Raw genomic sequence first — 227,130 nt, 5'->3', positions numbered from 1 at the left:
TCGCCCAAACCCTCCAAGCCCTCCAAACCCTTTCGCCGGACCCACACGCCGACGATGCCGCCCGCCGGCACCCTGCAACGCGCGGTGGATCTGCTGTCTACCGCGCGCCGGCCAGTCGTGTATGGCGGTGGCGGGCTGGTCAACTCCGGCGCCGCTGCCTGCGAGGCCTTCACGCGGCTCGTGCGCCGGCTCGACGCGCCTTGCACGTTGACGCTGATGGGCCTGGGCGCGTTCCCCGCATCTGACGCGCATTTCATCGGCATGCTCGGCATGCATGGCGCCCTCGAAGCCAACCTGGCCATGCACGAGGCCGACCTGGTGGTGTGCATCGGCGCCCGCTTCGACGACCGCGTGACCGGCAAGCTCGACGAGTTCTGCCCGCATGCGCGCAAGATCCACATCGACATCGACCCAGGCAGCATCAACAAGGTGGTGAAGGTCGATGTGCCGATGGTCGGCGACTGCGGCGCGGTGCTCGACGCACTGCTTGCCATGCCCGAGCTGCAGGGGCTGCCGCCGCAGCGCCTGGCGCCCTGGTGGCAGCGCATCGCGCGCTGGCGGGCCGCGCGCTGCTTCGACTTCGCGCCGCGTGCCGATGTGATCCTGCCGCAGCAGTTGATGGCGACGCTGCAGCAGGCCGTCGAGGGCCGCGACGCGATCGTGTCCACCGACGTCGGTCAGCACCAGATGTGGGCCGCGCAGTACCTGCGCTTCGAGCGGCCGGGCCGCTGGCTCACCTCGGGCGGTGCCGGCACCATGGGCTACGGCCTGCCCGCTGCCATTGGCGCGCAGATTGCGCACCCCGATGCGCTGGTGGTGTGCGTGAGCGGCGATGCCTCGGTGCTGATGAACATCCAGGAGCTCTCGACCGCGGTGCAGCACCGCACGCCGGTGAAGCTGGTGCTGTCGAACAACGGCTACATGGGCATGGTGCGGCAATGGCAGGAGCTGAACCATGGCAACCGGCTGAGCCACAGCTGGAACGAGGCGCTGCCCGATTTCGTCGCGCTGGCCAAGGCCTTCGGCTGGGGCGCGCGGCGCGTGTCCGACCCGGCCGATCTCGAAGGGGCACTGGCCGAATGCCTTGCGTACGACGGGCCGTTCTTCCTCGACGTGCAGGTCGCCGCACAGGAGAACTGTTTTCCGATGATGCCCTCGGGACACGGCCATCATCGCGTGATGCTGGGCAAGGAGCGCTGGTACGAGGAGGGGTAATCTCTTTTGGTTGTCTATCAGCGTGAAAATTAATCGCTTTTAGAAAAGTGTGAGCACTTCCAGAATCCGCGGGTGCCTGCCTCTGATCGCGCTGCAATCCGGGCCGAGACAGCGACGGGATTCTTCAACTCACACGAGAGCGCGAAATGAAATTTTCTTTTCCAATGGCCGTTGGCCTGGTCGCTGCAGTGGCGTGTTCCGCCACCCTGGCACAGAGCGATACGCTGAGCAAAATCAAGGCGAGCGGCACCGTTCAGATCGGTGGGCGCGACAGCCAGGTTCCGTTCTCGTACAAGCCGGGCGGCGGCGGTGATCCGGTCGGCTTCACCAATGACATCTGCATGAAGATCGTGGACGCGATCAAGGCCAAGCTCGGCATGCCCGAGCTGAAGGTGAACTACACCATCCTCACCTCCACCAACCGCATTCCGCTGTTGACCAACGGCACGGTGGACCTCGACTGCGCCACGACCACCAACACGGTCCAGCGGCAGCAGCAGGTGGCCTTTGCGCCGAGCCACTTCGTCACGAACATCACGGCCGCGGTCAAGAAAAGCTCCGGCATCAACACGCTGGCCGAATTGAACGGCAAGAAGGTCTCGACGGTTTCCGGCAGTACCGGCGTGCAACTGCTGCGCGGCTATCGCAAGAGCGGAAACATCGAGGTCGAAGAACTTGCCGCCAAGGACACGGCCGACGGCTTTCTGCTGCTGGCGTCGGACCGCACCGTGGCCTACATCCTCGACGACGTGCAATTGGCAGGGTTGATCGCCACCTCGCCGACACCGGGCGACTTCAAGATCCTGACCACCGAATCGCTGCGCCAGGAACCGTACGGGATCATGTACCGCAAGGAAGATCCGCAGTTCAAGGAACTCGTCGACAAGACCGTCACCGATCTGATGAAGTCCGGTGCGATCAACCAGATCTACGCCAAGTGGTTCACCAAGCCGATCCCGCCGACCAACGCGAACCTGAACTTCCCGATGACGGAGCCGGTGAAAGAGATCTACAAGAATCCGAACAACAAGGGTGTCTGATGCGCCGCGGCGCTGCGCTCAGGTTGCGCCGGCGCTGCCCTCATCTGTTCCCTGGAACATCCGGGTGAAGTCGCAGCAGCCTTGCGCCAGCGTGATGATCGATGCAAGCAGCGCGCTGCGGTGTTCGCCCTTGTACATCGCCACGTAGGTGACCGGGGGCAGGGCCGGCGTGACGTCGAGGACCCTGAGCGAGCCGGCATCGATCATGCGGCCCACTGCGCTCTTGGGCAGGTAGCTCACGCCCAATCCGGCAATGGTCAGGCCGATGAGCGCCACCAGGTTGTGGATGACGATGGGCTTCGCAGGCTGGATGCCCAGGTCTTTCATCCAGCTGTCGTAGAGCAGGCCCGTACCGGACTTGCGCCCCTGGATCAGCATGCGATGCCCGGCAAGCTCATGCAGGCGGATCGGTCCTTCTTCCGTCACGAAGCCCGGCTTGCACATCCATGCGCTCTCGACCTGTCCGACGGCCTTGCTGGGAATGCGCGTCTCGGCAAACGCATCGGGCACGACGATCAGGTCCAGCTCGTCGGCCAGCACCTTCTCGCGCAGGTTGACGCTGCTGTCCACGTCGGGCTCCAGCGAGACCTTGGGGTAGTCCTGCTGGATCAGTTCGACCCAGCGCGGAAACCAGGTCATGGCCGTGAGTTCGGTCACGCCGATGCGCACGCGCCGCTCGATCACCTCGAGGCGGCTGAACTGCTCGACGGCCGCGTCGCGCTGGTCGAGCAGGCTCTTGGCCAGCAAGAACATTTCCTCGCCCTTGTCGGTGAGGCGAGCGGAGCGCTGGGTTCGATCGAACAGCTCGGTGTCGAACACCATTTCGAGTTCGTGCACGCGCTTGGAAACTGCCGACTGCGAGGTGTGGAGCTTGTTGGCCGCGAGGGCAAAGCTGCCCAGCTGGCCGATCCAGTAGAGGGCTTCCAACTGCTTGAAGGTCATCATGGGGAGAGCAGGGCAGTTGCGTTCGTTGAACTCTTTTTGTCATCGAATCGTATCGAGAAATATCGCTTTTGGATATCTTCGGCGAATCGGAAAATCACGCTGGATTCTCTTCACGCTTGACCAGGATGCAGCCAATGAATGCCGCCAAGGGCGAACTCTTCTCCGATGCCTTGATGCAGGAAATCAAGGGCCGATTTCACTACGTCGACCACGACATGACAGGCCGTGAGCGGCTGTACTTCGACAACGCGGGCGGCTCCTTTCGCCTGAAGGCCGCGGTCGAACAATTCGCGCGCATCGACGCCTTGCCCGACAACCCGGAACGCATCCACGAACTGGCGCTGTTCCTGCAGGCCGTCCAGGCCCGCGGCACGGACGATGTCCGCACCATCCTCAATGCGAAGGGCGGCAGCGTGTACGCCTCGCTCACCGCGTCGGGCGGAATGTTCGACATGGTTCGCGCCATTGCCGAGCATGTTCCCGGCACGAACATGGTGACGACCGCGCTCGAGCATCCGTCTTCATTCGATGCCATGTCGCTCTATGCCGGGCGGCTTGGCAAGGAGCTTCGCGTCGCAAAGTCGAACCCGGTCACGGGCGGTGTCGACGTCGACGAAATCGTCGGGCTGGTCGACAAGGACACGGCACTGCTGAGCGTGATCTACGCTTCCAACATCTCGGGTGCCAAGCTGGACATTCAGCAGATCGTTGAGCGGGCGCGACGCATCAAGCCGGATCTCTACATCGTGGTCGACGCGGTACAGCATGCGCCGCATGGCCTCATCGACCTTCAGAAGACGCCCATCGATGGCATCAACATCGCGCCCTACAAGTTCTTCGGATGCCGCGGGTCGGGCATGTCGTGGCTCTCCGAGCGCGCATCGGTGCTGCCGCACCACAAGCTCGCCGGGAAAAAGAAAGACTTCTGGGATCTGGGCAGCGCCGCCACGTGGCAATTTGCGGTGGTGACCGAGATCGTGAACTACGTGTGCTGGCTCGGTGCGCAGTTCGCCCCGAGCGACGATCGCCGCGCGCTCTTCGTCACCGGCATCCAGAAGATCGAACTGCACGAGCGCGCCTTGCTCTCGCACATGCTCGATGGCGACGACGGCACGCCGGGCCTGCGCCGCATGGACGGCGTCAAGGTTTTCCTGGACTACGAAGACCTGACGAAGCGCGACCTGATCCTGGCCATCGGCATCGACAACCTCGAACATGCGCAGGCAGTTCGCGAGTACGAGAAGCGGGGTGTCATCGTCTATGAGCGCGTCGCCACGAGCCTCTATTCGAAACGCATGCTCGATTCGTTCGGCCTCGAAGGCGCAGTCCGCGTCTCGCCGCTTCATTGCAACTCGGTCGCGGACGTTCGCCGCTTTCTCCGTGTCACGCTGGAGATCCAGCAGGCATTGGCAGTTGCCGCACCGCTCGCGATGAAGGCCGGCTGACGCGCTGGCCTTCCCGGCGAATCGGCCGCTAGCGTGCCAATGACTGCATCAGCACGATGTCGAGGAAAGCATCCACGAGCTGGTGTTGAGTGTCTTTCCGACGGATCGCAAAAACGTTCGCAGTTGTCTTGACGCCCTTGACGGGGAGAAAGCGCACGTCGCTGCGGTTGTTGTCCGCAACGGACTTGCCGACCAGCGCAAAGCCCAGCCCTGCGGCGACCAGGCACAGCGCCGTGTGGATCTCCTTCGCTTCATAGGCGACTCGCGGCTTGATCCCGGCCTCTTCCAGCGCCTGGAGGGTGTGCCGGGAAAAGCTGCTGTTGGGATCCTTGGGGTAGCTGATGAAGGGGAGCCCGGCGAGATCTCCCGGGTTCAGGCGCTTGCGTCGCGCCAGCGGGCTGACCGATGGCAGGGCCACCAACAGCGGGTCCGTGAACAGGGGGGTGCACTCCAGATCGTCTTCCGCGTCGAAGGGCCCGATCGCTCGGGCCAGGCCGACGTGGATCAGTCCGCTGCGCAAGGCTTCGCCCTGATGCTCCGTGAGGATTTCGGTGAGATCGATTCGCACCTTGGGCGCGCTGACGCTCATGCTGAACACCGCGTTCGGCAGCACGGAAAAGATCGTCGAGCGTGTGAATCCGATGCTCAGCCATCCGATGCGGCCCAGCGTGAGGTCCTTGGCCTCTTCCAGCAAGCGCTGCGAGTCCGACAGCAGTGCCTTGGCCTTCGGATAGAAAAACGTCCCGAGTGGCGTCAGCTTCATGGGCCGCGTGGACCGGTCGAACAGCTTGCCGCCGAGCAGGCCCTCCAGCTGCGCAATCTGCATGCTGACCGCGGCGGGCACAACGTGCAGCCTGGTGGCAGCAAGGTTCGCACTCTCGGTTTCCACGACCTCGCAAAAGAATCGCAGCGGCTTCAAGTTCATAAATATTGATCTTATCGTCAGAAATCGTTGTTTGCATTCGTGGTTGCCTTAACTCAGCATCGAGTCCTGCCACTTCCACCCCTGGAGACAACCATGACTTCCGATGTGAACGAGCCGCAATGGCTCTCGCAAAGCCGCTCGCTCTCGACCGCCGAGGTGTCCGACGCCCTCGACTTTTTCAATCTGCCCGGCAGTGCCTTGGGCATCCGACCGGTCGCCGGGCCGGCCCGGCTTTTCGGCCAGGCGTTCACGGTTCGCTTCGCGCCGATCGACCGCTTCCAGCCGGGCACCGTGGGGGACTTCATCGATCGCCTGTTGCCCGGCAGCGTGGCCGTGCTGGACAACGCAGGCAGGCTGGACTGCACCGTCTGGGGCGGCATCCTGAGCCAGCTCGCTGTTCACAAGCGGATCGGTGGAACCGTGGTGCACGGCGTGTGCCGCGATACGGCCGAAGCCGACGAAGCCGGCTACGCGCTCTATGCCTGCGGCAAGTTCATGCGCACCGGCAAGGATCGGGTGCAGGTCGAAGCCTATGAGCAGCCGGTGATGCTCGGCGACGTGCGCGTATGCCCGGGCGACCTTGTGATCGGCGATGCCGATGGCGTCGTCGTGGTGCCTCGCCTGCGCATGCAGGAGGTGCTCACCAAGGCCCTGGAGACCCGGGTCGTCGAGGCGCAGATCCTCGAAGCCGCACTGGACGGCATGCCGCTGGCCGAAGCCCGGAAGAAATACGGCTATCACACCCTGCAGCGCTCGGCGACGACGCTCGCGGCGTAGCTGGCGCGCGTTCACGGCAATGTCGAAACATCAAATTGGAGACAACATGAAACCAGCTCTTCATCGCTTCGTTGCAGGTGCGTTGGGTGCAGCGATGGCTGCGGCTGCTTGCGGTGCCATGGCCCAGACAGCCTACCCCTGCAAGGTCGTGAAGCTCGTGTCGCCCTATCCGCCTGGCGGCACTACCGACATTCTTGCGCGGCTGGTGGCGCCGGGCCTCGCGAAGGAACTGGGCACAACGGTGATCGTGGACAACAAGGGCGGCGCCAGCAGCAACATCGGCACCGAGTTCGTATCGGGCGCTGCGCCCGACGGCTGCACCTTGCTGCTGGGAAACAACACGGGTGTGGTCATCAACCGCAATCTCTACAAGCTTCGCCTCGATCCCGTCAAGGCACTCACGCCCATTGTCGAGGTGGCCTCCGTGCCGCTGGTCTTGTATGTCAACGCTTCCGAGTCCGCGAAGACGGTCGATCAGCTCGTTGCGGCGGTCAAGGCGGCGCCCGGGAAGTACAGCTTTGCTTCCGGTGGAAGCGGCAGCCCGCAACATCTGATGGGGGAACTGCTGAAGCTCGAGATGAAGCTGGACATGACGCACGTGCCCTATCGCGGACAGGGCCCGGCGCTGCAGGACGTGATTGCGGGGCAAGTGCCGGTCGCATTCGAGACCACCACGGCGATTGCCTCGCAACTCGTCGGAGGCGGGCGCATTCGAGCGCTTGCAACGACCGGCAGTACACGTTCCAAAAACCTCCCCGACGTCCCGACGATGAAGGAGCTCGGCTACGGGAATTTCGTGGTCGAGAACTGGTACGGCATCTTCGCCCCCGCGAAGACGCCGCCTGCTCTTGCCGAGCGTTTGAATCGCGACCTGGTCAAGGTGCTCAAGAGCCCGGACGTGGCGAAGAGCCTCGCAGAGATGGGCTCGCGCGACGTCGCGGGCAGTTCCGGGCAGTTCAGCCAGTTCATCGACAAGGAACTTCCTTACTGGGAATCCCTGGTCAAGCGTTCCGGCGCGAAGGTGGACTGAGCGGCCGCGAGGTCATTCCGAATCTTCTGGAGATTTTCTTGGCTACTCTTGAACAACTGAACCAGCTGCGCGATCTCGGTGCAGCGACCGTGTACGAGGCGCAAGGCGCCAAAGGTGCGCTCGACCATGGCATGAAGCCGATTGATCCCACCGTGCGCCTGGCTGGTCCGGCCTTCACCGTCGACTGCCGCCCGGCCGACAACCTGATGCTGCACTACGCAGTGCAGAAGGCGAAGTCCGGTGACGTGCTGGTGGTCGACGCCAAGGGCTTCATGGAAGCCGGTCCGTGGGGCGACGTGCTGACGATCCAGGCGATGAAGGTCGGCATCGTCGGCCTCGTGATCAACGGCTGCGTGCGTGACGCCAACCTCATTATCGAACTGGGCTTTCCGGTGTTCTGCCGCGGCCTGTCGATCAAGGGCACCGGCAAGAACCAGCCCGGCAGGATCAACGTGCCGATCGCCATCGGCGATGTGCTGATCCACCCCGGCGACATCATCGTCGGCGATCGCGACGGCCTGGCGGTGGTGCCGCTCGATGAAGTCGAGTCCGCCATTGCCAGCAGCCTCGCGCGTGAAGACAAGGAAGCCGGGCAGCGCAAGGCCATCGGCGAGGGCGCGATGACGGCCGATTTGCTCGGCCTCGCCGAAACGCTGCGCCGCTTCGGGCTGGCCTGACCGCGCTCTTCACCCGTTCCTCAATTCCTGGAGACATCCCATGATCAGAAAAGAATTCCTGAAACTCTGCGCCGTGGGCTTCGCCTTGGCCGCCGTCGGCCACGCCGCCATCGCACAGACCTATCCTCAGAAACCCATCCGCCTGATCGTGCCCTGGCCCGCCGGCGGCGCCACCGACGCGGTGGGTCGCGCGCTGGCAGAAGCCCTGCGCGTGCAGTTGGGGCAGAGCGTCATCGTCGACAACGTCGCTGGCGCCGGCGGCAACATCGGAACGCAGCAGTTCATTCGCCAGCCCGCGGATGGCTACACGCTGCTGTTGGCCACCAGCTCGACCAATTCGGCCAATCCCTACCTCTACAAGAAAACCGGCTTCGACCCGGTCAAGGACTTCACGCCAGTTGCCTCGCTGGCTGTCATTCCCAGCGTGATGATCGTGGCGGCCGGGTCGCCCTACAAGGCGCCTGCAGACATCATCAAGGCGGCGAAGGCGACGCCGGGCAAGTTGTCGTACGGCTCCGGCGGGGTCGGGAACTCGGCGCATCTGGCGGGCGAGTTGTTCAAGTCGGTTGCCGGTATCGATGTGATCCACGTGCCCTACAAGGGCAGCTCACCGGCACTCACCGACGTGATGGCGGGCCAGCTCGACTACATGCTCGACACCGGGGCTTACGGCCAGATCAAGGGCGGCAAGATCCGCGCTATTGCCGTCGCTTCGAACAGGCGGCACCCGATGCTGCCTTCGGTTCCGACATTCGAAGAACTGGGCATCAAGGGCATGGCGATGAACGCCTGGTACGGCCTGGCGGCACCGGCGAACACGCCGCCTGCCGTGGTCGAGCGGCTCAACGCGGCCGTGCAGGCCAGCTTCAAGGCCGGTGATCTGGGCAAGCGGCTCGCCGACATCGGCGCCGAAGTCCGTCCGGGCGACGCGGCGAGTTTCTCGAGCTTCTGGAAATCGGAACTCGACCGCTATGCCGGCCTCGTCAAGCTCACGGGCGCAACCCTGGACTGATCAACGGCTTGTTCGCGCGGGGCCGTCCCGTGCGGTCAACGCGGCTTCATGTGCGCGACCACCAGGGCGCGCAGCACGGCGAGCTTGCCCTTGAAGAAGTGATCCGCGCCCGGTATCACCGTCACCGGGTGCACGTCTTGCCTGGCCCACTGGAGCACAGCCTCCAGCGGCACGCGCTCATCGAACTCGCCATGCACCAGCAAGGCGCCGGCGGGCAGGGGCTCCGGGGCGTAGTGCCGCTGGCCTTCCACGTGGCCGACCGGGAAGCCGGCGAGGATCACATGGTCCGCGCCGTGGCCGGCGCGCGCCATCCGCCCCGCCACGCCGGCCTGGACGAAGGCACCGAACGAGAAGCCGATCAACGCCACCGGCAGGCTGCCGAACTCCGCGCGCAGCATCCGGAGCAGCTCGAACAGGTCGTCGACTTCACCGATGCCTGCATCGTGCTTTCCCGAACTGGCGCCCACTCCGCGAAAGTTGGGGCGCACAGCGATCCAGCCCAACTCGAGCACGGCCTTGGCGAGCAATTGAGGGATCTTGTGCTCGGCGGAGCCTCCGAGCAGGGGCTGAGGGTGTGCGACCAGCGCGATGCCCCGGGGGGATTCAACGGGCTTATCGAGAAAGACCTCGATGGTCCCGGACGAAATTTCGATCAGTCGTTGCATGGTTTGCAGATGCACAAGGGCGGTTTGCGGGCTTCAGCCCGGTCTGTGGGCCGCACAGAGGATGTCGACCAGCTCGCCGGCATAGCTTGGCAGCCTGGCCCGTTCGCGAACCAGCAAATAGCGCTCCCGCACGCACCAGGGGTCGGTCAACTCGATCAGAGCGAGCTGCATGGCATCCTTGTTGCGTCGCGCCGCAGACTCGGGCACGACACCGATGCCGACGCCGCTGCTGATCATCCGGCACATCGCGTCGAAGTTGCTGAGCCGCACGCGCAGCCGCTGGTGCTTGCCGAGGTTGTCGGTGATCTGGCTCAGGAAAGCCTGAAGGGTGCTGCCCTGCTGCATGCCGATCGCGTCTTCGTCCAGCGTCTCCACGAAGGAGATGCGACGACGCTTGGCAAAGCGATGTTTCCGCGAGGTCACCAGCACGAGCCGGTCGGTGCTGAAGTGAATGCTCTCGAGCCCCAGGGTATCGACCTGGCCCGCGACGATGCCGACGTCCGCGCGCCCGTCCAGCACGCCGCGCGGAATCAGAGCATTCGGCTTTTCCTGAAGGTCGACGCTGATCTGCGGGTTTCGGTTCAGGAACCCCGGAAGGACCTCGGGCAGCAGGTCGGTCACCGCCGTCGTGTTGGCGAAGATGCGCAGATGGCCGCGCAAGCCGCCGCGGTATTCGTGCAGCTCGCCGCGCAACTGCTCGGCCTGCGCCAGCAGCAGGCGGGCATGGTGCAAAAGCGCTTCGCCCGCAGGCAAAAGACGCACGCCGCGCGCCTCGCGTGTGAGCAACTGAACCTCGCACTTGGACTCCAGCGCCTTGATTCGCGCACTGGCCGCGCCAAGCGAAAGGTGCTGGCGTTCGGCGGCGCCCGTGATGCTTCCGATTTCCGCGACGGCGAGGAAGAGGCGCAGGTCTGTCTGGTCGAACTGCATGCCGGAAATTCTAGCGAGCCTTTGGAGATTTCGAAGGCTTGGTACAGAAATCGCAGATTGTGCAGCGGTGCGGCAGCGGCGACCATGACGTCATGCAAGGAGACATGACGATGCTGGATGAACGAGAGATCGGTGCGCTTCAGGCGTGGCAAGGCCGCAGCGAGACGTTTGCAGACTGCATCACTGCTGCACCCGTGCGCGCGCTGTCGGCCACGCTGGACCGCGACGATCCGCTGCCGGAGGCCGGCACGCCGCTGCCCGCGCTGTGGCATTGGCTGTACTTCCTGCCACACCACCGGCAGTCGGAGATCGGGCCGGACGGCCATGCCAGGCGCGGTGGCTTCCTGCCCCCGGTGCCGCTGCCGCGCCGCATGTGGGCCGGCGGGCGGCTGGCGTGGGAAGCGGGCAACCCGCTGCGCGTGGGCGATGCTGTGAAGCGCACGTCGACCATCGCGTCGGTCACGCACAAGGCCGGCCGTACCGGCGAGCTGGTGTTCGTGCTGGTGCGGCACGAGGTTCACAACGAGCGCGGGCTGGCGCTGACCGAAGAGCACGACATCGTCTACCGCGCCGCGGCCGCGCCGGGCGAGGCGGCACCGCCGCCGACCGCGGCACAGAAAGACGCCGCCTTCAGCCGCGACCTGCTGGCCGACGACGTGCTGCTGTTCCGCTATTCGGCGCTGACCTTCAATGGCCACCGCATCCACTACGACCGCCGCTACGTGACCGAAGTCGAGGGCTATCCGGGCCTGATCGTGCACGGCCCGCTGATCGCCACGCTGCTGGTCGACCTGCTGCGCCGCGAGAAGCCCGAAGCGGCGTTCGCACGCTTCGAGTTCCGCGCGGTGCGCCCCACCTTCGACATCGCGCCTTTCCGTGTGCACGGACGCCCCGAAGCCGACGGCAAGACCTTCCGCCTCTGGGGCGAAGACGCCGACGGCTGGCTGACGATGCAGGCCACCGCAACCCTCGCTTGAAAAAACGAATCCCATGAAAACCCAAGTCCCGACCCCCGACGCCCATCAGGACATGCGCGACGCACTGCGCGCCGTGTGCGGCCAGTTCGATTCCGCGTATTGGCAGAAGGTTGACCACGAGCGTGGCTACCCCGATGCATTTGTGGATGCCCTGACCGAGGCCGGCTGGCTCGCCGCGCTGATTCCGGCCGAGTACGGCGGCTCGGGCCTCGGGCTGGCCGAAGCGTCGGTCATCATGGAAGAGATCAACTTCTCGGGCGGCAATGCCGGCTCGTGCCACGGCCAGATGTACAACATGGGCACCTTGCTGCGCCATGGCAGCGAGGCGCAAAAGCGCCAATACCTGCCCGACATCGCAAGCGGCAAGCTGCGCCTGCAGACCATGGCCGTCACCGAGCCGACCACCGGCACCGATACCACCAAGATCAAGACCAGCGCCGTGAAAAAAGGCGATCGCTACGTGGTCAATGGGCAGAAGGTGTGGATCTCTCGCATCCAGCATTCCGATCTGATGATCCTGCTGGCGCGCACCACGCCGCTGGCCGAGGTCAAGAAAAAGTCCGAGGGCATGTCGATCTTCATCGTCGACCTGAAGCAGGCGATCGGCAACGGCATGACGGTGCGACCGATTCTCAACATGGTGAATCACGAGACCAACGAAGTCTTCTTCGACAACCTCGAGATCCCGGTCGAGAACCTGATCGGCGAGGAGGGCAAGGGCTTCAAGTACATCCTCGACGGGCTGAACGCCGAGCGCACGCTGATCGCCGCCGAATGCATCGGCGACGCCTGGTGGTTCATCGACAAGGCGCGCCGCTACGCCAGCGACCGCAACGTGTTCGGTCGCGCCATCGGCCAGAACCAGGGCATCCAGTTCCCCATTGCCGACAACTACATCGAAGCCGAAGCGGCCAACCTGATGCGCTTCAAGGCCTGCACGCTGTTCGACGCTGGCCAGCCCTGTGGCGCCGAGGCCAACATGGCCAAGTACCTGGCGGCCAAGGCGAGCTGGGAAGCGGCCAACACCTGCCTGCAGACACACGGCGGCTTCGGCTTTGCCTGCGAATACGACGTGGAGCGCAAGTTCCGCGAGACGCGCCTCTACCAGGTCGCGCCGATCTCGACCAACCTCATCTACTCGTACGTGGCCGAGCACCTGCTCGGATTGCCGCGTTCGTTCTGAGCCGGAGCACAAAGCCATGACAAGACCGCTCGACGGCATCACCGTCATCTCGCTCGAACACGCGATTGCTGCGCCGTTCTGCACGCGCCAGCTGGCCGACCTGGGCGCCCGCGTGATCAAGGTCGAGCGCCCCGGCGTCGGCGACTTTGCGCGTGCCTACGACCAGCGCGTCGACGGCGAGGCCTCGCACTTCGTCTGGGTGAATCGCTCCAAGGAAAGCCTGACGCTCGATCTGAAGCAGCCGGCCGCGCAGGCGGTGCTGATGGAGCTGATCGCCGATGCGGACGTGCTGGTGCAAAACCTCGCACCCGGCGCCGCGGCGCGCATGGGACTGGGGGCAGAGGCGCTGCAGGCCAGGTACCCGCGGCTCATCGTCTGCGACATCTCGGGCTACGGCGAAGATGGCCCGTACCGCGACAAGAAGGCGTACGACCTCCTGATCCAGAGCGAGGCCGGTTTTCTGTCGGTCACCGGCACGGCCGACGAGCCTTGCAAGTCCGGCAATTCGATCGCCGACATCGCCGCCGGCATGTACGCGTACACCGGCGTGCTGGCCGCACTGCTGCAGCGTGGCAAGACCGGCAAGGGATCGCACATCGACGTTTCGATGCTCGAGTCGCTGGCCGAGTGGATGGGCTTTCCGATGTACTACGCCTACGAGGGCGCCGCGCCGCCACCGCGCAGCGCGGCATCGCACGCCACGATCTATCCGTACGGTCCGTTCGCCGCGGGCGATGGCGGCACCGTGATGCTGGGCCTGCAGAACGAGCGCGAGTGGCGCGTGTTCTGCGAGAAGGTGCTGCTGCAACCGGCGCTGGCCGCCGATCCGCGCTTCGACGCCAACGCCAAGCGCAATGCGAACCGTGCTGCCTTGAAGGCAATCATCGTCGAGGCCTTCGGCACGCTGGGCACGGCGCAGATCGAAGAGCGCCTGGACGCCGCGCAGATCGCCAACGCGCGCATGAACGACATGGCCGGGCTGTGGGCGCATCCGCAGTTGAAGGCGCGCGAGCGCTGGCGCGAAATCGGCTCGCCGGCCGGCGCCATCCCGGCACTGCTGCCGCCGGGGCGCCAGAGCGCATTCGACTACCGGATGGACGCCGTACCCGCCATCGGGGAGCACACCGAAGCCATCCTGCGCGGCCTGGGCCGCAGCGACGCCGACATTGCTGCGCTGCGCGCTGCCGAGGCCATCTGACATGCACACCGCATCTGCGCTGGCACTGGCCCGCACCTTTCTGTTCGTGCCGGCCGATCGGCCCGAGCGCTATGTGCGCGCGCTGGGCACGGGCGCCGGCGCGGTGATCATCGATCTGGAAGACGCCGTCGCGCCGGACAAGAAGGCATCGGCCCGCGCTCTCCTCGAAGAGGGATTCCTCGCCTTGCCGGAGATCGACCGTGCGCGTCTGCTGGTTCGCGTCAATGCAGCGGGCACGCCATGGCACGACGAAGACAAGGCGCTGGCGGCACGGTTGGCCTTGGCCGGACTCCCCGGCCTCGTCGCCCCCAAGGCCGAAGACCCGCGCGATCTGGCGGGGTTGGCAGAAGCCCTGGGGCCCACCGGCGTGCTGGTGCCGCTGATCGAGTCTGCCGCGGGCTGGGCTTCCCTGGACGCCATCGCCGCCGCACCCCAGGTGTTGCGCCTCGCGTTCGGGCATCTGGACTTTCAGGCCGATCTCGGTCTTGCCTGCGATGCCGACGAGGTGGAACTGGTGTCGGTTCGACTGGCGATTGTTCTGGCCTCGCGCCGCGCCGGGCTTGCGGCCCCCGTCGACGGCGTCACGGCCGATTGGCGCGACGCGGCCCGACTGGAATCCGACGCGAGACGTGCGCGGCGCGGCGGGTTCGGTGGCAAGTTGTGCATCCATCCCGAACAGGTTGCACCGGCGCACCGGGCGCTGGGGCCGAGCGTCGAAGAGCTCGCCTGGGCGCACCGGGTCATCGGCGCCGCGCAGGCCGCGCGCGGCAGCGTCATCAGCCTCGACGGCCGCATGGTCGATCTGCCGGTGGTAAAGCTTGCCGAGCGGCTTCTCTCACTCGATGCACAGGGTCAACTTTGACCGCGGTATTCAGCCAGATTCATAACGGAGACAAAGACATGAAATTGAACAGCAACTTGCGCGCGGGAGCATGGATCGTTGCATGCGCAGCGGCCCTCTCGACACCCGCCATGGGCCAGGGCGCATGGCCCGACAAGCCGGTCACCCTGGTGGTGCCGTATTCCGCAGGGGGGCCGACCGACGTCGTGGCCCGCATGCTCGCGATTCCGATGGGGAAGTCGCTGGGGCAGACGGTCATCGTCGAAAACACGGTGGGGGCCGGCGGCACCATCGCCGCCACACGCGTGGCGCGCGCGGCGCCCAACGGCTACACCATCCTGATCCACCACATGGGCATGGCCACGGCGCCGGCGCTCTACAAGAAGCTTGCCTACGATCCCCTGAAGGACTTCGAGTACATCGGCCAGGTCATGGACGTACCAATGACGCTGCTGTCGCGCAAGGACTTTCCGGCGAAGAATTTCCAGGAGCTTCTCACCTACGTGAAGGCGAACAAGGAAAAGGTTTCGATCGGCAATGCCGGCATCGGCGCGGTATCGCAGCTTTGCGGCATGCTGTTCATCCATCAGATCGGCGTGAAGCTGACCGAGGTGCCTTACAAGGGGGCCGGGCCCGCGCTCAACGACCTCATGGGCGGGCAGGTCGATCTGCTGTGCGACCAGACCACCCAGACGGCGCCCGTGATCAAGGACGGCAATCGGGTGAAGGTCTATGGCGTCACCACGTCGAAGCGCCTTTCAACCATGCCCGACCTTCCGACGCTGGACGAGCAGGGCCTCAAGGGCTTCGAAGTCAAGGTGTGGCATGGCGTCTATGCGCCGAAGAACACGCCGCCGGAGGCACTGGCCAAGCTGAACGTGGCGCTGCGCGCTGCATTGCAGGATGACCACGTCAAGAAGCGGCTGGCCGAACTCAGTTCGGAAATCGTTTCGCCCGAGAAGGTCACGCCCGAGGGCCTGCGCAAGCACCTGGAGGCAGAGACGGTGAAGTGGGGCAAGGTCATCCGCGCCGCCGGCGTTCAGGCCGAGTAGCCGGATTCCTTCGCGCCGCCTGCGGGAAGCTGCAGGTGCTCCACCATCAACCGCGCCGCAGCCGAGAGCGGGCGCGCTGCGCTGTAGCCGAGCATCAGGTGGCGATGCGCCCAATCATCGGTCAGGCGCACGGCCTTCAGCCCGCGCGGGCCCAGGCGCTCCTTGCAGGCGGCCAGGGGGAGCACGCCAACGCCGAGCCGGGCGGCAATCATCTGGCACATGGCGTCGAAGCTGCGAACCTGTACCCGCAGCCGCAAGGGCCGCCCGGCATTGGCCGCAGCGCGGGAGGTGAGTTCGAGCAATGAACTGCCCCGGTTCAACCCCACGAAGTCGTGATCGAGGCTGTCGGCAAAGGCGATCTTCCTGAATTTGCCAAGCGGGTGGTTTCTGACGCAGAGCAATACCAGTTCGTCCTTGCGAAAAGGCGCGAGCGTGAGGCCTTCGGCGGGCGTGCCTTCGGCAAATACACCCAGGTCCGCCAGGCCGTCGAGCAGCGCGCGAACGATGTCGCCACTCAACTGTTCCTCGATGTCCACACGTATGCCGGGCTGAAGCGCCATGAAGTCGGACAGGACCGTTGGCAGGAACTCGGTCAGCGCCGACATGTTGGCCCACAGGCGCACGTGGCCACGGTAGCCCTCCGAATAGTCGGCCAGCTCCGTGCTGAAGAGCTCGAATCCCTGAAACAACCGCATCGCGTGCTGGGCCGCGGCATGCCCCGCTGGCGTCACCGTCACGCCTTGCACGCTGCGCTCCAGCAGCTGCGTACCTGTCGCGGATTCGAAATCGCTAAGGCGCCTGCTGGCCGCCGACAACGCGAGATGGCACTGCGCAGCACCCTTGGTGATGCTTCCGCTTTGCACCACGGCACAGAACAGCCGGAGCGTCACGAAATCGACCCGCGCTGGATTGATGGTGTTCTTCACGGTGTCAGGCTTTGGGGGAGCTTCGCAAAATGCGAAGGATACATGCCGAGAGGGCAATTCCTGCAGAGCGCTCCTTAGACCTAGATTCACCTCTTCGAAGCTTGCGAAAGAGATGGAGACATGAAAGCGCTACAGGGCCTCAAGGTGCTCGAACTGGGACAGCTGATCGCAGGGCCGTTCGCGGGCAAGACGCTTGCCGAGTTCGGCGCGGATGTCATCAAGGTCGAGCCTGCCGGCGTCGGCGATCCGCTTCGCAAGTGGCGGCTGCTGCGCGACGACACCTCGGTGTGGTGGGAAGTCCAGTCGCGCAACAAGCGCTCGGTGTGCCTGGATCTCCGGTCGCCCGAAGGCCAGGAGGCCGTCAGGACGCTTGCGCTCGAAGCCGACGTGCTGATTGAAAACTTCAAGCCCGGCACCCTGGAGGGGTGGGGGCTTGGATGGGAGCAGCTCCATGCGCTGAACCCCCGCCTGATCATGCTTCGCATCTCGGGCTATGGACAGACGGGGCCGTACCGTGACAAGCCCGGATTCGGGGTGCTGGGCGAGGCAATGGGCGGGCTGCGGCATCTCACCGGCGAGCCCGGTCGCGTGCCGGTGCGCGTTGGCGTGTCGATCGGCGACACGCTGGCTGCGCTGCATGGCGTGATCGGCGTTCTCACCGCACTGCATCACCGCACGGCACATGGCGGAGAGGGCCAGTTCATCGACGTCGCGCTCTATGAATCGGTGTTCAACGTCATGGAGAGCCTGGTTCCGGAACACGATGCGTTCGGTGCCGTGCGTGAACGGGCGGGCAGTGCGTTGCCCGGCATCGCGCCGACCAACGCCTACCGATGCAACGACGGCCAGTACGTGCTGGTGGCGGGCAACGGAGACAGCATCTTCCGGAGGTTGATGCGCGCCATCGATCGGGCCGACCTGGAGAACGATCCGGAGCTGACCCACAACGATGGCCGCGTGCGCCGCGTCGAGGAGATCGACGCTGCGATCGAGGCATGGACGCGGGAGCGCAGCCGCGACGACGTGCTGGCCGTGCTCGACGGTGCAGGCGTGCCGGTCGGCCGCATCTACTCGGTGGCGGACATTGCCACCGACCCGCAGTACCTGGCCCGCGAAATGATCGTGGAATCCCCGACCTCCGACGGTCGAACCCTCAAGGTGCCTGGCGTGGTGCCCAAGCTCAGTGCGACGCCCGGCGGCATCGCACATGCCGCGCCGCGCCTCGGGCAACACACCGAAGACCTGCTGCGTGGCGGCTGGCCCGCCCGCTCCCTCTGAGCTTCAAGGATCCGGACCCCATGAACCACGGCAACAACGAGCGGCTGCTCATCAACGAGGTCGCCACGCGCGACGGCTTCCAGATGGAGGCTAACTTCATACCAACCGAGGACAAGATCGCACTGATCGACCGGTTGAGCGGCCTCGGCTACGCCAAGATCGAGGTGACTTCGTTCACCTCGCCCAAGGCCATACCGGCGCTGCGCGATGGCGAGGAGGTGATGGGGCGGATCGTCCGCCGGCCGGGCGTGGTCTATACCGCACTGGTGCCGAACCTGCGCGGCGCGGAGCGTGCTCTCGACGTGAACATCGACGAGTTCAACATCGTCATGTCGACCAGCGAGACGCACAACCTCAGCAACCTCCGGATGACGCGGGAGCAGTCATTCGCGCAGCTCGCCGAAGTGATCGCTCTGGCGCGAGGCGCCGACGTGCCGGTGAACGTGTCGCTCTCGTGCGTGTTCGGCTGCCCGATGGAGGGAGAGGTTGCGCAGGACACCGTGCTCGGCTGGATCGACCGGTTCGCGGATCTCCGCGTGCAGGGGATCACGCTGTGTGACACGACGGGGATGGCGTTCCCCACGCAAGTCCAGGCGCTGTGCCGGGCGGCGATGGAACGCCATCCGGAACTGCAGTTCACAGCCCATTTCCACAACACCCGGGCGATGGGGTTGGTCAACAGCGTGGCGGCCGTGGAGGCAGGCATCCGGCGTTTCGACATGTCGCTGGGCGGGATCGGCGGATGCCCCTACGCGCCCGGCGCCACCGGCAACGTCGCGACCGAGGATGTGGTCCACATGCTGCAGTGCATGGGCTACGACACCGGCATGGATCTGGAAGGCCTGATTGCCGCCACCGCACAACTGCAACAGCTCGTGCAGCACGACTTGCCAAGCCAGCTGCCGCGAGCAGGCCACCGGCTGACCCGACATCAGCCGCCAGCCGATTTCCCCGAGATCGTCGCACGAGCCGCCGCAAAGGGCGACGCGAAGGAGTACCGCGCGTGATCGACCATCTTGACCACCTGGTACTCACGACCACGGACGAGAAGGCGTGCATCGGCTTCTACGTGGACGGGCTCGGCATGAGTCTCGAGTCATTCGGCGAGGACCGGAAGGCTTTCCGCTTCGGCAACCAGAAGATCAATCTGCACGTCAAAGGCAAGGAGTTCGAGCCGAAGGCGCACACGCCGGTGCCTGGTGCGCTCGACCTGTGCTTCATCGCAAGCATGCCGCTGGACGACGTGATGGCTGAACTCCGGCGCAAAGGCCTGACGATCGTGGAAGGCCCGGTGATGCGAACCGGAGCGGTTGCGCGCATTCGCTCGGTGTACCTGCGCGACCCCGATCTCAACCTGATCGAGATCTCCGAGATCGCGCCATGAAGGTTGTATTTCTCGACGCGGGCACGCTGCCGCAGCCGCTGCGCACACCGGCAGGTGGGCAAATTCCTGAACACAAATCAACGGAGACAAAACCATGAAAAATGCGATCCTTGCATCGCTCGCAATCGGCGCTTCCGCAGTCTGCGTCGCCGCCGCGCACGCCGACACTTATCCTTCCAAGCCCATCACCATCGTGGTGCCAACCGCCGCCGCCGGCTCGACGGACATCATGGCGCGTCTGGTCGGCGAGCAACTGCAGCAAGCGCTGGGGCAGCCCGTCGTCGTCGACAACAAACCGGGCGCAAGCGGCAACATCGGCACCGAGGCCGTGGCCCGCGCCGCGCCCGATGGCTACACGCTGCTGATGCAGTACTCCGGCTATCACGTGGGCAATCCTGCGCTCTTTCCGCAGATCCGCTGGAAGACCAGCGACTTTGCGCCGATCGCGCTGGTGATGCGGGCGCCGCATGTCATCGCCGTGAGCGGGACGCTTTCCGCAACGAACCTGAAGGAGCTCATCGCCCACGGGCAGAAGAACAGCAAGGGCCTTTTCTACGCGTCCTCGGGCAACGGCTCCATCCAGCACATCGCCGGCGAGATGTTTGCGCGCCAGGCGAAGGTTCCGGCAACGCACGTCCCCTACAAGGGCGCCGGCCCGGTCGTGGTCGACCTGATCAGCGGGCAGGTGGACATGTTCATCACCACGCCGCCGTCGGTGATCGGGCAGGTGCAGGCAGGCAAGATCAAGGCGCTTGCCTACGCGGGCGCCAAGCGGCACCCGTCGATGCCCAATGTGCCGACGGCCGCCGAGGCAGGCTTGCCCGGCTACGAAGTCGAGTCCTGGTTTGCCCTGTTCGCGCCGGCCAAGACACCGCCCGCCGTGGTCGCACGGCTGACGGCCCAGATCAAATCCATCGTCGAGAGCGAGGCCTACAAGAAGAAGGTGGAGGATCAAGGCGCGTTTGCCGCCTACATGGATCCACCGACGCTCGCAAAATTCGTCGATCAGGAGACGGCGATGTGGTCGAAGGTGATCAAGGACGGAAACATCAAGGCGGATTGAGGCAACTGCCCTGGCCTGCGTTCAATCGACGATCAACGCCGATCTCACACAACGCGCCCGGGGGTCGACGTAGTACCCGCCGTATTCGGTATAGCGAAGGGCGGGAAGCAGGCAACGGGTGCATCGGTAGACGTCGCATCGGTTGAACGGGAAGAAGTTCAGCGCAATGGGCGCATCCGGCGAGTCGTAGCGCGTGCCCGCCGGATGGAACTCTTCGAAAGTCGGCTCGTCGATTGAAGCGTCGCGCAAGGTCCCCTGCAGCTCCATGAGTTCGGCCGGCCAGCGCTCCTCCGGCATGCTTTCCCATCCGGTGGCACGTATCAGCCGGCAAGCACAGTTGCTCGCCGCATTGAAACGTTCTGCCTCCTCGGCCAGCTCTCTGAGCCGGCCGGCTTGCATCCGCATGTCGTGCTCGGTGTTCATTCGTTGCGCGATCGTACCTGCCTTGTGGCTGGTGCAGGAGATCACGGCACCGCTTGGCGTGGGCACACCGTCGGAAGGGCGCCGGAAGCCTGCTCAGCTGCCGAACATCCGGTTGCGCGCGCCTTCCAGGTGAACCCGCATGGCCTCCGATGCCGCGTGCGGATCACGTCGCTTGAGGGCCTCCAGGATCACCTCGTGCTCGGCCTGCACCAGTTTCTGCCGCTCCGTGCTCTTGAGCAGCGACAGGTTGCGCATGAGGTTCATGCTGAACAGCACCTGCGGCTGCATCGAGGCAATCACTGAACTGAAGAACTGGTTCCTGGATGCCCGGGCCACCGCGAGATGGAAGTCGAAGTCCTCGCGAACCCCCAGCGCGTGTTCGTTGATGACGACGTCGAGTTGTCGAAACTTGCGCTCGATGTCGGCCAGATCCGCGTCATCGGCCACGGTCGCGGCGAGCGCGGCCGCGCCGGGTTCCACGACGATGCGGAACTCGTAGCAGCGCTGGATGTCGGAGATCGTCTCGAGCGGTGTGAAGAGGGGCAGGTCGGGATCGGGCCGCCGGACCACGACCGTGCCGGAGCCTTGTCGGGTCGCGATGATGCCGTCGGCGCGCAGCCGCGACAGCGCTTCCCGGATCACCGGGCGCGACGCCGAAAATCGTGCGGTGAGCGCCTGTTCGGTGGGCAACTTCTGCCCTTCTGTGAATTCGCTCTCGACGATGCGGCCCAGGATTTCGCGGTAGACGCGATCCACCAGACCGACGGCTTGGCGGCTGCTCATGACGCGATCAGGCTGTGCCCGCAAAGCCATGGTTGTAGGCCAGCAGGTCTGACGCGGCCGCCCGGATCTCTGCATGACGAGCCCGCGGCGAGGCACTCAGCAGCGGCAGGTGCGGCCCCATGTCGGCCAGGCCCGAGAGCGTGACCGCGTCGTGCAGCACGCGGATCAGCGAGATCGAATCGCGTAGCGTTTCCAGCGGCATGAAGCGGTCGTAGATGGGCTGGGCCGCGTTCAGGTCGTTTGCCTTGAGCGCATGGAACAAGCGCTGGCACGGCGCCGGCGCGATGCAGCCCGATCCGGTCGTGAACGAAGCCAGGCCGAATTTCGCGAGATGCACGAGGGTAGGGCGCTCGCCCATGCCGCTGACGATCCGGGCGGGCGTGATGCGTGCCATCAAGGCCTGCAGGTAGGCGTCGTCGGCCGGATCGTTGCGCACGACGGCGTACTTCACGACCAGCACGCGCCCGTCGTCCACCAACTGGCCCAGCGCTTCGACGCCGATGCTGGCCTCGTCTTTGAGATAAAGGGTGACCGGCATTCCCAGGAAGTCGACGACACGCGAGATGCCTTCGACCAGGCCCTCGGGTGTCGTGAAACCTTGCATCGGCAGCACCATGGCCGTGCGGTAGCCGGTGCCGCGCAGCACCCGGGCCTGGTCCATCATCTTGCCGAAGTCAGGGCCGATCGCCGGAATCACGCGCGTCTCCGGCGCCGCGCTGTCGGCGAGCATGGCCAGCAACTCGCCGTACTCGTGAACCGACGCGTGATAGAAATTTGCGTTGCCGCCATAGAGCAGCGTGCGCACGCCGCCTGCCTCGATGTGGCGGATGAGCGTGCGGTTCTGCCCGGCGTCCAGCGACAGATCCGCGCGACGCGCCAGGGGCGGCACGGCGAGCACCGAGCCGGAAAATTCCTCTGCGGACAACGGGGACGTGTTCATGGTTTCCAGGAGTGGTGGGTGACGACAAGCTGACTAAATTGTAAGACAACTTTGGGCGCGTGGCCGGCGCATTAGGGTATCCCACCGGGGGAAACGCCGTTGACACTGCTCAAAGTTGTATTACAAAATCGTCGCACATCCCCACAACGTTCAGGAGACTCCCATGCGTCAAACCTCTGTCCCGCCCGGCCGCCGCGGCCTCCTTGCGGCCCTGTTGGGACTCGGTTTGTTCGGCAGCACGTGCGCACTCGCACAAGACCTTCCCATGCCGAAGGCGCCGGTCGTGATCAACATCATCGATGCCGCCGGCAATCTGGCCCTGACCCAGGGCGCGATGGAGGCCTACCAGGCGCAGAACCCCAAGCTGGTTTCGAGGTTCACCTTCACCAAGGCGCCGGCACCCGAGATTCCGGCCAAGGTCAAGGCCATGCAGGGCGCCGGCCGCAGCGACATCGACATGATCATCGTCGGCACCGATGCGCTTGCCGCCGGCCTCGAGATGGATCTCTGGGTCAAGCTCTTTCCCGATTTCTCGGCCAAGTTCCCGAACCTCAAGGACAACTACCTTCCCAACGCCTACAAGATGCAGCAGCTCGCCAGGGACCATGCGCTGGCGATCGTGTTCATGCCCGCCGGGCCCCTGGTGGAATACAACCCCGACAAGGTCAAGACACCGCCCGGCACGCCGCAGGAGCTGCTGGCCTGGTGCAAGGCGAATCCCAACAAGCTGATCTATGCGCGCCCCGCCAACTCGGGGCCGGGCCGCACCTTCCTGATGGGCCTGCCGTACCTGCTCGGCGACAAGGACCCGATGGACCCGGTGAAGGGCTGGGACAAGACCTGGGCATACCTGAAGGAACTCGATACCTGCATCGAGTACTACCCGACCGGCACCGGGGCCGTCATGAAGGAGTTGGGCGAGGGCTCGCGCGACATGACGCTGACCGTGACCGGCTGGGACATCAATCCGCGCGCCATCGGCATCGTGCCCAAGAACTACAAGGTGCTGCCGTTCAAGGGCATGACCTGGGTCAACGATGCGCACTACATCGTCATCCCCAAGGGCGTTCCGCCTGAAAAGCAGGCCGTCGTCCTGGATCTGATGGCCTTCCTGCTCAAGCCCCAGCAGCAGGCCATGACCTATGACAAAGGCTACTTCTACCCCGGCCCAGCGGTGAAGAACGTGCCGCTCTCGCTGGCGCCCAAGGAGAGCCAGGACGTCATCCAGGAATTCGGCCGACCCGAGTACGAAGGCTGGCTCGCGCAGTTCCCTCACGCGGCACCGCTGGAGGCCAAAGCCATGGTCGACGCGTTCCGGCGCTGGGACCAGGAAGTCGGCACGCGCAAGACCAAGTAACAGAGAGCGCGCTTCGCGCCCTTCAGTTGCGCATCCGGTGCGCCGACTGCAGGTGCGCGCAGACGCGTTCGCCTTCCCTATCTCTTCATGACTTCCAATTTCTCCGAACTGCGGCTCGACCGTGTGACCCGCCGCTTCGGCGGCGGCAAGGGCGCGCATCATTTCACCGCGCTCGATGCACTGAGCATGACCATCCGGCGCGGCGAATTCATCGCGCTGCTCGGACCTTCAGGTTGCGGCAAGTCGACCGCGCTCAACTGCATCGCCGGATTGCTGCCGGTGTCGGATGGCGGCATCTGGCTCGACGACACCCGCATCGACGTGCTGCCGCCCGAGAAGCGCGGCTTTGGCATGGTGTTCCAGAACTACGCGCTGTTTCCCCACATGAGCGTGGCGCGCAATGTCGCATTCGGGCTGACCATGCGCGGCCTGCCGGGTGGCGAAATCGCGCAGCGCGTCCAGCGCGCCCTCGACCTGGTGCAACTGAATGCGCATGCGCAGAAGCTGCCGGGCCAGTTGTCGGGCGGGCAGCAGCAGCGCGTTGCCATTGCGCGCGCGATCGTGATCGAGCCGCCCCTGGTGCTGATGGACGAGCCGCTCTCCAACCTGGACGCGAAGCTGCGGCTGGAAATGCGCGCCGAGATCCGGCGCATCCACCGCGAGCTTGGCCGCTCGACGATCTACGTCACGCACGACCAGGACGAGGCCCTGTCGCTGGCCGACCGCGTGGTGGTCATGAAGGACGGCGTCGCGCAACAGATCGCCGAGCCGCTGGCGATCTACAGCGAGCCGGCCAATCTCCATGTCGCCCGCTTCATGGGCTACCGGAACCTGCTGCCGATGAACCTGCGCAGCACCGACGGCGCCTTCGCCACGCTGGAGGCCGGTGGCTTCACGCTCAGGGCGCGCGCGATGCAGCCGCTGGGCACGGGCAAGACTGTGGTGGCGATCCGGCCCGAGGAGTTCGAGATCGTCGCCGATGCGGGGGAGAACACCTTCTCGGCCCAGGTGTCGAACGTCGAGTACTGCGGCCGCGACAACATCGTGGACGTGCAGACCGCCGGCGGACTCAAGCTCATCGTTCGCACCGATGCGCGGTTGCGCGCCGGCGACGCGATCGTGCTGGCCATCGCGCCGGACAGGGCGCTGGCCTATCCCGATGACGGCGCCGGTGCTTCGGCATGACGCAGCTCGAAACCTCCTCGTTCGACCGTTCGCTGCTGCTGCTGGTGCCGGCGACGCTGTTCATGATCGTGCTCTTCGTCTACCCGTTCCTCTACGGGCTGCAGCTCTCGTTCCGCCCGGCCGAGGGCGGCTGGCTTGCCAACTACGCGAAGTTCTTCGCCACCGACAACCTGTGGGGCACGATCGGCACCACCTTGAAGCTGGCGGTTCCGGCAACGGTCATCAACCTGGGCGTGGCGCTCCCCATCGCCTACCAGATGCGCAACAAGAGCCGCTACCAGAAATGGATCACCACGCTGCTGGTGATCCCGCTGACGCTCGGCACCGTGTTGATCGCGCAGGGCATGCTGGGCTATTTCGGCCCCAAGGGCTGGCTGTCGCAGGCCCTGCAGTTCCTGCACATCTACGAAGACCCGATCCGGCTGACGCACAACTACTGGGGCGTGCTGATCTCGCTGATCATCTCGGGCTTTCCGTTCGCCTTCCTGCTCACGCTGTCGTACATCACCGGCATCGATCCGACCTTGCCACGGGCTGCGGCGACCCTCGGGGCGTCGCCGTGGAACCAGTTCCGGCACATCTACCTGCCGCTGCTGGTGCCGGGCCTCGCGATGGCTTTCGCGCTGTCTTTCGTACAGGCGTTCTCGGTGTTCCCGTCGGCGGTGCTGCTGGGTTCGCCCGCCGGTGCGACGCGTGTGATCTCGATCGCCGCCTACGAGGCCGCCTTCGAACAATACGACTACTCGATGGCCTCCGCCGTCGCGATGGTGATGGGCCTGGTTCAACTGATCGTGGTGGTGGCGATCCTCAGCGCGCGCGGCATGTTCTACCGCGGTCCGGTATCGGGCGGAAAGGGCTGACATGGACTCCCATCGCCTCCTGGCCAAACTCTGGAAATCGCTGATCGCGCTGGTGATGGCGTTCTTCGTCATCAACGTCGCGCTCATGGTGGCGGCCGTCGCAACCAGCTCGGTGGCGCGCCGCTGGCTCGGCACCTGGTTGCCCGAGGGCTACACCCTCGGCTGGTACCTCGCGGCCTGGAAGGAGTTCCAGCTCGGCAGCGTGCTCTGGGTCACGGTCGAGGTCGTGGCCGCCGTCGTGTTCCTGTCGATCCTGATCGGCGTGCCCGCCGCCTACGCGCTGGCGCGCCGCAACTTTCCGGGCAAGCGGCTGCTGATGGGCCTCTTCCTGATTCCGCTGATGGTGCCGCCGATCACCTACGGGATTCCGCTGGCCACCGTGATGTACCAGGCCCACATCGCAGGCACCATCTTCGGCGTCATCCTGTCGAACATGATCCCGGCCGTGCCTTTCATGATCCTGGTCATGACGCCCTTCATCGAGCAGATCGACACCAACCTCGAATCCGCCGCGCGGGTGTTCGGCGCCAGCACCTTCAAGCTGTTCTGGCATGTGCTGCTGCCGTTGCTGGCGCCGGGCATCCTGGCGGCCTCGCTGCTGGTGCTGGTGCGCACCATCGGCATGTTCGAACTCACCTTCCTCACGGCCGGCCCGGATTCGCAGACGCTGGTGGTGGCGCTCTACTACGCGGTGTTCGCGGCGGGGGTGCGGGCGCCGCAGTCGGTGGACGCCATGGCCATCATCTACATGACGATCACGCTGGTCTGGCTGTTGATCGCGCTGCAGTTCGTCAACCCGACCCAATTGGTCAGCCGCGTCAAGGAGCATCCGCAAACGGCCTGAGCCGCGCGCGCCGCCATGAAGATCACCCAAGTTGACACGGTCCACGTGGCCGCGTATCCCAACATTCTCTGGCTGCAGATCCACACCGACAGCGGCCTGGTCGGGCTGGGCGAAACCTTTCGCGGCGCCCAGGCCGTGCAGGCCCAGATCCACGAACTCGTGGCGCCCTACCTGCTCGGCAAGGACGCGCTGGCGATCGAGGCGCACCACCATCATCTGCTGCACGGCTACATCGGATTCGCCAGCAGCGGTGTCGAGACGCGCGCCGCGTCGGCGGTGGATATCGCGCTCTGGGATCTGCTCGGCCAGGTCACGCAGCAGCCGCTCTACCAACTGCTCGGCGGCGCCGTGCGGGAGCGCGTTCCGGTCTACAACACCTGCGCCGGCTACACCTACAACAAGGCCGGCCAGCGCCGCGCGGTGACCGACACCAGCGTCGAGGTGCCGGCCGAAGGCCCCTACGAGGACCAGGTGGCCTTCGTCAAGCGGCCGGCCGAGCTGGCCGAGAGCCTGCTGCGCGAAGGCTACAAGGCCATGAAGATCTGGCCGTTCGATCCGTTCGCGCAAGCCAGCCGCGGCCAGGCCATTTCCGCGCGCGATCTCGAGACGGCGCTGCATCCGTTTCGCGAAATCCGCCGAGCCGTCGGCGACGAGATGGACATCATGGTGGAACTGCATTCGATGTGGAACCTGCCGATGGCCGTGCGCATCGCGCAGGCACTCGAGGAGTTCAAGCCCTACTGGGCCGAAGACCCGATCCAGATGACCAACCTGGACACCGTCGCCGAGTACCGGTCGCGCACGCGGATACCGGTGTGCGCCAGCGAAACACTGGCCACGCGCCAGCCCTTCATCCACCTGCTCAAGAACAACGCGGTCGACTATGTGATGCTCGACCTGAGCTGGGTCGGCGGCATTTCCGAGGCGAAGAAGATCGCTGCGATCGCGCAGGCCTTTCACAAGCCCGTGGCGCCGCACGATTGCACCGGCCCGGTCGTACTGGCCGCGTCGCTGCACCTGGCCATGAGCACGCCCAACGTGGTGCTGCAGGAGGTGGTTCGCGCCTACCTGTCGGGCTGGTACCGCGATCTCGTCACACAGCTGCCCGAGGTCCGTGACGGCCACGCCAGCGTGCCCCCGGGTGCCGGCCTTGGCATGGCGCTGGCTCCGGCGTTGTTGCAGCGGCCGGACGTGACCATCCGCAGCAGTGTGCTCTGACCGCGCCGTGACCTGGCTCAGCGTCGCACCCGAGACGACCCTGCAACACGGTGCGTTCAAGGCGGTGCTGGCGCCAGCCGCGGGCGGGCGCCTCACGCGGCTGATGTCCACCGAGGCAAGCACCGGCGAAGTGACGGATTGGCTGGTTCCGCTCGACGACGCGGTGCGCGCCGCGGGCTTCGAGGCGACCGCCTGGCCCAAGGCGGGCTGCTATCCGCTGGTGCCGTTCTCGAATCGAATTCGCGGCGGCCACTTTGTGTTCGAAGGCCGAAGTGTCCAACTGCCGATCCATCCGGGTGAGCGTCACGCGCTGCACGGAGGCAGCCACAGGATGCCCTGGCAATTGATCCGCCAGGAACCGCAGAGCGCGACCATGGTGTATCGCCATCCAGAGGGCGAGCACGGCTGGCCCTGGGCGTTCCGCGCCGAGCAGGACGTCGTGCTCGACAACAACGGGGTCACCCTGCGCCTGCGCGTCACGAACGAGAGCGCAGCGGCCATGCCCTGTGGCTGCGGCTTTCACCCGTACTTTCCCGCTCATTTCGGCCACCGTCTTCAGTTCCGTGCCGGCGCCGTCTGGCCGCCCACTGCGGACTTCCTGGCCCTGGGGCCGACGCAGGTCGATGCGCAGCAAGACTACGCCGCGCCGCGCACACTGCCCGACCTCGAACTGACGCAGTACTACGGCGAATGGGACGGGCAGGCCATGCTCGTGTCTGCAGACGGACGCTCGATCCACATGAAGGCCGAAGCGCTGACGCATCTGGTGCTCCATCGTCCAGCGGGCAAAGGGTATTTCTGCGTCGAGCCGGTCTCGCATGTGGCCGATGCGGCCAACCTCGCGCAGCAGTCTGGGCCGAGGACTGGCTGGCAGATCCTGCCGCCCGGCGAAACGCTGGCTTGCAGCGTCCGGATCGCATGCCTGGCATCTTGAGTCGGAATCGCGAACAGACCGCGATCCGCTAGCTAGAGCGTCTCGTTCTCTTTCAGCACGCCCGCACTGCGCAGCGCAGATTCCAGCCATTTGGCGGCCGTGTCGCCCTTCTTGATCGCATCGATCCGCGCGGCTTCGTCCTCGACCTTTTTTTCCGCTGCCTGGAGAAGACGCTCTACCTTCTCCCGCTCGACCACGACCACGCCGTCGGCATCGCCAACCACCAGGTCGCCCGGACGGACGGCGACGCCGCCGACCGACACCGGATGCCCGATCCGGCCCGACGCTACTTTCGTCGGACCATTGGGATTGGTTCCGACCGAGAAAACGGGAAAGTCCATGTCGTCGATTTCAAGGCTGTCGCGCACCGCGCCGTCGATCACCACGCCGGCAATGCCGACCTGCCTGCAGGCGGTCATCATGATGGTGCCCATCAGGGCCGAGCTTTGGTCGCCCTTTCCGTCGATCACCAGCACGTCGCCCGGCTTTGCCAACGCGATGGCCGCATGGATCATCAGGTTGTCGCCAGGCCGCACTTCCACCGTCAGCGCGCTGCCGGCCAGCTTCATCCGGGGGCGCAGGGCACTGATGCGGCCGTGCAGGGCGCCTCGGCGGCCTGCAACGTCGGCCAGGATCGCAGGCTGGAACGCCGACGCCTGCTTGACCAGCTCGGGCGCGACGCGCTGGAAATCGCGAACGATATCGGGGGACTGGCTCATCTTGTGTCCTCACTCGGCCTTGACGTCGGCATCCTTCACCACGCGGCCCCACTTGCGCTTGTCGGCAGCAAGGAACGCACGAAACTGCTCGGGAGTGCTCCCCACCGGCTCCAGGCCGTCGGCAGTAAGCCGCTTGGCGATCTCGGGCATCGCGAGCACCTTGGCGACCTCGCGCTGAATGCGTTCAACGACGGCCGGTGGCGTGTTCCTGGCTGCGCAAATGCCCGCCCACGTCACGGGTTCGAAGTCGGGAACACCGGCTTCCATCACGGTCGGAATGTCAGGGAACGCCGGCAACCGCCGTGCACTGGCCACCGCGAGGGCGCGGAGCTGCCCCGAGCGCGCGTACTGCATCGAACTGACGGGTTGGTCGAAGATGATCGAGACCTGGCCCGCGAGCAGATCGGTCATCGCCTGGCCGGTTCCCTTGTAGGCAACATGCACGATGTCGATGCCCGCGCGCGTCTTCAGCATCTCGCCCGCCAAGTGGCCCCCCGTTGCAGTGCCTGAAGAAGCGAAGTTGATTTCGCCTGGCTTCTGCTTGGCGTAGGCGACGAGTTCCTTGACGTTCTTCACGGGCAGGGCCGAGTTGACCATCAGCATGTAGGGCGCGTTGGTGACCTGCGTGACCGGCACGATGTCCTTCTCGGGGTCGAAGGGCATGCTCTTGAGCACATGCGGCTGTATCGACAGGGTTCCGGTGGTGCACATCAGCAGCGTGTGCCCGTCCGCGGGCGCGGCGAGCATTGCCGACGCCGCGATGTTGCCGCCGGCGCCGGGCCTGTTGTCGACCACGACCTGCGTTGCGAGCCCTTCTGCCAGCTTCGGCGCGATCAGGCGTGCCACGACGTCGTTGGAGCCGCCCGGCGAAAAGCCGACCAGGATCTTCACCGGCTTCGAGGGAAAGGAGTCCGCTGCCAGCGCGTGGGTGGCGCACAGGCAGGCGGTGCCGGCGGCAACGGCCGGCAAGAGTTTCAGAAGCGATCGGAGTTTCATGGCTGTTCCTGGTTCATTTCGACATGGGGCAAGGAGGCGGTGCGAACTTGGCTCGAGAGTTCGTCGCGTGCCCGCGCAATGCGCCGGCAGCCTTCCAGCAACTGTTCGGTGCTGGCGGCAAAGGAGATGCGGAAGTGCGTCGGCACGCCGTAGGCGCTGCCTTGCAGTGCTGCCAGATTCTGCGAGTCGAGCAGGTGCATGACCCAGTCGTCGCTGCTGTTGATCGTCGCGCCCGTGCGCGTGCGAAGGCCGAACAACTCGCTGCACGAAGCGAAAACGTAGAACGCCCCATCGGGCACCTGGCAGTGGATGCCGTCGATGGCGTTGAGCGCTGCAACCACGGTGTCGCGCCGGCTCTGGTATTCGCGCCGATTCGCGGCAATGGCGTCCTGGGGGCCGGTGAGTGCCGCGACCGCTGCCGCCTGGGCAATCGAGTTCGGGCCGGACGTGCTCTGCGACTGGAGCTTGACCATTGCCTTGATCAGCTCCGAAGGCGCTGCGCCGTAGCCGATGCGCCAGCCCGTCATCGCATAGGCCTTCGAGACGCCGTTCACCGTGAGGGTGCGATCCTTGAGATCGGGCGCTGCCTTGGCGATGGTGGCGAACTCGGCATCGCCATAGATGAGGTGTTCGTAGATGTCGTCGGTCAGTATCCAGACATGGGGGTGGCGCCTCAGCACCTCGGCCAGTGCCTGGAGTTCGGCGCGTGTGTACGTCGCGCCGCTCGGATTGTTCGGCGAGTTGAGCATCAGCCACCTTGTCCTCGCGGTGATGGCCCGCTCGAGATCCGCGGGCTGGAGCTTGAAGCCCTTTTCCGCCGCGCAGTCGACGAACACCGGAACGCCGCCGGCCAGCAGGGCGATGTCCGGGTACGACACCCAGTAGGGCGCCGGCACGATGACCTCGTCGCCAGCCGAAACCGTGCACATGAGCGCATTGAAGATCACCTGCTTTGCGCCGGTGCCGACGATGATTTCGGCCGGTGCGTAGACCAGGCCGTTCTCGTTCCGGAACTTGCCGGCGATGGCTTCTTTCAGCGCCGGGGTGCCGCCAACGTCCGTGTACCGGGTCTGGCCAGCAGCCATGGCGCGGACTGCCGCGTCCTTGATGTGCTCCGGCGTCTCGAAATCGGGTTCGCCGGCCGTCAAAGCCAGAATGTCCCGGCCCGTGGCGCGCAGCTCGCGCGCTCTCTGGCCGGCCATGGAACTGGGAGAAGGCTTGATTCGGTGCAGGCGTGGAGCGATGTGGAGCATGGACGCAGTATCAAAGGCCAGGCGCCGCGGGACAAACGAGAAATCGGAGGATCGGGGTATTCCTTTTATTCCTGCGGAGCATTGCGCTTACATTCCAGTGGGATGAACTTCACCTTCAAGCAGCTGGAGGCGTTCCTCTTCAGTGCCAAGCTCCAGAGCTTCAGCGCCGCGGCGGTGAAGCTGCACACCACGCAGTCGGCCATCTCCAAGCGCCTGGCGGAACTCGAAGCCTCGCTTGGCGGGCCCCTGCTGCACCGCACCTCCCACGGGCTGGAGCTCGCCCAGGCCGGCCGCCAGCTGCTGCCGCTGGCGGAAGAAGCCCATCGGCTGTGGCAGCGCATCGAACACGACATCAGCGTGGACAAGACGCTGCGCGGCACCTTCCGCGTGGGCGTGACGGAACTGATTGCGATGACATGGCTCACGCGCCTGATCCAGCTGCTGCAGAAGCTGCACCCCCATGTGACGCTCGAGCCCGTGGTGGATGCGGGGCTGACGCTCTTCGAGCGCCTCGAAGCCAACAAGCTCGATCTGTCCATCATGCCGGGAACCTTCTGGGGCCAGGCTTTCGAATCGGTCAAGGTCGGGCAGGTCGACCAGGCCTGGATCGCGAGTCCGCGGCTCGGCATTCCGCAACGAGCCCTGGCGCCGCATGAGTTTGCGGACTATCCCGTGATCGAGCAGCCCGCCGGCGCTTCGAAGAACAAGTTCTACGAGGCCTGGCGCGCGGAGCACGGCTTTCGCTTCGGCAAGGTTCTGCTCACCAACAGCACGACTGTCTTGCGCGAACTGACGATCAGCGGTTTCGGAATCAGCCAGCTTGCGCTCGACTATGTTCGGCCGGACATCAAGAGCGGCGTGCTGCGCGTCGTCAAGAGCGATCCGATGCCGCCGCCGCTGGTCTACAGCGCGGTCTATCGAAGCGACAGTTCGAGTCCCGCGTTGGCGCGCATTGTCGAGCTGGCCGTCGCGACTTGCGATTTCACGCTGCGGGCCAGCCAGCACGACGTGGCTCCGGCACGTCTGCCGCGCGGCTCGGGCGCGACGCTGCGGCAGCGCCCGGTCCGCCCACGCGCGAAGAAGGCCGCCAGGAGATAGTTGCGCCCGCGCCTACGCGGCCAGGAGCTTCAGCGCCATCTGCTGGACAAGCTGCAGCATCGCCTTTTGCGTGAGCGTCGCCGTGCGTCGCGAGCTCATTGCCATGAAGAGCTTGCTATGCAGCCGGGGCGCACTGATCGGCCGTGTCACGAAAGCCTGCGGGCGCGCGGCGGTGGCGACGGCATTACGCGGCAGGATGGCGCTGCCCGCGCCGTCTTCGACCAGGTCGAGAATCGCGGCAACACCATCGATCTCCAGGGCCACCTGCGGCCGGCAGCCCAGGTGGGCCATCTCGGTTTCCACCAGCATCCTGATCGCATTGGGACGGCTGGGCATCACCAGCGGAAGGGCGGCCACGTCGCGCAGCGGTATTCCCCTGGCCTTCGCCGTGGGCGCTGCCTTGCCGGTTCTGCGCTGGATCAGGAACAGTTGCTCTTCGAGCAAGGGGGTGAGTTCCACGTCCGGCGTCTGCACGGCGTTGTACAGCAATGCAATGTCGAGCTGCCCCCTGGTGAGCGACTCGTACATCGCCACCGACAGGCCTTCCCTGACGGACAGCGATGCTTCCGGCATGCGCTTTCGGACTTCGCGAAGAAGCGGAACGGTGAGCACCTTGGCCACGCTTGGCGGCAGGCCGATCGCAACCCGGCCGGCGAGGGCGCCGCGCACGCGGCCGAGTTCTTCGCGCGCACGCTCGACCTGGTGCAGGATGCCGCGCCCGTGCTCCAGCAGAAGTCGGCCGGCATCGGTCGGCACGGCACCCCTTCCGTTGCGGGTCAGCAGGCTCTGGCGCAGTTCCACTTCGAGCAGCCGAACCTGCCGGCTGAGCGCCGGCTGCGCGATATCGAGTGCGAGCGAGGCGCGCGTAAAGCTGCCCAGTTCGGCGACACGAACAAAGTACTCCAGCTGCCGAAGGTCCATGAAACGCAGTGTAGGGCAGGGGTGCCAGTTATGCCCCCTTGTTCTAGCTGGTAGTGCCGGCAATGGCTTCCATCCGGCAGGCAGCGCGCAGCAGAATCGCCGCATGACATCGACCCCGATCCGCGGAATTTCGTCCATGGCCACGCGCCTGGTGCTTGGCGAGTTGGCCGAGGCGTATGCGCAGCTGTCGGGCAGCGAGGTCGATATCGAATCTGTCGGCGGCGTCGACGCGGCGCGCCGGGTCGAGGCCGGCGAGCCATTCGATGTCGTCTTCCTGGCTTCCGGCGCGATCGACAAACTCGTCTCATCGGGCCGGGTGGTCGCAGGCAGCAAGGTCGACCTGGTCCATTCGGATGTCGCCGTCGCCGTGCGCGCCGGTTCGCCGAGGCCGGACATCGCTTCCGAGGACGCCGTGCGTCGCGCGGTGCAGGAGGCCACGTCGATCGGCTACTCCACCGGGCCGAGCGGCGTGGCGCTGACAAAGCTCTTCGGGCGCTGGGGCATCGCCTCCGAGGTCCAGCCGCGCATCGTGCAGGCGCCGCCGGGCGTTCCGGTCGGCGAGCTGGTCGCGCGCGGCGAAGTGGCACTGGGCTTTCAGCAACTGAGCGAACTGATGCATCTCGATGGCATCGACGTGGTCGGCCGATTGCCCGCCGCCATCCAGATCACCACCACTTTCTCCGCGGGCCTTTGTGCCGTATCGACACACGGCGCGGAAGTGCGCCGCCTGCTCGACTTCATGGGTTCACGCGCCGCGGCCGAAGCGAAGCGCCGCCACGGCATGGAGCCGGCCTGAATCAAAGAGATATGCAATGACTGAATTCACCAAATCGCCCGGCTGGCTGGACTGGTATGCCGGCCCGTCCAAGCCGAAGTTCAAGCTTCCTGCCGGCAGCGTGGACGCCCACTGCCACGTGTTCGGGCCGGGCGCCCGGTTTCCCTACGCACCGGAGCGCAAGTACACGCCCTGCGACGCGTCGAAGGAACAGCTGTTCGCACTTCGCGACCACCTGGGGTTCGACCGCAATGTGATCGTGCAGGCCACCTGCCACGGCGCGGACAACCGCGCGCTGGTGGATGCGCTCGAGGCGTCGGGCGGCCGCGCTAGAGGGGTTGCCACCGTCAAGCGAAGCGTGAGTGACGCGGAACTTCAGGCCTTGCACACCGCCGGGGTGCGCGGCGTGCGCTTCAACTTTGTCAAGCGGCTGGTGGACTTCACGCCGAAGGACGAACTGATGGAGATTGCCGGCCGCATCCACCGGCTGGGCTGGCATGTGGTGATCTATTTCGAAGCCGTCGATCTGCCGGAACTGTGGGACTTCTTCACCAGCCTGCCGACCACCGTGGTGGTCGACCACATGGGTCGTCCTGATGTGAGCAAGCCGATAGACGATCCCGAGTTCGAGCTGTTCGTGCGCTTCATGCGCGAGCATTCCAACGTGTGGGCCAAGGTGAGTTGCCCGGAGCGCCTGTCGATCACCGGCCCCTCGGCACGGGACGGCGAACAGGCCGCCTACCGCGACGTGGTGCCCTTCGCGCGCCGCATCGTCGAGCTGTTCCCCGACCGCGTGCTGTGGGGCACCGACTGGCCGCATCCGAACCTGAAGGACCACATGCCCGACGACGGCCTGCTGGTGGACTTCATCCCGCACATCGCGCCCACGGCGGAACTGCAGCAGAAGCTGCTGGTCGACAACCCCGCGCGGCTCTACTGGCCGCAAGAGAAGAACTAGTTTTTCCCGAGGCCCCCTGCCACCGGGTGGCAGGCGGTTGCCTTCGCCTTTGCCTGCGTTATCGAAGTTCGGCATATCAGCAAGTCTCGTAGTGACATTGCCGATAGGGGCCACCTGGCGGACAGTGCCGACATTCCATTCACAAGGAGACATAAATGACATCAAGAAATCGTCGGCTGCTCGTGCTGGGTGCCGTGAGCGCCGTGGGCGCGCTGGCACCGACCCTCCGCGCCTACGCACAAACCTGGCCGGCGCAGCCGATCCGCATCGTGGTGCCTTTCGGCGCGGGCGGGGTGGCCGACCTCACGGCGCGCGTGGTGGCGCAGCGCCTGAGCCAATCGCTGGGCCAGCCAGTGATCATCGACAACCGGCCCGGCGCCGGGGGCGTGGTGGCATCGGACGTCGTGGCCAAGGCGGCACCGGACGGCTACACCCTGCTGCTGATGTCGAACGCGAGTGCGGTCAGCGCCAACCTCTTCAAGACACTGCCCTTCGACGTGATGCGGGATCTCGCGCCGATCTCGACACTTGCCACTTTCGAGCTGGGCCTGCTGGCACGCAGCGATGCGCGCTTTCGCAATGCGGCCGAACTGCTGGCCTATGCGCGGGCCAATCCGGGCAAGCTCAACATCGGCAGCATCAACGTGGGCAGCACCCAGCACCTGGCTGCGGAGCTGTTGAAGATCCAGGCCAAGGTCGACCTGCAGGTGGTGCCCTTCAACGGCTCGCCAGCGGTGCTCACCGCGCTGCGCGGCGGCCAGATCGATGCAGCGGTGGAGATCCTGGCGCCCGTGATGGCGCAGGTCACCTCCGGGGCGCTGCGCGTGCTGGCCGTCACGAGCGAGAAGCGCTCGCCGGCCCTGCCGGACGTGCCGACCATGATCGAGAGCAGCATCCCCGGGTATGCGGTGACGTCGTGGAACGCACTGGCCGCGCCCGCTCGCACGCCGGCGCCGGTGATTGCGCGGCTGAACCGCGATATCGGCGCCGCCCTTGCCGATGCCGAAGTCCTCAAGAAGCTGCGCGCACTGTATGTGACGCCCGGCGCGAGCTCGCCCGAGAAGGCGCGTGAACTGCTGGCGAGCGAAGTCACGCGCTGGGGCGAAGTCATCACGCGTGCCGGCATCGCCAAGCAGTAGTCGCCGACCCCGGCCGAGCAACTTTCATCACCGAGAACCCCCATGAAGAAATCCACTGTCCTGGCAGCGAGCATGCTGTCGTGCGCCACTGCGGCAACCGCTCAATCCTCCGTCACGCTGTTCGGCGTGGTGGACGCCGGCGTCAGCTACTACAGCGCCAAGAGCACGTTCTACAACAACACCAGTGCGCTGGTTCTGCCCCCTGCCACCGCGCCCACAGGCGTCACCCAAAGCCAGACCGGCTTGTCCAACAGCGGGATCTCCAACAGCCGGCTTGGATTCCGCGGCACGGAAGATCTGGGCGGTGGTTTGTCCGCCAGCTTCTGGCTTGAGGCGCAACTGGCGAACGATACGGGGCTGGGCGGCGGGCCGGCCGGTGCGTTCGCCTTCAACCGGCGATCGACCGTGAGCCTGGCGGGAGACTTTGGCGAGATCCGCCTGGGCCGCGACTACACACCGACCTTCTGGAACGACTCGGTGTTCAGTCCGTTCGGCACCACCGGCGTCGGCGCGAATGTCGTGTCGACCGTGGGCAGCAATATCGCGGTGGCCAGGGGCCCCGGGTCGGCGCTGGCAGCGTCGGACAACTACCTGCGCACCAACAACAGCATCGGGTACTTTCTGCCGCCGACGCTGGGCGGCTTCTATGGCCAGCTGCAGTACGCGCTGCACGAAAACATCGCCGCGAGCAACGTGCCTGGCAGTCCGACCACGAAGGGCCGGTTCGTCGGTGGCCGCTTCGGCTATGCGTCCGGGCCGCTGGACGTGGCGCTGGCCTACGGCGCGAGCACCGCGGCGGACACGACGGGCGTGAATGCCGCAGGCGGCCTCACGGGCGTCAATCTCGACGAAAAGATCAAGACGATCAGCCTGGGGGCGTCGTACAACTTCAATGTGTTCAAGCTCATCGGCGAGCTCTCGCAGGTGCGCGATCAGAAGCAATCGACAACGCCCGTGCCGGTGTTCGGGTTGCTCGCCGCGCGCGAGAACGACAAGTACACCGGCGGGCTGCTGGGCGTGACGGTGCCGGTGGGGCCGGGCCTGATCAAGGCGTCTTACTCCCGCGTGAAATTCGACAACGATCCGGGCTCCCTCGCGTCGCCTTTCGCGCTACGGCGCGACGCTTCGGTCAACAAGCTCGCCATCGGCTACGAGCACAACCTTTCCAAGCGCACCGCCCTCTACGCCACCGTGGCGCGCATCCGTGTGAAGGATGGCCAGAACAACCCGGCCATCATGGGCGCCACCACGGGCGGAACCGCGGCCTATCTGTCGACGGGCGCCGGCACTTCGGGCTATGCGCCGAGCAAGGCGATGGGGTATGACTTCGGGATCAAGCACGCGTTCTAGAGGGTAGAGGGCGGGGCGACGAGGGGCTGAACGCGCCGGGGAGGGGGTCGCAGGCGGCAATCCATTCACTTTTTGCAACAAAAGTATCTATGTTGAAACTAGTGAGAACTAATGCACTAGCCGTTGGAAATCGGGCGCGCACACTACCCAGGCCGGTCCACTTGCCCCTTTCCACCGAACCTAGTACCCCACACCATGAAAAAGCTCTCCCTCATCGCCGCTGCAGTCCTGGCCGCCACGGTCACCAGCGCGGCGGTTGCCGCAACGACCACCGCCACGTTCCAGGTGCTGATCACGGTCGTCAAGGCGTGCTCGGTTACGGCAGGCGCCGGCTCCAATATCGACTTCGGCTCGGTGAACTCCAGCGCCACCGCCTTGTCCGCGTCCAGCAACATCAGCGTGACCTGCTCCAAGTCGACGCCGTACAACGTCGGCCTGCTGCCCTCGAACAACAGCACTACGGGCGGCGGCATCATGAGTCCCCTCGTGGTGGGCCCGGACACGGTGGCCTACCAGCTTCGTTCGGTGAGCGCCGCGGGTCCGGTCTGGGGCAGCACTGCCACGGACGTCGCTGTCGGCAACGGCGTTGCCGGCACCGGCACCGGCGCGGCGCAAAGCATCCCGGTGTTTGCCACGGTTGGGAGCGCCAACGTCACGCCCGGCAGCTATGCCGACACAGTGACGGTTCAGGTCAACTACTGATCGCCGGGCCGTGCGCCTGCTGCGATACGCCGCCCTCCTTGCGCTTGCCTGCGCGCACGCGGTCGCGGCGGCGAGCGGGCTGCAGGTTTCGCCGGTCACGCTGACGCTGCAGCCGGCGCAGAACGCCGATGGCCTTTGGCTCAGCAACACCGGCGACAACGTGGTGCACGCGCAGGTGCGGGTCTATCACTGGACACAGGAGAACGGCGTCGACAAGCTGACACCGTCGCGCGGGCTGCTGGTCAGCCCGCCGGTGATGCAACTGCCCGTGTCAGACCGCCAGCTGATCCGCGTCATTCGTGCCGATGCTCCCGCCGGCGTGGTCGAGGGCGCGTACCGTGTCATCATCGACGAGTTGCCGGTCGAGGTGCAGGACAAGAGGGGCCTGCAGCTGGTGCTGCGCTATTCGGTGCCGATCTTTATCGCGGCTGCCGGCGCGCAGTCCGCAGCGCCCCAGCTGAAATGGTCGCTGCACCGGGAGGGCGTTCAAGCGGTGCTCGAAGTTGCCAACAGCGGCGGAATGCACGCCCAGTTGGCCGACCTGAATTTTGTCGATAGCGGCGGCCGCCGCACCCAGGTGCATGCCGGCCTGATGGGCTACGTATTGCCGGGCGCACGCATGCGCTGGCCATTGAAATCGTCCGCAGAGGCTTTTGCACTCGGCGGCGTCCTGGAAACGATGATCAATGGCAACGCGACGCAGGAAAACATTCCGCCTCTCGAACGCGTCCGCTGAGCGCTTGCTGCCACTGCTGCTTCTCTCCGGCCTGATGCCCTTTGCGGCGCAGGCCGAGAATGCTGCAACCACCGCAAGCCCACCGGTCGCCGCATCCGCGGAAGGCGACCTCGCCGGGCCGGGCGGCAGCGATCTCTATCTGGAACTGAGCCTCAACGGCAATCCGCAGGGCCTGGTGCACTTCGGCCTGCGCGGCCAGGCGCTGTGGGCCAGCGCAGCCACACTGCGGCAACTGGGCTTCGTGCTGCCGGCCGGCATGGCCGATCCCGTCAGGCTGAACAGCCTTGCGGGGGTGCAGGTCAAGTACGACGCGGCACGCCAGAGCGTGGCGATCAACGCAACGGCCGAGGTGCTGCGCCTGTCCAAGACCGTGGTCGACACATCGACGGTCATCTCGCCCAAGGCCAGCGCGTCGCCCGGCCTGCTGCTCAACTACGACCTCTATGGCACGCAGGGCCGCAACAACACTTCGAGCCTCAACGCGATCACAGAGCTGCGCGCGTTCAGCGGAAGCTCGGTGCTCAGCAACACGCTGATGACGCGCGCGGCCCGCATCGACGACGCGGGCTGGAGGCACGACTCGGTCCGGCTCGACACCACCTTGAGCACTTCCTTCCCGGAAGACATGCTGACGCTGCGCGTGGGCGACACGACCACTGCGGCGCTGCCATGGTCGCGTTCCACGCGCATCGGCGGCGTCCAGCTCTCGCGCAACTTTGCGCTGCAGCCCTATCGCACCACCACGCCGCTGCCGGCTTTCCTGGGGGCGGCTGCGCTGCCCTCGCAGGTGGAGCTCTACATCAACGGCATGCGCCAGTACACGGGCCGGGTGCCGGCCGGGCCGTTCCAGCTCAACACGGTCCCGAGCATCAACGGCGCCGGCAACGCCCAGGTAGTTCTGACAGACGCCTTCGGCCGCGCCACGACGCTCGACTTCTCGCTATACGACACCCAGCGGCTGCTGCAGCAGGGGTTGTCCGATTGGTCGGTCGACCTCGGCGTGGTGCGCAAGGGCTACGGCCTGCGCTCCTTCGACTACGGCAGCGATCCCGCCACCACCGGCACCTGGCGCTACGGCGTGAGCAACAGCTTCACGCTGGAGGCGCACGGCGAGGCCACGCGCGGACTGGTGAAGGGGGGCGTCGGCGGCGCATGGCTGCTCGGGCAAAGCGGCGTGCTGTCGGGCGCGGTGGCGCAGAGCAGCTACCAGGGGCAGGGCGGCTCGCTGCTGAACCTGGGCTACAGCTGGCGCGACAACCAATTCAACTTCGCGGTCGAAGGCACCCGCACCCGCGGCGAGTTCCGCGACGTTGCATCGCTGTACGGCAGTGCGCCGGCGCGCGGCTCGGGCCGCACCTCGATCGGCTACACCACCGACAACTTCGGCAGCTTCGGCCTCAGCTATCTCTACCTGCGCTATCCCGCGCAACAGGCGACGCGCCTGGCGAGCGCCTACTGGTTCAAGTCGCTGGGACGCAGCGCCTCGCTGAACGTGAGCCTCAACCAGAACCTCGACGACCGGCGGGAGCGCAGCCTCTTCGTCGGCTTCACCTGGTCGCTCGACGGCAGGGTCACGGCCACTGCCGGGGTTCAGCGCGATCGGGATCGCACCGTCTACACCGCCGACGCGCAGAGCTCGACCCCGAGCGAGGGCGGCATCGGCTGGCGCACCGGTCTGCGCCACGGCGGCGGCCAGAGCGGCGGCCAGGCCGAGGTCGACTATCTGGGCCGCTACGGCCGCGCCATGGCGGGCATCAGCGTGCTCGGCGACAGCCGCTACGCCTATGCAGGCGCCACGGGTTCGGTCGTGTTCATGGGCGGCCAGCCGTTCGCGGCGCGCCGCATCGACGATGCCTTCGCCGTGGTCTCCACGGACGGCGTCGCCGGCGTGCCGGTGAAGCTGGAGAACCGGTCGATCGGCACCACGGACGGCAATGGCATGCTGCTGGTAGCACCGCTCAGCGCCTACCAGAACAACCACTTGTCGATCGACCCGATGCAATTGCCCGCCGATGTGCGAATCGAACGCGTGAAGACCCTCGCCACGCCAAGCGACCGCGCCGGCACACTGGTGCGATTCGGCATCACGCCGATCAATGCTGCTGCGCTGATCCTGGTGGACGAGGCTGGCAAGCCGCTGCCGCTGGGCAGCCGCGTGCGCGCCAACGGCCGGGCCGACGAGCCCGCGCTGGTCGGCTTCGACGGCGCGGTCTATCTCGAGACGCTCGAACCCCGGAACACGCTCGACGTGCAGATGCCCAACGGCCGTTGCCGGGCCAGCTTCGACTACCGCAAGGACGGCAGCCGCATTCCGCAGATCGGGCCGCTGCGCTGCGCCAGGGAGGCCAGGTCGCCATGAACCTTCCGAACCGAACCTGGCGAGGCCTGCTCCTGCCCCTGATCTGCGCGTTGCTGTGGTGGCTGCCGGCCGGCAGTGCGCAGGCGGCCGTCAACTGCACCGCGACGATGACGAACGTGGCCTTCGGCACGGTCGACCTGGTCGCCGGAGGCACGCCATCGCCCGTCACGGCCACGCTGAACTACACCTGCACCAACAACGGCCTCACCGCCATGCAGGCCAGGGTCTGCTTCAACATCGGCGATGGCAACGAAGGCGTCGGGAACTTCAATCCGCGCATCATGAAGAGCGGCGCCACAAACACCTTGAAGTTCCAGCTCTACCAGTCGACGAGCGGAACGGTCTGGGGCTCCAACGGCAACGCCTCGGCGCCGAATCCTTTCACCGTGGCGTTGAGCATTCCTGCCTGGAATCTTTTCAGCGGCGACGGACACGTATCCGGAAGCGCCACCATGCGCGGGGAACTGATCGCGCTCCAGACCACCGTGCCGCCGGGCGCCTACCAGGACAGCTTCGCCGGCGACCACACCTCGATCATGCTCACGACGAACCTGTTGTTCATGCCGCCGGACTGCAACAGCGTCCTGCTGTCGAGCAAGTTCCCGTTCGTGGTCAGCGCGACTGTCGCCAAGAGCTGCCTTGTCACGGCTGATCCGCTGAACTTCGGCAGCGTTGCCGGTCTCCCGGGGGCAGCCGATATCGACCGCACGAGCACCATCAACGTGACCTGCACGACGCCGACGGCCTATACGGTCGGGCTGGCGCCCTCCAATGGTGCGACGACCGGCGCCGGCGTCATGGCCCCGACGGGCGGCGTGCCGGGCAATACCGACACGGTGGCCTACCAGCTCTACCGCAACGCGGGCCGCTCCAGCGTCTGGGGCAATGTCACCGGCACCAATACCGTCGCGGGCACCGGCAGCGGGCTGGTGCAGGCACTGACCGTCTATGGCCGGGTGCTCGGCGCCGGCGCCAACGTGAGGCCGGACAGCTACCTCGACGTGGTCACCGTTACCGTGACCTATTGAGCCCATCGCAACCGCGAGGGCCCGAAACTGGTGCATCGAGAAAATCGATGAGCTGAGCGAGAAATTTCGCGTTGGAGTTGGCGCGCGTGGATTTCCACAATGGATCCCGTCACAGAGCTTTCACACATGAAGGCCAACCACGAGACCACACGATGCCCGCAGAAACCACCGTCACGCAAGCCAGTCCGGCCCTCGGCGCCGCCGCCGATGCGAACTGGCTGAAAACCCTCGACCCCAACGAGAAGCGCACGCTGGCCGCTTCTTTCAGCGGCTATGCCGTCGATGCCTTCGACTACTACACATTGCCGCTGGTCACGCCGATCCTGCTAACGCTGTGGGGCATGAGCAAGACCGAAGTCGGATTCATCGGCACCGCCACGCTGGTGGCCTCGGCGCTGGGTGGATGGCTGGCCGGCATCCTGGCCGACCGCTTCGGCCGCGTGCGCATCCTGCAGCTCACGATACTGGTGTTTGCCATCTTCACGTTTGCCTGCGGGCTGGCGCGCTCGCCCGAGGAACTGCTGATCGCACGCACCCTGCAGGGCCTGGGCTTCGGCGGCGAATGGGCGGTGGGTTCGGTGTTGATCGCCGAGATGATCCGGCCGGCTTACCGCGGCAAGGCGGTTGGCCTGGTGCAGAGCAGCTGGGCCGTCGGCTGGGGCGCGGCGGTGCTGGTGTCGATGGCCCTGTTTTCCTTTTTGCCGCCGGAAATCTCGTGGCGTGCGATGTTTCTGCTGGGCCTGCTGCCCGCGCTCCTGATCGTCTTCATCCGGCGCTCCATCCGTGACCCCGAGATCTATGTGCAGACGCGCGCCGCCGTGGCGCGCGGCGAGCGCAGCGGCAATTTCCTCGCCATCTTCAAGCCGGGCCTGCTGCGCACGACGGTGCTCGCGAGCCTGCTGTTCACCGGCATGCAGGGCGGCTACTACGCCATCGGCGTGTGGCTGCCGACCTTCCTCAAGAACGAGCGCCATCTCACCGTGCTCGGCTCAGGCGGCTACCAGTTCATGTTCATTGCGGGCGCCTTCATCGGCTACCTGTGTGGCGCGTATCTGTCCGACCGCCTCGGGCGCCGGCGGGCTTTCATCCTGTTCGCGGTCGGTGCCGGCGCGCTCGTCTATGCCTACACGCTGCTGCCGATCACCGACGCGCTGATGCTGGTGCTGGGCTTTCCGCTGGGCTTCTTCATGTCGGGCATCTTCAGCGGCGCCGGCGCTTTCCTGGCCGAGCTTTTCCCGAACGAACTGCGCGGCTCGGGGCAGGGCTTTTGCTACAACTTCGGGCGCGGCTTCGGCGCTACCTTCCCGGCCCTCGTGGGCCTGCTGAGCGACCGGCTGCACCTGCCGCTGGGCACTGCCATCGGCGTGTGCGCGGCCGTGGCGTACGCCATGGTGGTCGTGGTGGCGCTGTGCCTGCCGGAGACGCGGGGGCGCGACCTGCACCAGAACTGAACTCAGCCGGTCAACCGGGTGCGTGCGGCTGCTCCAGCAGCGCCCTCAAGAACACCCAGGGAAAAATTCCCCGGTCATGCCCATCGCTGAACGCGAACTGCACGCCGTAAGCGCCGACCGGCTGGATGTCCGTCACGCACAACCCGGCGGTTGGTTGCGGCTGCGTCGCATCGTCATCGGGCCTTGCCGCGCGCAGCGCCTTGCAGTCGGCACAGGGGCAGCTCGATCGCAGCAGCTGGTATGCCGCCACATGCCGTGCACCGTCCGCCCAGCAGAACTCCAGCGCCGCACGCGCGCGATGGTCGACGATGGACTCAGGCGCCATGTGCGGGGTCGCGTACCGGGCCATGTTCCGGGCCGATCTGGGCGATGGCCAGTCGCGCCGACTTGCGCACTTCCGGATCCGGGTCGTGCGCTGCGCGTTCGAGCGCAGGCAGCGCGGCTGCATCGCCGATCTCGCCGAGCGCCAATGCCGCTTCCTTGCGCAGATTGCTGATGCCGTGATCCAGCGCCGCAAGCAGCGGTGCCACGCTCTCGGTATTGCGCAGCCGTCCCAGGCTGCGTGCTGCACGCAGGCGCACCTGCCAGTAGGGGTCGTCCAGGGCCGCGCGCAGCGCCGCGGCCGCCGCGGGCTGCTGCAGCTTGCCGAGCGCGGTGGCGGCTTCTTCCCGCACTTGCCAGCTCGCGTCGCGCAGTGCGGCTTCCAGCGCGTTGCGGGCGTCTGCATCGGCGGTGGCGAATGCCAGCGCTCCCACGGCCACACGGCGCACCTCGTCCACCGGATCGGAGACGGCGAGCCCGGCCAACGCAGGCAGCGCGGGCGCATGCTTCAGATAGCCGAGCACGCCGATCGCTTCGCGGCGCAGGGCGATGGCATCGGTGGCATCCGGCGCGGCGTGTGCCTCGTGCAACACCGCCAGCGCAGGCCCGGCACTGGCAGGCACGCGCAGTTCGCGCAGCGCGCGCAGCACGGCGGCGCGCACCCGCGCCGGCCCGGCCCCCGCATGCGGCAGCAGCCAGGCGGCGGACGCCGGATCCTTCAGTTCGGCCAGGCTGTGGGCTGCGGCCTCGCGCACCTGCGCATCGGCATCGTCCAGCGCCACGGCCAGGCCCTCGATGGCGGTCTGGTTCTCCATGGTTTCGAGCGCCAGCGCGGCGGCGGCGCGCACGGCCGGCGCGTCATCGCGCAGCGCCGCGACCAGCAGCGGGGTGTGGGCCTCATCGGCCAGGTCGCCGAGGCTCAGCACGGCGATGCGCCGCACGGTCGCGTCGGCGGAGCGGAGCCGCTCGGCAATCGCCTGCAATTCGGGATCGTCAAGGTTGGTGATGTTCATGTTTCTGCTAGATGGCGAAGCGCAGTTGGGCGGCCGTCGGCATGCCCAGCGGGGTGAGGCGCTGCAGCGGTGCGCTGGCAGCCGCATGGGGATGGAGCAGTTGCAGGCAGTGCCGCTTCAGCGCAGTGAAGGCGGAAGACGTGACCAGCGAAGGGTCGCGCGGCCGTTCGAAATCCAGCGCGAACTCGGCGACGATACGGCCCGGCCGTGGTCCCATCACGAGCACGCGGTCGCCGAGGAACAGCGCCTCGTCGATGTCGTGCGTGATGAAGACGATGGTGGTGCGCACGCGCGCCCAGGCGTCGAGCAGCTGGCGCTGCATCATCAGCCGGGTCTGGGCATCGAGCGCACCGAAGGGCTCGTCCATCAGCATCACGCGCGGATGGTTGATGAGCACCCGCGCAATTTCCGCGCGCTGCTGCATGCCGCCCGAAAGCTGGCAGGGATAGAACCCGGCGAAGTCGTCGAGTCCGACCAGCCGCAGCATCTCGTGCGCCCTGGCATGGCGCTCGCGCCGGCCCACGCCCTGCATCTTCAGGCCGAAGGCGACGTTGTCGAGCACCTTCTTCCAGGGAAAGAGCGTGTGGTGCTGGAACACCAGCCCGCGATCCGGATGCGGCCCGTGAACCGGCTCGCCGTCCACATGAATGCCGCCGCGCGCAGGCGCCAGGTGGCCGGCCAGTGCACCCAGCAGCGTCGACTTGCCGCAGCCAGAGGGGCCGAGCAGGCAGACGAACTCGCCGGGCTCGACGTGCAGCGTGATGTCCTGCACCGCGTCGAAGGCCTGCTCGCCGCGGCCCAGGCGCACGCGCAGGTCGTCGATGGCGATGCGGCCTTTTTGCACTTCGGCTTTCACGTCGGCCTTCATGCGCGTTTCTCCTGCACCGAGCGCCAGGGCATCAGCGCCTGGCCGGCCCAGCGCACCAGCGCGCTGCTGCCCATGCCGAGCACACCGATGACGAGCATGCCGACCACGATGTCGGCGTAGTTCTGGATCGTGTACGACATCCACGTGTAGTAGCCGATGCCGAACTGGCCCGAGATCATCTCGGCCGTGACGAGGCAGAACCACGCCGTGCCCATGCCGATGGCCAGGCCCGTGACGATGCTCGGCAGCGCACCCGGCAGGACGACCTCGCGGAACACCGCGAGCCGGCCGGCGCCCAGGCTGCGCGCCGATGCGACCAGGCGCGCGTCCACCGCCTCCACGCCGTGCACGGTGTTGAGCAGCACCGGAAACAGCGCACCGACAAAGGTGATGAAGACCATCGACGCCTCCGACGACGGAAACATCAGGATGGCCAGGGGAATCCAGGCCACGGCGGGGATCGGCCGCAGAACTTCCAGCGGCGGCAGCAACGTGTCTTCGGCCCAGCGGGCGCGGCCGATGGCCAGGCCCAGTGCCACGCCGGCCACTGCGGCCAGCCCGAAGCCGATGAACACGCGGCGCAGGCTGGCCGCCAGGTGCTGCAGCACCAGCGGCGATTGCAGCAGCGACCAGGCCGACTCGGCCACCTCGCGCGGCGGCGGAACGTTCTGGAAGGTGATGAAGCCCAGGTTCACGCGCTGGCGCGTGGCAAGGTGCCACGCGATCACGCAGATCAGCAGCGCGGCAATGCGCCAGGTGGCACGCGGCAGGCCGGCGCGCAGGCTTTCGGTGGTGGAGCTGGCCATGGTGAGAATGAAAGGCGGTCGCGGGGCAGGGCGGGCGCAGCCTCAGCCGGCCAGCGCGGCGCGCACGCCGGCAAAGTCCGCCACCTTGCCGCCGTTCTTCGCGGCCCAGCCTTCGGCCTGGTCCTTGAGCAGGAAGGCATCGATCTCGCCCTTGGCGCCGACCACGAACCACGCATCGGCTGCCAGCAGCTTGTTGCCGCTGTTGCGATCCTGTGCGTAGACCACGCGCGCCTTCTTGCCGGCCTTCTCCAGCTTCTGCAGGTCGCCGAAGGCGTTCTCGGGCGAGGCGTAGTGCCGCACCAGCGGCTCGCCGGCCACCCAGATCTGGGCCACGCGGCTCACGTCGGCGATGGGCTTACCCGTTGCAGCGTCCTTCGCCACCAGCGGCGCGCGCTTGTAGTTCTTCAGCTGCTTGTCGTAGTCCAGGCCTGCCTCCTTGAAGGCGGTGCGGATGTAGCCGTCCTGGACGAAGGCATCGGCGTCGATGTCGTTGTCGGTGCGCTTGAGCAGGCGCAGGGTCTCGAGCGATGTCTTCACCGCCTGGCGGTACTCGGGCTTCCAGCTCAGGTCGCGTGTCTGCAGCCCGAGCGGGCCATGGAACAGGTAGTTGACCTCGGCCTCGATGCCGGTGACCTTGGCGATCAGCTCGCTGTACTTCTCGGGTTCCGCGGCCACGAGGCGGTCGGCTTCGAGCGCCGCGCGCAGGTAGGCCGTAACGACCTCGGGGTATTTCTTCGCATACTCCTCGTCGACCAGGCTGCCGTGGAAGGTGGGTGCGTTCGCCTGCGAGCCGTCGTAGATCTTGCGGGCGAAGCCGCGGTACGGAAAGAGTTCGGCGAAGGGCACGAAGTCCGCATGCGCCTCGACCTTGCCGGCCTGCAGCGCGGGGCCGGCCACCTCGGGCGCCTGCGTGGTGATGTTGACGTCCTTCAGCGGGTCCCAGCCCTGGGCCTGGATGGCGCGCAGCAGCATGCCGTGCGAGGTCGATGCGAAGGGCACGGAGATGGTCTTGCCCTTGAGCTCGGCCAGGGACTGCACCTTCGAATCCTTCGGCACGACGATGCCGTTGCCGCTGCCGGTGGTGCTGCCCGACAGCACGGTGACGAAGATGCTCTTGCGCCCCGCCTTCTGGAAGGCCGCGCCGTTGAAGCTGCCCGGAAAGTCGGCCATCGAGCCGAGGTCGAGCTTGCCCGCGACCATCTCGTTGGTCAGCGGCGCGCCAGAGGTGAAGTTCTTCCACTCGATCTGGTACTGCGCGTCCTTGTACTTGCCCGTGCGCGGCAGGTACTTGTCCAGCAGCTTCAGCTCTCGGATCAGCAGGCCACCGGTGGCGCAGTTGATGGTGGTGTCCTGTGTGCCGATGGCGATGCGGATGGTCTCGGCCTGTGCGGCCGGCAGTGCCAGCAGCAGGCCGAGGGTCGCGCCCCACAGGGCGAGTGTTCTCTGGGTCTTCATCGTGATGCTCCGGTTGAAATGCAGGGGCTGCGGCTCAGCGCAGCAGGTAGGGAATGTCGACAGTGACCGCGCCGGTGGGGCAATCCTTCTCGCAGGGCATGCAGTACCAGCACTCGTCGAACTTCATGTAGGCCTTGCCCTTGCTGAGGTCGATCGCGAGCACGTCGAGCGGGCAGACATCCACGCAGACGGTGCAGCCCTTGTGGGCGATGCATTTGTCGTCGTCCACGCGCACGGGCACGCTGGTGGGGTTGAAGGCGAGAGGCATGTGGGGTTCTTTTTCTGTGGGGTGACGAAGATCAGGCGGCGACCGGCTCGCGCACGGCGGCGGGCACGCGCAGATGCTGGTAAGCCGACATCTCGTGGCTCTCCAGCGGCACGATGTAGGGTTCGATGGGGCGTTTGAAGCTCACCATCGAGTCGCCTTGCTTTTGCAGTTGCGCGTGGCAGAACCAGTCGCGGTCGTTGCGCTCGGGAAAATCCACGCGGTGGTGGTAGAGGCCCCATCGGCTTTCGGTGCGGTAGAGCGATGCGCGCGCGGCCATCTCGGCGCAGTCGCGGATGGCGTGCACCTCCATCGCGCGCATTAGCTCGTGGGGGCCGGGTGCGCTGAGCTGCTCCAAGTCTTCGTGGATCTGCTCGAAGCGCGCGAGGCCGATCTCCATCTTGCGCGTCACCTTGGGAGGCTGCAGGTAGTCGTTGACCATGCGGCGCAGCTTGTATTCGACCTGCGCCGGCGGGAGGCCGCCGGTGCGAAGGAGCGGGGCGCTGACGCGGGCGTGTTCGCGCGCCACCTGTTCCTCGTCGAGCGCGGGGAGTTCGGTCTCGGCGCAATGCCGCGCCGCGCTTTCACCCGCGAGGCGGCCGTAGACGAAGGCGCCGAGCATGTAGTTGTGCGGCACGCAGGCCAGATCACCCGCGGCATGCAGGCCCGGCACCGTGGTGCGCGCATGCTCGTCGACCCAGACGCCCGAGGCCGAATGGCCGCTGCACAGGCCGATCTCGGAGATGTGCATCTCCACCATCTGCTCGCGGTAGTCGGTGCTGCGCCCGGCATGGAAGCGTCCGCGGCTCGGGCGCTCGTTGGTGTGCAGGATCTGCTCGATGGTGGCAATGGTCTCCTCGGCCAGGTGGTTCAGCTTGAGGAAGACCGGGCCGTTGCCGCCCTGCAGCTCGTTGTAGAACTCCATCATCATCTGGCCGCTCCAGTAATCGCACTCGATGAAGCGCTCGCCCTTGTTGTTGGTCGTGTGGCCGCCGAAGGGGCCGGTCACGTAGGCGCAGGCCGGGCCGTTGTAGTCCTTGATGAGCGGGTTGATCTGGAAGCACTCGATGCCCGAGAGCTCCGCGCCCGCGTGGTACGCCATGCTGTAGCCGTCGCCCGCGTTGGTCGGGTTCTCGTAGGTGCCGAAGAGATAGCCCGAGGCCGGCAGGCCCAGGCGTCCGGCTGCGCCCGTGGCCAGCACCACCGACTTGGCGCGGATCACGTGGAACTCGGCCGTACGGCAATCGAAGGCCATGGCGCCCGCGATGCTGCCGTCGGCCGCGGTGAGCAGGCGCGTGACAACCAGGCGCTGCGACATCTCCACGCGCGTGCGCTTCAGGCGCCGGTACAGAACGTTCTTGATGTTGTGGCCCTCGGGCATCGGCAGCACGTAGGTGCCCATGTGGTGCACCTTGCGCATCGCGTAGTCGCCGGTCTCATCCTTCTCGAACTTCACGCCCCAGCGGTCGAGCTCCTCGATCATTGCGTAGCTGTTGCGCGCATAGGCCATCACCGTCTTCTGGTTGACGATGCCGTCGTTGGCGGTGGTGATCTCCTTGACGTACTGCTCGGGCGTCGCAAAGCCCGGCACCACCGCGTTGTTGAGCCCGTCCATCCCCATCGAGATGGCGCCGCTGCGCTTGACGTTCGCCTTCTCTAGCAGCAGCACTTCGAGTGCGGGGTTGGCTTCCTTCGCCTTGACGGCGGCCATCGGGCCGGCCGTGCCGCCGCCGATGACCAGCACGTCGACGGTGCGGGTGATGATGTTCATGGTTTGGCCTTCGGCGTGTTGCGACGATCGGGAGCGGGCGCGGTTCGGGCGATGCGCAGCCGGTGCTGGAAGGCATCGCCCCGGAAGTAGAGGTCTTCGAAATCGAGCGGCGCGCCGTCCGCGGTGTGGGTCAGGCGCTCGATGCGCAGTACGGCCGTGCCCTCGTCGACGTCCAGCGCGCGCGCCAGCACCTCGTCGGCCAGCATCGCGTCGATCTGCAGATCCGCGTGGCCGAGCGCCAGGCCGTAGTCGTTCTCCAGGATCAGGAAGATGTCGCGGCCGGCCAGGTCAGCCCGGCGCAGCCGCTCTCCGATGGCATGGGGGAGGTAGGTCACCTCGTAGGACACCGGGGCGCGGTTGAGATGCCGCACGCGCTTGATCTGTGCCACCGGCGTGCCTTCGGCCAGGCCCAGGTGCTGCGCCACCCGCGGCGATGCGGGCACCGTCTTGTGGCTGGTGACCTGGTTGCGGATCTCGTAGCCCATGCGCACCATCGCCTCGGCAAAACCTTCGAGCTGCGACAGCTGCTGGAACGCCTTTGGCTTGGCGACGAAGGTGCCCTTGCCCGGAATCTTGAAGATCAGGTTCTCGCGCTGCAGGTCGCTGAGCGCCTGGCGCACCGTGATGCGGCTGACCTTGAACAGCGCGACCATTTCGCTTTCGGAAGGCAGTTGCGCATGCGGCGCGTAGGTGCCGTCGAGGATGCGCTCGCGCAGCGTCTCCCGCACTTGCGTGTAGAGCGGCACGGGGGAAAAGGCAATCGGCTCGAGAGCCCTGGCGGAAGACATTCGGCTGACCTGTCATGACTGGTTGGGTGAGGCCGGATGCTAGGCAGCAATGCTTGTTCCGCTAAATAACAAAAACGTGCATCGATATGCGTAAAACGCTGCGCCGGCCTGTTGGCCGATATGCGGGAACCGACTAAGCCAGTTCCTTTTTCTTCGTTCCCCATCGCAGCGTCGGCGCGAAGAATCGCGGGCTTCCTGTTGCCCTGGATCACACGCGCATGCTGCACCGTCAAACCTTCCTCCGCCTGGCCGCCTTCGCCTTGATGGCGCCGCTGTTCTCGCTCGCTGCGCCTGCGGCCGGCGAGCCCGTATGGTTCGGCGTCAGCGGCCCGCTGACCGGGCAGAACGCGCAGTACGGCGCGCAATGGAAGGCCGGCTTCGACCTGGCCCTCGACGACATCAATGCAAAGGGCGGCATCCATGGCCGGCCGCTCGCCTATGTGTTCGAGGACAGCCAGAGCGACCCGCGCCAGGCGGTCGGGCTGGCGCAGAAATTCGTCAACGACCCGCGCATCCGGATCGAGCTGGGCGACTTTTCGAGCCCGGCCTCGATGGCGGCATCGCCGATCTACCAGCGCGCGGGCCTGGTGCAACTGGGCTTCACCAACTCGCACCCCGACTTCACGAAGGGTGGCGACTACATCTGGAGTCCCTCGATCAGCCAGGCCGACGCGCAGCCGCTGCTGGCAGACCTGGCGGTGAAGACGCTGGGCTTCAAGCGCGTCGCGGTGCTGTTCCTGAACACCGATTGGGGGCGTACCAGCCGCGACGTGTTCGTGAAGGCGGTCGAGGCGCGCGGCGCGCAGGTGGTGATCGCCGAAGGCTACCAGCCGGACGAGAAGGACTTCCGATCGACGCTGGTGCGGGTGCGCGACGCCAGCCCCGACGGCGTGGTGCTGATCTCGTACTACCCGGACGGCGCCCTGATCGCCGGACAGGTGCGCAGCGTCGGGCTCAAGCAGCCGATCGCTGCCAGCGGCTCGGTGTACTCGCCGAAGTTCCTCGAACTCGGCGGCGCAGCGGTGGAAGGCATCTACACCAACACGACCTTCTTCCCCGAGGAGCCGCGCGTCGAGGTGCAGGACTTCGTCAGGCGCTTCCGCGCAAAGTATGGCAAGGAGCCGGACGCTTTCAATGCCTACGCCTATGACGCCGTGCAGCTCGCCGCTGCCGCGCTCAACGAGGCCGGCCCGCAGGGCGACCGCAAGGCGGTGCGCGATGCGTTCTACAGGATCAAGGACGTCCCGAGCGTCGTGTTCGGCAAGGCCAACTTCGACCGGCAGACCCGGCGTGTGATCGGCGTCAAGAGCGTCGACCTGGTGGTCAGGGACGGCAAGTGGGCATTGGGCGACGGCAAGACGAAAACCGCTGCGGCGTCTGCGCGCTGATGGGCCTCACCTCCTTCTTCGACTACACGGTCAATGGCCTCATCATCGGCAACATCTATGCGTTGCTGGCAGTCGGGCTCGCGCTGATCTTCGGCGTCTCGCATCTCATCAATTTCGCGCACGGCTCGGTCTACACCGTCGGGGCCTACATCGGTTGGGCCGCGATCACGTTTCTCCACACGCCACTGCCGATCACCATTGCGCTCGTGGTCATTGGCTCGGGTGCGCTCGGCATGTTGATCGAGCGCGTGGGGCTGCGGCCGCTGCAGGGCGCGGCGCGCATCGCGCCGCTGCTGGCGACCATCGGCATCAGCTTCGTGCTCGACATCGTCGTGCAACTGGTGGCCAGCCCGGATCCGCGCGCGCTGCCGACGCAGCTGCCCGACTGGCGCCTGCAGATCGGCACCGGCACCATCGGCGCGCTCGACCTGCTGATCGCGGGTATCGGCCTCGCGAGCGCCGCGCTCCTGTTCGGCTTCCTGCGCTTCACCAGACTGGGCTGGGCCGTGCGTGCGACGGCGCAGGATCGCGATGCCGCGCAGCAGATGGGCGTGGACGTGAACCGGGTCAACCAGAGCGTGTTCGCCATTGCCTCCGCACTCGGTGGACTCTCGGGCCTGCTGGTCGGCATGTACTACAACAACATCAGCCCGGCCATGAGCTTCCAGGCCACGCTCAAGGGCGTGGTCGCCACGGTGGTGGGCGGCGTCGGCAACGTGCCGGGCGCGATCGTCGGCAGCATGCTGCTGGGCCTGATCGAGAGCTACGGCGTTGCGCTGTTCGGAACGCCCTACCGAAACCTGTTTGCATTCGCGCTGCTGTTACTCATCCTGGTCTGGAAGCCGAACGGGTTGTTCGGCCGCAAGCGCGCGCTGCCGCCCGAGCCGCTTACCGGCACCTTCATCGCGCCGAGCAAACCGTGGCGGGTGTCGCCCTGGTTGCTGGCCGCGCTGTTCGCTGCCGCCGCGGTGCTGCCGCTGTTCGATCCGTCGCCCTACCTCCTGCAGACGCTCACCAACGCGTGGCTCTATGCCGCGCTGGCGCTCAGCCTCACGCTGGTGGCCGGCACCGTGGGCCAGATCTCGCTTGGCCACGCCGGGCTGCTCGCGATCGGTGCCTATGCCTCGGCGCTGCTGGTGCTGGATCTGCATCTGCCGGTCGGCACGAGCATCATCGCCGCCGGGCTGCTCACGGCGCTGATCGGTACGGCGCTGATCTTTCCGGCATTCCGGTTGCGCGGCCACTACGTGTCGATCGCCACGCTCGGCATCGGAGAGATCGTGGCGCTGACCATCCTCAACTGGGAGAGCCTGACGCGCGGGCCGATCGGCGTCTCGGGCATTCCGCCGCTGTCGCTGTTCGGGCGCGACGCCTCGTCCAACAACGCCTTCTACTGGGCCGCGTTCGGCGCGATGGTGCTGCTCGCGCTGCTGCAGTGGCGGCTGCTGCGCTCGCACCTGGGCCGCACCTTCCGCGCGGTGCGCGAGGACGAGGTGGCCGCGCGCGCCTACGGCGTGAGCCCGGACCGGTACAAGGCCATGGCCTTCGGTTTCGGCGGTTTCGCGGCCGGCGTGAGCGGGGCCTTCACCGCGCACCTCTACTCGTACATCAACCACGAGACCTTCACCTCGCAGATCTCGATCCTCGCGCTGACCATGGTGATCCTCGGCGGCCTCGGGAACATCAGCGGTGCGCTGCTCGGCGCGGTGGCGCTGGTGAGCCTGCCCGAGCTGTTCCGCGTGACGGCCGAGTACCGGATGCTGATCTACGGCGTCGCTTTGCTGCTCCTCATTCGTTTCCGCCCGCAAGGTTTGCTGGGCACTGTCTGAAAGAAAGAACACCATGAGTCACCTGAACGACTACCTCGCCGAGAAACGCACCGCCGTGCTGGCGCGCAATGCGGCGATCGACGCCGGTACGGCTCGGCCCGCCCAGCTCAAGGCCACTGTGAGCGCCGAAGGCCGCAGCGGCGTGCGCCGGCTGCGCATCCGCGACCACCAGATCATCAGCGACAGCCCGCCGGACTTCGCCGGCTACAACCTCGGCCCGAGCTCGCCGGAACTGCAACTCGGCGTGCTCGGCACCTGCGTCACGCACATCTTCCTGATCCATGCCGCCGAGCGACAGGTGCCGCTGGAGAGCCTGGAGGTCGAAGTCTCCGGCATCATCGATCCGCGCGGCGGCCGGCCGGGCCATGAGCAGACGCCGATCTGGCCGCACGAGATCGGCTACACCGTGCACATCGATTCGCCCGCGAGCCGCGCCGATATCGACGCGCTGTTCGAAGCGGTCGAGCGCAGTTGCCCGATCCTCAACCTGCTGCGCAACCCGCAGACGATCCGGGCCGAGGTCAAGCTGATCAACTCGCGGGCCGATTCGGCGAACGACAGGCAGAAAGCAGCGGATGCCGTCGCTGCTTGAGATCGACGGGCTCACGCGGCGCTTCGGCGGCCTCACGGCAGTCGATACGGTTGACCTGACAGTCGGCACAGGCGAACTGGTCAGCGTGATCGGGCCCAACGGCGCCGGAAAGACCACGCTGTTCAACCTCGTGACCGGGCTCGACCAGCCCGACGGCGGGCAGGTGCGCTTCGAAGGCGATGACATCACCGGCTGGCCGGCGCCACGCCTTGCACAGCGCGGCCTCGCGCGCACCTTCCAGCACGGCCGCGTGTTCGCCAACCTGAGCGTGCTCGACAACGTGCTGGTCGGTGCCCACACGCGCTTGCGCGCAGTGAAGCCGCGCATGGGCGGCGTGCCCGGTGTGGCGGCGCTGGCCGAACTGGCACTGGCGCTCGTGCAACCGCCAGCGGTCACGCGCGAAGAACGCCGGCTGCGCGAAGAGGCGCTGGACATCATTGCGCTGTTCGGCGAACGCCTGGCGCCGCGCATCGACCACCCGGCCTACAGCCTGTCGTACGCGAACCGGCGCCGCGTCGAGATCGCACGCGCGCTCGCGTTGCAGCCGCGCCTGCTGCTGCTCGACGAGCCTACGGCCGGCATGAACGAGAGCGAGACGGCCGAGATGCTCGAGATCATCCGCACGCTGAAGGCGCGCGGCCAGACCATCCTGCTGATCGAGCACAAGCTGGATCTGGTGATGCAGCTGTCCGACCGCGTGGTGGTGCTCGACGACGGCCGCAAGATCGCCGAGGGCCTGCCCGACGCGGTGCGCAACGATCCGGCGGTGATCGAGGCGTACCTCGGCCATCGCGGGGTCGGCGAGCGCAAGGCGGTGGCGGCATGATCGCGACGGTCGCCCGCAGCGGTCTCTCGCCGTTGCCGCGCTGGGGGGAGGGCGATGACGACCTTGGCCCGGTGCCCGCACCCGCCTCGGCGCCGGCTTCTGGTGCCGGCGTCCGGCCGCTGCTCGAACTGCGCGGGATCAACAGCTTCTACGGCCCGGTCCAGGCGCACTTCGACCTCGACCTCGAGGTCCGCTCCGGCCAGATCGTGAGCCTGCTCGGCGGCAATGCGAGCGGCAAGTCGACCACCATGAAGGTGGTGCTCGGCCTGCTCAAGCCGCGCTCGGGCGAGATCCGCTTCGAGGGCCAGTCGCTGCTCGGTCTCGGCACGCCGCAGGTGATCCGGCGCGGCATCGGATCGGTGCCGGAGGCGCGCCGCCTGTTCCCGGCCATGACGGTGCGGGAGAACCTGCTGATGGGCGCCTACGCGCGCAACGACCGCAAGGCCGTGGCCGAGGATCTCGGCCGCATGCTCGACCTGTTCCCGCGCGTGGCGGAGCGCATCGAGTTCCAGGCCGGCACGCTTTCGGGCGGCGAGCAGCAGATGGTGGCGATGGCCCGCGCGCTCATGGGGCGCCCCAGGTTGCTGTGCATGGACGAGCCGACCATGGGGCTCTCGCCGCTCTATGTCGACAAGGTGCTGGAGCTCATCGCGCAGATCAACCGGCAGGGCGTCTCGGTCTTCATGGTGGAGCAGAACGCCAGCCTTGCGCTGCAGATCGCGCACTACGGCTATGTGCTGCAGACCGGCCGCATCGTGCTGCGCGGCCCCGCCCGCGACCTGCTGGCCGACGCCCGCATACGCGACGCCTACCTCGGTGGGGGCGACGCCGCCCGCACCGCCTCCTGAACTTCGAAAGCAACGCCATGCCCCTGCCGCTCGACCACATCGTCATCGCCGTCAACGACCTCGAAGCCGCCATCGCCGACTACACCGCGCTCGGCTTCAACGTGCAGCGCGGCGGCGACCATCCGGGCCGCCCGACGCACAACGCACTGGTGGTCTTCGCCGACGGCAGCTACTTCGAGCTGATCGCCTGGAAGGAGCCCGCGCCGCAGGAGCGCTGGTGGCAACTGCTGCAGCGCCACGGCGAAGGCGTCGTCGACTACGCGCTGCTGCCGCGCAGCACCGCCGAAGCAGTGGCCGGTGCGGCACGCCGCGGCCTCGTGCTGGACGGCCCGCTTGATGGCGGCCGCCTGCGCCCCGACGGCGAGCGGCTGCGCTGGCAGACCGCGCGGCCGCCTTCGCCCGATCTGCCTTTCCTGTGCGGCGACATCACGCCGCGCGCGCTGCGCGTGCCCGAGGGCGACGCGCGTGTGCATCCCAACGGCGCGCTCGGCGTGGCCAGCCTTGCGATTGCGGTGCACGACCTCGATGCGACGCTGGCGCGCTACCGGGCGCTGTTCGGCGATGGCCATGCCCATGTCGGCCCGGTGGTTGCACTTCCAGGCAGCGGCGTGCGGCTGGCGGTCATTTCGATCGGCGGCAGTGCGCTGGTGTTGTCCGCGCCGCGCGATCCGATCGGCGGGCCGTCGAGTCCGCTTGCGCAACGGCTCGCCGCGCGCGGCGAAGGGCCCTATGCCCTGGTGCTGCGCACCGCCGATGCGGCACAGACCAGCGGCGCGCTCGACCCGGCGCGCGCCCATGGTGCGCTGATCGAGTTCGAGCTGGTGGACGCGCAATCGCAGGCGGTGCATCGATCGACCGACAGATCCGCGTATCGATAGCCGAAATGCTTCCAGCCCGACGGTGCCGCAACCCCGGATCGTCGCCGTCTCCGGCGGCCTTCTTCCGACCGCCCCATGTCCGACATGCCTGAAAAACTTCTTCCCGAGGCGCGGCTGCCGCGCCACCCCGACCCTTCGCGTGTGCGCCGCATTGCCAGCGACGCCGAGGCGCTGGAGGCCGCGCGCCGCCTGGCCGCGGAGTTCGCGCCCGGCGCCTCGCAACGCGACCGTGACCGCATCCTGCCGTGGGACGAGCTCGACCGTTGGTCCGAGAGCGGCCTGGGCGGCATCACCGTGCCGCGCGCCCACGGCGGCGCCGATGTGTCCCATGCGACCCTGGCCGAGGTGTTCGTCATCCTGTGCACGGCCGATCCGGCGCTGGGGCAGATTCCGCAGAACCATTTCGGCCTGCTGGGCGTGCTGCGCGAGATCGGAGCCGAAGAACAGCAGCGCCGCTTCTACGCCGAGGTGCTGGCGGGTGGCCGCCTGGGCAACGCCGGCCCCGAGCGCAAGTCGAAGACCATCCTGCACGGCGAGACGCGGCTGCAGCGCACCGCCGACGGCCTGCGCCTGACCGGCCAGCGTTTCTATTCCACCGGCGCGCTGTTCGCCCACCGCATTCCGGCGCGTGCCCTCGACGACGAGGGCCGGCCGGTGCAGGTCTGGGTGCCGCGCGACGCGCCGGGCCTCTCGGTGATCGACGACTGGGCCTCGTTCGGCCAGCGCACCACGGCCAGCGGCTCGGTGAAATTCGACGCGGTGCCGGTCGACGCCGGCGACGTGCTGCCGGTGTGGCAACTGGCCGACCGGCCGGGCCTGTTCGGCCCCAACTCGCAGCTCGTGCAGGCCGCGATCGACCAGGGCATTGCCATCGCCGCCGTGGCCGACGCCATTGCCTTCGTGCGCGAGAAGGCCCGGCCCTGGCTGGATTCGGGCGTCGAGCGCGCGGCCGACGATCCGCACCTGATCCAGGACGTCGGCCGCCTGCAGGTCGACCTGCACGCCGCGCACGAGGTGTTGCACGAGGCAGCTCGCACGCTCGACGCGATCGCGGCCGGGCCCGTCACGGCCGAGGCCAGCGCGCGCGCCTCCGTGGCGGTGGCCGAGGCCAAGGTGCTGACCACCCGGATCGCGCTCGACGCCAGCGAAAAACTGTTCGAGCTGGCCGGATCATCCGCCACCCGCGCGCAGCACAACCTCGACCGCCACTGGCGCAACGCGCGCACCCACACCCTGCATGACCCGGTGCGCTGGAAGGCGCACCTGATCGGCAACTACCTCCTGAACCATGTGCTGCCGCCGCGGCATTCCTGGAACTGACGGCATGACGACCGACGCAACACTCGCCGAACCGCAGACCACCGAGGCCCTGGCCGAGCCGGCCCCCGCGCCCGCACCACCACGGCCGCCCGAACGGATTCGCAACGACGCCCATGCCCTCGAAGTTGCCCATGCCCTGGCGGCGGAGTTCGCGCAGGGCGCGGCACTGCGCGACCGCGAACGCATCCTGCCCTGGGCCGAGCTCGAGCGCTTCACCGCGAGCGGGCTGTGGGCCATCACGGTGCCGCGCGAACACGGCGGCGCCGGCGTCTCGAATGCCACGCTGGCCGAGGTGATCGCGATCATCTCCGGGGCCGACGGCTCGCTCGGCCAGATTCCGCAGAACCACTACTACGCGCTCGAGGTGCTGCGCGTGGGTGGCACGGCGGCGCAGCAGCGCTTCTTCCACAGCCGCGTGCTGGCGGGCGAGCGGCTCGGCAATGCGCTGGCCGAGATCGGCCACAAGGACTTCAAGCGGCGCACCCGCCTCACCCCGGACGGCGACGGCTTCCGGGTCGACGGCCGCAAGTTCTACTGCACCGGTGCATTGTTCGCGCACTGGATCCCGACGCTGGTCGTGGCGCAGGAGCACGGGCGCGAGGTCACCCGCCTGGCCTTCGTCCCGCGGCGCGCCGAAGGCGTGCGCATCACCGACGACTGGGATGGCTTCGGCCAGCGCGTGACCGGCAGCGGCTCGGTGGCCTTCGACAACGTGCGGGTCGAGGCCGACTGGGTGGTGCCGTTCCTGGCCTCGTTCGAGCGGCCGACGACGATCGGCCCCTTTGCCCAGATCCTGCATGCAGCGATCGACCTGGGCATCGGGCAGGGCGCACTGGAAGCGACCTTGCCGTTCGTGCGCGAGCACGCCCGACCCTGGATCGATGCGGGCGTCGAGCGTGCCAGCGAGGATCCGCTGACGATCCAGCAGGTTGGCGAGATCGCCGTGCGCCTGCGCGCGGCCCAGGCGCTGGTGCGCCGGGCGGCGCGCATCCTGACGCAGGCGCAGCGCGAGCCGACCGAACGCAGCGTGGCCGAGGCCTCCATCGCGGTAGCGGAGGCGCGCGCGCTCACCACCACCGCCTCGCTCGACGCCGGCACGCGCCTGTTCGAGTTGGCCGGCACCGGCGCCACGCTGGACGGGCTGGGGCTCGATCGCTTCTGGCGCAACGCGCGCACCCACACGCTGCACGACCCGGTGCGCTGGAAGTACCACGCGGTCGGCAACTACTACCTCAACGACCGGCTGCCGCCGCGCCACGGCGCGCTGTGAGGCGGTGCCGCCAAAAAGATTGCCTTTTCATCTTCCCGGAGTCGACATGATTGATACCAAGTTTTCACCGGCTGCGCCCGGTTCACGCCGCCGCATCCTGCAGATCGGCTCGGCCGGCGTGCTGGTCGCCGCGGGCATGCCGCTGCGTGCCGCGCTCAAGGAGCAACCCGGCACCACGAAACTGCTCAAGGTGGGCGTGACCACCGGGCCGCACGAGCAGGTGTTCGAAGTGGCCCGCCGGATCGCCGAGCGCGACTACGGGCTCAAGATCCAGATCGTTCCGTTCACCGACTACAGCCGGCCCAACGCCGCGCTCGATGCCGGCGACATCGACGCCAACAGCTTCCAGCATCGCCCGTTCCTGGCGGCGCAGGTGCGCTCGCGTGGCTACAAGATCGTCGGCTTCGGGCGCACCTGGATCGGCCCGATCGCGATCTATTCCAGGAAGTACAAAAGCTTCAAGGATCTGCCGGAAGGCGCGAACATCGCCATCCCCAACGACCCGTCCAACGAAAGCCGTGTGCTCCTGCTGCTGCAGAAGTCCGGTGCCATCACGCTCAAGACCGGCATCGATCCGGTGGCCGGCATCAATGCGACGCCGCGCGACATCATCGAGAACCCGAAGCGGTTGCGCTTCATCGAGATCGAGGCGGCGCAGCTGCCGCGCACGCTCGACGACACCGATGCCTCGGCCATCAATGCCGACTATGCCAACAAGGCCGGCCTCAATCCGGTGCGCGACGGCATCCTGGTCGAGGCCAAGGAGGGCCCCTACGCCTGCCTGATCGCGGTGCGCGAGCAGGACAAGGACCAACCCTGGGTGACGCAGCTGGTCAAGGCCTACCAGACCGAAGAGGTGCGCGAGTTCATCGTCAAGACCTTCGGCGGCGGCGTGATCCCGGCGTTCTGACCGCGCAGCATGGCATCGAAGAAGCAGATCCTGCTCAACGCTTTCAACATGAACTGCGTGGGTCACATCAACCACGGGCTGTGGACGCACCCGCGCGATCGCTCGGGCGAATACAACACCATCGAGCACTGGACGGACATCGCGCGCACGCTCGAGCGCGGCCTGTTCGACGGGCTTTTCATCGCCGACATCGTGGGTGTCTACGACATCTACCAGGGCAACGTCGACACGACGCTGCGCGAGTCGATCCAGCTGCCGGTGAACGACCCGCTGCTGCTGGTGTCGGCGATGGCGGCGGTCACGCAGAACCTGGGCTTCGGCGTGACGGTGAACCTTACCTACGAGCAGCCCTACCTGCTGGCGCGCCGCTTCTCCACGCTCGACCACCTCACGCGCGGGCGCATCGGCTGGAACATCGTCACCGGCTACCTCGACAGCGCAGCCCGCGCGATGGGGCTGTCCGCACAGACCGCTCACGACGAGCGCTACGACCGCGCCGACGAATGCCTGGAGGTGCTCTACAAGCTCTGGGAAGGCAGCTGGGAGGATGGCGCGGTGCGGCGCGACAAGGCCGCGCGGGTGTTCGCCGACTCGGCCCGGGTTCACAAGGTGCAGCACGAGGGCCGCTACTACAAGGTCGACGGCTACCACCTCAGCGAGCCTTCGCCGCAGCGCACGCCGGTGCTGTTCCAGGCCGGCAGCTCGGGGCGGGGCCAGCGCTTCGCGGGCCGGCATGCCGAGTGCGTCTTCATCTCGCCGCCCAACAAGGAGGCCGCGCGCAAGAGTGTCCAGTCGCTGCGGGAACAACTGGTGCAGGCGGGTCGCCATCCCGATGACGTGAAGGTCTTCGTCGGCGCAGCGGTGGTGACCGGCGCGACGCACAAGGAGGCGCAGGAGAAATACGCGGACTACAGGCAGTATGCGAGCCGCGAGGCGGGGCTCGCGCACTTCTCGGCCAGCGTCGGCATCGACTATGCAGGCTACGACCTTGACGCGCCGATCGAATACGGCAAGACCAACGCGATCGAGTCGGCCGCACGGACGGCCGAGCAGCACGGCTGGACGCGGCGCCGGCTGCTCGAGCTGTTCGAGCTCGGCGGCCGTTATCCGGCGATCGTGGGCGATCCCTCGGAAGTGGCTGACACGCTGCAGTCGTGGGTCGACGAGACCGGCGTGGACGGGTTCAACCTGAGCCGCACCGTGGTTCCGGAAAGCTACGAGGACTTCGTGGACCTGATCGTGCCCGAGCTGCAGCAGCGCGGCGTCTACAAGACCGAATACGCGCAGGGCAGCCTGCGCCGCAAGCTCTTCGACGAATCCGACCGTTTGCCCGACCGCCATTTCGCAGCCCGCTACCGGCGCCAGGCCGTTGCCGGAACGCCTGACCGACCGATGCCATGAGTGCCTTCAGCGAAGAAACCGTCCTCAGCGTCCACCACTGGACCGACCGCCTGTTCACTTTCACCACGACGCGCGACCCCGCGCTGCGTTTCTCGAACGGTCATTTCACGATGATCGGCCTGCGGGTGAACAACAAGCCGTTGCTGCGCGCCTACAGCATCGTCAGCGCCAACTACGAAGAACACCTCGAGTTCCTCAGCATCAAGGTCGAGGAAGGCCCGCTGACCTCCAAGCTGCAGCACATCCAGCCGGGCGACAAGATCATCGTGGGCCGCAAGCCCACCGGCACGCTGCTGATCGACTACACGCTGCCCGGCAAGCGCCTGTACCTGCTGGGCACCGGCACGGGCCTCGCGCCGTTCATGAGCGTGATCCGCGACCCCGACACCTACGAGAAGTTCGAGAAGGTGATCCTGGTGCACGGCGTGCGCCAGGTCGACGAGCTGGCCTACCACGACCTGGTGCTCGACCACCTGCCCCAGCACGAGTTTCTGGGCGAGCTGATCAAGAACCAGCTGCTCTACTACCCGACCGTGACGCGCGAGGACTTCCGCAACATGGGCCGCATCACCGAGCTGATGGAAAGCAACAAGCTGACCGACGACCTCGGCCTGCCTCCGCTCAATGCCGCCGAAGACCGCGTGATGCTGTGCGGCAGCCCCGGCATGCTGACCGACCTGAAGCACATGCTGGAGGCCAAGGGCTTCAAGGAAGGCAACACCAGCACCCCCGGCGACTTCGTCGTCGAACGCGCCTTCGCTGAAAAGTAGCGAAGGCCGTCGCTCAGGCGGCGTTCGCGCCGACCGTCCAGTAGAAGGTGGGGTCGATGCCGTTGAGCGCATGGTCGCCGACCACGCGCGCCTTGTAGATGACGGGGTTGTGCGAAGCGAGCGTGCGGGCGTTGCGCCAGTGGCGGTCTAGCCGCACGTCTTCATGCAGGGCGGAGGCGCCGCCGACGTCGAACAGCCGGGTGGCCGACTGCAGCACTGCGTCGCCGATGACCACCTGCGCCTTGGCCATGCGCAGCTCCACATCCACCAGCATCTCGACGGGGATCGGCTGGCCGGCTGCGCGCAGCCGGTCGATATCGCCGAGGCCCGCCGCCACGGCCTGCACCGTGGCCGACGTGGCGAATGCCGTGCTGGCCAGTTGGCCGATCAGTTGCTGCACCAGCGGGTCTTCACGGGGCGTGTTGCCGCTGCCGTGGCTGTAGACGCGCTTGCGAATCTGCACGAAGGCGACCGCATCGCGCTCGATGGCCCGCGCGATCCCGGCCAGCGTCGCCAGGTGCACCAGCTGGAAAAACGCCGTCATCGGCGTGGGGCCGGTGCGCGCGCTCGGCAGCACGTTGGCGGGGGCTGTGTGCACGCCGCGAAAGCGCGTCGTGCCGGAGGCGCTCAGGCGCTGGCCGAAGCCGCGCCAGTCGTCCAGCCGTTCGACGCCTTCGGCGTCCGCGGGCACCAGCACCAGCACCCGTTCACCAGCGCCATCGTCATCGATGCGCTGTGCGGCGACGCCGATCCAGTCCGCGTAGAGCGTGCCAGTGCTGTAGAACTTGTCGCCATCGAGCCTCCAGCCGCTGCCCTCCCGGCGCAGCGTGGTCTGCAGGCTGCCGGGCGCACCGTGGCCGAGTTCGGTGGTGGCGTTGCCAAAGATCGCTCCGGCGGCCGCGCGGCCGAGCCACGGGGCATGCAGGCCGGGGTCGACCTCGGCGAAGAGCCGTTCGATGAAGCCGAAATGCGCGCGCAGCACCTGCGGCAGATTGGAGTCGGCCTCGCCGAGCTCGACCAGCAGGTCGAAGAACTGCTCGACCGATGCGCCAAGACCGCCGGCCGCGATGGGCACGCGCAGCGCACCGAAGCCGGCGTCCCGTAGCCAGCCGACCGCATCGTAGGCGAGCGCGCGGTCGTTTTCGCGCTGCAGCGCACCCTCGGCGATGCGCTGGAAGACCGGCCGGAATCGTTCGGCAAGCTGCCTGGAGGAAGGGGGCGCTGGAAGTGGCATCAGGAAGGCGCAGGCAGCAAGGGGCGTCGTCGCAGACGCCCTTTCCGAGAGAGGAAAAGAACGCCGTCAGGCAGTGGCGGAAATGAGTTCGTCGATGCGCGCGTCGTTGGTCGCCTCGGGGCGAACGCGCGTTCGGCTGCGCTGGCCGTCGAGGGCCACTGCCGGCTCGCCGTGCACCGTCACGCGGCGCACCAGGCGCGGCTGGGTGCCGTAGTCGTTGATCGCGAAATGCTGGGTGGCGCGGTTGTCCCAGATCGCCACGTCGTCCTGCTGCCAGCTCCAGCGGACGGTGTTCTCGAGCCGTGTCACGCGGTTCTGCAGCAGCTCGAAGATGCGTGCCGACTCGGTGCTCGACAGGCCGACCAGCTTCTTGACGAAGTGGCCCAGCAGCAGCGCCCGCTCGCCCGACACCGGGTGCACATGCACGACGGGATGCTCGGCTTCGTAGATGGCCGAGACAAAGACGTTGCGGTGGTGGCGCAGGCGTTCTTCTTCCACCTGCACGCGATCGGCGCCGTAGTCGTAGTCGTTGCCATGGATGGCCCACAGGCTGTCGGCCAGTTGCTTGAGGTGGGCAGGCAGGCGCTGGTAGGCCACCGCCGTATTGGCCCAGACGGTGTCGCCACCGTAGGCCGGAATGGTCACGCCGCGCAGGATCGAGATCTTCGGAAAGGCATCGACGAAGGTCACATCGGTGTGCCATGAATCGGCCCGGCCGCCGCCCTTGGATGCATCGAGCTCGAACAGCTTCGTGCCTTGTGGCGAAGGCACGGTCGGATGCGCCACCGTTCGTCCGAAGCGTGCGCCGAAGGCCTGGTGCTTCCGGTCGTCCAGATGCTTCTGGCCGCGGAAGAACAGCACCTTGTGCTTGACCAGCGCATTGTTCAGCTGCTCGATCACGTGGGCCGGCAGATCCCCGCCGAGCTTGATGTCCTGCACCTCGCCGCCGATGTGACCGGCTACGCGCCGGATGCGCAGATCGCCGATGCTGGTGTCGATGGATGAAGAGGTGTCGTGGCTCATGGGGCGATCTCAATGTTGGGCGGAAGGCGCGCTGCCGGCGCCCGGCGCATGCGCGAGCAGTTGTGCCAGCGCCTCCTCGGGCAGGGGCTGGCTCTCCTCCTCGGCCGCTTCGCTGCCGAGCGCCTCTTCCACCGCGGCGCGTGTCAGCGTGGGCGCGAAGGCTTCGATGAAGGCATACACGAAGGTGCGCAGGTAGACGCCGCGGCGCACCGCCAGCTTCGTCAGGTTGATGCCGAAGAGATGCCCCGCATCGACCGCGCGCAACTGGGTGTCGCGCTCCGCCTCGAAGGCGATGCCCGCAACGATCCCGACGCCCATGCCGAGCTCCACGTAGGTCTTGATGACATCGGCGTCCATCGCGGTGATGGCCAGGTCGGGCTTGAGGCCGGCCTCGGCAAAGGCCTGGTCGATGCGCGTGCGCCCGGTGAAGCCGCTGTCATAGGTGACGAGCGGGTAGGCGGCCAGCCGTTCGATGGTCAGCGACCCGTCGAGCAACGGGTGGCCCGGTGGCGCGATCAGGGAGTGGGTCCAGCGGAAGGAGGGCAATGCCACGAGTTGCGGATAGTCGCCCAGCGCTTCCGTGGCGATGCCCACATCGGCCTCGCCGTCGAGCAGCATCTGCGCGATCTGCTTGGGCGAACCCTGGCGCAGGTGCAACTGCACGTTGGGGAACCGGCCGCGGAATTCCTGCACGGCCATCGGCAACGCGTAGCGTGCCTGCGAGTGCGTCGCGGCGATCGAGAGCAGACCCTGCTCCTGCGCGAGGAACTCCTGCCCGGCCTGGCGCAGGTTGTGGCTCTCGAGCAGCACGCGCTCGATGATCGGCAGCAGGTGGTCGCCCGGCGCCGTCAGGCCGGTCAGGCGCTTGCCCGCACGCGCGAAAAGGGCGATGCCGAGTTCGTCCTCCAGTTCGCGAATCTGTCGGCTGACGCCGGGCTGGGAGGTGTGCAGCGCCTGGGCTGCTTCGGTGAGATTGAAGCCGCATCGAACGGCTTCGCGCACGGAGCGCAACTGTTGGAAATTCATGGAACGGCCGATTCTGCGGGCGTGCCTTCAGATTCCGAACTACCGATTCGTTGCTTTCAAATAAGGGAATGATCTGAGCCGTCGTGCGGGCGCCCGCCTGCGGAGCCAACGGAAACCGCATCAGCAAACTCGCATTCCTTCGTTGGAAAGCGTGTCGCGCATCCGCAGAATCCGCCGGGTCACCGCTGCGAACCTCATCGCCTCGGGCGCCTCACCTTCCTTATCGATTGGCTCATCATGTCGCTTCGCAATCCTGAAATCCTGGCGCCACGCGTGCTGTCCGTGCTGCGCATCGTCTCCGCCTTCCTGCTGATCCAGCATGGATCGGCGAAGCTGCTCGGCTTTCCTCACGTGGCCTATTTCGACAACCTCCAGCTCGTGTCGCTGCTCGGCGTGGCCGGCGTGCTGGAACTGGTCGGGGGCGTGCTGCTGTTGATCGGGCTCTTCACGCGTCCAACCGCATTCGTTCTGTCCGGCTTGCTGGCGTTCGCCTATTTCCTCGGCCACGCGACCAAGGGCTACGTGCTGGCGCCGTCATTGAATCAGGGCGAAGCGGCGGTGCTCTTCTCCTTCGTGTTCCTGTACATCGCTGCGGCCGGCGCCGGCCCCTGGAGTGTCGATGCGCGCCGCGCAAAGGGTGCTGCTTCGGCGCCCCTGCCTGCGGCGGCGTGAGCCGGCGGCGCGCGTGGAATTCCATATGTTGCCCGTTCCCACTGAAGACTTCGAGCTCGATCCGCCGGGTGGCTCCATCTGGCAGGCACTGCGCGACCTCGCGCTCAGTGCGCTCGTGGTGTGCGCCGTTGCGCTGATCATCAGCTTCCTTACCGCGACCTCGGCCGGAGGCGCGTGATGACCCACACCGCCGAACTGACGCCTGCCGAGCAGGCCCGCCGCGTGGTCGTTCGAACCGCGTCGGTCTGGCGCATCGCGCCAGCCTCGCCGCGCGAAGTGGCACGCCGTGCGCCGCACGGCCATGTGCCGGCCCGGATCATGCGGCGCATCCGCGCAGCCGCGGCGGCGGCCAGCCGGCCGGCGCTCGCGCATTCCTGGTGAATCCGTTGCACAACATCTCCCGGCGTGCGGCAGTGGTCGCACTGGCTGCCTTCGCCGGCACCGCCGCGCTGGCGCAGGGCAACCCGATCGTGCGCATCGGCTATCAGAAATCGTCGACGCTGATCGCGGTGCTGAAGGCGCAGGGCGTGCTCGAACGCGAGCTCGCGCCGCTTGGCGTCAGGGTGAGCTGGCACGAGTTCACGAGTGGCCTGCCGTTGCTCGAAGCGCTGAACCTCGACAACCTCGACTTCAGCGCCGACGTGGCCGACACCGTGCCGGTGTTCGCGCAGGCGGCCGGTGCGCAATTGACCTTCGTGGCGCAGGAGGCGCCTTCGCCGACCGCGCAGGCGATCGTTGTGCGAGCCGACTCGCCGGTCAGAACCCTGGGTGATCTCAAAGGCAAAAAGATCGGCGTCGCCAAGGGCTCCGGAGGCCACTATCTCTTGCTTGCCGCACTCGACAAGGCGGGCATCTCCCTGAAGGAGATCGAGGCTGCTTACCTGACGCCGGCCGACGGCCGTGCTGCGTTCGAAAAGGGAGCGATCGACGCCTGGGTGACCTGGGATCCGTTCCTTGCAGCAGCGCAGCGCCAGTCCGGCGTGCGCGTGCTCGCGGATGGCACCGGCATCGCGTCCTACCAGCGCTACTACCTGGCTTCCACCAAGTTCGCACAGGCCCGGCCCGATGTGCTGCGCGTGATCTACGCCGCGCTCGACAAGGCGGGCAAATGGGTCAAGCGCAATCCCAGGGAGGCCGCGGAACTGCTGGCACCGGTGTGGGGGCTGGACGTCGCCACCATCGAGCAGGCCAACGCGCGGCGCAGCTACGAAGTCCGTCCGGTCGTGACGGCGGGCCTCGGCGAGCAGCAGCGCATTGCCGACGCGTTCTTTGCCGAGAAGCTGTTGCCGCGCAGGGTCGAGACGCTCCCGGTGCCGCTCTTCCATAGATGAGATGGTTGTTAGGAATCGACTTTTGAGTCGTTTGCGTTGGCTGGGGTCCGACCTAAAGTGGTCTATCGCCATCAGGGCGAGATGAGCAACCCCTCAAACACCACGGAGCATTTTCATGTCATCGGACGTCGAAACCCTCGCACTGCCGGCAGCGCTGGAGCAAGCCCAGGCCGCAGCGCAACAGCAGAACCTGCCTTTTGCCGGCGGCGTCGCGCCGCCGGTCGCCTGGCAACTCGTGCAGCGGCGCGAAGCGGTGTTGGTCGACGTGCGCTCGGGCGAGGAGCGCAAGTTCGTGGGGCACGTGCCCGACAGCCTGCACGTGCCATGGGCGACCGGCACCGCGCTCACGCGCAACCCGCGTTTCGTGCGTGAACTCGAAGCGAAGCTGGCCAGGGACGGCGGCAAGGACGCGGTGGTTCTGCTGCTGTGCCGCAGCGGCAAGCGCTCGGCGCTCGCCGCCGAGGCCGCGGCGAAGGCCGGCTTCAGCCATGTCTTCAACGTGCTCGAGGGCTTTGAAGGCGAGATCGATGCCGACCAGCACCGTGGTGCGGCCGACGGCTGGCGCTTTCACAAATTGCCCTGGGTTCAGGACTGAATCCGCGACGCGCACCAAGGAGGAAAAACAATGTCCGGATTCGATGTCGACCGCCTGGTCGACGCGCTGCGCAGCGTGCGCGGCGAATGGCGCGATGCGCAAAGGCGTCCGCGCGAGCCTGCCGGCCGCGAGTTCCCGTCGCGCGAGGCACTCGCCGGCGCGATCGAGCAGCTCAAGGGCGCGCTCTTTCCGATGCGGCTCGGCCCGTCCGACCTGCGCCACGATGGTGAGGACTTCTACGTTGCGCACACGCTCGATGCCGCGTTGCACACGCTGCTCGAGCAGGCGCGGCTGGAACTCCACTATGTCGGGCGGCATGCGCCGCGCGCGGCGGCGCAGATCGACGGCCAGGCGCGCGAGGCGGTGCGCGCCTTCGGTGCGGCCTTGCCGGCCATTCGCCGGCTGCTCGACAGCGACGTGATCGCGGCCTACCAGGGCGACCCCGCCGCGCACAGCGTCGACGAGGTGCTGCTGTGCTACCCCGGTGTGCTGGCCATGATCTACCACCGCCTGGCCCATCAGCTCTACCGGCTGCAGTTGCCGCTGCTCGCGCGCATCGTGGCCGAGCTGGCCCATGGACAGACCGGCATCGACATCCATCCCGGCGCGCAGATCGGCAGCGGGTTCTTCATCGATCACGGCACCGGCGTCGTGATCGGCGAAACCGCCGTGATCGGCCAGCGCGTGCGGGTCTACCAGGCGGTGACGCTCGGCGCCAAGCGGTTCCCGGTGGATGGCCATGGCCTGCTTCAGAAGGGTCTGCCACGCCACCCGGTGGTCGAGGACGAAGTCGTGATCTATGCGGGCGCGACGATTCTCGGGCGGGTCACGATCGGGCGCGGCGCGGTCATCGGCGGCAACGTCTGGCTGACCGCCGACGTGCCACCCGGCGCCAGCGTGACGCAGGCCGGGGTGCAGAACGCACCGGCGGCCGGCGAAGTGTTCGCGGCGGCGCTCCAGTGACTGCGCTGGTCGAGCGCTTCGGCGTGGCCGTGCGCCAGCTGAGGGTGCAGAACGGCTGGTCGCAGGGCCAGCTGGCCGAACTCTCGAACCTCGATCGCTCCTATGTCGGCGAGATCGAGCGGGGACGCGTGATCGCCTCGATCGTGACCGTCGAGAAGCTGGCCGCTGCGCTGCAGCTCGACGTGGTGGCCTTGCTCGCGCACTGCGAGCAACTCGGCGAACGGCGCGCCGTACAGCTCATCAGTTTGGCGGCTATAGCCCGTTGAGGGAAAACCCGAAGCCCCCGACACTTTCCCGCAGCAATCTTCTTTCCTTGAACCACGGAGTCTTTCCCCCATGACCGCAACAGTCGGTGGCACCACCGCCCTTGGCGACAACGCCGCACGCCAGCTAGCCAATGCCACCAAGAGCGTTCCCCAGCTCGAAACGATCAGCCCGCGCTGGCTCACGCACCTGTTGCAATGGGTTCCGGTCGAAGCTGGTATCTACCGTCTCAACAAGGTCAGAAATCCCGAGTCGATCCAGGTCGTCTGCACGGCCAAGGAGAGCGAGAACCAGCTGCCGCGCACCTTCGTCGACTACGAAGAGAAGCCGCGCGAGTACAACCTCAACGCCGTGAGCACCGTGCTCGACGTGCACACCCGGATCTCCGATCTCTACAGCAGCCCGCACGACCAGATCAAGGAGCAGCTGCGCCTCACGATCGAGACGATCAAGGAGAACCAGGAGAGCGAACTCATCAACAACCCCGACTACGGGCTGTTGTCACAGGTGACCGATGAGCAGCGCATCTTCCCGTTGACCGGCGCGCCGACGCCCGACGACCTGGACGAACTGTTGACCAAGGTGTGGAAGGAGCCCGCCTTCTTCCTTACGCACCCGCTCGCGATCGCCGCGTTCGGACGCGAAGCCACGCGCCGCGGCACGCCGCCGCCGACCGTGAGCCTGTTCGGCTCGCAGTTCATCACCTGGCGCGGCATTCCGCTGATCCCGTCGAACAAGGTGCCGGTGGCCGACGGCAAGAGCAAGATCCTGCTGCTGCGCGTGGGCGACAAGCGCCAGGGCGTGGTCGGCCTGTTCCAGCCGGGCCTCACGGGTGAACAGAGCCCGGGCCTGTCGGTGCGCTTCATGGGCATCAACAACCATGCGATCGCGTCGTACCTGATCTCGCTGTATTGCTCGGTCGCGGTGCTGACCACCGACGCACTGGCCGTGCTCGACGATGTCGAGATCGGCAAGTACCACGACTACGCCGACACCTACAAGTAAGCCGCGCGGTGAGCACGTCCCTTTCTCCACCCGGCCTGCCGCAGGCGGCCGAGGCGCCGTTCGACCCGGCCGTTCTGGCGCGCATGGCGAGCCAGCTCTTTGCGGCCCTGCCGGGCCAGGCCGTGCCGCCCGGCGTGCAGGCGCCTTCGCAACTCGCGCCGCCTGGCTCGCCACTGGTGAGCCCGGCCGGCTTCGGCCCGAGCGTGCCGGGCACGCCGATCCCGCAAGGGCAGGTGCCGGGCACCAACCTGATTCCCGGCTCTCCCACGCAGGTGCTGTCGCTCGGTAATCGCGCGCCGGCACTGCTGCCGCATGCGGCAGCGGGCAACGGCGCCCCCGATCACCTGCAGAGCGCCTTGCCGGCCTACGAGCCGCGGCTCGGCAGTGCCGTGCTCGGCGTGCCCGAGGCGCACGCAGCAACGCCGGCGCAGGCCAGCGCGCATCCGGCTGCAGGCGCATCGCCGTTCTACTTTCTGGGCGACAGCTACGGCCCGCCGTCGGCCGGCGGCCGCGGCACCGACAGCGCACCGTCCGCATCGCGTATCCACGACGACCTGGCGAGCTATCCGTTCGCGCAAGCCGATGGCGCCGATGTCCGAAGCCTGCTGGCGAAGCAGCCTTCGGAGCCATCGGGCCAGAACACGGCGCCCTCGACCGAGCCAAAGTACTACTTCGTCGATTCGGTGCGCCTGACCAGCGGCTATGTCACGCCCGCCAAGCCTGCGCCGCATGGCGATGTGCCGACGGTGGCCACCGGCCAGCGCCAGCCGTTCGACGTGCATGCCGTGCGCCGCGACTTCCCGATCCTGCAGGAGCGCGTGAACGGCCGGCAACTGGTCTGGTTCGACAACGCCGCCACCACGCACAAGCCGCAGTCGGTGATCGACCGCATCTCGTACTTCTACGAACACGAGAACTCGAACATCCACCGCGCCGCGCACGAACTCGCCGCGCGCGCGACCGATGCCTACGAGGGCGCGCGCGAGCGCGTGCGAAAGTTCATCAACGCGCCCGACGTGAACGAAGTGATCTTCGTGCGCGGCACCACCGAGGCCATCAACCTCGTGGCCAAGAGCTGGGGCGGCCAGCACGTGGGCGAGGGCGATGAAATCATCGTCTCGAACCTCGAGCATCACGCCAACATCGTGCCGTGGCAGCAGCTCGCATCCGCCAAGGGCGCGAAGCTGCGCGTGATCCCGGTCGACGACTCGGGCCAGGTGCTGCTCGACGAATACCGCAAGCTGCTGAACGACCGCACCAAGATCGTGGCCGTTACGCAGGTCTCGAACGCGCTCGGCACCGTGGTGCCGGTGAAGGAGATCGTCGAGCTCGCCCATCGCGCGGGCGCGCTGGCGCTGGTCGATGGTGCGCAGTCGGTCTCGCACATGCGGGTCGACGTGCAGGAGATCGGGGCCGACTTCTTCGTGTTCTCGGGCCACAAGGTGTTCGGCCCGACCGGCATCGGCGTGGTCTGGGGCAAGCGCGAGGTGCTCGAGGACATGCCGCCCTGGCAGGGCGGCGGCAACATGATTGCCGACGTGACCTTCGAGAAGACCGTGTTCCAGCCGATTCCGAACAAGTTCGAGGCCGGCACCGGCAACATCGCGGATGCGGTGGGTCTGGGTGCCGCGATCGACTACGTGAACAAGGTCGGCATCGAGAACATCGCGCGCTACGAACACGAGTTGCTGGTCTACGGCATGCAGCAACTGGGCGCGATCAAGGGCGTGCGGCTGATCGGCACCGCCGCCGACAAGGCGAGCGTGATGTCCTTCGTGCTGGACGGCTACAGCACCGAAGAAGTGGGCCACGCGCTCAATGACGAAGGCATCGCGGTGCGCACAGGACACCACTGCGCGCAGCCGATCCTGCGCCGCTTCGGCGTCGAAACCACGGTGCGGCCGTCACTGGCCTTCTACAACACCTTCGACGAAATCGACCGGCTGGTGGCGGTGGTGCGCAAGCTGGCGGGGCAGCGCCGCGCGGGTTGATCGGCTCCGGGGAGGGGCGGGCGCGCCGCACCTCAGACGATTTGCTCATAAGCAAGCAAGAAATCGGTTGTTCCCGATTGCGAACCCGGCCCCTACAGTGGCCGGTTCGCTGTCACCTGCCACTGGTTTCCTCATGCCGGCCGTCCTGTCGCCTCACGCACCTGCCCAGACTTTCGAGATCCGGCCGCTCGACGCTCCGCTCGGCGCCGAGGTCATCGGCCTCGACATCTCGAAGCCGATCAACGACGCCGATTTCGCGCGCATCCATCGCGCGCACCTCGACCATCACGTGGTCGTGTTCCGCGGCCAGCAGGTGTCGCCCGATGCACACGTCGCCTTCAGCCGGCGCTTCGGCCCGCTCGAGATCCATGTGCTGCACCAGTACCACCTGGCAGGCCATCCCGAGATCCTGATCGTCTCCAACATCAAGGAGAACGGCGAGCCGATCGGCCTTGGCGACGCCGGCGCCTACTGGCACTCGGACATCTCATACAAGCCCAAACCCAGCCTCGGCTCGCTGCTGCACGCGCAGGAGTTGCCCGCCGAGGGCGGCGACACGCTGTTTGCCAACCAGCACCTGGCGTGGGAAGCACTGAGCCTGACGCTGCAACGGCGCATCCTGCCGCTGAAAGCCGAGCACAGCTACCTCGCCAAGTACGAGGAACTGCGGGCAAAGAACCCGTGGCGGCCCAAGCTTTCGCAGGCGCAGGTCGACCAGGTCGCGCCCGCCGTGCAGCCGGTGGTGCGCACGCATCCTGAAACGGGCCGCAAGGCGCTGTTCGTCAGCGAGCATTTCACGACCGGCATCGTCGGCCTGCCGCGGGAGGAGGGTGATGCGCTGCTGGCCGAACTGTTCGCGCACAGCGTGAAGCCCGCGTTCGTCTACCGCCATCGCTGGCAGCCGCACGACCTGGTGTTCTGGGACAACCGTTCGGTGATGCATCTTGCGGCCGGCACGCCCGACCACCTGCGGCGCAAGCTCTACCGAACCACCATCCAGGGCGACACGCCCTTCTGACATGAACCGTTTCACACGCAAAGCCGCCGCACTCGCCGCCGGCCTCGGTCTCGCCGTTGCCAGCCTCGCCGCGCACGCAGAAGGCAAGATCAGCATCGCCCAGCAATTCGGCATCGGCTACCTGCTTCTGGATGTCGTGCGCGACCAGAAATTGATCGAAAAGCACGGCAGGCAGCAGGGCGTCAACATCCAGGTGGAATGGGCCAGCATCTCGGGTGCAACGGCCATGAACGAGGCACTGCTCGCCGGCGCGCTCGACGTGGTGTCGGCCGGCGTGCCGCCGATGCTCACCCTCTGGGATCGCACGCGCGGCAAGCAGAACGTCAAGGCCGTTGCGGCGCTGGGTTCGCTGCCCAACTACCTGCTGTCGAACAGTCCGACCGTCAAGACCATCAAGGACCTGAGCGACAAGGATCGGATCGCCGTGCCGGCCGCGGGCGTCGGCTTCCAGTCGCGCACGCTCCAGATCGAAACGGCACGCGTCTTCGGCAAGGACGAATTCAAGCGTTTCGACAACATCTCGGTGAGCCTGCCGCATCCCGAGGCCACCGCCGCGCTGATCGCCGGCGGCTCCGAGATCAACACGCATTTCTCGAGCGCGCCGTTCTACTACCAGGCCCTGGCCGCCAACAAGAACATTCACAAGCTGATCAGCTCCTACGACATCCTGGGTGGGCCAGCCACCTTCAACGTGCTCTACACGACGCAGAAATTCCACGACGAGAACCCGAAGACCTACAAGGCCTTCTACGGGGCGCTGGTCGAGGCGGCACAGCTCGTCAAGGCCGACAAGGCGAAGGCAGCCGATATCTTCATCCGGGTGCAGAAGTCCAAGTTGCCACCCGACCTGGTGCGCCGGATCGTCGAGGATCCGGAGAACGATTTCACGGTGTCGCCGCACCGCACCTTCGTGTATGCCGACGAGCTCCAGAAGCTGGGTGTCGTCAGAAACAAGGCCGCCTCCTGGAAGGACTATTTCTTCGAAGAAGCGTACGCGCAGCCGGGGTCGTGATGGCCGCCCTCGCGCCTGTCGCCAACGCTGGCGACGGAGCCTTGCTGCAGGTCGATGGCGTCAGCCTCGAATACCGCACACCCGAGCGCGTGGTGCGGGCCACCCACCGCGTGAGCTTCGACCTCCACGAGGCCGATCGCTTCGTGCTGCTCGGCCCTTCCGGCTGCGGCAAGTCGACCCTGCTCAAGGCGATCGGCGGATTCATCGCGCCGGTGGAGGGTGAGATCCGGCTCGACGGCCGCGCCGTTGTTGCGCCAGGGCCCGATCGCATCGTCGTGTTCCAGGAGTTCGACCAGCTTCCGCCGTGGAAGACGGTCCGGCAGAACGTGATGTTCCCGCTGCTGGCGTCGCGCACGCTCGGCCGCAAGGAGGCTGCGGAGCGCGCGATGCACTACCTCGGCAAGGTTGGCCTGGCGCCCTTCGCCGACGTGCATCCGCACCAGCTCTCGGGCGGCATGAAGCAACGCGTGGCGATCGCCCGCGCGCTCGCGATGCAGCCGCGCGTGCTGCTGATGGACGAGCCCTTTGCCGCGCTCGACGCGCTGACGCGCCGCAAGATGCAGGAAGAGCTGCTCGCGCTGTGGGACGAGGTGCGCTTCACGCTGCTCTTCGTCACGCATTCGATCGAAGAGGCGCTCGTGGTCGGCAACCGCATCGCATTGCTGTCGCCGCACCCGGGCCGCATGCGTGCCGAGATCAACAGCCACGGCTTCACGCTCGAAAGCCAGGGCGGCACGGAATTCCAGGCCGCCGCGCAACGCATCCACCGGCTGCTGTTCGACGAGGTGCCCCAATGAGCGCCATCATCGATCCGCCGGTTCGCCCGGAGTACGAGCGCCCGCTCGCGGCGTTCACCGAGGTGCCGGTCGAGCGCGCGCTGCCGCTCGCCACGCGGCTGTGGGCCCAGGGCTGGTTGCGCAAGGGCGTGATCCTGGTCGTCCTCGCCGTTCTCTGGGAGCTGGCCGCGCGCTGGCAGGACAACGACCTGCTGCTGCCGACCTTCCTGGCCACCGCACGCGCGATGGTCGAGGGGCTCGCCAGTGGCGAACTGGTTGAGAAGGTGCGCATCTCGCTGGCCGTGCTGCTGCAGGGCTATGTCGCCGGTGTGCTGCTGGCGTTCGCGCTCACCACGCTGGCGGTGTCGACGCAGATCGGCCGCGACCTGCTGGGCACGCTGACCTCGATGTTCAATCCGCTGCCCGCGATCGCGCTGCTGCCGCTCGCGCTGCTGTGGTTCGGCCTCGGGCGTGGCAGCCTGGTTTTCGTGCTGATGCATTCGGTGCTGTGGCCGCTGGCCCTCAACACCTACGCTGGCTTTCAGGGCGTGCCCGAAACCCTGCGCATGGCCGGCCGCAACTACGGCCTCAAGGGCCTGCGCTACGTGCTGCAGATCCTCGTGCCGGCTGCGCTGCCGGCGATCCTCTCGGGGCTGAAGATCGGCTGGGCCTTCGCCTGGCGCACGCTGATCGCGGCCGAACTCGTGTTCGGCGCCTCGTCGGGCAAGGGCGGCCTCGGCTGGTACATCTTCCAGAACCGCAACGAGCTCTACACCGACCGCGTGTTCGCAGGGCTCGCGATGGTGGTGCTGATCGGCCTGGCGGTCGAGAGCCTGGGCTTCGCCACGCTCGAGCGGCTCACGGTCCGCAGATGGGGGCAGCAGCGCTAGTCGGAAGGCGTGCGCGCTCACGGCACTTCGCGTGTCAGCCGCGGCTCTACAGCGAAATGGGCGGTGCGGCCGGGTTCTGCACCTACTTCAGTGCGCGACCTGAGCTCACCACAGCGCGGTTCGTCGCAAACAGACAGTGCCTGCATGCAAAACTCGTTCCCCTCCCTTCATCCGTTTTCTCCTGGTTACAGGTCGCGTCGGAGGTGGGCGCCTCTTTTTTTGCGCCGCCATCGCAGGGCGCGGGCGCGACCGTTCCCTCCACCCAGAGTGGGCAACGGCATGACGATCACGGCCTGTACGTTCCAACTTCTGCACCGCTTCGCGGGGCGCCGTTGGTCGTGATGCTCCATGGTGCTGGCCAGGATCCGGACGACTTCGCGGTCGGCACCCGGATGAACGCGGCGGCCGAACGGCACGGCTTCATCGTCTTGTATCCCGCGCAATCTGCGCAGGCCAATATGCAGCGGTGCTGGAACTGGTTCGAGCAGGCGCACCAGATGCGCGGCCAGGGCGAACCTGCGCGCATCGCCGACCTGACCTTGCGAATCGTGCGCGAGCACCAGGTGAACCCCGATCGGGTCTACGTCGCAGGCTTGTCGGCCGGTGGTGCGATGGCTGCCCTGCTCGGCGAGCTCTACCCCGACGTGTACGCGGCGGTCGGCGTGCACTCGGGCCTGGCGGCGCGCGCCGGATCGAACCTGTCTTCCGCCCTGGCCGCCATGCGAGGAACCGTCGTGCGGGCCGACACAGCCGCCAGCGGCATGCCGACCATCGTGTTCCACGGCGACAAGGACGCCACGGTCAACCCCGTGAACGGCAGGCACGTCATCGAGGCATCGCTCGGCCTGGATTGCCCCTACGTGTCGGGGGAAAGCACCGGCCCCGACGGGCGGCGCGCTACCTGCCGAACCCATTCCCGTGACGGCTCCGGCGTCTGCGGTAAGCACTGGACGCTGCACGATGCGCAGCACGCGTGGTCGGGCGGAAGCAGTGAAGGATCGTTCGCCGATCCGTTCGGTCCGGATGCGAGCGAGGAAATGCTGCAGTTCTTCTCCGGCCAGCGGCGCAGCGTCCGGCGAACGGAAAACCCATCTTGAATCTCGCGCTCCAGGGCGGCGGCGCCCATGGCGCATTCACCGGAATGCACCATTTGCTCCGTTTCGCCTAAACAAAAACGGCCCTCGCGGGCCGTTTCGTTGTTGCAGAGCGATGGCGCGACGCTTAGCGGCCGTCGCGATCCGAGTCGCCGGGCACGGCGCGCTCCACGGTGTCGCTCAGGCGCTGCCACGCGTCACGCGAGGCGTGCTTGGCGCGCTCCCACTCCAGTGACGAGCGTCCACGGGCTGTTCCCCAATCGCGGCTCAACTCCGGCTCAAGGTCGTCGAAGTTGCGATCGGGGTTGCGCGAAAAGGCGTCGACACCGTAGCGGTACGCCGGGGCATAGTCGTCGTAATTCGACCCTGCATCCACGTACGAACGAGTCGAGTAGTTGTCACGCCAATAGGCATCCTCCGCGACCGGATCGGCCTTGGCCAAGCCGCGGCCGGCCAGTGCCCCAGCCACCGCACCGATAGTGGCGCCGACGGCGGCGCCCACAGGGCCCGTCATTCCCCCAATCGCCGCGCCTGCTGCAGCGCCGCCGGCCACGCCGCCAGCAGCGCCGCCGAGCACCGCGCCAATGCCCGTCGCAGCGGGATGCGAGTCTTCGTTGTTCCCGGGCACACGGGTTTCGTCTCGATCAATCATGGAATGTCTCCTGGTTCGTTGAGGGAAACCAAAGTTGTACCGTGAGCTTCGGGTTCGACAGCGCCGAGGCGCTTGTCGATGTGAAGGTTGCAGGCTGCGGGCCCTGCCAGTGCCGACCTACAGCCGGGCGCCTGCGCGCCGCGTGCGGTGGAGTCAAGGCGTTCCGAGAAAGTCGAAGCGATCGCGCGGGTCGCGCGTTTCGGGCAGCACGTAGACAATGCCACGCGCCTGCCCAAATGCCGGCTGGATGTGCAGGTCATAGAAGGCCGCAGGCACGTTGATGCAGCCGAACGAGATCCGGTTGTCTCGCACGCTGGGCGAGGCGAGGCGCTCTAGCCGGCGCTCGGCGGCGTTCGTTGCGCGCACCCGGTGCATCGAGACCGCAGCCTCGTAGTCGACCCAGACTATGTCCTCGCCGCGCAGGTTGCGACCCGGCTCGGACATGAAACGGCCCGCCGGCGTAGTGCGCTCGCCCGGCTTGATCTCCGACATCTTTCGCTCGCCGATGCCCGGCACCGATTCGTCGCCGATCGCGAGGCCCAGCAATACCGGTGCCGTGCCGCGCAACTCACCCTCCGTACCGAATACCCAGACGCGGGCGTTCACCTTGTCGACGACGGCGAAAGGCAAGCGTTGGTTGTCGCCCGCGCGCACCGCGGCAGCGGCAAAGTGCTGCGCGGCGACGGAAGGCGTGTCTGGGCTGTCCGCCCCGGACGCCCCGTTGGCGCACAGCGCGGCAAGCAGCAGTGCGGCGAGCCGGAGGGCTCCGCGGGTGTGAAACGACATCTCGAATCCTCAGCAAGAGAGACCGGGGGCGGAGCCTCGGCAGGGTGTGCCGCGCGATCAGTTGCGGTCGGCGCGTGCCCGGCGCATCGGCGGCGCTGTTGAATCCATGGGTGCGGGCGCGGGTGCTGCAGCGGGGGCCGGGGCGGCCGTGGGCGCCTGGTTCTGCGGCAGCGTTCCGGTCGTGCCCATGGGGCCACCGGCAGGGCTCTGTTGGCCGGCCGCTGTCGCCGGATTGGGCGAGGCGAGCGTGGGGGGCGTGCCTTGGGCCGAGGCGAGCGTTGCACTGCCGAAAAGCAGTGCCGCGAAAAGCGGTGTCGTGAAGTTCATGAGAGTCTCCTTGGGTCATTGCGGAATCGCTGGCCGACTGGACAGCGCATCTCAAGGTACGGCGCGCGTGTGCAGAACAGGTCGGCACGTCGCGCGTCAGGGCGTAGGGCTTCCCGCCGCTTATGAAGCCCGCGCCGCGGCGCTGCAGCTCCTTGCTCTGCGCGCAGGGGCAGGCGGGGCGCGCTTGCTGGGCATGCCGCAAGACGGGCATGCGCTGACGGCCGCGACCTACGCGGGCGCGTCGCGAAGTCGCCATGCTCAGGGCAATGGTCATGCCACGCCGACACCCACTGGATCTCATGGCCCCGGGCCGCACCATGCGGATAGCCACGTACAACGTCAACGACGTCCGCAAGCGCATCAACCCGCTGCGCGCGTGGCTGGACGTCACGGCGCCGGATGTTGTCTGCCTGCAGGAACTCAAGTGCGCGGAGTCCGCGTTCCCCTATGACGCACTCCGCGCAATCGGATACGAGGCATTGGTGATGGGCCAGAAGAGCTGGAACGGTGTTGCCATTCTGGCGAATGGCGGCAAACCGATCGAGATTCGCCGTGGCCTGCCGGGCGATCCTGCCGACAAGGAGGCGCGTTACCTCGAGGCGGCGGTCAACGGCCTGGTCATCGGTTGCTGCTACATGCCCAACGGCAATCCCCAGCCGGGCCCCAAGTTCGCCTACAAGCTCGACTGGTTCTCCCGCTTCAACCGGCACGCCGCCACGCTGCTGGCCTCAGGTCATCCGGTCGTGCTGGCCGGCGACTACAACGTCGTGCCGACCGACGCCGATATCTATGCCACGCGCTCCTTCAAGGACAACGCGCTGCTGCAGCCCGCGCCGCGCGCCGCCTACCAGGCGCTCCTGGACCAAGGATGGACGGATGCGCTGCAACGCCAATCGCCCAAGCAGTCCCTCTACACCTTCTGGAGCTACCTGCGAAACCGGTGGCCGCGCGACGCCGGCATGCGCATCGACCATCTCCTGCTAAGCCCGAAAGCTGCGACCCGCATGCAGGGCGCGGGCGTCGACCGTGCCGTGCGCGGCCTGGATGGCGCCAGCGATCACGCGCCGGCCTGGGTGGAGTTGAGAGGCTGAGCGGTGCAGTCGTGTCAAGGGCGCGTCGAACCCTCGTCCTCGGCCTTGAATGATTTGGAGGAGTTCATGCCCTCTTCCAGTACCCCGGCACCTTGCAGCAACGCTTCCCTCGAACTTCGGTAAGCCTCGCACGAAGTGGCAAGGTAGACCTCGGATTTCAAGCCGACAACTTTGCTGATCACCCAGTGGTAGGTGCCGTCCTCGGCGCGGTCGACACGAAGCCGAAATGCCGCCGCCCTCTTGCGCGCCGTATCTGGCCTCGGGCGCAACGAGATTGGAGCGCCATTGCTTGGCCGCAGCCCGTTTTCGGTGGAGGGCATCATCTAGTCCATCAAGTCGCCGACAACGGTATCGCCGGAATGATCGCGCCTCTGGTAGTCCGCAATCCACACCAGCGCCTTGCTCAGCAGAACTTCACGAACCTCCTCCGGTGTCATGTTCCCCGCCAGATGGGAGAGACGACACACCACTTTCTTTTTGTAGGTGACCTCCGCGGTGAGCGAGCTCCCGCACTCGCTAGCGAAGAAGCGCAAGCCCCACTGAAGATTGGAAAGCTCAGCAGTCATTGACCTGTTCTGCCCCGTAATGTGAGAACTTCACATTTGCGAATTGTCCGAATCGAGCATCACGCGTCGTGTAAGAAAAAAGCGCTATGTGGTGGCGTCCTTGGCTTGCTCGCAACAAGCGAACTTTGTTTGCCCACCGTGCAGGCTCCCTTGAGAGCCGCCGCGAACTGCCGTCTTGACCGTGTCAGTGGCCTCCTACATCGGAGTTCTTAAAGCTGCCCGAAACTTCCGTGGGGCGGTGCATCCGAAGAACCGTCAAGACCGCCCGCCCGCCTGCCAGGCGAGCATGCTGCCCCGAGAGAACTCATGAATCATCAGACCCCCTCGTCGGAGGCTCCACAGCTGACGGCCTCCCCGCGTCCCGCAAAAACCCGGTCGGCGAAGCCGGCCGACCCGCTCCTGCAGGATCAGGCGGAAGCCCGCTCTCGACAGATTCTCTCGGCACTTCAGGCCTTCTCCGCCGGGGATTTCCGGGCACGCTTGCCGCTTGAATGGGCCGGGACGGACGGTCGCATCGCCGAGACGTTCAACCAAACCATTGGGCAGGCGCAACGCCTGACGACCGAGTTCGGGCGTCTGAGCGTCACGGTCGGCAAAGAGGGCAGGCTGGCCCAGCGCATGTCGGCGCCGGGGGCGCAGGGCGCATGGGCAGCGCAGTCCGATGCCCTCAACAGGCTCATCGACGATCTTGTGCGACCGACGACGGATATCGCGCGCACCATCGGCGCGGTGGCCAAGGGCGACCTCGGGCAATCGATGGAGCTGCAGGTCGACGGGCGCGCGCTCAAGGGCGAGTTCCATCGCTCGGCACGACTGGTCAACACGATGATCGAGCAGCTGGCGGTGTTCACCTCGGAGGTCACGCGCGTGGCCCGCGAAGTTGGCATCGAAGGCAAGCTGGGCGGCCAGGCGCAGGTCAAGGGCATGTCCGGGGTCTGGAAGGATCTGACCGATTCGGTCAACCAGATGGCGGGGAACCTGACCGCACAGGTGCGCAACATTGCCGACGTCACGATCGCCGTGGCGAATGGCGATCTGTCCAAGAAGATCACGGTCGATGTGCGCGGCGAGATCCTTCAGCTGAAAGAAGCCACCAACACGATGGTCGACCAGTTGCGATCCTTCGCTTCCGAGGTCACGCGCGTGGCGCGGGAGGTGGGCACCGACGGTCGGCTGGGCGGACAGGCGGTGGTGCCGGGCGTCGCGGGCACCTGGAAGGATCTGACCGACTCGGTCAACTCGATGGCCAACAACCTCACGTCGCAGGTGCGCAACATCGCCACCGTGACCACGGCCGTTGCGCGGGGGGATCTGAGCCGAAAGATCACGGTGGACGTGAAAGGCGAAATCCTCGAGTTGAAGGAAACGATCAACACCATGGTCGACCAGCTCAACGGCTTTTCCTCGGAGGTGACGCGCGTCGCGCGCGAAGTGGGAACCGAGGGCAAGCTGGGCGGCCAGGCCCAGGTGCCCGGCATTGCGGGCACCTGGAAGGATCTGACGGACTCGGTCAACTCCATGGCGTCCAACCTGACCGGGCAGGTGCGCAACATCGCGGGCGTCGCCACAGCGATCGCCAAGGGAGACCTGTCTTCGAAGATCACGGTCGAAGTGAAAGGCGAGATCCTGGCGTTGAAAGAGACCATCAACACCATGGTGGATCAGCTGAACGGATTCGCATCCGAGGTGACGCGCGTCGCGCGCGAAGTCGGCACCGAAGGCAAGCTCGGTGGCCAGGCGCAGGTTCCGGGCGTCGCCGGCACCTGGAAAGACCTCACCGACAACGTCAACTTCATGGCGTCGAACCTGACCGGTCAGGTGCGCAACATCGCGGAGGTGACGACAGCGGTGGCCAATGGCGACCTGTCCAAAACCATCACGGTCGACGTCAAAGGCGAAATCCTCGAGCTCAAGAACACGATCAACACGATGGTCGACCAGCTCAACGGGTTCGCCTCTGAGGTCACGCGTGTCGCACGCGAGGTCGGCACCGAAGGAAAGCTCGGGGGCCAGGCAGCAGTGCCGGGCGTCGCCGGAACCTGGAAAGACCTCACGGACAGCGTCAACTTCATGGCCTCCAATCTGACCGGCCAGGTGCGCAACATCGCGGAGGTGACGACCGCGGTTGCACGCGGGGACCTGTCCAAGAAGATCACGGCCGACGTGCGCGGCGAGATCCTCGAGCTGAAGAACACGATCAACACGATGGTGGACCAGCTCAACGGCTTCGCGGGCGAGGTCAGCCGGGTGGCGCGGGAAGTCGGCACCGAAGGCGCGCTGGGTGGCCAGGCGCAGGTGCTCGGCGTCGCAGGCACCTGGAAGGACCTGACCGACAACGTCAACTCCATGGCCTCCAATCTGACCGCGCAGGTGCGCAACATCGCCGACGTGGCCACTGCCGTTGCAAATGGTGACCTGTCCAAGAAGATCACGGTCGACGTGAAGGGCGAGATCCTCGAGCTGAAGAACACGCTCAACACCATGGTGGATCAACTCAACGGCTTCGCATCGGAGGTGACCCGCGTCGCACGGGAAGTAGGCACCGACGGAAAACTCGGAGGGCAGGCACAGGTCCGCGGTGTGGCGGGCACCTGGAAGGATCTGACCGACAACGTCAATTCGATGGCGAACAACCTCACGGGGCAGGTTCGCAACATCGCGGACGTGACCACCGCCGTTGCGCGCGGCGACCTGTCGCGCAAGATCACCGTGGAGGTCAAGGGCGAGATTCTCGAGCTCAAGAACACCATCAACACGATGGTGGATCAGCTCAACGGCTTTGCCTCGGAGGTGACGCGCGTGGCGCGCGAAGTCGGCACCGAGGGCAAGCTCGGTGGCCAGGCGCAGGTGCCCGGTGTGGCCGGTACGTGGAAGGATCTGACCGACAACGTCAACTTCATGGCGTCGAACCTGACCGGACAGGTGCGCAACATCGCGGACGTCGCGACCGCGATCGCCCAGGGGGATCTCTCGCGCAAGATCACCGTGGAAGTCGAGGGCGAGATTCTGCAACTCAAGCAGACCATGAACACGATGGTGGATCAGCTCAACGCGTTTGCGGGCGAAGTCAGCCGGGTCGCGCGCGAAGTGGGTACCGACGGCAAGCTCGGCGGGCAGGCCGCGGTGGAAGGCGTCGCCGGCACCTGGAAGGACCTGACAGACAACGTCAATTCCATGGCGTCCAACCTGACCGGGCAGGTGCGCAACATTGCCGAGGTCACGATCGCCGTTGCGAACGGAGACCTGTCCAAGAAGATCACCGTGGACGTGCGCGGCGAGATACTGGAGCTGAAAGAGACCATCAACACGATGGTCGACCAGTTGCGCTCCTTTGCCGCGGAGGTCAGCCGCGTGGCGCGAGAGGTCGGAACCGACGGCAAGCTCGGCGGGCAGGCTCAGGTGCCGGGCGTGGCCGGCACGTGGAAGGATTTGACCGACAACGTCAACTCCATGGCGAACAACCTGACAGGCCAGGTTCGCAACATCGCCGATGTGGCCACGGCCATCGCGCGTGGCGACCTCGGACGCAAGATCACCGTCGATGTGAAGGGCGAGATCCTGCAGCTGAAGGAAACCATCAACACCATGGTGGATCAGCTGTCAGCCTTCGCGGCCGAAGTGACCCGGGTGGCGCGCGAGGTCGGGACGGAAGGCAAGCTCGGAGGCCAGGCGGCCGTGCCCGGCGTGGCGGGCACCTGGAAGGATCTCACGGACAACGTGAATTCGATGGCCTCGAATCTGACCGGGCAGGTGCGCAACATCGCAGAGGTAACGATCGCGGTGGCCAGTGGCGACCTGTCCAAGAAGATCACCGTGGACGTGCGAGGCGAGATTCTGCAGCTCAAGGAAACCATCAACACGATGGTCGAGCAGCTGCGCTCGTTTGCGTCCGAGGTGACGCGGGTCGCGCGCGAGGTCGGCACGGAAGGGCGCCTGGGCGTGCAGGCCGTGGTACCCGGCGTGGCCGGTACCTGGAAGGATCTGACAGACTCGGTCAACACCATGGGCGCCAACCTCACCTCCCAGGTTCGCAACATTGCGGAAGTGACGACCGCCGTGGCGCGCGGCGACCTGAACCGCAAGATCACCGTGGATGTGAAAGGCGAAATCCTCGAGTTGAAGAACACCATCAACACGATGGTCGACCAGCTGAACTCCTTTGCCGGAGAAGTGACGCGCGTGGCGCGCGAAGTGGGTACGGAGGGAAAGCTGGGCGGGCAGGCCCAGGTGAGCGGTGTGGGCGGCACGTGGAAGGATCTCACCGACAACGTCAACTTCATGGCGTCGAACCTCACCGAACAGGTGCGCGGTATCGTCAAGGTGGTGACCGCCGTGGCGGACGGCAACCTCACCCAGCGCCTCACCGTGCAGGCCAAGGGCGAAGTGGCGGCACTTGCGGACACGATCAACGGAATGACCGACACGCTGGCCACCTTCGCGGATCAGGTGACCAACGTCGCGCGCGAAGTGGGGGTCGACGGCAGACTCGGGGGGCAGGCCAACGTGCCCGGCGCCGCCGGCACATGGAAGGATCTCACCGGCAACGTCAACCTGCTGGCGGCCAACCTGACCACGCAGGTGCGCGCCATTGCCGAGGTGGCCACGGCCGTGACCAAGGGCGACCTCACGCGCTCGATCCAGGTCGATGCCAAAGGCGAAGTGTCCGAGCTCAAGGACAACATCAACACGATGATCTCCAACCTGCGCGAGACCACGGAGCGCAACCGGGAGCAGGATTGGCTCAAGACCAATCTCGCCCGCTTCACTGGCATGTTGCAAGGGCAGAGAGAACTCAGCACGGTCGGCAAAATGCTGCTGTCGGAGCTTGCGCCGCTCGTGCACGCCCACCAGGGAACGGTGTACCACAGCAGTGTCGAAGATCGCAGCGGGGGCCGCCTGTCACAGCTGTCGAGCTATGCACACACTGGCAAGGTTCGCCTGGCGGAGACGATCGGCCTGGGCGAAGGACTGGTGGGGCAGTGCGCGGTCGAGCAAAAGCGCATTCTGCTCACGAATGTCCCGCCTGATTTTGTCGGCATCGGCTCCAGCCTCGGCGAAGCACGCCAGCTGAATGTGGTGGTGCTGCCCGTGCTCTTCGAGAATCACACCAAGGCGGTCATCGAGCTGGCGTCGCTGCACCCCTTCACGGTGGTGAACCTCAACTTCCTGGACCAGTTGGCACTCAACATCGGGGCCGTTTTCAACACCATCGAGGCGACGATGCGCACGGAGGGGTTGCTCACCCAGTCCCAGCAGCTGACGGTCGAGCTGCAGTCGCGCCAGAGCGAGCTGCAGCAGACCAACGAGGAACTCGGCACCAAGGCGCGCCTGCTCGCCGAGCAGAACGCGGAGGTCGAACGCAAGAACGCAGAGGTCGAGCAGGCGCGCGGCGCACTGGAAGAGAAGGCTTCCGAGCTGGCGCTGACCTCGAAGTACAAGTCCGAATTCCTGGCCAACATGTCGCACGAGTTGCGCACCCCGCTCAACTCCATCCTCATCCTGAGCCAGCAGCTCGCCGAAAACGCATCCGGCACTCTCTCGAGCAAGCAGGTGGAGTTCTCCCGCAACATCAATTCCTCCGGAACCGACTTGCTGCACCTGATCAACGACATCCTGGATCTCTCCAAGATCGAGTCGGGAACGGTCACCGTGGATGTGGAGGAGATCAGCTTTGCCGCGCTGCGCGACAACATCGACAGGAACTTCCGCCATGTGGCGGAGGCGAAGAGCCTTCCATTCCACATCCGGTTCGAGAAGGATCTGCCGCGCTCGATGGACAGCGATTCGAAACGCCTCCAGCAAATCCTCAAGAACCTTCTGTCCAACGCGGTGAAGTTCACGGCCCAAGGCCAGGTCGAGGTGCGGGTGGGACTCGCCAGGACGGGGTGGAGCCCGGATCATCCGGTGCTGCGCCAGGCACAGCACGTGGTCGCGTTCGCCGTGGAAGACACGGGCATCGGCGTGGCCCCCGAAAAGCAGCGGCTCATCTTCGAGGCGTTCCAGCAGGCCGACGCGGGCACCTCCCGCAAGTACGGCGGCACCGGCCTGGGGCTTGCCATCAGCCGCGAGCTCGCCGTGCTGCTCGGCGGTGAAATCAAGCTCACGAGTGTGTTCGGCCAGGGCAGCGTCTTCACGCTCTTCCTTCCGTTGCACTACGCGGGGTCGGATGCGACGACTGTTGTGCACCGGCCTGATGCCGCGGTCGGTGAACCGGGCAGGGCGCTTGCTGCGTTGCAGGTGCTGCGCGAAGAACGCATTGCGGACGACCGCGACGCGGTGGCAGCGGGCGATTGCGTCTTGCTCATCGTCGAGGACGACCCGCACTACGCGCGCATCCTGCTCGGGATGGCGCGGGACAAGGGCTTCAAGGGGATTGTTGCGACCAAGGGCGCGTCCGGGCTCGCGCTGGCCCGTCAGTACCGTCCCGCCGCCATCTGCCTGGATATTTTCCTGCCGGACATGCTGGGATGGACCGTGCTGAATCAGCTCAAGATGGATCCCGCATTGCGCCACATCCCGGTTCAGATCATCACGCAGGAGGAAGAGCGACAGCACGGCCTGGCCCATGGCGCGTTTGCCTACATCGTCAAGGAGCCCACCACCACCCATCTGGAACAGTCGTTCGACCGCCTCAAGGCGTTCCTGGTCCCGCGCACCAAGCGGCTGCTGGTGGTGGAGGACGACGACATCGAACGCGAAGCCGTCATGACGCTCCTGGGCGACAGCGACATCGAGATGGTGGGAGCTTCGACCGGCGTTGCGGCACTGGCCCAGATGCGCCGCCAGCCGTTCGACTGCGTGGTGCTGGATTTGCGTCTCCCGGACATGACCGGCTTCGAACTGCTGGAGCAACTGCAGGCCGAGCCGGAACTCGCCGGTACCCCCGTCGTCGTGTTTACCGGCAAAGAGTTGAACCGCGAGGAGCAGGATCGGCTGCACACGATGTCCAGGCGCATCGTGCTGAAGGACGTGCAGTCGCCCGAGCGTCTGCTGGACGAGACGGCGCTGTTCCTGCATCGCGTGGTCACGCAGCTGCCCCCGGAAAAGCAGGCGCTGCTCGAACGCCTGCACAACTCCACGGAAGTCCTGCGGGGGCACAAGGTGCTCATCGTCGACGACGACGCGCGCAACATCTTTGCCCTTACCTCCGTGCTCGAGAACCATGACGTGGAAGTGACCAGCGCGACCACCGGTCGGCAAGCCATCGAGATCCTGAACCGCAGCGGTGATATCGCGATGATCCTGATGGACATCATGATGCCGGACATGGACGGCTACGCGACGTTGCGCGAAATTCGCCGGGATCCGAGGTTTCGCATCCTTCCCATCCTGGCCCTCACCGCCAAGGCAATGAAGGGCGACAGGGAGAAGTGCCTGGACGCAGGCGCGAGCGACTACATTGCCAAGCCCGTCAACACCGATCAGCTGCTGTCGCTGATGCGCGTTTGGCTGTTCCGATGAGACGGAGCCTTCAATGTCCGCGTCCTTCGATCCCCTTTCCCCGCGCGGCCCGCTGATGGCGGACAACGGGAGGGCTACGACCCCGGAGGCCGGCCTACCCGCGACCGACCGCGCGGATCATGGCGTGACACGCGCGCTGGCCGAACCGGTCAACGTCCTGATCGTGGACGATGAGCCCAACAACCTGACGGTTCTAGAAACCGTGCTGGACGACTCGGGCTATCGGCTCGTCCATGCCAACTCGGGGGAGCAGGCCCTCATGGCGCTGATGACCCACGAGTTTGCGGTTCTGGTGCTCGACGTGAGCATGCCCGACATGAGTGGCTTCGAGCTGGCCCAGCTCGTCAAGCAGCGCAAGAAGACGGCAAGCATCCCGATCATTTTCCTGACGGCCTATTTCAACGACGAGCGCAGTGTCGTGGAGGGCTATGGCAGCGGCGCCGTCGACTACCTCCACAAGCCCGTCAATGTCAACGTGTTGCGCTCCAAGGTGTCCGTCTTCGCCGAGCTGTACCGCAAGGGCCGTGCGTTGGAGGAAGCCAATCGTGCGCTCGTTGGGGAAATTGCGGAGCGTCGCACCGTCGAAGAGCGCCTGCGCGAACTGAACGACACGCTGGAACGCCGGGTGCTGGACCGCACCGAGGCGCTTGAGGCGAGCGAAGCGCAGTTGCGCAGTGCGGATCGTCGCAAGGACGAGTTCCTGGCGACACTTGCACACGAATTGCGCAACCCGCTGGCGCCAATTGGCTACGCGGTGCGGCTTTTGGGATTGAAGGGGCCGGCGGACCCCGAGGTCGTGCGCGCGTCCGATCTGATCGGGCGGCAGGTCAAGGCCATGAGCCGGTTGATCGATGACCTCATGGACGTGAGCCGCATCAACCAAGGCAAGATCCAGCTCCATCGCGAGCGCATCCTCCTCGCCTCGGTGCTCCGGGACGCGATCGATGCCGCGCGGCCTGTGATCGACGAGTGCAAGCACGAGTTGCAAGTCACGCTCCCCGACCAGGAGGTGACGCTCGAAGGAGACGCCACGCGGCTCGCCCAGGCGTTCATGAACCTTCTCCACAATGCATCGAAGTACACGGACAGCGGTGGGCAGATCGCCATCAGCGTTCTGCCGCGTGGGCAGCACGTGGAAGTGACGTTGCGTGACAGCGGCATCGGCATCGCGGCCGATCGGCTGGAAAGCATCTTCGAGATGTTTTCGCAGGTGGAGACTGCCTTGTCCCGTTCCCGCGGCGGGCTTGGCATCGGTCTTTCACTGACCCGGCGGCTGGTGGAACTGCACGGCGGCACGATCGTGGCGCGCAGCGAGGGGACGGGGCGCGGCAGTGAATTCGTCGTGTCGTTGCCCTTGGTGGATGCACCTCCCGCAGGCGCTGCCGACTTTTCAGGCCAGGGCGCCGCTAGCGGGGAGGCACCCTTGCCCGCGCTGCGCGTGCTGGTGGCGGACGACAACCAGGATGCCGCCGAGGCGCTGACCGAACTGCTGCGTGCGATGGGCCACTGCGTGCGGTGTGTGTTCGACGGCGAGGCTGCCGTTTCGGGGGCGCGAGAGTTCGACCCCGAGCTGATCCTGCTGGACATCGGCATGCCCAAGCTGAACGGCTACGAAGCATGCCGGGCGATCCGCGCAGACCGAACTGGCCGGCGCATCTGGATCTGCGCAGTCACAGGCTGGGGCCAGCCGGAGGACGTGCGGATGGCTTCGGAAGCCGGCTTTGACCGACACCTCGTCAAGCCACTCGACCCCGATACGCTCCTTCGGTTGATCGGCGAAGTTGTCGCAGGCGGGCGCCCGCGGCTCGGGTCGGGCTGACGTCGCAATCGGGCGCTACTTCGGCTTGGTCGCCATGTCTGCCTGCAGACGGCGCGCCCCGGCGGCCCGTGCGGATGCTTCGATGGCCCAAAGGTCAACCCTGGCTTTCGCCAGCCCCTCGAGCGTCCTCAAGGCCTCGCCCGCCGCGCCGCGCCTTCGCCCAATCGAGAGTCGCCCACGGAATTCCTTCTTGGCGAAGAGGTCGGCGTGCGCGAAGATTCGACCGCCCACCTCCTCGACCCGGAGGTCGATGGAAACGCCGCGGTAGCGGATGCGCTGGGTTCGCTGTTCGGATGACTGTGTCTTCATGATGGTCGTCCCAGGGGATAAGCGGGAGCGTCGGTCGAATGCCGGAGGGAGATGACCAGTCCGGCGGCGCGCAGCGTGACAGGCAAGCGCGATGCCGAGAGCTTGCCCAGCAGTTCCATGGCCATGGGGATCTCCTTTCTCGTTGACCGGGTGAGAACGGCGAAAAGATAGTTCCGGGCGGCTCGATTTTCAAGAGATCCCTCCACCCAGCGGCCTTGAAGGCATCGGCAACGTGTGCCGAAGCGGCGGGATGGCGCCCAAAAAGCACCGGCCCGAAATGCCCGAGAATGCATGTCCACACCCGAGCCGGAGGGCCATGCGCGAAGACATCATCAGGCAGGCGCTTTTGCAGCGCCGGGGCGACGCTTCCGACCCTGGCCAAACTGCGGATGCCACCATCGCCGTCTTGCGTCTTCTTCACGGCGAACTTGCCTCGGTCGTCGGGGCGCAGGCCTCAACTGCATTGGTCGCGCATGCGGTACATCGCACGCGCACAACGATCGAATGGACGGCGCCGCCCGTCGCCGGCCAGTCAGACACGCTGCTTCAGGCTTTGCGCAACGACCTCGCGGCGCGCACGTCCGCTGAATGCCTGTTAGCAGGGGAGACCCTCATTTCCGTCTTGGTCGATCACCTCATTTCCCTTATCGGCGAACCGCTGACCCTTCGCATGTTGAATTCGGCTTGGGGCACGCAAGCTGCGGACCAGTCCTCCCAGGAGAATCTCTAAATGACCAAGAAGGTTGTCATCCGACGACTGCCCACCGGCGTGCCGGGACTGGACGCGTTGCTCCAGGGCGGACTGGCGGAATATTCGTTCAACCTGATCGCTGGCGCGCCTGGATCCGGCAAAACGACCCTCGCGCACCAGATCATGTTCGCACTCGCGAACCCCGACCGGCGCGCCATCTTCTTCACAGTGCTGGGCGAGCCTCCCCTCAAAATGCTGCGCTACCAGCAGCAGTACAGCTTCTTCGATCCCGCCAAGGTCAACGACTCCATCCGTTTCATCAACCTGGCCGATGAAATCGTCGCAGGTGACTACGACCGCGTCTTGAAGCGGATCGTGGAGGAGGTCGAACGCTTCGGGCCCTCCCTGGTCATGGTCGACTCGTTTCGCTCCGTCATCCAGTCGGCAAAGACGGCGGGCAGGATCGAGATGGATCTGCAGAAGTTCGTGCAGCGCCTCGGCATGCTCCTGACCACCTGGGAGGCAACGACCTTTCTGATCGGGGAATACGTCGCGCTCGAAAGCGAGGCCAATCCGATTTTCACGGTCGCAGACGGCATCATCTGGATGGCGCAATCCGTCGAGCGCAACTCGGTCGTGCGCAAGATCCAGATCACGAAGATGCGCGGCCACGCCACCATCCCCGGCCTGCACACCTTTCGCATCAGCGACGATGGCCTGCAGATTTTCCCGCGCAGGATTGCTGCGAGCCCGATGCCGCCTGAAAGCAACATATCCAGCGGGCATGGCAGCGCGCCTTCACGTCTCTCGATGGGCGTGCCGCTGCTCGATGAAATGATGGGAGGCGGACTGCCGGCGGGCTATTCGTTGCTCGTCGCGGGCCCCTCCGGTTCGGGCAAGTCACAGCTTGCCGCGGCTTTCCTGGCGGAGGGCGCGCGAGCGGGGGAGAAGGGGGTCATCGCGGCCTTCGAAAAAATCCCGGCGCGATCGCACAAGATGCAACTGGACGAACTGATCGCCAGCGGCGAGGTCGGCATGATCGATACGCGCTCGCTGGACCTGTCCATTGACGAGACGCTTCACGCATTGACGGAGTTGATCGAGCGCACCGGCGCGACGAGAGTCGTCATCGACTCCATTTCGGGGTTCGAGCTGGCATTGGCACCAAGCTTCCGGGAGGATTTTCGGGAGTCGCTGTACCGCATGATTGCGGTGCTGACAGGCATGGGTGCGGCCGTCCTGATGATTTCAGAGTTGGAAGACCGCTACACCGACCTGCGCTTCAGCCCGTACGGTGCGGCGTTCCTCACCGATGCGATCATCGTTCAGCGCTACGTCGAACTCGAAGGTCAACTCAAGCGCGTCATGGCCGTGGTCAAGATGCGCAACAGCGACCATAGCCATGAGCTTCGCTTCTACGAAGTCACGGATGCCGGCATCGTGATCGGCCCGCCGACGCCCGGCATGACTGCCTTGTTGACCGGCCATCCGCGGCCGTCTTGAAGTCATGCACGGTTCGCCATGGCTGCCGAATCCACCGACTCTCCATCTGGCCCCAAGGGGACCGATGGGAGCATGAGCCCGCGAGAGCAGGCTCTTGCGCAGCGCGAGCGCGAGGTGGCACGCCGTGAAGAGGCCTTGCGCCTATGGGAGCTGACGCGGTCGACCGTCGAGGCCGGCAGCGGGGATCTGAGGGAGGCGAACGCACACCTGGTCATGGCGACGCTTGCCGCCGAGAGACTGGAGGAGGCGGCGCAAAAGGCGAAGCACCTGCAGGATGAATTCCTCGCCATGTTGGCCCATGAACTGCGCAACCCGTTGGCGCCGATTCGAAGTGCCGTGAACCTGATGGAGCGGATCGACACGGCCGACCCCCGTTTGACGACCATCCGTGAAGTGGTACGCCGTCAGGTCGAACACATGGCGCGGCTGCTGGACGACTTGCTCGATGCGTCTCGCGTGACGAGCGGCAAGGTCACTCTGCAGCGGCGAACGGTCAAGGTCAGCGAGTTCGTCGACCAGGCCGTCGAGATGTATCACGGGCTCATCGATTCACAGCGCCAGCATCTCACGCTCGACATGCCCGCCAGCCCCCTCTTTGTAAACGGGGACCTGACGCGGTTGGCGCAGATCATTGGCAATCTGCTTCACAACGCCGCCAAGTACACGCCGGAGGGCGGCGACATCGCCTTGATCGCAAGGCGGGAGGCAGACGAGGTAGTGATTCGCGTGACCGACAACGGGAGCGGAATTTCGGCGGAATCGCTGCCTCATATCTTCAACCTGTTTGCCCAGGAAGAGCGCTCTCTGAGCCGCAGTCAGGGTGGCCTGGGCATCGGGCTCACGGTGGTGCGCAGCATGGTCGAGCTGCATGGGGGAACGGTCAAGGCGCGCAGCGACGGGCTCGGTGCTGGCAGCGAGTTCACGGTGGTTCTGCCCCGCGTGGCAAAGGTTGAAGAGCCGGCCCTTCAGCCAACGCCAAGGCCTGCCTTTGTTCCAGCCCGCATCCTGCTCGTGGACGACAACGTCGACGCGGGCGTGATGCTGTCCATGCTGCTGGAGATGTCGGGCTACGAGGTCGAGGTGGCCCAGGACGGCGCGAGCGCTCTGGTCGCCTTCGCTCGCCAGCGGTCCCAGATCGTGGTGTGCGACATCGGTCTGCCCGACATGAATGGCTACGAGGTCGCCAAGCGTCTGCGCCGGAGTTGCACTGCGGGCGATTCGTCACCGCTATTGATCGCGCTTACCGGTTACGAGAGTCCGGAGGACCGCAAGCGCGCGCTGGCTGCGGGATTCGATCATCACTTGGCCAAGCCGGTCGACCTCGAGGACTTGCTCAAAGTGATCGTAAGGGCAGATATCTCCCCGGGCGAGTTGTAGAACTTGCGCCCTTCGATGCATCACGCGTCACAATGGAAGTGCGAGAGCTGCGGCAACGAAGCCCAGGCTCTCCGCTTTCACAATTGCGGCCCATCAGCGATCCGTGCCGAAGGTCGCCCGCCCTTCCGCAGCCTTCCTCAACTTCACAGCAAAGACGCCCTCATGGCCCGAGGCTTTGCCAAGCCACTCGGTTCGAGAAAACAACCCATGAACTTGCAGCAACGTAACAAGATCCATGTGGCCGGAAGTGGCCCTGCGACCCTTTTCTTTGCGCACGGATTCGGGTGCGACCAGAACATGTGGCGTCTGCTCGAACCCGAATACCGCAAGCGCTACAAGACGGTGGTCTTCGATCTCGTCGGCAGTGGCGGTTCGGATCTGTCGGCCTTCGACCGAGACAAGTACGCGACGCTCAGTGGCCATGCCGAGGACGTCGCCGAAATCGTGCAGGCGTATCGGGAAGGCCCCGCCGTGTTCGTCGGACATTCAGTGAGCGCAATGATCGGCGTTCTCGCGGATCGGGCGCATCCAGGACTCTTCGCGGCACACGCCATGGTGGGGCCGTCGCCGTGCTACATCAACGATGGCGACTACATTGGCGGGTTCGAACGCGCCGACATCGACTCGCTGCTGAACACCCTCGAAAGCAACTACCTCGGCTGGTCGAGCACCTTTGCGCCGGCCATCATGGGGGCTCCCGAGCAACCCGAGCTCGGCGTCGAGCTGACCAACAGCTTCTGCCGCACCGACCCCGAGATTGCCAAGCATTTCGCGCGGGTGACCTTCCTGTCTGACCTTCGGCCCGCGATTGCGAATCTGCAGACGCCCTCGCTCATTCTCCAGTGTGACGACGACCTGATCGCGCCCGTCGAGGTTGGCCAATACATGCACAGGGTGATGCCGAACAGCATGCTCAGGATCATTGAGAACGTCGGGCATTGCCCGCACCTGAGCCGGCCCGGCGCGAGCAGCGACGCGATCGATGCCTTCCTGTCGCAACACGGGCTGTAGGTCGTTCGGTGTCTACGCTGGATCCCGACCGCGAAGAACTCCTGGATGGGGCGCCCTGCGGGCTGATGCAGACCGATGCGAAAGGTGTCTTCCTTCGCGTGAACAAGCCGTTTTGCCTATGGTTGGGCTACGCCAAGGAGGAACTGATCGGCAAGAGGCGGCTGCAGGATCTGCTGACCATGGGCGCACGCATCTTCCATCAGACCCACTGGGCACCGCTGCTGGAGATGCAGGGATCGATCTCAGAGCTCAAGCTCGACGTCAGGCATCGGGATGGCAGCGCGGTGCCGATGGTGCTGAACGTCGTGCGGCATGGGCAGGGTCCGGCGCTGACGGATGAAGTGGCCGCGTTCGTCGCGCGTGACAGGGACAAGTACGAAGAGGAACTGGTGCTGGCGCGCAAGAAGCTAGAGGCGCAGGTCGCGGAAGTGGAGCGTCTCCAGGCCGAAACGAGGGATCGAGCGCTTTTCGCCGAGCAGATGATCGGCATCGTGAGCCACGATCTGCGCAATCCGCTGTCGGCGGTGAACACCGGTATCCAGTTGCTGTTCCGGCACGCACCGACGGACAACCAGGCACGCGTGCTGTCGCGGATGGCGCAATCGGTGGACCGGGCGCATCGACTGGTTTCCGACCTGCTGGACTTCACGGTCGCTCGCGTTGGAAAAGGCATTGCGATCAACCCACGCCAAGTCGATCTTCACGAAGTTGTGGCCCAGAGCGTGGCCGAACTCGCGCTGTCGTTCCCCGATCGAACGTTGCGCCATGAGACCCGCGGCGACGGCAGGTGCAGCGTAGATCCCGATCGGTTGGCGCAACTCGTTGGCAACCTGGTGGCAAACGCTGCGGCCTATGGCGATGCGAGCAGGGATGTCATGGTGACAACGACGGTGCTCGACGAGCGAATCGAAATTTCCGTTCACAACTGGGGACCGGCCATTCCCCCTGAATTGATGGCCTCCCTGTTTCAACCCATGGTTCGCGGCGCGGCAGCGGCTACAGGCAGAAGCGTAGGGCTCGGCCTTTTCATCATCATGGAAATTGCCAAGGCCCACGGCGGTACGGTGGAGGTGGACTCAAGCGACCAACGGGGCACAACGTTTACGGCAGCGATTCGGGCTCGACCCGCGTAGCGGTGTCCAGCGCGGCCTCGCGACGTGTAGGACAACGGCGGCTTGATTTCGAGCGCAAATGCTGCACCGGCGCTTTTGAGGAGGTTCCATGTTGTCTCATTGGCCGTCGGCTGATACAAAAGGTGCCATGAGGAATCCATGGACAAAAATGAATCTGCCAGTGCCCTCTGCGCATGGGCCTGCGCGCATACGGTTGAACCACCCTTGCGCGAGCGCCACTCTGCCCGGTGCCACGCGGCAGGCGAGCTGACAACCGAATAGAGACGGAATGCAAAACGGGCTTCCAGTCATCCTCGCTCGGCACCCCTCGCGAAGTAGCGAGCCGCTGCGGCTGATGCTCAGTGACTGGCTCAACTTTCGGATTGTCGGATCGGCGGAGAGTGAAGTTGAAGCCACAACGCTTGTTGAATCCCTCGGGCGCGGCTGGAACCTGCTGATTGTCGACCTCGTCTTGCGATCCGGTACCGGTTTGGGCGTCGTGAAGTCGGTCCGGAAACATCATGACCAGTTTGTGCTGGTGGTGGGCAGCCAGGTGACGCATCGAATGCGGGCGCGGTGCTTGTCCCTGGGCGCAGACGCGGTGTTCGACGAGTCGACGGAAGTCAACGCGTTGTTCCGATTTTGTGCCACCGCCAGTTTGATGCTGAACAGCGCCGGGGTCGTGCGCGACGAAAATTTCCGGGGGAGTCTGCTCGGCCTGGTGCAGCCCGACGCAGAGTCAGAGACATCCGGGAAGGCGCTGCCCCAAGGCGGGTCTAGACGTTGGCGAAGAGCAGGGCGCGCCATGCCCTGGCCAAAGGCAACGCGTGTGGACACCCACTCGGCAAACCCGCCCGCCGGCAAGAAAGACAGCCGCAATGGCTACGAACACCCACTGCAGCTCGGGGCCATGACGGTGACCTTTGCGGCGGTCGAGGACGGCAGACTTGCTGCATCGCTCGCCCGGCAACTTCGAGAGATTTCGCAGCCGGGTGAGGCGGCGACCCTGATAGTGGCCACGATTGAGGCCCTCTGCCATGCCTTGCGGCCGGCGATTGGAGAGTTCGGTGTTGACGCGATGTTCCGTCGAAGCGTTGGGCTTGCGGCCCTCGAACACCCCTGGATGCGAAGCCTGCAAGACCGGGGTGCCGTCGCGCCCGACCGGGCCGCGCTGAAGTCCTTGTTGGAAGCACAGGACGTCCGGGAAACCTGCAAGGCCGGCAACTGCATTCTTCGCTCGTTCAACTATCTGTTGTCTGGGATGGTCGGGCTTCGGCTATCCGACGAGATGCTCCGCCAAGTCACTTCGAGCTGAGTTCAGTGACAACCGGTTCGCCCGACCCCAGGAAAAACCAGCTGCTCGCGGTGCTGCCGGATGCCGAGTGGCAGCGTTGGCAGCCACAACTCGAGTGGGTGGACCTGCCACGGGGGCAGGTGCTCTACGAGCCGGGCAGCACGCTGAGCCACGTTTACTTTCCGACCACCGCCATCGTCTCGCTGCTCTATGTGACGGAGAACGGCGCCTCGGCCGAGCTCGCTATGGTCGGCAACGAAGGCATCATCGGCATTGCGCTCTTCATGGGCGGGGAATCGACGCCCAGCCGGGCGGTGGTGCAAAGCGCAGGGGAGGGCTTCCGGCTCCCGGCCCAGGTGATGAAGGACGAGTTCAATCGGGCCGGCCCGGTGCTGCACCTGATGTTGCGCTACACCCAGGCACTGATCACCCAGATGGCGCAGACGGCGGCGTGCAATCGGCACCATTCGCTGGACCAGCAGCTATGCCGCTGGCTGCTGCTGAGCCTGGATCGCCTGCAAGGCAACGAGCTCGTGATGACACAGGAGCTGATCGCCAACATGCTCGGCGTGCGCCGCGAGGGCGTGACCGAGGCTGCCCTCAAACTGCAGAAAGCCGGGTTGATCCGGTATGCGCGCGGCCGCATCTCGGTGCTGGATCGCGAGGGACTGGAGAAGCGCACCTGCGAGTGCTATGCGGTGGTCAAGAGAGAGCACGACCGACTACTTCCAGAGAAGGTAGGCACATGAGCAGCGGCATTCCAGGGCATTCGCCACCGACCGCCGGATTCGAGGTGCCGCTGGAAATGCTCTCCGCGTGCCACTTTCGCATCGAGCAACAGTGCGCGACATTGCGGCGCCTCGTTACGCACCTGGCCAATCACGGCGCAGACGAGGAGGCACGTACCGCAGCCGCCAATGTGATGCGCTATTTCGATACGTCGGCGAAGCATCATCATGCAGACGAGGAGAAGGATCTCTTCCCTGCGCTCATCGAGTCGATGGCGGGCTCGGATCCGGTGTGCCTGCGTGAGATGACGCAAGGCCTCGCGGCCGAGCACCGGGAGCTCGATGCGCTTGAGCGAATCGGCCGCGCGATGCGCGAGCGGCGAGGAATCGATCTCCCGCAATGAGCGTTTCAACCGAGAAGTCACGGCGCAGGGCGTAGCCCAGGCCGAGCGCGATGTCACCGCCGATCAGCGAGAAGGCGACCAGGCCCATGGCTCAAACGGCCCGAAATCGTGCGACGAGTCGGCGCGACAGTACAGGCCTATCTGTTGGATGCGTGAGGGCCCCGTCCGCACGGCGCAGGAACGGGTCGGGCACGCGGACATGGCAGCCGCAATGAATGTGCCAAGGGATCAACTACCTTGAATTGTTGGCTCGATGGCGTTTTCACATGGCCTCGGCCATTAGCCGCCGCCGGACCACAGCACCGAGCAGGCCGCCGGCGCAGCGACAATGTACCCATGACCCAAGGCAAGCGCATCTCGGCAGATATCAGCGGCGACGCCTTGCATTCAATACGGGAATTTGGGGCAGCGGCAAGGCTGGCCCGAACGGCGGCCGGGGAGGGCCAGGCCGCCGCGGCCGCGCGTCTGGGCGTGCATGTCCAAACCATCGGCCGCATCGAAGCGGGTGAGCCCGGCGTGGCCATCGGGCACGTGCTGGGCCTGCTCGCGCTCTACGGCATCGGCGTCAGGCTGCAGCAGCCTGAAGGCCGCTGAGCCATGGTCCGGCTGCCGCCGAAGCGCGCCACCATCGCCCTTCACACGCTTGCGAACGGGGTGAGGCTGCTCGCCATTCCCATGCCCCATGTGCAGAGCGCGAGTGTGGGCGTGTTCCTGCGCGTCGGCTCCCGCGACGAGACGCCGGTCACGAACGGCATCGGCCATGTCCTGGAGCACATGGCGTTCAAGGGGACCACCACCCGCTCCGTGCAGGCCATCAACCTGGATGCGGAGCGGTTAGGCGCGGATGTCAACGCGTTCACTGGCAAGGACACCACCGGCTACTTCATGACTGGCCTGGGCCGACACGCGCAGCATCTGCTGCGCATGACGGCCGACATCGTCTTGAACAGCACATTTCCTGACAACGAATTGCAGCGCGAGCTGGAAGTGATTCGCCAGGAGGCTATCGAGTACGAGGAGGATCCGCAGGATTGCTCCAGCGAATTGCTCGACCGCGCTATCTGGGGCGACGACCCGATGGGCATGCCGGTGATCGGCACCGTCGGGAACATTGAAGGCTTTACCCGGCCCGACCTGGTCCGCCACGTTCAGTCCCACTATGTCGCGGAAAAGACCGTCGTTGCTGCGGCCGGGAACTTCGACGTCGATGCCTGGGTAGCGCTCGCCGGGGAACTCTTTGCAGCGATGCCCCCGTCGGCAGACCTACCCGTGTCGCTACCGCCGGCGCCCGCGAAGTACGTCGGTCATGCCATGGCCCGGCGCTTCACGCAGGTGTCGCAGGTGTTCCTGAACATCGCCTACCCGCTGGCGCCCGCGCGGCAGGATGAGATGTCGCAGCAGCGCTGGAGACTTGTGGCTTCGCTGGCGGCCAACCTGTTTGGAGGCGGGATGTCGGCGCCTCTGGTCGACACAGTCCGAGAGCAGCTCGGCCTGGCCTACACGGCCCATTCCACGATGGACAGCGGGGACGTCTGGGCCAACTTCGTGGTGCATGCGGTCACCACCCCGGACAAGCTCGACGCACTGGTGACGGCGACGGGCGGCCTGCTGCGCGCACAGGCCACGACCATCGATCCGGTGCACTTGGAGCGGGCGAAGAACCAGCTGACCGTGTCCCGTGTGCGCGCCGGAGAGCGGACCTACGCAACGATGGAGCAGGCCGTCGAAGAGCTCTTCGCCAGCGGAACCGTGACGCCGATGGCCGAAGCGATTGCCATGATCGACGACATCCGCGCGGAAGAAGTGCGGGCGGTCTTCGGGCGGATGCTGGCCAACCGCCCGGCGCTGGCGATTACCGGCAAGGGCGCCAGCGCGCGAACCGCGCGGCAGTTGGCCGCGGGCCTGATTGCCGGCGTGCGTTAGCGGATCGAACGTGATCAGGCTGAGCACTGCAGTCTGGCGCGGAGCGCGCCCGGACCGCCAGGCTTGGGTCCGCACGCGCTGGTCTTCAGCAGCAGGTCGCGCCTCCGCGGTCTGCCGCGGCCGTCTTCCACGCACTTGGAGCCCTGAACACCAAGCTTGTAGTCGATCCGTCCGATCTGCGCGTGCTGGTTTCGAGGTTTGACGGTGAATGCAAGCTCGTCGAGCAGATCGAGGGCTGCAACGGGAATGCACCGGTGCTCATTCCATATGCCCGCTGCTAGCTGCGAACTCACGGAAGTCCGTGGGCCTTGATATATGCCTTAGCATCGATGCGCGCGCCGCAACGCGCTCCAGAGGGATTCTCAAGCGCCAACGAAGCGCCGCGCGTAACCTTGTCGAGCAGGTTCGCGTCAAAGTACTGCTGTGTGAATTCAAGAACGCACGCCTGCTGCGGCGATGTACCCCTGCCTCCTGTTGGCCAGGGCAAGTAGGTATGTCCTGCCTTCATATCTAGCGAAATCTCATAGAGATTCCAAGTCACGCCTACGCTCGGCGTTGTGCCCGAGAAAAATGCCCTCGTATCGAAATGAACGAGTGTCAGCTTTTTTTGTCCCGGCAAGACGTAGATAGCTTGCTTGTTGCTGCTGACATCTATATGTCGATCGTCCACATACCGAATCCCGATCGAAGAGGCCCCAGCATGGGAATAAAGGCGAGCAACAGCGGAATCCGGCAATGCCGGTCCTTCATACATCCTTATCGGTGCACATCCGACGAGAAAGAATGAAATCACACTAGCGGCAAGTTTGATGATCATGGGCATCACTGGCTGGCATGTTTGATTTTTCTGTGGAAGTGCTTCTCGCGCCTGCCAGCAAGGAATTCTCCAACCTGAGCGGCTGTCGCCCCGAGCTGCGACGTGATACCTGTTACCGCTGGTTCTGCATCGCTGCTGAGATAGATTCGCATGGGTGTGAGGGTGGCCTGAGGTTGAACGTCCGCTTCAGACATAGCGGATTAATGGATGTCCTTAGAGAGGCGGCCATCCCTATTCACCTCTGCCGATTCTCGGCGGGTGCCGAGGAAATAGCCCGCTTCGAGTCTGCGATTGGCGAATCAGGCAGTACTTTGAACACCACGTCGTCTGGCTTGGCGGGTCTGTAGACTGTTGCCGATTTGTCGAGAACGTTGACACCGGCAAGCACCATGACATCGCCGATCTTTGGAACAAATGCGATGTACTTATCGTCCTCGGTGAGGCGATAGCCCTTCATTTGAAGGCGTTGGCGGAGATATGGAAAACCACCTTCCACGATCATCATCTCCTTGTCGTCGCGGGCGTACGGTCGGGCCACGTCGTTCAGCAAAACCTTTACGGCACGCTGCAGGCTTGTGGCGAACGCGGCTTTGAGCGGTTCGCCACCATTGGCGGTCCAGCCGTTTAAGCCTTCCAAGGTCCTGACCTCCCCGGTCGATGCGAAATAGCGCGTTTCCCAAAGCGGGCGCTTGTCTGCTCCAGTCAGGGCGACCTTCAGTACAGCGAAAGGCCTGCTCTCGGTGTCGTTCACATAGGACAGCAAGAGAGCGCTCGTCACATCCAGTTGAGCAACCCCAGTTCCAGTCACGAACTTGTCGCCTAACGACTGTCGCGCGATCTCATTCACGATCGCAATGCGCGTCTGGTCCGCAAGCTTCATCCGAAGGATCTGCTCGGTGCTGTTCACACCAGCCGCCGAACCATTGCTGTTGGCCGCATGCGCAATGGCAATGCCTATCAAGCCGAACATGGCCGCCCCAGCCTGACCACGTTGGTGCCCGGTGACGACGACGTCGCTCTCAGGGATTTTGTAGGCACCTATCGGCAGATCGCTCATTCCCGAGAGCTGCTCACTCTTCACATTGACGGCGATGGGCCCTGCAAGGGCAGGCGCGGGCTTCGCGCGGTCGTAGGTGGCGCAAGCACCCAAAGATAGGGACAAAGCGAGGACGGCCAGCCTTTGGCCAAGCGATGAGATCATGAGTGTTCCCCCTCCAGGAGGTGCTATTTCTTGCTTCTTCTAAAGACCGCCGTCGCCTTTCAGCGCGCTGATGATATTCAATGCCTTGAAGGTCACATCTGGCGCTGCGTAGACGATTGGCGCAAACGTGATTTTTCTCTCGTATTCCTTCAGTGGCGCGTTCAGTCGTCTCGCCGACTACCCAGACAGGCGAGGCCGCTCTGCGCTTTCGTGCCCTGGCCAAGTGGCGTGAGCGATGCTGACCAAGAACTGCTATGCGAGCTCTCGAATCATCCTGCCGGCGCGTATCTTTGTCGCGAGGAAAAGTTCTTGGGTGCCAAGCGCTGCGTAGGCGGTCGAGTCCAACGTCCGCTTTCGAACGAACCGTATGACCGCAAGGGGCCCGAAGCTCCTGGTAGTCGACCGGCTACAGTCGGCCACAACCAGACATTGAGGTGGGCGTATGAGTAACTCCAAAGATGTCGCTTCACTTGAGGCGGAACTGGATTCCTTGCCGGAGGATGATGGATCACGTGTGACCCTTCTGATCGAGCTATTGACTCTCGACGGCCACGAGCGTCATGAGGACATCGTTCTCGATCTTGGGATATTCGGAAACTCTGCTGCTATCCCTGCGATTGCCAAAGCCGCTGAGGAACCTCCCTCATATATCGTGGAAGGGGGCAATGGGGAAACCTCCATGAGTTTCAACGAAAGTGCGCGTATGCGCTCGCACGCATCGGAACACTGGAATCTCGCCAAGTCCTTGAGCACTTGTCAGAGCATGCAGATCCATACTTGCGCGCGTACGGCAAGGAAGGCTTGACCTATTGGCCGATGCCGTTCGTCCGAAGCTGAGCGTCCAGGCTAGTGCGGGCGAAAAGACCGCTTTGGGCCCGAAGCTCCTGGTAACCGACAGGCTACAGTCGGCCCGTCTGCGGCCGGATTGCTCACGCCTTCGGCTGCATGTACTTGGCGAAGTGTCCGATGTAGTCATCCAGGTTTTCCTCGAGCATCAAGCGGTATTCCCCGGACTTATCTAGCTGATGCACACAACCAATGAAATCAACAGCTTGAAGGGTTGGGCATTGTTACGGTCTGGTTAAGCCCACGCAGCGTGGAGCCGCACAGGCTATCCACGCTGGCGTGCTGCTGGCTTGTTCGAAGCGCCTTGCGGGGCCGTTTCGAACCGGTTATCGGCATCCCTCGCTGATCACGATTGCACTGGCGCTAACAGCCTGGGCTTCGGCCTGTTTGCCGTGCGCTACTGGCCCGTGCTGACCCGCGCCCGGGTGGACGGCAAGCCCGGCTGAGCAGTCGCGCGGCGCATCAACGCTCGCGCGCGGCGCGGCGCAGCACCTGGGTGATCGGCTCCACCAGGTACTGGAGCGCGGTGCGCTCTTCCCCCTGCAGGTAGATCTCGGCGGGCATGCCGGCGAGCAACGTCAGGTCTCCCGCCGTCGCGAGCGAAGCCATGTCGGCCTCGACCAGCACCGAGTAGTAGGGAGCGTTGGTCGCACGGTCGATCAGGCGGTCGCCCGACACATAGATCACCTTGCCGTGCACCAGTTGCGTGGTGCGGTACTTGAACGCCGTGAAGCGGATGTCGGCCGGCTGCCCGCGCTGGATCCGGCCGATGTCCTCGGGACGCACGCGCGCATCGGTCACCAGACGGCTGTCGTCCGGCACGACGTCGGCGATGGTCTCGCGAGGCGGGATCACTGCGCCGGGCGTCGAATACTTCAGATCGATGATCTCGCCGCTGGCCGGCGCCGTGATCACCTGGCGCGCCGAGGCGTCGGCCGACTTGCGCCGCTCCTGCTCGATCTCGGCCAGCCGGGCCGCCGTGACCTTGAGCTGGTCGCTCGCCTGCTGGCGGTAGTCGCTCTCCAGGGAACGGATGCGCAGATCGGCATCGAGCGTGCGCTGCTCGGCGCGCGCCAGCTCCGCGCGCCGCTCCTCGAGCTTCACGCCGTAGTCGGCCACGGTGCCGTCGAGCTGCGCGATGCGCCCGGCCGAGACGAAGCCGTCCTTGAGCAGCTTGCGGTGGTTCTCCAGGTCCCCCTTCTGGAACTTCATCGACTCGCTCGCCTGCAGGATCTGGGCGCGCAGCGCGACGATTTCCTCGGCCACCTTCTCGCGTTGCGAACGCAGCAGTCGCACCTGCCCCACCAGCGCATCGCGCCGCGCCTCGAACAGTGCGCGCTCCTTGTCCAGCTGCGCTGCCAGGCGCGGGTCGGCCGCCGCGGTCTCGACCACGTCGGGAGGGAAGGCGATCGCGCGCGCCATGGTCTGCTCCGCGTCGAGCCGCGCGAGGCTGGCGCGCTCGGTCTTGACGCGGTGGTCCAACCGGTTGCTGTCGGCATCGACCGAGACGTCGCCCAGCACCAGCAAGGGCTCCCCCTGCCGTACATGCTGGCCGTCGCGCACCAGGACCTCGCGCACGATGCCTCCTTCGGCATGCTGCACCGGGCGCCGGTTCAGGTCCACCTTCACATGGGCCTGCGCCACCACGGCGGACGACAGCGGCGCGAAGCTCAGCCACGCAGCGGCCGGCAGCAATCCGCAGACCAGCACGGCCAGGCCCCAGTGCGCCAGGCGGCGCGCTTCGCGCACATGGAGCGCCAGAGGGTCGTTGGCCGCGATCGCATGCGCCGAATGAGTCATCGCACAACCTCCGTGCTGCGCACTGCGGTGCGAGCTTGCTTGGGGCGGCCCGGCGCGGCGCTCATGACACCTTCTCCGAAGCGCGCGGCGGCATCATCACCACCTGGGCGCCGCCCGTGTTCTGGCCCGAACGCTTGATCGTCTGCATCACTTCCTCCACCGGTCCATACTGCTTGACGCGACCGGCCTCCAGCACCAGCAGCTTGTCCATGTGCTGCACCAGCGCGCTGCGGTGCGTGACGACGACCACCGTGACCTGCCCGCGCAGCGCCCTCAAGGCCTCGCCCAGCGCCAGTTCGCCCGCCCCGTCCAGGTTGGAGTTGGGCTCGTCCAGCACCAGCAGCTTCGGGTTGCCATAGAGCGCGCGTGCCAGCGCGATGCGCTGGCGCTGGCCCGGCGACAGCATCACGCCCATGTTGTCGACGACGGTGTCGTAGCCCTCGGGCAGTGTCAGGATCAGCGCATGCACGCCGGCACGCTGCGCCGCTTGCACGACCTTGTCCGGATCGACCTCGCCCAGCCGCGCGATGTTGTCGGCAACCGTGCCGGCGAACAGCTCGACATCCTGCGGCACATAGCCGAGCCAGGGGCCGAGTTCTTCGCGCGGCCATTGCGCGAGGTCGACGTCGTCCAGCCGCACGACACCTGCATGAGGCCTCCACAGGCCGGTCAGCAGGCGCACCAGGGTCGACTTGCCGGCACCGCTGGGGCCGGTGATGGCCAGCGACTCGCCAGGCTCCAGGCTCAGCGAGACGCCGGCAAGAATCATCCGCTCGCCCTGCGGAGGCCGGAACACGAGGCCCTCCGCGTGCAGCCGGCCGCTCGGCGCCGGCAGCGCCATGCGTTGCGGCTGGCGCTCGGCGGCGCCCAGCACTTCGGACAGGCGCGCGAAGGCAAGGCGCCCCTCGGCCAGCACGCGCCAACTCCCCACCACCTGTTCGACCGGCGCCAGCGCCCGGCCGAGCAGGATGGTGCAGGCCACCAGGATGCCCGGCGTGCCTTCGCCCGTGATGACGAGGTAGGCGCCCAGTGCCTGCAGCAGGACCTGCACCGCCTGGCGCGTGGTGCGCGTGAGCGCAGCCATCGCCACCGACTTGCGCGCGGTCGGCCCCTGCAGCGCGGCGACGCCGGCGTTGAGGTCTCGCCAGCGCCCGATCACCGCCTCTCCCATTCCGAGCGACTGCGCCAGCTCTGCGTTCTGCATCGACGATTCGAGGTAGCGCGTGGCCCTGGCGGCTTCCTTCTGCAGGGCTTCGATATCGCGGCGCGTGATGCGGTCGTTCACCATGGCAAGGACGAGCATCAGCACCGACGCGGCGGCCGCGGCCATGCCCAGCATCGGATGCGCCAGCCAGATGACCGCGACATAGACGAATGTCCATGGCACATCGAACAGGGCCAGCAGCCCCTGGGAAGAAAACAGGTTGCGCAGCGCCGCGACGTCGCGCAAGCCTTCGCAGGGCGCGCGCACGGCGCGGCGCGCCGTGCGGGCCAGCATGACCTTGGCCACCACCGGAGACAGCTGATCGGCGATCAGGTTGCCCGCGACGCCCTGCAACCGGCTGCGCAGGTAGTCCAGCGCCAGCATCAGGCCGAGCGCCACGCCGACGCCGAGCAACAGCACCAGCAGCGTCTCCTGGCTCTGGCTCGTCAGCACGCGGTCGAAGACCTGCAGCATGAAGAGCGCGGGTGCGAGCAGCAGCAGGTTCACGAAGAACGAGAAGCCCGCGACAAAAAGAAGCGGTCGCTCGAGAAGCTGGAGAAGAGGCTTCATGTCGATTTCTCTCGTGTGCCGCCACCCGCACCTGCGGGCGGCAGGCGGGATCTCACAGGCCGGCCTTGATGTCGTTGCTGTCGAAGGTGTCTGCGGGGTTGCTCAGCGTCAAGGTCGCCACCAGCGTGCGGTTGGCGCCGCTCAGGCCGTCGGCGTCGTAGTACAGGTTGCCCGTCGCACTGTCGTAGATCACATGCACGCCCGCACCCACCGTGTCTCCCGCACCACCGCCGGCCAGGGACGCGAACTCGGCCGCCGACAGCGTGCTTCCGCTCGCGGTCGTGAGGGCCGTGAACGTGCCGCGCGACAGCTCGATCAGATCGCCACTCGCCGCCGATCCCGAAGCATTGAAGTCGGTGACCGAATCCACTGCGTTGGGCGCCGAGTCGAAGACGAAGGTGTCGTTGTCCGCGCCGCCGGTGAGTATGTCGGCGCCGGCCCCACCGACGATGCGGTCGTCGCCCGCAAGGCCGTTGATCGCGTCGTTGCCGCCGCCACCGCGCAATTGGTCGCTCGACGCCGAACCGGTGATCGTGTCGCCGAAGGCCGTGCCGATGACGCCCTCGAAGTTCTTGTAGCCGTCGGTGCCGAGCCCGGCGGCGCTGGCATTGAAGCTTGTCGTGCTGCTGCTTTGCGTCAGCGTGAACGTGAGGCCGGCGGTGCCGTCCGAGAAGTCGAGCAGGTCACCGGTGCCCCCTGCTCCATCGAGCGTGTCGTTGCCGGCGCCGCCGCGGATGATGTCGTTCGAGGCGCTGCCGGTGAGGGTGTCGGCCAGGTCGGTGCCGATCACGCCTTCGATGTTCTGGTAGGTGTCGTTGTTGCCGAGCCCGCCGGTGCCGTTGGCGATGCCGGTCGATGCGGCACTCTGGACCAGCGTGAAATTGACCGCCAGAGTCCCGTCCGAGAAGTCGAGCAGGTCTTCGCTGCCGGCGCCGCCATCCATCGAGTCGTTGCTGCCCAGGCCGCCTCGCAACACATCGTTGCCGGCGCCGCCCGACAGTGTGTCGTTGCCGTCGCCGCCGATCAGGAGGTCGTTGCCGGAAGAGCCGAGCAGCGTGTCGGCCCCGTTGCCGCTTCCTCCGATGAAGACGTCGCCGCCCACACCGCCGGTCAGGTCGTCGGCGCCGCCGCGGCCGTCGATGAAGGAGGCCTGGTAGGCGCCGGTCGCGCCGAGATCGATCGTGTCGGCGCCGTTGCCTCCGGACACGGCCCTGATGTCGATCGTCGCCGTCGCCGTGGTGGTGCCCCCGGCGCCGTCCGACACGGTGTACTGGAAACTGCCGGCCGTGGCTCCCGCCGTGCTGCCGCTGGTGAAGCTGATCGTGCCGTTGGCGGCGTCCAGGGTCAGGCCGGAAATCCCGATCGCGCCGCCGACGCTGGTGATCGTCAAGGCAAGACCGTCGATGTCGGTGTCGTTGCCGAGCAGCGAGTTCGCCGACAGCGTGACGAGGGTGCTGTTCGACACGATGATCCTGTCGGCCACGGCGACCGGGTTGTCGTTCACCGCGCTGACGGTGATGCTCGCCGTGTCGGTCGCGCTCGAGAACGCGGAGCTGTTCCCGTTCGTGACTGTGCTCACCATGGTGCCCGCCGCGCCGCTCGTCTGATCCCAGGCGCGGAAGGTGATTCCATCGCTGACTGTCCCGTTGAAGTTCGAATTCGCCTGGAAGTAGACACGCGTGTTCGCGTCCGCGGCCAGCAGCAGTGCGGACGCGCCCGACACCGCACCCACCGCCGCCCAGTTGGCGCCGCCGGTGGTGGAATACCACCAGCTTCCGTTCGCGGCATTCACGCCCGTCAGCGCGATGCCGGTGATGGCGCCGTTGTCCGCATCGGTCACGTTGTCGAGCCCGCCGGCCGGCGGATTCAGATTCACCAGGCTCGATACGAGCGTCCCGACGGCCCCGACCGGTGCGCCGGCATCCTCGTTGACCGACGCCAGAGCGGGTGTCGCTGCAGCACTCAGGACGGGTGCATCGTTGGTGCCGGCGATAGTCACGGTCACCACCCGGCTGGCCGTCCCATCGGACGAGACTGCAGTGAAGCTGTCGCTGATCGATTGACCTGCGGCCAGTTGCTGGATCGCTGCCTGGCCGTTGCTGGCCGTGTAGGTCCAGTTGCCATTGGCCGCCAGCGCGAAGCTGCCGTAGCCGTTGCTGCCGGCGGTGCCGGCCTGGGCTGTGAAGCTGGACTGGCCTGCGTCGACATCGGCAATCGTCAGCGCGCCGCCGGTGCTCAGGTTCGGTGTCGAGGCATCCTCGGTCACCGCGCCGCTGGCTACGCCACCGATCACCGGAACGTCGTTGGTCCCTGTGATGGTCACAGTCACCACCCGGCTGGCTGTCCCGTCGGACGAGACTGCAGTGAAGCTGTCACTGAGCGACTGGCCGGCGCCTAGCTGCTGGATCACCGCCTGGCCATTGTTGGCCGTGTAGGTCCAGGTGCCATTGGCCGCCAGCGTGAAGCTACCGTAGCCACTGCTACCGGCAGTGCTCGCTTGAGGCGCGAAGTTCGACTGACCCGCATCCACATCGGCGATCGTCAGCGCCCCGCTGACTGCGAGGTTGCCACCAGACACCGCAACGTCTTCTTGCACCGCGCCGCTGGCCACACCAGCAATCGCCGGCACGTCGTTGGTGCCGGTGATCGTCACCGTCACGAGCTGGCTGGCCGTGCCGTCGGAGGACACTGCGGTGAAGCTGTCGATGAGCGATTGACCGGCGCCCAGTTGCTGGATCGCCGCCTGGCTGTTGTTGGCCGTGTAGGTCCAGCTGCCGCCGGCCGCCAGCGTGAAGTTGCCGTAGCCGTTGCTGCCGGCAGTGCTCGCCTGTGACGCGAAGTTCGACTGGCCCGCATCCACATCGGCGATCGTCAATGCACCGCTGGTGCTCAGGTTCGGCGTCGAGGCGTCCTCGCTCACCGCACCGCTGGCGACGCCACCGATCACCGGCACATCGTTGGTCCCGGTAATGGTCACGGTCACGAGCTGGTTGGCCGTGCCGTCGGACGACACGGCGGTGAAGCTGTCGCTGATTGATTGACCAGCGGCCAATTGCTGGATCGCGCTTTGGTTGTTGTCGGCCGCATAAGTCCAAGTGCCGTCGGCCGCCAGCGTGAAACTGCCGTAGCCGCTGCTGCCAGCGGTGCTCGCTTGAGGCGCGAAGTTCGACTGGCCCTGGTCGACATCGGCGATCGTCAGCGCACCGCCGGTGCTCAGGTTCGGTGTCGAGGCATCCTCGGTCACCGCGCCGCTGGCTACGCCACCGATCACCGGAACGTCGTTGGTCCCTGTGATGGTCACAGTCACCACCCGGCTGGCTGTCCCGTCGGACGAGACTGCAGTGAAGCTGTCACTGAGCGACTGGCCGGCGCCTAGCTGCTGGATCACCGCCTGGCCATTGTTGGCCGTGTAGGTCCAGGTGCCATTGGCCGCCAGCGTGAAACTGCCGTAGCCGCTGCTGCCGGCAGTGCTCGCTTGAGGCGCGAAGTTCGACTGGCCCTGGTCGACATCGGCGATCGTCAGCGCACCACTGGTGCTCAGGTTCGGGGTCGAGGCGTCCTCGCTCACCGCACCGCTGGCTACGCCACCGATCACCGGCACGTCGTTGGTCCCGGTGATCGTCACCGTCACGAGCTGGCTGGCCGTGCCGTCGGAGGACACGGCGGTGAAGCTGTCGCTGAGCGATTGACCTACGGCCAGCTGCTGGATCGCTGCCTGGCTGTTGTTGGCCGTGTAGGTCCAGTTGCCATCGGCCGCGAGCGTGAAGCTGCCGTAGCCGTTGCTGCCGGCGGTGCCGGCCTGGGTTGTGAAGCTGGACTGTCCAGCATCGACATCGGCGATCGTCAGCGCACCATTGGTGCTCAGGTTCGGGGTAGAGGCATCCTCGCTCACCGCACAGGTGGCGACGCCGCCAATCACCGGTACATCGTTGGTCCCGGTAATGGTCACGGTCACGAGCTGGCTGGCCGTGCCGTCGGAGGACACGGCGGTGAAGCTGTCGCTGATCGATTTACCGGCGCCCAGTTGCTGGATCGCGCTCTGGCTGTTGTCGGCCGTGTAGCTCCAGGTGCCGTCGGTCGCCAGCGTGAAACTACCGTAGCCGTTGCCGCCAGCGGTGCTCGCTTGGGGCGCGAAGTTCGACTGGCCCTGGTCGACATCGGCAATCGTCAACGCACCGCTGGTGCTCAGGTTCGGGGTCGAGGCATCCTCGCTGACCGCGCCGCTGGCCACACCACCGATCACCGGCACATCGTTGGTCCCGGTGATGGTCACGGTCACCAACTGGCTGGCCGTACCGTCGGACGAGACTGCAGTGAGGCTATCGCTGATCGACTCGCCGGCGCCCAACTGCTGGATCGCTGCTTGGCCATTGTTGGCCGTGTAGGTCCAGTTGCCGTCGGCTGCCAATGTGAAGCTGCCGTGGCCGTTGCTGCCGGCGGTGCCGGCCCGGGACGTGAAGTTGGACTGGCCTTGGTCGACATCGGCGATCGTCAGCGCACCGCCGGTGCTCAAGTTCGGCGTCGAGGCATCCTCGTTCAGCGCACCGCTGGCGACGCCGCCAATCACCGGCACGTCGTTGGTGCCTGTGATGGTCACCGTCACGAGCTGATTGGCCGTGCCGTCGGAGGAAACTGCGGTGAAGCTGTCGCTGATCGACTCCCCGGCACCCAGTTGCTGGATCGCTGCCTGGCTGTTGTTGGCCGTATAGGTCCAGCTGCCATCAGCCGCCAGCGTGAAGCTACCGTAGCCACTGCTACCGGCAGTGCTCGCTTGAGGCGCGAAGTTCGACTGGCCCTGGTCGACATCGGCGATCGTCAGCGCACCGCCGGTGCTCAGGTTCGGTGTCGAGGCGTCCTCGCTCACCGCGCCGCTGGCCACCCCGCCGATCACCGGCACATCGTTGGTGCCGGTGATGGTCACCGTCACCACCTGGCTGGCCGTGCCGTCGGATGACACCGCGGTGAAGCTGTCGCTAAGCGACTCCCCGGCACCCAGCTGCTGGATCGCCGCCTGGCTGTTATCGGCCGTGTAGCTCCAGCTGCCGTCGGCCGCCAGCACGAAGTTGCCGTAGCCGTTGCTGCCGGCAGTGCTCGCCTGCGGCGTGAAGTTGGACTGGCCCTGGTCGACATCGGTGATCGTCAACGCACCGCTGGTGCTCAGGTTCGGCGTCGAGGCATCCTCGCTCGTCGCGCCGGTGGCGACGCCACCGATCACCGGCACGTCGTTGGTCCCGGTGATGGTCACGGTCACGAGCTGGCTGGCCGTTCCATCGGACGAGACTGCAGTAAAGCTATCGCTGATCGATTGACCCGCACCAAGCTGCTGGATCGCGCTTTGGCCATTGTTGGCCGTGTAGCTCCAGCTGCCATCGGCCAGCAAGCTGAAGCTGCCGTGGCCGTTGCTGCCGGCAGTGCTCGCCTGTGGCAAGAAGTTCGACTGACCTTGGTCGACATCGGCAATCGTCAACGCACCGCCGGTGCTCAGGTTCGGCGTCGAGGCGTCCTCGCTCACCGCGCCGCTGGCCACCCCGCCGATCACCGGCACATCGTTGGTGCCGGTGATGGTCACGGTCACGAGTTGGCTGGCCGTTCCATCGGACGAGACTGCAGTGAAGCTGTCGCTGAGCGACTCGCCGGCACCAAGCTGCTGGATCGCGCTTTGGTTGTTGTCGGCCGTGTAGGTCCAAGTGCCGGTGGCTGCCAGGGTGAAGCTGCCGTAGCCGTTGCTGCCGCCGGTGCTCGCTTGAGGCGCGAAGTTCGACTGGCCTTGGTCGACATCGGCAATCGTCAGCGCACCGCTGGTGCTCAGGTTCGGGGTCGAGTCATCCTCACTCACCGCGCCAGTGGCGACGCCACCAATCACCGGCACATCGTTGGTGCCGGTGATGGTCACCGTCACCACCTGGTTGGCCGTACCGTCGGAGGAAACTGCGGTGAAGCTGTCGCTGAGAGACTCCCCGGCACCCAGCTGTTGGATCGCTGCCTGGCTGTTGTCCGCCGTGTAGGTCCAGGTGCCGTCGGTTGCGAGCGTGAAGCTGCCGTAGCCGTTGCTGCCGGCGGTGCCGGCCTGGGGGGTGAAATTGGACTGACCGGCATCAACGTCGGCAATCGTCAGCGCACCACCAGTCGCAAGGTTGCCAGCAGCCACCGCAAGATCTTCTTGCACCGCACCGCTGGCCACGCCACCGATCACGGGCACATCGTTGGTGCCAGCGATCGTCACCGTCACGAGTTGGCTGGCCGTCCCATCGAACGACACAGCGGTGAAGCTGTCGCTGAGCGATTGACCGGCGCCCAGTTGCTGGATCGCCGCCTGGCTGTTGTTGGCCGTGTAGGTCCAGCTGCCGCCGGCCGCCAGCGTGAAGTTGCCGTAGCCATTGCTGCCGGCAATGCTCGCTTGAGGCGCGAAGTTCGACTGGCCCTGGTCGACATCGGCAATCGTCAGCGCACCACTGGTGCTCAAGTTCGGGGTCGAAGCGTCCTCGCTGACCGCGCCGCTGGCCACGCCACCAATCACCGGCACGTCATTGGTCCCGGTAATGGTCACGGTCACCACCTGGCTGGCTGTCCCGTCGGAAGACACAGCGGTGAAGCTCTCGCTGATCGACTCCCCGGCACCGAGCTGCTGGATCGCGCTTTGGCCGTTGTCGGCCGTGTAGGTCCAGGTGCCGTCGGCCGCGAGCGTGAAGCTGCCATAGCCGTTGCTGCCGGCGGTGCCGGCCTGGGCTGTGAAGCTGGACTGTCCTGCATCGACATCGGCGATCGTCAGCGCACCATTGGTGCTCAGGTTCGGGGTCGAGGCATCCTCGCTCAGCGCACCGCTGGCAACGCCACCGATCACCGGTACATCGTTGGTCCCGGTAATGGTCACGGTCACGAGCTGGCTGGCCGTGCCGTCGGACGAGACTGCAGTGAGGCTATCGCTGATCGACTCGCCGGCGCCCAACTGCTGGATCGCTGCTTGGCCATTGTTGGCCGTGTAGGTCCAGTTGCCATCAGCCAGCAAGTTGAAGCTGCCGTAGCCATTGCTGCCGGCAGTGCTCGCTTGAGGCGCGAAGTTCGACTGGCCTTGATCGACATCGGCAATCGTCAACGCACCACCGGTCGCAAGGTTGCCAGCAGCCACCGCAAGATCTTCTTGCACCGCACCGCTGGCCACGCCACCGATCACGGGCACATCGTTGGTCCCGGTAATGGTCACCGTCACCACTTGGCTGGCCGTTCCATCAGACGAGACTGCAGTAAAACTGTCGCTGATCGACTCGCCGGCACCCAGTTGCTGGATCGCGCTTTGGCCGTTGTTGGCCGTGTAGCTCCAGCTGCCATCAGCCAGCAAGTTGAAGCTGCCGTAGCCATTGCTGCCGGCAGTGCTCGCTTGAGGCGCGAAGTTCGACTGGCCTTGATCGACATCGGCAATCGTCAACGCACCGCTGGTACTCAGGTTTGGTGTCGAGGCGTCCTCGCTCACCGCGCCACTGGCCACACCACCGATCACCGGAACGTCGTTGGTCCCGGTAATAGTCACGGTCGCCACCTGGCTGGCTGTCCCGTCGAAAGACACCGCAGTGAAGCTGTCGCTGATCGACTGGCCGGCGCCCAGCTGTTGGATCGCCGCCTGGCCATTGTCGGCCGTGTAGCTCCAGCTGCCATCGGCCAGCAAGCTGAAGCTGCCGTAGCCATTGCTGCCGGCAGTGCTCGCTTGAGGCGCGAAGTTCGACTGGCCCGCATCGACATCGGCAATCGTCAGCGCACCGCTGGTGCTCAAGTTCGGGGTCGAGGCATCCTCGCTTGCCGCGCCGCTGGCAACGCCGCCAATCACCGGAACGTCATTGGTCCCGGTGATGGTCACGGTTACGAGTTGGCTGGCCGTTCCATCGGACGAGACTGCAGTGAAGCTGTCGCTGAGCGACTCGCCGGCGCCCAGCTGTTGGATCGCCGCCTGGCCATTGTTGGCCGTGTAGCTCCAGCTGCCATCAGCCAGCAAGTTGAAGCTGCCGTGGCCGTTGCTGCCGGCAGTACTCGCTTGGGGCGCGAAGTTCGACTGGCCTTGGTCGACATCGGCAATCGTCAGCACACCGCTGGTGCTCAGGTTCGGGGTCGAGGCGTCCTCACTCACCGTGCCGCTGGCCACACCACCAATCACCGGAACGTCGTTGGTCCCGGTGATGGTCACGGTCACCACCTGGCTGGCTGTCCCGTCGAAAGACACAGCAGTGAAGCTGTCGCTGATCGACTCGCCGGCACCCAGTTGTTGGATCGCCGCCTGGCCATTGTTGGCCGTGTAGCTCCAGCTGCCATCGGCCAGCAAGCTGAAGCTGCCGTGGCCGTTGCTGCCGGCAATGCTCGCCTGTGGCGCGAAGTTCGACTGACCCTGGTCGACATCAGCAATCGTCAACGCACCGCCGGTGCTCAGGTTCGGCGTCGAGGCGTCCTCGTTCACCGCGCCGGTGGCGACGCCGCCGATCACCGGCACATCGTTGGTCCCGGTAATCGTCACGGTCACCACCTGGCTGGCTGTCCCGTCGGACGAGACTGCAGTGAAGCTGTCACTGAGCGACTGACCCGCGCCCAGCTGTTGGATCGCCCCCTGGCTGTTGTTGGCCGTATAGGTCCAGCTGCCGTCGGCTGCCAGCGTGAAGCTGCCGTAGCCGTAGCCGTAGCCGTAGCCGTAGCCGTAGCCGTTGCCGCCGGCGGTGCTTGCTTGAGGCGCGAAGTTCGACTGGCCCGCATCGACATCGGCGATCGTCAGCGCACCGCTGGTGCTCAGGTTCGGCGTCGAGGCATCCTCGCTCACTGCGCCGGTGGCGACGCCGCCGATCACCGGCACATCGTTGGTCCCGGTAATGGTCACCGTCACCACCTGGCTGGCCGTCCCATCGGACGACACTGCCGTAAAGCTGTCGCTGATCGACTGGCCTGCGCCCAGCTGTTGGATTGCTGCCTGGCCATTGTTGGCCGTGTAGGTCCAGCTGCCGTCGGCTGCCAGCGTGAAGTTGCCGTGGCCGTTGCTACCGGCAGTGCCGGCCTGGGCTGTGAAGCTGGACTGTCCTGCATCGACATCGGCGATCGTCAGCGCACCACTGGTGCTCAAGTTCGGTGTCGAGGCATCCTCGCTCAGCGCCCCGCTGGCCACCCCGCCGATCACCGGCACATCGTTGGTCCCGGTGATGGTCACGGTCACCAGCTGGCTGGCTGTCCCGTCGGAAGACACAGCGGTGAAGCTATCGCTGATCGACTGACCAGCGCCCAGCTGTTGGATCGCCGCCTGGCCATTGTTGGCCGTGTAGGTCCAGTTGCCATTGGCTGCCAGCGTGAAGTTGCCGTGGCCGTTGCTGCCGGCGGTGCCGGCCTGGGCTGTGAAGCTGGACTGTCCTGCATCGACATCGGCGATTGTCAGCGCGCCACTGGTGCTCAGGTTCGGGGTCGAGGCATCCTCGCTGACCGCGCCGCTGACCACACCACCGATCACCGGCACATCGTTGGTCCCGGTCACCGTCACAGTGATCTGCTGCGCGACCATGCCGCCGTGGCCATCGTCGATGCTGACGGTGAAGGTCTCCGTCGCCGTCTGGCCCTGGGCCAGATACTGCGTGGCCGCGTTGGCGACGCTGTAGTTCCAGCTCACCGTGCCGTCGCCCGCGCCCGTGGCCGCATCGCTGACGCCGGCCGTCAAGACCCCGCCCAGGGTGTTGCCTGGACCGGCCGCCACGCTGACGCTGTGCGCATCGCTCAGGTCCACGTCGTCGAAGGCGATCGTGCCGCTGTCGCTCAGGGTCGGCGTCGCCGCATCCTCGGTCACCGCCGCAGCGGCATCGGCCGCGCCGATCGTCGGCGCGTCGTTGGTGCCGGTGATGGTGACCGTCACCGTGGCCAGCCCCGTTCCACCATCGGCGTCCTTCACCTCGTAGCTGAAGGTGTCGGTTGCGTTCTCGCCCGCTGCCAGGTACTGGAAAGCGGCTGCATGGGGCTGATACTGAAAATACCAGGTCGACGGATCGCCCATCGCCGGCTGAACGAGCGTCGCCGTCCCGTGGGCCGGCGCCGAGGCCAGCGCCAAGCTCTTGACCAGGTCAGGGACCAGATCGTTCTGCAGCACATGGATATGAATCCCCGGGCCGTCTTCGGTCGTCGTGCTCGTATCGCCCAGCGCCTTCACCGCCTCGTTGGCCGGATTCACCTCGACCCCGTCCACAAGGATTCTCAGGGTTTCGGTCATCTGGACGGTCAGCGTGGACGACCCGAAGCTGAAAACGAAATCGCTGGCCGAGCCATTGGAAACCTCGCCAGTCCTGGCATTGGTCACTGCCGCAAGATGGGCCAGGTAGGCGGCAATCTGCGTCTGGGTGGCAGAGTCCAGCCACTGCGCCCGCGTGAACTGGAGCTGGAGCGTGTCAACATCCGCCCCGCCCGTGTACACGTCTTTGGTGCCCGCCGCGATGTTTTCGCTGACGTTGTAGATCAGGGTGTCGCTCCCCGATCCCCCGTTGAGCTGGTCGCTGCCGCTGCCGCCATCGAGCGTGTCGTTTCCCGCGCCACCATTCACAGAATCGTTCCCGGCTCCGGCGTTGACGCTGTCGTTCCCGTTGCCGCTGTTGATGGTGTCGCTGCCGGCCGTTCCGGTGAGAAGGTCGTTGCCGTTGGAGCCGGTAATCGCGGTCATGTGCTTCCTTGGTGAGCGCCGAAAGGCCGGCGCGTGCCTGTCTCGACGCTGCAGTTCTTGTTTGCAAATTAGATAGCGCCAGCCGACGCGGGCATATGGAAGAAATGCCCTTTCCTTCCTCAGCACTAAGTACTGGGACGATCTGAAAAGCCTGGTACCTTTGTCCTGCCTAAGCATCCGCACGCGCGGGCATGGCCCCTATTTCGTCGGCCGGACAAAGAAAGCTCGCCGAAGCGAGCTCAATGATTGAGTTGATTACCGTCGAAAATTGACCTACGGGGGTGCGGATAAAAACTTGGACTGGTTTTATGCGCGCACTCTGACTAGCCCTGCCATTGAAGAAGGCGTGCGCTCAAGGCCTGTGTAGTCACGATTATTTTTCATCCCTCAAGGGTCGCATCGCGCTTGAGGAATGTCTTGTGCATCAGCTAGATAAGTCCGGAACAGCGGCATACGTGTACTCGGTCACATCGGGCGCAGCTCTCCCCCTCAGACGCGCTCGTATGCGCGCGAGGCGCTGGCGTGCTTCAAGACGGGCGTGCACCGTCGGCTGCGGCCTACGCTGGCGCGTCGCGACGTCGCAACTCGACGATCCACCAACTTGCGCAAGGTGCCACGAGCGCGCAGACGGTTGTTGTTGCTGAATCACCTAGCTTGGGTCCGGCTGACTGCAAGCTTGGACAAAGCGGCCGAAGCGCAGCCCCCAAGGGCCTAGGCGGGTGCCGTGCGCATCGCCACGTACAACATCAACGATGTCCGCAAGCGCCTCGAGCCGCTGCGTGCGTGGCTGGACGTAACGGCGCCCGAGGTGGTCTGCCTGCAGGAGCTCAAATGCACGGCATCCGCCTTCCCCTACGACGCCCTTCGAGCCATGGGATACGAATCTGCAGCCGGGCCTCAAGTTCGCCTACAAGCTCGACTGGTTCGCCCGCTTCAACCGGCACGCGGCCCGCCTGCAGGCCTCGGGTCATCCGGTCGTGCTGGTGGGCCCAGGCCGCGCTTCGACCGCCTCTGCTCCTTCAAACGATGCCGGTGATGGACTGATGTGGTTCGGGTAGGCTCTCGACCGAGAGCCTTCGCATGCCTTCCAACGTACTGCCGCCCAGCCAAGACCCCGGACTGCTGCGCCGCCTGCTGCGCGCCAAAGACCGCATGGATGCCGCCTCGCACGAGGCCTGGCCGGTCTCGCGGCTGGCGAGCGTGAGCGGCGTTTCCGAGGCTCACTTCGCGCGTTCGTTCAAGCAGGCCTTCGGCGTGCCGCCGCACCGCTACCTTCTCACGCGGCGCATCGAGCGAGCGACCGCGCTGCTGCGCGACACCGACCTGCCCATCACCGACATCGCCTTCCAGACAGGCTGGGAGAGCCTCGGCACTTTCGGGCGCACCTTTCGAGACATCACCGGCGAGAGCCCAAGCGCGAACCGCGCGCGCGGGCAGGCGCAGCCCAGCCAGTCCGGCTCCGTGCCGCACTGCATCGTCAGCGCCGCCCACCGGCCGGCCCTGCAGATCGCAGTTTCGGAGAAGCGACGCCGCGAGGCGGGCGGTACAACTACACCTTCGAAATGAACAGGAGAACTCATGAGCCAAGGTGTCGACGTGGTCGGCTTGTATGTGCGAGACCAGGATGAAGCACTCGCGTTCTATGCCGGGAAGCTGGGTTTTCGCGTCCACACGGACGTGCGCAACGGCGGCTTTCGCTGGTTGACGGTGCAGCACCCGGAGCAGCCTTCGTTCCAGCTGGGCCTCTTCACGCCCGGGCCGCCGATGCAGGACGAGGGGACCGCGCAAGCGTTGCACGCACTCGTGGCAAAGGGCGCGATGCCGCCGCTGGTGCTGGCGGTGAACGACTGTCGCGCGGCGTACGACCGCCTGCGCAGCCTGGGCGTGGAGTTCACGCAGGAGCCGATCGACCGCTTTGGCACCGTGGACGCGGGCTTTCGCGACCCTTCGGGCAACGGCTGGAAGATGATCGGTGCGCGCCACCACTGAAGGGAGGCCGCCTTGAACACCAACAGCAGCTTGAGCGGGCGCGCCTCCTGACACCACGGTGTCAGGAGCAGCCGCCTAAGATTTTCCGACCCGCCTTGCGGAGCGAAGGATCGTGATGACGTCGGACCTGTTGATGCAGCGTTTTCCCAGTTCCGCGACCGCGCGGTTATTCGGCCAGCGGATCATCGAATTCGACACGGCGAAGGGCTGGGTCCGCATGAGCTTTGTCGCGACCGATGCTTTTTTGAACCCCGCGGGTTCGGTGCAGGGCGGCATCCTCGGCGCGATGCTGGACGACACGATGGGCCCGGCGCTGTGGCTCATGAACGGCGCGGGTGCGTTCTCGGCAACGATCGATCTGAACGTGTCGTTTCTGGCGGCCGCTTCGCCGGGGCTCTTGTGCGGAGAGGGCCGGGTTGTGCAGCTCGGCACGACCATCTCGTTCCTCGAGGCGCATCTGAGCGATGCGCAAGGGCGGATGGTGGCGCGGTCCACGGCGAGCGCGCGGATGATCCAGCCCCGCTAGCCGCGGTGCGTGGAGTCTTCCATAGGTGTCCACCTAAATCCTTGGTGGACACCATCGTCGTAGACACCGGGGTCAAGCTCAGACGGGATCACCGCCCGCTTACGCTGTTACAGGCCAAGCTGCACGAGTTCTATTTGCAGGATGTGGCGGCTCGCGACCGCAGCGAAGAAGGTCGTGAAGCTGGATCCTGAGCGGCAGCAGGCGCCGGCCTGAACACGCAAGCACCCTTCGATCGCCGTCAAACCAAGACCGCCGAGTTCTCCTGAACCAGTTCGGCGATGAGATCCGCCATCAGCCTGACACGTGGCGAGCGACGGACGTCGGGATGGACGACGCACCAGATCTCCCGCAGCAAGGGCCAGTCCGCGCCGGGCATTTCGACCAGACCTGCGTCGTTGCCCGCAAGAAAGCTGGGAAGCATCGCGAGTCCCATCCCGGCTCGACACGCCTGGTGCACCGCTGCAAGATCGTTGCTTCGCAGGACGAAGGGCCGCTCACCGGCCATGCGGGCAAGCAACTGCTGGTGCGGCACGTCGCTCAGCGGATCGCCGTAGCCAAGGAAGCGCCAATCCGCATGGGCACGTTCGGGCCAAGTCGGTGCCGCATAGAGCCGGAAGCCGAGCTCGCCCAGCTTGCGTGCGGCCAGTCCCGGCTCGCCGGGGCGCATGAAGCGAAGCGAAAGGTCGGCTTCGCCGCGATGGAGGTTGGCCGTGCGCACCTCCCCGACGAGATCCAGGTCGATGCCCTTCCATCGGTCGATGCGGCTGGCGAGCTGAGGTACGAGGAAGTGGCTTGCAAACGCCGGCGGCGCGGATATGCGGACCGTTCCCTGCAGGCTCGTGGCCGAGGTGGCAGCGCGGCTGAACGCCAGGGCCTCGTGTTCGAGGCGTTCCGCCGGCGCAATCAGCGCCTCGCCTTCGCTCGTCAATGTCCAGCTGCGCGGCAGTCGGTCGAACAGGCGAACGCCGAGACTCGCCTCCAGCGCGGCGACGCGCCGCGCGACAGTCGAGTGCTCGACCCTCAATGTTCGCGCGGCGCCGGACAGGCTCCCATCGCGAGCCACTGCCAGGAAGAAACGCACGTCGTCCCATGCAGGCGAGGCCTGCGTGGCGCCAGAAGGTGGGTCGGATGATTTGTGCACAGCAGATGCGAAGAAATCTGGAATAGGCATGCAGTCCGTCGATCCCTAGCATCGGCCGCTTCATTCAATCGCAGGGATCTCGACATGAGCTCAGTTTCACGCATCATTCCATACGGCCCGCCCCTGTCGCTCGACGTTGCGCGGCGGATTGCAGCCACCGCCGAAGCCGAAGCGAAAGCCAACGGTTGGCCGATGGTGATTGCCGTCATGGACAGTGGCGCCAATCTGGTCGTGCTGCACAAGATGGATCAGGCCCAGACCGGGAGCATCACCATTGCCCAGGCCAAGGCGGAGAGTGCCGTGCGGTTCAAGCGGCCGACCAAGGTGTTCGAGGAGGCCTTGGCTGCAGGCGGCATCCATCTCAGGCTGCTCGCGACGCATGGTGCGTCCCCCCTCGAGGGAGGACTTCCGCTGATGCTGGCGGGCCAGCTGGTTGGGGCGATCGGAGTTTCCGGCATGCAATCCACACAGGACGCGCAGGTCGCGGCCGCCGGCGCCAAGGCGATTGCAGACACCAGTTGAATCCCCGGGTGGTGGCTGAGTTCACCAAAGACCGGCTCTGGCCGCTTTCTGCCTTCCAGGAAGCGAGGCCATGGGCCCGGGTTTGCTTTCGCCTACAAGAGATACCTGTCCAACCCGACACCGCGATGAGTTCGTCTTCTCCCAAATACCCGTTTCGCAACCGATGCTCCACTTGAAGGACTGCCATGCCAGACGACGCAAAGACCCCCTCTCAACTTGCCGACGAAGCCCGCCAGATCGGACGAGACGCCTCGAACGCGGCCAGTGGAATCACTGACGAGGCCAAGACGATTGCCAGCGAAACGGTTCAAGCGTTGCGGTCAAGCGCCGCCGACGCGAGGGCGACTGCGGGCGAGGCGCTCGACACGGTGCGCGGCGTCGCCGCCGATGCGAAGGATGTTGCCGCAGACGCGATAGGTACCGGTAGGGTCTACGCGCAGAGTGCGGTCAACGAAGCCGGGAAGAAAATCGTGAGTGTCAAAGAGCGGGCTGCCGAATGGCAGGCGTCCTGCGGGAAACAGATCGCAGCCGAACCCGTGAAGTCTGTACTGGTCGCTGCCGCGGGCGGTGCACTGCTCGCGGGCTTGCTCTTGGCCTTCGGTCGGTCCAAGCCTCGCTACTGCGACTGACGCAGGGGGTTTACCCGATCCATATGGCGGCATTGCGGCGGCCAGAAGCAGCGGAATTCCGTGTGGTTTGTCGCTTGGAGTGGCGAGTTTCTCGGCGCAAGATGAGCGCATGTACAAACGTCTCGCTCTGCTGCTGAGTCCCCTGATCACCGTGGGCTTGGTGTATGTGTTCGGCATTGCCGCGGTGATGGTGTGCTTCGCCCTCGCGCTGGGGACGTTGATTTTCTCGACCGGAGAGAGCAACGACCCCATGGCGAGAGAGCGGGAACAAGACTCGTCCTTCGCAGGGACGACGCTTGCAGGTAGTCTTTGAGCACGGGGTCGGAAACACACCGGCGCTCACGGCAACGAACGCAATTGCGAAGATTGCCGTTCCGTCCCCAATGGCTTGCGTCGGCAGGATGGTCCCCATTGCCGCAACAGCCGTCGCTTGGTCTTCAGGTCGAGAAGTAGCTCTCCATTGCGGCGTTGGTCCGCGGGGCTGCCTCACCGCAAGGGCGAGGAGCCGGGCGCTTTAAGATGGGCGCCCAGTGGCAAGGAAAGATGGGCCAACCCATTGCCCAGCGAGCCGAATCTCGAACTTGACTAGCGCTGGTCAGGCACCTCTCGGACGTGTTGACCTTCGTACGTGGGGATGTACTGCCGCGGGATTGGCCCTTTGATGCGGCCGCCTTGCTGGGTCTGCTCCCATGCGTGAGCAAGCACGCCGACAGACCTTGAAAGACAAAACAGCCCCCGGGCCAAGGGTGCGGGAAAGCCAAGCTCGGCATAGATGACCGCCGTCGCTCCATCGATGTTCATCGGGATGGGCTTGCCCTTGCTCGCACTCAGCTTCGCCTCGACGGCCCGGCCGATGTGCGCGAACCGTCCACTGACCTCGCCGCGGCCAGCCGCCTCGTCAACGAGTTCCAGCAGCGGCGCGCTGCGCGGGTCGACCGGGTGGAAGCGATGGCCGAACCCTGAGATGACCTTGCCGTGCGTTTCAACAAACGCCCGAAGCCCTGCGTCGACAGCGTCATCCTCTGTCAAGCCAGCGTCGATGCGCGCAGCGATGTCCTCATAGAGCTCGACCGCCTGCTCGCCAGCGCCGCCATGGACATCACCGAGTACGTTGACCGCAGATGCCATTGCGCTGTTCAACCCCACGCCGCAGGTTGCAGCCATGCGCGCAATCGCAATGCTCGGCGCCTGTGGGCCGTGATCGACCGCGGACATCAGCGCGGCCTCCAGCAGTTGGCCCTGGGTGCGAGTCGGCAACTCGCCCCGGGTCATCAACCAAATCATCTGGGCCAGGCTGACCTTCTTCCGAATCAGGTCTTCAATGGGGTATCCGCGGTAGCGGATGACCCCGGGAGACATGTCGATGATGCTCGTGCGCCACCAGTCTTCCGTGGTCTTTCGAGCGTCCGAGGACGTGGCATCGGTCATATCGCTTTCTCCGTTCTGAGTGCTTCGATTTCTGAAGCCGAGTAGCCAAGGCTCGCCAGGATTTCCTCGGAATGCTGACCCAGCGTCGGCGGAGGCGAGTCGACTCGCGGCGCCTTTCCGTTGACCTTGAAACCCGTGCGCAGGAGGCGGATGTCGCGACCGACACCCGGCGCGTCCGGGAAGGTTCCCACCATGCCGCGCTCGGCAACCTGGGGATGCTCCAGCGCCTGCGGCACGCTGTAGACCGGCCCCGCCGGCACGCCGGCCTGATTGAAAAGCTTCCACCACTCGTCCGTGGAGCGAGAAGCCATGGCCTCCTCGAGGATGGCTTTGAGCTCGAAGCGATGCTGGAGCCGACTCTGGCGCTCGCTGAAGCGGCCATCTTGAATGAGTTCCGGCCGGCCGACCACATGGCAGACGGCCTCGAACTGCTCCTGCTTGTTCGCTGCGATGTTCAGCAGTCCATCGCCTGTTCGAAACGTTCCCGAAGGACTCGCGGTCACGTTCTCGTTGCCCATCGGCTTGGGTTCACGCCCGGCGACCAGGTGATTCGAGACCGCCCAACCCATCGTCGACATGACGGCCTCAAGCATGGAGACGTCGATGAACGTGCCACCTTCGCGGCTTCTGTCCGCCAGCGCTGCAGCCACGGCGAACGCGGCTGTGATGCCTCCAATGGTGTCCGCCATGGGATAGCCGACGCGATACGGCGCGTTCTCTGGCGCGCCCGTGATGCTCATGACACCGGACATGCCCTGGATGATTTGGTCGTATGCCGGCAGGTCCCGAAGCGGCCCCTCTTGTCCGAAGCCCGAGATGGCGCAGTAGATGAGCTTTGGGTTTTCATTCAACAGCTCTTCGTAGCCCAGCCCCAGGCGCTTCATGACGCCCGGCCTGAAGTTCTCCACGAGCACGTCGGCGGTGCGCACGAGCTTGCGAAAGACATCCTTTCCCGACGGATGCTTGAAGTCGATGGTGATGGAACGCTTGCCGGGGTTCTGCGCCAGGAAGGACACTCCCATGTAGCGCTTGTTCAGTTCGGCGTCGGCGCCGAGCTGGCGTGCCAGGTCTCCACCATTGCGGGTCTCGACCTTGACGACGTCGGCGCCCATGTGAGCGAGCTGGTGGCAGGCGAAGGGACCGGCGAGCACGTTGGTCAGGTCCAGCACGCGGATGCCGCGAAGTGCGTTGGTCATGTCGGCCTCCTCAGTCGGCCTTGATGCCGGCCTGCTTGATGACAGCAGTCCAGCGCTGGATTTCGCTGTTCACCAGTTGCGTGGCCTGTGCCGGCGTGTTGGCGACGACGGTCATGCCCATCTCGGCGAATTTCTTCTTGGCCTCGGGTTGAGCGAGTGCGGCGTTGAACGCCTTGTTGAGCTTGTCGACGGTCGCCGGGGGCGTACCTGCCGGCGCACCAATGCCAATCCAGTAGTCGATGTCCATCTTGGGGATACCGGCTTCCTTGGCGCTGGGTACATCGGGGAGCATCGCGTTGCGCTCGGCGCCCGTCACCATCAGGGCGCGCAGCTTGCCGCTCTTGATGTGCGGCAGCGCGGTAGGGACCGAAGTGATGAGCGCTTGCACCTGGTTGCCCATCAAGTCCGTCAGCACAGCGCCGGCGCCCTTGTAAGGAACGTGCACGATGTCCACGCCCGTGGTGCTCTTGAACAGCTCGCCTGCAAGGTGGGTGTTCGTGCCATTGCCGCCTGACCCGTAGTTGAGCTTGCCCGGCTGCGCCTTGGCCAGTGCGATGAACTCTTGAACGTTCTTCGCCGGCACGGCGGGGTTCACGACCAGCACGTGAGGAACCTTGACCGCCGTCGTGACTTGCGTGAAGGCCTTTTGCGGGTCAAACGGCAGCGTGGGAATCAGTCCGGCAGCGATGGCATACGACAGCTCGACAGTCAGCAAAGTGGTTCCGTCGGGCGCAGAGCGAGCGGCGGCACCCCACCCAACCACGCCTCCGCCACCGGTGCGGTTGTCCACCACCATCGGCGCACCGACGCCAGGTGCGGTGAATTGAGCGAGTGCGCGCGTTGCCAGGTCGGCGCTTCCGCCGGGTGCGTAGGGAACGATGATGGTGATGGGTTTCTGAGCAAGTGCCGATGCACTGAACAGGCCGGCCGCACCGGCAAGAACCAAGGCGCGACGAACAGAGCTGAATTTCATGATGGTCTCCTGAATTGGTTGAAAGAAATCTCAGTCGAGCTTCGCGCCCGACTCCTTGACCGCGGCGCCCCAACGGGTGCTCTCCGTCTTCAGGAACGCACCGAGTGCTGCGGGCGTGCCGCCGCGCGCGACGCTGCCCTCATCCTTCAGGCGGGCAACGATCTCGGGTCGGGCGAGCGCGGTGTTCATGACCTGATTCATCTTGGCAATCGCCTCCGACGGCGTGCCGGCCGGGGCGACGAGCGCCTTCCAGTCTTCCGCGACGAAACCCGGATAGCCGGATTCAGCGACGGTCGGGATGTTCGGCAGCACGTCGATGCGCTTGAGCGACGTAACAGCGAGCGCGCGCAGCTTGCCGCCCTTGACCATCGAGATGATGCTGGGCGGGGTCGCGAAGTAGATGTCGGTCTGCCCACCAAGCAAGTCATTCGTCGCCGGGCCGGCGCCCTTGTACGGCACGTGCATGACCTTGATGCCCGCCCGTCTGGCGAACATCTCGCCGCCGACATGGCCTACGGTGCCGGTGCCCGCGGACGCCATCGACAGTTGCTTGGCCTGACCCTGCGTCTTGAGGTCTGCGAGGGATTTGATGGGCGAGTCTGCGCGTACCACCAGAACGAGAGGTTGCGAGGCCAGCAGTACGACGGGCTCGAAGTCCTTCAGCGCATCGAAGGGCATCTTGGTATAGAGCGTCGGGTTGATGGCCAGGTTGGCCGTCTGCCCCGTGCCGAAGGTGTAGCCATCCTTCTTGGCCTTGGCGACGGCGTCCATGCCGATGTTGCCGCCGGCACCGGGCTTGTTGTCGACGATAAAGATCCACTTGTCTTTCAAGGTCACCTCGTTCGCGACCAGGCGCGTCAGCACGTCAGTGCCACCGGCGGGCGGGAACGGCACGACGACCTTGATGGGCTGTGACGGATAAGTGGCTTGGGCGCTGGCGGTCGCGCCGCACAACGCGAGTGCGGCGAACATGGCGAGGCGGAAGGCGTGGTTCTGGGATTTCAAGGAAAGTCTCCTGATGGATGTGGACAGCGGGAAAGGGCCGGGGCGTCAGGCAAGTCGGTACACCCGACTTGCCGTCCCCTCGAACAGCGCTCGCCGCTCATCGGCACCCGCGCTGGAGGTCAGTCGTTTGAAGGCGTTCCAGCACGTGGCATAGCTGTAGGAAGCCTTGTCGACAGGGAAATTGCTTTCGAACATGCAGCGGTCTGCACCGAACAGCTCGATGCAGGGCTCCATCCATGGACGCCATGTGTCGACCAGTTGGTGGGAAGTGGGCGGTGTTGCGCTCTTCTCGAACTCGAAGCCGTTGATGCGCATGCCGAGGCCGCCGAGCTTTACGTAAACGTTGGGCAGCTTCGCGAGTTGGCGCATGCCATGCAGCCATGTCTTGAACACCTGCGAGCGGAGGCCCTCGTAGGCGCCAATTCGAACGATGCCGCCGCAGTGGTTGATGACCACAGGGGTGTCGGGGACGGCTTTGGCGAGCTCGAACAGCTCGGGCAGTTGGTGAAAGAACAGCCAGGCGTCGTAGGAAAGGCCAAGCGCGGCCAACTGCGCGACGCCCTGGCCGTAGCCCTTGTCCACGAGCAGGCCTTTGGGCGCGGCGGACAGCGGGTTGACGAGGGACGAATCCGCGTCCCAGGTGCTCAGGTGGCGCACCCCCTTGAACCGGCCTTGGCCCGCTTGGACATGAGCCTCGAGGACTTCGCGCACGTCAGCGCCCAGACGAAGGTCGGCATGGCCAACGATGGCCTTGGCCACTGCGGGAACACCACTGGCGTGCTGCCGCGCAACCGCGGAAACGAATTCAGTTTCGCCAACCGGCTTGAGGGCGGCGGGCCCATCCACTCGATAGCGGGTCTGAGCCTGCATGTAGACCGATGCGACGACGTTGTGGCCTGTGCGCGCGTCGCCCAGGAAGTCGTCAGCCAGGTAGGTCCAGGCGGGTCGCTCGTAGAAGTGATGATGGGCGTCGACGATGCGCAGGCCAGGCTCAAGGACTTCCTCTTCGTGCAGAGCAAGCCAATCGGCGCGAACGGCGAGGTAGTTGGTACTGCTCATCTTTGTCTCGTGTGCATCTGTTTGAGTTCTATCCAATAGAACCATGATCTGTTAGATAGAACTATAAGGGCGAATCTGCACCTTTCTGATCCGGGTAAACCCTTTGATTGGTGCTTCGTGAGCCCGTGGCGGGGGCCGTGTCACACTGCGGTCCGCAGCTCTGAATGAAGCGCGTCCACGATTGCCTGGTGATTCCCATGACCGAACCAAAGCCCGCCGCTCAAACTTCTGATAACGCCGAATCCAGCGGCGTTGCGGTTTTGGACAGGGCCTTTTCGCTGCTCGCCGCCTTCAGCGCGACAGACGCGGCGTTGACGCTCACCGAGCTGTCGAAGAGGACCGGGCTGTACAAGAGCACGGTGCTGCGTTTGCTATCGGCGCTCGAACACGGTGGCTTCATTCGCAAGCTGGCCGATGGGCAGTACGCCATCGGGCCGCAGCCGCTTCGCTTGGCTTCGATTTATCAGCGCTCGTTTCAGGTGGGGCATGTCATCGAGCCCATCCTGAAGCAGCTCAGCGTCGCGACGGGCGAGACCGCATCCTTCTACGTCAGGCACGAGGACAAGCGAATCGCGCTCTTCCGGGTTGAACCTTCCAGGGCGGTTCGTGCGTCGGTGCAGATAGGCCAGGAATACGCGGTCGCGCAGGGTGCATCGGGCAAGGTCCTGCTTGCGTTCTCGCTACCTGTAGCACCCGAATACCAAGCCATTCGCGAGCAGTTCTGGGCGGTGTCTTATGGGGAGCGAGACCCCGAGACTGCATCAGCTGCCGCACCGGTGTTTGGCGTGACCGGAGAACTCCAAGGGGCGTTGGCTATTTCGGGGCCGCGGGCGCGGCTCGCTCCTCCCGAGGCCATGTACGAAGCATGTCGTCATGTGCTGGAGGCCGCGCGCGAGGCGACGATGGCCCTCGGAGGGCTTGCGACTCACTATGCGCAGAGTCTTGAGCGATTGACTGTCGAAAGCTTCGACGCACCCGCAGCAGCTTTGGTCAGCTGACAACCGCATCACTGCCAGGAAGCGACCAACGTTCTGCGCAAGTTCTGCGGAGATCATGAAGTTCGGCTTTTGGCCGAACTTGGTCGGCTGAAAGGGCATTGGCATGCATCCCTGGTGGGACGAGAAAGTCGCACCGCTGGTGAGACCACTGCCCTGGACCCACAACCTGATCATCCTCAGCCAGAGCAAGCGCGCCGCAAGCGACTAGGCATGAGCGCCTGAAACTGGATCTCGATGATGTCCATATCTCTCTCAAATGGATGCCATTGCTGCGGGCGATGCCTACCGGCCACGCAGTTGTACGCGCTCGCGGAGTAGGGTGGGGCGTGCGCGCGGTATTTCTGCACGACAGCCTGCTAGATGAGTTCTGATAGATCTGTCAGCGTGACGTGACCGAGGTTGCATCGTTCGGGAACGCTTTCCCGATGTGTGCCTGGGCATGGCCGAGAAAGGCGCGCAGCTGAGGAGGTCGTACCGGCTTGATGATCACGGGCAGGCCAGCCGCGCGCGCCGCCATCAGATGGTCGCCTCCCACATCGCCGGTGACGATCAACGCGGGCAGGTCGGCCTCGTTCAGCGCCGAACGCAGATCCTCGATGGCCTGGATGCCGCTCACCTGCGGCCCCAGCCGCAGGTCCACCACCAGCGCATGGGGTCTGAAGCCGGCGTGGAGCATGCCCAATGCGCCCTCCACGTCGCTCGCGGATCGAACGTCCATTCCCCATGAAGCGAGCAGCCCATCAAGCGCCTGCAACGAACTGGGGTCATCGTCGACCACCAGTATTCGCACCGCCAATGCGGTTGCCGATGACGATGCGGCGGGCCGTTCGACATCCTCCGGCGGCTCGCTCATGGCGGCATCGGCCAAGGGGAGGTGAAGCTCGAACACGCTGCCTTGCCCTTGTACCGAGTGCGCCGTCACCCGCAGGTCGAGCAGTTCGCTCAACCGCTTGACGGTGGACAGCCCCAGGCCGTAGCCCAGCCGCCGGTCGCGCGCCGGATTGTCGACCTGGTAGAACTCCTCGAAAACGCGCGGCAGATGATCGGAAGAAATGCCAATGCCCGTGTCCTCGATGGCCAGCCTCAGCTGGCCGCTGTCGATCCGGCTGCTGATGCGCACCTGTCCCTCCCGCGTGTAGCGGATGGCATTCGCCAGCAGGTTGGTGACGACCCTGGCCAACAGGGCCCGGTCGCTGCGCACGACCACGTGGCCGGCGGCGATTTCGAAGCGCAGCCCCTTCGCGATGGCCACCGCCTGGTGCGGCCGGCAGCAGTGGCCCAGCAGTTCGTCGATGGCAAAGGTCGACCACTGCGGGCTGAGCGATCCGGCGTCGGCGCGCGTGATGTCGAGCAGGTCGTCCACTACGTCGGTCATGCCGTCGGCGCAGGCCACCAACTGCTCCGACATCTCTTTCACGTGGCGCTCCGTGCTTACGGTGTGCACCGTCTGCGCCAGCAGCGCCATCGCGTTGAGCGGCTGGCGCAGGTCGTGGTTGGCCGAGGCGAAGAAGCGCATGCGCGCGGCCACCGCCTCTTCAGCGGTTCGCCGCGCCGAGCTGCTGCGTTCGTTTTCGGCACTCAGCGCGATCACCAGTTCCGCATTGTGCTTGCGCTGCGCCTGGATCTCGTGAAGCGCGGAGGACAGCTCCTTGGCGCTGAGCAGCGTGTAGATGCCGATGAGCGACACGATCAGCGCCATCGCCAGGTGGTAGCTGCCGCCGAACCAGATGTCGCGCAGCACCAGCGGCCCCAGGATGAGCACCACATAGACGATGGCCGCGCGCCCCATCGTCGAGAGCCGCACCGCACCGCCGAGGGCGACAGTGACCATCGCGATGTGAAGAATGGCCTCGGCCTGCGCCGGCCCTTCATCGTGCAGCAGCACGCTGAGAGCGCCCCAGAACAAGGCCAGGATCTGGTTGCTTGCCATGATGGGCAGCACCATCCCCGGCAGGTTCGCCCGCAGGCCTGGTCGCAACGCCCATGCGAGCCAGATGCCCAGGCGCATGGCGATGAGGCTGCCGTAGGCGACAAGCCAGGCCAGCACGCGCGGGCCGTCTGCTTCGTCTTCGTACTCGAGATAGCACAGGAGTCCGCCGACGGCGGCCAGGATCCACGACCACGGCGTGGAGCGGATCATTTGCTCCAGTTGCTGGAACTGCAGGTCCGAGAAGGTTGGGCGCGAGGCGATGAAGCCGGGTGCGCGCGCGGGTTGTTCGGGGGAAGAGGGCGACTCGGGCCTCATCGCAAATCCAGCATCAGCCCCGCGCGCCGGGCCTGCACCAGCAGGTGGGTGCGGTTGCGCGCGTCCATGGTGTCGAGCAGGGCCGTGATGTGGAGCTTGACCGTGCGCTCGGCGATGTTCAGCTCGGCGGCGATCTGCTTGTTCTGCCGGCCTTGGGCGACCAGCAGCAGCACTTCGAGCTGCCGCGGGGTCAGGCTGGAAGCCGGCAGGCTGGCGCGCAGCTGCAGCACATCGAAAGCCTCGCCGCCCGCCGCCACTTCGTCCAGCGCGGCGGCGATGTGCGCCACCGACTGCGACTTGCCGATGAAGCCGGCCGCGCCCGCGGCGCGCGCGCGCGCCGCGAGTGCCGGTTCCTCGTCGCCCGAGATCATCAGGCGGGACACGAGAGGGTGCCGGGCGCCGAACAGGCGCAACCCTTCGAGGCCGTCTTCGCCGCCCAGGCGGTAGTCGATCAGCACGATGTCCGGCGGGCACTGCGAGGCGCGTTCCACACCCTGCCCCAGCGACAGGGCGGTCTCCACCTCGAAGTCGGGGCGCGCGTGCGCCAGTGCATGCGCAAAGCCGACACCGAACAGCGGGTGGTCGTCGACAAGCAGGAGTTTCATGGTGCCGTGATCCTCGGCGCGAGCCCGGCAGGCCGCGCCATCTCCTCGTAGGGCGCCATTGTCCACACCGGTGGGTGTGGTGCGAGCCCGCGCCTCAGTTGCAACGACCGGCGGCGCGCAGCAGCGCGTTGCAAGCGGGTGCCGGTGTCGAGCTGGTCGCCGGCTTGGCATTGGAGCGACGGGCGGACGCGGGCGCATCGCTCTGGCGCATCTCCTGGCAGATGGCATCGCTGACCACCCGGCCGACCACCGACACCGAACCTTCCACGTAGCAGTTGTACGTGCGGCCACCGTCGGTCTTGGCCAGGAAGATCGTCTGCACCCCGCTGTCGGCCCGGTTCGAGATGGTGAACGCAGAGGGCGGCAGGCCCAGCGCCCGCGAGGTGTTGGTGACGATCGCGTCGTCGGTCACGGCATGCGATGCACACCCGCCCACGAGGACGGTGGCAGCGAGAAGCGCGAAGAAGAGAGAGGTGGGTGAAGGTGTCATGCAACGCCGGGAAGTTCAGGGATGCGAGCGAACCCGCAATGGAACCCCCAGCCTAGCCAAACACTGCGCGCCCGGAAACAGCACCTTCGGGCAGGTGCCCGATGGTGCTATGGCCCGCGCCGAACCTCCTTCCTACGATCCGACCCTCTTGAACGAGCAAAGAAGGCGCCGGGCCCCGGTGTCAGCTAACGAGGAATGGCAGTTATGACGAAGAAGAGCGCCTGCAGGCGATGGATGGCTTGTGCGTGGAGCCTGGCCTTGTTGACAGCCTGCGGGGGCGGCGGCGGTGGAGGGTCCGGTGGCGGCTTGCTTCCACCCATCGGTTTCCCGCCGCCCGTCGCGGTGACGCATCGGCTGGACGTCGGCATCACCGGTGCCGGTCGCGTCGGATCGCAGCCGGCGGGCATCGATTGCACCGACAGTTGCGGCGCGGATTTCGCATCGGGCACGCAGGTCACGCTCACGGCCACGCCGGCTGCGGGGCAGGTGCTCGGCAGCTGGGGCGGCGCATGCAGCAGCAACGCCAACACCTGTACCGTGCGGATGGACGCCGCGCTCGCCGTGACGGCTGCGTTCGTCGCCGCACCGCCGGTGGTCGGCTGGGGCGATGCGGTCACGCTGTCCGCCGGCGGCGCCAGCCAGCCGAAGGTGGTAGTCGACGCGCAAGGGCGTGCGCTGCTCGTGTGGCGTCAACTCGAGGCCGACCAACTGACCGACCGGCTGTGGGGCAGCCTCTACCGACCGGGCGGCGGCTGGAGCACGCCGCAGCGTCTGGAGGCCAACAGCGGTGGGGTGCGCGACGTCCGCGTCGCCAGCGACAAGGCCAGCGGTCGCGCCGTCGTGGTGTGGACGCAGCTGAGCTCGGTGACGGGCTACGACCTGTGGGCGCTGCAGGTCGACCCGTCGACCGGCTGGGGCACGCCGGCGCTGCTGGAGACGGGCAGCGGCACGGTCGGCTTCGCGAGCGCAGGCATTGACGCCAACGGCAACGCGGTGGCCGTGTGGTCGCAGATCGGGCCCACCACGCGCTTCAGCATCTATGCCAACCGCTACACGCCGGCGGGTGGCTGGGGCACGGCCGCACTGATCGAGACCAACGAGGTCGTGGGCACCGTGGATGGCGATCCGGCGGTCGTGGTGGCGGGCTCGGGCGAATCGCTGGCCGTGTGGAAGCGCTCCACCGGCAGCAGCGCCTCGCTCTGGACCAATCGTGCCGATGCGAGCGGCAACTGGGCCGCAGCGGCTGAACTCGTGCCGGATGGGGGCACCGCGCAGTCGATCGGCGCGCACGATCTGGCGATCGACGCCGGCGGCAATGCGCTGCTCGCCTGGGGCCAGGTCGACCTGCCCGGTGGAAGCAACCAATGGGAGAGTGCCGTGTGGTTCAAGCGGTTCTCGGGGGGCGCCTGGCAGGGCGGGACCGCACGGGTGGGCGCGCCGTTCATGTCGACGCAGGCCTTGTTGAGCACGCCCGTGCTGCGCATGAACGCGGCCGGTGCGGCGGTCGTGAGCTGGGGGCGGCTGGACAACGCGCTCATGGCCGCAACGGCGCCACCGGGCGCGGCATTCGGCGCGGACACTGTGCTCCGGCCGGCCGCTTCTCAGGCGCTGAGGAGTCTGCCCACGCTGGGCGTGGACGACGCGACGAATGCGCTGGCAGCGTGGACCCAGGCCAATGGCGCAGGGACCGGCGACCTCTACGCCGCCCGCCACACGCTGGCCGGAGGCTGGGGCGCGCCGACGCTGCAGGAGAGCATCGATGAGGCGGCTGAAACGCCCGATATCGGCATGAACGAACTGGGGAATGCAGTCCTGGCCTGGCAGCAGTTCGAGCCGAGCGCGGGAACGCGCATCTTCATCCGACACTACGGTTCTGGTAGATAGGTTGACCACTCTGCGCTTCGGTGCCCGGCCGAAGCGCTGTACGAAGCGCATGGCCGCTCGCTGCAGAAGCTGGCCGGCCTTGCGCGCGATTCCTCCTTGCCGGGCTGCCGGCGTCTGGCCGGGTGTCGTTTCGCACCACCGGATGGACGAAATCGTGGTGCCGGTGATCAGCCTGCCGTGCGCCAGACCCGTCCCGTGAAGGTGCCTGGCGACATCGCGCCACATCTGCTGCTCCAGGTCGCTGCGCGGCCCCATGTGTGGAAAGATCGGTTGTGGCGCAGGGTCTGCCAATCAGTCGGAGCGATGGGGCCCCGCAAATGTGGGGATTGAAATCGGGCGGGCCATTTACAGTTGATCGCACCGACGATTTCGCCTCGTGCGTCTCGAAGCGGCCGTATGTTGACAATCACTGTCACCCGGGAACCGTCAGGGCGCTCGATCACTACCTGGGCGTCGGTTACCAAGGCGATGGCGCCGCTCACCACTTGGGCCATCGGACATTCGGCGTGTGGCAGCGGCGTGCCATCAGGGAGATACATCTGATGAGAACCGCAGAATTTCTCGTCGGTGTCACCGAGCACAGGTTCTCTGCCCCGTAGCTTTACCGCGAGGTCATTGAACTAGGCATCCAACGAAACTCGCTGCCTGCAATGGTTAATCTCCCGCGAGGCCCATTCTGCGCTTCGAGGAGGTCGCGATCGTCGCTGCCGGCTCGACCGTGGAAAAGGCCCCGAAAGGGCTCCTGTTCAAGTTCGAAGGCACACGGTGGTTTCCGAAGCCGCTGCGGATGGGTATTGCGGGCCGGCGAGGGTGACTTTGCCGGCTTTTTCTTTGCGAGCGCTTGTCGTGTGTTTGGCGCGCCGAACGTCGGCGAGCACGGCCGTCGGGCTCCTACAAGACGATGTCGGCGAGTGAGTGAATGAGTATCCCCTGAAGTGCCTCTGCTCCAGCGCCGGGTTGTTGGCCCTGTGTGACAGTGTCGGCGTCGCGAACTGACTGTCCAAAGTCCAGACCCGTTCGCTTCTCTATGGTCTTGATGGCTACCCGCCAATGATTGACGTTGACGAAGGATGGGGAGCGGGGTGGCCCCAGGTTGACGCGGGACTCGTCGAGAAGGGCGCCCTGGTCGACGACCAGACCCACCGCCTTCAACCTCTCCTTGCCGCGCCAAATAACGACTTTGAAGAAGGACGATGGTATTTGCACATCGTCGGCCGTCCGGTCGATGGAGTCGTCGAAGATCGGCCCTTGGAAGACGCACATCCGGCGTTTCGAGTCCTGGGCGAGGATCCCGGTTTCGAGAACGTATCGCTCCACGCCTTGCCAGAACTTGGTTGTCTGGTTGAAGCGAAAGTGTTGAGGCGAACAGTTCGTGAAGTGGAACGTGTCGGCGTTGGCGCGAACAGCTTCCTCATCGGATCCCCAGGTCGGGTCGGTGCGTCGAGTGAGATGTCCGCGGTCAAAGTAGCTCGACCAAGCCGAGTAGAAGTCTTGATTCAGAAAGAAGCTCTCACTGATTCGAGGGTCGCGGAACCAGGTCTCTCCTTCCGCGCTGCTCACTTCTCCGGTCTTCCTGTCCACCGCAAGGTAGGTCTCCCCATCGATGTTGGTGGCGGTGAAGATCGCAATCTGTTTGAAGCGATTCATCTTGACGCTGAAGTGCTCGTACTTGAGTTCACCCTCGGCGGCATTGGGTTCGCCGGCACGCAGCGGGGCGAGCGAGTTCGCCGCCTCCCCCTTGAGGTCGGGCAACGGAATCGCGGTACCGGGAATGAAGGTGGGGTCGTAGCCCGATCGGTTCGCGTAGTCGGTGTCAACGCGAACCGCTTCGGCCCGCCGCCCGAGTGAAGAAGCAACAGCTATCGCTGCTGGCGCAGCGACGCCAGTTCCGACCTGTGCGCCGGCCATACCGTCCAGACTCACGCTGATGCGTAGAGGAATGACGATCTCGACTGCAGTGCCGGTTTTCGGTCCATTCATGACAGCCTCCTTCTCGATGGTGGGTTGAACGAGCGACTCGGGCCGTGGCTCAAGCGGCTTCGGCTTCGGTTTGGGTAGGCCAAGCTTCGGTGCAGCCGAGGAAGTGGAAGCCTGGACACCGAGTTCAAGCGCTTGATCGAGCAGGGGCTGCCATGCCGCGGGTATGTCCGCACGACGCCTGGCCAGGTCGTTCACCAGCGCACTGATCCGGATACCCTCGTTGACCGTCAGCGGAATCGGATTGCCCTGATCATCTACGCGCTCGAGAAACGGCTCGCCATAGTGATGCAGGGCGACAACTTCCCAGTCGTCGTTGAAAACCGGCGATCCGGACGAACCGACCTCCGTGTCGGTCTCGTACAGAAGGGTCCTCGGTGTGCGGGCAACCAGGATGTTCTTTCGAATCGAGATGAGCTTCCGCTGCCCCTCCGGGTGCTGGATGATGTTGGTGCTCATTCCAACAACATGCTTGTCCGGTGCGTTCGACAGCGGGCAGAAGCCGAAGTCGGAGATGTCGCCCTCTCCCGACAACCGTGGACCCACTGCGACCAGCGCGTAGTCAAGATCGGGTTCGTCCGAAAACAGCGCAAGGCTCGTGGCGTCCAAGGTGAACGACGTCATGGGTCTCGGTCGGCCGAGTTCATCGAGTTCGCGGTCGAAGGTGATGGTTGCGCCCATGGCGGCCTGCGCGTTCAGGATCACATGCTGGTTGGTGAGAAACAGTCGAGGGCTCACCAAGAATCCGGTTCCGATCGTGCTGCGGGTTCCGAATGTCACTTCAACATAGGCCACGGCGCGCCGAATGGTCGCTCCCTCGGAAAGAAAGCTTGCAGGTTGGTAGTCGAGCGTATCGCCCTGCTGAGCTTCGGCGCCGCTGCTGCGGCGGTTCTGAAGACGCTTCGCCGCGAACTCGCGGAATCGCTCGGAATCGCGTTCGGCCTGCTGCCAAAGCCCCGAAGCCACGAGACGGCGGACATGCGCTCGGTCGGCCTTGGTCGACTCGACGAGCTTTCGAAATGCATCCGGTCGGATCGCTTCCATCTCTCTTCCCTCTCGCTGTGCTTCACTGGGGTTGACGACAGATTTGCCCGCGGCTCGAAGCATGGTGCGGGGGCCGGCGAAAGCCATCCCCACAACTGAGGATGGATGTCGATGGCGTCATGCGCGTGACAGCTTGTTCGGCCAATCGCCTCCGGCTAGGGAAGCGATCGTTTGTTCACTCGTCGTTCCAGTCGTAGCTTCCTGCGCGATGGTCGCGATCGCGCGGGAAGGCATGGCCGTGGTGATCGCGATTTTCGTCGTCGCTCGTCAGCGAGAACGGCAGGCGGATCTTCAGGAACTCGGTGTTGTCGGACGCCAGCTCGCGTCCGCCGCCATACGGGAAGTTGTTGTCGTTGACGACAAGTATCGTGCGGGGGTCCAGCACCAGCACGTCCTCGATCGTCGTGTACGGGAACGTGAAAGTCGTCTGGCCGTCGGCGTTCAGGTCGAACGGATCGGCGAGGTTCATCAGATCGACGAGTTCGGTCTTGCGCACCGTGCCGCCGTCGGGCACGCCCTGCAGGTCGATCAGGAACACCTTCTTGAATGGGGTCGAATTCGGCGAGGTGGCCGTGCTGCCGTTGCGCTCGAGCACGATGAAGCGGCGGTCGTCGACCGCGACCATGTCGCCGATGTTGGTGCCGTTCGGATCGAGCGGATAGACGTAGCTGCGACCGGTGTAGCGTTCATTCGCGAGATCGAATTCGTTGATGCGGCGCGTCTTGTCGGGGTCGCCGGCCACAAGGCCTTCGAGCAGCGTGTAGAGCCTGGTCTCGCTCTTGTTGATCGCCATGCCTTCGAAGCCGCCCGAGCTCGGCAGGTTTGCCGTCACCTTGCCTGCGATCACGTCCTTGTGCTGCGGCGCGTAGACGCCCGGTAGCGAGATCTCGCTGCGCAGCACGGTGCCATTTGCATCGGTCTTGATCAGGTAAGGGCCGAACTCGTCGCCGAACCAGTAGTTGCCCTGGCGGTCGCGGCGGAACGACTCGACGTCGAAGTCGGCGCCGGTGAGCAGGCGGCCGGCTCGGATGCCGGGGTCGACCGGCGCTTTGACCGGATTGTTGTAGTAGTTCGCGTAGTCGGCCTGGATCGGGATCGTCAGCTTGCGGTGCGCATCGTTCAACTGCAGTCGCGTGCGCGCGTCGAACCGTGGGCGAATCTTGCCGCTGTCCAGGTCGGCCGGCTCGACCGTGCCGCGGCCGCCCTTGGGCGTGCGCCAGAGAATGTGCAGCGCATAGCTGCGCAGCAGCGCGTCGGCCGAGCTCGCCTGCGAGCCGAAGCCGTTGTCGACCAGGAACTGGAACACGTCCTTGCGCGGCCCCTCGAGCACGCCCGAAAAACCCTGAACGGGCTGCTTGTCAAAGTATGGCGGCACGTTCGTGCCGTAGGGGTTGGGCGCGGTGAACTGCCCGGAGGTCGGGCCGTCGGCGAAGGTGGCGGCCGGCATCTGGGCCCAGCCGATCAGCATCTGCGCATGCGCGGCACCGGCGGTCAGCAGCAAGGACGCGGTGAGCGGCGTGAGGGCGTGCCGCACGAAGGATGGAATCGAACGCATGTCATTGCCCGGTCGAGTGATGGAATGCGCGCAATGCTGGCCGTATGTCGTGTCAGGTCGTTGACATGCTTGTGACCCTTGGCAGACGTGATGGCCGGCTGCGGCGATCACGAGCGGGCCGCGCCGGGCCTCGTAGCTGCTTCAGAAAGCCGGCACGAGCGCGCCGTTGAACTTCGTCTCGATGAAGCTCTTCACCTCGGGCGAGTGATAGGCCTTCACGAGCTGCTGTGCCCAGGGCTTGTCCTTGTCGGCCCGCCGCACCGCGATGATGTTGGCGTAGGGCCCCTTCGGCGATTCCTTGATCACGCCGTCCCTGGCCAGCGTGAGACCGGCCTTCTCGGCGTAGTCGTTGTTGATGGACGCAATGGTCAGGTCGTCGAGCGAGCGCGGGAGCTGCGCAGCATCGAGTGGAACCAGTTTCAGCTTCTTGGGGTTCGACACCACGTCGAGCGGCGTTGCAGTGTTGTTCTTCACTGCCTCGGGTTTGAGCGTGATGAGCTTGGCCTCCTGCAGCAGGAGCAGGGCGCGGTTGCCGTTCGATGGATCGTTCTGGATGCCGACCGAGGCGCCGTCCGGCAATGCATCGATCGACTTGATCTTGCGCGAATAGAAGCCCAGCGGCGCGGTGATGGTGAGTCCGACCGGCACGATGTCGAAGCCGCGCGACTTGTTCTGGTTGTCCAGGAACGGCTGGTGCTGGAAGGCGTTGGCATCGAGGTCGCCGGCCGCCAGCGCCGCGTTGGGCAACTGGTAGTCGTTGAAGACGATGACGTCGAGCGTCAGGCCTTCGCGCGCCGCCGCCTTCTTGACCACCTCGAAGATCTGCTCGCCACTGCCGACGGAGACGCCGACCTTGAGGGTTTTCTTCTCCTGCGCGTGCAGGGTGCCGCTGGCGGTGAAGAGGGCAGCGGAGGCCAGGGAGATCGCAGCGATCATCGCGGCGCGGCGGCGGACGGGAAGCAGCATGGTGGTTGGCATGTCGTGTGAAAGAGGCGCGACTGTGCCCGCCGCCGACGCGTTCCGGAACGAAGGAAAACGCATAAGCACGCTCCGAATGCGTCGTTCCATTTGCAGCGGCTCGTTTCCATACTCGCCGTCTTTTGCCGGGCCCGACCTGCACGCCGCATGACTGCTACCTCCCACATCCATCCGCCCGACACGGCGCCGGTGATCCGGCTCGAAGCCGTCCAGAAATCGTTCGCGCTGCCCAGCGGCGAAGTGTTCGACGCCGTCCGCTCGCTCTCGCTCGACATCCATGCCGGTGACATCTTCGGATTGATCGGCAAGAGCGGTGCGGGCAAGTCGACCCTGCTGCGCCTGATCAACCTGCTGGAGCGCCCGGACGCCGGCAAGGTGATCGTGGGTGGACGCGATCTCATGACGCTGTCGCGCCGCGAACTGCGCGACACCCGCCAGACCCTCGGCATGATCTTCCAGCAGTTCAACCTGATCCAGAACGCGACCGTGGCCGACAACGTCGCGTTTCCCTTGAAGATCCACGGCCATCACTCGCGCGCCGCGATTCAGGCGCGCGTGCGCGAGTGCCTGAAGCTGGTGGGGCTCGAAGAGAAGATCGACAGCTATCCGGCGCAGCTCTCTGGCGGGCAGAAGCAGCGGGTGGCCATCGCCCGTGCGCTCGCACCGCGACCGCAGGTGCTGCTGTGCGACGAGCCGACCTCGGCGCTCGACAGCGAGACCACGCGCGAACTGCTGCAGACCTTGCGTGACATCAACCGGAAGATCGGCGTGACCATCGTCATCGTGACGCACGAACTGTCGGTGGTGGAGGCGCTCTGCCGGCATGTGGCGATCCTCGAACAGGGCGAACTGGTCGAGCAGTTCGAGGTCGACGCGCCGTCGTCGGGTCGCCTGACCGCACTGGGACGCGAGATCGACGCGCTGGTGCGGCGGCGCGAGCGCGATGAGCGAGAAGCGGGCCGCCCCCAAGTGCCGGCCGCGCCGGCCGTGGCCCTTTCAGTGAAATCCGGATCGCCGCACCGCGCCGGCGCACAGGGAGTGGCATATGCCTGAGAACATCGTCGCCATCCTGCCCGAGCTCGGGCTGGCCATCGGGCAGACCTTCATGATGCTGGCGATCGGCCTCGGCGCCGCGCTGCTGATCGGCGGGCCGCTCGGCATCCTCCTGTTTCTGCTCAGTCCCGGCCAGTCGCTGGCCAACAAGCCGGTGTTCCTGGTGTTGAACTGGACCGTGAACACGGTGCGGTCGTTTCCCTTCATCATCCTGCTGGTCGCGCTGGTGCCTTTCACGCGGCTCATCGCGGGCACGTCGATCGGGCCGCTGGCCGCTGCGGTGCCGCTGTCCGTCGCCGCCATCCCCTACCTGGCGCGGCTGGTCGACCAGTGTTTGCGCGAGGTGCCGCGCGGCGTCATCGAGGCCGCGCACGCCATGGGCGCGACCGAGCTGCAGATCATCTGGCGGGTGCTCATCGTCGAGGCGCGTTCGGGCCTGGTGCTGGCGTTCACCGTGTTGTCGGTGAGCTTCCTGTCGTACTCGGCGATTGCCGGAGTGGTGGGCGGCGGTGGCATCGGCGACCTCGCGATCCGCTACGGCTACTACCGCTTCCAGACCGACGTGATGGTGCTCACCGTGGCGCTGCTGGTGGTGCTGGTGCAGATCCTCCAATTTGCGGGCAACACCGCTGCGCGCCGGCTCGACAAGCGCTGAATCTTTTTCTTCCTCTTTCTCTTCTCTTTCGCCATCCCATGAAAACCGTTTTGCTTCGCCGTTCCGTTCTCGCACTTTCGCTGGTGGCCCTTTCCTTCGGCGCCTTGCCGCTGCAAGCCGGCGCACAGGCCGCGAAGAAAGAACTCGTCATCGGCGGCACCGCCGGCTCCAACATCGACCAGCTCAAGCAGGGCATCGTTCCGATCCTCGAGAAGAAGGGCTACAAGGTGAAGCTGGTCGAGTTCAACGACTACGTGCAGCCCAACCTGGCGCTGGCGCAAGGATCGCTCGACGCCAACTTCTTCCAGCACATCGTCTACCTGAAGAAGTTCACCGCCGACCAGAAGCTCGACCTCGTCGAACTGGTGCAGGGCCCGATCGCGCCGCTCGGCGTCTACTCGACCCAGCGCAAGACGCTGGCCGAAGCGAGGGAGGGCGACCGCTTCACGCTGCCCAACGACCCGAGCAACCTGGCCCGCGCCCTGGTGCTGCTGGAGCAGAACAGGCTGGTCACTTTGAAGGCGGGCATCGATCCGATCCGTGCCTCGGAAAAGGACATCGACCAGAACCCGCGCAAGCTCAGGTTCATCCCGCTCGAGGCGGCGCAGCTGCCGCGTTCGCTGGGCGACACCGAGTACGCGATCATCAACGGCAACTTCGCCATCTCGTCCGGCCTGAAGCTGACCGAAGCGGTGGCCCTCGAGAAGACGCCGGACCATTACCTCAATGTGGTGGCCGTCAAGCGCGCCGACAAGGACTCGCCATGGGCGAAGGATCTGGTCGAGGCCTACCGCTCCAAGGCGTTCCAGGCCGTGGTCGACAGCAAGTTCCAGGGCTACGCGAAGCCCACGTTCCTTCAGTAGTCGACCGCCGAACCCGATCCATAGAACAAAACCGGCTCAGCGTATGCGGATTCCGTGCTTCGCTTCCTGCGCGGATGCCTGAAGAATCGCGGCTCCCGCCTTCGAGGGTGAGTGTCTCCTCGTCGTCCCCGGTGCGAATCCATCGCAGCTTCCAAACAGAGGTCCTATCAACATGAGTCGAAAACTGAAAGTGGTTGCCGTGTCCGGCAGCCTGCAACGTCCCTCGCGCACGCTGGTGCTGATCGATCAACTGCTGGCTGCGCTCGGCGACGAGATTTCCATCGACGCGCGCGTGATCTCGCTCGGCGAGATCGGCCCGCAGTTTGCCGGCGTGCTGTACCGCAACCAGTTGCCAGCCGCCGTTGAAGAGAGCATTGCGGCCATCGAGTCGGCCGACCTGTTGCTGGTGGCGAGCCCTGTCTATCGGGGTTCGTACACAGGTCTTTTCAAGCACCTGTTCGACTTCGTTCATCACGAAGCGCTGACGGACAAGCCCGTACTGCTCGCGGCCACCGGCGGCAGCGACCGCCATGCGCTGGTCATCGACCACCAGTTGCGCCCGCTTTTCAGCTTCTTCCAGGCGCGCACGCTGCCCATCGGCGTCTACGCGGTCGAGAAGGATTTCGAGGGCTACGAGATCGCCAACCCCGCGCTGCGCGAACGCATCGCACTCGCCGTGGCGCGCGCCGTGCCGCAACTGCGCGATGCCTCGCCGGCCGCCGTCCCCGCCATCCGCAAGCCGGCGCCCGTGGCGCTCGTCGCCTGAAGCCCGATCGACCGTTCACAGACAGGAACCTTTTCATGAGCCAACCGTCTTCCACCCCAGCCCCCGTCAAGTTCGCGTACTGGGTGCCCAACGTCAGCGGCGGCCTCGTGGTCAGCACCATCGAGCAGCGCACCGACTGGAGCCTCGAGTACAACCAGCGCCTTGCGCTCGCGGCCGAGAAGGCCGGCTTCGAATACGCGCTGAGCCAGATCCGCTTTACCGCCGGCTATGGCGCCGAGTACCAGCACGAGTCGGTGTCCTTCAGCCAGGCGTTGCTGCATGCGACAACCAAGCTCAAGGTGCTGGCCGCGATCCTGCCCGGCCCGTGGAACCCGGCCGTGGTGGCCAAGCAGATCGCCACCATCGACCACATCTCCAACGGCCGCATTGCCATCAACGTGGTGAGCGGCTGGTTCAAGGGCGAGTTCCAGGCCATCGGCGAGCCGTGGCTGGAGCATGACGAGCGCTACCGCCGCTCCAACGAATTCATCCGCGCGCTCAAGGGCATCTGGACGCAGGACAACTTCACCTTCAAGGGCGACTTCTACCGCTTCACCGACTACACGCTGAGCCCGAAGCCGTTGCAGAAGCCCCACCCCGAGATCTTCCAGGGCGGCAGCTCGCGCGCCGCGCGCGACAACGCGGCCAGCGTGTCGGACTGGTACTTCACCAACGGCAACACGACCGAGAACCTGAAGACCCAGATCGACGACATCCAGGCCAAGGCGGCAGGGAACGGCCACACGGTGCGTATCGGCGTGAACGCCTTCGTCATCGCCCGCGACACCGAAGAAGAAGCGAAGGCGGTGCTGGCCGACATCATCAAGCACGCGCACGTCGAGGCGGTTCATGCTTTTGGCGATGCGGTCAAGCAGGCCGGCAAGGCATCGCCCGAAGGAGAGGGCAACTGGGCCAAGTCCACCTTCGAGGATCTCGTTCAGTACAACGACGGCTTTCGCACCAATCTGATCGGCACGCCGCAGCAGATAGCAGAGCGCATCGTGGCACTCAAGGCCATCGGCGTCGACCTGATCCTGACGGGCTTCCTGCACTTCATCGAAGAGGTGGAGTATTTCGGCGAGAAGGTGTTGCCACTGGTGCGCAAGCTCGAGGCCGAACAGGCCGCGCATGCAGGCCGCCCGACTCAGCCAGTGCTGGAAGCCGTGGCATGAGCCGCCGGGCCGCCCCAAGGCGAATACCGCAGCCGAAGGCGGAGGTTTTCCAATGAACCTCGCGATGCCCGATCTTTTCTTCGAGGCGGGGCCGGTCTCGCTCGGTGTCGATCCGGTGGCCTTCGTGCCAGCGGGTCGCACGGCGCCGGCCGGGGAAGATACCGCGACCGCAGCCGTGCTGCGGCTGGAGGGCATCGACCTGTCCTTCGGTGGCGTCACCGCGCTGTCGGGCGTCAACCTCTCGATCGCCAAGGGAGAGATCCGCGCCATCATCGGCCCCAACGGCGCCGGCAAGAGCTCCCTGGTCAACGTCATCAGCGGGCTGTACCGGCCCGACCGCGGGCACGTGTGGATCGGCGGCCGCGGCTTTCGCCACGTGCCGACCGCGCGGCTGGCGCGGCTGGGCGTTGCACGCACCTTCCAGAACCTGGCGCTCTTCAAGGGCTTGAGCGTGCGCGACAACATCGTGCTCGGCCGCGTCGATGCGGCGCGCTCCACCTTCATCGAGCAATTGATCGGCCTGGGCCGCGCGCGCCGCGAACGCGGCGATGCCCGCGCACGGGCCGACGCGATCATCGGTTTCCTGGGGCTGGGCGCCGTGAGCGAGCGGCTGGCCGGCACGTTGGCCTATGGTCTGCAGAAGCGCGTCGAGCTGGCGCGCGCACTGGTCGCCTCGCCGCAATTGCTGCTGCTCGACGAGCCGATGGCCGGCATGACGGTGACCGAGAAGAGCGAGATGGCGCATTTCGTGCGCGCCGCACGCGACGAGTTCGGCACCACCATCCTGCTGATCGAGCATGACATCGGCGTGGTGCTTGGCCTGTCGGATCGTGTGGCCGTGCTCGACTACGGCCGCAAGATCGCCGACGGCACACCTGCCGAAGTGCGCAACGACCCGGTGGTGATCGACGCCTATCTGGGCGTGGCGCATGACGCCGCCGAGGGTCGGGCCTGATGGACGGCTCCGACCTCAGCTTCTTCGCCGAGGTGCTTATCGGCGGCCTGCTCTCCGGCGTGATGTATTCGCTCGTGGCGATCGGCTTCGTGCTGATCTACAAGACCTCGGGCGTGCTCAATTTCGCGCAAGGCGCACAGTTGCTGTTCGCGGCGCTCACCTTCGTGAGCCTGGTCGAGCGCGGCGTGCCTTTCGCGCTCGCACTGGCGCTGACCTTCGCGCTGATGGTGCTGCTGGGCCTTGCCATCGAGCGCACGGTGCTGCGGCCGCTGGTGAACCAGCCGCCGATCACGCTTTTCATGGCGACCCTCGGGCTGTCGTATGTGATCGAGGGCGTCGCGCAACTGTTGTGGGGTACGCAGGTGCATGCGCTGGAGCTCGGCATCGCGGACGAGCCGTTGCAGTTCTTCGGCATCATGGTTTCGACCTTCGACCTGTTCGCTGCCGCGACGGCGGGCGTGATGGTGGCAGCGCTCTCGGCGTTCTTCCGCTACACCCGCGTGGGCCTCGCGTTCCGCGCGGTGGCGGACGATACCTATGCCGCCATCGCCGTCGGCCTGCGCCTGCCGCGCATCTGGGCCACGGTGTGGGCCGCGGCGGGGGTCATCGCACTGGTGGCCGGGCTGCTGTGGGGGGCGAGGCTGGGCGTGCAGTTCTCGCTCTCGCTGGTCGTGCTCAAGGCCTTGCCCGTGCTGGTGCTGGGCGGGTTCGATTCGATCCTCGGTGCGATCGTTGGCGGTCTGGTGATCGGCGCGCTCGAGAAACTGGCCGAGGTCTACATCGGGCCCTTCGTGGGCGGCGGTATCGAGAGCTGGTTTGCCTATGTGGCGGCGCTGGCGTTCCTGTTGATCCGGCCGAGCGGGCTGTTCGGGCAGAAGCTCGTGGAGAGGGCCTGACATGGCGACTCTTGAGACGAGTCATTCGGGGCGCGATCACGTCGACGGGGTACCTTGCTCCGCGAATGTCCCCCGGCCTGCGGCCTCCTCCTTTATTTCGCTGCGCAAGGCACCCCATCGACGCGATCGTTTTGAGCAGCAGTCGTTGATTGGCAAGCACAAGAGCCGCGCTCACCGTGCGCAGGGCATCGGGTGCTCCCCGCAGCGAAATAAAGGAGGAGGCGAAGCCGGGGGACATTCGCGGAGGGGAGTACCCGATGCCCTGTGCACGCGCCCCGAAAAAACCCACCCTGCAACACAACGTGCGCCGGAGCCAGCAGCATGAAGCTCACCTCAAGACCCGGCTTCGCTTCACTGGCAGTGCTGGCAGTTGCCTTCGGCGTCGTACCTTTCGTCGCGTCCGGCTATGTGTTCGACGCGCTGCTGATCCCGTTCCTCGCGCTGTCGCTCGCGGCGGTAGGGCTCAACCTGCTGACGGGATACGCAGGCCAGCTCTCATTGGGCACCGCTGCTTTCATGGCGGTCGGCGCTTTCGCGGCCTACAACTTCAACCTGCGCGTCGAGGGGCTGCCGCTGCTGGTGAGCATCGGGCTCGCGGGACTGGCCGCCACCGTTGTCGGCCTGGTGTTCGGTCTGCCGAGCTTGCGGCTGCGCGGCTTCTATCTCGCGGTGTCGACGCTCGCGGCACAGTTCTTCGTGCAATGGGCGCTGACCAAGTTCGGCTGGTTCAGCAACAACAACGCCTCGGGCGTGATCGATGCGCCGGCGCTCGAGGTGGCGGGCATCGCATTCGACACACCGGTGGGGCGCTACATCTTCTCGCTGAGCGTCGTGACGGTGCTCACCGCACTGGCCTGGCGCCTCGTTCGCACGCAGACCGGCCACCACTTCATCGCCGTGCGCGACAACGAACTGGCTGCGCGCGTGATCGGCGTGCCGGTGCTGCGCACCAAGCTGCTGGCCTTTGCGGTGTCGTCCTTCATCGTCGGCGTGGCGGGCGTGCTCTGGGGCTTTGTCTATCTGCGCACGGTGGAGCCGGCGGGCTTCAACCTCGACCGCTCGTTCCAGATCCTGTTCATCGTGATCATCGGCGGGCTCGCGACGATCCGCGGGGCCTTCCTCGGCGCTGCGCTGATCGTGGTGTTTCCGCTGCTGCTCTCGCGCGTCGGCAGCTTCCTCTTCGGCGGCTGGTTCGATTCGGGCGTGCTCGACATGAGCCAGCGCATCGTGCTGGGCGCACTGATCATTTTCTTTCTCGCCGTGGAGCCACAGGGCCTGGTCGCCCTCTGGGATCGCGCGCGAAAGCGGCTCACCCCGGCCTGAGCGAACGCGTCTTCCTTTTTCTTCCCCTCCCTTCGCATCCAAAGAGTCTTCATCACCATGTCAATCATCAAGAACCTCCGAACCGCGGCCCTGGCCGCCACCCTGTCCGTGGCCGGGCTGCAATTCGCGCATGCCGATGGCAATGAACAGTTCTTCCCGCTGCAAAGCTATCGCGTAGGCCCCTACGCGGCAGGCGGAACCGGTTTCTTCGGCGGCTTCATCGACTACCTGAACCTCATCAACACGCGCGATGGCGGCGTGGGCGGCGTCAAGCTGACCTGGGAAGAGGGCGAGACGCAGTACGAGGTGGAGCGCGGCGTGGAGGTGTACGAACGCCTCAAGCAACGCCCCGGCATCGCGACCTGGAACCCGCTGTCGGTCGGCATCGCCTACGCGCTGATCGACCGCGTGACAGCCGACAAGGTGCCGCTGCTCACCATCAACCACGGCCGCACCGACACCACCGACGGCCGCGTTTTCAAATACATCTTCCCGCTGCTGCTCAACCCGTACAGCGAGACCTCCGGCATCGTGAACTACATCGCGGGCAAGGAGGGCGGCGCCGACAAGCTCAAGGGCAAGAAGATCGTGGTGCTGTACCACGGCTCGCCCTACGGCAAGGAGACCATCCCGATCTATGAATTGCTTGCGAAGAAGTACGGCTTCACGCTGCAGCAGATCGAGGTGCCGCACCCGGGCAACGAGCAGCAGTCGCAGTGGCTCACCATCCGCCGCACCAAGCCCGACTACGTGGTGCTGCGGGGTTGGGGCGTGATGAACCCGGTGGCGCTCAAGACGGCGCAGAAGACCGGTTTTCCGGTCGATCACATCGTGGGCAACGTCTGGTCCAACTCCGAGGAAGACGTGATCCCTGCCGGCGATGCAGCCAAGGGCTACGTGGCCATTACCACCGTGGCGGCCGGCGCGCAGTACCCGGTGCTGCAGGAGATCACGAAGACTGTCTACGGCGCGGGCAAGGGCAACCTGCAGGACCCCAAGCGCATCGGCAGCGTCTATCACAACCTCGGCGTGCTCAACGGCATCCTGAACGTGGAGGCCATCCGCATCGCACAGGCGAAGTTCGGCAAGCGCACGCTCACCGGCGACGAAGTTCGCTGGGGCCTGGAGAACCTGAAGATCGACGAGGCGCGCGCCGCCGCGCTCGGCGCCAAGGGGCTGTTCCATTCGATCAACGTGACATGGGACAACCATGAAGGCGACGGCCGCGTGGCCTTCCAGCAGTGGGACGGCAGCAAGTGGAACGTGGTGTCCGACTGGATCGCGCCGGACTGGAAGCTGCTGCGGCCGATCATCGAGAAGTCTTCGCTGGCCTATGCGAAAGAGAAAAACGTCAAGGTGCGCAAGAGCATCGAAGAGTAGGAGATTTTTGATGTCCGCTGTTCTCGAACCCTCCGTATCCGCACCAGCCGCCGCGAACGATGCCGTGCCGGGCCTGCCGTTGTCCGCCAAGCCGGCGCATGTGATCCGCGACGACGCCGAAGCCATCGCCGTGGCGCACGCGCTGGCTGCAAAGCTGATCGTCGGCGCTTCCGAGCGCGACCGCCTGCGCCGCTGGCCGGTCGAGGAGATCGACGCCTATTCGCAAAGCGGCCTCTGGGCCATCAACGTGCCCAGGGCCTTCGGCGGTGCGGAGGTGTCGTACGCGACGCTGGCCGAGGTGATCGCGATCATCTCTGCGGCCGACCCCTCGCTCGGGCAGATCACGCAGAACCACCTGGGCTTCGTGGCCGCGGTGCGCACGGTGTCGGACGCAGCGCAGCAGAAGCTGTTCTTCGCCGACTTCCTGCGCGGCGTGCGCTGGGGCAATGCGTTCTCGGAGTCGGGCTCCAGGCGCGCGGCCGACTTCGAGACGCGCTTCACCGACGCGGGCGACCACGTCGTGGTCACAGGCAAGAAGTTCTATTCGACAGGCGCATTGCTCGCGCATTACGTGCCGATCGTGGCCAACGACGAGCAGGGCAACACCTGGTACGTGGTGGCCGACCGCAATGCGCCGGGCCTCACGGTGATCGACGACTGGTCGGCCTTCGGCCAGCGCACCACGCTCAGCGGAACGGTGGTGATCGATCGCGTGAAGGTGCCGAAGACGCACCTGATCCCGGCCTTCAAGGGTTACGACACGCCCTCGGCCGATGGCGCGATCTTCCAGATCATCCAGGCGGCGGTCGACGTGGGCATTGCGCGCGGCACCATCGCGGAGACGGTCGACTTCATCCGCACCAAGACGCGCCCGTGGATCGACAGCCAGCGCGACCATGCGTGGGAAGACCCGTACTCGATCCAGGCGGTGGGCGATCTGCAGATTCGCCTGCATGCGAGCGAGGCCTTGCTGGAGCGCGCCGGCCGCGCCATCGACAGCGCAGTGGCGGCCCCCGGTGCCGACAGCGTGGCGGCGGCGCAGATCGCGACGGCGGAGGCCAAGGTGCTTTCGACCGAGATCGCGCTCCTGGCGACCAACAAGCTCTTCGAGCTGGCGGGCACGCGCTCGACGCTGGGCCAGTACAACCTCGACCGCCACTGGCGCAACGCACGCACGCACACGCTGCACGATCCGGTGCGCTGGAAGTACGCGATCGTGGGCAACTACTACCTCAATGACGTCAAGCCGCCGTTTCACGCGTGGAGCTAAGGTGACGGCACCCTTGTTGCGCATCGAGGCCGTTGAGGCGTCGTACCAGCGCTCGATCGTCGCGCTGCACGGCGTGAGCCTCGAGGTTCGCGCTGGCGAGATCCATGCGTTGCTGGGTGCCAATGGAGCTGGCAAGTCGACCACGCTGAAGGCGGTGTCGAACCTGCTGCCGGCCGAGCGCGGTCAGGTCACGTCGGGGCGCATCGTTTTCGACGGGCAGGACGTGGGGCGCGCCAACCCGGCCGACCTGGTCCGGCGCGGCCTGGTTCAGGTGCTCGAAGGCCGCCACTGCTTTCGCACACTGACGCTGGAAGAGAACCTGCTGACCGGCGGGCTCGGCCGGAGCGCGCGGCGCTCGGAGGTCGCCGAAGACCTCGCGCGCGTCTACGAGATATTCCCGCGCCTGAAGGACAAGCGCCGCACGCTCGCAGGCCTGAGCTCGGGCGGCGAGCAGCAGATGGCGGCCATCGGCCGCGCGCTGATGTCGCGGCCCCGGCTGCTGGTGCTCGACGAACCCTCGATGGGCCTCGCGCCGCTCGTGGTGCGCGACATCTTCGAACAACTGCGCAGGCTCAACCGCGAGGCCGGGCTTTCGATCCTCGTTGCGGAGCAAAACTCCACCGTGGCGTTGCAGTACGCCGACCACGCAACCGTGCTCGATGCCGGCATGGCGGTGCTTGGCGGCGATGCGCAGGCCTTGCGCCAGCGCGCCGACATCCAGTCTTTCTATTTCGGCGAAGGCGTCGCCGCCGGGGCTGTTTCCGAAGCCGTGGCCTGACGCCGGCCTCAGCGCAGGGTGATGCCTGCGGTCTGGATGGCGCTGGCGTAGCGCAAGCGCTCGGTGGCGAGCGTGCGGGCCAGGTCGGAGGGCGTGCCGCCGACGACCTTGAAGCCCATGTCCTCGAGCTTGGCCCGGGTCTCGGGCGCGGAGATCACGGCCTGGATGTCGCGGTTGATCTTCGCCACCACCGCGCCCGGTGTGCCGGCGGGCGCGAAGTACCCCTGCCAGCTCTCGACCGCAAAGCCGGGCAGGCCGGCTTCGGCCATGGTCGGCACGTCGGGCAGCGCGCTCGACCGGTAGGCGGTGGTCACCGCCAGCGCGCGCAGCTTGCCGGCGCGCACATGGTCGGTCACCGCGGCCAGCGTGATCAGCGTGGCGTCCACGTGGCCGGCGAGCACGTCGAGCGTGGCCGGGCCGCCGCCGGAGTAGGGGATGTAGTTCACCTGCGCGCCGGTGTCTTGCGCGATCATTTCGTGCGCCACGTGGGCAATGCCGCCGTTGCCAGGCAGGCCGAGGCTGATCGATTGCGGCTGCGCCTTGGCACGCGCCAGGTAGCCGCGGAAGTCGTTGATGCCGGTCTTCGGGTTCACCACGAGGATCTGCGGATTCACCACCGCCTTGATCACGGGGGCGAAGGCTTTCTGTCCGTCGTAGGGAAGGCGGTTGAAAAGAATGGCGTTGAGCGTCAGCCCTTCGCCCTGTTGCAGCAGCGTGTAGCCGTCGGCCGGCGCCTTCGCCACGCGCGCGGCGCCGATGGTGCCGCTGGCGCCGGCCAGGTTCTCGACCACCACCGATTGGCCCCAGCGTTCGGCCAGGCGCTCCGCAATGAGCCGCGTGAGCTTGTCGGCGCTGCCGCCGGCGGCCACGGGCACCACGATGTGCACCGGTTTCGAGGGAAATCCGGCTGCTTCGTCGGCAGCGGAACGGGCGAGGGGGTGGAGCGCGGCAAAGGCCAGGGCGCCCAGCAGCATGGCACGGCGAGGTGCACGGGGTGCGTTCGCAAGGAGGATTGTTTGCATCAGGGGCGCAATCTAGGTGCGCTGAAGCACCGGGCCAACGAAGCAAATCGGATATCCGAAGAAGAAAAACTTCGTTGGAGAGGCGGGGCCTGTTGCGTACCCTGAGCGCAGCCTTGCCTTCCTCTTTCCCCGAAAGTCCCCATGAGCCTTACCGAACTTCCCGTCGAAGCCGCAGGGAACGACATTGCCAGCGCCCGTGCGCGCGCCATCGATGCGTTTCTGGCCCAGGCTCGAGGCCTGCTGCGCCGCGGCACCACCCACGATGCCCTGCAAGCTGTGGCCGATGCACTGATCCGGCTCGGCCAGCGCCATGCGCTGTTTCCGGCCGCGCACTTTCCCGTCGACGCGCAGCGTCCCGCGCAGGTCTACCGGCTCGCCGAGGATGCCGATGGCGGTTTTGCGCTGTACCTTTCGGCCGGCCTCGCAGGCAAGGCCCAGCCGCCGCACGACCACAGCACCTGGGCGGTGATCGCCGGCGTGGAGGGAAACGAACGCAACGTGGTCTATCGCCGCAGGAAGACGGCCGACCCGGCGCGCGACGCGCTGGAGCACCAGCGCACCGTCGACGTGGCCGCCGGCAGCGCGGTGGTGCTGTCGCCCACCGACGTGCACACCATCGAACTCGTCGATGGCCATGACGGTCGCCACCTGCATTTCTACGGCCGGGCGCTCGAGTTGCTCGACCGGCGCGTGGTGTTCGAAGGCACGGAGGGCGGCAGCTACCGCCACTTCGCGCCGCCGAAGAACATCCGCCATCCGGCCATCACGCCGCAGGCGCTGAAGGCTGCGCTGTCCGATGGCGAGGAAATCGCGCTGCTCGACGTGCGCGAGACCGGCGTCTTCGTGCGCAGCCACATCCTGCTGGCGGCCTCGGCGCCGTCGTGGCGGCTGGAAATCCAGATCGACCGACTGGTGCCGCGCCGCAGCACCCGCATCGTGCTGGCCGACGCTGACGAGTCGCTTGCGCACCAGGCTGCCGCCAAGCTCGTGCGCCTCGGCTGGCGAAACGTATCCGTGCTTTCCGGCGGAACCGAGGGGTGGGCCGCTGCAGGCTACGAGCTCTTCAGCGGCAGCAACGTGCCCAGCAAGGCCTTCGGCGAGGTCATCGAGCACCGCAAGCACACCCCCTGGATCTCGGTCGACGAGCTGCACCAGCGCGTGGAGCGCGGCGACGACATCGTGGTGGTCGACAGCCGCACGCCGGAGGAGTTTGCCGACTTCAGCCTGCCGTTCGCCCACAGCCTGCCGGGTGCCGAGCTGGTCTACCGCATCCAGGAACTCGCGCCGCGGCCCGAGACGCTGGTGGTGGTCAATTGCGCCGGCCGCACGCGCAGCATCGTGGGCGCGCAGACGCTCATCGACGCGGGCATTCCCAACCCGGTGGTCTCGCTCAAGGACGGCACCATGGCCTGGCTGCTGGCGGACCGCAAGCTCGCCCGCGGCCGCGCGGCACCGCTACCCGAGCCTGGGGAGCGCACCCGGCAGGATGCTCGCGCCCGTGCCGAGGATGTGGCGGCGCGCGCCGGCGTGCGCCGCATCGACGCAGCCACCTTCGCGCTCCTGGAGGCCGAGTCCGAAGAACGCTCGCTCTACCGCTTCGACGTGCGCACCCGCCAGGAATACGAAGCCGGGCACCTCGAAGGCTGGCGCTGGGCGCCCGGCGGCCAGCTGGTACAGGCCACCGACGAATACGTGGGCACCCGCCGTGCCCGCATCGTGCTGGTCGACTGGGATGGCGTGCGTGCGCTCACCACCGGCGCGTGGCTCGCGCAACTCGGCGGCCACGAGGTGTTCGTGCTCTCGCCTGCGGCCTTGCCCGTGCTGGTGCTCGGCCCCGAAGCCGTGCGCGTGCTGCCGCTGCGCGCGCCCGCACCGGTGATTGCGCCGCGCGAAACCGCCGCCGCCCTCGAAGCGGGCACCGTATTGGTCTTCGACGTGGAGCGCCGCGCGGCCTACGAGCGCCAGCACGTCGCGGGCGCGCGCTTCGCGGTGCCCGACCGTCTGCAGGAATTCATCGCTGACGTTCCTGCGTCGCAACTCATCGTGCTGACTTCGTCGGACGGCGTGCTCGCGCGCGTCGTGGCGGCAGAGCTGGGCGCACGCACCGGCCGCGAGGTTCGCGCGCTGGCAGGCGGCACACAGGCCTGGGTTGCCGCGCGCCTGCCCACCGGCCACGGCGCCGACAACGTGCTGACCGGCGATGACGACCATTGGTACAGCCCGTACGCGCATGCCGACCTCGCCCGGCGCGATGCCGGCTTCAGGCAGTACCTGGACTGGGAAATCGGCCTGGTGGCCCAGCTCGAACGCGAAGGCGACGTGGGCATCCGCCTGGTCGAGCCGGCAGGGTCGTCGTAGGAGGCGTCAGCGCGCCGGCAGGGCGGCGGCGAAGGCCTGCGCCAGGTCGGCGACAAGGTCTTGCGGGTCTTCGAGCCCGATGTGCAGCCGCACCACAGGCGCATCACCAGACCATTGCCGGTGCTCGCGCAGGCGCTCGGGCTGGGCGACCAGCGCCAGGCTTTCGTAGCCGCCCCACGAGGCGCCGATGCCGAAGAGCCTGAGCGCATCGACGAAGGCGTCGGCAGCGGCCGGCGTGGCGTTGCCGAACGCGAAGGACACGAGGCCGCTCGCACCGCTGAAGTCGCGCTTCCACAGCGCATGGCCCGGGTCGCCGGGCAGTGCCGGATAGAACACGCGCGCCACCTGCGGCTGCTGTTGCAGGAACCCGGCCACTTCGGTGGCATTGCGCTGGTGCTGAGCCAGGCGCACCGGCAGCGTGCGCAGGCCGCGCAGCGCGAGGTAGGCGTCGTCGGCGCCGATGGTCAGGCCCAGCGCCTCGTAGGCGGTCGAGAGCTTGTCGGCAAGTGCCGGGCTGTCGACCACCACGATGCCCTGCATCAGGTCGGAATGGCCCGCGATGTACTTGGTGGCGGCCTGGATCGAGATGTTGGCGCCCAGCGCAAGCGGCTGATAGAACCAGCCGCCGCTCCAGGTGTTGTCGGTTGCCACGGTCACGCCGCGGTCGCGCGCAATGGCCGACAGCGCGGGCAGATCCAGCACTTCGTAAAGCAACGAGCTCGGCGATTCGAGGTACAGCAGGCGCGTGTTCGGCCGCAGCCTGCTGGCCAGGTCGTCGTGCGTGGGGGAGAAATACTCGACCGTGATGCCCAGGCGCTGCAGCAGCGTGCTGTCGACGCGGCGCAGCGGTGCATACACGCCGTCGGCCACCAATGCATGGTCGCCGGGCGAAAGCAGCGCGAGCAGGATCAGCGTGATGGCCGAGAGGCCCGAAGGCGTGAGGAAGGCGCGGTGTCCGCCTTCGAGGCCCAGTACCGCGTCTTCCAGGGCGCGGTGCGTGTCGAGCCCGTGCCGGCCGTACGAGGCCACGCGCTCGCCGGCCGCGCGGCGGTGGTGGTGGTCGGCGTGGGCGGCGGTGTTCTCGAAACGCACGGTGCTGGTCCGCACCACGGGCACGTTGACTGGGCCCGCACCATTGCGCAATGTGGGTGCACCCGCATGCAGCAGTTGCGTGGCGGGGCGAAGGCCCGCCGTCGGGGTACTCATGCCGCTGCCTTGCTGGGCTTGAGCTGCGTGGCGTTGTAGTTCACGACCGCGCCGGTCTCCAGGTTCACGCCGATGCGTTGCGACAGGGTTTCGAGTGGGCGGCCGTACAGATGGAAGTGCAGCGTGGGCCGGTCGCCGACCACGTGGATGCTGTGCAGGTCGTCGGGCAGGAAGGCGATCGACGTGCCGGGCTGCACCGTCACTTCGCGTTCGAGTTCCAGCCGGGCCACGGCGGGGTCGCTGCCGTCGTCGGTGCGGCGGTAGATGCGGTTCTCTTCCTGGCCTTCGACCGCCACGATGGTGGCCCAGGTCGTGTGGTTGTGCGGAATCGAGGTCTTGCCCGGGTTGATGGAGTTCAGGTAGAGCGCCACGTCGTCGTCGCCGTCCCCGGGGTTCAGTCGGTAGCGCGTGGCGGCGCCCACGCCTTCGCTGGCGGCGGGCGGCGGAAAGTCGGCGCGGGTGAACAGCCCGCCGTGGCTCGCGAGCTGCTCGAGGCGGGCCGTGATGCGCGCGAGCACCGCACGGTCGAAGGGCTGCACGCTCGCGATGCCGCGGATATCGGCGAGGGCCTGTTCGACGGCGACGCGGCGTTGGGCGGCCAGGGCGGTGCCGGATGTGTTGTGGGTTGTGGTCATGGCGCGGGGTGTGGTGTGGTGAGGAACGGGGGGTCAGAGTGCGAAGCGCAACCGCCCGAAGTGCAGCGCTTCGGGAACGGGGGCGGGTCGGGCAGGGAGCGTGCGCGGGCCTTCGCCCAGCGCGCGATGCAGAAAGGCGCGGGTGCGCTCGCTTTCAGGTCGGCCGAAGATGTGCGGCGCCGGGCCGTGCTCGACGATGACGCCGGCCTCGGTGAAATACACCTGGTCGCTGATCTCTTCGGCAAAGCGCATCTCGTGCGTCACCAGCACGCAGGTCAGGCCCTCCTGCACCAGGTCGCGGATCACGGTCAGCACCTCGCCCACGGTCTCGGGGTCGAGGGCGGAGGTCACCTCGTCGAACAGGATCAGCTCGGGCTGCATCGCCAGCGCCCGCGCGATCGCGACGCGCTGCTGCTGCCCGCCCGAAAGCTCGCCGGGATAGGCCGCTTCCTTGTGCAAAAGCCGCACCTTGTCGAGCAGCGCGCGCGCCTCGCGCTCGGCTGCGGCGCGGTCGCGACCGGCCACCCGCGTGGGCGCGATCACCAGGTTCTCCAGCACGGTGAGGTGCGGGAACAGGTTGTACTGCTGGAACACGAAGCCCACGCGCTTGCGCAGCGCGATCAGCTCGGCCTCCGAGCGCAGCGTGTCCACCTGGGTGGCGCCCACGCGGATCGCGCCGTGCTGCGGCCGCAGCAGGCCGGTGATGCAGCGCAGGATGGTCGACTTGCCCGAGCCCGAGGGGCCGATGATGGACACGGCCTCGCCGCGCCGCACTTCGAGGTCGATGCCCTTGAGAACCTCGTTGGCGCCGAAGCGCAGATGCACGTCGCGCAGCGCGACCAGAGGCACCTCCTGCGTGGCGGTCGTCGGGGCCGTGGCGGAGATGGAAGTATCAGTGGCGGTCATGGCGACGCTCCAGCGCGCGGGTGGCGCGCGCGATCGGATAGCAGTAGGCGAAGAAAAGGCCCAGCAGCGTGAAGTAGACAAGTATGGTGAAGTCGGTGCGCGCCACCGTGTTGCTGGCGATCTGCGCCGTGTCGACCACGTCGTGCACGCCCACCAGCGAGGCCAGCGCCGTGCTCATGGTGATGCTGGCGTAGAGATTCATCCACGGCGGCAACATGCGGCGCAGGCACTGCGGCAGCACGATGAGGCGGAAGATCTCGCCGCGCCTGAAGGCCAGCGACTGCGCGGCCTCCCATTGCGCGCTCGGGATCGACTGGATCGCGCCACGGAAGATTTCCGCCACGTTCGCGCTGGCCGGCAGCGCCAGGCCCAGCACGACCTTGATCCAGTCGGGGAAGGGAAATGTCCACGACACCAGGTGCAGCTCGAACGGAAAAACGTAGGTCGTGAAATAGATCAGCACCAGCACCGGCGCATTGCGGAAGACCTGCACGTACCAGCGCGTGGCGACGCGCAGCACCCGCAGCGGCGAAAGAGACAGCGCGCCGACCACCAGCCCGGCCAGCGTGCCCAGCGCCATCGCGAGCACGCTGATCTCGACGTTGGCCAGCAGGCCACGCAGCAAGGTGGGCAGCCATTTCCAGAGATGGACGAAGGCGGTGGGCGTGCTGCCCGTGCCGACCCAGAAAGCCACGAGCGCCAAGGCCGCCCATCCGGCAAGCGCCCAGGGCCGACGCCATGCGGGCGCGCCGGCGTCAGGGGCGAGGGCAAGGCCGGAGGCGCTGCCCTGGGGAAGTGCGATCTCACTGGCCATAGCCGGGCATCCTCAGTCGTTCCTCGAGCCAGCGGCCCGCCAGGCTCACGAGCCAGGTCAGCAGGCCGAAGAAGATCAGGATCAGCAACAGCAGTTCGAGCACGTTGTCGCGCTGCGTCCAGATCATGATGGATTCGTAGGTCACGTCGCCCACCGCGATGGCCGAGGCCACGGCGGTCATCTTGACCAGGTCGACCAGGTTGTTGACCAGCGAAGGCAGCGCGAAGCGCAGGGCCAGCGGCAGCTCCACGCGCGACAGCAGCTGGCGCTGCGAGAAGCCCAGCGAGCGCGCGGCCTCCAGCGTGACGCGCGGCACGGCCTCGATGCCCGCGCGCAGCGCCTCGGCATGGAACACGCCCTTGTGCAGCGACACCACGATCACCACCCACACGAAGGGCGTGAGCGGATTGCCGCCGGGCAGCTTCACGTGCTGCGTGATCAGCATGTTGAGCACGAGGAACGCGCAGTACAGCTGCACCAGCGTGGGCGTGTTGCGCGTGACCTCGACGAAGGCGCGCGCCGGCTGCACCAGCCAGGCACGGCCCGAGGTCAGCGCCGCCGCGATCAGCACGCCGGCCGCGAGGCTGCAGGGAATGGTCAGCAGGCACAGCTGCAGCGTGACGCCCAGGCCGCGCAGGAAGGCACTGCGCTCGCCCACGTCGAGCACGAAGGCGTAGTTCAGGCCCACCGTCTTGAGGATGGCTACGGCCTGCGCGAGCAGCGCTTCGCTCATCCGGCGGCCTCCAGTGCGGTGGGCGCGAGCGCCACGCTGTCGCCGGGGCGCAGCGCATCAACCGCGCGTGCGATGCGACCGACCGCATCGGCCAACACCGCGTCGCTGGCGGCGATCGACAGGCGGAAGTAGGGCGAGAGTCCGTACGACGGGCCGTCCACGGCCGCCACACCCTCGGCTTCGAGCAGCCAGTCGACCACCTCGGTGTCGCTTGCGATCGGCCGGCCGTCGGGCCGCACGCGGCCGATCAGCGCGCCGCAGTTCACGTAGACGAAGAAGGCGCCTTCCGGTGCCAGCACCGAAATGCCGGGCACTGCGTTCAGCGCCGTGCTCACGAACGCTGCGCGCCGGGCGTAGGCTGTGCGTGCCTCGCTCACGAAGCGCTGGTCCGGCGACTGCAGCGCCGCCTCGGTCGCGGCCTGGCCGATCGCATTGGGGCCGGAGGACACCTGCGACTGGATCACCACCATCGCGCGCACCAGCGCCTCGGGCCCTGCGCCCCAGCCGATGCGCCAGCCGGTCATGGCGTAGGTCTTCGATGCGCCGTTGACCAGCAGCGTGCGCTCCCGCAGGTCGGGTGCCACGTGCAGCAGATGCGCGGGCGGCGCGGCGCCGAACCAGATGTGCTCGTAGATCTCGTCCCACAGCACCTGAACGCGCGGATGGCGGCGCAGCACCTCGGCCAGCGCGGCGAGCTCGTCGGCCGTGTACACAGCGCCGGTCGGGTTGCTGGGCGAATTGAGAATGAGCCAGCGCGTGCGCGGCGTGATGACCGCTTCGAGAGCCTGTGGCGTGAGCTTGAAGCCGCTGGCCTCGTCGCTCGCCACGATGACCGGCGTGCCGTCGTTCACCCGCACGATGTCGGGGAAGGAGGGCCAGTAGGGCGCGGGCACGATGACCTCGTCGCCCGCATCGACCGTGGCCGCCAACGCCTCGAAGATCACCTGCTTCGCACCGTTGGCAACCACGATCTGCGAGACGGTGTAGTCGAGGGCGTTCTCGCGGCGGTACTTGGCGCTGATGGCCTGGCGCAGCCGCAGCGTGCCAGGCGTGGCCGTGTACTTGGTTTCACCGCGCGCCAGTGCCGCCACGGCCGCCTGCTTGATCGGCTCGGGCGTGTCGAAGTCGGGCTCGCCGGAAGTCAGCGTGAGCACGTCGCGCCCCTGGGCCGCGAGCGCCGCCGCACGCCCGCTGGCCGCGGCATTGGCCGAGAGCTTGACGCGCTGGGCGCGCCGTGAAAGGGCGAAGGCGGCGGAAGGCGGTGTCGGCATCGCAGGATTGTTCAGGGCGTCTTGCTGAACTTGTCCTTGAGCTGGTGCAGCAAGGGCGTGGGCGTCATGCCGTTCTTTTTTTCGACCTCGATCAGCCAGCCTGTGCGGTGCCAGTTCTGCACGATGCGGTCGAGCGCCGACTGGACGTCGGTCTCGCCCTTGCGTATCCAGATGACCGAAGGCGATGGAATCAGGTCGGTCGGCGAGACGATCTCGTGGTTCTTCCAGTCGGCGTTGTCGGCCACGAGCTCGCGCAGCGTCGGGCTCACATGCACGGCCGCGACGCAGTTGCCGCCCTTGAGCGCCAGCAGCGATTCGGGCTGGCCGCGGAAGGCCTTGATCTGCGCGCCGTACTGTTCGGCCAGCGGTTTGGTGAAGTTGCTGCCCTGCGAGACGCAGACCGGTTTGCCCTTCAGGTCTTCCCACTTCGCGATGCCACTGCCTTTGGGTGCGATGGCGGCGCCGCCGACTTCCTCGAAGGGCGTGGGCACGAACGACAGGATCTCGCTGCGCTCCTGCGTCCACTGCATGTTGGCGATCAGGAGGTCGACCTTGCCCTGCTGCAGGAACTGGACGCGGTTGGACGGCTGCACCTGCACGGTTTCGAGCCCGACCCCGAGGCCCTTGGCCACGCCTTCGGCCAGCTCGACGTTGTAGCCGATGGGCTTCTGCGTGGCGGGGTCGAGGGTGCCGAAAGGTGGGCCGGAAAGGATCACGCCGACCACGACCTTGCCGCGCTGCCTGATCTTGTCGAGCGTGGCATCGGCATGGGCCGTGCCGGCGCCTGCCGCCAGGAGAAAGGCGGACAGCAAGGGAACGAAGAAGCGTGGCGTCATGGCGTTGAATCAGGAAAGGAAGTTCGGCGGTGCTGTCGGTGGTTGCTCGGAGCCTGCATGTGATCTGCGTGTGGAGGGGTTGAGGTGTTCTGTTCGGGGCGTGCTCACGCCGACGGGGTACCTTGCTCCGCGAATGTCCCCCGGCCTTCGGCCTCCTCCTTTATTTCGCTGCGCAAGGCACCCCATCGACGTGATCAATCAGAGCGGTCGTTCATCGGCCAGCACTACAGCCGCGCCTCTCGTGCACAGGGCATCGGGTGCTCCCCGCAGCGAAATAAAGGAGGAGCCGAAGGAGGGGGACATTCGCGGAGGGGAGTACCCGGTGGCCTGTGCACGCCCCCCGAATCGACGCGCACCACGCACACCGCACACGCAGACAAGCTCTCAGGGCGCGGCCCGCAGCCTGGCCTGCAGTTCGGGCAGCAGCGGCTGCGGCGGCTCGATGCCGTTGCGCTTCTCGGTCTCGATCAGCCAGCCGCTGCGGTGCCACTGCTTCACCACCTTGTCGACGGCGGCGATGGTGTCGGCCTCGCCCTTGCGAGTCCACACCACCGAGGGCGCGGGCAGGATCTCGTCGCGGATCGGCGCTGCATAGGCGGCCCACTCGGCGCTGCTGCGCAGGAGCGGCTGGATCAGCGTGGCGTCGTGCACCGCCGCTGCGCAATTGCCGCCACGCAGCGCGAGCAAGGACTCCGCAGAAGTCTTGAAGCCGCGTACCTGTGCACCGTACTGCTCCTGCAACGGCTTCACGTAGCTGCTGCCCTGCGAGGCGCAGACGATCTTGCCGCGCAGGTCTTCCCACTTGGCGATGCCGCTGGTCTTCAGCACCGCGGCGGTTCCGCCCACTCGATAGAACGGGGTGGGCGCGTGACCCAGGATCTCGCCGCGGTCCGCGTTGTATTCCATCGAGGCGATCAGCAGATCGACCTTGCCCGATTGCAGGAACTGCACGCGAGTCGAAGGCTGCACCTGCACCAGTTCGAGCTCGGCGCCGAGCTGTTTGGCGAGATCGCGTGCCAGGTCGGGGTTCCAGCCGACCAACTGCTGCGTGGCGGGGTCGATCGAGCCGAAGGGCCCGCCGCTCACCACGACGCCGATGGCCACCTTGCCGCGCTGCTTGATGCGGTCGAGCGTGGCGTCGGCGTGAGCTGCGCCGACGCTGAGAAAAAGGGCAGCACCGAGGACGGCGGTGGCACGGAGGGCAGGAAAGCGCGAAAGGGAGATCATCGAATGAATATCAGAGACGAAGCAAGGCAAGCGGCGATCTTGCGAGGCCGCGGCCGTTGCTGCAACGAAGGCCTTCAGATATCGATATGTGTTTTGTCGGGCAAGCGAAAGGCCGCAAGCTCCTGCGGTGCGCATTGCGCAACGAGGCCCAGTTCCCAATCGAGATAGCGGCGCGCCGCATCGAGGTTGCCGTCGTGCCGGTCGTGCACGAAGAAGAGGTAGTCGACGGCCTCTGCATCCGTCGGCGAGTCCGGTGTCGCTTGCTGGATCCAGCCGGCGGATTCGACCGCCTCGGCCGTCGCCCACGACAACCGCTGCCAGCCGGCCTCGCGCAAGTCCTGCGCAGCCAGTCGGGCGACGATGTCGTCGGTTGCGATCAGCAGCACGGGGCGCTGGAAATCGCCACTGGTCGCGACCTCGGCATCGGCCACCACGCGCGGCCGGATCGACCAGGTGGCACCGCGCGCATGGCGCAGCCTGTAGGCGGGCGAGGGCCGGAGATCCAGCACCGCGGCCGGTGAGTCGATGTTGTCGCGCAGCGCAGTCAACGTGCCGGCCGACAGCACCGGAACGGGCGGGGGGAGCCGTGCGGGCACCGGCGTGGGCACGCGCAGGCCGCTGGCCAGGCCGCCCTCGACCAGTGCTGCCTCCAGGCCCAGGCGGCGCAGCCACAAGGCGATCACCGGTGCGCGTGCACCATCGTCATCGAGCACCAGCACGCGGGCGTGGCGCACGCCGATCTGCAGGTCGGTGGCCTGCAGCAGCTGGCCCCCCGCCGCGTGGCGCGCACCCGGCAGGCTGCCGGCCGCAAATTCTTCCGCGGTACGGATGTCGAACACGAACGTGGTGCGGCGGCTGTCGTCGAGCCAAGCCTGCGCCGCGGCAGCCGCGAGCACGGGGACGCCGGCACGTTGCGCAGCCGTGGCGGCGTCGTCTCGCGCCGCCTGGCGTTGCGCGGCATCGGGCGCGGGCGGCAGCGTGCGGGTGCTGCCGCGTTCGAGTTCGAGCCCGGCCAGGGCCCAGCCCTGCGTGCCGTTCTCGAGCGCGAACACCGGATTCGGCACGCCGAGGTCACGCAGGATCTGCGCGCCGACGATGCTGCGCGTGCGGCCCGCGCAGTGCACGACGATGGGCGTGGCCGGATCCTGCACCAGGGTGCGCCAGCGCAGGGCCAGCTCGCCGTTGGGCACGGGAATGGCGCCGGGCAGCGTCATCTTGCGATGTTCTTCCAGCGTGCGGCCGTCGAGCAGCACCAGCGGCTCGCCCGCACGCTGGCGGGCAGCCAGCGCCTGCGCGCTGATGTGTGGCACGTCGAAAGCATGTTCCGCGATTTCGCCGAAAGTCTTGGAGGGCAGGTTCACGCCCTTGAACAGCGTGTGCCCGGCCTTGGCCCAGGCGGGCGCACCGCCGGCGAGCACCGACACGTCGTCGTAGCCCAGCGTCGCGAGCCGCCCCGCGGCCTGCTGTGCCAAGGTCGAATGCCCCTCGCCGTCGCCGAACAGCACGGTGCGGGTGGCGCGGCGCGGCACCAGCCGGCCGACCTCGGTTTCGAGCCGGCTGTAGGCGGCATGAACCGCGAAGAAGGGGTGGCCTTCACCGTACTGCCCGTGCTCGCGGATATCGAGCAGCGCGAGTTCGCGGCCGTCCTGCAGCCAAAGATGCAATGTGGTGGCGGAGATGACAGGCGCGAACGCGCGGGAAGCCGTGGTGGCTGGCGTAGGGATATCGGCAAGAAAGGACATGGAGGCAAGGGAGCAAAGGTCGGCGGCACCTTAGCCGCACGGCGCGTGCATGGCTACGAAGAATTCCGCATAAGCAAACATGGCCGCCCGGCCTGAAGACGGCGATACATGCAAGCCGCATAAGCAAGTGCGAAAACCGGATTTCCCTCCGAACGCATCGCGGGCAAGACTCTAAGGCTTTCGACAACCCAGCTCCTCCGGATGCCCGGCATTTCCAACACCCAGCGCCCGCTTCGCCTCGGCTTCTTCAGCCGCCTGCTCGACGACGCCACCGCCGCCGAGCGCTACCGTCTTGCCGCCGCGCAGATCGCCCATGCCGAGGCCTTCGGCTTCGATTCGGCCTGGGTGGCGCAGCATCATTTCCACGCGCACGAGGGCGGCCTGCCATCGCCATTCGTCTTTCTGGCCTACGTGGCCTCGCGCACGCGGCGCATCCGCCTGGGCACCGGGATCGTCACGCTGCCGCTGGAAAACGCGGTGCGCGTGGCCGAGGACGCGATCGTGCTGGATCTGCTTTCGGGCGGCCGGCTCGAGGTGGGCGTGGGCACGGGCGGCACGCCCGAATCCTTCACGGCCTTCGGGCTGGATGGCAACGACCGCTCGGCCATCTTCGCGAGGCAGCTCGCCGTGGTGCGCGCAGCCTGGGCCGGCCGGCCGCTGGCCGGCGGCGACACGCTGTACCCCGCGGCCTCGCAACTGCTGAACCGCGTCTGGCAGGCCACCTTCTCGGTGAGCGGCGGTACGCGCGCAGGGGAGGCCGGCGACGGCCTGATGCTCTCGCGCACGCAGCCACGCCCCGAGCACATGGCCGATGCGTCGCTCGCCGCGATCCAGAACCCGATCGTCGACGCCTACCTGGCCGCGCTGCCAACCGGCCATACGCCACGCATCGTGGGCTCGCGCAGCGTCTTCGTGGCGGACACCCGCAAGGAGGCACTGCGCCTGGCCGACATCGGGCTGCGCCGGTCGGCGGCCCGCTTCGCCGCGTCGGGACAGAACGGCCTCGCGGATCGCGCCGGCCCGGACGCCCCGCTCGAACAACTGATCGCGGCGTATGACGTGCACGTCGGATCCCCCGAGGACGTGATCGCCTCGCTGCGCGCCGACAGCACGCTCGCGCGCGTGACCGACCTCGTCTGCCAGGTGCACTCCGTCGATCCACCGCACGAGGCCATCCTGCGCTCCATCGAACTGACCGCCACCGTGGTCGCACCGGCGCTGGGCTGGATGCGCGGCGCGGGCGTGTCGGATCTCCAATCTCTCGCACTTCTCTAGGTTGCATTTCATGAACGCCATCGCTTCTCGTCCCGCGGGCCCCGTGCCCGACGTCATCGATCGTCTCGTCGGCATCGCGCCCGGCAGTCACCTCGACCAGATCCGCGCGCAGCGGGAGCAGGCGCGCACGCATGCGCAGCAGAGCTACCTCTCGCTGTTCGCGCCGACGCCGCCCGTGTTCGGGCATTTCGAGATCGCGGACCGCTTCGCCGTCGCGGCCTTCGTCGCCGGACTGCATGGGCAGGCCGACGTGGCGCGCTTCTACGTTGACTCGCTGGCTGGGCAGGGCGCTCGCACAGGGTTGGCAGAGGCCATTGCCATTGAAACGAAGCGGGCTGCGACGCAGGGGCCCTATGGGCGCTATCCCGCAGGCCCTCTCAGCGCCGAGGACGCCCCCGGCCCTTCGTATGCGGTGAGCGACACGCAGCGCCCGGTGCTCGGCAAGCGGCTTTCGGCCGGTCTCGCGCATGCGCACCTGCTGGTCTTCCATCCACGCGACGCGAGCCCGGCTGCGCTGCAGTCGCTGCTCGATGCCGGATGGTCCAGCACCGAGATCGTGACCCTGTCGCAGCTCGTTGCTTTCCTGGCATTCCAGATCCGCGTCGTCACCGGCCTCAGGGCGCTGGCGCAGCGCCCCGTCACCCTTGTCGATTGATCCGAGGAACACCATGACCGCCGAATTTGCGCTGACCCATCCCGGCAACACGCACCCGAACGCCTTCACGCAGGCGCAGCTCGAATGGCTGCCCTGGCTCGAGCCGCTGCCCGAAGCCGAGCTGACCGAGCGGCATTTCGCCGGGCTGGTGGACGCGGCCCGCGCCAAGTCGCCGTACTTCCGCCTGCTGGCGCGCGACCCGGACATCCTGGGCGCCCGCACGCGCACCGACAAGGACATCTTCTACAACCCCGAAGCCGGCCTGCCGCGCGCCGAGCGCGAGCTCTCGGCAGCCGCGGCCTCGCGCTACAACGGCTGCATCTACTGCGCCTCGGTGCATGCGCGCTTCGCCTCGCATTTCTCGCAGCGCACGGACGACGTGCAACGCCTGCTGGACGAGGGCGTCAAGGCCGATCTGGGCGAGCGCTGGAATGCGATCGTCGCGGCCTCGGTCGCGCTGTCGTCCACGCCTTCAGCGTTCGGGCCGGCGCATATCGAGCAACTGCGCGCGCATGGCCTGGACGACCTCGCGATTGCCGATGTCGTCCACGGCGCGGCCTTCTTCAACTGGGCGAACCGGCTGATGCTGTCGCTGGGCGAGCCCCAGGAGCACGCCGCCACATAGGCGTGCGCGCTACGCCAGCGCTGGTTGCTGCCTTGTACGCATGGCACCGAGGCCAGATGTTCGCCTCAGCCTACACGGTGAGGCGCTTTCGGCCGCTAGGGTGAGGCTCGACACTTTCACCCGGAGCACCCGATGCCGAACAACGACAGCACCATCGCCGATGGCCGAATGGGCCGGCAGGCCTTGGGCGCTTCCCGCCGCGCCTTCCTTGTGGCGTCGACAGGGGTGGCCGGCGTCTTCACGCCATGGGGCGCATGGGCAGCCCGGCCGGTCGCGAAGAAGGCGGCGCCCGAGCAGGACGCCGACGGCGCCCTCGCGAAGCTCAACGCCGCCAACGCGACGCCCCTGCTGGTGCAAGGCTCGCGCGGCGCCGCGGTGATGCGTGCGCAGATCCTGCTCGACCGCGCATGGTTTTCGCCCGGCGAGATCGACGGTGGCTTCGGCGCCAACATGCGCCGGGTCGTGGCCGCCTACCAGAAGGCCAACGGCATTCCGGGCACCGGCAAAGTCGATGCCCCCACCTGGGATGCCCTGACGATGGACACTGCACCGCTCTTCGCTGCCTACACGATCACCGACAAGGACGCGGCCGGCCCCTTCACCCCGACCCCCGGCGACATGGCCGAGCGCGCCAAGCTCAAGTCGCTCGACTACGAGAACATCCAGGAAGCATTGTCGGAGCGGCATCACATGGCGCCGCGGCTGCTTGCGGATCTGAACAAGGGCGCGGGCTTCAGGGCCGGCGATTCGATCGTCGTGGTCAACGCGACGACCGATGCCGACGCGGGCGTGGTGGCGGCGGCGAAGTCGATCGAGATCGACAAGGGCGAGCACATGTTGTTCGTGCTGGACCGCGCGGGCAAGCCGCTCGCGGGTTTCCCCATCAGCATCGGCGGTCGGCTCGACCCGTTGCCGCTTGGCAAGATGAAGATCACCAACGAGGTGAGGAATCCGACCTTCACCTACAACCCCGCGCTCCTCAAGAAGAACGTGCCGGCCAATGCCCAGAAGGTCGACATCGCAGCGGGGCCGAACAATCCGGTGGGCAATGTCTGGATGGGCTTGTCGAAACCGCACTGGGGCATTCACGGCACGCCGGCGCCCGAGCGTGTCGGCCATGATGAGACCAACGGCTGCATCCACCTGACCAACTGGAATGCCGCGCGCGTGGCGCAGCTGGCCAAGGCCGGTTTCGCGGTCGAGGTCAAGGCCTGAAAAAGGGTATGGCAGGCATCGGCACGCGCTCCATCGTGGCGTGCGCCCGGTGTCTGCTGGGCGTCGCCTGGTGCCTCGGCCTGGGCGCGGCGTGGGCGCAGGGGGCAATGCCCGACGACGGCGCCGCGCTGCTCGCCGCGCGCCCGCTCGCGATGCCCGTGGCGGGCGTGCAGGCGCATGCGCTGCAGGACACCTTCAACGACGGCCGCGCGGGTGGGGCGCACGAGGCCATCGACATCCCCGCGCCGCGCGGGACGCCGGTGCATGCCGTGGACGACGGCACCCTGGTCAAGCTCTTCACGAGCGTGCCGGGCGGACTCACGATCTACCAGTTCGATCCTATGGGGCAGCTCGCGTACTACTACGCGCACCTGGACCGCTACGCCGACCAGCTGTACGAGGGCATGGTCTTGCGGCGCGGCGACCTGATCGGCTACGTCGGAACCACGGGCAACGCGCCCGTGAACGCGCCGCACCTGCACTTCGCTGTCTTCCGCCTCGGCGCGGACAGGCATTGGTGGAAGGGCACGGCCATCAACCCTTACCCCGCCCTGCGGCGCCTGCGATGAAGCGCATCCGTCCCGACCGGCCACCGGCTGTGTTCTTCCAAAACTGCTCCGCGGGTAAATGTCTAGACGCCTGCAGGCGGCACCCGCCAGAATCGCTTGCGGGCTGCTTAGGATCGACAGAATGAGCTCGCTTGCAATGGAACAACAGCCGCATACAACCAGCATCAGCACCGAGGAGCGGTATCGCCTGCTCGTGGACGCGGTCGCAGACTCTGCGATCTACATGCTGGATCCGGACGGATTCATTGTCAGCTGGAATGTCGGTGCAGAGCGGCTCAAGGGATACACAGAGTCCGAGATCGTAGGCCGCCACTTCTCGGTGTTCTACGGGCCCGAAGACGTTCAAAGCGGATTGCCGGCCAGGGCGCTGGCGGCTGCATTGAAGACGGGTCGGTTCGAATCGGAAGGTTGGCGCCATGCCAAGGGAGGGCGTCGCTTCTGGGCGCACGTGGTTGTGCATCCCATCTGGTCGCCGGCCAAGGAATTGCTCGGCTACGCCAAGGTGACCCGCGATCTCAGCGAGCGACGGGCTGCCGAAGAGGCCTTGCGGCGCAGCGAGGAGCAGTTCAGGCTGCTCGTCCAGGCGGTGACCGACTACGCGATCTACATGCTCGACCCCGAGGGCATCATCACGAACTGGAATTCCGGGGGGCGGCGAATCAAGGGCTATGAGCCTGCCGAAGTCATCGGCACACACTTTTCGCGCTTCTACCGCGCCGAAGACCGGAACCAGGGCCTTCCCGCAAGAGCGCTTGCGATCGCAGCCGCCGAGGGCCGCTTCGAAGGCGAGGGCTGGCGCGTGCGCAAGGACGGAACCGAGTTCTGGGCCAGCGTGGTGATCGACCCGATCTACGGCGGCAATGGGGAGCTGCGCGGATTTGCCAAGGTCACGCGGGACATCACGGAGAAACGCAATGCCCAGCTCGCGCTCGAGCAGACGCGCGAAGCGCTCTTCCAGTCGCAGAAACTGGATGCGATCGGGCAACTCACGGGCGGCGTGGCGCACGACTTCAACAACCTGCTGATGGTCATCCTCACGAGCCTGGAGCTGTTGCGCCGTCGCATGCCCGCCGATGAAAAGCTCCGGCAGCTGGTGGACAACGCGACGCAGGGCGCCAAGCGCGGTGTGTCGCTCACCCAGCGCATGCTGGCTTTCGCGCGCCGGCAGGAGCTGCGTCCCGAAAGCGTGCACTTGCCGTTTCTCATTGGCGGCATGACGGACATGCTGGAGCGCACGCTCGGGCCGACGATTCTGATCGAGCGCAAGTTTGCGGAATCACTCAGTCCGGTGCTGGTGGATCCGCATCAGCTCGAGCTGGCCATCCTGAACCTTGCAGTCAATGCCCGCGACGCAATGCCCAACGGAGGCACGCTGCGCCTGGAGGCAACGCAGGAGGTGTCTACCACCTCGCAGGGGCGGCAGGGAGGGGAATTCGTGCGCCTGTCGGTCTCCGACAGCGGCAGCGGGATGAACCCCGAAGTGCTGGCGCGTGCCATGGAGCCTTTCTTCACGACGAAGGGTGTCGGCAAGGGCACCGGCCTGGGCCTGGCCATGGTGCAGGGGCTGGCGGTCCAGTCCGGCGGAAAATTCGTGATGACCAGCACCGAGGGTGTCGGGACGACCGCGTTGCTTTGGCTCCCTTTGGCAAGGGTGGAGGTGCACGAGGCGCTTCCTGCGGGCCAGCATGCTGCACCACCGCCGGCTGCAGCGCACTGCACCGCGGCCCTGAAGGTTGTCGCGGTCGATGACGACCCGCTGGTACTGGCCGGCACAGCTTCGATGCTGGAGGATCTCGGACATTCGGTGCTCAGCGCTGCGGGTGCCGTGGAGGCCCTCGGCCTGATCCGGAACGAACCCGGAATCGATCTGGTGATCTCCGACCAGGTCATGCCCAGGATGACCGGCTTGCAGTTGTTCGAAGTGCTGCGCAAGGAGCATCCCGAACTGCGCCTGATTCTGGCCTCCGGCTTTGCGGACTGGCCGGCCAGCGCCTACGGGCTGGCGGTCAAGGTCGCCAAGCCTTTTGACCAGCAGCAGCTCGCCGATGCGATCGGGCGCGCCATGGGCGCCGGCGGTCCGGGCTAAGGGCGGCCGGCCCTTCACGCCAGCATCGAGGCGCCCATCATCCGCCGGTACCACGCGTGGAAGTGCTGCATGCCGTCTTCCAGCGGCGACTGGTACGGTCCGACATCGGAAACGCCCCGCTCGAACAGCGCGAGGCGCCCTGCATCCATGCGCTCGCCGATCTCGTCGTCTTCCTTCACGGTTTCCATGTAGGCCGCGCGGTGCGCCTCGATGAACTCACGCTCGAAGGCGGCGATCTCCTCGGGATAGTAGAACTCGACGACGTTGATCGTGCTCTGCGGCCCCTTGGGGTAGAGGGTGGACAGAACCAGCACGTGCGGGTACAGCTCGATCATGTGGGTCGGGAAGTAGGTGACCCATACCGCGCCGAAATCGGGCGCGCTGCCGGTGCGGTAGTCCAGCAGGCGGTCGTGCCAGGCGCGATAGACCTCCGAGCCCGGCGCGCCCAGCGACTGGTGCACGCCGACGCGTTGCATGCTGTAGAAATCGGCGAAGTCCCAGCTCAGGTCGTCGCAATCCACGAAGCTGCCGAGGCCGGGGTGGAACGGCGCGACGTGGTAGTCCTCCAGGTACACCTCGATGAAGGTCTTCCAGTTGTAGTTGCATTGGTGGACTTCGACGTGGTCGAGCACATAGTCCGAGAAATCGAACTCCGGCCGCGCGAACAGCGCCGCCATGTCCCGCGCCGGATCGCGCGCACCTTCGAACAGTTGCCCGTGGCAGTTGCGCAGCGGAAAGCGCTGCAGGTTCTTGCAGGGCTTCTGCTCGAACTGCGGCGCGCCGAGCAGTTCGCCGCGGTCGTTGTAGGTCCAGCGGTGCAGCGGGCAGACGATGTGTCCGCCCGCCGCATCCAGGTTTCCGCTGGGGTTGGCGGGCCCTCTCACGTCGCCGGTCTCGCCGCCGAGGATCAGCGCCTGCCGGTGCCGGCAGACGTTGGACATCAGCTCCACGCCCTGCGCATTGCGCACCAGCACACGGCCTCCGCCCTCCTGCGCAAGGCGCCGCCAGTCACCGACGTGCGGGACGGCTTTCTCGTGGCCCACGTAGCGGGCCGACTTGTTGAAGATGAGTTCCTGCTCGCGCGCGAGCAGGGTTTCGTCGAAATAGGCGCTGACCGGCAACTGCGTGACTGCCGGCAGAACACGCGCCAGGCGTGCGACAACGTTCATGGGAATCTCCAAAGCGTGACGAACCACGCCGGCCCGGACGGGCTTCGGCGCGCCGAGAGAACGAGGGGGCCGGACTACGAAGGATCGGCCAGCAGGCGGGCGATGCGCGTGTCGAGCGGGAGCTTGGGGCAGGTGCTGCATTTCTCGCCGTCGGGTCGGCGGAAACGGTGGCAGCACACCTTGCGGTCGAGCGCGAGTGCGGGCGTGCCGTCGCGCGCGCGGTAGGCGAAGAAGCCGCAGCCGCCGGCAATGCCGAGCCGCGTGAGCCAGTCGGCTCCGAGCGCGACGAGTTCGGCGTCGGGCCGTGCGGGTTGTTGGCGCCGCACCAGCAGCAGTGCGCCGAGCACGCATTCGGCCTGCAGCCGGTCGGCGGCGCGCGGGTGCAGCGCCACCAGCGGCATCAGCACTTCGCGCGTGGCCTGGCAAAGCGTGCGCAGCTCATCGGCCGCGAGCCGCATGCGCGTGGACAGGTCGCCGGTCGCCGGCGCGTGGATCGGCAGCCGGAAGCCGGTGGGAAAGCCGGCGATCACCGGTTGCGCCAAACCCGCGAGGCGCGGCACGTGCGTATCGAGATGCGTGGCAATGACGCCCAGATAGACCGGCTGCCAGATCGCCAGCCCCCAGCAGCGCAGCGCCACGTAGTGCGCCCCGGCAGCGCCGTGTGCCTGTGCCCAGTGACGGCACAGCGCGCGCAGTGCCGTCGCGCCATCCGCGATCCCGTCGTCGTGGCGAAGCGCATCGGGCAGCGGCACGTCGCTCTGTTCGCCGCGCAGGCCCGGGACGATGCGCTCGGCCAACTGCAACACGCGGGCGAGGTTCGGATCGGTGTCGATGATCGCCCGCATGGGATCCGTTACTCCAGGCTTTCCGCCAGCGCATCCGCTTGGGCGCGTGCTGCCAGGCGGCGGCGGAACTTCGCGATCGGGTTCGCGAGATTGCCGGCCATCTTCAGGCTGGAGGCGGGGTCGGACAGGTTGACCATCTGCACGTTGTTGCCGAGCTGCAGCCGGTTCAGGCACGAATGCAGGAACTCCGGCACGAACATGTCGTAGTGCGCGTGCTTGTCGGCCTGTTCGGGGTGGGCGTCCTGGTAGTCGGTAACGCAATCGGCCACCGCGGCCCAGAAATCGTCCTCGGTGCAGCATGCGTTTTCCGCCAGAACCTGATTGATGTGGCGCAGCACGCCATCGAACACGTCGATGAAGATGCCGAGCAACTTGAAATGGTCCGGCACGTCCACCGCCAGCCGATCGACGCGTTCCGGCAGGCGCGCCTTGGCTTCGATGTCGAGGATGGCGCACTCCTCGGCGATGTCCTTCATGATGGCGCGCACCGGCACATGGCGGTCGAGCACCAGGATCAGGTTCTCGCCGTGCGGCATGAACGTCAGGTCGTGCTTGTAGAAGCAATGCAGCAGTGGCGTCAGGTATGCCTCCAGGTAGCGGCGCAGCCATGGCACCGTGCCCAGTCCCGAGCGGCGGATCAACTCGGGCAGCAATGCATGGCCATGCTTGTCGACGTGCAGCAGCGCGGCCATGGTCATCAGGCGTTCGCCCGGCGCGAGCAGCGGCAGCGGGTTCTCGCGCCACAGCGCCGAGAACATCTTCTTGTAGGGCGTGTCGAGCGGAATCGCCGCTTCGTAGTGGAAGTTTCGAAAGCCCATCGATGCGACTTCCTGCAGGATGGTGAAGCCGTTCGCGCGCAGAAAGGGATCGCCGTCCACCAGTTGCTTGATGAACTCGTTGATCGCCGGCGTGCCCGACATGTAGTAGGGCGACAGGCCCCGCATGAAGCCCATGTTGAGGATCGACAGCGAGGTCTTCACATAGCGCTTGCTCCGGTCGCTGGTGTTGAAGAAGGTCCGGATCGACTGCTGTGCGGTGTAGTGGTCGCTGCTGTAGTCGAGGCAGATGATCTTGCGCTCCGCGACGTAGCCCGCGAACGCGATCGACAGCTTGTTGAACCACTGCCACGGATGCGCCGGCATGAAGTAGTAGTCGGCCGGATCGACGCCGCACCCACTCACCTGCCGGGTGAAACGCTCGACCGTGTCCTGCCCGATCTCTTCGGCCAGCAGTTGTTCGTAGCCGAGCGTCGAGATGCTGGCGAAGGTGGCATGGGCCTTGTGCACCGCGAGCCAGATCACGCGGATGTCCGAGCCGGCTTCGGGCGCGTAGGCACGGTAGTCCACCGCGTTGAAGCCGAGCCGCCCGTTGTTGGCGACGAAGCCCGGGTGGCCTTCCATCATCGCGACCTCGATGGTCTGGAAGTCGGCGGCGTCGGCCAGTTCGGCGCTGCTGGGCGCATCGGCCTTCATGCGCTTGAATGCGCTGCCGAACAGGGTGCTGCTGATCTCGTCCAGGTAGATCGGCAGCAGCTCTTCGCGGATGCCCAGGCGCTGGCGGCATTCGATGATGAACTGCAGCGCGTCCAGCGGCTGCTCGGCGCCGTTCACCAGCTTGCGGATCGATGTCGGCGCGATGTGCCAGTGGCGCAGCGCCAGGCGCTGCGCCTCGAACTGGTAGCACACCGCGCCGTCGTCGGACAAGACCTGGTAGCGCGCAAAGCCGTTCTTGTCCGGGCCGAGGCGCTCGGGTTCGATGATCAGCTCGTGCGCGTACTCGGCGATCGCCTTGCGCAGCAGCAGGCGGTTGGCCTCGGCCCAGACTTGCGGCGTCAGGTGCGCGGCGGCCTCGGCCGGTTGTTGATAGAGCTGGTTCGCGATGTCTGCATTCATGGATGGACTTCTTCCTGGTTGGTGGCCGTAGCCTGTTCAAAATCCCGCCGGGTGCAATAGGCGAGGCTGGCGATCTTCTCGGGGAAGATCACGTCGCGGTCGTAGACGAAGCCTGCCGACCGGTTCAATGCATGGATCCTGTGGTTGCCCGCGTCGGGCTCCACGACGATGCGCCGAGCGCCCAGGTGGGCGAACATGAAGCGCATCAGCGCATGGAATGCGGCGCGAGAGAAGCCGGGGATGCGCACGTCCGCGGGGCCGACGAAGATGTGCATGCCCAGGTCGCCGGGCCGCACCTCGTAGAAGGCCCGGATGCGATCGTGTGCAGGGTCGTAGCACTCGGCCAGGAAGGCCGGCCGACCCTGATGCCAGCCGATGTAGGCCGTGGCATGGCCGGACGCCATCATCTGCCGGTAGACCTCGTGCACCTCGTCCTCGGACTTGTCCTGCATCAGCCAGAACGCAGCGCGCTCCTGCGTGAACCAGCGATGCAGCATCGGCACGTCGTCCGGAATCCGGAGCGGGCGAAAGACGAAGCCGGCTTCGTCGCGGTACGGGCTTTCAGTTGGCATGGGCGGGCGCCTCCAGCGGGGCCGCGTGATCGGCGCTCGGCACGTTGAGGATCAGGCGGTCGAGCAGCGCGGTCAGCACGAAGCCGCCCGCTGCCAGCAGGAAAGGCACGTGCAGCCCGTAGCGCTCGACGATCGCGCCGGCCGCGAACGAGGACAGCAGCACGCCCAGGTTCTGGAAGAAGTTGGTGATGCTGTAGTCCTGCGCATAGCGCTGTGGCGTGGACAGGCGGAACAGGTTGACTTCGAGCTTGACGATGATCTGGAACAGCGACCAGCCATACAGCACGCGTCCCACCACGATCCACACCGGATCCGGCGCGGCGTGCAGCAGCAGCCCGACCATGCCCAGCAGGAGGTTGCCCACGGTGTGGTCGGGCAGGCGCCCGCTGCGCGCCCGGATGTGGGCATGCAGCCGCAGCGCCACGATGGCCACCACCCCCGGAATGGCGAAGGCCATGCCGGAGACCAGTTCGCTGTCGTAGCCGCTCGTCTTCTGCCAGTAGACCGCGAAGAAGGGGCGGATCAGATAGGCGCTGAAGTCGAACAGCAGCATCACCAGCGCAAGCCGCAGGATCGGCAGGCGCGCGCGCCAGTCGACGCGGCGCGCTTCGGCTGCAGCTGCGGCGGTTTGCGCATGCTCGCCGGTGTTGATGCGAACGATCTTGCCGCTGCGGATCAGGTAGATGCAGACCGCCATCTGGAAGAAGTCGCCGGCAGCCATGGCGAAGATGCTGGCGCGCGGCCCCCAGGCCTGCAGCACGAAGCCGCCCACCACCGCGCCGAAGATGGCGCCGAAATGCACCACGACCGACAGCACGCCGATGGTGGCCGCATGCTGGTCCTTGGGCGTGAGCCGCATCATGTACGGATACATCAGCAGATAGCTGCTCTTGCACATGAACATCAGCATCGACAGCACCCAGTAGCTCTGCACGTCGGGTGCCCAGTCGCACAGCAGGCTGAAGGTGCCGGCGGCAAACTGCGTGTAGACCAGCAGGTGCAACGGCTCGATGCGCCGTGCCACGCGTGCCCAGAGCGGCAGCGTGCACATCACCGCGATCGAGATGGCCGCCACGTAGGCGCCCACGTGCACTGCGCTGTCGATGCCGTAGCGCGCGCTGAAGAACTGCGGATAGAAGGGGATCAGGATGGCGTCGCTGATGACCGCCAGCACCGTCATCATGATGACGTGGAATTTCAGGCTCATGCTGTTTTCCGCGTCAGAGGCGGACGAAATCCGCGGTCGCGGGAATCGCGAAATCCTGCAGCGCGATGCGCCGCTCGATCTTGTAGTGCTCCACGCCCGTCAGCTCGCGCAGGATGTAGGAGTTGCGGTAGCAGCTCATGCCCAGATCCTGGTTGGTCATGCCATGGGTGTGCTGGCCGGCGTTCTGCACGAAGATCTCGTTGCCATCGAAGTCGGCCGCGTAGTTGCGCGCCAGCCTGTAGCGGCCCTTCTCGTCCCAGCGCAGCCGGTGTCGGATGCCGTCGATGAAGGGCGGGATGTTCTCGCGGTATCCCGTGGCGAAGACCACGCCCTCGCTGCGGTGCGCATAGCGGGTCTCGCAATCGAGTTGCCGGAACTCGATGTCGTAGCCGTCGCCGGCGGCGTCGTAGCGGCAGCCCTGCAGCTCGCAGTTGGTGATGAGGTGGGTGCGCAGCCGGCCCTCGTTGCGCTTGTCGTCGAGCAGGTCGTAGATCTGGTTGATCAGGCTGGCGTTGACGCCCTTGTAGAGGCTGTCCTGGGTGCGGACGATGCGCTCCTTCTTCTGCTCGTCGAGGTGAAAGAAGTAGTCGATGTAGTCGGGCGAGAACATCTCCAGCGTGAGCTTGGTGGTCTCCATCTGGAAGAAGCGCGGCGAGCGCGTGATCCAGGTCAGGCTGTAGTCGTGCGCGTCGGCTTCCTTGAGCAGGTCGTGAAAGACCTCCGCCGCACTTTGCCCGCTGCCGACGATGGTGATGGAGCGCTTCTGCTGCAGTTGCGCCTTGTTCGCAAGGTAGTCGGCGGCATGCATGAAGCGGTGCTCGGCCGGCTCGCAGCATTGGGGAAAGACCGGCCGGGAGCCAACACCCAGCACCAGCTTACGGCAGCGCAGGACAAAGGGTTCGCGCTGCGGGCCCTGCACGCCGGTCACGACATAGCAGCCGTTCTCGAGGTCGTGTACCACCTCCTGCACATCGCACGAGAAGCGCACGTTGGACAGCTGTGCCGCGGCCCATCGGCAGTACGCGTTGTACTCCGCGCGCTTCAGGTAGAAGTTCTCCCGGAAGTAGTACGAGTAGATCTTGCCTTCCGCCTTGCAGTAGTTGAGGAAGCTGAAGCGGCTCGTGGGATCCGCGAGGCTCACCAGATCGGCCAGGAAAGGGTTCTGCAGCGTGGCGTTGTCGATCAGCATCCCGGGATGCCAGCTGAACTCCGTGTTGCGCTCCAGAAAGATGCCGTCCAGGTCGGCAATCGGCTCCGCAAGGCAGGCCAGGCTCAGGTTGAAGGGCCCGAGCCCTATCGCGATGAATTCTTGAACGTCCGTTTTCATGGCACTCCGATTTGGGGGTTGTCGAACGGCGGCCGCTACCACTGGTACGTCAGGGTGGCCGCCACATTGCGTGCGTCGCCCCAGTAGCAGTACTGCTGGCTCAGGCACGACGCCACGTAGCTCTTGTCGAAGACGTTGTTGGCGTGGAGGCGCAGGCTGGAGCCCTTGAGCGACGGGTTCACGTACGCCAGGTCGATGCGCAGCATCAGGTCGACCACGGCGTACGGCCGCACCTTGAAACTGTTGGCGTTGTCGACCCAGCTGGTGCCCACGTGGCGCACGCCGGCGCCCAATGTGAAGCCGGGCATGAAAGTCCAGTCGCCCCAGACCGAGGCCATGTGGCGCGGCGCCTGGTACGGCGTATTGCCGGTGAAGCCTTCGGCCGACTCGATGAACTTCATGTCGGTGAAGGTGTAGCTCGCGAGCATCGAGAAGTTGCTGGTCAGCTGCGAACGCGCCTCAAGCTCGAGGCCGCGCGAGCGCACCTTGCCGCTCGGCACGTAGTAGGTCGCGCCGACCGGGCGCGTGGCCACGTTTTCCTGCTTCAGGTCGTACACGGCCGCCGACAGCAGGGTGTTCGAACCCTTGGGCTGATAGCGGATGCCGACCTCCACCTGCCTGGTCTCGGCCGGGCGCAGGATGTTGCCTTGCTGGTCGTTGCGCAGGCTCGGGTTGAAGCCGTCCGAATAGCCGACATAGGGCGCGATGCCGTTGTCGAACAGATAGACCAGGCCGGCCCGCTTGGTGAACCTGGAGCCTTTCCATTCGGCCGGCGCATCGGTTCCATAGCGGTTCGAGGCCTGCGCCCAGTCCTGGCGTCCGCCGAGCGTGAGGCGCCAGCGGCCGAGCTCCATCTGGTCCTGGATGTAGAGGCCGGTCTGTTCCAGGCGGCGGTCGATCGGGGAGCTCGTGACGTCGCTCAGCCCGGGGAGGCCATAGACCGGTGCGAACACGTTGATCGGCGATGCGCCGCCCGACTCCCAGCTCCCGCCGACGCTGCGCTTCTGGTAGTCCAGCCCCGTCAGCAGCGTGTGCTTGACCGCCCCTGTCTCGAAGCGCCCTTCAAGCTGGTTGTCGACAGTGTGGCCGCGCGTGGATTCGCGTGCGCCGGCGTAATAGCGCGTCAGCTCGTTGGCGCTGGCCCAGCCGTAGCCGTAGACCTGGCGCAGCGTTGTGTCGGCCGAGACGTAGCGGAAGTTCTGCCGGAACTTCCACTGGTCGTTGAAGGCATGGTCGAACTGATAGCCGAGAAAGCGCTGGGTGCGCTGGTACTTCTCGACGCTCGGATCGCCATCGAAGAAATAGCGCGAGATGCGGCTTCCGTTGTGCTTCGCATTGATGCTGGCGTCCGCCGGCACGCCGCTGTGGTAGCTGCCTTCGGGATCGTGCTGGAGATACGCCTGCAGCAGCAGTTGCGTGTCCTTCGACGGCCGGATCGTCAGCGACGGCGCGATGGCCTGGCGCTGCTCCTTCACATGGTTGAACTGCGAATCCAGCGAGCGCCCCAGCGCCGTCAGGCGGTATGCCATCACGCCGTTGGCGTCGACCGGCCCCGTGAGATCGACCGCGCCTTCCATCCGGTTGCGATTGCCAACGGTGAGCTGGACTTCGCGATAGGGCTCGAACTGCGGCTTTGCGCTGGTCAGGGCCACCAGCCCGCCGGGCGACGCACGCCCATAGAGCACCGAGGCCGGCCCCCTCACCACGTCGATGCGTTCCAGGAAATACGGATCGACCTGCATCGAGCTGTAGCTGCCCTGGTCGCTCAGCAGGCGCAAGCCATCGAGCAGGGTGCTGTCGACGCTGCTGTCGTTGAAGCCACGCAGGGCCACGTAGTCGTAGCGGTTGGACGAACCCACAAGGCCGGTGAAGGCGCCGGGCGTGTAGTTCAGCGCCTCGGGAATGCTGCGCGGCTTCTGGTCTTCGAGTTGCTGCTTGGTCACCACCGAGATGGACTGTGGCGTTTCGAGGATCGGCGTGTCGGTCTTGGCGCCCGCTGCGCTGCGCCTGGCGACATAGCCTGTCGTTCCGCCGGCGGTTTCCTCTTGCGGGCCTGCCGTCACCGTCACGAGCGGCAGGTTGCCGGCGGCCGATGTGTCGGACGAGGCCTTGACGACGACGGCGCTGCCCTCGATGGTCGCCGCCAGCCCGCTGCCGGCCAGCAGCCGGTTCAGCGCCTGCTGCGGCGTCAGTTGCCCGGATACGGCCGGTGCCGCCTTGCCCGCAACCAGCGCGGGCTGAACCATCAGTTCGAGCCGCGTCTGCCGCGCCAGGTCATTGAGCGCCTGGGCCAGCGGCTGCGCCGCGATGCCGATCTGCATCGGCGTGGCCGCCTCGGCATGCGCGACGGCACTGGTGAAGGACAGCGCTCCCGCGAGGGCCAACGGAGCAGGGTGAAAGCGACGGGAACGGAACATTCGAGAAGGAGGTAAATAAGAATCCTTCTCATGTAGACGCATGGGCTCCGACAAACCCTAGGTCGGCTTCAAAGTTTTTTGCGGCTTGCGGCGTGGCTACTTGCCGGAGACGATTTCCGTTACGTCATCCTGCGCGCGCAGTCGCACCGGCAACACCTGCGGCAGGACGCGCGAGAAGTTGTCGAGCCGGTGGGGGTCGAAGGTGCCGGTGACGCGCAGCGCGGCCACGCCCGGGTCGCGCACCACGAGGTGGGTGGGGCCGTAGCGCTCGAATTCGGCCAGCGCCCGGGCCAGCGGCGTGTTGTCGAAACTGACCCGGCTCTCGCGCCACGGCGCGATGCCGGCGGCAGGCACGGCGGACACTGCGCCGAGCCTGCCGGCCGCATCGCTGGCGACCTGCTGGCCGGCACCGAGCTCGACGGCGGCGCCAGCGCCGGATGCCGCCCGGTCGGCCCGCGCCACGCGCACCCGTCCCTCTTCCACGGCGACGTGCACGCCTTCCTTGTCCGACAGGCCGGGCGTGTAGCGCACCGAGAAGCGGGTGCCGACGACAGTGATGCGCAGCGGGCCGGCGAGCACGTCGAAAGGGCGCGCCGCGTCGCCCTTGACCTGCAGCACGGTCTGCCCCTCGGGCAGGCGAAGCTCGCGGCGCTGGCGGTAGAACGTGACGTCGGCGCGGGTCGCGGTGTCGAGCCGCAGCCGGCTGCCATCGGGCAAGGCCACATCGAGCTGCTGGCCGCGCGCGGTCGCGAAGCTCTGCACGAACAGGGGCTGCTGCCAGTGGCTCCAGGCCAGGTAGCTGCCGCCGACCACCGTGAGCAGCACGGCCGCGAGCGCGCCTTGCGGCGCCCAGTCGGCCAGCCCGCGCCACCAGGCGCGCCGCAGCGGCGCGGCACGGGCCGCTGCCTTGTCGGCACTCAGCCTCTTCCTCAGCGAGTCCAGGCCCTCCGCAGGCAGCGCATCGAGCGCGGCCCAGTCGCGCTGCCAGTGCGCGAAGGCCGCGCGGTGACGGCCATCGGCAGCCAGCCAGGCCTGGAATGCCGTTTCCTCGGCGGCATCGATGCCGCCGCCGCCACGGCGCACGAACCAGTCCAGGGCCGCGCTGTCGATTTCCGGGGACGGCGCGGCTGGCGGGTCTGCTGGCGGCGGGGTGCTCATGACGCTGTCATCTCCTTGATGTAGACGCACCAGCGGCCTGAAACCCTATGTCGCCCGCGCAGCGCCTGCAGGCCTCCATGGCCAGCTTGATGTGCTGCTCGACCATCTTGCGCGAGATGCCCATGCGCTCTGCAACCTCCGCATGCGGCAAGCCATCGAACTTGTGCAGGATGAAAGCCTCGCGGCAGCGCAAGGGCAGGGCGTCGATGGTGGCAAGGAGGGCGCTGACGGCCTGCGCCGACTCGGCGGCCGTGTCGGGTTCGCAGGCCCGGGGCGCCGCCAGGCTGTCGAGCTCGGCGGAAAGCGTCTCCTCGTCGTCCGGCTGCAGCGCTTCGCCGCGCACTTCGCTGCGGCGGTGCTGGTCGATCTGCAGGTTGCGTGCCGTGCGGTACAGCAGCGCGCGCGGCTCGGGCACCGGCTGCCCGGAATGCTGCACGGCCAGAACGCGTGCGTAGCTCTCCTGCACGACATCGGCCGCGGCATCGCGGTTGCGCGCCGTGCGCGAACAGAAGTTCAGCAGTTCTTGGTAATAGCGTTCAAGCACAGATCGATCACAGCCATGGAGGTGACGAGTCCCCTCGACAGGCTGGCGTCGCGACGGCTCACCCGGTGCATACATTGCAAATGGGAACTATTCGCATTATCCACAACGGGATGCCGGCAGGCTCAGCCCGGCCGGCCGTCCAGGCGGGGCCGCGTCAGCACGGGCCAGTAGCGCACGGCATACAGGCCGAAGCCCAATGTCCAGAAGGCGGCGGAACCCAGCACCGCAGTGATGGTCTGGGATGGCGCGACGAGCGGCACGAGAACCCGCGTGAGCGCGGCCAGCAGAACCAGCACGAAGCAGGCGGTATCAAACTGGTCGGCGCGCAGCATTCGACCGGTATGGCCTCGCGCCGTGCGAACCATCATCCCGATGATGAGTCCTCCTGCCGCACCCACGGTCAGCGCGTGCGCCGCCAGCGATGGCGACACCCAGCCACCCGACGCGAGCGCCCGCAATGCGAGGTGAACGGGAATCCACGCGTAGGCCAGGTGCAGTACCAGAACGATTGAGTTGTTCAGCGTTTTCCAGGGCCGCCAGAGCAGCCACCGCGCGAGATGCACGAGCGCCGCCGGTACGGCGATGGCCGCTACGGCAAGCGGCGGCAGGCCAATTGCATCGACGATCAGCAGCGCGGCCAAAGAGCCCAGCGCTGCCTTCTCGAGCAGCGGATGCGTTGTCGCGTTCGCGCCGGGAACGCCGTTGTTGGTGAACATCGGAATCACGCGGCCGCTCATGACCGCCATGATGAGCAGCAACACATCCAGCGCCACCTGGATGCCGATCCATGCCGGTACCTCGATCACGCCAAGGGCCGAGAGATGGAAGGCGAGTGCAGCGCCCGAAAGCACCAACAGCAACCCGATGAAAAAGTAGTTGCGGCGGTTGCGCGCAGTGATAAGCGGGATCGCCAGCGCCACCGCACAGGCCAGCGGAAAGGCCGCGTTGACGATGGCAGCCGCCCAGCCGAAAGGCGTGAGAACGAGAACGCGCCCCGCCACCCAGAGGGCCGCCAGGGCGGCCAGCGGCAGGCCCACTGGCGTCGGCTGGCCGGACCAGTTGCGCCCCGCGGTGAAGAGAAAGCCGACGATCACCGCGAGGGTGAAGCCGAACAGCATTTCGTGCGCATGCCACAGCGGGCCCTGCAGGTAGGCCAGCGGCAGCCAGCCTGCGAACTGCAGCGCCCACAGCCCGATGGACAGCGCAGCGAAGGCGCTGGCGAGCAGGTAGAACGGCCGGAAGCCAAGTTGCCACAGGGCAAAAAAGGCGGGCGCTGGGGCCAGGGGAGGTTGTGCGCGCTGGACGGCGATGAAGGGAGCCATTACCGGGCCTTTCTGACGCCGAGAGCGCCGTGGTGGAGACGCCAGGCCACGGCCGCACCGGCCACGGTGGCGGCAAAGAAGCCGATCGTTGCTGCGTTGAATGCGGCGCCGGCGGCGCGCAACGGTTCGCTGAAGGGCCCGAGAAAGAGCCGCATCAGGAGCGACAGGTGCAGGGCGGCCAGCGGCAGATAGAAGAGCACGCCGAACTGGAGCTTGACCCGCGCGATCGCGGGCAGCACGACCGGCGCGTGCCCCATCATCATGCTGACGACGAAGCCGAGTCCCAACGCGTGCAGCGCTGCGTCGCGCGCCGCCCATCCGAGCGCCGTCAGCGCCCACGCCACGCCGGCGACCGCGAGCCAGGCATAGCCGCCCAGCAGGCAGATCGCCATGTAGCGGCTGATGCCGTGTGCGAACACCGTGCGCCGCGCCACATCGAAGGTCGCCAGCCACGCCGCCAGCAGCACCAGCGCCGTGCCATACATCAGTCCGCCGGCGCGCGGCGCCATGCCCGACCCTGCAGCGCCCGCCAGCAACAGCAACAGAACGGCGTGCAGCGTGGTGCTGGCGCCCGGGCGTCGTCGCATGAGTCGCGTCATCTCCAGGCGCTCGGCGGCAATCGTCATGACGAGAAAGGCGAACCACCACGGAAAGACAGCGTTGCCGTCGTGGCCCAGCGCGAACAGCACGTTGCCCATCACCCATGCAGCCGCACCCACCAGCAAAAGGAGCGTGTGGGCAGCGTGCTGGCGCCGCACGACCACAGCGTTGACAGCCAGGAAGGCCACCGCCGCCGACACGCCCAACCACGCGCCAGCGGCCTGCTGTCCGAGCACGAGGCACACAGCGCCGGCGCCCGACGCCAGTGGCGCGAGCAGGGCCGCACGGTGCTTGACGGCCACTGCGCGCTCGATGCCGATGACCGTCCCGAGAAAGCCGCAGATCATGAGGGCCGCATGCACCATCAGCACCTGGCCTGTCCAGGCAAAGGAAAGCGGATCCGGCAGCGCGACGCCGAGCCGCCAAAGTCCGCCCGCGACGCCACCCACCAGCGAGACGCCCACCAGCGCGCCGAACACCGCGCGCGTGAAGATCCAGACGCGGGACGCCGATGCCCGGTGGCTGCCCCGGATGGAAAGACTTTCGGCGTTCACCATCCCATGAACCGCTTGGCCTTCGCGCTCATGCGCTTCGGCGTCCAGGGCGGCTCCCACACCAGTTCAATGCAGATCCTGAGATCGGCAGGGATGACCTTGTCCAGTTCGAGCTCCGCGTCCTCGATGATGACGTCGATCACCGGGCAGGCAGCCGAAGTCATGGTGATCAGCACGTGCGCGGTCTTGGCGTCGACGGTGACGCCGTAGATGAGGCCGACATCGACGATGCTCATCGAGATTTCCGGATCGACCACGCGCGACAGCGCGGTGGCGATCGGCTGCCGCAAGGCTTCCGGCCCGTCGTAGGGGAAAGAGGCCACGTCGAGGATGGCCTGGTTCGTCATGTGCCCCCCTTGGCATGGTGGTGCGCCGGGGCTTCGTCGACAAAAAATATCGCGGACAGCGCCTCGCGGTTGTGGACCAGATCCGCCAGCGTGTAGCGATGCAGGATCGAATGAAAGGCCGCCAGGGCCTCGTCCAGCACGCCGCGCAGACGGCACAGGCCGGTAATACGGCACTCGCCACCGTCTTGCGCGAAACATTCCACGATCGCGTTGCCCTCGGTGTGGCGCACGACGTCGCCGATATTGATCGTGTCGGGTGCCTTGGCGAGCGACAGCCCGCCGCCCTTGCCGCGAACGTTGGCGAGCCACCCGTGCTTGCCGAGGAAATGAACCACCTTGGTCAGGTGATGTTCCGACACCCCGAAAGAGGTGGCGATCCCCGCGATGGTGGCGCGCCGCTCCGGCTGCGCGGCCAGGTAGATCAGTACCCGCAGGCTGTAGTCGGTGAAGGCGGTGAGCTTCATGGTCTCTCTGGGGCAAGCAGCCTCACCGTTCGGCCGCGGCCGCAACCTTGACGGCCAGGCCCGGCGATGTCTGCGATCCGGATTGCGACACCGGACGGCGCAGCAGGCGCAGCGCATATACGGCGAGGAGCACCGCACCCACGGCGAAGACGATGTCGCCCGGCACCCGCATCCAGACCAGGATCTCCATCACGCGGGAATGCACGATCTCGGCGGAGCGGGCGAACCACAACCCCTGCGTGACGCTGGCCCAGGCCTGGTAGATGCCGGCGGGCAGCAGCGACAGGAACACCATCATGGCCAGGCCGATGTTGAGGCTCCAGAACGCGGGCTTGAGCAGGCCATCGGCGTGCAGGTTGCGCTCGTACAGGCCGCGCAGGCAGAACAGCATCAGTCCGATGCCCAGCATGCCGTAGACGCCGAAGAGCGCTGCGTGGCCGTGGGCGGCCGTCATGTTGAGCCCCTGCACGTAGTAGAGCGAGGCGGGCGGATTGATCGCGAAGCCGAGCACGCCGGCGCCGATGGTGTTCCAGAAGCCGACAGCCACGAAGCACATGACGGGCCACTTGTAGGCGGCGAGCCAGGGCATCGTCTGCGAGCGGCGCCAGGTCTGCAGCGCCTCCAGGCCGATCAGGGTGAGCGGCACCACTTCGAGCGCGGAGAACACCGCGCCCACGGCGATCACCGAGGTCGGCGTGCCGGTGAAGTAGAGGTGGTGCAGCGTCCCGAGGATGCCGCCGAACAGGAACACGATGGTCTCGGCAATGATGGCGCGGTTGGCGCTTTCAGTGCGCACCAGGCCCAGGCGCGTGAAGATGAGCGCGACGACGGCGGTGGCGAACACTTCGAAGAAGCCTTCCACCCACAGGTGCACCAGCCACCAGCGCCAGTATTCGATCATCGAGTAGTGGGTGTGCTGTCCCCAGACCAGCGAGGTGGAATAGAAGCCGCCGATGCAGGTGGCCGAGAGGAACACCATCGCGATCAGGCCCCGCGATGCCGAAGGCTTGACCAGTGCCGGCCACAGCGCGCGGCCCAGCAGAAACACCCAGAACAGCAGGCCAACGAACAGCAGCACCTGCCAGACGCGGCCCATGCTGGTGTATTCGAGACCCTGGTTGCCGATCCAGAAGCTGAAGTCGACACCGCGGTGCTGCAGCGTGCCGAGCCAGCCGGTCAGCGTAGAGCCCACCACGATGGCGATCAGGGCCCAGAAGAGCACGTCCACGCCGAGCTTCTGCAGCTTGGGTTCGCGGCCGGACAACAGCGGGGCGATGTAGAGGCCGGTGGCCAGCCACGCGGTGGCGATCCAGAAGATGCCGACTTGCGTGTGCACCGTGCGGCTGACCACGTAGGGCAGCACTTCGGCCAGCGGCAGCCCGAAGAACGATTGGCCTTCGACGGCGTAGTGGGCAGTGATGACCCCCATGCCGATCTGCAGCAGCATCAGTCCGATCACCGCGAAGAAGTACTTGCGCGTGGCCTTCATGGAAGGCGTTGCCACGACGCCGAGCAGCGGATCCGCCTTGGGCGGCTGCGCTTCGGCTTCGTGCTTCTGGCTGCCGTGCAGCCACAGCATGGCCGCAATGGCCGCCAGCAGCAGGCAGATGCTGACCATCGTCCAGATGGCCGCCCCGCTGGTCATCGTGTTGTTGACCAGTGGCTCATGCGGCCAGTTGCTGGTGTAGCTCAGCCCCGTTTCCCCGGGGCGGTCGGTGGCCGCAGCCCACGCCGTCCAGAAGAAGAAGGCGGTCAGGGCCTGGCGGTCGGCGCGATCGGGCAGCATGTCCACCGTCATCGCGTATTGGTCGCGCAGCGTGGCGACCGAGCTGTCGCGGCCGAACAGTGCGTCGTAGTGCGCCGCCGTTTCGCGGATCGCCTGTGCGCGGGCCACCGAAACGGTGACCACCCCGCTCGTGCTGTCGTAGGTGTTGCGTCGCATCTCGTCGACCAGCCTGGCGTCGAGCGCGCCGCGTTCCGATGCACTCAGCGCGGAGGGCGCCTTGCGATAGGCCTCTGCGTGGCGATTCTTGAGCGCAAGGGCCTCACGGTGCAGCCAGTCTGCAGACCAGTCGGGTGCGACGTAGCCGCCATGGCCCCAGACGGAGCCCAGTTGCTGCCCGCCGACCGACAGCCAGACCTGCTGGCCGCGCTGGACCTGCTCGCCGGTGAAGACCACATCGCCGTTGGAGGCGGTGACGGATGTGGGAATCGGGGGCGCCGTCAGGTAGATCTGCACACCCAGGTAACCCAGCGCACCGAACGACAGTACGAAGATGAAGGCGAGCCAGCGCCAGAGCCTGCTGTTGTTTTTCATGGTGTTTCGACGAGGGAGGAGAAGGCTGCAGATTGCACGGGGAATTCCTTGTGGAAAGCGAACGGGGCAGAAGGTGTATTTGGAATACATCTATCGTAGGAAAGGCCTCGCTCCGCGACGTTGATGTGCATCAACATTCGCCCCGAAACCACCCCGAAACCACCCCGAAACCACCCCGAAAGCGCCCGTGCGGCGGGATCTGTCGCGTGCCTATTCGCGCGCGCTGCGCGGTTCGGCCAGCAGGCGCTGGATCAGGCGATCCTTCTCTGCCCACCGGCCCTCGACCCACTTGCGGATCCGCTGACGGTGCGCCCGGTTCCCCGAGGAGCCCGCACCCAGCAGGTTGGGCGGAATGGCGCATTGACGGACGTCGACGGTGACGGCCTTCACGTTGCCGCACAGCAGCGCCCAGAAGCTGGGCGTCCCCTCGGGGTAGACGATGGTCACGTCGAGCATGGCCTCGAACTGCTCGCCCATCGTGGCCAGCGCCACGCCCAGGCCACCCGTCCTGGGTTCGAGCAGATGCCGGTAGCTGCTGTGCTGCGCGGCATGCTTGGCCGCCGTGAAGCGCGTGCCCTCGACGAAGTTGATGACCGCCGTCGGAACGCGCTTGAACTTCTCGCAGGATCGCCGCGTCGTGGCGAGATCCCCGCGGCCCGCACCCCCGCCACGGCCGCGCTTGAGGAACGGAAAGTCGAGCGCCCACCAGGCCAGTCCGATCACCGGCACCCAGACGAGCTCGCGCTTCAGAAAGAACTTGAGAAACGGGATGCGCCCGTGAAAGACACGCTGCAGCACCAGGATGTCGACCCAGCTCCGGTGATTGCTCGACACCAGATACCAGCCGCGGCGGTTCAGCCCCTCGACGCCCTGGACTCGCCATGGCGCGGGGCACACGGCCGCGATCCATGCATTGTTGATGGCCACCCATCCTCCGGCCAGCGCGTTCAGCACGCGATCGCAGCCGGCGCGAACCCGGTTGACCGGCACCAGCAGCTTGATCAATGCCGGCGGCACCATCAGGCTGAACGCGACCAGCGTGTTCAAGCCCAGCAGCGCGGCGGTGAGGGCGCCGCGCAGCGGGGCAAGCATCAGTTTCAGGTTGGACAAGGGAGGGTGTGCAGCAAGGAGGGGCGGAGCCTGCGCCTGGCGCCGGCTTCGAACCATTCTGCGAGGACTCCCTCTGCCTGGTGTTGATCCCGCTCAAGCTTCCATGTCAGAAGAAGCCGAGCTTCTTCGGCGAATAGCTCACCAGCAGGTTCTTGGTCTGCTGGTAGTGGTCGAGCATCATCTTGTGCGTCTCGCGGCCGATGCCGGACTCCTTGTAGCCGCCGAACGTGGCATGCGCCGGATAGGCGTGGTAGCAGTTGGTCCACACCCGGCCGGCCTTGATGGCGCGGCCCATGCGATAGGCCGTGCTGCCATCGCGTGTCCACACACCTGCGCCCAGGCCGTAGGGCGTGTCATTGGCGATTTCCAGCGCTTCGGCTTCGGTCTTGAAGGTCGCGACCGCGAGCACGGGGCCGAAGATTTCTTCCTGGAAGATCCGCATCTTGTTGTGGCCCTTGAACAGCGTGGGCTGGACGTAGTAGCCGCCTGCCAGATCGCCACCCAGTTGCGCCCGCCCGCCACCGATCAGGCATTCCGCGCCTTCCTGCTTGCCGATTTCGAGGTAGCTCATGATCTTGTCCATCTGCATGGAGGAAGCCTGCGCGCCCATCATCGTCTCGGTGTCCAGCGGGCTGCCCTGCTTGATGGCCTTGATCCGCTCCAGCGCGCGCGCCATGAACTTGTCGTAGATCGACTCATGGATCAGCGCACGCGACGGGCAGGTGCAGACCTCGCCCTGGTTGAAGGCAAACAGCACCAGGCCTTCGATGGCCTTGTCGAAAAAGTCGTCGTCGGCATCGGCGATGTCGGCGAAGAAGATGTTGGGGCTCTTGCCGCCGAGCTCCAGCGTGGCCGGGATGAGGTTGCCGGCCGCGGCTTGCGCGATGACGCGGCCGGTGGCGGTGGAGCCGGTGAACGCGATCTTGGCGATGCGCTTGCTGCCGGCCAGCGCCATGCCTGCTTCGCGGCCGTAGCCATTGACGATATTCAGGACGCCCGGCGGCAGCAGGTCGGCAATCAGCTCGGCCATCACCAGGATGCTGATGGGCGTCGATTCAGCGGGCTTGAGCACCACGCAGTTGCCCGCGGCGATGGCCGGTGCCAGCTTCCAGGCGGCCATCAGGATGGGAAAGTTCCAGGGAATGATCAGGCCCACCACGCCCAGCGGCTCGTGGAAATGGTAGGCGATGGTGTTCTCGTCGATCTCGCTCAGCGCGCCTTCCTGCGCGCGCAGGCAACCGGCGAAATAGCGGAAGTGGTCGACGGTCAGCGGAATGTCGGCGTTGAGCGTCTCGCGGATCGGCTTGCCGTTGTCCACCGTCTCGACATAGGCGAGCAGTTCGAGGTTCTGCTCCAGGCGGTCGGCGATCTGCAGCAGTACGCGGGCCCGTTCGGCGGGCGCGGTGCGGCCCCAGCCATCGGCTGCGGCATGGGCCGCATCGAGGGCGAGTTCGATGTCCTCCGCAGTCGAGCGCGCGGCACGGGTGTAGGGCGTGCCCGTGATCGGCGTGATCACGTCGAAGTACTCGCCCTTCACCGGTGGCACGAACTTGCCGTTGATGAAGTTGTCGTAGGCAGGCTTGAAGTCGATCTTGGCACCCGGGGTGTTGGGGCTGGCGTATTGCATGGTTTCTTGTCTCCGTCCGGTAGGGGTGGAATGGGAACCGCGCAAACCGGATGCTGTGCGGGTCCGGGCGTTCCGCATCGCACGCGGCGTGCCAGTCCGGTTTGGCCGCCATTTCACTGATCTGGCGCAAGAACCACGTCAGGTCCGTGTCCCAGACTGCGCAAGGGGTGCCATGCGGTGAACACCTGTCACGAAACGGGACAGTCGGGTGCCGCATCGACGCCGAACCTGGAGACAAGATGCCTGCTCAATCTCTCGCCACGCGCGCGCCGGGCTCGCGCCTGCGCGAAGCGCGCCGCCAACTGCTGACTGCCGGCGAGGTCGCGGACGGCCTGATCGAGGCCTCGCTGCGCCGCAGCTGGGAGCGCAGCCGCGGCTACGGCCTGGTTCCGGCCGGCCGCGTAGCCGGTGCACCGCATGCCTCCGCGGCGCAACTGGCACGGGCACTGGATCGGCAGCGCGAGCTGGCGTCGCATGCCCAACCGGTGATGGAGTTCCTGTTCGAGCAGATGCGCGACACCGGCAGCATGGTCATCCTTGCCGATGCGCAAGGCACGCTGCTGCGGGCCATGGGCGATGCCGGCTTCGCAAGCCGTGCCCAGCGCGTGGCGCTGCGCCCGGGCGCCAACTGGCACGAGCAGTGGCGCGGCACCAATGCCATCGGCACCGCGCTGACCGATGGCGCACCGGTGGTGGTGCACGGCGGCGAGCACTACCTCGAACGCAATGGCTTCCTCGCCTGCACGGCCGCGCCGATCATCGATCCCGGCGGCCGCGTGCTCGGCGTGCTGGACATTTCGGGCGACCAGCGCAGCTTCCATCCGCATACGCTGGGCCTGGTGCGCCTGGCAGTGCGCACGATCGAGCAGAAGCTGTTCGACGCGCGCCACGCCACGAGCCTGCGTCTGCGGCTGCATGCGCAGCCCGAGGGTATCGGCAGCGTGGCCGAAGGTCTTGTGGCCCTGTCCGATGATGGCTGGCTCATCGGGGCCAATGCGGCCGCGCTGGCGATGCTGGGGCTCTCGCGTGCCGACGTGGGTGCGAGCACGATCGAGCGGCTGCTGCAGCTGGACATGGCAACGCTTTGCGCCTGGTGCCGCCAGGCGGCCTGCGCGCCGCGGGCAGTGCGCCGCCATGACGGCAGCGTGCTCTGGGCCCGGGTGGAGGCGAGCCGCGGCGTGCTGGCGGCAAGCCAGGGCAGCCCCGCCATCCGGTTGCAGGCTGCGGTGCATTCCGATGCGCTGGCGGCACTGGACACCGGGGATCTGGCCATGCAGGCCGCGATCGGCCGCGCACGACGCGTGATGGACAAGCCGATCTCGCTGCTCCTGCAGGGCGAATCCGGCGTTGGCAAGGAGGTGTTCGCCCGCGCCATTCATGCCAGCGGAATGCGTCGCGACGGGCCGTTCGTCGCGGTCAATTGCGCTGCGCTGCCCGAGACGATGATCGAGGCCGAACTGTTCGGCTACCGCCCGGGCGCCTTCACGGGGGCGAGCCGCGATGGTGCGCCAGGCCGCATCCGCGAGGCCCATGGCGGCACGCTGCTTCTCGACGAGATCGGCGACATGCCTCTTGTCTTGCAGACGCGACTGCTTCGCGTTCTGCAGGATCGCCAGGTGGTGCCGCTGGGCGGCGGCAAACCGGTGGCGGTGGACTTCCGGCTCGTCTGCGCCACCCACCGCAACCTGCGCGCCGAGATCGATGCGGGGCGCTTTCGGGAAGATCTGTACTACCGGCTGAACGGCCTGGCGCTGCAGTTGCCGCCGCTGCGCGAGCGACAGGACAAGCTGCAGATGGTGGCCCGCATGTTGCGCGACATCCTTCCCGATCGCGAACTCCAGCTCGCGCCCGATCTGGCCTGCGCCGTAGCGCGCTATCGCTGGCCGGGCAACCTTCGCCAGCTGAACAGCGCGCTGTGCACCGCGTGCGCATTGATTGACGACAGCGAGGCAATGATCGACTGGGTGCACTTGCCTGATGACCTGGTCGACGACCTGCGTGGCGCCCCGGCGGTGCGCGAGGTGGTCGACGACGTCGTCGACCTGCGGGCCCAGGCGGCACGCACGCTGAAGCAGGTCGTGCAGTCCAGTGGCGGCAACCTCTCCGAGGCGGCCCGCTGCCTGGGCATCAGCCGCAATACGCTCTACCGCAAGCTGCGTGGGCTCCCCAGTTCGGAGACATAGCGCTCGATAGCGGGGCGCACCCGATCGGCCTTGTGGGCGTCCGTCAGCCACCCGCTAGAGGCGTCGCCGAACGCGAGTAGTTACCATGCTGCCTATTTTTCCCAGCTTGGCGGTCATCCATGGGTGCCAGATGTCGTTCTCACATGCCGAACACCTCTCGCTCTGACTGCCAACTTGGACAACGGCTGGCATCGCAGTACGGCATCGACGCGGTTCAGTCGCTCGTGAGCAGGTCGCGCTGGGGCGCTGAACTGGGCGTCGCGCGCATGCGTTACGAGTTGCCGCATCTGTTTGTGCTGGCGCCGCTCCCGACTGAAGATGCATTCCTGCTCAGCGTGGAGATCAATTCCGGCGGCAGCCGGCGCATCGTCCGCGATGGCGATTCCCGACAGTTGGGCCTGCAGCAGGAAGGCGCTTTCCACATCGCCGATCTGTCGCAGCGCGCGTCGGCGTACGTCAGCAGCCCATTCCATTCGATGTTTTTCCATCTGCCACGCGCAACGCTCGACGCGTTCGCCGACGAGATGGAGATGCCTCGCGTCGACCGGTTGCGCTGTGACGCCGGCACACTGGACCCGGTGATCGCCAATCTGGGCCGGGCTATGCTGCCCGTGCTGATGCGCCCTCAGGAAGCGAGCCGGCTGTTCGTGGATCACGTGGCGCTGGCCCTGAAGGCGCACGTCGTTCATGTCTACGGCGACGCGGTGGGCTTCGCGCCCGTGCGGACCCGAGGAGGCCTGGCGTCCTGGCAGGAGCGCCGCGCCAAGGCGTTTCTGATGCAACACCTGGCAGGCGATGTCTCGCTGGCCGATGCCGCCCGGGAATGCACGCTGTCGCGCAGTCACTTCAGCAAGGCGTTCAAGCAGACCACCGGGCAGACGCCGCATGCGTGGCTTGTGACGCAGCGCGTGGAGGCGGCGCGCCGCCTGTTGGGCCAGCCCCATCTTCCGATCGCGGAGATTGCCGCGCGCTGCGGGTTTTCCGATCAGAGCCATCTGACGCGCGTGTTCTCCGCGCACACGGGCACGTCGCCGGCGCGCTGGCGGCGCTTGAACGCGGGCTGAGCCAGAGCGCTCAGGTCGACCTCGGCAACAGCGCGGGCACCAGCTGCCGGTTCAGCTGCTTCACCCACCACTGCAGCGCATTCCCCTTCGCGCCCGTCTTCCACGCCAGCCAGAACGCCTCGGGTGCGCGCGGCTCCTCGGTGGCGAGTTCCACCAGCGTGCCGCGCGCCAGTTCGCCCTGAATGCAGGCCCGCGGCAGGAAGCCGTGCCCCAGGCCCGCGGCCTGGCAGGCGATCTTGGCGGCCATGGTGGGCACGGCCACGCGGTGCTGCCCGGCCAGAAGCCCCACGGTGCGGTCGGATAGCGTGCGTGCGCTATCGCTCACCACGATGGCGTTGTGTTCCAGCAGGTCGCCGCGATGCAACGACCGGCCGAACCGGGTCAGCGGATGCGTCGGCGCGACGCAGAACGCGAAATCGAGACTGCCCACCATGACGGCCTGATAGCCTCCGCCCGCCGGCCCTTCGCCCGCCGCAATGACGATGTCCGCGCGCCCTTCGCGCAACGCCTCCCAGCTGCCGGTGAGCGCCTCGCAGCCGATGCGCAGCCGCGTGCCGCAGCGAAGCGCCTCGAAGGCGCGGATGTCGTCCATCAGCGCCTGCGTCGGAATCAGGGAGTCGTGCACCAGCCGCAGCTCCGATTCGAAGCCGGTGGCGATCTGTCGCATCCGCGATTCAAGATCGCTCGCAGCGTCGAGCAGCCAGCGGCCTTCCTTGAGCATTTCCTCCCCGGCCGCCGTGAGGGTCACGCGCGGTCCGTTGCGCACGAACAGCAGCATGCCCAGCTGCTGCTCGAGCTTGCCCACCGCGTACGAGATGGTCGAGGGCACCTTGTTCAGCCGCGTGCCGGCGGCGGCGAAGGAGCCGTGGCGCGCAATGGCGTCCACGAGTTCGATGGCTTCGAGGCTGAGTTTGAGCACCGGTCCGTCCTTGCGAAATGGATGATCGAAAACTTCGATGATCAATGGCTAAAAGTTTCGTCAACAGGCGTCGCCGGAAGAAAGATGATTCAGCCATGCCTTAGAGATTCTTCTTCGAGGCCATTGTGAATCAAATCGAACCAATCGAACCCAAAAGGACGTGAATCATGTTGAACATTCGCAGCGCCAACGACCGTGGACTTGCAGACTTCGGCTGGCTGAAGTCGCGCCACACCTTTTCCTTCGGCCACTACCACGATCCCGCGCAGGAAGGCTTCTCGGACCTGCTGGTGATCAACGACGACCGCGTGCATCCCGGCCGCGGCTTCGGCACCCACCCGCACCGCGACATGGAGATCTTCTCGTACGTGCTCGACGGCGCGCTCGAGCACAAGGACTCGATGGGCACGGGCTCGGTCATCCGCCCCGGTGACGTGCAGCTCATGAGCGCGGGCACCGGCGTGCGCCACAGCGAGTTCAATTCGTCGGTCACCGACCCGTTGCACTTTCTGCAGATCTGGATCACGCCGAACGCCAAAGGCGTCGCGCCGCGCTACCAGGAAGCGCACTTCACCCCCGAGGAAAAGCGTGGCCGCCTGCGGCTGATCATTTCTCCCGAGGGCACCGACGGCTCGCTCGCCGTGCACCAGGACGCCCGCGTTTACGCCGGCCTGTTCGACGGCGACGAAAGCGCATCGCTGGTGCTCGGGGCCCATCGCCATGCCTATGTGCATGTCGCCCGCGGCAGCGTGGAGGTCAACGGACAACGGTTGGGGGAGGGCGATGGCGCGCGGGTGCGCGACGAAGACCGGATCGACCTGGCGCGCGGCGAAGGCGCCGAGGTGCTGGTGTTCGACCTGCGGCCGAACGAGTTGCCTTCCTTCTGACAACGCATGCGCGCCTTTGGCCAGCGCGCACGGCAAATGTCCAAACGGCCTCACTAATTGACAAGACATGTGTCCACGCCAAAACGACGATGCATGGCGCGGCACGACCCCTTCTTTTTTCTATCGCCAACACACGGAGAGCCCCATGTCCCTCAAAGCAACCCCCACCGCCGGCGCCAAGCTGCTCACGCCCACCGACCACACGCTGGTGATGATCGACTTCCAGTCGCAGATGGCCTTCGCCACGCACTCGATCGATGCGGTGAACCTGCGCAACAACGCTGCGCTGGTGGCGCATGCCGCAGCCGGCTTCAAGGTCCCGACCATCCTGACCACGGTGGCCGAGAAGAGCTTCTCGGGCCCGATGTTCGGCGAGATCACCGATGCCTTCCCCGGCCAGAAGATGCTCGATCGCACGTCGATGAACACCTGGGAAGACGCGGCCGTGATCGAGCGTGTGAACCAGATCGGCAATCCACGCATCGTGCTGGCGGGCCTGTGGACCGGCGTGTGCATCGTCGGCCCGGCGCTGTCGGCCATCGACCAGGGCTTCGAGGTGTTCGTGATTGCCGACGCCTGCGGCGACGTGTCGGCCGAAGCGCACAACCGCGCGATGGATCGCATGGTGCAGGCCGGCGCCCAGCCCATGACCTCGCTGCAATACCTGCTCGAACTGCAGCGCGACTGGGCCCGCGGCGACACCTACGAGCTGACCACCGGCATCGCAAAGAAATTCGGCGGCGCCTACGGCCTGGGGGTGACCTACGCCAAGACGATGTTCGGCGCCCACGAAGGCTGAACGCCACGGTGAAAAAGATGAAGCCCTACGTCCTGTCGCTCGCGCTCGGCCTGCTGGTCGGTGTGATCTACGCACTGTTTCAGGTGCGCTCGCCGGCCCCACCGGTCATTGCCCTCGTTGGGCTTCTCGGGATCCTGCTCGGCGAGCAGATCCCGCCGCTCATCAAGAGCTGGGTCAAGCCCGACGCCGCGGCCACCTCGTGGCTGCAGCACCAGGTCAAGCCGCATGTGTTCGGCGAACTGCCGCAATGCGCCAAGAGCGGCCCGGGCGCCACGCCCCGCCAAGACACATGAGCGATCCATTCGACGAACAACGCCGCCGGCTGTGCCTCGGCACGCTGGGCGCCGCGCTGGCCGGCACGGCCATGGCCCAACCCAACGCTTCAAGGACATCCGACATGGCAGGCACAACCACCCCCGACCTGATCCTGCACAACGGTCGATTCACCACGCTCGATCGCGCCAATCCGACGGCGAGCGCCGTGGCCATCCAGGGCGGTCGCTTCGCGCGCGTTGGTTCCAATGAAGAGGTGCTGCCGCTGGCGGGTTCCAGTACCCGCGTGATCGACCTGCAGGGCAGGCGCGTGCTGCCGGGGCTGATCGACAACCACCTGCACATCATTCGCGGCGGCCTCAATTTCAACCTCGAGTTGCGCTGGGACGGCGTGCGCAGCCTGGCCGACGCGATGGGCATGCTCAAGCGCCAGGTCGCCATCACGCCCGCGCCGCAATGGGTGCGCGTGGTGGGCGGCTTCACCGAACACCAGTTCGCCGAGAAGCGCCTGCCGACCATCGCCGAGCTCAATGCGGTGGCACCCGACACGCCGGTGTTCATCCTGCACCTGTACGACCGCGCGCTGCTCAACGGCGCGGCCCTGCGCGCCGTTGGCTACACGAAGGACACGCCGGCACCGCCCGGCGGCGAGATCGTGCGTGATGCGGCCGGCAATCCGACCGGCCTGCTGCTGGCCAAGCCTAACGCGTCGATCCTCTATGCCACGCTGGCCAAGGGCCCCAAGCTTCCCTTCGACTACCAACTCAATTCCACGCGCCACTTCATGCGCGAGCTCAACCGCCTGGGCGTGACCGGGGCCATCGACGCGGGCGGTGGCTTCCAGAACTTTCCCGAGGACTACCAGGTGATCCAGCAGCTGGCCGACGCCGGCCAGCTCACCATCCGTCTCGCCTACAACCTGTTCACCCAGAAGCCCAAACAGGAGAAGCAGGACTTCCTCAACTGGACCGCCACCTCGAAGTACAAGCAGGGCGACGACTACTTCCGCCACAACGGCGCGGGCGAGATGCTGGTGTTCTCGGCCGCCGACTTCGAGGACTTCCGCCAGCCGCGCCCGGATATGGCACCCGAGATGGAGGGCGAACTCGAGGACGTCGTGCGCATCCTTGCGCAAAACCGCTGGCCGTGGCGCATGCACGCCACCTATGACGAGACCATCAGTCGATCGCTCGACGTGTTCGAGAAGGTGAACAAGGACACCCCGCTGGCCGGCCTGAACTGGTTCTTCGATCATTGCGAGACCATTTCGGACAAGTCGATCGACCGCATCGCCGCGCTGGGCGGCGGCATCGCGGTGCAGCATCGCATGGCGTACCAGGGTGAGTACTTCGTCGAGCGCTACGGCGCCGGTGCGGCCGAGGCCACACCACCGGTCAAGCGCATGCTCGAGAAGGGCGTGAAGGTGTCGGCCGGCACCGACGCCACCCGCGTCGCGTCGTACAACCCGTGGGTGTCGCTCTCTTGGCTGGTCACCGGCAAGACGGTGGGCGGCACGCAGCTGTACCCGCAGCGCAACTGCCTCGATCGCGAGGCGGCGCTGCGCATGTGGACCGAGAACGTGACCTGGTTCTCCAACGAGGTCGGCAAGAAGGGCCGCATCGAGGCCGGCATGCTGGCCGATCTGCTGGTGCCGGATCGCGACTTCTTAGCCTGCCCTGAATCGGAGATCGCCGACACCACGGCGCTGCTGACCATGGTCGGCGGCAAGGTCGTGTATGCGGCGGGACCGTTCCAGGTCCATGACGAGGGTGCGCCGCCGCCGGCCATGCCCGATTGGTCGCCGGCACGCACGTTCGGCGGCTACGCCGGCTGGGCTGATACGGCCCGTTCCGCCGAGGGCGCGCCGCTGCAAAAGGCGATGCGCCAGGCGGCGATGTCCTGCGCCTGCGCCAACAACTGCAACGTGCACGGCCACCAGCATGCGACGGCGTGGAGCAGCAAGCTGCCCATCGCCGACCTGAAGAGCTTCTGGGGCGCACTCGGTTGCGCCTGCTGGGCGGTGTGATGACGATGCGCTCGACTGCTTCACCCGTGTGGCGATGGATCGCCTTGCTGCTGCTGTGTGCGGCCTACCTGCAGGGCGGGCTCAACAAGGCGGTGGACTTCAACGCGGCCATTGCCGAAATGAACCACTTCGGCCTGTCGCCTGCGGCGCCGCTGGCCGCGGCGGTGATCGTGCTGGAGCTCGGCGCTTCGCTGCTCATTCTCACGGGTTTCTGGCGCTGGCTCGGCGCGCTGGCGCTGGCCGGCTTCACGCTGATGGCGACCTTCGTGGCGCTGCGCTTCTGGGAGATGCCACAGCCCGAGCGCTTCATGGCCGCCAACTCCTTCTTCGAGCACCTGGGCCTGGTCGGTGGCTTCCTGCTCGTCGCGTGGCTCGATCTGAAAGACCGTGTCCATGACTGATTCGCCCCCAGGCGCGGCCGCTTCGCCGCCCGGCGCCTTCGCGCCCTTGCGCCAGCCGGTGTTCGCGGTGCTGTGGATCGCCACGGTGCTCGGCAACATCGGCAGCTTCATGCGCGACGTGGCCAGCTCCTGGCTGGTGACCGACCTGTCCGCGAGCCCCACTGCCGTGGCGCTGATCCAGACGGCGGCCACGCTGCCGATCTTCCTGCTCGCGATTCCGGCCGGTGTGCTCTCCGACATTCTCGACCGGCGGCGCTTCCTGATCTTCGTGCAGGTGATGCTCGCCGCCGTGAGCGCCACGCTGCTGGTGCTCTCGCGCACGGGCTCGCTCACAGTCGAGTACCTGATCGCGCTGACCTTCGTGGGCGGCATCGGTGCGGCGCTGATGGGGCCCACCTGGCAATCGATCGTGCCCGAGCTGGTGCCGCGCAGCGACCTCAAGAGCGCGGTGGCGCTGAATTCGCTCGGGATCAACATCGCGCGCTCCATCGGGCCGGCGGCAGGCGGGCTGATTCTCGCGAGCTTCGGCGCAGCCGTCACCTATGGCCTCGACGTGCTGAGCTATGTGTTCGTCATTGCGGCGCTGCTGTGGTGGAAGCGCCCGGCAGCCGTCGACAGCGGACTGTCCGAGAACTTTCTGGGCGCGTTCCGCGCCGGACTGCGCTACACGCGCGCCAGCGAGGAGCTGCATCGCGTGCTGCTGCGCGCGGCCGTGTTCTTCTTGTTCGCCAGCTCGGTGTGGGCGTTGCTGCCGTTGGTGGCGCGCCAGCTGCTCGGCGGCACGGCCGGCTTCTACGGCGTGTTGCTGGGCGCCGTGGGCGCCGGTGCCATCGCGGGTGCGCTGGTCATGCCACGGCTGCGCGCACGCCTGGACGCCGACGGGCTCGTGCTGCTGGCCTCGGTGATCACCGCCGCAGTGATGGCCGCGCTGGCGTTCGCGCCGCCCAACTGGCTGGCCGTGCTGCTGTTGTTGCTACTGGGTCTGGGATGGATCATTGCGCTGACCACGCTCAACGGCGTGGCGCAATCCATCCTGCCGAACTGGGTGCGCGGGCGCGGGCTCGCGGTGTACCTCACCGTCTTCAACGGTGCGATGGCGGCCGGCAGTCTCGGCTGGGGCTTGATTGCGCAGCAGATCGGCGTGCCGTACACGCTGGTGGCGGGTGCCGCCGGTCTGGTGATCGTGGCCTTGCTGTTCCACCGCGCCCGCCTGCCCACCGGCGAGTCGGACCTGCAGCCCTCGAACCATTGGCCCGAACCGCTGGTGGCCGAGCCCGTCGCGCACGACCGCGGCCCGGTGATGGTGCAGGTCGAGTACCGCATTCGCCAGGCAGACCGCCCGGCGTTTCTCGACGCGATGAAGCGGCTGTCGCTGGAGCGCCGCCGGGACGGCGCCTATGCGTGGGGCGTGACCGAGCACACCGGCGATCCCGAGCGCGTGATGGAGTGGTTCCTCGTCGAATCGTGGGCCGAGCATCTGCGCCAGCACCACCGCGTGTCGCATGCCGATGCCGACCTGCAGAACGAGGCCGTGCGCTTTCACATCGGGCCCGGCAAGCCCGCGGTGCATCACTTTCTTTCCCTCTGACTTTCTCCATCGCCTGCCAGCCAACCCAAGGAAAAAACATGGCCACCCCGAAAACCGTCAAAGCCATCAAGAACACCAAGGCCCGGCGCCAAGCGCCCCTGCACACCCCGAGCGACCTCGGTGCCGATGCCACGCGCGACATCTCCGCGGCGCTCAACGTGCTGCTGGCCGATGTGGTCGCGCTGTACTTCAAGACGAAGAACTTTCACTGGCACATGTCGGGTCCGTCGTTCCGCGACTACCACCTGCTGCTCGATGAACAGGCCGACCAGATCTTCGCGACGGTTGACCCGATCGCCGAGCGCGTGCGCAAGGTCGGCGGCACCACGCTGCGCTCGACCGGTCATGCCGCGCGTCTGCAGCGCCTGTCGGACAACGATGCCGACTTCGTGACCCCCATCGGCATGCTGGCCGAGCTGCGCGAGGACAACCAGCGCCTGGCCGGCTTCATGCGCGCCACGCACGGGGTGTGCGACGAGCACGGCGACGTGGCCACCGCCAGCGTGCTGGAGAACTGGATCGACGAGGCCGAGCAGCGCACGTGGTTCCTTTTCGAATCGGTGCGCCAGAGCTGAAAACACACACCTTTTTTTGCGTCTCTTCGCTTTCCTTTGCTTCACTCCCTCCCTGAAAGAAACATGACCACTCTCACCTTGCGCGACGGCACCGAGCTCTACTACAAGGACTGGGGTTCGGGCCAGCCCATCCTCTTCAGCCACGGGTGGCCGCTCAGCGCCGACATGTGGGATGCCCAGATGCTGTTCTTCGCGGAACGCGGCTACCGCGTGATCGCGTTCGACCGCCGCGGCTTCGGCCGCTCGAGCCAGCCGTGGACCGGCTACGACTACGACACCTTCGCCGACGACATCGCCGAGCTGATCGAAAAGCTCGACCTGAAGAACGTGACCCTCGTGGGCTTCTCGATGGGCGGCGGCGACGTGACGCGCTACATCGCGCGCAAGGGCAGCGCACGCGTGGCCAGGCTGGCACTCATCAGCGCCGTGACGCCTCTGTTCATGAAGACGGCCGACCACCCTGTGGGCCCCGATGCGTCGCTGTTCGCCGGCATCCGTGCCGGACTGGCGGCCGATCGTCCGCAGTTCCTCGACGACTTCAGCACGCTCTTCTACGGCACCAACCGCCCCGGCGCCAAGGTGTCGCAAGGCGTCTTCAAGCAGACGCTGCAGATCGCGCTGCAGGCCTCGATCAAGGCCACCCTCGACTGCGTGACCGCGTTCTCGGAAACCGACTTCCGCGCCGACATGGCCAGGATCGACGTGCCCACGCTCGTGATCCACGGCGACGACGACCAGGTCGTGCCCATCGAGGCCACCGGCAAGCTGGCGGCCGAGATGATCAAGGGCAGCCAGCTCAAGGTCTACGCAGGCGCGCCGCACGCCACATGCACCACCCACAAGGATCAGGTGAACGCCGACCTGCTCGCATTCATTCAAGGCTGATCGCATCTGCCCCGCGCGATCAGCGTCGTCGACCGGCGCAGCGCCTAGGCTAGTTCTCCACCCGTGTCTTGCGCCGCCAAACGCCGGGTGGGACGCCGGAATATCGAGAGAAAGCGCGGGTGAAGTGGCTTTGATCGGAAAAACCGCAAGCGGCTGCAACGTCTGCCAGCGACATGTCGAAATCCGCTAGAAGTGCGCGCGCATGCTCCATCCGCTGCGCGATCAACCATTGGTGCGGCGTCTGCCCGGTGGTCTCGCGGAAGGCATGAATGAAATAGCTGCGCGAAAGCCCGCACGCATCGGCGATCTCGGTGATCGAGATGCTGGCGTCGATCCTGCTGCGCAACATCTCCTTTGCGCGTGCCTCGTGCGAGCGCGACAGGATCCGGTTCGTTCGGGGTGCCGTCGTCACCGCGCCGCCATATGTTTCGACGAGATAGCTCGTCATGGCGACGCCCAGCTGGTCGACGAACAACATGCTGGCGTCTGCAGGGTGCTCGAGCGCCGGCGTCAGTGCATCGGCGAGACTGAGCAGCACATCGTCCCGGACCCCCGCCACGTGGTCGAGGCTGGCGACGCGCTGGCCCTGCTTTTCCTCGAGGGCTCGCTCGAGGTTGGCGTGCGAGATCTCGAGCAGCACGAAATCGAAGGGACGCCGGATGTCGGCGCGATAGCGTTCGGAGAAACTGCGAATGTAGATGGATCCCTTGTCGAAATCGTGGCACGCGGCATGGTGCCGGCCGACAACGCGCCGGCTGTGACCATCGCGCATCGAGATTCCAAGCAGCACGCCGCGCGCGCTGGGCTCCGTCTCCACGTGGTGGAGTTGGTGCCGATCCATGGTCTTGCGATGGATTTCGATCCCGTTCGCGCGCAGGCCTTGATCTCGTTGAAGGTGGTTGGCCATGCACCCCAGGGTGTCTTTCGGAGCGGGAGCGAGGCGCTGTGACGCAGAAGCTTGTTGGGCCGACGGGGAGATATTCTTGTTGTGTGCGACAGGGTCGCTTTGGACGTGCATGGGCGGGCGGATCGGGGACGGGAGTTGGCGAATGCCTGTTTGCGGCTTTCGCAACGATTGGCGATTGAAGTTTTGGGGCGCTTTGCTGAATATTTTGACAGCAGGTTGACGAGTTCGACATGGCTCGCGCTCACGCCGTGCGACAACCCGGAGTGAACCTTCAAGGTGGCCCCCGACCTGATCATGATGGCCTGCCGACGCGTTGGCCGCCATGCGGCTGATGTAGCGTTCGACTCGTCGCTGTCGATTCAGAACGACCAGGTCAAATTGACCTTCAACCCATGATCCTCGAGACCGTCGCCGAACTGTCCCGAAGAGGAGGCGCCGAGCGCCTGCGTGTTCGTCGGGATTCAGCCGTCGGGTTCATCCGCAACTTCCGAGATGCCCGCACTGCGTGCAGTAGTTGCAGCCGTCCTTGCGGATCATGGCGTGGGCGCCGCATTCCGGGCACTTGGCGCCCATCAGAGGGGAGGGCGCAACGGTCCGGGGCGCAACGTCCGGCGCCGGCGCCGCGCCGCTTCGCTTTGCGATCAGTTGCTGAATGGCGTACGCGATGGCGCCGACCTCGGAGTCGTGCCACATGGGCACCTGGTTGCCGTCGGCCTTCACGTGGCTGCCCAGGCGCACCGGCCCGCGATCCCAGGCCACCTTGCGCATGTCGGCGAGCGCGCGTTCGAGGAAGCCCCCGCGCGCGGCCAGCGACAGCAGCCGCATGCTCGCGGTGATCCATTGCTGCGATTCGCCGCTCTGGCCCACCGGCATGAAGAACTCGATGGCCCGTTCCCGCCCGTCGGCCAGCGGCAGGAAGGACACCACCAGATAGAGCGCCTGCCGGCCCTGCTGCGTCCAGTACTCGATCTTCTCGGCGCTCGCATTCAGGGCACCCGTCGGGCGGCTCTCGATCATCGCGCGCATCGGGTCGGCCGCGGCGTTATCGATGCGCGAGGCCGTGCCTTCCTTCGCTGCCGGCGTGGGCTCCAGCACCGACCCGAGGATGCTGTTGGGCCGGTAGGTGGCCAGTCCCTTCAGGTTGGCCGTCCAGGCCTGTTGGTAGAGCCCCTTGAAGTCCTCATAGGGGCAATCGACCGGCACGTTGACCGTCTTCGAGATGGCGGTGTCGACGAAAGGCTGCACCGCTTCCATCATGGCCAGATGGCCGGCCGCGCGCATCGACAGGGCCGAGACGAAGTAGGCAGGCAACGCTTCGGTGTCGCCACCCAGGGCGCGGTACAGGCGCCAGGCATGGTCCTCGACGTCGTACTCGGAGATGCTGCCGTCGGCTTCGCGCTTCTTGCGCCGGTAGGTCCAGGAGAACGCCGGCTCGATGCCGTTCGAGGCGTTGTCGGCGAACGCCAGGCTCACGGTGCCGGTCGGTGCGATCGACACCAGGTGGCTGTTGCGGATGCCATGCATGCGGATCTGTTCCTGCAGCGCCTGGTCGAGCCGGCTGGCGAAGGTGCCGCGCGCGAGGTAACGTTCCGCATCGAAAAGAGGGAACGCACCCTTCTCGCGCGCCAGCGCCACCGAGGCGGCGTAGGCAGCGTCGCGCAGGCTGCGTGCAATGCGCACGGCCATGGCGCGGCCCTCGGGCTGGTCATAGCGCAGGCACAGCATCGCCAGCGTGTTGCCCAGGCCCGTAAAGCCCACGCCGATGCGGCGCTTGGCCATGGCTTCGGCGCGCTGCTGCGGCAGCGGCCAGAAAGTGATGTCCAGCACGTTGTCGAGTGCCCGAACCTGCAGCGCGACGGTTTCGTTGAACCGCTCGAAATCGAACTGCGCAGCGCCGCCGATCCCGAACGGATGCTCGACGAAGCGCGGCAGGATGATCGGCCCCAGGTCGCAGCAGCCGTAGGGCGGCAACGGCTGCTCGCCGCAGGGATTCGTCGCCTCGATGTGCTCGCAGTAGCGCAGGTTGTTGTCGTTGTTGATGGTGTCAGTGAACAGGATCCCCGGCTCGGCGAAGTCGTAGGCCGAGCGCATGACCGTGTCCCAGAGTTCGCGCGCCGGCAGGCGCCGGTAGACCCAGCTGCCGTCGATGGCCTGCGTGGCGCCCCGCGCGATCAGTTCGGCCCCTGGCCTGGCGCTGTGCACCAGCGCCCATTCCTCGTCGGCCGCCAGTGCGCGCATGAACGTGTCGCCGACCGCGACGGACACGTTGAAGTTGTTCCAGCGCCCCGGGGTGCGCTTGGCGGTGATGAACTCCAGCACATCGGGGTGGTCGATGCGCAGCACGCCCATCTGCGCGCCGCGGCGCGCACCGGCGCTTTCCACGGTCGAGCAGGATCGGTCGAACACGTCGATGTAGCTGCACGGGCCCGAGGCCAGTGAAGCGGTGGCACTCACCTGCGCGCCGCGCGGCCGGATGCGGGAGAAGTCATAGCCGACCCCTCCGCCACGGCGCATGGTTTCTGCGGCCTCGCGCAGCGCCTCGTAGATGCCGGCATAGCCTGCCCCGTCCTGGCCCTGGATGCAGTCGCCGACCGGCTGTACAAAACAATTGATCAGCGTGGCATCGAGGTCGGTGCCCGCCGCACTCATGATGCGCCCGGCCCCGATGGCCCCCGCGCGCAGGTTGGCGAGAAAGCGCGCATGCCACTGCGCGCGTTCGCCTTCGGCCTCCACCGACGCCAGCGCCTGCGCGACGCGCGCAAACAGATCCTCGACCTCGTTCTCGCCGGGCTTGAGGTACTTTTCACGCAGCACGTCGCGGCTGATGGGCTGCACGGGTAATAGCAAACTCAGAGCAGCGTCTTCGCGCTTCATGTTTCGGTCTTTCTAGATGATTCGGGAGAAGCGGGCACGCTTGCGGTCTGATTGCAGATAGCGGTCAAACACCATCGCCACGGCCCGCACGAAGAACCAGCCTTTGTCGGTGACCGCGAGATCGCGGTCGGTGAGGCGCACCAGGCCGTCTGCTTCCATCTGGCCGAGCGCGGTGAGTTCGGACGCGAAGTAGTCACTGAAGTTGGTCAGATAGGCAATGTCGACCGACTCGAAGTCGACATACCCCTGGCACATGATGGCCATGATCACCGCGCGGCGCAGCACGTCGTCGCGCGACAGCGCGAGCCCGCGCACCACCGGCAGCCGCCCTTGGTTGAGATGGTCGTAGTACTCCTCCAGGGTCTTTGCGTTCTGGCTGTACGTGCCGCCAACCCTGCCGATCGCCGACACGCCCAGCGCGACGAGGTCGCAATCCGGCTGTGTGCTGTAGCCCTGGAAATTGCGATGCAGCCGGCCCTGGCGCTTGGCGACGGCGAGGCTGTCGTTCGGCAATGCGAAGTGATCCATGCCGATGTAGATGTAGCCCGCGGCGGTGAGGGCGGCGATGGAGCGCGACAGCATCTCGATCTTCGTGGCGGCGTAGGGCAGTTCGCTGGTGGCGATCCGGCGCTGCGCCTTGAATCTTTCGGGCAGGTGCGCATAGGCATAGAGGGCGATGCGATCAGGCCGCAGCTCGCAGATCTGCGCCAGGGTGCGGTCGAACGAGGCAACGCTTTGCCGCGGCAGCCCATAGATCAGGTCGACATTGATGGACTGGAACTGCAGCTTGCGCGCCGACGCGACGAGATCGAACACCTGTTGTGCCGGCTGGATGCGATGCACCGCCTGCTGGACGTCGGGGTCGAAGTCCTGAACGCCGAAGCTCAGGCGATTGAAGCCCAATCGGGCCAGGTGGGCCAGGCGGCTTGCGTCGACCGTGCGTGGATCGATCTCGATGGCGTATTCGCCGGCCGGTGCAAACGAAAAAGCCTCGCGCAGCATCCGCATCAGGTCGGTCAGGCCGTCGTCGCTCAGGAAGGTCGGCGTGCCGCCGCCGAGGTGAAGCTGGCTCACCGGCGTCTGCGCGCCCAGCTGCGCCACGTGCAGGGTGATTTCCTTCTCCAGGTAACCCAGGTACTCACGTCCCCGCGAGGCATGCCGCGTGATGATCTTGTTGCATCCGCAGTAGTAGCACAGCGATGCACAGAACGGAATGTGGACGTAGAGGGAGACGGGTGTCAGGCCGGGGCTGAGGCCCAGCTTCCGCTGATGCGCCGCGGCCATGTAGTCGGCCGGGCCGAACGCCTCGACAAAGCGGTCCGCAGTTGGATACGAGGTGTAACGGGGGCCGGGCACGTCGAAGCGGGCCAGCGCGTCGGCGAAGTCCGGAGCCTGCGGGGTTGTGGGAGGTGGGGCCAGGGCAGTGGACATCGTTTCGGGGGTGGGGTGAGCTTCTGCAGCGTAGTCCCATGGCATCCCCGGTGCTTGATCTGGATCAACCAAGTACCCGGTTCCGAACGCAGAATGCGGCAATGCAAACGGAAGAACGCGATTGACTGCCGCCGAGCTGGCCGCTGGCGTGGGCAACGACCACGTTCGTTCGACGACCAGATCCAGGCAATGGACTCTTGGCGCCAAGCTGGCGCTGGTGGCCATGCCATGCCTGCTGGCATTCCTGTGCGCCATTGCCGTGCTGGTCTACATGTCATGGCAGATCCAGGGCGGCGCCGCCGCGGTCAACGAAGCAGGGCGCATGCGCATGCAGACCTATCGGATAGTGCTGTCGGCGGGTGCGGCCGAGGCGCAGCTGCTGTCCCGGCAGGCGGCCGAGTTCGAGCGCAGTCTCCAGGTGCTGCGCAGCGGCGACGCCCAACGGCCGCTGTTCGTGCCCTGGGACGATGCCGCGCGCCAGCGCTTCGCCGTCGTCGAACACGACTGGGCCGCCCTTCGCGGCCGACTTGCCGGTTCGACGCTGCCTGGCGTGACGACGACGGGCAGCCTCGGCGATGACGCTGCGTTGGTCACGTCGGACATCGATGCATTCGTCGCCGGCATCGAAGCCCACTTGTCACGGTGGACTGCACTCATGCACCTGCTGCAGGTCGCGATGATGGGCGTGGCGCTCATCGGCGCGGCCGTGCTGATCCATACCGGGTTCCGCTTCGTCCTGGAACCGCTGAGCATGCTCAAGCGGGCGATCCAGCGCCTCCAGGATGGCGATCTCGGCGCCCGCGTCGAGCGCACCAGCACGGACGAGTTCGGAACCCTGGCAGAGGGATTCAACGACATGGCCAGGCAACTGCAGTCCATGTACCGCGATCTCGAAAGCCGGGTGCAGAAGAAGACGGCGCAGCTGGAGGAGGAGCGTGGCCGTCTGGAATGCCTCTACGAGGTCACCACGCTGGCCGCCAAGGCCGCGACGCTCGACGAACTGGCGCAGGGGTTCACGAAGAGCATTGCCCGGATCGCGCATGCCGACGGCGTTGCCCTGCGCTGGTCGGACGAGGCGAACCGCCGCTACCTGATGCTGGCCTCGCAGGGCTTGCCGCAGGCGATGTCCGATGCCGAGCATTGCCTCGAGGCCGGCGATTGCCATTGCGGCTCGCCGCTCGCGTCGCCGGGCGCGCGCGTGATTTCGATCCGCACCATGCTGCCGGCCCGGACGCGCCATTGCGCGCAGGCGGGTTTCGAGACCGTGGTGTCCATCCCGATCAGGCTGCACGAGCGGCTGATGGGCGAGGTCGATCTGTTCTTCCATGCCCGGATCACCATCTCCGAGGCCGAGCGTTCGCTGTTCGAATCGCTCACGGTCCATCTCGCGGGCGCAATGGAGAACCTGCGCCTTGATTCGCTCGGGCTGGAGGCCGCGATCTCGCAGGAGCGGGGCTTCCTCGCGCGCGAACTGCACGACTCGATCGCCCAGTCGCTCGCATTCCTGAAGATCCAGGTGCAGCTGATGCGCGACGCGGTCGCTGAAGGCGACGATCGGCAGATCCAGCACGTGCTGGGCGAGATCGACGTCGGCGTGCGCGAGAGCTATGGCGACGTGCGGGAGCTGCTGCTGCACTTTCGCACCCGGGCCAACGGCGAGGACATCGAGCCGGCACTGCTCACGACGCTGCGGAAGTTCGAGCACCAGAGCGGCGTGAAGGCGAGCCTGCAGATGCTCGGCCAGGGCATGCCCATGCTCCCGGACACGCAGATCCAGGTGCTGCACATCGTGCAGGAGGCGCTGTCGAACGTCCGCAAGCACGCGCGTGCCAGCCAGGTGTGGCTGGACGTGCAGCAGGCGCCGCAGTGGCGGCTCGAGGTGCGCGACGATGGCCTCGGGTTTGCCGACGGCAACGGCGTTCCCGACGAAACCCACGTGGGCCTGCGCATCATGGCGGAGCGCGCCGAACGCCTGGGTGCGCAGCTCGACGTGCTGTCCACGCCCGGCCGAGGCACCTCCGTCGTCCTGACCCTGCCGATGACCTCCGGCACCGGTGGCGCGTTGGCGGCGCCGCAATACCAGGCCGCCTGAATGCCCATGACCCTTCGGCCCTCGGCCATCCGCATCATGGTGGTCGACGACCACACGCTGTTCCGGCGCGGCCTCACGGCGCTGCTGCAGCGCGATCCGGAGTTCGAGGTCGTCGGCGATGCCGGCGACGCGGGCGAGGCGCAGCGCCGTGCGCAGGAGCTGAAGCCCGACGTGATCCTGCTCGACAACCACCTGCCGGGCGTCACGGGCGTCGACGCCTTGCCGGCACTGCGCGAAGCCGCGCCCGCGGCACGGGTGCTGATGCTGACGGTGAGCGAAGACGAACGCGACCTCGCGGGCGCGCTGCGCGCCGGCGCCAGCGGCTACCTGCTCAAGACCATCGAGGGCCATGCGCTGGCCGCGGCGATCCGTCGTGCCATGCGTGGCGAGTGCATCGTGGCCGAAGAAATGACGGGCAAGCTGGTCGCGGCCTACCGCGGTGCGGCCGCGCCGCGGCCCGCCCCGCTGGTCGAACCCGCGGCGCCGGCATCGCCGCTGCAGACGCTGTCGCCGCGCGAGCAGGACATCCTGCGCGGCGTCGCGCATGGGCAGGGCAACAAGGAGATCGCTCGCTCGCTTGGCATTGCCGAAACCACGGTGAAGATCCATGTGCAGCACATCCTGCGCAAGCTCGACGTGAGCTCGCGCGTGCAAGCCGCTGTTATCGCAGTGGAGCACGGCCTGGGTTGATCCAGCGCAAACACGCGCTGTTCTCCTACGCTGCTAGTTCTTCATGAGGATGCCGGCATCCGGCCGCATCGTTCTTGTGCCGCCCCGCGGCCCTCCCACTGAAGGATGCCGCAAAGTGTCGGCAATTCCTAAAGTCGGTTCATGAGCAACGAGCGGACTTCGTGATGAGCAAGAAGAGCCAGGCATTGGCGGTGCTGATGGTCAGCACCCTGGCATTCACGGTGTGCTTCATGGTGTGGATGATGTTCGGCGTGATCGGCATCCCGATCAAGAAGACGCTGGGCCTCAATGCCACCGAGTTCGGCCTGCTCACCGCCATGCCGGTGCTGACCGGCTCGCTGATCCGCGTGCCCCTGGGCATCTGGACCGACAAGTACGGTGGCCGCATCGTGATGGCGCTGCTGATGGCGCTCACCGTGCCCGCCATCTGGCTGATGAGCTACGCCACGGCGTACTGGCACTTCCTGGTCATCGGCCTGTTCGTCGGCCTGGCCGGCGGTTCGTTCTCGGTCGGCACACCCTACGTGGCGCGCTGGTTTCCCAAGAACCGCCAGGGTTTCGCAATGGGTGTCTACGGTGCCGGCAACTCCGGCGCGGCGGTCAACAAGTTCATCGCGCCGGCGCTCGTCGTGGCCTTCGGCTGGGCCATGGTGCCGCAGGTATACGCCGCCGTCATGCTCGGTACCTTGCTGCTGTTCTGGATGTTCAGCGCGAGCGATCCAGCCCATCTCGTGCCGAGCCACACCCGCTTTTCCGACCAGCTGCGGGCCCTGAAGGATCCGAAGGTCATCAAGTACTGCCAGTACTACAGCATCGTGTTCGGCGGCTACGTGGCCCTGAGCCTGTGGATGGTGCAGTACTACATCGGCGAGTTCGGCCTCGACATCCGCACCGCGGCGCTCCTTGCCGCGTGCTTCTCGCTGCCGGGCGGCGTGCTGCGCGCCGTGGGCGGCTGGCTGAGCGACAAGTACGGCGCGCATTCGGTCACCTGGTGGGTGATGTGGGTCAGCTGGATCTGCCTGTTCCTTTTGAGCTATCCGCAGACCGACTTCACCATCGCCACCATCAGCGGCCCGAAGACCTTTCACCTCGGCCTGAACATCTACGCCTTCACCGGTCTGATGTTCCTGCTCGGCATCGCCTTCGCATTCGGCAAGGCCTCGGTGTTCAAGTACATCGCCGACGACTACCCCGAAAACATCGGAACCATCAGCGGCATCGTCGGCCTGGCCGGCGGGCTGGGCGGCTTCGTGCTGCCGATCATGTTCGGCGTGCTGGTGGATCTCACCGGCATCCGTTCCAGCGCCTTCATGCTGATGTACGGCGTGGTCTGGGTGTCGTTGATCTGGATGTACTGGACCGAGGTGCGCAGCACCGAGGTCATGGGCCAACGCGCCCACGCCTTCAGCCTCGACGGCCGAACCACTCCCCCTACGTTGCAGGAATCCTCATGAACCCGACCATCGTCAGCACCGGCCCGTCGCGGCCGGCGAGCGGCGCCGACATCGCCGACTGGCGCCCCGAAGACGACGCCTTCTGGACGTCCACCGGCCGGCGCGTTGCCTACCGCAACCTGTGGATCTCGGTGCCCAGCCTGCTGTGCGGTTTCGCGATCTGGGGCATGTGGGGAATCATCACGGTGCAGATGCTGAACCTGGGCTTTCCGTTCAGCCAGGCCGAGCTGTTCTCGCTCACCGCGATCTCGGGCCTGGCCGGCGCCACCATGCGCATCCCGGCCTCGTTCCTGATCCGCCTTGCGGGCGGCCGCAACACCATCTTCCTGACCACCGCGATGCTGCTGGCCCCGGCCATCGGCACCGGCATCGTGCTGCAGCACAAGGACTGGCCCCTGTGGGCGTTCCAGCTCATGGCGCTGTGGTCGGGCGTGGGCGGCGGCAACTTCGCGAGCTCGATGTCCAACATCAGCACCTTCTTTCCCAAGCGGCTGCAAGGAACGGCATTGGGCCTGAATGCCGGCCTTGGCAATTTCGGGGTGACGAGCATGCAGATCGTCATTCCGCTGGTCATGACGGTCGGGATGTTCGGTGCGCTCGGCGGCGAACCCATGACACTCGTCAAGGACAGCGGCTGGATCTTCGGGAAGATCGCGGCTGGCACGCCCACCTGGATCCAGAACGCGGGCTTCGCCTGGCTGCTGTCGCTGGTGCCGCTGGCGGCCCTGTGCTGGTTCGGCATGAACAACCTGAAGACCGTCTCGCCGAACACGGGCGGCTCGATCGTCGCCTTCCTGAAGATCATCTGGCTCTACACCCTGTCGTTCGTGCCGGCCGGCCTCGGCCTGTACCTGTACCTGCCGGCGCCCACCGGCCTCGGGGTGCTGAACATGTGGGTCGCGATGCCGCTGATCATCGTCAGCACGCTGCTGGTGCTCAAGCTCACCGCCTTCGGCCCGATGAAGGAGAGCATTGCCAAGCAGTTCGAGATCTTCCGCAACCGGCACACCTGGGCACTGACGGTGCTCTACATCGTGACCTTCGGCTCGTTCATCGGGTTCTCGATGGCGCTGCCGCTGGCCATCACGGTGATCTTCGGCGTCAGCCACGTGCCCGATGCGTCCGGCGTGATGCAGCACGTGCTGAAGAACCCCAATGCGCCTTCGGCCCTCACCTACGCCTGGATCGGGCCCTTCGTCGGCGCCGCGGTGCGGCCGATCGGAGGCTGGATCGCCGACAAGATCGGCGGCTCGATCGTCACCCAGATCATCTCGGCGGTGATGGTGCTCGCCTCGACGGCGGTGGGCTACGTGATGCTGCTGGCCTACCAGTCGGCCGCGCCGGAGCAGTACTTCCTGATCTTCATGGTGCTGTTCGTGGTGCTGTTCACCGCCAGCGGCATCGGCAACGGCTCGACCTTCCGCACCATCGGCGTGATCTTCGACCGCCAGCAGGCCGGCCCCGTGCTGGGCTGGACCTCTGCAGTGGCGGCCTACGGCGCCTTCATTGCACCGGTGGTGATCGGTGCCCAGATCAAGGCCGCCACGCCCGAACTCGCCATGTACGGCTTCGCCGTGTTCTACGCCCTGTGTCTCGTTCTCAACTGGTGGTTCTACCTGCGCACCAATGCGTACGTGAAGAACCCCTGAGCCCCGAATTTTCCGGAGACCCTCCAATGAGCCATTTTCTCGACCGCCTCAGCTATTTCAGCCAGCCCAGGGAAGCCTTCTCCGGCGACCATGGCGTCACCACCGGCGAAGACCGCACCTGGGAAGATGCCTACCGCAACCGCTGGGCGCACGACAAGATCGTGCGCTCGACCCATGGCGTGAACTGCACCGGCTCCTGCTCGTGGAAGATCTACGTCAAGGGCGGCATCGTCACCTGGGAAACCCAGCAGACCGACTACCCGCGCACGCGCTGGGACATGCCCAACCACGAGCCGCGCGGCTGTGCGCGCGGCGCCAGCTACAGCTGGTACCTGTACAGCGCGAACCGCGTCAAGTACCCGATGGTGCGCGGCAGGCTCCTGAAGAGCTGGCGCGAAGCGCGCATCGCGCACGACCCGGTCGGCGCATGGGCTTCGATCGTCGAAGACGATGCCAGGCGCCGCGACTACCAGCAGGTGCGCGGCCTCGGCGGCTTCGTGCGCTCGACCTGGGACGAGGTCAACGAGATCGTCGCCGCAGCCAACGTCTACACGATCAAGAAGCACGGCCCCGACCGGATCATCGGCTTCTCGCCGATCCCGGCCATGTCGATGGTCAGCTACGCCGCGGGCTCGCGCTACCTGAGCCTGATCGGCGGCGTCTGCATGAGCTTCTACGACTGGTACTGCGACCTGCCGCCGGCAAGCCCGCAGGTCTGGGGCGAGCAGACCGACGTGCCGGAGTCGGCCGACTGGTACAACTCGAGCTTCATCATCGCGTGGGGTTCCAACGTGCCGCAGACGCGCACGCCGGACGCGCACTTCTTCACCGAGGTGCGCTACAAGGGCGCGAAGACGGTGGCGGTGACGCCGGACTATTCCGAGGTCGCCAAGCTGGCGGACATCTGGATGCATCCGAAGCAGGGCACCGACGCGGCGGTGGCGATGGCCATGGGCCATGTGATCCTGAAGGAGTTCTACTTTCCCGACGGCGGGCGCGAGCGCAGCGCCTACTTCGACGACTACGTACGCCGCTACACCGACATGCCGATGCTGGTGATGCTCAAGGAGCACACGCTGCCTGACGGCGAAGTCGTCATGGTGCCCGACCGCTATGTGCGCGCGTCGGACTTCAACGGAAAGCTCGGCCAGGCCAACAATCCGGAGTGGAAGACGGTCGCGTTCGACGACCAGGGCAAGGTGGTGCTGCCGCACGGCGCGATCGGCTTCCGCTGGGGGGCTGATGGCCGCGCCGACGAAGGGCAGTGGAACCTCGAAGCCAGGGAGGCGCGCCACGGCGCCGAGGTGAAGCTGCGGCTGTCGGTGCTCGAAGGCGACGAGCCGGCCACCGAGACGGCACGGGTCGGCTTCCCCTATTTCGGCGGCATCGTCAGCGAGCATTTCCCCAACAACGAGCAGACCGACGTGCTGGTGCGCACCGTGCCGGTCAGGCGCATCGCGCTCGGCAAGGCAGGCGACCAGCGCGACGCGCTCGTGGCGACCGTGTTCGACCTGCAGGTGGCGAACTACGGCGTGGCGCGCGGCCTCCGCGGCGAGATGGCGGCCAGCAGCTTCGATGACGACACGCCTTACACGCCGGCCTGGCAGGAGCGCATCACAGGCACGCCGCGCGCGCAGCTGATCACGGTGGCACGCCAGTTCGCCGAGAACGCGCACAAGACGCAGGGCAAGTCGATGGTGATCATCGGCGCGGCGATGAACCACTGGTATCACAGCGACATGAACTACCGCGGTGTCATCAACATGCTGATGATGTGCGGCTGCATCGGCAAGAGCGGCGGCGGCTGGGCGCACTACGTGGGCCAGGAAAAGCTGCGCCCGCAGACCGGTTGGACCGCGCTGGCCTTCGCGCTCGACTGGATCCGCCCGCCGCGCCAGATGAACAGCACCAGCTTCTTCTATGCCCACACCGACCAGTGGCGCTACGAGAAGCTGGGCATGGAGGAAGTGCTTTCGCCGCTGGCCGACAAGAAGGCCTACGCGGGCAGCATGATCGACTACAACGTGCGCGCCGAGCGCATGGGCTGGCTGCCGAGCGCGCCGCAGCTGCAGACCAATCCGCTGCAGGTGGTGCGCGATGCGCAGGCCGCCGGTGTCGATCCGAAGGACTACGCGGTGGAGGCGCTGAAGGACGGCTCGCTGAAGATGAGCTGCACCGACCCCGACCACCCGGACAACTGGCCCCGCAACATGTTCGTGTGGCGCTCCAACATCCTGGGCTCCAGCGGCAAGGGCCATGAATACTTCCTCAAGCACCTGCTGGGCACCAGCAACGGCGTGCAGGGCAAGGATCTCGGTGCCGAGGAAGCCAAGCCCGAAGAGGTCGTGTGGCACGACAAGGCGCCCGAAGGCAAGCTCGACCTGCTGGTGACGCTCGACTTCCGCATGAGCACCACCTGCCTCTACAGCGATATCGTGCTGCCGACCGCCACCTGGTACGAGAAGAACGACCTCAACACCAGCGACATGCATCCCTTCATCCACCCGCTCTCCACGGCGGTGGATCCGGCCTGGCAATCGCGCAGCGACTGGGACATCTACAAGGGCTTTGCGAAGAAATTCAGCGAGGTCTGCGTCGGCCATCTCGGTGTCGAACGCGAACTGGTGCTGACCCCGCTGATGCATGACACACCCTCCGAACTGGCCCAGCCCTTCGAGGTGCGGGACTGGAAGCGCGGCGAGTGCGAGCTGGTGCCGGGCAAGACCGCGCCCAACCTGCAGGTGGTCGAGCGCGACTACCCCAATGTCTACAAGCGCTTCACGGCGCTGGGGCCGCTGCTTGGAAAGTCCGGCAACGGCGGCAAGGGCATCAGCTGGAACACGCAGACCGAGGTGAAGCAGCTCGGCGAACTCTCCGGCTTCGTCACCGAGCCCGGCGTGACCTGCGGCATGCCGAAGATCGAGACCGACATCGACGCCGCCGAGGTGGTGCTGATGCTGGCGCCCGAAACCAACGGCCACGTGGCGGTGAAGGCCTGGGAGGCCCTGGGCAAGCAGACCGGCCGCGACCACACGCACCTGGCAATCCACCGCGAGGACGAGAAGATCCGCTTTCGCGACATCCAGGCGCAGCCGCGCAAGATCATCAGCTCACCGACCTGGAGCGGCATCGAGAGCGAGACCGTCTCGTACAACGCCGGCTACACCAACGTGCACGAGCTGATTCCATGGCGCACGCTGACCGGGCGGCAGCAGTTCTACCTGGACCATCAGTGGATGATCGCGTTCGGCGAGGGCTTCGCCAGCTACCGCCCGCCGGTGGATCTGAAGACCACCGCGGGGATCCAGGGCATCAAGCCGAACGGCAACCCCGAGATCGCGCTGAACTTCATCACGCCGCACCAGAAGTGGGGCATCCACTCGACCTACACCGACAACCTGCTGATGCTCACGCTCAGCCGCGGCGGGCCCTGCGTGTGGATCAGCGAGGACGATGCGAAGCGAGTCGGCATCATCGACAACGACTGGATCGAGCTGTTCAACCTGAACGGCGCCATCGCGGCGCGTGCGGTGGTGAGCCAGCGCGTCAAGCCGGGCATGGTGATGATGTACCACGCACAGGAAAAGATCGTGAACACGCCGGGCTCCGAGATCACCGGCGCGCGCGGCGGCATCCACAACTCCGTGACCCGGATCGTGCTCAAGCCCACCCACATGATCGGCGGCTACGCGCAGTTCAGCTACGGCTTCAACTACTACGGAACCGTCGGCACCAACCGCGACGAGTTCGTGGTGGTGCGCAAGATGAACAAGATCGACTGGCTCGATACGCCGGTCGCCGATGAACTGATCCGCCCCGTGCAGGCCGAAGGAGAAGTCGCATGAAGATCCGCGCCCAAATCGCCATGGTGCTCAACCTGGACAAGTGCATCGGCTGCCACACCTGCTCCGTCACCTGCAAGAACGTCTGGACCAGCCGCCCTGGCATGGAGTACGCCTGGTTCAACAACGTCGAGACCAAGCCCGGCATCGGCTACCCGAAGGAGTGGGAGAACCAGGACAAGTGGAACGGCGGCTGGGTGCGCAAGGCCAACGGCACGATCGAGCCGCGCCAGGGCGCGAAGTGGAAACTGCTGATGCGCATCTTCGCCAACCCGAGCCTGCCCGAGATCGACGACTACTACGAGCCCTTCACCTTCGACTACGGGCATCTGCAGTCGGCGCCGGAGATGAAGGCAACCCCCACGGCCCGTCCGCGCAGCCTGATCACCGGCAAGCAGATGGACAAGATCGTGTGGGGCCCGAACTGGGAGGAAATCCTCGGCGGCGAGTTCTCGGGCCGCAGCAAGGACAAGAACCTGGACGGGTTCGAGAAGATGCAGAAGGACATGCTCGGCCAGTTCGAGAACACCTTCATGATGTACCTGCCGCGGCTGTGCGAACACTGTCTTAACCCGGCGTGCGTCGCGTCGTGCCCGTCGGGCTCGATCTACAAGCGCGAGGAAGACGGCATCGTGCTGATCGACCAGGACAAGTGCCGTGGCTGGCGCATGTGCGTGAGCGGCTGCCCCTACAAGAAGATCTACTACAACTGGAAGAGCGGCAAGGCCGAGAAGTGCATCTTCTGCTACCCGCGTATCGAGGCCGGGCAGCCGACCGTGTGCAGCGAAACCTGCGTCGGCCGCATCCGCTACCTCGGCGTGCTGCTGTACGACGCAGACCGCATCCAGGAGGCCGCGAGCGTCGAACACGACCGCGACCTGTACCAGGCGCAGCTCGACATCTTCTGCGACCCGTTCGATGCGAAGGTGATCGCGCAGGCGCGCCTCGACGGCATCCCCGACAAGTGGATGGAAGCGGCGCGCAACAGCCCGGTCTACAAGATGGCGGTGCAGTGGAAGGTGGCGTTGCCGCTGCACCCTGAATACCGCACGCTGCCGATGGTCTGGTACGTGCCGCCGCTCTCGCCGATCAGCGCCGCGGCCAATGCGGGGCATGTGGGCAGCAACGGCGAGATCCCCGACGTCAACCAGCTTCGCATTCCGGTCAAGTACCTGGCCAACCTGCTGACCGCCGGCGACACCGTGCCCATCGTGAAGGCGCTTGAGCGCATGCTGGCCATGCGTGCCTACCAGCGTGAGAAGCATGTCGACGGGCGCATCAACCATGCCGTGCTCGCGCAGGTCGGCCTGACCCAGGCGGAGGTCGAGGAGATGTACCAGGTGATGGCAATCGCCAACTACGAAGACCGCTTCGTGATCCCGACGACGCACCGCGAGTACGCGGAGAACACCTTCAACGTGCGCGGCGGCTGCGGCTTCACGTTCGGCAATGGATGCTCGGAGGGCACCAGCGACGTCAGCCTGTTCGGCAGCGAGAAGAAGCGCACGATTCCCATCCGGGCGGAGGTCTGACCATGTTTGCACTGAACTCCCAGCGTCCGATGACGAAGAGCCTGCGCGTGCTCGCAGCGGTACTCGGCTACCCGAATGCGCAACTGCGCAGCGACCTGCCGGAGATGCGCGCGCTGCTGCAGGAAGAGCGCGTCCTGTCGCACTCGCGCCTGGCCGAGCTCGATGCGCTGATGGACATGTTGTCGCGTGCCGATGCCCTGGAGGCCGAGTCCGACTACGTCGATCTGTTCGACCGGGGCCGCGGCACCTCGCTGCACTTGTTTGAGCATGTGCACGGCGATTCACGCGAGCGTGGCCCGGCCATGATCGACCTGGGCCAGACCTACGAGAAGGCCGGCCTGATCCTGGCCGAGGGCGAACTGCCCGACTACCTGCCGGCGGTGCTGGAGTTTGTTTCCACGCAACCGGTGCGCGAGGCGCGCGCCTTTCTCGGCGAGATGGCCCACATCTTCAATGCCATCTTCGGTGCCCTGCAGCATCGCGACAGCGCCTACGCCAGCGTGCTCGGCGCGCTGCTCGAGCTGGCCGGCGAGAAGGCGCAGCCGGTCAAGCCGCCGGCCGAGGAGGCGCTCGACGAGAGCTGGGCCGAGCCGGTCGTGTTCGATGGCTGCTCGACCAAGGGCCAGGCCAAGCCGGGGCAGGCGCAACCCATTCACATCGTGCGGAAGCGCGACATGGCACAAGGAGCATCGTCATGAAAGGCACGTATGGCTTTCTCTTCCAGGTCTATCCGTATGTCTGCTTCATGGTGTTCGTGCTGGGCAGCCTGATCCGCTTCGACCAGAACCAGTACAGCTGGAAGAGCGACTCTTCCCAGATGCTGCGGGCCGGCACGCTGCGCTGGGGCAGCAACCTGTTCCACTTCGGCGTGCTGTTCCTGTTCTTCGGCCACATGGTGGGGCTCTTCACGCCGCACAGCGTCTACGGCATCTTCATGAGTGCGGCGACCAAGCAGTTGCTGGCCGTCGTGGCGGGCGGCATCGCGGGCGCATTCTGCTTCGTCGGGCTGACGCTGCTGCTGTACCGGCGTGTGTTCGATCCACGCATCCGCCTCACCAGCCATCCCACCGACATCGCGGTGCTGGTGGTGCTGTGGGTTCAGCTCGTGGTGGGACTGATCACGCTGCCCTTCTCGTGGGCGCATGCCGACGGCAGCGTGATGCTGATCCTGGCCGACTGGGCGCAGCGCATCGTCACGCTGCGGCCGGTGGATGCCACCGCGCTGGCCGCCTTGCCGTGGCCCTATCTGTTCCACATCGTGTTCGGCATGACGATCTTTCTGCTGTTCCCGTTCAGTCGGCTGGTGCATGTGTGGAGCGGCTTCGGGACGGTTCGCTTCCTGTTCCGGTCACCCCAGGTCGTCCGCAGCCGCCGGCTGAACGTGCCGGCCGGCCACAACGAGCCGCGCGAGCCCCGCGCCGGCCTCTGAGCCCCAGGAGAAAACCTTCATGAATGTCGAAACTATCCAATCCGGCGCTGGCGTCGGCGCAGTGGCCAAGGCCGTGTCGCCCCGGGTGGCGCGAATCAATGGCGTGCTGCTGCACGGCGAGACCGAAGTGCTGTCGACCGAGGAACTGCGCCAGCGCGGGTGTTCCGAGCTGCTGCGCCAGGCCGCCATCCAGGGCGGGCTGCTGGCGCCCACCGATGTCGCGTCCGGCGACGGCATGCTCAGCGAGGCCGCATCCCAGGCCATCGACGCGTGGCTGGAGCGCGAGCTGCAGTTGCCCGACCCGTCCGAGGAGGCCTGCCGGCGCCACCATGCCGCGCACCCGGCGCGCTATCGAACGGGCCAGCGCGTGCTGCTGCGGCACGTGCTGTTCGCAGTGACGCAGGGCATGGACGTGGTGGCACTGCGCAATCGCGCCGAGGCCTGCCTGCTGGATGTCCGCTGCCACGACGGCAAATCGAATGGCAGCGCAAGCGCCGGTTTCGAGCGGGCCGCACGTGAGCTGTCCAATTGTCCGAGCGGAGAGCAGGGCGGCGAGCTGGGATGGCTGACCCCGGCCGACTGCGCCTCCGAGTTCGCCCGCGAGATCTTCGGCCATGTCGAGGTCGGCGTCCTGCCGCGCCTGGTGCACAGCCGCTTCGGCCTGCACGTGGTGGAGGTGCTGGAGCGCGAGGGCGGTGAGCCGCAGTCTTTCGAGTCGGTGCGGGGCGCGGTCGAGATGGCGCTGCGCCAGCAGACCTATGTGACGGCGCTGCGCCAGTGTCTTCAGGTCCTGGCCGGCCAGGCCGTGGTCGAGGGCGTGGACCTCGATGCGGCGGAGACGCCGCTGGTCCAGTAGCCGCGGCAGGCGGCGCGCGATGTCAGATGAGGGGCAGGCGCCGTTCGGGCACTCATCGAATGCCTCAGGCGCGCCTGGCCTGCCGCTGTCGATCACGCAGCCCCCGCCCTCGCAGGGCTCCTGAGCAAGCTCACGACACTCCCGGCCAACGCGGCCAGGGCCGCGATCGTCAGGCCCCAGTGCACGGCGCTGTGCGGCGACAGCAGCCCGAACATCAAGCTCATCAACAGGCTGCCGAGGGTCAACCCCGTGAGCCGTGCGGTGCCTTGCGCGCCGCCGGCCGCGCCGCTGCGTTCCCTGGGTGCCGAGAGCAGCATGTTCTGGTTGTTGGGCGTCTGGAAGAAGCCGAAGCCCAGGCCGGCGAGGCTCGTGAACAACGCGATCGGCAAGGCCGGATTGCCGTGCAGCGGCCACAGGGCACACAGGGCCAGACCGCTGGCGAAGCACGCACTTCCGGCTGCGCACAGCCAGGCGCTCGGCACGCGCTGGGCCAGGCGTGCCGACAGCGGCGCGGCCAGAATCACCGCCAGAGGCCAGGGGGTCATCAAGAGGCCGGTGGTCACCGCGCTTTGGCCGAGCTCGTGCTGGATGTAGAACGGCAGCGCCACAAGGCCGGCCATCTGGCCGGTGAAGCAGAAGACAGAGGCAATGATCGAGACCCGAAAGGAATGCACGCGCAGCAGGTCGAGCGGGATCAACGGCGCCGCCTTCGGCATCTCGCGCCGTACCAGCAGAGCCATGCAAACGGCCGACAACGCGAGCAACACGCCACCGTGCAACGGATGCGCCACGAGCCGGTCACTTCCCATGACGAAGGAGGCGAACATGCCCGCGCTAAGCGCAATGCTCCACACGTCGATGCGGCGCGCCGAGCGCGGCGGGCTCGGCAACGCCGCGCAGGCGGCAAGCACGAGGAGGCCAATCGGCAGATTTACCGCAAAGAGCCACGGCCAGCTTGCGGCAGAGAGTATGAAAGCGCCAAGCGTTGGCCCCGACGCTGAAGCGGCCGCCACGGCGAGCGCATTCCAGGCGATGGAGCGCGCCAGCAATCGACGCGGATAGGTGAAACGCAACAACGCCAGCCCAAGGGGCATCACGGCCGCACTGCCCAGGCCCTGAAGGCACCTCGCGGCCACGAGCCATGGCAGCGACGGGGCCAACGCGCACAACACCGACGCCGCAGTGAACAGCGCCACGCCGCCAGCGAACACGCGCCGATACCCGAACCGCTCCCCGACAGCGGAAGCCGGCAACAGGAACATGACCACGGCCAGCTGGTAGGCGGTGATGATCCAGACAGCGTCGGCGGGTTGCGCCTGCAACTGCTCGGCAATGGCTGGCAGCGCGATGTTGGCGATGGCGCCGTCGAGCACCACCAGCACGCCCGCGCCCAGGATCGCGGCGACGGCTGCAAAGCGCCGTGGCAGCGGCAGGCCATCGGCGTCATGCACTGCGTTGGCGTCGTTCACCGCCTGGGTTTCGACGGTGCGGGCAATGGTGGAAGAAGAGTTCGGTCGAAGCGTAGATGACGACATGTTTGGGCGACTGGAAGGGGCACGCTCTATTGCGCCAAGCCAGCTTAGGACTGCGCACAAGGCTTGCCCAGCGCGTGGCGCGCAGCTTGTTCCTGCATGCGGCGCCTGTCGAGATCCTCACAACCGTGCTAGGTTCAGGGCATGCCCACAGATGCCGACCTGAACCTGCTGTTTGCGCTGAACGCACTTCTTTCCGAAGGCAGCGTCGCGAAAGCCGCCGAGCGCCTGGGCCTGAGCGAGTCGGCAATGAGCCGGGCGCTCGCGCGGTTGCGGGAATCGACAGGGGACGAGCTGCTCGTGCGTGCGGGGCGCGCCATGGTGCTCACGCCGCATGCGCTGGCACTGCGCGACCGCGTGAGGGAGCTGGTGCAGGAGTCACGCGCGGTACTTCAGCCCGCCGGCACGAGCATGGACCCTCGCACGCTGCAGAACTTGTTCGCGATACGCGCCAACGACGGCTTCATCGAGGCCTTCGCGCATCAGCTGGTGGCGCGTGCCGCGCGCGAAGCACCCGGCGTTCGCCTGCGCTTCGCGCCCAAGCCCGACAAGGACGTTCGCCCCCTGCGCGAGGGATTGCTCGATCTGGATGTCGGCGTGCTCGGCGAGTCCGGCCCGGAGGTGCGCGTGCAGGCGCTCTACCGCGACCACTTCATCGCGGTGGTGCGCGAGGGCCACCCCCTGCTGGCCAAACCCGAGATCACTGCCGAGCGTTATGCCGCGTGCGACCACGTGGTCACATCACGCCGTGGCCGAGCCGTGGGGCCGGTGGACGACGCGCTCGCAGCGATGGGCCTGGTGCGCAATACCGCGGTCGTGGTGCCCAGCTTCAGCACCGCCTTGTCGATAGCGGCCGCGACCGATCTGGTGGCACTGATACCGTCCTCGTACTTCGAACACCTGAGGGCGAGGGGCACACTGCGATCATTCCCGCTGCCGATGCCTACGGAGCAGATCACTGTGTCGCAGATGTGGCATCCACGTCTTGATCGGGATCCTGCGCATCAGTGGCTGCGTGGGTTGGTGCTGGAGGTTTGCCGGCCGCCGCATGAGCAGACAAGAGCGCCGTGATTGCGAATCAGGGCTGCACGGTGAACGACTCGAGCTCCGCAGTATCGCGCTGGCTGATGCCGCCACGCTGGTTGATTGTTTCGAGCACAGACTTGATTTCCCGCTTGGCCTCCGGCACATACCAAAAAGCCCTGTAGAACCTGCCCGTCAGTGGTTCTGGCGTGGTCGGCGACCGCGCTTGTGCGATGGAAGTGCCACCTGCCGTGCCGGCTTGGACTACGGAACTGGCTACGGCGTTGGTGCGCTCGAACTCGTTGTACCACTCGCCGTCGGCCTCGATTTTCAGTGCCTTGAAGGTGCCTGCAGGCACTGTGACTTCCTCCCAGCCGATCACCTTGTAGTCCAGCTTGTTCCGAAGGAGCTTCACGTTGGGTGTCGGATGCTCTTGCGTCACGGCGACCTCCCATGTCTTGCCGACGCGCAGCGGAAAATCGAAATACTTGTTGGTCGTAGTCGTCCTGCCGTTGATGCTTACCATGCGACTCCAGTCTTTCTCGAAGGCAGTCTCGGTAGCGGGGAGGTTCGAATCGACTGGCTTGGTCGCGAGGACCATCCCGGTAGAACTGACACGTTGGATCGTGTTCTCCCAATGACGGATCGACGAGCCGGCCGGCGGCTTCTCGACCTTCAGGCTGTAGACCCACTTGTCGCCCTCATGCAGCGCCGGGGCAGGCGCCTCTTGCGCCCAGCCAATGGTTGAACATGCCAATGCACCGGCCAACACTATTGCTGAACGAGTCATGCATACCTTCTTTTTTTGCGGAATCTGATATTCCAGCGCAGCAATCCCTTCGCCTACCTGACTAGAACGGTGGAGAGGTTGGGCGGCCACCACGGAAGCCCCTGGACGGCTGCGTCGACCACCAGGAGGGAATCGCCGACAAGTTCCTCGTTCACCCCATGATCGCCGGCCACGGCCCGACCCTGTACCAGCTGCGCCGCGGTGCCCATCAAGGACGATCGTGCCTGATGTCCGGGGCGGGCGTCGAGGAGACACCCTGCGCCTTGGCGGCGCTCGATTGCGCAGCCATCGCCGCCTTGAAGCCCGGTCGCGCCTGCAGAAGCTCCCAGTAGGCCGCCACCGAGGGGGTGAAGCGCTCGGACAGGCTCAGGTGTTCGGCCAGCAACAGGGCGTAGCCGACCGATACGTCCGCCGCAGTGAAGCGGCCTGCACAAAGATAGTCGCGCACGGCGAGCCGCGGCTCCAGCGTTCGCAGGCGTGCCAAGAACCACTTGGCATAGTCGTCAGCGACCTGCGGCTGCTTTCGCTCCGCCAACTCGAAGTGTGCGTACCGCAACACGAGCGTTTGCGGAAAGGTCAAGGTCGCCTCGCCGAAATGAAGGTAGTTGAGGTACGGCCCGAAGTCTGGCTCGTCACGACCTACATCCAGTTGGCCCGCCGAGAATTGCGCGGCCAGGTATTGGCAGATCGCGGCCGATTCGGTCATTCGAATGGCGCCGTCGGACAGCATAGGCACCGTGCCGAGCGGGTTGACCTCGAGATACGGCCGCGACAGCACGCGCGGTGGAAAGGGCAGCATCTTGAGGTCGTAGGAAAGCCCGATTTCTTCAAGCATCCAGAGAGGCCGGAACGAGCGTGCGCTGACGCAATGGTGCAGGGTGATCATGTTTCGGTGTCAACTGCTTATCGGGGGGCAAACAAGGATTCGATCTCACCGGCAGCAGAGGCGATGCGTGCCTGCATGCCTTGCAAGTATTCCGCCGACGAATACCGTGTGCTGGTTCCCGAGAGTGAGAGCGCGCCGAGCAACTTGCCTCTCGCATCGAAGACCGGCGCGGCGACGGCCGCAAGTTCCGGTTCGCGTTCTCCAAGGCTTGTCTGTACCACGTCCGGGCCGTCAGCAGGCCGACCTCCTTCGTACAGCCTCAACACCCGTCCTCCAGCTCCGCGCTCTGTCGGCAACACGTCCCCGACTTTCAAGACGTGGCCGACTGCATGGTGGCCGGCTGCAAGCGCCACACACAGGCGCAGATCGCCATGCCTCACAAAGAAGCTCGCGGTCTCTCCCGATTCCTTGGCGATCCGATCGATGACCGGTTGTACGACCGCTGCAATCCCCTGCGTGGTGTCGCCCGTGGCCTCGAGAACAGCAGTCGCCGGTCCCAGGCGATAGCGCTCATCGGCATCCTTCACGGCAAACGAATACCGCATCAAGGACCGCAGCAACCTTGACGCTGTGGCCTTGTCAAGCTGGGTTGTCCGAGCCAGGTCGCTGAGCTTCTGCCCTTCGTCTTTGCGCAGCGCCATCAAGAGCCGAAGTCCGCGTTCGAGCGCAGTGACCCCAAGGCCCTTTGGAGGGGCAGCCTGGGGGGTACTTTCGTTGATTGACATCAGATGCCTCAATCCTTATAGTTTCATCCAACGAGCATAGCGGATCATCTGATGAAACACAACAGCAATTTGAGTAACGCAGAACTGCCTCTGGCCGGCGTGAGAGTTCTTGATTTCGGCCACACGGTCATGGCGCCGACCTGCGGGCTCATCCTTGCGGACCTGGGTGCCACGGTCGTGCGTATCGAGCGCCTTGAAGGCGACCCGACACGCAGCCTGGCGGGTTTCGGTTCGGGCTTTTTTGGCTACCTGAACAGAAACAAGGAAAGCGTGGCGGTGGATCTGAAGAATCCGCAGTCGCGTCCAATCCTGGAAAACGCCATCCAGTGGGCCGACGTCCTGATCGAGAACTTCGGACCCGATGTCATGACGCGCCTGGGCTACGGCTATGCCGCTGCCAGCGCGTTGAACGAGCGGCTGGTGTACTGCTCGCTGAAGGGCTTCTTGCCGGGCCCCTATGAAGCGCGCACCGCGCTGGACGAGGTCGTGCAGATGATGGGCGGCCTGGCGTACATGACCGGTCCGGCCGGACGCCCGATCCGGGCGGGTGCATCGATTGTCGACATGACGGGTGGCATGTTCGGCGTCATCGGCATCATGGCCGCTCTTCGCGCACGCGAGCAATCCGGGCGCGGCGCCTTCGTCACCAGCGCGCTGTACGAAACCACGGCCTTCCTGGTCGGGCAGCACATGGCGATGGTGCAGCTGGGCGGCACCGACCTGGTCCCCATGCCCGATCGAACGCAGGCTTGGGGCGTGTATGACCTGTGCCAGTGTTCCGATGGCCAGATGTTCATCGGCCTCACGAGCGATGCGCAATGGCTTCGCTTTTGCAACGAGTTCGGTCTCGACGATCTGC

201 protein-coding genes (2 of these 201 running past the window's edge) are annotated in these 227,130 nt (G+C 66.3%); 119 read left to right on the top strand and 82 right to left on the bottom strand.

Annotation, left to right across the window (positions count from 1 at the left end):
- Together ilvB and QTI05_RS01855 are read left to right on the top strand one after the other, a co-directional pair.
- On the top strand, positions 1-1,215 hold the 3' portion of the coding sequence (gene ilvB / locus QTI05_RS01860) for a biosynthetic-type acetolactate synthase large subunit (RefSeq protein ID WP_286622700.1). 588 nt of this gene lie to the left of the window's left edge; only the last 1,215 of its 1,803 coding nucleotides appear in the window; the start codon falls outside the window, past its left edge; it ends in the stop codon at positions 1,213-1,215.
- Between the two features lie 146 nt (positions 1,216-1,361).
- Positions 1,362-2,255: an amino acid ABC transporter substrate-binding protein gene (locus QTI05_RS01855; protein ID WP_286542358.1), complete on the top strand. Its 894-nt coding sequence runs from the start codon at positions 1,362-1,364 to the stop codon at positions 2,253-2,255.
- Between the two features lie 18 nt (positions 2,256-2,273).
- On the opposite strand, the gene QTI05_RS01850 is transcribed toward QTI05_RS01855, so the two are convergent.
- Positions 2,274-3,197, bottom strand: a complete 924-nt coding sequence (locus QTI05_RS01850) for a LysR family transcriptional regulator (protein ID WP_286623328.1) — start codon at positions 3,195-3,197, stop codon at positions 2,274-2,276.
- Between the two features lie 137 nt (positions 3,198-3,334).
- Here QTI05_RS01850 and QTI05_RS01845 point away from each other — a divergent pair, with 137 nt between their 5' ends.
- Positions 3,335-4,645, top strand: a complete 1,311-nt coding sequence (locus tag QTI05_RS01845; RefSeq protein ID WP_286622699.1) for an aminotransferase class V-fold PLP-dependent enzyme — start codon at positions 3,335-3,337, stop codon at positions 4,643-4,645.
- A gap of 28 nt (positions 4,646-4,673) precedes the next feature.
- On the opposite strand, the gene QTI05_RS01840 is transcribed toward QTI05_RS01845, so the two are convergent.
- Complete coding sequence (locus tag QTI05_RS01840; RefSeq protein WP_286622698.1) at positions 4,674-5,570, bottom strand: LysR family transcriptional regulator; 897 nt, start codon at positions 5,568-5,570, stop codon at positions 4,674-4,676.
- A 93-nt stretch (positions 5,571-5,663) separates the two neighbouring features.
- Between QTI05_RS01840 and QTI05_RS01835 the strand changes: the two genes are divergently transcribed.
- The 4 genes from QTI05_RS01835 (at position 5,664) to QTI05_RS01820 (ending at position 9,066) form a co-directional block, all read left to right on the top strand.
- Positions 5,664-6,347: an RraA family protein gene (locus QTI05_RS01835; RefSeq protein WP_286542362.1), complete on the top strand. Its 684-nt coding sequence runs from the start codon at positions 5,664-5,666 to the stop codon at positions 6,345-6,347.
- A gap of 118 nt (positions 6,348-6,465) precedes the next feature.
- A complete protein-coding gene (locus QTI05_RS01830) occupies positions 6,466-7,377 on the top strand; it encodes a Bug family tripartite tricarboxylate transporter substrate binding protein (protein ID WP_286657777.1) in 912 nt (303 codons plus the stop codon).
- A 38-nt stretch (positions 7,378-7,415) separates the two neighbouring features.
- Positions 7,416-8,054, top strand: coding sequence for a 4-carboxy-4-hydroxy-2-oxoadipate aldolase/oxaloacetate decarboxylase (locus QTI05_RS01825; RefSeq protein WP_286622696.1), 639 nt, complete (start codon positions 7,416-7,418; stop codon positions 8,052-8,054).
- Between the two features lie 40 nt (positions 8,055-8,094).
- The gene (locus QTI05_RS01820; RefSeq protein ID WP_286622695.1) at positions 8,095-9,066 is read left to right on the top strand and encodes a Bug family tripartite tricarboxylate transporter substrate binding protein; all 972 of its coding nucleotides are present in this window, start codon (positions 8,095-8,097) and stop codon (positions 9,064-9,066) included.
- Between the two features lie 35 nt (positions 9,067-9,101).
- Here QTI05_RS01820 and QTI05_RS01815 read toward each other — a convergent pair whose 3' ends face one another.
- Together QTI05_RS01815 and QTI05_RS01810 are read right to left on the bottom strand one after the other, a co-directional pair.
- The gene (locus QTI05_RS01815) at positions 9,102-9,731 is read right to left on the bottom strand and encodes an alpha/beta hydrolase (protein ID WP_286622694.1); all 630 of its coding nucleotides are present in this window, start codon (positions 9,729-9,731) and stop codon (positions 9,102-9,104) included.
- A 33-nt stretch (positions 9,732-9,764) separates the two neighbouring features.
- Complete coding sequence (locus QTI05_RS01810; RefSeq protein ID WP_286622693.1) at positions 9,765-10,661, bottom strand: LysR family transcriptional regulator; 897 nt, start codon at positions 10,659-10,661, stop codon at positions 9,765-9,767.
- 104 nt (positions 10,662-10,765) lie between these two features.
- On the opposite strand from QTI05_RS01810, the gene QTI05_RS01805 reads away from it, so the two are divergent.
- The 5 genes from QTI05_RS01805 to QTI05_RS01785 are packed head-to-tail and all read left to right on the top strand — an operon-like array spanning position 10,766 to position 15,912.
- Entirely contained in the window at positions 10,766-11,638 is an 873-nt protein-coding gene (locus QTI05_RS01805) for an HTD2 family dehydratase (protein WP_444812856.1), read from the top strand.
- A 13-nt stretch (positions 11,639-11,651) separates the two neighbouring features.
- Entirely contained in the window at positions 11,652-12,821 is a 1,170-nt protein-coding gene (locus tag QTI05_RS01800) for an acyl-CoA dehydrogenase family protein (protein ID WP_286622691.1), read from the top strand.
- A gap of 16 nt (positions 12,822-12,837) precedes the next feature.
- Positions 12,838-14,019, top strand: a complete 1,182-nt coding sequence (locus QTI05_RS01795; RefSeq protein ID WP_286622690.1) for a CaiB/BaiF CoA transferase family protein — start codon at positions 12,838-12,840, stop codon at positions 14,017-14,019.
- Position 14,020: 1 nt separating this feature from the next.
- The gene (locus tag QTI05_RS01790) at positions 14,021-14,881 is read left to right on the top strand and encodes an HpcH/HpaI aldolase/citrate lyase family protein (protein ID WP_286622689.1); all 861 of its coding nucleotides are present in this window, start codon (positions 14,021-14,023) and stop codon (positions 14,879-14,881) included.
- 38 nt (positions 14,882-14,919) lie between these two features.
- Positions 14,920-15,912: a tripartite tricarboxylate transporter substrate binding protein BugD gene (locus QTI05_RS01785; RefSeq protein WP_286622688.1), complete on the top strand. Its 993-nt coding sequence runs from the start codon at positions 14,920-14,922 to the stop codon at positions 15,910-15,912.
- Here QTI05_RS01785 and QTI05_RS01780 read toward each other — a convergent pair.
- Complete coding sequence (locus QTI05_RS01780; RefSeq protein WP_286622687.1) at positions 15,900-16,838, bottom strand: LysR family transcriptional regulator; 939 nt, start codon at positions 16,836-16,838, stop codon at positions 15,900-15,902. The genes QTI05_RS01785 and QTI05_RS01780 overlap by 13 nt on opposite strands.
- 120 nt (positions 16,839-16,958) lie before the next feature.
- Between QTI05_RS01780 and QTI05_RS01775 the strand changes: the two genes are divergently transcribed.
- From QTI05_RS01775 to QTI05_RS01760, 4 genes are all read left to right on the top strand, one after another.
- Complete coding sequence (locus tag QTI05_RS01775) at positions 16,959-18,116, top strand: CaiB/BaiF CoA transferase family protein (protein ID WP_286622686.1); 1,158 nt, start codon at positions 16,959-16,961, stop codon at positions 18,114-18,116.
- A 20-nt stretch (positions 18,117-18,136) separates the two neighbouring features.
- Complete coding sequence (locus QTI05_RS01770) at positions 18,137-19,123, top strand: hydroxymethylglutaryl-CoA lyase (RefSeq protein WP_286622685.1); 987 nt, start codon at positions 18,137-18,139, stop codon at positions 19,121-19,123.
- Positions 19,120-19,500, top strand: a complete 381-nt coding sequence (locus QTI05_RS01765; RefSeq protein WP_286622684.1) for a VOC family protein — start codon at positions 19,120-19,122, stop codon at positions 19,498-19,500. The genes QTI05_RS01770 and QTI05_RS01765 overlap by 4 nt, the downstream gene beginning before the upstream one ends.
- A 94-nt stretch (positions 19,501-19,594) precedes the next feature.
- Positions 19,595-20,563, top strand: a complete 969-nt coding sequence (locus QTI05_RS01760; RefSeq protein ID WP_286622683.1) for a Bug family tripartite tricarboxylate transporter substrate binding protein — start codon at positions 19,595-19,597, stop codon at positions 20,561-20,563.
- 21 nt (positions 20,564-20,584) lie between these two features.
- Here the strand turns inward: QTI05_RS01760 and QTI05_RS01755 are convergent, their stop codons facing one another.
- The 3 genes from QTI05_RS01755 to QTI05_RS01745 all read right to left on the bottom strand — a co-directional run bounded on the left by QTI05_RS01755 (position 20,585) and on the right by QTI05_RS01745 (position 22,709).
- Positions 20,585-20,986 (bottom strand): hypothetical protein, encoded by a 402-nt coding sequence (locus QTI05_RS01755; RefSeq protein WP_286622682.1) that lies wholly within the window; start codon positions 20,984-20,986, stop codon positions 20,585-20,587.
- 93 nt (positions 20,987-21,079) lie between these two features.
- The gene (locus tag QTI05_RS01750; protein WP_286542391.1) at positions 21,080-21,769 is read right to left on the bottom strand and encodes a FadR/GntR family transcriptional regulator; all 690 of its coding nucleotides are present in this window, start codon (positions 21,767-21,769) and stop codon (positions 21,080-21,082) included.
- Between the two features lie 7 nt (positions 21,770-21,776).
- The gene (locus tag QTI05_RS01745) at positions 21,777-22,709 is read right to left on the bottom strand and encodes a dihydrodipicolinate synthase family protein (RefSeq protein WP_286622681.1); all 933 of its coding nucleotides are present in this window, start codon (positions 22,707-22,709) and stop codon (positions 21,777-21,779) included.
- A 163-nt stretch (positions 22,710-22,872) separates the two neighbouring features.
- Between QTI05_RS01745 and QTI05_RS01740 the strand changes: the two genes are divergently transcribed.
- From QTI05_RS01740 to QTI05_RS01715, 6 genes are all read left to right on the top strand, one after another.
- Positions 22,873-24,066, top strand: coding sequence for an extracellular solute-binding protein (locus QTI05_RS01740; RefSeq protein ID WP_286622680.1), 1,194 nt, complete (start codon positions 22,873-22,875; stop codon positions 24,064-24,066).
- Positions 24,067-24,153: 87 nt separating this feature from the next.
- Positions 24,154-25,251 carry an ABC transporter ATP-binding protein gene (locus tag QTI05_RS01735; protein WP_286622679.1) on the top strand — a complete coding sequence of 366 codons (1,098 nt, stop codon included), beginning with the start codon at positions 24,154-24,156 and terminating at the stop codon, positions 25,249-25,251.
- On the top strand, positions 25,248-26,111 hold the full coding sequence (locus QTI05_RS01730) for an ABC transporter permease (RefSeq protein ID WP_286542397.1): 864 nt from the start codon (positions 25,248-25,250) through the stop codon (positions 26,109-26,111). The genes QTI05_RS01735 and QTI05_RS01730 overlap by 4 nt, the downstream gene beginning before the upstream one ends.
- Position 26,112: 1 nt before the next feature.
- Entirely contained in the window at positions 26,113-26,955 is an 843-nt protein-coding gene (locus tag QTI05_RS01725; protein WP_286542399.1) for an ABC transporter permease, read from the top strand.
- A gap of 15 nt (positions 26,956-26,970) precedes the next feature.
- Positions 26,971-28,173: a mandelate racemase/muconate lactonizing enzyme family protein gene (locus tag QTI05_RS01720; RefSeq protein WP_286622678.1), complete on the top strand. Its 1,203-nt coding sequence runs from the start codon at positions 26,971-26,973 to the stop codon at positions 28,171-28,173.
- 7 nt (positions 28,174-28,180) lie between these two features.
- Positions 28,181-29,107 (top strand): aldose 1-epimerase, encoded by a 927-nt coding sequence (locus QTI05_RS01715; RefSeq protein WP_286622677.1) that lies wholly within the window; start codon positions 28,181-28,183, stop codon positions 29,105-29,107.
- A 32-nt stretch (positions 29,108-29,139) separates the two neighbouring features.
- Here QTI05_RS01715 and QTI05_RS01710 read toward each other — a convergent pair whose 3' ends face one another.
- The 3 genes from QTI05_RS01710 to QTI05_RS01700 are packed head-to-tail and all read right to left on the bottom strand — an operon-like array spanning position 29,140 to position 32,075.
- Positions 29,140-29,826, bottom strand: coding sequence for an RraA family protein (locus tag QTI05_RS01710; RefSeq protein ID WP_286622676.1), 687 nt, complete (start codon positions 29,824-29,826; stop codon positions 29,140-29,142).
- Between the two features lie 9 nt (positions 29,827-29,835).
- Complete coding sequence (locus tag QTI05_RS01705) at positions 29,836-30,822, bottom strand: Bug family tripartite tricarboxylate transporter substrate binding protein (protein ID WP_286542406.1); 987 nt, start codon at positions 30,820-30,822, stop codon at positions 29,836-29,838.
- Positions 30,819-32,075 (bottom strand): pyridoxal phosphate-dependent aminotransferase, encoded by a 1,257-nt coding sequence (locus QTI05_RS01700; RefSeq protein WP_286622675.1) that lies wholly within the window; start codon positions 32,073-32,075, stop codon positions 30,819-30,821. Before QTI05_RS01700 ends, QTI05_RS01705 begins: the two co-directional genes overlap by 4 nt.
- A gap of 102 nt (positions 32,076-32,177) precedes the next feature.
- Between QTI05_RS01700 and QTI05_RS01695 the strand changes: the two genes are divergently transcribed.
- A complete protein-coding gene (locus QTI05_RS01695) occupies positions 32,178-33,173 on the top strand; it encodes a LysR family transcriptional regulator (protein ID WP_286542410.1) in 996 nt (331 codons plus the stop codon).
- Between the two features lie 12 nt (positions 33,174-33,185).
- Here the strand turns inward: QTI05_RS01695 and QTI05_RS01690 are convergent, their stop codons facing one another.
- Positions 33,186-34,094 (bottom strand): LysR substrate-binding domain-containing protein, encoded by a 909-nt coding sequence (locus QTI05_RS01690; protein ID WP_286623326.1) that lies wholly within the window; start codon positions 34,092-34,094, stop codon positions 33,186-33,188.
- 136 nt (positions 34,095-34,230) lie between these two features.
- Here QTI05_RS01690 and QTI05_RS01685 point away from each other — a divergent pair, with 136 nt between their 5' ends.
- The 9 genes from QTI05_RS01685 to QTI05_RS01645 all read left to right on the top strand — a co-directional run bounded on the left by QTI05_RS01685 (position 34,231) and on the right by QTI05_RS01645 (position 44,592).
- Positions 34,231-34,890 (top strand): substrate-binding domain-containing protein, encoded by a 660-nt coding sequence (locus tag QTI05_RS01685; protein WP_286622674.1) that lies wholly within the window; start codon positions 34,231-34,233, stop codon positions 34,888-34,890.
- A gap of 16 nt (positions 34,891-34,906) precedes the next feature.
- Positions 34,907-35,827, top strand: coding sequence for an amidohydrolase family protein (locus QTI05_RS01680; protein ID WP_286622673.1), 921 nt, complete (start codon positions 34,907-34,909; stop codon positions 35,825-35,827).
- Positions 35,828-35,982: 155 nt separating this feature from the next.
- Complete coding sequence (locus tag QTI05_RS01675) at positions 35,983-36,966, top strand: Bug family tripartite tricarboxylate transporter substrate binding protein (RefSeq protein WP_286542415.1); 984 nt, start codon at positions 35,983-35,985, stop codon at positions 36,964-36,966.
- Between the two features lie 42 nt (positions 36,967-37,008).
- Positions 37,009-38,316: a porin gene (locus tag QTI05_RS01670; protein ID WP_286622672.1), complete on the top strand. Its 1,308-nt coding sequence runs from the start codon at positions 37,009-37,011 to the stop codon at positions 38,314-38,316.
- Positions 38,317-38,511: 195 nt separating this feature from the next.
- Positions 38,512-39,018, top strand: coding sequence for a Csu type fimbrial protein (locus QTI05_RS01665; RefSeq protein WP_286622671.1), 507 nt, complete (start codon positions 38,512-38,514; stop codon positions 39,016-39,018).
- Positions 39,019-39,028: 10 nt separating this feature from the next.
- Positions 39,029-39,754, top strand: a complete 726-nt coding sequence (locus QTI05_RS01660; RefSeq protein ID WP_286622670.1) for a fimbrial biogenesis chaperone — start codon at positions 39,029-39,031, stop codon at positions 39,752-39,754.
- Positions 39,755-39,758: 4 nt separating this feature from the next.
- Entirely contained in the window at positions 39,759-42,113 is a 2,355-nt protein-coding gene (locus QTI05_RS01655; protein ID WP_286622669.1) for a fimbria/pilus outer membrane usher protein, read from the top strand.
- Complete coding sequence (locus QTI05_RS01650) at positions 42,110-43,141, top strand: Csu type fimbrial protein (RefSeq protein WP_286622668.1); 1,032 nt, start codon at positions 42,110-42,112, stop codon at positions 43,139-43,141. Before QTI05_RS01655 ends, QTI05_RS01650 begins: the two co-directional genes overlap by 4 nt.
- 152 nt (positions 43,142-43,293) lie before the next feature.
- Positions 43,294-44,592 (top strand): MFS transporter, encoded by a 1,299-nt coding sequence (locus QTI05_RS01645; protein ID WP_286542424.1) that lies wholly within the window; start codon positions 43,294-43,296, stop codon positions 44,590-44,592.
- A gap of 10 nt (positions 44,593-44,602) precedes the next feature.
- Here the strand turns inward: QTI05_RS01645 and QTI05_RS01640 are convergent, their stop codons facing one another.
- The 8 genes from QTI05_RS01640 to QTI05_RS01605 are packed head-to-tail and all read right to left on the bottom strand — an operon-like array spanning position 44,603 to position 51,879.
- Positions 44,603-44,917, bottom strand: coding sequence for a gamma-butyrobetaine hydroxylase-like domain-containing protein (locus QTI05_RS01640; protein WP_286542426.1), 315 nt, complete (start codon positions 44,915-44,917; stop codon positions 44,603-44,605).
- Complete coding sequence (locus tag QTI05_RS01635) at positions 44,907-45,926, bottom strand: HEAT repeat domain-containing protein (protein ID WP_286622667.1); 1,020 nt, start codon at positions 45,924-45,926, stop codon at positions 44,907-44,909. Before QTI05_RS01635 ends, QTI05_RS01640 begins: the two co-directional genes overlap by 11 nt.
- A gap of 7 nt (positions 45,927-45,933) precedes the next feature.
- Entirely contained in the window at positions 45,934-46,794 is an 861-nt protein-coding gene (locus QTI05_RS01630) for an ABC transporter ATP-binding protein (RefSeq protein ID WP_286622666.1), read from the bottom strand.
- The gene (locus tag QTI05_RS01625; RefSeq protein WP_286622665.1) at positions 46,791-47,600 is read right to left on the bottom strand and encodes an ABC transporter permease; all 810 of its coding nucleotides are present in this window, start codon (positions 47,598-47,600) and stop codon (positions 46,791-46,793) included. Before QTI05_RS01625 ends, QTI05_RS01630 begins: the two co-directional genes overlap by 4 nt.
- 42 nt (positions 47,601-47,642) lie before the next feature.
- On the bottom strand, positions 47,643-49,055 hold the full coding sequence (locus QTI05_RS01620; protein WP_286622664.1) for an ABC transporter substrate-binding protein: 1,413 nt from the start codon (positions 49,053-49,055) through the stop codon (positions 47,643-47,645).
- Between the two features lie 34 nt (positions 49,056-49,089).
- Complete coding sequence (locus tag QTI05_RS01615) at positions 49,090-49,323, bottom strand: 4Fe-4S dicluster domain-containing protein (RefSeq protein ID WP_286542440.1); 234 nt, start codon at positions 49,321-49,323, stop codon at positions 49,090-49,092.
- Positions 49,324-49,354: 31 nt separating this feature from the next.
- Entirely contained in the window at positions 49,355-51,091 is a 1,737-nt protein-coding gene (locus QTI05_RS01610) for a fumarate reductase/succinate dehydrogenase flavoprotein subunit (protein WP_286622663.1), read from the bottom strand.
- On the bottom strand, positions 51,088-51,879 hold the full coding sequence (locus QTI05_RS01605; protein ID WP_286622662.1) for a GntR family transcriptional regulator: 792 nt from the start codon (positions 51,877-51,879) through the stop codon (positions 51,088-51,090). The genes QTI05_RS01610 and QTI05_RS01605 overlap by 4 nt, the downstream gene beginning before the upstream one ends.
- Before the next feature lie 218 nt (positions 51,880-52,097).
- On the opposite strand from QTI05_RS01605, the gene QTI05_RS01600 reads away from it, so the two are divergent.
- From QTI05_RS01600 to QTI05_RS01550, 11 genes are all read left to right on the top strand, one after another.
- Positions 52,098-53,267 carry an ABC transporter substrate-binding protein gene (locus tag QTI05_RS01600; RefSeq protein ID WP_286622661.1) on the top strand — a complete coding sequence of 390 codons (1,170 nt, stop codon included), beginning with the start codon at positions 52,098-52,100 and terminating at the stop codon, positions 53,265-53,267.
- Positions 53,267-55,096 (top strand): ABC transporter permease, encoded by a 1,830-nt coding sequence (locus QTI05_RS01595; protein ID WP_286622660.1) that lies wholly within the window; start codon positions 53,267-53,269, stop codon positions 55,094-55,096. Before QTI05_RS01600 ends, QTI05_RS01595 begins: the two co-directional genes overlap by 1 nt.
- A 13-nt stretch (positions 55,097-55,109) precedes the next feature.
- Positions 55,110-55,688, top strand: coding sequence for an OsmC family protein (locus QTI05_RS01590; protein ID WP_286622659.1), 579 nt, complete (start codon positions 55,110-55,112; stop codon positions 55,686-55,688).
- Positions 55,672-56,514: an ABC transporter ATP-binding protein gene (locus QTI05_RS01585; protein ID WP_286622658.1), complete on the top strand. Its 843-nt coding sequence runs from the start codon at positions 55,672-55,674 to the stop codon at positions 56,512-56,514. Before QTI05_RS01590 ends, QTI05_RS01585 begins: the two co-directional genes overlap by 17 nt.
- Positions 56,511-57,362 carry an ABC transporter ATP-binding protein gene (locus tag QTI05_RS01580; RefSeq protein WP_286622657.1) on the top strand — a complete coding sequence of 284 codons (852 nt, stop codon included), beginning with the start codon at positions 56,511-56,513 and terminating at the stop codon, positions 57,360-57,362. The genes QTI05_RS01585 and QTI05_RS01580 overlap by 4 nt, the downstream gene beginning before the upstream one ends.
- A gap of 17 nt (positions 57,363-57,379) precedes the next feature.
- Entirely contained in the window at positions 57,380-58,240 is an 861-nt protein-coding gene (locus QTI05_RS01575; RefSeq protein WP_286622656.1) for a VOC family protein, read from the top strand.
- 84 nt (positions 58,241-58,324) lie between these two features.
- Positions 58,325-59,560, top strand: a complete 1,236-nt coding sequence (locus tag QTI05_RS01570; protein ID WP_444812883.1) for an SfnB family sulfur acquisition oxidoreductase — start codon at positions 58,325-58,327, stop codon at positions 59,558-59,560.
- Between the two features lie 4 nt (positions 59,561-59,564).
- Entirely contained in the window at positions 59,565-60,830 is a 1,266-nt protein-coding gene (locus tag QTI05_RS01565; protein ID WP_286622654.1) for an SfnB family sulfur acquisition oxidoreductase, read from the top strand.
- A 46-nt stretch (positions 60,831-60,876) separates the two neighbouring features.
- Entirely contained in the window at positions 60,877-61,740 is an 864-nt protein-coding gene (locus QTI05_RS01560) for a MetQ/NlpA family ABC transporter substrate-binding protein (protein ID WP_286622653.1), read from the top strand.
- 9 nt (positions 61,741-61,749) lie between these two features.
- Positions 61,750-63,141: an LLM class flavin-dependent oxidoreductase gene (locus QTI05_RS01555; RefSeq protein ID WP_286622652.1), complete on the top strand. Its 1,392-nt coding sequence runs from the start codon at positions 61,750-61,752 to the stop codon at positions 63,139-63,141.
- Complete coding sequence (locus QTI05_RS01550) at positions 63,138-63,911, top strand: ferredoxin--NADP reductase (protein WP_286542465.1); 774 nt, start codon at positions 63,138-63,140, stop codon at positions 63,909-63,911. Before QTI05_RS01555 ends, QTI05_RS01550 begins: the two co-directional genes overlap by 4 nt.
- Before the next feature lie 13 nt (positions 63,912-63,924).
- Here QTI05_RS01550 and QTI05_RS01545 read toward each other — a convergent pair whose 3' ends face one another.
- The 3 genes from QTI05_RS01545 to QTI05_RS01535 all read right to left on the bottom strand — a co-directional run bounded on the left by QTI05_RS01545 (position 63,925) and on the right by QTI05_RS01535 (position 67,194).
- On the bottom strand, positions 63,925-65,145 hold the full coding sequence (locus QTI05_RS01545) for an acyl-CoA dehydrogenase family protein (protein WP_286622651.1): 1,221 nt from the start codon (positions 65,143-65,145) through the stop codon (positions 63,925-63,927).
- Between the two features lie 66 nt (positions 65,146-65,211).
- Positions 65,212-66,168, bottom strand: a complete 957-nt coding sequence (locus tag QTI05_RS01540) for a TauD/TfdA dioxygenase family protein (RefSeq protein ID WP_286622650.1) — start codon at positions 66,166-66,168, stop codon at positions 65,212-65,214.
- Between the two features lie 9 nt (positions 66,169-66,177).
- Entirely contained in the window at positions 66,178-67,194 is a 1,017-nt protein-coding gene (locus tag QTI05_RS01535; RefSeq protein WP_286622649.1) for a CysB family HTH-type transcriptional regulator, read from the bottom strand.
- Positions 67,195-67,431: 237 nt separating this feature from the next.
- Between QTI05_RS01535 and QTI05_RS01530 the strand changes: the two genes are divergently transcribed.
- From QTI05_RS01530 to QTI05_RS01465, 14 genes are all read left to right on the top strand, one after another.
- Complete coding sequence (locus QTI05_RS01530; protein ID WP_286622648.1) at positions 67,432-67,866, top strand: DoxX family protein; 435 nt, start codon at positions 67,432-67,434, stop codon at positions 67,864-67,866.
- 25 nt (positions 67,867-67,891) lie between these two features.
- Entirely contained in the window at positions 67,892-68,044 is a 153-nt protein-coding gene (locus QTI05_RS01525) for a hypothetical protein (protein ID WP_286542473.1), read from the top strand.
- Entirely contained in the window at positions 68,044-68,247 is a 204-nt protein-coding gene (locus QTI05_RS01520; protein ID WP_286622647.1) for a hypothetical protein, read from the top strand. The genes QTI05_RS01525 and QTI05_RS01520 overlap by 1 nt, the downstream gene beginning before the upstream one ends.
- On the top strand, positions 68,244-69,197 hold the full coding sequence (locus QTI05_RS01515) for an aliphatic sulfonate ABC transporter substrate-binding protein (protein ID WP_444812855.1): 954 nt from the start codon (positions 68,244-68,246) through the stop codon (positions 69,195-69,197). Before QTI05_RS01520 ends, QTI05_RS01515 begins: the two co-directional genes overlap by 4 nt.
- Positions 69,198-69,312: 115 nt before the next feature.
- Positions 69,313-69,792: a rhodanese-like domain-containing protein gene (locus tag QTI05_RS01510; protein WP_286542476.1), complete on the top strand. Its 480-nt coding sequence runs from the start codon at positions 69,313-69,315 to the stop codon at positions 69,790-69,792.
- Positions 69,793-69,822: 30 nt separating this feature from the next.
- On the top strand, positions 69,823-70,755 hold the full coding sequence (gene epsC / locus QTI05_RS01505) for a serine O-acetyltransferase EpsC (RefSeq protein WP_286622645.1): 933 nt from the start codon (positions 69,823-69,825) through the stop codon (positions 70,753-70,755).
- Positions 70,752-71,021, top strand: a complete 270-nt coding sequence (locus tag QTI05_RS01500) for a helix-turn-helix domain-containing protein (protein ID WP_286542478.1) — start codon at positions 70,752-70,754, stop codon at positions 71,019-71,021. The genes epsC and QTI05_RS01500 overlap by 4 nt, the downstream gene beginning before the upstream one ends.
- Before the next feature lie 70 nt (positions 71,022-71,091).
- Entirely contained in the window at positions 71,092-72,024 is a 933-nt protein-coding gene (locus QTI05_RS01495; RefSeq protein WP_286542479.1) for a family 2A encapsulin nanocompartment shell protein, read from the top strand.
- An 83-nt stretch (positions 72,025-72,107) separates the two neighbouring features.
- On the top strand, positions 72,108-74,015 hold the full coding sequence (locus tag QTI05_RS01490) for a family 2A encapsulin nanocompartment cargo protein cysteine desulfurase (RefSeq protein WP_444812882.1): 1,908 nt from the start codon (positions 72,108-72,110) through the stop codon (positions 74,013-74,015).
- 133 nt (positions 74,016-74,148) lie between these two features.
- Positions 74,149-75,033 (top strand): TauD/TfdA dioxygenase family protein, encoded by an 885-nt coding sequence (locus tag QTI05_RS01485; RefSeq protein WP_286622643.1) that lies wholly within the window; start codon positions 74,149-74,151, stop codon positions 75,031-75,033.
- A 1-nt stretch (position 75,034) separates the two neighbouring features.
- Positions 75,035-76,045, top strand: a complete 1,011-nt coding sequence (locus tag QTI05_RS01480; protein ID WP_286622642.1) for an ABC transporter substrate-binding protein — start codon at positions 75,035-75,037, stop codon at positions 76,043-76,045.
- Positions 76,045-76,842 (top strand): ABC transporter ATP-binding protein, encoded by a 798-nt coding sequence (locus QTI05_RS01475; RefSeq protein WP_286622641.1) that lies wholly within the window; start codon positions 76,045-76,047, stop codon positions 76,840-76,842. The genes QTI05_RS01480 and QTI05_RS01475 overlap by 1 nt, the downstream gene beginning before the upstream one ends.
- A complete protein-coding gene (locus tag QTI05_RS01470) occupies positions 76,839-77,711 on the top strand; it encodes an ABC transporter permease (protein ID WP_286622640.1) in 873 nt (290 codons plus the stop codon). The genes QTI05_RS01475 and QTI05_RS01470 overlap by 4 nt, the downstream gene beginning before the upstream one ends.
- The gene (locus QTI05_RS01465; protein ID WP_353505938.1) at positions 77,693-78,808 is read left to right on the top strand and encodes an extracellular catalytic domain type 1 short-chain-length polyhydroxyalkanoate depolymerase; all 1,116 of its coding nucleotides are present in this window, start codon (positions 77,693-77,695) and stop codon (positions 78,806-78,808) included. Before QTI05_RS01470 ends, QTI05_RS01465 begins: the two co-directional genes overlap by 19 nt.
- 124 nt (positions 78,809-78,932) lie before the next feature.
- On the opposite strand, the gene QTI05_RS01460 is transcribed toward QTI05_RS01465, so the two are convergent.
- The 3 genes from QTI05_RS01460 to QTI05_RS01450 all read right to left on the bottom strand — a co-directional run bounded on the left by QTI05_RS01460 (position 78,933) and on the right by QTI05_RS01450 (position 80,570).
- Positions 78,933-79,457 (bottom strand): hypothetical protein, encoded by a 525-nt coding sequence (locus tag QTI05_RS01460; RefSeq protein ID WP_286622638.1) that lies wholly within the window; start codon positions 79,455-79,457, stop codon positions 78,933-78,935.
- A 153-nt stretch (positions 79,458-79,610) separates the two neighbouring features.
- Positions 79,611-80,243, bottom strand: a complete 633-nt coding sequence (locus QTI05_RS01455) for a L,D-transpeptidase (protein WP_286622637.1) — start codon at positions 80,241-80,243, stop codon at positions 79,611-79,613.
- Between the two features lie 57 nt (positions 80,244-80,300).
- The gene (locus QTI05_RS01450) at positions 80,301-80,570 is read right to left on the bottom strand and encodes a proteophosphoglycan ppg4 (protein ID WP_286542494.1); all 270 of its coding nucleotides are present in this window, start codon (positions 80,568-80,570) and stop codon (positions 80,301-80,303) included.
- Positions 80,571-80,869: 299 nt separating this feature from the next.
- Between QTI05_RS01450 and QTI05_RS01445 the strand changes: the two genes are divergently transcribed.
- Positions 80,870-81,661 (top strand): exodeoxyribonuclease III, encoded by a 792-nt coding sequence (locus tag QTI05_RS01445; RefSeq protein ID WP_286622636.1) that lies wholly within the window; start codon positions 80,870-80,872, stop codon positions 81,659-81,661.
- 14 nt (positions 81,662-81,675) lie between these two features.
- Here QTI05_RS01445 and QTI05_RS01440 read toward each other — a convergent pair whose 3' ends face one another.
- Positions 81,676-81,984: a hypothetical protein gene (locus QTI05_RS01440; protein WP_286542499.1), complete on the bottom strand. Its 309-nt coding sequence runs from the start codon at positions 81,982-81,984 to the stop codon at positions 81,676-81,678.
- A complete protein-coding gene (locus QTI05_RS01435; protein ID WP_286542501.1) occupies positions 81,985-82,227 on the bottom strand; it encodes a hypothetical protein in 243 nt (80 codons plus the stop codon).
- Positions 82,228-82,533: 306 nt separating this feature from the next.
- On the opposite strand from QTI05_RS01435, the gene QTI05_RS01430 reads away from it, so the two are divergent.
- Together QTI05_RS01430 and QTI05_RS01425 are read left to right on the top strand one after the other, a co-directional pair.
- On the top strand, positions 82,534-89,688 hold the full coding sequence (locus tag QTI05_RS01430; RefSeq protein WP_286622634.1) for a HAMP domain-containing protein: 7,155 nt from the start codon (positions 82,534-82,536) through the stop codon (positions 89,686-89,688).
- Between the two features lie 13 nt (positions 89,689-89,701).
- Entirely contained in the window at positions 89,702-91,507 is a 1,806-nt protein-coding gene (locus QTI05_RS01425) for a response regulator (RefSeq protein WP_286622633.1), read from the top strand.
- Positions 91,508-91,522: 15 nt separating this feature from the next.
- On the opposite strand, the gene QTI05_RS01420 is transcribed toward QTI05_RS01425, so the two are convergent.
- Positions 91,523-91,816 (bottom strand): hypothetical protein, encoded by a 294-nt coding sequence (locus tag QTI05_RS01420; RefSeq protein ID WP_286622632.1) that lies wholly within the window; start codon positions 91,814-91,816, stop codon positions 91,523-91,525.
- Positions 91,813-91,941 carry a hypothetical protein gene (locus QTI05_RS01415; RefSeq protein WP_286622631.1) on the bottom strand — a complete coding sequence of 43 codons (129 nt, stop codon included), beginning with the start codon at positions 91,939-91,941 and terminating at the stop codon, positions 91,813-91,815. Before QTI05_RS01415 ends, QTI05_RS01420 begins: the two co-directional genes overlap by 4 nt.
- A 191-nt stretch (positions 91,942-92,132) precedes the next feature.
- On the opposite strand from QTI05_RS01415, the gene QTI05_RS01410 reads away from it, so the two are divergent.
- The 10 genes from QTI05_RS01410 (at position 92,133) to QTI05_RS01365 (ending at position 101,859) form a co-directional block, all read left to right on the top strand.
- Positions 92,133-92,546, top strand: a complete 414-nt coding sequence (locus tag QTI05_RS01410) for a hypothetical protein (protein ID WP_286622630.1) — start codon at positions 92,133-92,135, stop codon at positions 92,544-92,546.
- Positions 92,547-94,010: an ATPase domain-containing protein gene (locus QTI05_RS01405; protein ID WP_286622629.1), complete on the top strand. Its 1,464-nt coding sequence runs from the start codon at positions 92,547-92,549 to the stop codon at positions 94,008-94,010.
- Between the two features lie 72 nt (positions 94,011-94,082).
- Positions 94,083-95,387, top strand: coding sequence for a hybrid sensor histidine kinase/response regulator (locus QTI05_RS01400; RefSeq protein WP_286622628.1), 1,305 nt, complete (start codon positions 94,083-94,085; stop codon positions 95,385-95,387).
- A gap of 207 nt (positions 95,388-95,594) precedes the next feature.
- Positions 95,595-96,398 (top strand): alpha/beta fold hydrolase, encoded by an 804-nt coding sequence (locus QTI05_RS01395; RefSeq protein WP_286542511.1) that lies wholly within the window; start codon positions 95,595-95,597, stop codon positions 96,396-96,398.
- A gap of 8 nt (positions 96,399-96,406) precedes the next feature.
- A complete protein-coding gene (locus QTI05_RS01390; protein ID WP_286622627.1) occupies positions 96,407-97,531 on the top strand; it encodes a PAS domain-containing sensor histidine kinase in 1,125 nt (374 codons plus the stop codon).
- 268 nt (positions 97,532-97,799) lie between these two features.
- Entirely contained in the window at positions 97,800-98,825 is a 1,026-nt protein-coding gene (locus tag QTI05_RS01385) for a response regulator (protein ID WP_286622626.1), read from the top strand.
- A gap of 5 nt (positions 98,826-98,830) precedes the next feature.
- A complete protein-coding gene (locus QTI05_RS01380) occupies positions 98,831-99,553 on the top strand; it encodes a Crp/Fnr family transcriptional regulator (protein ID WP_286622625.1) in 723 nt (240 codons plus the stop codon).
- Entirely contained in the window at positions 99,550-99,936 is a 387-nt protein-coding gene (locus tag QTI05_RS01375; RefSeq protein ID WP_286542517.1) for a hemerythrin domain-containing protein, read from the top strand. Before QTI05_RS01380 ends, QTI05_RS01375 begins: the two co-directional genes overlap by 4 nt.
- A gap of 336 nt (positions 99,937-100,272) precedes the next feature.
- Positions 100,273-100,530, top strand: a complete 258-nt coding sequence (locus QTI05_RS01370) for a helix-turn-helix domain-containing protein (protein ID WP_286542518.1) — start codon at positions 100,273-100,275, stop codon at positions 100,528-100,530.
- Positions 100,531-100,533: 3 nt separating this feature from the next.
- Positions 100,534-101,859: a M16 family metallopeptidase gene (locus QTI05_RS01365; RefSeq protein ID WP_286622624.1), complete on the top strand. Its 1,326-nt coding sequence runs from the start codon at positions 100,534-100,536 to the stop codon at positions 101,857-101,859.
- Positions 101,860-102,148: 289 nt separating this feature from the next.
- Here the strand turns inward: QTI05_RS01365 and QTI05_RS01360 are convergent, their stop codons facing one another.
- From QTI05_RS01360 to QTI05_RS01350, 3 genes are all read right to left on the bottom strand, one after another.
- A complete protein-coding gene (locus QTI05_RS01360) occupies positions 102,149-102,676 on the bottom strand; it encodes a hypothetical protein (RefSeq protein WP_286622623.1) in 528 nt (175 codons plus the stop codon).
- Positions 102,677-102,681: 5 nt separating this feature from the next.
- On the bottom strand, positions 102,682-102,828 hold the full coding sequence (locus QTI05_RS01355) for a hypothetical protein (protein ID WP_286657776.1): 147 nt from the start codon (positions 102,826-102,828) through the stop codon (positions 102,682-102,684).
- 83 nt (positions 102,829-102,911) lie between these two features.
- Positions 102,912-103,877, bottom strand: a complete 966-nt coding sequence (locus tag QTI05_RS01350; protein WP_286622622.1) for a hypothetical protein — start codon at positions 103,875-103,877, stop codon at positions 102,912-102,914.
- Between the two features lie 442 nt (positions 103,878-104,319).
- On the opposite strand from QTI05_RS01350, the gene QTI05_RS01345 reads away from it, so the two are divergent.
- A complete protein-coding gene (locus QTI05_RS01345) occupies positions 104,320-104,682 on the top strand; it encodes a hypothetical protein (RefSeq protein ID WP_286622621.1) in 363 nt (120 codons plus the stop codon).
- Between the two features lie 503 nt (positions 104,683-105,185).
- On the opposite strand, the gene QTI05_RS01340 is transcribed toward QTI05_RS01345, so the two are convergent.
- The 3 genes from QTI05_RS01340 to QTI05_RS01330 all read right to left on the bottom strand — a co-directional run bounded on the left by QTI05_RS01340 (position 105,186) and on the right by QTI05_RS01330 (position 118,957).
- Positions 105,186-106,523, bottom strand: a complete 1,338-nt coding sequence (locus tag QTI05_RS01340; protein ID WP_286622620.1) for an HlyD family type I secretion periplasmic adaptor subunit — start codon at positions 106,521-106,523, stop codon at positions 105,186-105,188.
- Positions 106,524-106,584: 61 nt separating this feature from the next.
- Positions 106,585-108,297, bottom strand: a complete 1,713-nt coding sequence (locus QTI05_RS01335; RefSeq protein WP_286622619.1) for a type I secretion system permease/ATPase — start codon at positions 108,295-108,297, stop codon at positions 106,585-106,587.
- Positions 108,298-108,349: 52 nt separating this feature from the next.
- Complete coding sequence (locus QTI05_RS01330; RefSeq protein ID WP_286622618.1) at positions 108,350-118,957, bottom strand: VCBS domain-containing protein; 10,608 nt, start codon at positions 118,955-118,957, stop codon at positions 108,350-108,352.
- 1,080 nt (positions 118,958-120,037) lie between these two features.
- Between QTI05_RS01330 and QTI05_RS01320 the strand changes: the two genes are divergently transcribed.
- The 4 genes from QTI05_RS01320 to QTI05_RS01305 all read left to right on the top strand — a co-directional run bounded on the left by QTI05_RS01320 (position 120,038) and on the right by QTI05_RS01305 (position 121,663).
- A complete protein-coding gene (locus QTI05_RS01320) occupies positions 120,038-120,523 on the top strand; it encodes a helix-turn-helix domain-containing protein (protein WP_286542527.1) in 486 nt (161 codons plus the stop codon).
- 12 nt (positions 120,524-120,535) lie between these two features.
- Complete coding sequence (locus QTI05_RS01315) at positions 120,536-120,946, top strand: VOC family protein (protein WP_286622617.1); 411 nt, start codon at positions 120,536-120,538, stop codon at positions 120,944-120,946.
- 115 nt (positions 120,947-121,061) lie between these two features.
- A complete protein-coding gene (locus QTI05_RS01310; protein WP_286622616.1) occupies positions 121,062-121,472 on the top strand; it encodes a PaaI family thioesterase in 411 nt (136 codons plus the stop codon).
- Between the two features lie 44 nt (positions 121,473-121,516).
- Positions 121,517-121,663 carry a hypothetical protein gene (locus QTI05_RS01305; RefSeq protein ID WP_286622615.1) on the top strand — a complete coding sequence of 49 codons (147 nt, stop codon included), beginning with the start codon at positions 121,517-121,519 and terminating at the stop codon, positions 121,661-121,663.
- Between the two features lie 47 nt (positions 121,664-121,710).
- On the opposite strand, the gene QTI05_RS01300 is transcribed toward QTI05_RS01305, so the two are convergent.
- The gene (locus QTI05_RS01300; protein ID WP_286542537.1) at positions 121,711-122,553 is read right to left on the bottom strand and encodes a LysR family transcriptional regulator; all 843 of its coding nucleotides are present in this window, start codon (positions 122,551-122,553) and stop codon (positions 121,711-121,713) included.
- A gap of 144 nt (positions 122,554-122,697) precedes the next feature.
- Between QTI05_RS01300 and QTI05_RS01295 the strand changes: the two genes are divergently transcribed.
- The 3 genes from QTI05_RS01295 (at position 122,698) to QTI05_RS01285 (ending at position 124,077) form a co-directional block, all read left to right on the top strand.
- Positions 122,698-123,135 (top strand): GlcG/HbpS family heme-binding protein, encoded by a 438-nt coding sequence (locus QTI05_RS01295; RefSeq protein WP_286622614.1) that lies wholly within the window; start codon positions 122,698-122,700, stop codon positions 123,133-123,135.
- Between the two features lie 185 nt (positions 123,136-123,320).
- Positions 123,321-123,764, top strand: coding sequence for a hypothetical protein (locus QTI05_RS01290; protein WP_286622613.1), 444 nt, complete (start codon positions 123,321-123,323; stop codon positions 123,762-123,764).
- A 109-nt stretch (positions 123,765-123,873) separates the two neighbouring features.
- Entirely contained in the window at positions 123,874-124,077 is a 204-nt protein-coding gene (locus QTI05_RS01285) for a hypothetical protein (protein ID WP_286622612.1), read from the top strand.
- A 272-nt stretch (positions 124,078-124,349) separates the two neighbouring features.
- Here QTI05_RS01285 and QTI05_RS01280 read toward each other — a convergent pair whose 3' ends face one another.
- The 5 genes from QTI05_RS01280 to QTI05_RS01260 all read right to left on the bottom strand — a co-directional run bounded on the left by QTI05_RS01280 (position 124,350) and on the right by QTI05_RS01260 (position 129,470).
- On the bottom strand, positions 124,350-125,192 hold the full coding sequence (locus QTI05_RS01280) for a citryl-CoA lyase (protein ID WP_286622611.1): 843 nt from the start codon (positions 125,190-125,192) through the stop codon (positions 124,350-124,352).
- The gene (locus tag QTI05_RS01275) at positions 125,189-126,388 is read right to left on the bottom strand and encodes a CaiB/BaiF CoA transferase family protein (RefSeq protein ID WP_286622610.1); all 1,200 of its coding nucleotides are present in this window, start codon (positions 126,386-126,388) and stop codon (positions 125,189-125,191) included. The genes QTI05_RS01280 and QTI05_RS01275 overlap by 4 nt, the downstream gene beginning before the upstream one ends.
- A gap of 10 nt (positions 126,389-126,398) precedes the next feature.
- A complete protein-coding gene (locus QTI05_RS01270) occupies positions 126,399-127,361 on the bottom strand; it encodes a tripartite tricarboxylate transporter substrate binding protein (protein WP_286622609.1) in 963 nt (320 codons plus the stop codon).
- A 30-nt stretch (positions 127,362-127,391) separates the two neighbouring features.
- Complete coding sequence (locus QTI05_RS01265; RefSeq protein ID WP_286623325.1) at positions 127,392-128,333, bottom strand: Bug family tripartite tricarboxylate transporter substrate binding protein; 942 nt, start codon at positions 128,331-128,333, stop codon at positions 127,392-127,394.
- A 78-nt stretch (positions 128,334-128,411) separates the two neighbouring features.
- Positions 128,412-129,470 (bottom strand): amidohydrolase family protein, encoded by a 1,059-nt coding sequence (locus tag QTI05_RS01260; RefSeq protein ID WP_286622608.1) that lies wholly within the window; start codon positions 129,468-129,470, stop codon positions 128,412-128,414.
- Positions 129,471-129,589: 119 nt separating this feature from the next.
- Here QTI05_RS01260 and QTI05_RS01255 point away from each other — a divergent pair, with 119 nt between their 5' ends.
- Complete coding sequence (locus tag QTI05_RS01255; protein ID WP_444812854.1) at positions 129,590-130,423, top strand: IclR family transcriptional regulator; 834 nt, start codon at positions 129,590-129,592, stop codon at positions 130,421-130,423.
- 379 nt (positions 130,424-130,802) lie between these two features.
- Here the strand turns inward: QTI05_RS01255 and QTI05_RS01250 are convergent, their stop codons facing one another.
- The 3 genes from QTI05_RS01250 to QTI05_RS01240 all read right to left on the bottom strand — a co-directional run bounded on the left by QTI05_RS01250 (position 130,803) and on the right by QTI05_RS01240 (position 133,763).
- Positions 130,803-132,668 carry an ATP-binding response regulator gene (locus QTI05_RS01250; RefSeq protein WP_286622607.1) on the bottom strand — a complete coding sequence of 622 codons (1,866 nt, stop codon included), beginning with the start codon at positions 132,666-132,668 and terminating at the stop codon, positions 130,803-130,805.
- The gene (locus QTI05_RS01245; RefSeq protein WP_286542555.1) at positions 132,665-133,273 is read right to left on the bottom strand and encodes a response regulator transcription factor; all 609 of its coding nucleotides are present in this window, start codon (positions 133,271-133,273) and stop codon (positions 132,665-132,667) included. Before QTI05_RS01245 ends, QTI05_RS01250 begins: the two co-directional genes overlap by 4 nt.
- A 94-nt stretch (positions 133,274-133,367) precedes the next feature.
- Entirely contained in the window at positions 133,368-133,763 is a 396-nt protein-coding gene (locus tag QTI05_RS01240) for a hypothetical protein (RefSeq protein ID WP_286542556.1), read from the bottom strand.
- Between the two features lie 306 nt (positions 133,764-134,069).
- Here QTI05_RS01240 and QTI05_RS01235 point away from each other — a divergent pair, with 306 nt between their 5' ends.
- The gene (locus QTI05_RS01235; RefSeq protein ID WP_286622606.1) at positions 134,070-135,647 is read left to right on the top strand and encodes an InlB B-repeat-containing protein; all 1,578 of its coding nucleotides are present in this window, start codon (positions 134,070-134,072) and stop codon (positions 135,645-135,647) included.
- A gap of 891 nt (positions 135,648-136,538) precedes the next feature.
- Here the strand turns inward: QTI05_RS01235 and QTI05_RS01230 are convergent.
- From QTI05_RS01230 to QTI05_RS01220, 3 genes are all read right to left on the bottom strand, one after another.
- Positions 136,539-138,668 carry a DNA/RNA non-specific endonuclease gene (locus QTI05_RS01230; RefSeq protein ID WP_286542561.1) on the bottom strand — a complete coding sequence of 710 codons (2,130 nt, stop codon included), beginning with the start codon at positions 138,666-138,668 and terminating at the stop codon, positions 136,539-136,541.
- A gap of 175 nt (positions 138,669-138,843) precedes the next feature.
- On the bottom strand, positions 138,844-140,223 hold the full coding sequence (locus QTI05_RS01225) for an esterase-like activity of phytase family protein (RefSeq protein WP_286542563.1): 1,380 nt from the start codon (positions 140,221-140,223) through the stop codon (positions 138,844-138,846).
- 141 nt (positions 140,224-140,364) lie between these two features.
- Complete coding sequence (locus QTI05_RS01220; RefSeq protein WP_444812853.1) at positions 140,365-141,189, bottom strand: MetQ/NlpA family ABC transporter substrate-binding protein; 825 nt, start codon at positions 141,187-141,189, stop codon at positions 140,365-140,367.
- Between the two features lie 159 nt (positions 141,190-141,348).
- On the opposite strand from QTI05_RS01220, the gene QTI05_RS01215 reads away from it, so the two are divergent.
- The 11 genes from QTI05_RS01215 (at position 141,349) to QTI05_RS01165 (ending at position 152,312) form a co-directional block, all read left to right on the top strand.
- On the top strand, positions 141,349-142,254 hold the full coding sequence (locus tag QTI05_RS01215; RefSeq protein WP_286542566.1) for a methionine ABC transporter ATP-binding protein: 906 nt from the start codon (positions 141,349-141,351) through the stop codon (positions 142,252-142,254).
- Positions 142,247-142,909 (top strand): methionine ABC transporter permease, encoded by a 663-nt coding sequence (locus QTI05_RS01210; RefSeq protein ID WP_286542568.1) that lies wholly within the window; start codon positions 142,247-142,249, stop codon positions 142,907-142,909. Before QTI05_RS01215 ends, QTI05_RS01210 begins: the two co-directional genes overlap by 8 nt.
- A 38-nt stretch (positions 142,910-142,947) precedes the next feature.
- On the top strand, positions 142,948-143,772 hold the full coding sequence (locus QTI05_RS01205; RefSeq protein ID WP_286542569.1) for a MetQ/NlpA family ABC transporter substrate-binding protein: 825 nt from the start codon (positions 142,948-142,950) through the stop codon (positions 143,770-143,772).
- A gap of 172 nt (positions 143,773-143,944) precedes the next feature.
- Complete coding sequence (msuE, locus tag QTI05_RS01200) at positions 143,945-144,538, top strand: FMN reductase (protein WP_286542570.1); 594 nt, start codon at positions 143,945-143,947, stop codon at positions 144,536-144,538.
- A gap of 35 nt (positions 144,539-144,573) precedes the next feature.
- The gene (gene sfnG / locus QTI05_RS01195) at positions 144,574-145,710 is read left to right on the top strand and encodes a dimethylsulfone monooxygenase SfnG (RefSeq protein WP_286542571.1); all 1,137 of its coding nucleotides are present in this window, start codon (positions 144,574-144,576) and stop codon (positions 145,708-145,710) included.
- Positions 145,711-145,762: 52 nt separating this feature from the next.
- Positions 145,763-146,665, top strand: a complete 903-nt coding sequence (locus QTI05_RS01190; protein ID WP_286542572.1) for an ABC transporter ATP-binding protein — start codon at positions 145,763-145,765, stop codon at positions 146,663-146,665.
- The gene (locus tag QTI05_RS01185; protein ID WP_286542573.1) at positions 146,665-147,561 is read left to right on the top strand and encodes a branched-chain amino acid ABC transporter permease; all 897 of its coding nucleotides are present in this window, start codon (positions 146,665-146,667) and stop codon (positions 147,559-147,561) included. The genes QTI05_RS01190 and QTI05_RS01185 overlap by 1 nt, the downstream gene beginning before the upstream one ends.
- Before the next feature lie 321 nt (positions 147,562-147,882).
- Positions 147,883-148,884 carry a branched-chain amino acid ABC transporter permease gene (locus QTI05_RS01180; protein ID WP_286542574.1) on the top strand — a complete coding sequence of 334 codons (1,002 nt, stop codon included), beginning with the start codon at positions 147,883-147,885 and terminating at the stop codon, positions 148,882-148,884.
- A 57-nt stretch (positions 148,885-148,941) separates the two neighbouring features.
- Positions 148,942-150,264: an ABC transporter substrate-binding protein gene (locus QTI05_RS01175; RefSeq protein ID WP_286542575.1), complete on the top strand. Its 1,323-nt coding sequence runs from the start codon at positions 148,942-148,944 to the stop codon at positions 150,262-150,264.
- Positions 150,265-150,274: 10 nt separating this feature from the next.
- Positions 150,275-151,534 carry an SfnB family sulfur acquisition oxidoreductase gene (locus QTI05_RS01170; RefSeq protein ID WP_286542576.1) on the top strand — a complete coding sequence of 420 codons (1,260 nt, stop codon included), beginning with the start codon at positions 150,275-150,277 and terminating at the stop codon, positions 151,532-151,534.
- Position 151,535: 1 nt separating this feature from the next.
- Positions 151,536-152,312, top strand: coding sequence for an ABC transporter ATP-binding protein (locus QTI05_RS01165; protein ID WP_286542578.1), 777 nt, complete (start codon positions 151,536-151,538; stop codon positions 152,310-152,312).
- An 8-nt stretch (positions 152,313-152,320) separates the two neighbouring features.
- Here the strand turns inward: QTI05_RS01165 and QTI05_RS01160 are convergent, their stop codons facing one another.
- Complete coding sequence (locus tag QTI05_RS01160; RefSeq protein WP_286543600.1) at positions 152,321-153,286, bottom strand: tripartite tricarboxylate transporter substrate binding protein; 966 nt, start codon at positions 153,284-153,286, stop codon at positions 152,321-152,323.
- A gap of 189 nt (positions 153,287-153,475) precedes the next feature.
- Here QTI05_RS01160 and QTI05_RS01155 point away from each other — a divergent pair, with 189 nt between their 5' ends.
- Entirely contained in the window at positions 153,476-155,692 is a 2,217-nt protein-coding gene (locus tag QTI05_RS01155; protein ID WP_286622605.1) for a rhodanese-like domain-containing protein, read from the top strand.
- A gap of 6 nt (positions 155,693-155,698) precedes the next feature.
- Here QTI05_RS01155 and metC read toward each other — a convergent pair whose 3' ends face one another.
- The 9 genes from metC to QTI05_RS01110 all read right to left on the bottom strand — a co-directional run bounded on the left by metC (position 155,699) and on the right by QTI05_RS01110 (position 165,062).
- Positions 155,699-156,898: a cystathionine beta-lyase gene (gene metC, locus QTI05_RS01150; protein WP_286542583.1), complete on the bottom strand. Its 1,200-nt coding sequence runs from the start codon at positions 156,896-156,898 to the stop codon at positions 155,699-155,701.
- The gene (locus QTI05_RS01145) at positions 156,895-157,533 is read right to left on the bottom strand and encodes a cysteine dioxygenase family protein (RefSeq protein ID WP_286622604.1); all 639 of its coding nucleotides are present in this window, start codon (positions 157,531-157,533) and stop codon (positions 156,895-156,897) included. Before QTI05_RS01145 ends, metC begins: the two co-directional genes overlap by 4 nt.
- 33 nt (positions 157,534-157,566) lie before the next feature.
- Positions 157,567-158,439 carry an amino acid ABC transporter ATP-binding protein gene (locus QTI05_RS01140; RefSeq protein ID WP_286542587.1) on the bottom strand — a complete coding sequence of 291 codons (873 nt, stop codon included), beginning with the start codon at positions 158,437-158,439 and terminating at the stop codon, positions 157,567-157,569.
- Entirely contained in the window at positions 158,426-159,253 is an 828-nt protein-coding gene (locus QTI05_RS01135) for an amino acid ABC transporter permease (protein ID WP_286542588.1), read from the bottom strand. The genes QTI05_RS01140 and QTI05_RS01135 overlap by 14 nt, the downstream gene beginning before the upstream one ends.
- Positions 159,243-159,986 (bottom strand): amino acid ABC transporter permease, encoded by a 744-nt coding sequence (locus tag QTI05_RS01130; RefSeq protein WP_286542589.1) that lies wholly within the window; start codon positions 159,984-159,986, stop codon positions 159,243-159,245. The genes QTI05_RS01135 and QTI05_RS01130 overlap by 11 nt, the downstream gene beginning before the upstream one ends.
- On the bottom strand, positions 159,983-161,257 hold the full coding sequence (locus QTI05_RS01125; RefSeq protein WP_286542591.1) for an aminotransferase class I/II-fold pyridoxal phosphate-dependent enzyme: 1,275 nt from the start codon (positions 161,255-161,257) through the stop codon (positions 159,983-159,985). The genes QTI05_RS01130 and QTI05_RS01125 overlap by 4 nt, the downstream gene beginning before the upstream one ends.
- An 11-nt stretch (positions 161,258-161,268) precedes the next feature.
- On the bottom strand, positions 161,269-162,093 hold the full coding sequence (locus QTI05_RS01120; protein ID WP_286542593.1) for a transporter substrate-binding domain-containing protein: 825 nt from the start codon (positions 162,091-162,093) through the stop codon (positions 161,269-161,271).
- A gap of 384 nt (positions 162,094-162,477) precedes the next feature.
- A complete protein-coding gene (locus QTI05_RS01115; RefSeq protein ID WP_444812881.1) occupies positions 162,478-163,329 on the bottom strand; it encodes a transporter substrate-binding domain-containing protein in 852 nt (283 codons plus the stop codon).
- Positions 163,330-163,394: 65 nt separating this feature from the next.
- The gene (locus QTI05_RS01110) at positions 163,395-165,062 is read right to left on the bottom strand and encodes a rhodanese-like domain-containing protein (RefSeq protein ID WP_286542595.1); all 1,668 of its coding nucleotides are present in this window, start codon (positions 165,060-165,062) and stop codon (positions 163,395-163,397) included.
- Between the two features lie 201 nt (positions 165,063-165,263).
- Between QTI05_RS01110 and QTI05_RS01105 the strand changes: the two genes are divergently transcribed.
- The 6 genes from QTI05_RS01105 (at position 165,264) to QTI05_RS01080 (ending at position 171,487) form a co-directional block, all read left to right on the top strand.
- A complete protein-coding gene (locus tag QTI05_RS01105) occupies positions 165,264-166,337 on the top strand; it encodes a putative FMN-dependent luciferase-like monooxygenase (RefSeq protein WP_286542596.1) in 1,074 nt (357 codons plus the stop codon).
- Between the two features lie 10 nt (positions 166,338-166,347).
- Complete coding sequence (locus QTI05_RS01100) at positions 166,348-166,992, top strand: CMD domain protein (RefSeq protein ID WP_286542597.1); 645 nt, start codon at positions 166,348-166,350, stop codon at positions 166,990-166,992.
- 13 nt (positions 166,993-167,005) lie between these two features.
- Positions 167,006-167,617, top strand: a complete 612-nt coding sequence (locus tag QTI05_RS01095) for an alkylhydroperoxidase domain protein (protein ID WP_286622603.1) — start codon at positions 167,006-167,008, stop codon at positions 167,615-167,617.
- 132 nt (positions 167,618-167,749) lie between these two features.
- Positions 167,750-168,832: a L,D-transpeptidase family protein gene (locus QTI05_RS01090; protein ID WP_286542599.1), complete on the top strand. Its 1,083-nt coding sequence runs from the start codon at positions 167,750-167,752 to the stop codon at positions 168,830-168,832.
- A gap of 35 nt (positions 168,833-168,867) precedes the next feature.
- Positions 168,868-169,401 carry a M23 family metallopeptidase gene (locus QTI05_RS01085; RefSeq protein WP_286542600.1) on the top strand — a complete coding sequence of 178 codons (534 nt, stop codon included), beginning with the start codon at positions 168,868-168,870 and terminating at the stop codon, positions 169,399-169,401.
- A 121-nt stretch (positions 169,402-169,522) separates the two neighbouring features.
- Positions 169,523-171,487 carry a hybrid sensor histidine kinase/response regulator gene (locus QTI05_RS01080; protein ID WP_286622602.1) on the top strand — a complete coding sequence of 655 codons (1,965 nt, stop codon included), beginning with the start codon at positions 169,523-169,525 and terminating at the stop codon, positions 171,485-171,487.
- Positions 171,488-171,501: 14 nt separating this feature from the next.
- On the opposite strand, the gene QTI05_RS01075 is transcribed toward QTI05_RS01080, so the two are convergent.
- The 16 genes from QTI05_RS01075 to exaC form a co-directional block, all read right to left on the bottom strand.
- A complete protein-coding gene (locus QTI05_RS01075) occupies positions 171,502-172,656 on the bottom strand; it encodes an aromatic ring-hydroxylating oxygenase subunit alpha (protein WP_286542602.1) in 1,155 nt (384 codons plus the stop codon).
- 74 nt (positions 172,657-172,730) lie between these two features.
- Complete coding sequence (locus QTI05_RS01070) at positions 172,731-173,501, bottom strand: siderophore ferric iron reductase (RefSeq protein ID WP_286622601.1); 771 nt, start codon at positions 173,499-173,501, stop codon at positions 172,731-172,733.
- A gap of 8 nt (positions 173,502-173,509) precedes the next feature.
- A complete protein-coding gene (locus QTI05_RS01065; RefSeq protein WP_286622600.1) occupies positions 173,510-175,393 on the bottom strand; it encodes an IucA/IucC family protein in 1,884 nt (627 codons plus the stop codon).
- On the bottom strand, positions 175,390-175,965 hold the full coding sequence (locus QTI05_RS01060; RefSeq protein ID WP_286622599.1) for a GNAT family N-acetyltransferase: 576 nt from the start codon (positions 175,963-175,965) through the stop codon (positions 175,390-175,392). The genes QTI05_RS01065 and QTI05_RS01060 overlap by 4 nt, the downstream gene beginning before the upstream one ends.
- A complete protein-coding gene (locus QTI05_RS01055; RefSeq protein ID WP_286622598.1) occupies positions 175,955-177,172 on the bottom strand; it encodes an MFS transporter in 1,218 nt (405 codons plus the stop codon). The genes QTI05_RS01060 and QTI05_RS01055 overlap by 11 nt, the downstream gene beginning before the upstream one ends.
- A 13-nt stretch (positions 177,173-177,185) precedes the next feature.
- The gene (locus QTI05_RS01050; RefSeq protein WP_286622597.1) at positions 177,186-178,499 is read right to left on the bottom strand and encodes a lysine N(6)-hydroxylase/L-ornithine N(5)-oxygenase family protein; all 1,314 of its coding nucleotides are present in this window, start codon (positions 178,497-178,499) and stop codon (positions 177,186-177,188) included.
- A 35-nt stretch (positions 178,500-178,534) separates the two neighbouring features.
- Positions 178,535-180,883 (bottom strand): TonB-dependent siderophore receptor, encoded by a 2,349-nt coding sequence (locus tag QTI05_RS01045; protein ID WP_286622596.1) that lies wholly within the window; start codon positions 180,881-180,883, stop codon positions 178,535-178,537.
- A gap of 129 nt (positions 180,884-181,012) precedes the next feature.
- A complete protein-coding gene (locus QTI05_RS01040) occupies positions 181,013-182,074 on the bottom strand; it encodes a FecR family protein (RefSeq protein WP_286622595.1) in 1,062 nt (353 codons plus the stop codon).
- Between the two features lie 7 nt (positions 182,075-182,081).
- Positions 182,082-182,618 carry a sigma-70 family RNA polymerase sigma factor gene (locus QTI05_RS01035; protein ID WP_286622594.1) on the bottom strand — a complete coding sequence of 179 codons (537 nt, stop codon included), beginning with the start codon at positions 182,616-182,618 and terminating at the stop codon, positions 182,082-182,084.
- A 122-nt stretch (positions 182,619-182,740) separates the two neighbouring features.
- Positions 182,741-183,940: an NnrS family protein gene (locus tag QTI05_RS01030; RefSeq protein ID WP_286622593.1), complete on the bottom strand. Its 1,200-nt coding sequence runs from the start codon at positions 183,938-183,940 to the stop codon at positions 182,741-182,743.
- Positions 183,940-185,097: a DUF8744 domain-containing protein gene (locus QTI05_RS01025; RefSeq protein WP_286622592.1), complete on the bottom strand. Its 1,158-nt coding sequence runs from the start codon at positions 185,095-185,097 to the stop codon at positions 183,940-183,942. The genes QTI05_RS01030 and QTI05_RS01025 overlap by 1 nt, the downstream gene beginning before the upstream one ends.
- Complete coding sequence (locus QTI05_RS01020; protein WP_286622591.1) at positions 185,091-185,441, bottom strand: metal-sulfur cluster assembly factor; 351 nt, start codon at positions 185,439-185,441, stop codon at positions 185,091-185,093. Before QTI05_RS01020 ends, QTI05_RS01025 begins: the two co-directional genes overlap by 7 nt.
- On the bottom strand, positions 185,438-185,905 hold the full coding sequence (locus tag QTI05_RS01015) for an RrF2 family transcriptional regulator (protein ID WP_286622590.1): 468 nt from the start codon (positions 185,903-185,905) through the stop codon (positions 185,438-185,440). Before QTI05_RS01015 ends, QTI05_RS01020 begins: the two co-directional genes overlap by 4 nt.
- Positions 185,906-185,927: 22 nt before the next feature.
- Complete coding sequence (locus tag QTI05_RS01010) at positions 185,928-188,222, bottom strand: nitric-oxide reductase large subunit (RefSeq protein ID WP_286622589.1); 2,295 nt, start codon at positions 188,220-188,222, stop codon at positions 185,928-185,930.
- A gap of 210 nt (positions 188,223-188,432) precedes the next feature.
- Entirely contained in the window at positions 188,433-189,332 is a 900-nt protein-coding gene (yihG, locus tag QTI05_RS01005) for a 1-acylglycerol-3-phosphate O-acyltransferase, YihG family (protein WP_286622588.1), read from the bottom strand.
- Positions 189,333-189,438: 106 nt separating this feature from the next.
- Positions 189,439-190,959, bottom strand: a complete 1,521-nt coding sequence (gene exaC, locus QTI05_RS01000; RefSeq protein ID WP_286542623.1) for an acetaldehyde dehydrogenase ExaC — start codon at positions 190,957-190,959, stop codon at positions 189,439-189,441.
- A 239-nt stretch (positions 190,960-191,198) separates the two neighbouring features.
- Between exaC and QTI05_RS00995 the strand changes: the two genes are divergently transcribed.
- Entirely contained in the window at positions 191,199-193,142 is a 1,944-nt protein-coding gene (locus QTI05_RS00995) for a sigma-54-dependent Fis family transcriptional regulator (RefSeq protein WP_286622587.1), read from the top strand.
- Positions 193,143-193,285: 143 nt separating this feature from the next.
- On the top strand, positions 193,286-194,206 hold the full coding sequence (locus tag QTI05_RS00990) for an AraC family transcriptional regulator (RefSeq protein ID WP_286622586.1): 921 nt from the start codon (positions 193,286-193,288) through the stop codon (positions 194,204-194,206).
- 10 nt (positions 194,207-194,216) lie between these two features.
- On the opposite strand, the gene QTI05_RS00985 is transcribed toward QTI05_RS00990, so the two are convergent.
- Complete coding sequence (locus QTI05_RS00985; RefSeq protein WP_286622585.1) at positions 194,217-195,125, bottom strand: LysR family transcriptional regulator; 909 nt, start codon at positions 195,123-195,125, stop codon at positions 194,217-194,219.
- Between the two features lie 167 nt (positions 195,126-195,292).
- Between QTI05_RS00985 and QTI05_RS00980 the strand changes: the two genes are divergently transcribed.
- The 8 genes from QTI05_RS00980 to QTI05_RS00945 all read left to right on the top strand — a co-directional run bounded on the left by QTI05_RS00980 (position 195,293) and on the right by QTI05_RS00945 (position 202,559).
- Positions 195,293-196,012: a pirin family protein gene (locus QTI05_RS00980; protein ID WP_286622584.1), complete on the top strand. Its 720-nt coding sequence runs from the start codon at positions 195,293-195,295 to the stop codon at positions 196,010-196,012.
- Between the two features lie 145 nt (positions 196,013-196,157).
- Positions 196,158-196,811 carry a hydrolase gene (locus tag QTI05_RS00975; protein WP_286622583.1) on the top strand — a complete coding sequence of 218 codons (654 nt, stop codon included), beginning with the start codon at positions 196,158-196,160 and terminating at the stop codon, positions 196,809-196,811.
- A 17-nt stretch (positions 196,812-196,828) separates the two neighbouring features.
- A complete protein-coding gene (locus QTI05_RS00970; RefSeq protein ID WP_286622582.1) occupies positions 196,829-197,104 on the top strand; it encodes a DUF1427 family protein in 276 nt (91 codons plus the stop codon).
- Positions 197,105-197,208: 104 nt separating this feature from the next.
- A complete protein-coding gene (locus QTI05_RS00965; RefSeq protein WP_286623323.1) occupies positions 197,209-199,110 on the top strand; it encodes an amidohydrolase in 1,902 nt (633 codons plus the stop codon).
- A 5-nt stretch (positions 199,111-199,115) separates the two neighbouring features.
- The gene (locus QTI05_RS00960; RefSeq protein WP_286623322.1) at positions 199,116-199,511 is read left to right on the top strand and encodes a DoxX family protein; all 396 of its coding nucleotides are present in this window, start codon (positions 199,116-199,118) and stop codon (positions 199,509-199,511) included.
- Positions 199,504-201,099, top strand: a complete 1,596-nt coding sequence (locus QTI05_RS00955) for an MFS transporter (protein ID WP_286622581.1) — start codon at positions 199,504-199,506, stop codon at positions 201,097-201,099. The genes QTI05_RS00960 and QTI05_RS00955 overlap by 8 nt, the downstream gene beginning before the upstream one ends.
- A 38-nt stretch (positions 201,100-201,137) precedes the next feature.
- Positions 201,138-201,674 carry a Dps family protein gene (locus QTI05_RS00950; protein WP_286622580.1) on the top strand — a complete coding sequence of 179 codons (537 nt, stop codon included), beginning with the start codon at positions 201,138-201,140 and terminating at the stop codon, positions 201,672-201,674.
- Positions 201,675-201,737: 63 nt separating this feature from the next.
- Positions 201,738-202,559: an alpha/beta fold hydrolase gene (locus QTI05_RS00945; protein WP_286622579.1), complete on the top strand. Its 822-nt coding sequence runs from the start codon at positions 201,738-201,740 to the stop codon at positions 202,557-202,559.
- A gap of 49 nt (positions 202,560-202,608) precedes the next feature.
- Here QTI05_RS00945 and QTI05_RS00940 read toward each other — a convergent pair whose 3' ends face one another.
- The 3 genes from QTI05_RS00940 to hemN form a co-directional block, all read right to left on the bottom strand.
- Positions 202,609-203,466: a helix-turn-helix transcriptional regulator gene (locus tag QTI05_RS00940; protein ID WP_286622578.1), complete on the bottom strand. Its 858-nt coding sequence runs from the start codon at positions 203,464-203,466 to the stop codon at positions 202,609-202,611.
- Between the two features lie 474 nt (positions 203,467-203,940).
- A complete protein-coding gene (locus QTI05_RS00935) occupies positions 203,941-206,340 on the bottom strand; it encodes an adenosylcobalamin-dependent ribonucleoside-diphosphate reductase (protein ID WP_286622577.1) in 2,400 nt (799 codons plus the stop codon).
- Positions 206,341-206,352: 12 nt separating this feature from the next.
- Complete coding sequence (gene hemN / locus QTI05_RS00930; protein ID WP_286622576.1) at positions 206,353-207,771, bottom strand: oxygen-independent coproporphyrinogen III oxidase; 1,419 nt, start codon at positions 207,769-207,771, stop codon at positions 206,353-206,355.
- A gap of 121 nt (positions 207,772-207,892) precedes the next feature.
- Here hemN and QTI05_RS00925 point away from each other — a divergent pair, with 121 nt between their 5' ends.
- The 9 genes from QTI05_RS00925 (at position 207,893) to QTI05_RS00885 (ending at position 221,315) form a co-directional block, all read left to right on the top strand.
- Complete coding sequence (locus tag QTI05_RS00925) at positions 207,893-209,863, top strand: type IV pili methyl-accepting chemotaxis transducer N-terminal domain-containing protein (protein WP_286622575.1); 1,971 nt, start codon at positions 207,893-207,895, stop codon at positions 209,861-209,863.
- A gap of 6 nt (positions 209,864-209,869) precedes the next feature.
- A complete protein-coding gene (locus QTI05_RS00920; protein WP_286623321.1) occupies positions 209,870-210,553 on the top strand; it encodes a response regulator in 684 nt (227 codons plus the stop codon).
- Positions 210,554-210,717: 164 nt separating this feature from the next.
- Positions 210,718-212,007 (top strand): MFS transporter, encoded by a 1,290-nt coding sequence (locus tag QTI05_RS00915; RefSeq protein ID WP_286622574.1) that lies wholly within the window; start codon positions 210,718-210,720, stop codon positions 212,005-212,007.
- Positions 212,004-213,656, top strand: a complete 1,653-nt coding sequence (locus tag QTI05_RS00910; RefSeq protein ID WP_286622573.1) for an MFS transporter — start codon at positions 212,004-212,006, stop codon at positions 213,654-213,656. The genes QTI05_RS00915 and QTI05_RS00910 overlap by 4 nt, the downstream gene beginning before the upstream one ends.
- Before the next feature lie 26 nt (positions 213,657-213,682).
- Positions 213,683-217,501: a nitrate reductase subunit alpha gene (locus QTI05_RS00905; protein ID WP_286622572.1), complete on the top strand. Its 3,819-nt coding sequence runs from the start codon at positions 213,683-213,685 to the stop codon at positions 217,499-217,501.
- Entirely contained in the window at positions 217,498-219,030 is a 1,533-nt protein-coding gene (gene narH / locus QTI05_RS00900) for a nitrate reductase subunit beta (protein WP_286622571.1), read from the top strand. Before QTI05_RS00905 ends, narH begins: the two co-directional genes overlap by 4 nt.
- Before the next feature lie 2 nt (positions 219,031-219,032).
- Positions 219,033-219,728, top strand: a complete 696-nt coding sequence (narJ, locus tag QTI05_RS00895) for a nitrate reductase molybdenum cofactor assembly chaperone (protein ID WP_286622570.1) — start codon at positions 219,033-219,035, stop codon at positions 219,726-219,728.
- Entirely contained in the window at positions 219,725-220,459 is a 735-nt protein-coding gene (narI, locus tag QTI05_RS00890) for a respiratory nitrate reductase subunit gamma (RefSeq protein ID WP_286622569.1), read from the top strand. Before narJ ends, narI begins: the two co-directional genes overlap by 4 nt.
- A gap of 19 nt (positions 220,460-220,478) precedes the next feature.
- The gene (locus QTI05_RS00885; RefSeq protein ID WP_286622568.1) at positions 220,479-221,315 is read left to right on the top strand and encodes a peptidylprolyl isomerase; all 837 of its coding nucleotides are present in this window, start codon (positions 220,479-220,481) and stop codon (positions 221,313-221,315) included.
- 92 nt (positions 221,316-221,407) lie between these two features.
- Here QTI05_RS00885 and QTI05_RS00880 read toward each other — a convergent pair whose 3' ends face one another.
- A complete protein-coding gene (locus QTI05_RS00880) occupies positions 221,408-222,850 on the bottom strand; it encodes an MFS transporter (RefSeq protein WP_286622567.1) in 1,443 nt (480 codons plus the stop codon).
- A 141-nt stretch (positions 222,851-222,991) separates the two neighbouring features.
- Here QTI05_RS00880 and QTI05_RS00875 point away from each other — a divergent pair, with 141 nt between their 5' ends.
- On the top strand, positions 222,992-223,918 hold the full coding sequence (locus tag QTI05_RS00875; RefSeq protein WP_286622566.1) for a LysR family transcriptional regulator: 927 nt from the start codon (positions 222,992-222,994) through the stop codon (positions 223,916-223,918).
- A 7-nt stretch (positions 223,919-223,925) separates the two neighbouring features.
- On the opposite strand, the gene QTI05_RS00870 is transcribed toward QTI05_RS00875, so the two are convergent.
- From QTI05_RS00870 to QTI05_RS00860, 3 genes are all read right to left on the bottom strand, one after another.
- Positions 223,926-224,753, bottom strand: a complete 828-nt coding sequence (locus QTI05_RS00870) for a hypothetical protein (RefSeq protein ID WP_286657775.1) — start codon at positions 224,751-224,753, stop codon at positions 223,926-223,928.
- Between the two features lie 115 nt (positions 224,754-224,868).
- Positions 224,869-225,546, bottom strand: coding sequence for a glutathione S-transferase family protein (locus tag QTI05_RS00865; RefSeq protein ID WP_286622564.1), 678 nt, complete (start codon positions 225,544-225,546; stop codon positions 224,869-224,871).
- Positions 225,547-225,563: 17 nt separating this feature from the next.
- Positions 225,564-226,271 carry an IclR family transcriptional regulator gene (locus tag QTI05_RS00860; protein WP_286622563.1) on the bottom strand — a complete coding sequence of 236 codons (708 nt, stop codon included), beginning with the start codon at positions 226,269-226,271 and terminating at the stop codon, positions 225,564-225,566.
- A 69-nt stretch (positions 226,272-226,340) separates the two neighbouring features.
- Here QTI05_RS00860 and QTI05_RS00855 point away from each other — a divergent pair, with 69 nt between their 5' ends.
- Positions 226,341-227,130 carry the 5' portion of a CaiB/BaiF CoA transferase family protein gene (locus QTI05_RS00855; RefSeq protein WP_286657774.1) on the top strand. Its footprint extends 395 nt past the window's final position, so 790 of the gene's 1,185 nt are visible here — the first part of the coding sequence; the start codon lies at positions 226,341-226,343; the stop codon falls past the right edge of the window.

Origin of the sequence: Variovorax fucosicus, from assembly GCF_030316825.1 — a bacterium.
In the GTDB taxonomy this organism is placed as follows: Bacteria; Pseudomonadota; Gammaproteobacteria; order Burkholderiales; family Burkholderiaceae_C; genus Variovorax; species Variovorax fucosicus.
The sequence above is the reverse complement of the archived record's forward strand: the minus strand, read 5'-3'. Positions and strand labels throughout refer to the sequence as shown.

What these genes read in the sequence shown, in the direction of transcription:
- QTI05_RS01855 (WP_286542358.1), top strand. Translation starts at nt 1,362, where the DNA reads ATGAAATTTTCTTTTCCAATGGCCGTTGGCCTGGTCGCTGCAGTGGCG.
- QTI05_RS01850 (WP_286623328.1), bottom strand. Translation starts at nt 3,197, where the DNA reads ATGACCTTCAAGCAGTTGGAAGCCCTCTACTGGATCGGCCAGCTGGGC.
- QTI05_RS01845 (WP_286622699.1), top strand. Translation starts at nt 3,335, where the DNA reads ATGAATGCCGCCAAGGGCGAACTCTTCTCCGATGCCTTGATGCAGGAA.
- QTI05_RS01840 (WP_286622698.1), bottom strand. Translation starts at nt 5,570, where the DNA reads ATGAACTTGAAGCCGCTGCGATTCTTTTGCGAGGTCGTGGAAACCGAG.
- QTI05_RS01835 (WP_286542362.1), top strand. Translation starts at nt 5,664, where the DNA reads ATGACTTCCGATGTGAACGAGCCGCAATGGCTCTCGCAAAGCCGCTCG.
- QTI05_RS01830 (WP_286657777.1), top strand. Translation starts at nt 6,466, where the DNA reads ATGGCCCAGACAGCCTACCCCTGCAAGGTCGTGAAGCTCGTGTCGCCC.
- QTI05_RS01820 (WP_286622695.1), top strand. Translation starts at nt 8,095, where the DNA reads ATGATCAGAAAAGAATTCCTGAAACTCTGCGCCGTGGGCTTCGCCTTG.
- QTI05_RS01815 (WP_286622694.1), bottom strand. Translation starts at nt 9,731, where the DNA reads ATGCAACGACTGATCGAAATTTCGTCCGGGACCATCGAGGTCTTTCTC.
- QTI05_RS01810 (WP_286622693.1), bottom strand. Translation starts at nt 10,661, where the DNA reads ATGCAGTTCGACCAGACAGACCTGCGCCTCTTCCTCGCCGTCGCGGAA.
- QTI05_RS01805 (WP_444812856.1), top strand. Translation starts at nt 10,766, where the DNA reads ATGACGATGCTGGATGAACGAGAGATCGGTGCGCTTCAGGCGTGGCAA.
- QTI05_RS01800 (WP_286622691.1), top strand. Translation starts at nt 11,652, where the DNA reads ATGAAAACCCAAGTCCCGACCCCCGACGCCCATCAGGACATGCGCGAC.
- QTI05_RS01795 (WP_286622690.1), top strand. Translation starts at nt 12,838, where the DNA reads ATGACAAGACCGCTCGACGGCATCACCGTCATCTCGCTCGAACACGCG.
- QTI05_RS01790 (WP_286622689.1), top strand. Translation starts at nt 14,021, where the DNA reads ATGCACACCGCATCTGCGCTGGCACTGGCCCGCACCTTTCTGTTCGTG.
- QTI05_RS01785 (WP_286622688.1), top strand. Translation starts at nt 14,920, where the DNA reads ATGAAATTGAACAGCAACTTGCGCGCGGGAGCATGGATCGTTGCATGC.
- QTI05_RS01775 (WP_286622686.1), top strand. Translation starts at nt 16,959, where the DNA reads ATGAAAGCGCTACAGGGCCTCAAGGTGCTCGAACTGGGACAGCTGATC.
- QTI05_RS01770 (WP_286622685.1), top strand. Translation starts at nt 18,137, where the DNA reads ATGAACCACGGCAACAACGAGCGGCTGCTCATCAACGAGGTCGCCACG.
- QTI05_RS01760 (WP_286622683.1), top strand. Translation starts at nt 19,595, where the DNA reads ATGAAAAATGCGATCCTTGCATCGCTCGCAATCGGCGCTTCCGCAGTC.
- QTI05_RS01755 (WP_286622682.1), bottom strand. Translation starts at nt 20,986, where the DNA reads ATGAACACCGAGCACGACATGCGGATGCAAGCCGGCCGGCTCAGAGAG.
- QTI05_RS01750 (WP_286542391.1), bottom strand. Translation starts at nt 21,769, where the DNA reads ATGAGCAGCCGCCAAGCCGTCGGTCTGGTGGATCGCGTCTACCGCGAA.
- QTI05_RS01745 (WP_286622681.1), bottom strand. Translation starts at nt 22,709, where the DNA reads ATGAACACGTCCCCGTTGTCCGCAGAGGAATTTTCCGGCTCGGTGCTC.
- QTI05_RS01740 (WP_286622680.1), top strand. Translation starts at nt 22,873, where the DNA reads ATGCGTCAAACCTCTGTCCCGCCCGGCCGCCGCGGCCTCCTTGCGGCC.
- QTI05_RS01735 (WP_286622679.1), top strand. Translation starts at nt 24,154, where the DNA reads ATGACTTCCAATTTCTCCGAACTGCGGCTCGACCGTGTGACCCGCCGC.
- QTI05_RS01730 (WP_286542397.1), top strand. Translation starts at nt 25,248, where the DNA reads ATGACGCAGCTCGAAACCTCCTCGTTCGACCGTTCGCTGCTGCTGCTG.
- QTI05_RS01725 (WP_286542399.1), top strand. Translation starts at nt 26,113, where the DNA reads ATGGACTCCCATCGCCTCCTGGCCAAACTCTGGAAATCGCTGATCGCG.
- QTI05_RS01720 (WP_286622678.1), top strand. Translation starts at nt 26,971, where the DNA reads ATGAAGATCACCCAAGTTGACACGGTCCACGTGGCCGCGTATCCCAAC.
- QTI05_RS01710 (WP_286622676.1), bottom strand. Translation starts at nt 29,826, where the DNA reads ATGAGCCAGTCCCCCGATATCGTTCGCGATTTCCAGCGCGTCGCGCCC.
- QTI05_RS01705 (WP_286542406.1), bottom strand. Translation starts at nt 30,822, where the DNA reads ATGAAACTCCGATCGCTTCTGAAACTCTTGCCGGCCGTTGCCGCCGGC.
- QTI05_RS01700 (WP_286622675.1), bottom strand. Translation starts at nt 32,075, where the DNA reads ATGCTCCACATCGCTCCACGCCTGCACCGAATCAAGCCTTCTCCCAGT.
- QTI05_RS01695 (WP_286542410.1), top strand. Translation starts at nt 32,178, where the DNA reads ATGAACTTCACCTTCAAGCAGCTGGAGGCGTTCCTCTTCAGTGCCAAG.
- QTI05_RS01690 (WP_286623326.1), bottom strand. Translation starts at nt 34,094, where the DNA reads ATGGACCTTCGGCAGCTGGAGTACTTTGTTCGTGTCGCCGAACTGGGC.
- QTI05_RS01685 (WP_286622674.1), top strand. Translation starts at nt 34,231, where the DNA reads ATGGCCACGCGCCTGGTGCTTGGCGAGTTGGCCGAGGCGTATGCGCAG.
- QTI05_RS01680 (WP_286622673.1), top strand. Translation starts at nt 34,907, where the DNA reads ATGACTGAATTCACCAAATCGCCCGGCTGGCTGGACTGGTATGCCGGC.
- QTI05_RS01675 (WP_286542415.1), top strand. Translation starts at nt 35,983, where the DNA reads ATGACATCAAGAAATCGTCGGCTGCTCGTGCTGGGTGCCGTGAGCGCC.
- QTI05_RS01670 (WP_286622672.1), top strand. Translation starts at nt 37,009, where the DNA reads ATGAAGAAATCCACTGTCCTGGCAGCGAGCATGCTGTCGTGCGCCACT.
- QTI05_RS01665 (WP_286622671.1), top strand. Translation starts at nt 38,512, where the DNA reads ATGAAAAAGCTCTCCCTCATCGCCGCTGCAGTCCTGGCCGCCACGGTC.
- QTI05_RS01650 (WP_286622668.1), top strand. Translation starts at nt 42,110, where the DNA reads ATGAACCTTCCGAACCGAACCTGGCGAGGCCTGCTCCTGCCCCTGATC.
- QTI05_RS01645 (WP_286542424.1), top strand. Translation starts at nt 43,294, where the DNA reads ATGCCCGCAGAAACCACCGTCACGCAAGCCAGTCCGGCCCTCGGCGCC.
- QTI05_RS01640 (WP_286542426.1), bottom strand. Translation starts at nt 44,917, where the DNA reads ATGGCGCCTGAGTCCATCGTCGACCATCGCGCGCGTGCGGCGCTGGAG.
- QTI05_RS01635 (WP_286622667.1), bottom strand. Translation starts at nt 45,926, where the DNA reads ATGAACATCACCAACCTTGACGATCCCGAATTGCAGGCGATTGCCGAG.
- QTI05_RS01630 (WP_286622666.1), bottom strand. Translation starts at nt 46,794, where the DNA reads ATGAAGGCCGACGTGAAAGCCGAAGTGCAAAAAGGCCGCATCGCCATC.
- QTI05_RS01625 (WP_286622665.1), bottom strand. Translation starts at nt 47,600, where the DNA reads ATGGCCAGCTCCACCACCGAAAGCCTGCGCGCCGGCCTGCCGCGTGCC.
- QTI05_RS01620 (WP_286622664.1), bottom strand. Translation starts at nt 49,055, where the DNA reads ATGAAGACCCAGAGAACACTCGCCCTGTGGGGCGCGACCCTCGGCCTG.
- QTI05_RS01615 (WP_286542440.1), bottom strand. Translation starts at nt 49,323, where the DNA reads ATGCCTCTCGCCTTCAACCCCACCAGCGTGCCCGTGCGCGTGGACGAC.
- QTI05_RS01610 (WP_286622663.1), bottom strand. Translation starts at nt 51,091, where the DNA reads ATGAACATCATCACCCGCACCGTCGACGTGCTGGTCATCGGCGGCGGC.
- QTI05_RS01605 (WP_286622662.1), bottom strand. Translation starts at nt 51,879, where the DNA reads ATGTCTTCCGCCAGGGCTCTCGAGCCGATTGCCTTTTCCCCCGTGCCG.
- QTI05_RS01600 (WP_286622661.1), top strand. Translation starts at nt 52,098, where the DNA reads ATGCTGCACCGTCAAACCTTCCTCCGCCTGGCCGCCTTCGCCTTGATG.
- QTI05_RS01595 (WP_286622660.1), top strand. Translation starts at nt 53,267, where the DNA reads ATGGGCCTCACCTCCTTCTTCGACTACACGGTCAATGGCCTCATCATC.
- QTI05_RS01590 (WP_286622659.1), top strand. Translation starts at nt 55,110, where the DNA reads ATGAGTCACCTGAACGACTACCTCGCCGAGAAACGCACCGCCGTGCTG.
- QTI05_RS01585 (WP_286622658.1), top strand. Translation starts at nt 55,672, where the DNA reads ATGCCGTCGCTGCTTGAGATCGACGGGCTCACGCGGCGCTTCGGCGGC.
- QTI05_RS01580 (WP_286622657.1), top strand. Translation starts at nt 56,511, where the DNA reads ATGATCGCGACGGTCGCCCGCAGCGGTCTCTCGCCGTTGCCGCGCTGG.
- QTI05_RS01575 (WP_286622656.1), top strand. Translation starts at nt 57,380, where the DNA reads ATGCCCCTGCCGCTCGACCACATCGTCATCGCCGTCAACGACCTCGAA.
- QTI05_RS01570 (WP_444812883.1), top strand. Translation starts at nt 58,325, where the DNA reads ATGCCTGAAAAACTTCTTCCCGAGGCGCGGCTGCCGCGCCACCCCGAC.
- QTI05_RS01565 (WP_286622654.1), top strand. Translation starts at nt 59,565, where the DNA reads ATGACGACCGACGCAACACTCGCCGAACCGCAGACCACCGAGGCCCTG.
- QTI05_RS01560 (WP_286622653.1), top strand. Translation starts at nt 60,877, where the DNA reads ATGATTGATACCAAGTTTTCACCGGCTGCGCCCGGTTCACGCCGCCGC.
- QTI05_RS01555 (WP_286622652.1), top strand. Translation starts at nt 61,750, where the DNA reads ATGGCATCGAAGAAGCAGATCCTGCTCAACGCTTTCAACATGAACTGC.
- QTI05_RS01550 (WP_286542465.1), top strand. Translation starts at nt 63,138, where the DNA reads ATGAGTGCCTTCAGCGAAGAAACCGTCCTCAGCGTCCACCACTGGACC.
- QTI05_RS01545 (WP_286622651.1), bottom strand. Translation starts at nt 65,145, where the DNA reads ATGCCACTTCCAGCGCCCCCTTCCTCCAGGCAGCTTGCCGAACGATTC.
- QTI05_RS01540 (WP_286622650.1), bottom strand. Translation starts at nt 66,168, where the DNA reads ATGAGCCACGACACCTCTTCATCCATCGACACCAGCATCGGCGATCTG.
- QTI05_RS01535 (WP_286622649.1), bottom strand. Translation starts at nt 67,194, where the DNA reads ATGAATTTCCAACAGTTGCGCTCCGTGCGCGAAGCCGTTCGATGCGGC.
- QTI05_RS01530 (WP_286622648.1), top strand. Translation starts at nt 67,432, where the DNA reads ATGTCGCTTCGCAATCCTGAAATCCTGGCGCCACGCGTGCTGTCCGTG.
- QTI05_RS01525 (WP_286542473.1), top strand. Translation starts at nt 67,892, where the DNA reads ATGTTGCCCGTTCCCACTGAAGACTTCGAGCTCGATCCGCCGGGTGGC.
- QTI05_RS01520 (WP_286622647.1), top strand. Translation starts at nt 68,044, where the DNA reads ATGACCCACACCGCCGAACTGACGCCTGCCGAGCAGGCCCGCCGCGTG.
- QTI05_RS01510 (WP_286542476.1), top strand. Translation starts at nt 69,313, where the DNA reads ATGTCATCGGACGTCGAAACCCTCGCACTGCCGGCAGCGCTGGAGCAA.
- epsC (WP_286622645.1), top strand. Translation starts at nt 69,823, where the DNA reads ATGTCCGGATTCGATGTCGACCGCCTGGTCGACGCGCTGCGCAGCGTG.
- QTI05_RS01495 (WP_286542479.1), top strand. Translation starts at nt 71,092, where the DNA reads ATGACCGCAACAGTCGGTGGCACCACCGCCCTTGGCGACAACGCCGCA.
- QTI05_RS01490 (WP_444812882.1), top strand. Translation starts at nt 72,108, where the DNA reads ATGGCGAGCCAGCTCTTTGCGGCCCTGCCGGGCCAGGCCGTGCCGCCC.
- QTI05_RS01485 (WP_286622643.1), top strand. Translation starts at nt 74,149, where the DNA reads ATGCCGGCCGTCCTGTCGCCTCACGCACCTGCCCAGACTTTCGAGATC.
- QTI05_RS01480 (WP_286622642.1), top strand. Translation starts at nt 75,035, where the DNA reads ATGAACCGTTTCACACGCAAAGCCGCCGCACTCGCCGCCGGCCTCGGT.
- QTI05_RS01475 (WP_286622641.1), top strand. Translation starts at nt 76,045, where the DNA reads ATGGCCGCCCTCGCGCCTGTCGCCAACGCTGGCGACGGAGCCTTGCTG.
- QTI05_RS01470 (WP_286622640.1), top strand. Translation starts at nt 76,839, where the DNA reads ATGAGCGCCATCATCGATCCGCCGGTTCGCCCGGAGTACGAGCGCCCG.
- QTI05_RS01465 (WP_353505938.1), top strand. Translation starts at nt 77,693, where the DNA reads ATGGGGGCAGCAGCGCTAGTCGGAAGGCGTGCGCGCTCACGGCACTTC.
- QTI05_RS01460 (WP_286622638.1), bottom strand. Translation starts at nt 79,457, where the DNA reads ATGATTGATCGAGACGAAACCCGTGTGCCCGGGAACAACGAAGACTCG.
- QTI05_RS01455 (WP_286622637.1), bottom strand. Translation starts at nt 80,243, where the DNA reads ATGTCGTTTCACACCCGCGGAGCCCTCCGGCTCGCCGCACTGCTGCTT.
- QTI05_RS01450 (WP_286542494.1), bottom strand. Translation starts at nt 80,570, where the DNA reads ATGAACTTCACGACACCGCTTTTCGCGGCACTGCTTTTCGGCAGTGCA.
- QTI05_RS01445 (WP_286622636.1), top strand. Translation starts at nt 80,870, where the DNA reads ATGGCCCCGGGCCGCACCATGCGGATAGCCACGTACAACGTCAACGAC.
- QTI05_RS01440 (WP_286542499.1), bottom strand. Translation starts at nt 81,984, where the DNA reads ATGATGCCCTCCACCGAAAACGGGCTGCGGCCAAGCAATGGCGCTCCA.
- QTI05_RS01435 (WP_286542501.1), bottom strand. Translation starts at nt 82,227, where the DNA reads ATGACTGCTGAGCTTTCCAATCTTCAGTGGGGCTTGCGCTTCTTCGCT.
- QTI05_RS01430 (WP_286622634.1), top strand. Translation starts at nt 82,534, where the DNA reads ATGAATCATCAGACCCCCTCGTCGGAGGCTCCACAGCTGACGGCCTCC.
- QTI05_RS01425 (WP_286622633.1), top strand. Translation starts at nt 89,702, where the DNA reads ATGTCCGCGTCCTTCGATCCCCTTTCCCCGCGCGGCCCGCTGATGGCG.
- QTI05_RS01420 (WP_286622632.1), bottom strand. Translation starts at nt 91,816, where the DNA reads ATGAAGACACAGTCATCCGAACAGCGAACCCAGCGCATCCGCTACCGC.
- QTI05_RS01415 (WP_286622631.1), bottom strand. Translation starts at nt 91,941, where the DNA reads ATGGCCATGGAACTGCTGGGCAAGCTCTCGGCATCGCGCTTGCCTGTC.
- QTI05_RS01410 (WP_286622630.1), top strand. Translation starts at nt 92,133, where the DNA reads ATGCGCGAAGACATCATCAGGCAGGCGCTTTTGCAGCGCCGGGGCGAC.
- QTI05_RS01405 (WP_286622629.1), top strand. Translation starts at nt 92,547, where the DNA reads ATGACCAAGAAGGTTGTCATCCGACGACTGCCCACCGGCGTGCCGGGA.
- QTI05_RS01400 (WP_286622628.1), top strand. Translation starts at nt 94,083, where the DNA reads ATGAGCCCGCGAGAGCAGGCTCTTGCGCAGCGCGAGCGCGAGGTGGCA.
- QTI05_RS01395 (WP_286542511.1), top strand. Translation starts at nt 95,595, where the DNA reads ATGAACTTGCAGCAACGTAACAAGATCCATGTGGCCGGAAGTGGCCCT.
- QTI05_RS01385 (WP_286622626.1), top strand. Translation starts at nt 97,800, where the DNA reads ATGCAAAACGGGCTTCCAGTCATCCTCGCTCGGCACCCCTCGCGAAGT.
- QTI05_RS01375 (WP_286542517.1), top strand. Translation starts at nt 99,550, where the DNA reads ATGAGCAGCGGCATTCCAGGGCATTCGCCACCGACCGCCGGATTCGAG.
- QTI05_RS01370 (WP_286542518.1), top strand. Translation starts at nt 100,273, where the DNA reads ATGACCCAAGGCAAGCGCATCTCGGCAGATATCAGCGGCGACGCCTTG.
- QTI05_RS01365 (WP_286622624.1), top strand. Translation starts at nt 100,534, where the DNA reads ATGGTCCGGCTGCCGCCGAAGCGCGCCACCATCGCCCTTCACACGCTT.
- QTI05_RS01360 (WP_286622623.1), bottom strand. Translation starts at nt 102,676, where the DNA reads ATGATCATCAAACTTGCCGCTAGTGTGATTTCATTCTTTCTCGTCGGA.
- QTI05_RS01355 (WP_286657776.1), bottom strand. Translation starts at nt 102,828, where the DNA reads ATGCGAATCTATCTCAGCAGCGATGCAGAACCAGCGGTAACAGGTATC.
- QTI05_RS01350 (WP_286622622.1), bottom strand. Translation starts at nt 103,877, where the DNA reads ATGATCTCATCGCTTGGCCAAAGGCTGGCCGTCCTCGCTTTGTCCCTA.
- QTI05_RS01345 (WP_286622621.1), top strand. Translation starts at nt 104,320, where the DNA reads ATGAGTAACTCCAAAGATGTCGCTTCACTTGAGGCGGAACTGGATTCC.
- QTI05_RS01340 (WP_286622620.1), bottom strand. Translation starts at nt 106,523, where the DNA reads ATGACTCATTCGGCGCATGCGATCGCGGCCAACGACCCTCTGGCGCTC.
- QTI05_RS01335 (WP_286622619.1), bottom strand. Translation starts at nt 108,297, where the DNA reads ATGAAGCCTCTTCTCCAGCTTCTCGAGCGACCGCTTCTTTTTGTCGCG.
- QTI05_RS01330 (WP_286622618.1), bottom strand. Translation starts at nt 118,957, where the DNA reads ATGACCGCGATTACCGGCTCCAACGGCAACGACCTTCTCACCGGAACG.
- QTI05_RS01320 (WP_286542527.1), top strand. Translation starts at nt 120,038, where the DNA reads ATGCCTTCCAACGTACTGCCGCCCAGCCAAGACCCCGGACTGCTGCGC.
- QTI05_RS01315 (WP_286622617.1), top strand. Translation starts at nt 120,536, where the DNA reads ATGAGCCAAGGTGTCGACGTGGTCGGCTTGTATGTGCGAGACCAGGAT.
- QTI05_RS01310 (WP_286622616.1), top strand. Translation starts at nt 121,062, where the DNA reads ATGACGTCGGACCTGTTGATGCAGCGTTTTCCCAGTTCCGCGACCGCG.
- QTI05_RS01295 (WP_286622614.1), top strand. Translation starts at nt 122,698, where the DNA reads ATGAGCTCAGTTTCACGCATCATTCCATACGGCCCGCCCCTGTCGCTC.
- QTI05_RS01290 (WP_286622613.1), top strand. Translation starts at nt 123,321, where the DNA reads ATGCCAGACGACGCAAAGACCCCCTCTCAACTTGCCGACGAAGCCCGC.
- QTI05_RS01285 (WP_286622612.1), top strand. Translation starts at nt 123,874, where the DNA reads ATGTACAAACGTCTCGCTCTGCTGCTGAGTCCCCTGATCACCGTGGGC.
- QTI05_RS01280 (WP_286622611.1), bottom strand. Translation starts at nt 125,192, where the DNA reads ATGACCGATGCCACGTCCTCGGACGCTCGAAAGACCACGGAAGACTGG.
- QTI05_RS01275 (WP_286622610.1), bottom strand. Translation starts at nt 126,388, where the DNA reads ATGACCAACGCACTTCGCGGCATCCGCGTGCTGGACCTGACCAACGTG.
- QTI05_RS01270 (WP_286622609.1), bottom strand. Translation starts at nt 127,361, where the DNA reads ATGAAATTCAGCTCTGTTCGTCGCGCCTTGGTTCTTGCCGGTGCGGCC.
- QTI05_RS01265 (WP_286623325.1), bottom strand. Translation starts at nt 128,333, where the DNA reads ATGTTCGCCGCACTCGCGTTGTGCGGCGCGACCGCCAGCGCCCAAGCC.
- QTI05_RS01260 (WP_286622608.1), bottom strand. Translation starts at nt 129,470, where the DNA reads ATGGTTCTATTGGATAGAACTCAAACAGATGCACACGAGACAAAGATG.
- QTI05_RS01255 (WP_444812854.1), top strand. Translation starts at nt 129,590, where the DNA reads ATGAAGCGCGTCCACGATTGCCTGGTGATTCCCATGACCGAACCAAAG.
- QTI05_RS01250 (WP_286622607.1), bottom strand. Translation starts at nt 132,668, where the DNA reads ATGAGGCCCGAGTCGCCCTCTTCCCCCGAACAACCCGCGCGCGCACCC.
- QTI05_RS01245 (WP_286542555.1), bottom strand. Translation starts at nt 133,273, where the DNA reads ATGAAACTCCTGCTTGTCGACGACCACCCGCTGTTCGGTGTCGGCTTT.
- QTI05_RS01240 (WP_286542556.1), bottom strand. Translation starts at nt 133,763, where the DNA reads ATGACACCTTCACCCACCTCTCTCTTCTTCGCGCTTCTCGCTGCCACC.
- QTI05_RS01230 (WP_286542561.1), bottom strand. Translation starts at nt 138,668, where the DNA reads ATGGAAGCGATCCGACCGGATGCATTTCGAAAGCTCGTCGAGTCGACC.
- QTI05_RS01225 (WP_286542563.1), bottom strand. Translation starts at nt 140,223, where the DNA reads ATGCGTTCGATTCCATCCTTCGTGCGGCACGCCCTCACGCCGCTCACC.
- QTI05_RS01220 (WP_444812853.1), bottom strand. Translation starts at nt 141,189, where the DNA reads ATGCTGCTTCCCGTCCGCCGCCGCGCCGCGATGATCGCTGCGATCTCC.
- QTI05_RS01215 (WP_286542566.1), top strand. Translation starts at nt 141,349, where the DNA reads ATGACTGCTACCTCCCACATCCATCCGCCCGACACGGCGCCGGTGATC.
- QTI05_RS01210 (WP_286542568.1), top strand. Translation starts at nt 142,247, where the DNA reads ATGCCTGAGAACATCGTCGCCATCCTGCCCGAGCTCGGGCTGGCCATC.
- QTI05_RS01205 (WP_286542569.1), top strand. Translation starts at nt 142,948, where the DNA reads ATGAAAACCGTTTTGCTTCGCCGTTCCGTTCTCGCACTTTCGCTGGTG.
- msuE (WP_286542570.1), top strand. Translation starts at nt 143,945, where the DNA reads ATGAGTCGAAAACTGAAAGTGGTTGCCGTGTCCGGCAGCCTGCAACGT.
- sfnG (WP_286542571.1), top strand. Translation starts at nt 144,574, where the DNA reads ATGAGCCAACCGTCTTCCACCCCAGCCCCCGTCAAGTTCGCGTACTGG.
- QTI05_RS01190 (WP_286542572.1), top strand. Translation starts at nt 145,763, where the DNA reads ATGAACCTCGCGATGCCCGATCTTTTCTTCGAGGCGGGGCCGGTCTCG.
- QTI05_RS01185 (WP_286542573.1), top strand. Translation starts at nt 146,665, where the DNA reads ATGGACGGCTCCGACCTCAGCTTCTTCGCCGAGGTGCTTATCGGCGGC.
- QTI05_RS01180 (WP_286542574.1), top strand. Translation starts at nt 147,883, where the DNA reads ATGAAGCTCACCTCAAGACCCGGCTTCGCTTCACTGGCAGTGCTGGCA.
- QTI05_RS01175 (WP_286542575.1), top strand. Translation starts at nt 148,942, where the DNA reads ATGTCAATCATCAAGAACCTCCGAACCGCGGCCCTGGCCGCCACCCTG.
- QTI05_RS01170 (WP_286542576.1), top strand. Translation starts at nt 150,275, where the DNA reads ATGTCCGCTGTTCTCGAACCCTCCGTATCCGCACCAGCCGCCGCGAAC.
- QTI05_RS01160 (WP_286543600.1), bottom strand. Translation starts at nt 153,286, where the DNA reads ATGCTGCTGGGCGCCCTGGCCTTTGCCGCGCTCCACCCCCTCGCCCGT.
- QTI05_RS01155 (WP_286622605.1), top strand. Translation starts at nt 153,476, where the DNA reads ATGAGCCTTACCGAACTTCCCGTCGAAGCCGCAGGGAACGACATTGCC.
- metC (WP_286542583.1), bottom strand. Translation starts at nt 156,898, where the DNA reads ATGAGTACCCCGACGGCGGGCCTTCGCCCCGCCACGCAACTGCTGCAT.
- QTI05_RS01145 (WP_286622604.1), bottom strand. Translation starts at nt 157,533, where the DNA reads ATGACCACAACCCACAACACATCCGGCACCGCCCTGGCCGCCCAACGC.
- QTI05_RS01140 (WP_286542587.1), bottom strand. Translation starts at nt 158,439, where the DNA reads ATGACCGCCACTGATACTTCCATCTCCGCCACGGCCCCGACGACCGCC.
- QTI05_RS01135 (WP_286542588.1), bottom strand. Translation starts at nt 159,253, where the DNA reads ATGGCCAGTGAGATCGCACTTCCCCAGGGCAGCGCCTCCGGCCTTGCC.
- QTI05_RS01130 (WP_286542589.1), bottom strand. Translation starts at nt 159,986, where the DNA reads ATGAGCGAAGCGCTGCTCGCGCAGGCCGTAGCCATCCTCAAGACGGTG.
- QTI05_RS01125 (WP_286542591.1), bottom strand. Translation starts at nt 161,257, where the DNA reads ATGCCGACACCGCCTTCCGCCGCCTTCGCCCTTTCACGGCGCGCCCAG.
- QTI05_RS01120 (WP_286542593.1), bottom strand. Translation starts at nt 162,093, where the DNA reads ATGACGCCACGCTTCTTCGTTCCCTTGCTGTCCGCCTTTCTCCTGGCG.
- QTI05_RS01110 (WP_286542595.1), bottom strand. Translation starts at nt 165,062, where the DNA reads ATGTCCTTTCTTGCCGATATCCCTACGCCAGCCACCACGGCTTCCCGC.
- QTI05_RS01105 (WP_286542596.1), top strand. Translation starts at nt 165,264, where the DNA reads ATGCCCGGCATTTCCAACACCCAGCGCCCGCTTCGCCTCGGCTTCTTC.
- QTI05_RS01100 (WP_286542597.1), top strand. Translation starts at nt 166,348, where the DNA reads ATGAACGCCATCGCTTCTCGTCCCGCGGGCCCCGTGCCCGACGTCATC.
- QTI05_RS01095 (WP_286622603.1), top strand. Translation starts at nt 167,006, where the DNA reads ATGACCGCCGAATTTGCGCTGACCCATCCCGGCAACACGCACCCGAAC.
- QTI05_RS01090 (WP_286542599.1), top strand. Translation starts at nt 167,750, where the DNA reads ATGCCGAACAACGACAGCACCATCGCCGATGGCCGAATGGGCCGGCAG.
- QTI05_RS01080 (WP_286622602.1), top strand. Translation starts at nt 169,523, where the DNA reads ATGAGCTCGCTTGCAATGGAACAACAGCCGCATACAACCAGCATCAGC.
- QTI05_RS01075 (WP_286542602.1), bottom strand. Translation starts at nt 172,656, where the DNA reads ATGAACGTTGTCGCACGCCTGGCGCGTGTTCTGCCGGCAGTCACGCAG.
- QTI05_RS01070 (WP_286622601.1), bottom strand. Translation starts at nt 173,501, where the DNA reads ATGCGGGCGATCATCGACACCGATCCGAACCTCGCCCGCGTGTTGCAG.
- QTI05_RS01065 (WP_286622600.1), bottom strand. Translation starts at nt 175,393, where the DNA reads ATGAATGCAGACATCGCGAACCAGCTCTATCAACAACCGGCCGAGGCC.
- QTI05_RS01060 (WP_286622599.1), bottom strand. Translation starts at nt 175,965, where the DNA reads ATGCCAACTGAAAGCCCGTACCGCGACGAAGCCGGCTTCGTCTTTCGC.
- QTI05_RS01055 (WP_286622598.1), bottom strand. Translation starts at nt 177,172, where the DNA reads ATGAGCCTGAAATTCCACGTCATCATGATGACGGTGCTGGCGGTCATC.
- QTI05_RS01050 (WP_286622597.1), bottom strand. Translation starts at nt 178,499, where the DNA reads ATGAAAACGGACGTTCAAGAATTCATCGCGATAGGGCTCGGGCCCTTC.
- QTI05_RS01040 (WP_286622595.1), bottom strand. Translation starts at nt 182,074, where the DNA reads ATGAGCACCCCGCCGCCAGCAGACCCGCCAGCCGCGCCGTCCCCGGAA.
- QTI05_RS01030 (WP_286622593.1), bottom strand. Translation starts at nt 183,940, where the DNA reads ATGGCTCCCTTCATCGCCGTCCAGCGCGCACAACCTCCCCTGGCCCCA.
- QTI05_RS01025 (WP_286622592.1), bottom strand. Translation starts at nt 185,097, where the DNA reads ATGGTGAACGCCGAAAGTCTTTCCATCCGGGGCAGCCACCGGGCATCG.
- QTI05_RS01020 (WP_286622591.1), bottom strand. Translation starts at nt 185,441, where the DNA reads ATGACGAACCAGGCCATCCTCGACGTGGCCTCTTTCCCCTACGACGGG.
- QTI05_RS01015 (WP_286622590.1), bottom strand. Translation starts at nt 185,905, where the DNA reads ATGAAGCTCACCGCCTTCACCGACTACAGCCTGCGGGTACTGATCTAC.
- QTI05_RS01010 (WP_286622589.1), bottom strand. Translation starts at nt 188,222, where the DNA reads ATGAAAAACAACAGCAGGCTCTGGCGCTGGCTCGCCTTCATCTTCGTA.
- exaC (WP_286542623.1), bottom strand. Translation starts at nt 190,959, where the DNA reads ATGCAATACGCCAGCCCCAACACCCCGGGTGCCAAGATCGACTTCAAG.
- QTI05_RS00995 (WP_286622587.1), top strand. Translation starts at nt 191,199, where the DNA reads ATGCCTGCTCAATCTCTCGCCACGCGCGCGCCGGGCTCGCGCCTGCGC.
- QTI05_RS00990 (WP_286622586.1), top strand. Translation starts at nt 193,286, where the DNA reads ATGCCGAACACCTCTCGCTCTGACTGCCAACTTGGACAACGGCTGGCA.
- QTI05_RS00980 (WP_286622584.1), top strand. Translation starts at nt 195,293, where the DNA reads ATGTTGAACATTCGCAGCGCCAACGACCGTGGACTTGCAGACTTCGGC.
- QTI05_RS00975 (WP_286622583.1), top strand. Translation starts at nt 196,158, where the DNA reads ATGTCCCTCAAAGCAACCCCCACCGCCGGCGCCAAGCTGCTCACGCCC.
- QTI05_RS00970 (WP_286622582.1), top strand. Translation starts at nt 196,829, where the DNA reads ATGAAGCCCTACGTCCTGTCGCTCGCGCTCGGCCTGCTGGTCGGTGTG.
- QTI05_RS00965 (WP_286623323.1), top strand. Translation starts at nt 197,209, where the DNA reads ATGGCAGGCACAACCACCCCCGACCTGATCCTGCACAACGGTCGATTC.
- QTI05_RS00960 (WP_286623322.1), top strand. Translation starts at nt 199,116, where the DNA reads ATGCGCTCGACTGCTTCACCCGTGTGGCGATGGATCGCCTTGCTGCTG.
- QTI05_RS00955 (WP_286622581.1), top strand. Translation starts at nt 199,504, where the DNA reads ATGACTGATTCGCCCCCAGGCGCGGCCGCTTCGCCGCCCGGCGCCTTC.
- QTI05_RS00950 (WP_286622580.1), top strand. Translation starts at nt 201,138, where the DNA reads ATGGCCACCCCGAAAACCGTCAAAGCCATCAAGAACACCAAGGCCCGG.
- QTI05_RS00945 (WP_286622579.1), top strand. Translation starts at nt 201,738, where the DNA reads ATGACCACTCTCACCTTGCGCGACGGCACCGAGCTCTACTACAAGGAC.
- QTI05_RS00940 (WP_286622578.1), bottom strand. Translation starts at nt 203,466, where the DNA reads ATGGCCAACCACCTTCAACGAGATCAAGGCCTGCGCGCGAACGGGATC.
- QTI05_RS00935 (WP_286622577.1), bottom strand. Translation starts at nt 206,340, where the DNA reads ATGAAGCGCGAAGACGCTGCTCTGAGTTTGCTATTACCCGTGCAGCCC.
- hemN (WP_286622576.1), bottom strand. Translation starts at nt 207,771, where the DNA reads ATGTCCACTGCCCTGGCCCCACCTCCCACAACCCCGCAGGCTCCGGAC.
- QTI05_RS00920 (WP_286623321.1), top strand. Translation starts at nt 209,870, where the DNA reads ATGACCCTTCGGCCCTCGGCCATCCGCATCATGGTGGTCGACGACCAC.
- QTI05_RS00915 (WP_286622574.1), top strand. Translation starts at nt 210,718, where the DNA reads ATGAGCAAGAAGAGCCAGGCATTGGCGGTGCTGATGGTCAGCACCCTG.
- QTI05_RS00910 (WP_286622573.1), top strand. Translation starts at nt 212,004, where the DNA reads ATGAACCCGACCATCGTCAGCACCGGCCCGTCGCGGCCGGCGAGCGGC.
- QTI05_RS00905 (WP_286622572.1), top strand. Translation starts at nt 213,683, where the DNA reads ATGAGCCATTTTCTCGACCGCCTCAGCTATTTCAGCCAGCCCAGGGAA.
- narH (WP_286622571.1), top strand. Translation starts at nt 217,498, where the DNA reads ATGAAGATCCGCGCCCAAATCGCCATGGTGCTCAACCTGGACAAGTGC.
- narJ (WP_286622570.1), top strand. Translation starts at nt 219,033, where the DNA reads ATGTTTGCACTGAACTCCCAGCGTCCGATGACGAAGAGCCTGCGCGTG.
- narI (WP_286622569.1), top strand. Translation starts at nt 219,725, where the DNA reads ATGAAAGGCACGTATGGCTTTCTCTTCCAGGTCTATCCGTATGTCTGC.
- QTI05_RS00885 (WP_286622568.1), top strand. Translation starts at nt 220,479, where the DNA reads ATGAATGTCGAAACTATCCAATCCGGCGCTGGCGTCGGCGCAGTGGCC.
- QTI05_RS00880 (WP_286622567.1), bottom strand. Translation starts at nt 222,850, where the DNA reads ATGTCGTCATCTACGCTTCGACCGAACTCTTCTTCCACCATTGCCCGC.
- QTI05_RS00875 (WP_286622566.1), top strand. Translation starts at nt 222,992, where the DNA reads ATGCCCACAGATGCCGACCTGAACCTGCTGTTTGCGCTGAACGCACTT.
- QTI05_RS00865 (WP_286622564.1), bottom strand. Translation starts at nt 225,546, where the DNA reads ATGATCACCCTGCACCATTGCGTCAGCGCACGCTCGTTCCGGCCTCTC.
- QTI05_RS00860 (WP_286622563.1), bottom strand. Translation starts at nt 226,271, where the DNA reads ATGTCAATCAACGAAAGTACCCCCCAGGCTGCCCCTCCAAAGGGCCTT.